General features: G+C 44.6%; 237 protein-coding genes, 1 tRNA gene, 9 pseudogenes, 3 riboswitches and 1 other annotated feature (1 of these 251 only partly in view). Of the genes and pseudogenes, 135 read left to right on the top strand and 112 right to left on the bottom strand.

Annotation, left to right across the window (positions count from 1 at the left end):
- On the bottom strand, positions 1 to 1,076 hold the 5' portion of the coding sequence (gene nhaC, locus M1D94_RS16035; RefSeq protein ID WP_161621453.1) for a Na+/H+ antiporter NhaC. Its footprint begins 286 nt before the window's first position; only the first 1,076 of its 1,362 coding nucleotides appear in the window; the start codon lies at positions 1,074 to 1,076; its stop codon lies beyond the left edge, outside the window.
- 127 nt (positions 1,077 to 1,203) lie between these two features.
- Positions 1,204 to 1,704: a universal stress protein gene (locus tag M1D94_RS16030; RefSeq protein WP_106073766.1), complete on the bottom strand. Its 501-nt coding sequence runs from the start codon at positions 1,702 to 1,704 to the stop codon at positions 1,204 to 1,206.
- Positions 1,705 to 1,867: 163 nt separating this feature from the next.
- Between M1D94_RS16030 and M1D94_RS16025 the strand changes: the two genes are divergently transcribed.
- The 3 genes from M1D94_RS16025 (at position 1,868) to bmrD (ending at position 5,924) form a co-directional block, all read left to right on the top strand.
- The gene (locus M1D94_RS16025; protein WP_010886461.1) at positions 1,868 to 2,029 is read left to right on the top strand and encodes a hypothetical protein; all 162 of its coding nucleotides are present in this window, start codon (positions 1,868 to 1,870) and stop codon (positions 2,027 to 2,029) included.
- Positions 2,030 to 2,148: 119 nt separating this feature from the next.
- Positions 2,149 to 3,906, top strand: a complete 1,758-nt coding sequence (gene bmrC, locus M1D94_RS16020) for a multidrug ABC transporter ATP-binding protein BmrC (RefSeq protein WP_161621454.1) — start codon at positions 2,149 to 2,151, stop codon at positions 3,904 to 3,906.
- On the top strand, positions 3,903 to 5,924 hold the full coding sequence (bmrD, locus tag M1D94_RS16015) for a multidrug resistance ABC transporter ATP-binding protein/permease BmrD (protein WP_273797431.1): 2,022 nt from the start codon (positions 3,903 to 3,905) through the stop codon (positions 5,922 to 5,924). The genes bmrC and bmrD overlap by 4 nt, the downstream gene beginning before the upstream one ends.
- 48 nt (positions 5,925 to 5,972) lie before the next feature.
- On the opposite strand, the gene M1D94_RS16010 is transcribed toward bmrD, so the two are convergent.
- From M1D94_RS16010 to spaC, 6 genes are all read right to left on the bottom strand, one after another.
- On the bottom strand, positions 5,973 to 6,593 hold the full coding sequence (locus M1D94_RS16010) for an SDR family oxidoreductase (protein WP_161621456.1): 621 nt from the start codon (positions 6,591 to 6,593) through the stop codon (positions 5,973 to 5,975).
- A 38-nt stretch (positions 6,594 to 6,631) separates the two neighbouring features.
- Complete coding sequence (locus tag M1D94_RS16005) at positions 6,632 to 6,757, bottom strand: hypothetical protein (protein WP_003245136.1); 126 nt, start codon at positions 6,755 to 6,757, stop codon at positions 6,632 to 6,634.
- 104 nt (positions 6,758 to 6,861) lie between these two features.
- The gene (sspB, locus tag M1D94_RS16000; protein WP_003233287.1) at positions 6,862 to 7,065 is read right to left on the bottom strand and encodes a beta type acid-soluble spore protein SspB; all 204 of its coding nucleotides are present in this window, start codon (positions 7,063 to 7,065) and stop codon (positions 6,862 to 6,864) included.
- 209 nt (positions 7,066 to 7,274) lie between these two features.
- Positions 7,275 to 7,493, bottom strand: coding sequence for a YheE family protein (locus M1D94_RS15995; protein ID WP_010886462.1), 219 nt, complete (start codon positions 7,491 to 7,493; stop codon positions 7,275 to 7,277).
- A gap of 149 nt (positions 7,494 to 7,642) precedes the next feature.
- The gene (yheD, locus tag M1D94_RS15990) at positions 7,643 to 9,004 is read right to left on the bottom strand and encodes a spore coat associated protein YheD (protein WP_021479651.1); all 1,362 of its coding nucleotides are present in this window, start codon (positions 9,002 to 9,004) and stop codon (positions 7,643 to 7,645) included.
- Positions 8,994 to 10,085 carry a spore coat associated protein SpaC gene (gene spaC / locus M1D94_RS15985; RefSeq protein ID WP_456270286.1) on the bottom strand — a complete coding sequence of 364 codons (1,092 nt, stop codon included), beginning with the start codon at positions 10,083 to 10,085 and terminating at the stop codon, positions 8,994 to 8,996. The genes yheD and spaC overlap by 11 nt, the downstream gene beginning before the upstream one ends.
- A 266-nt stretch (positions 10,086 to 10,351) precedes the next feature.
- On the opposite strand from spaC, the gene M1D94_RS15980 reads away from it, so the two are divergent.
- Both M1D94_RS15980 and M1D94_RS15975 read left to right on the top strand, forming a co-directional pair.
- Positions 10,352 to 11,485: a DUF445 domain-containing protein gene (locus M1D94_RS15980; protein ID WP_046160226.1), complete on the top strand. Its 1,134-nt coding sequence runs from the start codon at positions 10,352 to 10,354 to the stop codon at positions 11,483 to 11,485.
- A gap of 92 nt (positions 11,486 to 11,577) precedes the next feature.
- Positions 11,578 to 11,931 (top strand): YlbF family regulator, encoded by a 354-nt coding sequence (locus M1D94_RS15975; RefSeq protein WP_003224239.1) that lies wholly within the window; start codon positions 11,578 to 11,580, stop codon positions 11,929 to 11,931.
- Between the two features lie 43 nt (positions 11,932 to 11,974).
- Here the strand turns inward: M1D94_RS15975 and M1D94_RS15970 are convergent.
- Positions 11,975 to 13,047 (bottom strand): annotated as a pseudogene (locus tag M1D94_RS15970) (DNA alkylation repair protein).
- A 485-nt stretch (positions 13,048 to 13,532) separates the two neighbouring features.
- Between M1D94_RS15970 and M1D94_RS15965 the strand changes: the two are divergent.
- Entirely contained in the window at positions 13,533 to 14,399 is an 867-nt protein-coding gene (locus M1D94_RS15965; protein WP_003233277.1) for a Cof-type HAD-IIB family hydrolase, read from the top strand.
- A 111-nt stretch (positions 14,400 to 14,510) separates the two neighbouring features.
- Complete coding sequence (locus M1D94_RS15960) at positions 14,511 to 16,016, top strand: coproporphyrinogen III oxidase (RefSeq protein WP_167568696.1); 1,506 nt, start codon at positions 14,511 to 14,513, stop codon at positions 16,014 to 16,016.
- Between the two features lie 17 nt (positions 16,017 to 16,033).
- Here M1D94_RS15960 and khtU read toward each other — a convergent pair whose 3' ends face one another.
- From khtU to khtS, 3 genes are all read right to left on the bottom strand, one after another.
- Positions 16,034 to 17,251, bottom strand: coding sequence for a K(+)/H(+) antiporter subunit KhtU (gene khtU, locus M1D94_RS15955; RefSeq protein ID WP_003233272.1), 1,218 nt, complete (start codon positions 17,249 to 17,251; stop codon positions 16,034 to 16,036).
- Between the two features lie 6 nt (positions 17,252 to 17,257).
- Positions 17,258 to 17,755, bottom strand: coding sequence for a K(+)/H(+) antiporter subunit KhtT (gene khtT / locus M1D94_RS15950; protein ID WP_003233269.1), 498 nt, complete (start codon positions 17,753 to 17,755; stop codon positions 17,258 to 17,260).
- Positions 17,756 to 17,818: 63 nt separating this feature from the next.
- Positions 17,819 to 18,157 (bottom strand): K(+)/H(+) antiporter modulator KhtS, encoded by a 339-nt coding sequence (gene khtS, locus M1D94_RS15945; protein ID WP_077670575.1) that lies wholly within the window; start codon positions 18,155 to 18,157, stop codon positions 17,819 to 17,821.
- A 165-nt stretch (positions 18,158 to 18,322) separates the two neighbouring features.
- Between khtS and M1D94_RS15940 the strand changes: the two genes are divergently transcribed.
- Complete coding sequence (locus M1D94_RS15940; protein WP_015715595.1) at positions 18,323 to 19,090, top strand: enoyl-CoA hydratase; 768 nt, start codon at positions 18,323 to 18,325, stop codon at positions 19,088 to 19,090.
- A gap of 20 nt (positions 19,091 to 19,110) precedes the next feature.
- Here M1D94_RS15940 and M1D94_RS15935 read toward each other — a convergent pair whose 3' ends face one another.
- Positions 19,111 to 19,296: a YhzD family protein gene (locus tag M1D94_RS15935; RefSeq protein WP_069964086.1), complete on the bottom strand. Its 186-nt coding sequence runs from the start codon at positions 19,294 to 19,296 to the stop codon at positions 19,111 to 19,113.
- A 126-nt stretch (positions 19,297 to 19,422) separates the two neighbouring features.
- Here M1D94_RS15935 and M1D94_RS15930 point away from each other — a divergent pair, with 126 nt between their 5' ends.
- From M1D94_RS15930 to yhaL, 6 genes are all read left to right on the top strand, one after another.
- Positions 19,423 to 20,319, top strand: a complete 897-nt coding sequence (locus tag M1D94_RS15930; RefSeq protein WP_032725309.1) for an ABC transporter ATP-binding protein — start codon at positions 19,423 to 19,425, stop codon at positions 20,317 to 20,319.
- Complete coding sequence (locus M1D94_RS15925) at positions 20,312 to 21,571, top strand: ABC transporter permease (RefSeq protein ID WP_003244912.1); 1,260 nt, start codon at positions 20,312 to 20,314, stop codon at positions 21,569 to 21,571. Before M1D94_RS15930 ends, M1D94_RS15925 begins: the two co-directional genes overlap by 8 nt.
- Positions 21,572 to 21,677: 106 nt before the next feature.
- Positions 21,678 to 22,904 carry a metallophosphoesterase family protein gene (locus M1D94_RS15920; protein WP_456270285.1) on the top strand — a complete coding sequence of 409 codons (1,227 nt, stop codon included), beginning with the start codon at positions 21,678 to 21,680 and terminating at the stop codon, positions 22,902 to 22,904.
- Positions 22,905 to 22,908: 4 nt separating this feature from the next.
- Positions 22,909 to 25,800, top strand: a complete 2,892-nt coding sequence (sbcE, locus tag M1D94_RS15915) for a DNA repair/recombination ATPase SbcE (RefSeq protein ID WP_456270284.1) — start codon at positions 22,909 to 22,911, stop codon at positions 25,798 to 25,800.
- 73 nt (positions 25,801 to 25,873) lie between these two features.
- On the top strand, positions 25,874 to 26,818 hold the full coding sequence (gene yhaM / locus M1D94_RS15910; RefSeq protein ID WP_003245698.1) for a 3'-5' exoribonuclease YhaM: 945 nt from the start codon (positions 25,874 to 25,876) through the stop codon (positions 26,816 to 26,818).
- A 124-nt stretch (positions 26,819 to 26,942) separates the two neighbouring features.
- Entirely contained in the window at positions 26,943 to 27,155 is a 213-nt protein-coding gene (gene yhaL, locus M1D94_RS15905) for a sporulation protein YhaL (protein WP_003233252.1), read from the top strand.
- Positions 27,156 to 27,195: 40 nt separating this feature from the next.
- Here yhaL and prsA read toward each other — a convergent pair whose 3' ends face one another.
- A complete protein-coding gene (gene prsA / locus M1D94_RS15900) occupies positions 27,196 to 28,071 on the bottom strand; it encodes a peptidylprolyl isomerase PrsA (RefSeq protein WP_040083568.1) in 876 nt (291 codons plus the stop codon).
- A gap of 159 nt (positions 28,072 to 28,230) precedes the next feature.
- Between prsA and yhzE1 the strand changes: the two genes are divergently transcribed.
- Both yhzE1 and yhzE2 read left to right on the top strand, forming a co-directional pair.
- A complete protein-coding gene (yhzE1, locus tag M1D94_RS15895; protein WP_003327753.1) occupies positions 28,231 to 28,317 on the top strand; it encodes a sporulation protein YhzE1 in 87 nt (28 codons plus the stop codon).
- A 124-nt stretch (positions 28,318 to 28,441) separates the two neighbouring features.
- Positions 28,442 to 28,528: a sporulation protein YhzE2 gene (gene yhzE2 / locus M1D94_RS15890; RefSeq protein WP_003155248.1), complete on the top strand. Its 87-nt coding sequence runs from the start codon at positions 28,442 to 28,444 to the stop codon at positions 28,526 to 28,528.
- 52 nt (positions 28,529 to 28,580) lie between these two features.
- Here the strand turns inward: yhzE2 and M1D94_RS15885 are convergent, their stop codons facing one another.
- Both M1D94_RS15885 and M1D94_RS15880 read right to left on the bottom strand, forming a co-directional pair.
- Positions 28,581 to 28,763, bottom strand: a complete 183-nt coding sequence (locus M1D94_RS15885) for a hypothetical protein (protein ID WP_024571667.1) — start codon at positions 28,761 to 28,763, stop codon at positions 28,581 to 28,583.
- Between the two features lie 107 nt (positions 28,764 to 28,870).
- On the bottom strand, positions 28,871 to 29,389 hold the full coding sequence (locus tag M1D94_RS15880; RefSeq protein WP_003245590.1) for a DUF3267 domain-containing protein: 519 nt from the start codon (positions 29,387 to 29,389) through the stop codon (positions 28,871 to 28,873).
- 207 nt (positions 29,390 to 29,596) lie between these two features.
- On the opposite strand from M1D94_RS15880, the gene M1D94_RS15875 reads away from it, so the two are divergent.
- A complete protein-coding gene (locus M1D94_RS15875) occupies positions 29,597 to 29,938 on the top strand; it encodes a YhaI family protein (RefSeq protein ID WP_456270283.1) in 342 nt (113 codons plus the stop codon).
- Here M1D94_RS15875 and M1D94_RS15870 read toward each other — a convergent pair.
- Together M1D94_RS15870 and M1D94_RS15865 are read right to left on the bottom strand one after the other, a co-directional pair.
- The gene (locus M1D94_RS15870; RefSeq protein ID WP_003239501.1) at positions 29,935 to 30,546 is read right to left on the bottom strand and encodes an HTH-type transcriptional regulator Hpr; all 612 of its coding nucleotides are present in this window, start codon (positions 30,544 to 30,546) and stop codon (positions 29,935 to 29,937) included. The two genes, M1D94_RS15875 and M1D94_RS15870, sit on opposite strands and share 4 nt — an antisense overlap.
- A 177-nt stretch (positions 30,547 to 30,723) precedes the next feature.
- The gene (locus M1D94_RS15865; protein WP_003245875.1) at positions 30,724 to 31,080 is read right to left on the bottom strand and encodes a YtxH domain-containing protein; all 357 of its coding nucleotides are present in this window, start codon (positions 31,078 to 31,080) and stop codon (positions 30,724 to 30,726) included.
- Between the two features lie 128 nt (positions 31,081 to 31,208).
- Between M1D94_RS15865 and M1D94_RS15860 the strand changes: the two genes are divergently transcribed.
- Positions 31,209 to 31,400, top strand: coding sequence for a hypothetical protein (locus M1D94_RS15860; RefSeq protein ID WP_014476318.1), 192 nt, complete (start codon positions 31,209 to 31,211; stop codon positions 31,398 to 31,400).
- Between the two features lie 73 nt (positions 31,401 to 31,473).
- Here the strand turns inward: M1D94_RS15860 and trpP are convergent, their stop codons facing one another.
- From trpP to M1D94_RS15845, 3 genes are all read right to left on the bottom strand, one after another.
- Positions 31,474 to 31,992, bottom strand: coding sequence for a tryptophan transporter TrpP (gene trpP / locus M1D94_RS15855; RefSeq protein WP_003233236.1), 519 nt, complete (start codon positions 31,990 to 31,992; stop codon positions 31,474 to 31,476).
- 124 nt (positions 31,993 to 32,116) lie between these two features.
- On the bottom strand, positions 32,117 to 33,196 hold the full coding sequence (gene serC, locus M1D94_RS15850) for a 3-phosphoserine/phosphohydroxythreonine transaminase (protein WP_456270282.1): 1,080 nt from the start codon (positions 33,194 to 33,196) through the stop codon (positions 32,117 to 32,119).
- Positions 33,197 to 33,342: 146 nt separating this feature from the next.
- Entirely contained in the window at positions 33,343 to 33,780 is a 438-nt protein-coding gene (locus tag M1D94_RS15845) for an HIT family protein (RefSeq protein ID WP_003233231.1), read from the bottom strand.
- Between the two features lie 486 nt (positions 33,781 to 34,266).
- Here M1D94_RS15845 and ecsA point away from each other — a divergent pair, with 486 nt between their 5' ends.
- The 3 genes from ecsA to M1D94_RS15830 are packed head-to-tail and all read left to right on the top strand — an operon-like array spanning position 34,267 to position 36,959.
- Positions 34,267 to 35,010: an ABC transporter ATP-binding protein EcsA gene (gene ecsA / locus M1D94_RS15840; protein ID WP_003233230.1), complete on the top strand. Its 744-nt coding sequence runs from the start codon at positions 34,267 to 34,269 to the stop codon at positions 35,008 to 35,010.
- Positions 35,003 to 36,229, top strand: coding sequence for an ABC transporter permease EcsB (gene ecsB, locus M1D94_RS15835; RefSeq protein WP_017695369.1), 1,227 nt, complete (start codon positions 35,003 to 35,005; stop codon positions 36,227 to 36,229). Before ecsA ends, ecsB begins: the two co-directional genes overlap by 8 nt.
- 19 nt (positions 36,230 to 36,248) lie before the next feature.
- Positions 36,249 to 36,959 (top strand): EcsC family protein, encoded by a 711-nt coding sequence (locus M1D94_RS15830; protein ID WP_015715605.1) that lies wholly within the window; start codon positions 36,249 to 36,251, stop codon positions 36,957 to 36,959.
- A 17-nt stretch (positions 36,960 to 36,976) separates the two neighbouring features.
- Here M1D94_RS15830 and sndC read toward each other — a convergent pair whose 3' ends face one another.
- The 4 genes and pseudogenes from sndC to hmoB form a co-directional block, all read right to left on the bottom strand.
- Complete coding sequence (sndC, locus tag M1D94_RS15825) at positions 36,977 to 38,167, bottom strand: N-acetyl amino acid acetylase SndC (RefSeq protein WP_015715606.1); 1,191 nt, start codon at positions 38,165 to 38,167, stop codon at positions 36,977 to 36,979.
- 71 nt (positions 38,168 to 38,238) lie between these two features.
- Entirely contained in the window at positions 38,239 to 39,630 is a 1,392-nt protein-coding gene (locus M1D94_RS15820) for a hypothetical protein (RefSeq protein ID WP_076457909.1), read from the bottom strand.
- A 65-nt stretch (positions 39,631 to 39,695) separates the two neighbouring features.
- Positions 39,696 to 40,013 (bottom strand): annotated as a pseudogene (locus tag M1D94_RS15815) (hypothetical protein).
- A gap of 44 nt (positions 40,014 to 40,057) precedes the next feature.
- Complete coding sequence (hmoB, locus tag M1D94_RS15810) at positions 40,058 to 40,558, bottom strand: heme-degrading oxygenase HmoB (protein ID WP_003244748.1); 501 nt, start codon at positions 40,556 to 40,558, stop codon at positions 40,058 to 40,060.
- 121 nt (positions 40,559 to 40,679) lie between these two features.
- Between hmoB and M1D94_RS15805 the strand changes: the two genes are divergently transcribed.
- The 6 genes from M1D94_RS15805 to M1D94_RS15780 all read left to right on the top strand — a co-directional run bounded on the left by M1D94_RS15805 (position 40,680) and on the right by M1D94_RS15780 (position 49,558).
- A complete protein-coding gene (locus M1D94_RS15805) occupies positions 40,680 to 42,824 on the top strand; it encodes a transglycosylase domain-containing protein (protein WP_456270281.1) in 2,145 nt (714 codons plus the stop codon).
- A 121-nt stretch (positions 42,825 to 42,945) separates the two neighbouring features.
- Positions 42,946 to 44,007 carry a uroporphyrinogen decarboxylase gene (hemE, locus tag M1D94_RS15800; protein WP_128740175.1) on the top strand — a complete coding sequence of 354 codons (1,062 nt, stop codon included), beginning with the start codon at positions 42,946 to 42,948 and terminating at the stop codon, positions 44,005 to 44,007.
- Positions 44,008 to 44,078: 71 nt separating this feature from the next.
- On the top strand, positions 44,079 to 45,011 hold the full coding sequence (gene hemH / locus M1D94_RS15795) for a ferrochelatase (protein ID WP_014479346.1): 933 nt from the start codon (positions 44,079 to 44,081) through the stop codon (positions 45,009 to 45,011).
- A gap of 14 nt (positions 45,012 to 45,025) precedes the next feature.
- Positions 45,026 to 46,438, top strand: coding sequence for a protoporphyrinogen oxidase (hemY, locus tag M1D94_RS15790; protein ID WP_085186350.1), 1,413 nt, complete (start codon positions 45,026 to 45,028; stop codon positions 46,436 to 46,438).
- 146 nt (positions 46,439 to 46,584) lie between these two features.
- Positions 46,585 to 47,160, top strand: coding sequence for a TetR/AcrR family transcriptional regulator (locus M1D94_RS15785; RefSeq protein ID WP_014479348.1), 576 nt, complete (start codon positions 46,585 to 46,587; stop codon positions 47,158 to 47,160).
- A gap of 70 nt (positions 47,161 to 47,230) precedes the next feature.
- Positions 47,231 to 49,558, top strand: coding sequence for a YhgE/Pip domain-containing protein (locus M1D94_RS15780; RefSeq protein ID WP_124073100.1), 2,328 nt, complete (start codon positions 47,231 to 47,233; stop codon positions 49,556 to 49,558).
- Between the two features lie 41 nt (positions 49,559 to 49,599).
- Here M1D94_RS15780 and fabHB read toward each other — a convergent pair whose 3' ends face one another.
- Positions 49,600 to 50,577: a beta-ketoacyl-ACP synthase III FabHB gene (gene fabHB, locus M1D94_RS15775; RefSeq protein ID WP_003233200.1), complete on the bottom strand. Its 978-nt coding sequence runs from the start codon at positions 50,575 to 50,577 to the stop codon at positions 49,600 to 49,602.
- Between the two features lie 128 nt (positions 50,578 to 50,705).
- Here fabHB and M1D94_RS15770 point away from each other — a divergent pair, with 128 nt between their 5' ends.
- Positions 50,706 to 51,482 (top strand): YhfC family intramembrane metalloprotease, encoded by a 777-nt coding sequence (locus M1D94_RS15770; protein WP_326243206.1) that lies wholly within the window; start codon positions 50,706 to 50,708, stop codon positions 51,480 to 51,482.
- A gap of 83 nt (positions 51,483 to 51,565) precedes the next feature.
- Here M1D94_RS15770 and M1D94_RS15765 read toward each other — a convergent pair whose 3' ends face one another.
- Positions 51,566 to 51,757: a hypothetical protein gene (locus M1D94_RS15765; protein ID WP_003245634.1), complete on the bottom strand. Its 192-nt coding sequence runs from the start codon at positions 51,755 to 51,757 to the stop codon at positions 51,566 to 51,568.
- 137 nt (positions 51,758 to 51,894) lie between these two features.
- On the opposite strand from M1D94_RS15765, the gene M1D94_RS15760 reads away from it, so the two are divergent.
- Complete coding sequence (locus M1D94_RS15760; RefSeq protein ID WP_014479351.1) at positions 51,895 to 52,935, top strand: M42 family metallopeptidase; 1,041 nt, start codon at positions 51,895 to 51,897, stop codon at positions 52,933 to 52,935.
- A gap of 12 nt (positions 52,936 to 52,947) precedes the next feature.
- The gene (locus tag M1D94_RS15755) at positions 52,948 to 53,355 is read left to right on the top strand and encodes an ASCH domain-containing protein (protein ID WP_169037400.1); all 408 of its coding nucleotides are present in this window, start codon (positions 52,948 to 52,950) and stop codon (positions 53,353 to 53,355) included.
- A 36-nt stretch (positions 53,356 to 53,391) separates the two neighbouring features.
- Here the strand turns inward: M1D94_RS15755 and gltT are convergent, their stop codons facing one another.
- Positions 53,392 to 54,681, bottom strand: coding sequence for a glutamate/proton symporter GltT (gene gltT, locus M1D94_RS15750; protein WP_003245579.1), 1,290 nt, complete (start codon positions 54,679 to 54,681; stop codon positions 53,392 to 53,394).
- 270 nt (positions 54,682 to 54,951) lie between these two features.
- Complete coding sequence (gene yhfH, locus M1D94_RS15745; RefSeq protein WP_003244802.1) at positions 54,952 to 55,086, bottom strand: protein YhfH; 135 nt, start codon at positions 55,084 to 55,086, stop codon at positions 54,952 to 54,954.
- 157 nt (positions 55,087 to 55,243) lie between these two features.
- Here yhfH and M1D94_RS15740 point away from each other — a divergent pair, with 157 nt between their 5' ends.
- The 4 genes from M1D94_RS15740 (at position 55,244) to lcfB (ending at position 59,354) form a co-directional block, all read left to right on the top strand.
- A complete protein-coding gene (locus tag M1D94_RS15740) occupies positions 55,244 to 55,978 on the top strand; it encodes an MBL fold metallo-hydrolase (protein WP_003233185.1) in 735 nt (244 codons plus the stop codon).
- 12 nt (positions 55,979 to 55,990) lie between these two features.
- The gene (gene lplJ / locus M1D94_RS15735) at positions 55,991 to 56,986 is read left to right on the top strand and encodes a lipoate--protein ligase LplJ (protein ID WP_014479356.1); all 996 of its coding nucleotides are present in this window, start codon (positions 55,991 to 55,993) and stop codon (positions 56,984 to 56,986) included.
- Positions 56,987 to 57,050: 64 nt separating this feature from the next.
- Positions 57,051 to 57,695: an SDR family oxidoreductase gene (locus M1D94_RS15730; protein WP_101501953.1), complete on the top strand. Its 645-nt coding sequence runs from the start codon at positions 57,051 to 57,053 to the stop codon at positions 57,693 to 57,695.
- A 117-nt stretch (positions 57,696 to 57,812) separates the two neighbouring features.
- Positions 57,813 to 59,354, top strand: a complete 1,542-nt coding sequence (lcfB, locus tag M1D94_RS15725; RefSeq protein ID WP_187002153.1) for a long-chain-fatty-acid--CoA ligase LcfB — start codon at positions 57,813 to 57,815, stop codon at positions 59,352 to 59,354.
- A gap of 38 nt (positions 59,355 to 59,392) precedes the next feature.
- Here lcfB and M1D94_RS15720 read toward each other — a convergent pair whose 3' ends face one another.
- Positions 59,393 to 59,788, bottom strand: coding sequence for a hypothetical protein (locus M1D94_RS15720; RefSeq protein WP_456270280.1), 396 nt, complete (start codon positions 59,786 to 59,788; stop codon positions 59,393 to 59,395).
- 148 nt (positions 59,789 to 59,936) lie between these two features.
- Here M1D94_RS15720 and M1D94_RS15715 point away from each other — a divergent pair, with 148 nt between their 5' ends.
- Entirely contained in the window at positions 59,937 to 61,217 is a 1,281-nt protein-coding gene (locus tag M1D94_RS15715; protein WP_456270279.1) for a M48 family metallopeptidase, read from the top strand.
- A 38-nt stretch (positions 61,218 to 61,255) separates the two neighbouring features.
- On the opposite strand, the gene aprE is transcribed toward M1D94_RS15715, so the two are convergent.
- Entirely contained in the window at positions 61,256 to 62,401 is a 1,146-nt protein-coding gene (gene aprE, locus M1D94_RS15710; RefSeq protein WP_029726299.1) for a subtilisin AprE, read from the bottom strand.
- Between the two features lie 433 nt (positions 62,402 to 62,834).
- On the opposite strand from aprE, the gene M1D94_RS15705 reads away from it, so the two are divergent.
- The 3 genes from M1D94_RS15705 (at position 62,835) to M1D94_RS15695 (ending at position 65,536) form a co-directional block, all read left to right on the top strand.
- Positions 62,835 to 63,284, top strand: coding sequence for a GNAT family N-acetyltransferase (locus tag M1D94_RS15705; RefSeq protein WP_015715622.1), 450 nt, complete (start codon positions 62,835 to 62,837; stop codon positions 63,282 to 63,284).
- A 71-nt stretch (positions 63,285 to 63,355) separates the two neighbouring features.
- On the top strand, positions 63,356 to 64,348 hold the full coding sequence (locus M1D94_RS15700; RefSeq protein ID WP_003233163.1) for an NADPH:quinone oxidoreductase family protein: 993 nt from the start codon (positions 63,356 to 63,358) through the stop codon (positions 64,346 to 64,348).
- A 216-nt stretch (positions 64,349 to 64,564) separates the two neighbouring features.
- Positions 64,565 to 65,536, top strand: coding sequence for an ABC transporter substrate-binding protein (locus M1D94_RS15695; protein ID WP_038829144.1), 972 nt, complete (start codon positions 64,565 to 64,567; stop codon positions 65,534 to 65,536).
- A gap of 31 nt (positions 65,537 to 65,567) precedes the next feature.
- On the opposite strand, the gene phoE is transcribed toward M1D94_RS15695, so the two are convergent.
- The 7 genes and pseudogenes from phoE to M1D94_RS15660 all read right to left on the bottom strand — a co-directional run bounded on the left by phoE (position 65,568) and on the right by M1D94_RS15660 (position 72,416).
- The gene (gene phoE / locus M1D94_RS15690) at positions 65,568 to 66,149 is read right to left on the bottom strand and encodes a phosphatase PhoE (protein WP_032725340.1); all 582 of its coding nucleotides are present in this window, start codon (positions 66,147 to 66,149) and stop codon (positions 65,568 to 65,570) included.
- Positions 66,150 to 66,219: 70 nt separating this feature from the next.
- On the bottom strand, positions 66,220 to 67,314 hold the full coding sequence (locus tag M1D94_RS15685; protein ID WP_264239727.1) for an acetyl-CoA C-acyltransferase: 1,095 nt from the start codon (positions 67,312 to 67,314) through the stop codon (positions 66,220 to 66,222).
- A pseudogene (locus M1D94_RS15680) lies at positions 67,311 to 68,749 on the bottom strand (acyl-CoA synthetase). Before M1D94_RS15680 ends, M1D94_RS15685 begins: the two are co-directional and overlap by 4 nt.
- Before the next feature lie 6 nt (positions 68,750 to 68,755).
- Complete coding sequence (locus M1D94_RS15675; RefSeq protein WP_003233151.1) at positions 68,756 to 69,316, bottom strand: biotin transporter BioY; 561 nt, start codon at positions 69,314 to 69,316, stop codon at positions 68,756 to 68,758.
- A 134-nt stretch (positions 69,317 to 69,450) separates the two neighbouring features.
- Complete coding sequence (locus M1D94_RS15670) at positions 69,451 to 70,248, bottom strand: methyl-accepting chemotaxis protein (RefSeq protein WP_396125290.1); 798 nt, start codon at positions 70,246 to 70,248, stop codon at positions 69,451 to 69,453.
- A gap of 6 nt (positions 70,249 to 70,254) precedes the next feature.
- Positions 70,255 to 70,632: pseudogene (gene hemAT, locus M1D94_RS15665) on the bottom strand (heme-based aerotactic transducer HemAT); the annotation flags it as partial.
- A gap of 254 nt (positions 70,633 to 70,886) precedes the next feature.
- Positions 70,887 to 72,416, bottom strand: a complete 1,530-nt coding sequence (locus M1D94_RS15660; RefSeq protein WP_163135586.1) for an FAD-dependent oxidoreductase — start codon at positions 72,414 to 72,416, stop codon at positions 70,887 to 70,889.
- Positions 72,417 to 72,527: 111 nt separating this feature from the next.
- Here M1D94_RS15660 and M1D94_RS15655 point away from each other — a divergent pair, with 111 nt between their 5' ends.
- Positions 72,528 to 73,385 (top strand): SDR family oxidoreductase, encoded by an 858-nt coding sequence (locus tag M1D94_RS15655; RefSeq protein ID WP_021479616.1) that lies wholly within the window; start codon positions 72,528 to 72,530, stop codon positions 73,383 to 73,385.
- A 27-nt stretch (positions 73,386 to 73,412) separates the two neighbouring features.
- Here the strand turns inward: M1D94_RS15655 and M1D94_RS15650 are convergent, their stop codons facing one another.
- Positions 73,413 to 73,646 carry an IDEAL domain-containing protein gene (locus tag M1D94_RS15650; RefSeq protein WP_003233142.1) on the bottom strand — a complete coding sequence of 78 codons (234 nt, stop codon included), beginning with the start codon at positions 73,644 to 73,646 and terminating at the stop codon, positions 73,413 to 73,415.
- Positions 73,647 to 73,938: 292 nt separating this feature from the next.
- Between M1D94_RS15650 and comK the strand changes: the two genes are divergently transcribed.
- Complete coding sequence (comK, locus tag M1D94_RS15645) at positions 73,939 to 74,517, top strand: competence transcription factor ComK (protein WP_029317573.1); 579 nt, start codon at positions 73,939 to 73,941, stop codon at positions 74,515 to 74,517.
- A gap of 57 nt (positions 74,518 to 74,574) precedes the next feature.
- On the opposite strand, the pseudogene M1D94_RS15640 reads toward comK, so the two are convergent.
- Positions 74,575 to 75,462, bottom strand: a pseudogene (locus M1D94_RS15640) (SDR family oxidoreductase); the annotation flags it as partial.
- A gap of 216 nt (positions 75,463 to 75,678) precedes the next feature.
- Between M1D94_RS15640 and M1D94_RS15635 the strand changes: the two are divergent.
- A complete protein-coding gene (locus tag M1D94_RS15635; protein ID WP_038829151.1) occupies positions 75,679 to 75,948 on the top strand; it encodes an excalibur calcium-binding domain-containing protein in 270 nt (89 codons plus the stop codon).
- Positions 75,949 to 75,991: 43 nt separating this feature from the next.
- Here the strand turns inward: M1D94_RS15635 and M1D94_RS15630 are convergent, their stop codons facing one another.
- The 3 genes from M1D94_RS15630 to M1D94_RS15620 form a co-directional block, all read right to left on the bottom strand.
- Complete coding sequence (locus M1D94_RS15630; RefSeq protein ID WP_072175677.1) at positions 75,992 to 77,461, bottom strand: sodium:solute symporter family protein; 1,470 nt, start codon at positions 77,459 to 77,461, stop codon at positions 75,992 to 75,994.
- Complete coding sequence (locus M1D94_RS15625) at positions 77,458 to 77,658, bottom strand: DUF3311 domain-containing protein (RefSeq protein WP_003224377.1); 201 nt, start codon at positions 77,656 to 77,658, stop codon at positions 77,458 to 77,460. The genes M1D94_RS15630 and M1D94_RS15625 overlap by 4 nt, the downstream gene beginning before the upstream one ends.
- 198 nt (positions 77,659 to 77,856) lie before the next feature.
- Positions 77,857 to 78,228, bottom strand: a complete 372-nt coding sequence (locus tag M1D94_RS15620; protein WP_064671203.1) for a hypothetical protein — start codon at positions 78,226 to 78,228, stop codon at positions 77,857 to 77,859.
- A 151-nt stretch (positions 78,229 to 78,379) separates the two neighbouring features.
- Here M1D94_RS15620 and M1D94_RS15615 point away from each other — a divergent pair, with 151 nt between their 5' ends.
- The 4 genes from M1D94_RS15615 (at position 78,380) to M1D94_RS15600 (ending at position 81,792) form a co-directional block, all read left to right on the top strand.
- Positions 78,380 to 79,003 carry a TVP38/TMEM64 family protein gene (locus tag M1D94_RS15615; protein ID WP_010886465.1) on the top strand — a complete coding sequence of 208 codons (624 nt, stop codon included), beginning with the start codon at positions 78,380 to 78,382 and terminating at the stop codon, positions 79,001 to 79,003.
- 1 nt (position 79,004) lies between these two features.
- On the top strand, positions 79,005 to 79,511 hold the full coding sequence (gene lepB / locus M1D94_RS15610) for a signal peptidase I (protein ID WP_003233128.1): 507 nt from the start codon (positions 79,005 to 79,007) through the stop codon (positions 79,509 to 79,511).
- Between the two features lie 180 nt (positions 79,512 to 79,691).
- Entirely contained in the window at positions 79,692 to 81,188 is a 1,497-nt protein-coding gene (locus tag M1D94_RS15605; RefSeq protein WP_141949381.1) for a monooxygenase, read from the top strand.
- Positions 81,189 to 81,264: 76 nt separating this feature from the next.
- Positions 81,265 to 81,792, top strand: coding sequence for a MarR family transcriptional regulator (locus tag M1D94_RS15600; RefSeq protein WP_003245853.1), 528 nt, complete (start codon positions 81,265 to 81,267; stop codon positions 81,790 to 81,792).
- Between the two features lie 27 nt (positions 81,793 to 81,819).
- On the opposite strand, the gene M1D94_RS15595 is transcribed toward M1D94_RS15600, so the two are convergent.
- The 5 genes from M1D94_RS15595 to ntdA all read right to left on the bottom strand — a co-directional run bounded on the left by M1D94_RS15595 (position 81,820) and on the right by ntdA (position 87,185).
- On the bottom strand, positions 81,820 to 82,017 hold the full coding sequence (locus M1D94_RS15595) for a hypothetical protein (protein ID WP_014479377.1): 198 nt from the start codon (positions 82,015 to 82,017) through the stop codon (positions 81,820 to 81,822).
- A 664-nt stretch (positions 82,018 to 82,681) separates the two neighbouring features.
- Positions 82,682 to 83,902, bottom strand: coding sequence for a glucose/mannose transporter GlcP (gene glcP, locus M1D94_RS15590; RefSeq protein ID WP_141949382.1), 1,221 nt, complete (start codon positions 83,900 to 83,902; stop codon positions 82,682 to 82,684).
- 71 nt (positions 83,903 to 83,973) lie between these two features.
- Positions 83,974 to 85,026, bottom strand: coding sequence for a glucose-6-phosphate 3-dehydrogenase NdtC (gene ntdC, locus M1D94_RS15585; protein ID WP_141949383.1), 1,053 nt, complete (start codon positions 85,024 to 85,026; stop codon positions 83,974 to 83,976).
- Positions 85,027 to 85,039: 13 nt separating this feature from the next.
- The gene (ntdB, locus tag M1D94_RS15580; protein ID WP_029317578.1) at positions 85,040 to 85,888 is read right to left on the bottom strand and encodes a kanosamine-6-phosphate phosphatase; all 849 of its coding nucleotides are present in this window, start codon (positions 85,886 to 85,888) and stop codon (positions 85,040 to 85,042) included.
- Positions 85,860 to 87,185 carry a 3-dehydro-glucose-6-phosphate--glutamate transaminase gene (ntdA, locus tag M1D94_RS15575; protein ID WP_128740187.1) on the bottom strand — a complete coding sequence of 442 codons (1,326 nt, stop codon included), beginning with the start codon at positions 87,183 to 87,185 and terminating at the stop codon, positions 85,860 to 85,862. Before ntdA ends, ntdB begins: the two co-directional genes overlap by 29 nt.
- 103 nt (positions 87,186 to 87,288) lie before the next feature.
- Here ntdA and ntdR point away from each other — a divergent pair, with 103 nt between their 5' ends.
- A complete protein-coding gene (ntdR, locus tag M1D94_RS15570; RefSeq protein WP_014479382.1) occupies positions 87,289 to 88,278 on the top strand; it encodes an NTD biosynthesis operon transcriptional regulator NtdR in 990 nt (329 codons plus the stop codon).
- A gap of 213 nt (positions 88,279 to 88,491) precedes the next feature.
- On the opposite strand, the gene M1D94_RS15565 is transcribed toward ntdR, so the two are convergent.
- Both M1D94_RS15565 and M1D94_RS15560 read right to left on the bottom strand, forming a co-directional pair.
- Positions 88,492 to 89,646, bottom strand: a complete 1,155-nt coding sequence (locus M1D94_RS15565) for an AbrB family transcriptional regulator (protein ID WP_172850393.1) — start codon at positions 89,644 to 89,646, stop codon at positions 88,492 to 88,494.
- A 106-nt stretch (positions 89,647 to 89,752) separates the two neighbouring features.
- Positions 89,753 to 90,958: an MDR family MFS transporter gene (locus M1D94_RS15560; RefSeq protein WP_456270278.1), complete on the bottom strand. Its 1,206-nt coding sequence runs from the start codon at positions 90,956 to 90,958 to the stop codon at positions 89,753 to 89,755.
- Between the two features lie 113 nt (positions 90,959 to 91,071).
- Here M1D94_RS15560 and M1D94_RS15555 point away from each other — a divergent pair, with 113 nt between their 5' ends.
- Positions 91,072 to 92,799, top strand: coding sequence for an ABC transporter substrate-binding protein (locus M1D94_RS15555; protein WP_456270277.1), 1,728 nt, complete (start codon positions 91,072 to 91,074; stop codon positions 92,797 to 92,799).
- Positions 92,800 to 92,828: 29 nt separating this feature from the next.
- Here M1D94_RS15555 and M1D94_RS15550 read toward each other — a convergent pair whose 3' ends face one another.
- A complete protein-coding gene (locus tag M1D94_RS15550) occupies positions 92,829 to 93,155 on the bottom strand; it encodes a four-helix bundle copper-binding protein (protein ID WP_009966950.1) in 327 nt (108 codons plus the stop codon).
- Positions 93,156 to 93,272: 117 nt separating this feature from the next.
- Positions 93,273 to 93,710 (bottom strand): ferritin family protein, encoded by a 438-nt coding sequence (locus M1D94_RS15545; RefSeq protein ID WP_029317584.1) that lies wholly within the window; start codon positions 93,708 to 93,710, stop codon positions 93,273 to 93,275.
- A gap of 183 nt (positions 93,711 to 93,893) precedes the next feature.
- Here M1D94_RS15545 and addB point away from each other — a divergent pair, with 183 nt between their 5' ends.
- The 5 genes from addB (at position 93,894) to hlpB (ending at position 106,031) form a co-directional block, all read left to right on the top strand.
- A complete protein-coding gene (gene addB / locus M1D94_RS15540; protein ID WP_021479602.1) occupies positions 93,894 to 97,394 on the top strand; it encodes a helicase-exonuclease AddAB subunit AddB in 3,501 nt (1,166 codons plus the stop codon).
- Complete coding sequence (gene addA, locus M1D94_RS15535) at positions 97,381 to 101,079, top strand: helicase-exonuclease AddAB subunit AddA (protein WP_456270276.1); 3,699 nt, start codon at positions 97,381 to 97,383, stop codon at positions 101,077 to 101,079. Before addB ends, addA begins: the two co-directional genes overlap by 14 nt.
- A gap of 71 nt (positions 101,080 to 101,150) precedes the next feature.
- On the top strand, positions 101,151 to 102,326 hold the full coding sequence (gene sbcD, locus M1D94_RS15530; RefSeq protein WP_041851011.1) for an exonuclease subunit SbcD: 1,176 nt from the start codon (positions 101,151 to 101,153) through the stop codon (positions 102,324 to 102,326).
- On the top strand, positions 102,323 to 105,715 hold the full coding sequence (gene sbcC / locus M1D94_RS15525) for an exonuclease subunit SbcC (RefSeq protein ID WP_302896981.1): 3,393 nt from the start codon (positions 102,323 to 102,325) through the stop codon (positions 105,713 to 105,715). Before sbcD ends, sbcC begins: the two co-directional genes overlap by 4 nt.
- A gap of 13 nt (positions 105,716 to 105,728) precedes the next feature.
- Positions 105,729 to 106,031 (top strand): HNH nuclease-like protein HlpB, encoded by a 303-nt coding sequence (hlpB, locus tag M1D94_RS15520; RefSeq protein ID WP_015252406.1) that lies wholly within the window; start codon positions 105,729 to 105,731, stop codon positions 106,029 to 106,031.
- A 36-nt stretch (positions 106,032 to 106,067) separates the two neighbouring features.
- Here hlpB and M1D94_RS15515 read toward each other — a convergent pair whose 3' ends face one another.
- The 8 genes from M1D94_RS15515 to M1D94_RS15480 all read right to left on the bottom strand — a co-directional run bounded on the left by M1D94_RS15515 (position 106,068) and on the right by M1D94_RS15480 (position 109,663).
- The gene (locus tag M1D94_RS15515) at positions 106,068 to 106,286 is read right to left on the bottom strand and encodes a spore germination protein (protein ID WP_003233096.1); all 219 of its coding nucleotides are present in this window, start codon (positions 106,284 to 106,286) and stop codon (positions 106,068 to 106,070) included.
- Positions 106,287 to 106,317: 31 nt separating this feature from the next.
- Positions 106,318 to 106,719 carry a spore germination protein GerPE gene (locus tag M1D94_RS15510; RefSeq protein ID WP_041851009.1) on the bottom strand — a complete coding sequence of 134 codons (402 nt, stop codon included), beginning with the start codon at positions 106,717 to 106,719 and terminating at the stop codon, positions 106,318 to 106,320.
- Positions 106,719 to 106,895, bottom strand: a complete 177-nt coding sequence (gene gerPD, locus M1D94_RS15505; RefSeq protein ID WP_021479597.1) for a spore germination protein GerPD — start codon at positions 106,893 to 106,895, stop codon at positions 106,719 to 106,721. The genes M1D94_RS15510 and gerPD overlap by 1 nt, the downstream gene beginning before the upstream one ends.
- Entirely contained in the window at positions 106,892 to 107,509 is a 618-nt protein-coding gene (gene gerPC, locus M1D94_RS15500) for a spore germination protein GerPC (protein ID WP_014476381.1), read from the bottom strand. The genes gerPD and gerPC overlap by 4 nt, the downstream gene beginning before the upstream one ends.
- A gap of 23 nt (positions 107,510 to 107,532) precedes the next feature.
- The gene (locus M1D94_RS15495) at positions 107,533 to 107,766 is read right to left on the bottom strand and encodes a spore germination protein GerPB (protein ID WP_015483061.1); all 234 of its coding nucleotides are present in this window, start codon (positions 107,764 to 107,766) and stop codon (positions 107,533 to 107,535) included.
- Between the two features lie 14 nt (positions 107,767 to 107,780).
- Positions 107,781 to 108,002 (bottom strand): spore germination protein, encoded by a 222-nt coding sequence (locus M1D94_RS15490; protein ID WP_003233088.1) that lies wholly within the window; start codon positions 108,000 to 108,002, stop codon positions 107,781 to 107,783.
- Positions 108,003 to 108,423: 421 nt separating this feature from the next.
- Positions 108,424 to 108,594 (bottom strand): aspartyl-phosphate phosphatase YisI, encoded by a 171-nt coding sequence (gene yisI, locus M1D94_RS15485; protein WP_003233086.1) that lies wholly within the window; start codon positions 108,592 to 108,594, stop codon positions 108,424 to 108,426.
- Positions 108,595 to 108,739: 145 nt separating this feature from the next.
- The gene (locus M1D94_RS15480; protein WP_029726290.1) at positions 108,740 to 109,663 is read right to left on the bottom strand and encodes a CotH kinase family protein; all 924 of its coding nucleotides are present in this window, start codon (positions 109,661 to 109,663) and stop codon (positions 108,740 to 108,742) included.
- 154 nt (positions 109,664 to 109,817) lie between these two features.
- On the opposite strand from M1D94_RS15480, the gene M1D94_RS15475 reads away from it, so the two are divergent.
- The 3 genes from M1D94_RS15475 (at position 109,818) to wprA (ending at position 114,047) form a co-directional block, all read left to right on the top strand.
- A complete protein-coding gene (locus tag M1D94_RS15475; protein ID WP_003245441.1) occupies positions 109,818 to 110,723 on the top strand; it encodes a fumarylacetoacetate hydrolase family protein in 906 nt (301 codons plus the stop codon).
- Positions 110,724 to 110,838: 115 nt separating this feature from the next.
- Positions 110,839 to 111,195 carry a YisL family protein gene (locus M1D94_RS15470; protein ID WP_003244937.1) on the top strand — a complete coding sequence of 119 codons (357 nt, stop codon included), beginning with the start codon at positions 110,839 to 110,841 and terminating at the stop codon, positions 111,193 to 111,195.
- 167 nt (positions 111,196 to 111,362) lie between these two features.
- On the top strand, positions 111,363 to 114,047 hold the full coding sequence (gene wprA, locus M1D94_RS15465) for a cell wall-associated protease WprA (protein ID WP_163117567.1): 2,685 nt from the start codon (positions 111,363 to 111,365) through the stop codon (positions 114,045 to 114,047).
- A gap of 30 nt (positions 114,048 to 114,077) precedes the next feature.
- Here wprA and M1D94_RS15460 read toward each other — a convergent pair whose 3' ends face one another.
- Positions 114,078 to 114,659, bottom strand: a complete 582-nt coding sequence (locus M1D94_RS15460) for a DUF2777 domain-containing protein (protein ID WP_085186423.1) — start codon at positions 114,657 to 114,659, stop codon at positions 114,078 to 114,080.
- A gap of 145 nt (positions 114,660 to 114,804) precedes the next feature.
- Between M1D94_RS15460 and asnB the strand changes: the two genes are divergently transcribed.
- Entirely contained in the window at positions 114,805 to 116,649 is a 1,845-nt protein-coding gene (gene asnB / locus M1D94_RS15455) for an asparagine synthase (glutamine-hydrolyzing) (protein WP_038829185.1), read from the top strand.
- Between the two features lie 127 nt (positions 116,650 to 116,776).
- Here the strand turns inward: asnB and M1D94_RS15450 are convergent, their stop codons facing one another.
- On the bottom strand, positions 116,777 to 117,256 hold the full coding sequence (locus tag M1D94_RS15450) for a DinB family protein (protein ID WP_021479592.1): 480 nt from the start codon (positions 117,254 to 117,256) through the stop codon (positions 116,777 to 116,779).
- 231 nt (positions 117,257 to 117,487) lie between these two features.
- Between M1D94_RS15450 and farP the strand changes: the two are divergent.
- A pseudogene (gene farP, locus M1D94_RS15445) lies at positions 117,488 to 118,313 on the top strand (farnesyl diphosphate phosphatase).
- Between the two features lie 30 nt (positions 118,314 to 118,343).
- Here the strand turns inward: farP and M1D94_RS15440 are convergent.
- Positions 118,344 to 119,711, bottom strand: a complete 1,368-nt coding sequence (locus tag M1D94_RS15440; protein WP_014476390.1) for an MATE family efflux transporter — start codon at positions 119,709 to 119,711, stop codon at positions 118,344 to 118,346.
- A gap of 123 nt (positions 119,712 to 119,834) precedes the next feature.
- Here M1D94_RS15440 and M1D94_RS15435 point away from each other — a divergent pair, with 123 nt between their 5' ends.
- The 3 genes from M1D94_RS15435 to iolX all read left to right on the top strand — a co-directional run bounded on the left by M1D94_RS15435 (position 119,835) and on the right by iolX (position 122,966).
- Positions 119,835 to 120,698, top strand: coding sequence for an AraC family transcriptional regulator (locus M1D94_RS15435; protein ID WP_032725368.1), 864 nt, complete (start codon positions 119,835 to 119,837; stop codon positions 120,696 to 120,698).
- Positions 120,699 to 120,715: 17 nt separating this feature from the next.
- Positions 120,716 to 121,729 (top strand): transcriptional regulator DegA, encoded by a 1,014-nt coding sequence (gene degA, locus M1D94_RS15430; RefSeq protein ID WP_032725369.1) that lies wholly within the window; start codon positions 120,716 to 120,718, stop codon positions 121,727 to 121,729.
- 208 nt (positions 121,730 to 121,937) lie between these two features.
- Entirely contained in the window at positions 121,938 to 122,966 is a 1,029-nt protein-coding gene (gene iolX, locus M1D94_RS15425) for a scyllo-inositol 2-dehydrogenase (RefSeq protein WP_282627430.1), read from the top strand.
- Between the two features lie 51 nt (positions 122,967 to 123,017).
- Here iolX and M1D94_RS15420 read toward each other — a convergent pair whose 3' ends face one another.
- Positions 123,018 to 123,527, bottom strand: coding sequence for a DinB family protein (locus M1D94_RS15420; protein ID WP_031315009.1), 510 nt, complete (start codon positions 123,525 to 123,527; stop codon positions 123,018 to 123,020).
- Between the two features lie 49 nt (positions 123,528 to 123,576).
- Positions 123,577 to 124,237, bottom strand: a pseudogene (locus M1D94_RS15415) (LysE family transporter).
- Positions 124,238 to 124,304: 67 nt separating this feature from the next.
- Between M1D94_RS15415 and M1D94_RS15410 the strand changes: the two are divergent.
- Positions 124,305 to 125,759, top strand: coding sequence for an aminotransferase-like domain-containing protein (locus tag M1D94_RS15410; protein ID WP_160221492.1), 1,455 nt, complete (start codon positions 124,305 to 124,307; stop codon positions 125,757 to 125,759).
- 7 nt (positions 125,760 to 125,766) lie between these two features.
- On the opposite strand, the gene M1D94_RS15405 is transcribed toward M1D94_RS15410, so the two are convergent.
- Positions 125,767 to 126,405, bottom strand: coding sequence for a pentapeptide repeat-containing protein (locus M1D94_RS15405; RefSeq protein WP_003233060.1), 639 nt, complete (start codon positions 126,403 to 126,405; stop codon positions 125,767 to 125,769).
- Between the two features lie 205 nt (positions 126,406 to 126,610).
- Here M1D94_RS15405 and M1D94_RS15400 point away from each other — a divergent pair, with 205 nt between their 5' ends.
- Positions 126,611 to 127,417, top strand: coding sequence for an alpha/beta fold hydrolase (locus M1D94_RS15400; protein WP_169037411.1), 807 nt, complete (start codon positions 126,611 to 126,613; stop codon positions 127,415 to 127,417).
- A gap of 27 nt (positions 127,418 to 127,444) precedes the next feature.
- On the opposite strand, the gene cysC is transcribed toward M1D94_RS15400, so the two are convergent.
- The 3 genes from cysC to M1D94_RS15385 all read right to left on the bottom strand — a co-directional run bounded on the left by cysC (position 127,445) and on the right by M1D94_RS15385 (position 130,033).
- Positions 127,445 to 128,044, bottom strand: coding sequence for an adenylyl-sulfate kinase (cysC, locus tag M1D94_RS15395; protein WP_003245829.1), 600 nt, complete (start codon positions 128,042 to 128,044; stop codon positions 127,445 to 127,447).
- Positions 128,041 to 129,210 carry a sulfate adenylyltransferase gene (gene sat / locus M1D94_RS15390; RefSeq protein ID WP_038829192.1) on the bottom strand — a complete coding sequence of 390 codons (1,170 nt, stop codon included), beginning with the start codon at positions 129,208 to 129,210 and terminating at the stop codon, positions 128,041 to 128,043. The genes cysC and sat overlap by 4 nt, the downstream gene beginning before the upstream one ends.
- Before the next feature lie 112 nt (positions 129,211 to 129,322).
- Positions 129,323 to 130,033, bottom strand: a complete 711-nt coding sequence (locus M1D94_RS15385; protein WP_038829193.1) for a phosphoadenylyl-sulfate reductase — start codon at positions 130,031 to 130,033, stop codon at positions 129,323 to 129,325.
- Positions 130,034 to 130,219: 186 nt separating this feature from the next.
- Between M1D94_RS15385 and M1D94_RS15380 the strand changes: the two genes are divergently transcribed.
- On the top strand, positions 130,220 to 130,906 hold the full coding sequence (locus tag M1D94_RS15380) for a 2-phosphosulfolactate phosphatase (protein ID WP_064671223.1): 687 nt from the start codon (positions 130,220 to 130,222) through the stop codon (positions 130,904 to 130,906).
- The gene (locus M1D94_RS15375; protein ID WP_021479581.1) at positions 130,903 to 131,661 is read left to right on the top strand and encodes a phosphosulfolactate synthase; all 759 of its coding nucleotides are present in this window, start codon (positions 130,903 to 130,905) and stop codon (positions 131,659 to 131,661) included. The genes M1D94_RS15380 and M1D94_RS15375 overlap by 4 nt, the downstream gene beginning before the upstream one ends.
- Before the next feature lie 44 nt (positions 131,662 to 131,705).
- Here M1D94_RS15375 and M1D94_RS15370 read toward each other — a convergent pair whose 3' ends face one another.
- The 7 genes from M1D94_RS15370 to M1D94_RS15340 form a co-directional block, all read right to left on the bottom strand.
- On the bottom strand, positions 131,706 to 132,335 hold the full coding sequence (locus tag M1D94_RS15370) for a YitT family protein (RefSeq protein WP_009966972.1): 630 nt from the start codon (positions 132,333 to 132,335) through the stop codon (positions 131,706 to 131,708).
- A 95-nt stretch (positions 132,336 to 132,430) separates the two neighbouring features.
- The gene (locus tag M1D94_RS15365) at positions 132,431 to 133,546 is read right to left on the bottom strand and encodes a mandelate racemase/muconate lactonizing enzyme family protein (RefSeq protein WP_021479580.1); all 1,116 of its coding nucleotides are present in this window, start codon (positions 133,544 to 133,546) and stop codon (positions 132,431 to 132,433) included.
- 8 nt (positions 133,547 to 133,554) lie between these two features.
- Positions 133,555 to 134,823 (bottom strand): MFS transporter, encoded by a 1,269-nt coding sequence (locus M1D94_RS15360; RefSeq protein WP_014476404.1) that lies wholly within the window; start codon positions 134,821 to 134,823, stop codon positions 133,555 to 133,557.
- A 111-nt stretch (positions 134,824 to 134,934) separates the two neighbouring features.
- The gene (locus M1D94_RS15355) at positions 134,935 to 135,783 is read right to left on the bottom strand and encodes a GNAT family N-acetyltransferase (RefSeq protein ID WP_046160266.1); all 849 of its coding nucleotides are present in this window, start codon (positions 135,781 to 135,783) and stop codon (positions 134,935 to 134,937) included.
- Between the two features lie 5 nt (positions 135,784 to 135,788).
- Positions 135,789 to 136,238 carry a GNAT family N-acetyltransferase gene (locus M1D94_RS15350; RefSeq protein ID WP_456270275.1) on the bottom strand — a complete coding sequence of 150 codons (450 nt, stop codon included), beginning with the start codon at positions 136,236 to 136,238 and terminating at the stop codon, positions 135,789 to 135,791.
- A gap of 90 nt (positions 136,239 to 136,328) precedes the next feature.
- Entirely contained in the window at positions 136,329 to 138,167 is a 1,839-nt protein-coding gene (locus M1D94_RS15345; RefSeq protein WP_029317597.1) for a bifunctional homocysteine S-methyltransferase/methylenetetrahydrofolate reductase, read from the bottom strand.
- Positions 138,168 to 138,256: 89 nt separating this feature from the next.
- A riboswitch (SAM riboswitch) is annotated at positions 138,257 to 138,374 on the bottom strand.
- A 106-nt stretch (positions 138,375 to 138,480) separates the two neighbouring features.
- Positions 138,481 to 138,972, bottom strand: coding sequence for a YajQ family cyclic di-GMP-binding protein (locus M1D94_RS15340; protein WP_021479576.1), 492 nt, complete (start codon positions 138,970 to 138,972; stop codon positions 138,481 to 138,483).
- 98 nt (positions 138,973 to 139,070) lie between these two features.
- On the opposite strand from M1D94_RS15340, the gene M1D94_RS15335 reads away from it, so the two are divergent.
- Positions 139,071 to 139,967: a CvfB family protein gene (locus M1D94_RS15335; protein WP_072173900.1), complete on the top strand. Its 897-nt coding sequence runs from the start codon at positions 139,071 to 139,073 to the stop codon at positions 139,965 to 139,967.
- A 52-nt stretch (positions 139,968 to 140,019) separates the two neighbouring features.
- On the opposite strand, the gene M1D94_RS15330 is transcribed toward M1D94_RS15335, so the two are convergent.
- From M1D94_RS15330 to M1D94_RS15320, 3 genes are read right to left on the bottom strand one after another with little or no spacing between them, the layout of a single operon-like run.
- Positions 140,020 to 140,604, bottom strand: a complete 585-nt coding sequence (locus tag M1D94_RS15330; protein ID WP_161621480.1) for a sporulation delaying protein family toxin — start codon at positions 140,602 to 140,604, stop codon at positions 140,020 to 140,022.
- Positions 140,601 to 141,530 (bottom strand): sporulation-delaying protein SdpB family protein, encoded by a 930-nt coding sequence (locus tag M1D94_RS15325; protein WP_003233028.1) that lies wholly within the window; start codon positions 141,528 to 141,530, stop codon positions 140,601 to 140,603. The genes M1D94_RS15330 and M1D94_RS15325 overlap by 4 nt, the downstream gene beginning before the upstream one ends.
- Positions 141,515 to 142,051 carry an SdpA family antimicrobial peptide system protein gene (locus tag M1D94_RS15320; protein WP_003245405.1) on the bottom strand — a complete coding sequence of 179 codons (537 nt, stop codon included), beginning with the start codon at positions 142,049 to 142,051 and terminating at the stop codon, positions 141,515 to 141,517. The genes M1D94_RS15325 and M1D94_RS15320 overlap by 16 nt, the downstream gene beginning before the upstream one ends.
- A gap of 177 nt (positions 142,052 to 142,228) precedes the next feature.
- Here M1D94_RS15320 and M1D94_RS15315 point away from each other — a divergent pair.
- The 4 genes and pseudogenes from M1D94_RS15315 to nprB all read left to right on the top strand — a co-directional run bounded on the left by M1D94_RS15315 (position 142,229) and on the right by nprB (position 145,224).
- Positions 142,229 to 142,575: pseudogene (locus M1D94_RS15315) on the top strand (PadR family transcriptional regulator).
- Complete coding sequence (locus M1D94_RS15310; RefSeq protein WP_456270273.1) at positions 142,572 to 143,159, top strand: HAAS signaling domain-containing protein; 588 nt, start codon at positions 142,572 to 142,574, stop codon at positions 143,157 to 143,159. The pseudogene M1D94_RS15315 and the gene M1D94_RS15310 overlap by 4 nt, the downstream one beginning before the upstream one ends.
- Before the next feature lie 19 nt (positions 143,160 to 143,178).
- On the top strand, positions 143,179 to 143,472 hold the full coding sequence (locus M1D94_RS15305; RefSeq protein WP_003233021.1) for a DUF3784 domain-containing protein: 294 nt from the start codon (positions 143,179 to 143,181) through the stop codon (positions 143,470 to 143,472).
- A gap of 135 nt (positions 143,473 to 143,607) precedes the next feature.
- Positions 143,608 to 145,224: a neutral protease NprB gene (gene nprB / locus M1D94_RS15300; protein WP_456270272.1), complete on the top strand. Its 1,617-nt coding sequence runs from the start codon at positions 143,608 to 143,610 to the stop codon at positions 145,222 to 145,224.
- 46 nt (positions 145,225 to 145,270) lie between these two features.
- Here the strand turns inward: nprB and M1D94_RS15295 are convergent, their stop codons facing one another.
- A complete protein-coding gene (locus M1D94_RS15295; RefSeq protein ID WP_003245785.1) occupies positions 145,271 to 146,122 on the bottom strand; it encodes a DegV family protein in 852 nt (283 codons plus the stop codon).
- A gap of 137 nt (positions 146,123 to 146,259) precedes the next feature.
- On the opposite strand from M1D94_RS15295, the gene M1D94_RS15290 reads away from it, so the two are divergent.
- Positions 146,260 to 147,102: a YitT family protein gene (locus M1D94_RS15290; protein WP_003245017.1), complete on the top strand. Its 843-nt coding sequence runs from the start codon at positions 146,260 to 146,262 to the stop codon at positions 147,100 to 147,102.
- 18 nt (positions 147,103 to 147,120) lie between these two features.
- Positions 147,121 to 147,576 (top strand): BsuPI-related putative proteinase inhibitor, encoded by a 456-nt coding sequence (locus M1D94_RS15285; RefSeq protein WP_014479419.1) that lies wholly within the window; start codon positions 147,121 to 147,123, stop codon positions 147,574 to 147,576.
- 30 nt (positions 147,577 to 147,606) lie between these two features.
- Here M1D94_RS15285 and M1D94_RS15280 read toward each other — a convergent pair whose 3' ends face one another.
- From M1D94_RS15280 to yitU, 3 genes are all read right to left on the bottom strand, one after another.
- Positions 147,607 to 147,804, bottom strand: coding sequence for a DUF3813 domain-containing protein (locus M1D94_RS15280; protein ID WP_003245613.1), 198 nt, complete (start codon positions 147,802 to 147,804; stop codon positions 147,607 to 147,609).
- Positions 147,805 to 147,957, bottom strand: a complete 153-nt coding sequence (locus M1D94_RS15275; RefSeq protein ID WP_003245103.1) for a hypothetical protein — start codon at positions 147,955 to 147,957, stop codon at positions 147,805 to 147,807.
- A gap of 103 nt (positions 147,958 to 148,060) precedes the next feature.
- Positions 148,061 to 148,873: a 5-amino-6-(5-phospho-D-ribitylamino)uracil phosphatase YitU gene (gene yitU, locus M1D94_RS15270; RefSeq protein ID WP_064671227.1), complete on the bottom strand. Its 813-nt coding sequence runs from the start codon at positions 148,871 to 148,873 to the stop codon at positions 148,061 to 148,063.
- 120 nt (positions 148,874 to 148,993) lie between these two features.
- On the opposite strand from yitU, the gene M1D94_RS15265 reads away from it, so the two are divergent.
- The 13 genes from M1D94_RS15265 (at position 148,994) to M1D94_RS15205 (ending at position 162,256) form a co-directional block, all read left to right on the top strand.
- Positions 148,994 to 149,761: a prolyl oligopeptidase family serine peptidase gene (locus tag M1D94_RS15265; protein ID WP_003233006.1), complete on the top strand. Its 768-nt coding sequence runs from the start codon at positions 148,994 to 148,996 to the stop codon at positions 149,759 to 149,761.
- Positions 149,762 to 149,824: 63 nt separating this feature from the next.
- On the top strand, positions 149,825 to 150,133 hold the full coding sequence (locus M1D94_RS15260) for a metal-sulfur cluster assembly factor (protein WP_014479422.1): 309 nt from the start codon (positions 149,825 to 149,827) through the stop codon (positions 150,131 to 150,133).
- Positions 150,134 to 150,197: 64 nt separating this feature from the next.
- The gene (locus M1D94_RS15255; RefSeq protein ID WP_003232996.1) at positions 150,198 to 150,368 is read left to right on the top strand and encodes a YqaE/Pmp3 family membrane protein; all 171 of its coding nucleotides are present in this window, start codon (positions 150,198 to 150,200) and stop codon (positions 150,366 to 150,368) included.
- Positions 150,369 to 150,429: 61 nt separating this feature from the next.
- Positions 150,430 to 151,860 carry an FAD-binding oxidoreductase gene (locus M1D94_RS15250; RefSeq protein ID WP_456270271.1) on the top strand — a complete coding sequence of 477 codons (1,431 nt, stop codon included), beginning with the start codon at positions 150,430 to 150,432 and terminating at the stop codon, positions 151,858 to 151,860.
- Entirely contained in the window at positions 151,860 to 152,399 is a 540-nt protein-coding gene (locus M1D94_RS15245) for an MFS transporter (protein WP_003232993.1), read from the top strand. The genes M1D94_RS15250 and M1D94_RS15245 overlap by 1 nt, the downstream gene beginning before the upstream one ends.
- A gap of 205 nt (positions 152,400 to 152,604) precedes the next feature.
- Positions 152,605 to 153,642: an N-acetyl-gamma-glutamyl-phosphate reductase gene (gene argC / locus M1D94_RS15240; protein WP_021479565.1), complete on the top strand. Its 1,038-nt coding sequence runs from the start codon at positions 152,605 to 152,607 to the stop codon at positions 153,640 to 153,642.
- Positions 153,643 to 153,661: 19 nt separating this feature from the next.
- Positions 153,662 to 154,882: a bifunctional ornithine acetyltransferase/N-acetylglutamate synthase gene (gene argJ / locus M1D94_RS15235; protein ID WP_103803842.1), complete on the top strand. Its 1,221-nt coding sequence runs from the start codon at positions 153,662 to 153,664 to the stop codon at positions 154,880 to 154,882.
- Between the two features lie 14 nt (positions 154,883 to 154,896).
- The gene (argB, locus tag M1D94_RS15230) at positions 154,897 to 155,673 is read left to right on the top strand and encodes an acetylglutamate kinase (protein ID WP_014476417.1); all 777 of its coding nucleotides are present in this window, start codon (positions 154,897 to 154,899) and stop codon (positions 155,671 to 155,673) included.
- Complete coding sequence (locus M1D94_RS15225; protein WP_032725391.1) at positions 155,670 to 156,827, top strand: acetylornithine transaminase; 1,158 nt, start codon at positions 155,670 to 155,672, stop codon at positions 156,825 to 156,827. Before argB ends, M1D94_RS15225 begins: the two co-directional genes overlap by 4 nt.
- A gap of 70 nt (positions 156,828 to 156,897) precedes the next feature.
- Positions 156,898 to 157,959 carry a carbamoyl phosphate synthase small subunit gene (locus M1D94_RS15220; protein ID WP_172850425.1) on the top strand — a complete coding sequence of 354 codons (1,062 nt, stop codon included), beginning with the start codon at positions 156,898 to 156,900 and terminating at the stop codon, positions 157,957 to 157,959.
- Complete coding sequence (locus M1D94_RS15215) at positions 157,952 to 161,044, top strand: carbamoyl phosphate synthase large subunit (RefSeq protein ID WP_014476420.1); 3,093 nt, start codon at positions 157,952 to 157,954, stop codon at positions 161,042 to 161,044. The genes M1D94_RS15220 and M1D94_RS15215 overlap by 8 nt, the downstream gene beginning before the upstream one ends.
- Complete coding sequence (argF, locus tag M1D94_RS15210) at positions 161,032 to 161,991, top strand: ornithine carbamoyltransferase (protein WP_032721338.1); 960 nt, start codon at positions 161,032 to 161,034, stop codon at positions 161,989 to 161,991. Before M1D94_RS15215 ends, argF begins: the two co-directional genes overlap by 13 nt.
- Before the next feature lie 85 nt (positions 161,992 to 162,076).
- Entirely contained in the window at positions 162,077 to 162,256 is a 180-nt protein-coding gene (locus M1D94_RS15205) for a YjzC family protein (protein WP_003245356.1), read from the top strand.
- A 46-nt stretch (positions 162,257 to 162,302) separates the two neighbouring features.
- Here the strand turns inward: M1D94_RS15205 and M1D94_RS15200 are convergent, their stop codons facing one another.
- Positions 162,303 to 162,488, bottom strand: a complete 186-nt coding sequence (locus tag M1D94_RS15200; RefSeq protein WP_003245236.1) for a YjzD family protein — start codon at positions 162,486 to 162,488, stop codon at positions 162,303 to 162,305.
- A gap of 248 nt (positions 162,489 to 162,736) precedes the next feature.
- Between M1D94_RS15200 and M1D94_RS15195 the strand changes: the two genes are divergently transcribed.
- The 4 genes from M1D94_RS15195 to comZ all read left to right on the top strand — a co-directional run bounded on the left by M1D94_RS15195 (position 162,737) and on the right by comZ (position 165,360).
- Entirely contained in the window at positions 162,737 to 163,471 is a 735-nt protein-coding gene (locus M1D94_RS15195) for a hypothetical protein (protein WP_032721340.1), read from the top strand.
- 81 nt (positions 163,472 to 163,552) lie between these two features.
- Positions 163,553 to 164,110 carry a hypothetical protein gene (locus M1D94_RS15190; protein WP_029317608.1) on the top strand — a complete coding sequence of 186 codons (558 nt, stop codon included), beginning with the start codon at positions 163,553 to 163,555 and terminating at the stop codon, positions 164,108 to 164,110.
- A 90-nt stretch (positions 164,111 to 164,200) separates the two neighbouring features.
- Positions 164,201 to 165,154: a transcriptional regulator Med gene (gene med, locus M1D94_RS15185; RefSeq protein WP_014476425.1), complete on the top strand. Its 954-nt coding sequence runs from the start codon at positions 164,201 to 164,203 to the stop codon at positions 165,152 to 165,154.
- Between the two features lie 14 nt (positions 165,155 to 165,168).
- Positions 165,169 to 165,360 (top strand): ComG operon transcriptional repressor ComZ, encoded by a 192-nt coding sequence (gene comZ / locus M1D94_RS15180; protein WP_003224559.1) that lies wholly within the window; start codon positions 165,169 to 165,171, stop codon positions 165,358 to 165,360.
- Between the two features lie 29 nt (positions 165,361 to 165,389).
- On the opposite strand, the gene yjzB is transcribed toward comZ, so the two are convergent.
- Positions 165,390 to 165,626 carry a spore coat protein YjzB gene (gene yjzB / locus M1D94_RS15175; protein WP_072173825.1) on the bottom strand — a complete coding sequence of 79 codons (237 nt, stop codon included), beginning with the start codon at positions 165,624 to 165,626 and terminating at the stop codon, positions 165,390 to 165,392.
- Between the two features lie 164 nt (positions 165,627 to 165,790).
- Between yjzB and fabH the strand changes: the two genes are divergently transcribed.
- From fabH to M1D94_RS15130, 9 genes are all read left to right on the top strand, one after another.
- On the top strand, positions 165,791 to 166,729 hold the full coding sequence (gene fabH / locus M1D94_RS15170; protein WP_003232971.1) for a beta-ketoacyl-ACP synthase III: 939 nt from the start codon (positions 165,791 to 165,793) through the stop codon (positions 166,727 to 166,729).
- A gap of 22 nt (positions 166,730 to 166,751) precedes the next feature.
- A complete protein-coding gene (gene fabF, locus M1D94_RS15165) occupies positions 166,752 to 167,993 on the top strand; it encodes a beta-ketoacyl-ACP synthase II (RefSeq protein ID WP_003244890.1) in 1,242 nt (413 codons plus the stop codon).
- 75 nt (positions 167,994 to 168,068) lie between these two features.
- Positions 168,069 to 168,854 (top strand): DUF2268 domain-containing protein, encoded by a 786-nt coding sequence (locus M1D94_RS15160; protein WP_021479557.1) that lies wholly within the window; start codon positions 168,069 to 168,071, stop codon positions 168,852 to 168,854.
- 191 nt (positions 168,855 to 169,045) lie between these two features.
- Positions 169,046 to 170,032 carry an oligopeptide ABC transporter ATP-binding protein AppD gene (gene appD / locus M1D94_RS15155; RefSeq protein WP_003232965.1) on the top strand — a complete coding sequence of 329 codons (987 nt, stop codon included), beginning with the start codon at positions 169,046 to 169,048 and terminating at the stop codon, positions 170,030 to 170,032.
- Positions 170,029 to 171,018 (top strand): oligopeptide ABC transporter ATP-binding protein AppF, encoded by a 990-nt coding sequence (gene appF, locus M1D94_RS15150; RefSeq protein ID WP_021479555.1) that lies wholly within the window; start codon positions 170,029 to 170,031, stop codon positions 171,016 to 171,018. The genes appD and appF overlap by 4 nt, the downstream gene beginning before the upstream one ends.
- Before the next feature lie 87 nt (positions 171,019 to 171,105).
- Positions 171,106 to 172,737 (top strand): peptide-binding protein, encoded by a 1,632-nt coding sequence (locus M1D94_RS15145; RefSeq protein ID WP_032725394.1) that lies wholly within the window; start codon positions 171,106 to 171,108, stop codon positions 172,735 to 172,737.
- A gap of 74 nt (positions 172,738 to 172,811) precedes the next feature.
- The gene (locus M1D94_RS15140; RefSeq protein ID WP_014476430.1) at positions 172,812 to 173,762 is read left to right on the top strand and encodes an ABC transporter permease; all 951 of its coding nucleotides are present in this window, start codon (positions 172,812 to 172,814) and stop codon (positions 173,760 to 173,762) included.
- Positions 173,763 to 173,778: 16 nt separating this feature from the next.
- Entirely contained in the window at positions 173,779 to 174,690 is a 912-nt protein-coding gene (appC, locus tag M1D94_RS15135; protein ID WP_003232961.1) for an oligopeptide ABC transporter permease AppC, read from the top strand.
- 205 nt (positions 174,691 to 174,895) lie between these two features.
- Entirely contained in the window at positions 174,896 to 175,648 is a 753-nt protein-coding gene (locus tag M1D94_RS15130) for a YjbA family protein (RefSeq protein WP_003239298.1), read from the top strand.
- Between the two features lie 33 nt (positions 175,649 to 175,681).
- Here M1D94_RS15130 and trpS read toward each other — a convergent pair whose 3' ends face one another.
- Positions 175,682 to 176,674, bottom strand: coding sequence for a tryptophan--tRNA ligase (gene trpS, locus M1D94_RS15125; protein WP_003245134.1), 993 nt, complete (start codon positions 176,672 to 176,674; stop codon positions 175,682 to 175,684).
- A 58-nt stretch (positions 176,675 to 176,732) separates the two neighbouring features.
- Positions 176,733 to 176,946, bottom strand: a binding site (T-box leader).
- A 470-nt stretch (positions 176,947 to 177,416) separates the two neighbouring features.
- Between trpS and oppA the strand changes: the two genes are divergently transcribed.
- The 8 genes from oppA (at position 177,417) to spx (ending at position 185,659) form a co-directional block, all read left to right on the top strand.
- A complete protein-coding gene (gene oppA / locus M1D94_RS15120; RefSeq protein WP_277709403.1) occupies positions 177,417 to 179,054 on the top strand; it encodes an oligopeptide ABC transporter substrate-binding protein OppA in 1,638 nt (545 codons plus the stop codon).
- Positions 179,055 to 179,160: 106 nt separating this feature from the next.
- On the top strand, positions 179,161 to 180,096 hold the full coding sequence (gene oppB, locus M1D94_RS15115; RefSeq protein ID WP_014479444.1) for an oligopeptide ABC transporter permease OppB: 936 nt from the start codon (positions 179,161 to 179,163) through the stop codon (positions 180,094 to 180,096).
- Between the two features lie 3 nt (positions 180,097 to 180,099).
- Entirely contained in the window at positions 180,100 to 181,017 is a 918-nt protein-coding gene (oppC, locus tag M1D94_RS15110) for an oligopeptide ABC transporter permease OppC (RefSeq protein WP_038828814.1), read from the top strand.
- 4 nt (positions 181,018 to 181,021) lie between these two features.
- A complete protein-coding gene (gene oppD, locus M1D94_RS15105) occupies positions 181,022 to 182,098 on the top strand; it encodes an oligopeptide ABC transporter ATP-binding protein OppD (protein ID WP_015252358.1) in 1,077 nt (358 codons plus the stop codon).
- 1 nt (position 182,099) lies between these two features.
- A complete protein-coding gene (gene oppF, locus M1D94_RS15100) occupies positions 182,100 to 183,017 on the top strand; it encodes an oligopeptide ABC transporter ATP-binding protein OppF (protein ID WP_003239287.1) in 918 nt (305 codons plus the stop codon).
- 106 nt (positions 183,018 to 183,123) lie between these two features.
- Positions 183,124 to 184,341: an MFS transporter gene (locus tag M1D94_RS15095; RefSeq protein WP_072175656.1), complete on the top strand. Its 1,218-nt coding sequence runs from the start codon at positions 183,124 to 183,126 to the stop codon at positions 184,339 to 184,341.
- Between the two features lie 163 nt (positions 184,342 to 184,504).
- A complete protein-coding gene (locus M1D94_RS15090; RefSeq protein WP_003224597.1) occupies positions 184,505 to 185,083 on the top strand; it encodes a GNAT family N-acetyltransferase in 579 nt (192 codons plus the stop codon).
- Between the two features lie 180 nt (positions 185,084 to 185,263).
- A complete protein-coding gene (gene spx, locus M1D94_RS15085; RefSeq protein WP_014476435.1) occupies positions 185,264 to 185,659 on the top strand; it encodes a transcriptional regulator Spx in 396 nt (131 codons plus the stop codon).
- A gap of 45 nt (positions 185,660 to 185,704) precedes the next feature.
- On the opposite strand, the gene M1D94_RS15080 is transcribed toward spx, so the two are convergent.
- The gene (locus tag M1D94_RS15080; protein ID WP_101501995.1) at positions 185,705 to 186,361 is read right to left on the bottom strand and encodes a TerC family protein; all 657 of its coding nucleotides are present in this window, start codon (positions 186,359 to 186,361) and stop codon (positions 185,705 to 185,707) included.
- Between the two features lie 169 nt (positions 186,362 to 186,530).
- Here M1D94_RS15080 and M1D94_RS15075 point away from each other — a divergent pair, with 169 nt between their 5' ends.
- Together M1D94_RS15075 and mecA are read left to right on the top strand one after the other, a co-directional pair.
- Positions 186,531 to 186,671, top strand: coding sequence for a hypothetical protein (locus tag M1D94_RS15075; protein WP_119122854.1), 141 nt, complete (start codon positions 186,531 to 186,533; stop codon positions 186,669 to 186,671).
- Complete coding sequence (mecA, locus tag M1D94_RS15070) at positions 186,638 to 187,294, top strand: adaptor protein MecA (RefSeq protein WP_456270270.1); 657 nt, start codon at positions 186,638 to 186,640, stop codon at positions 187,292 to 187,294. The genes M1D94_RS15075 and mecA overlap by 34 nt, the downstream gene beginning before the upstream one ends.
- Here the strand turns inward: mecA and M1D94_RS15065 are convergent.
- Positions 187,289 to 187,411, bottom strand: a complete 123-nt coding sequence (locus tag M1D94_RS15065; RefSeq protein ID WP_124059721.1) for a hypothetical protein — start codon at positions 187,409 to 187,411, stop codon at positions 187,289 to 187,291. The two genes, mecA and M1D94_RS15065, sit on opposite strands and share 6 nt — an antisense overlap.
- Before the next feature lie 73 nt (positions 187,412 to 187,484).
- On the opposite strand from M1D94_RS15065, the gene coiA reads away from it, so the two are divergent.
- Together coiA and pepF are read left to right on the top strand one after the other, a co-directional pair.
- Positions 187,485 to 188,606, top strand: coding sequence for a competence protein CoiA (coiA, locus tag M1D94_RS15060; protein WP_237984014.1), 1,122 nt, complete (start codon positions 187,485 to 187,487; stop codon positions 188,604 to 188,606).
- 229 nt (positions 188,607 to 188,835) lie between these two features.
- Positions 188,836 to 190,665 carry an oligoendopeptidase F gene (gene pepF / locus M1D94_RS15055; protein ID WP_003245178.1) on the top strand — a complete coding sequence of 610 codons (1,830 nt, stop codon included), beginning with the start codon at positions 188,836 to 188,838 and terminating at the stop codon, positions 190,663 to 190,665.
- 37 nt (positions 190,666 to 190,702) lie between these two features.
- Here pepF and M1D94_RS15050 read toward each other — a convergent pair whose 3' ends face one another.
- From M1D94_RS15050 to M1D94_RS15030, 5 genes are all read right to left on the bottom strand, one after another.
- Entirely contained in the window at positions 190,703 to 190,870 is a 168-nt protein-coding gene (locus M1D94_RS15050; protein ID WP_003244944.1) for a hypothetical protein, read from the bottom strand.
- A gap of 313 nt (positions 190,871 to 191,183) precedes the next feature.
- A complete protein-coding gene (spxH, locus tag M1D94_RS15045; RefSeq protein WP_003245184.1) occupies positions 191,184 to 192,083 on the bottom strand; it encodes a protease adaptor protein SpxH in 900 nt (299 codons plus the stop codon).
- On the bottom strand, positions 192,080 to 192,478 hold the full coding sequence (locus tag M1D94_RS15040) for a globin domain-containing protein (protein WP_003232928.1): 399 nt from the start codon (positions 192,476 to 192,478) through the stop codon (positions 192,080 to 192,082). Before M1D94_RS15040 ends, spxH begins: the two co-directional genes overlap by 4 nt.
- Before the next feature lie 254 nt (positions 192,479 to 192,732).
- On the bottom strand, positions 192,733 to 193,467 hold the full coding sequence (gene cwlQ / locus M1D94_RS15035; protein ID WP_249848280.1) for a bifunctional muramidase/murein lytic transglycosylase: 735 nt from the start codon (positions 193,465 to 193,467) through the stop codon (positions 192,733 to 192,735).
- 14 nt (positions 193,468 to 193,481) lie between these two features.
- Entirely contained in the window at positions 193,482 to 194,054 is a 573-nt protein-coding gene (locus tag M1D94_RS15030) for a CYTH domain-containing protein (RefSeq protein WP_103803610.1), read from the bottom strand.
- A 124-nt stretch (positions 194,055 to 194,178) separates the two neighbouring features.
- Here M1D94_RS15030 and M1D94_RS15025 point away from each other — a divergent pair, with 124 nt between their 5' ends.
- From M1D94_RS15025 to M1D94_RS15010, 4 genes are read left to right on the top strand one after another with little or no spacing between them, the layout of a single operon-like run.
- Positions 194,179 to 194,547, top strand: coding sequence for a UPF0738 family protein (locus M1D94_RS15025; protein WP_003232922.1), 369 nt, complete (start codon positions 194,179 to 194,181; stop codon positions 194,545 to 194,547).
- Between the two features lie 28 nt (positions 194,548 to 194,575).
- A complete protein-coding gene (yjbM, locus tag M1D94_RS15020) occupies positions 194,576 to 195,211 on the top strand; it encodes a GTP diphosphokinase (protein ID WP_003245294.1) in 636 nt (211 codons plus the stop codon).
- 18 nt (positions 195,212 to 195,229) lie between these two features.
- Entirely contained in the window at positions 195,230 to 196,030 is an 801-nt protein-coding gene (locus M1D94_RS15015; RefSeq protein WP_003232918.1) for an NAD kinase, read from the top strand.
- 14 nt (positions 196,031 to 196,044) lie between these two features.
- Positions 196,045 to 196,944 carry an RluA family pseudouridine synthase gene (locus M1D94_RS15010; RefSeq protein WP_175291444.1) on the top strand — a complete coding sequence of 300 codons (900 nt, stop codon included), beginning with the start codon at positions 196,045 to 196,047 and terminating at the stop codon, positions 196,942 to 196,944.
- A gap of 12 nt (positions 196,945 to 196,956) precedes the next feature.
- Here the strand turns inward: M1D94_RS15010 and prpE are convergent, their stop codons facing one another.
- Entirely contained in the window at positions 196,957 to 197,691 is a 735-nt protein-coding gene (gene prpE / locus M1D94_RS15005; protein ID WP_032725412.1) for a bis(5'-nucleosyl)-tetraphosphatase PrpE, read from the bottom strand.
- A gap of 234 nt (positions 197,692 to 197,925) precedes the next feature.
- On the opposite strand from prpE, the gene M1D94_RS15000 reads away from it, so the two are divergent.
- The 10 genes from M1D94_RS15000 to cotO all read left to right on the top strand — a co-directional run bounded on the left by M1D94_RS15000 (position 197,926) and on the right by cotO (position 206,918).
- Positions 197,926 to 199,770 (top strand): monovalent cation:proton antiporter family protein, encoded by a 1,845-nt coding sequence (locus M1D94_RS15000; RefSeq protein WP_015715673.1) that lies wholly within the window; start codon positions 197,926 to 197,928, stop codon positions 199,768 to 199,770.
- A 61-nt stretch (positions 199,771 to 199,831) separates the two neighbouring features.
- A riboswitch (TPP riboswitch) is annotated at positions 199,832 to 199,940 on the top strand.
- 78 nt (positions 199,941 to 200,018) lie between these two features.
- The gene (tenA, locus tag M1D94_RS14995; protein ID WP_003232909.1) at positions 200,019 to 200,729 is read left to right on the top strand and encodes a thiaminase II; all 711 of its coding nucleotides are present in this window, start codon (positions 200,019 to 200,021) and stop codon (positions 200,727 to 200,729) included.
- A complete protein-coding gene (gene tenI, locus M1D94_RS14990; protein ID WP_456270269.1) occupies positions 200,704 to 201,321 on the top strand; it encodes a thiazole tautomerase TenI in 618 nt (205 codons plus the stop codon). The genes tenA and tenI overlap by 26 nt, the downstream gene beginning before the upstream one ends.
- Positions 201,305 to 202,414 (top strand): glycine oxidase ThiO, encoded by a 1,110-nt coding sequence (thiO, locus tag M1D94_RS14985; protein ID WP_434517744.1) that lies wholly within the window; start codon positions 201,305 to 201,307, stop codon positions 202,412 to 202,414. The genes tenI and thiO overlap by 17 nt, the downstream gene beginning before the upstream one ends.
- Entirely contained in the window at positions 202,414 to 202,614 is a 201-nt protein-coding gene (gene thiS, locus M1D94_RS14980; RefSeq protein ID WP_072173897.1) for a sulfur carrier protein ThiS, read from the top strand. The genes thiO and thiS overlap by 1 nt, the downstream gene beginning before the upstream one ends.
- Positions 202,611 to 203,381: a thiazole synthase gene (thiG, locus tag M1D94_RS14975; RefSeq protein WP_010886483.1), complete on the top strand. Its 771-nt coding sequence runs from the start codon at positions 202,611 to 202,613 to the stop codon at positions 203,379 to 203,381. The genes thiS and thiG overlap by 4 nt, the downstream gene beginning before the upstream one ends.
- A complete protein-coding gene (thiF, locus tag M1D94_RS14970) occupies positions 203,378 to 204,388 on the top strand; it encodes a thiazole biosynthesis adenylyltransferase ThiF (RefSeq protein WP_033883575.1) in 1,011 nt (336 codons plus the stop codon). Before thiG ends, thiF begins: the two co-directional genes overlap by 4 nt.
- Before the next feature lie 18 nt (positions 204,389 to 204,406).
- A complete protein-coding gene (gene thiD / locus M1D94_RS14965) occupies positions 204,407 to 205,222 on the top strand; it encodes a bifunctional hydroxymethylpyrimidine kinase/phosphomethylpyrimidine kinase (protein WP_434517745.1) in 816 nt (271 codons plus the stop codon).
- Positions 205,223 to 205,357: 135 nt separating this feature from the next.
- Entirely contained in the window at positions 205,358 to 206,134 is a 777-nt protein-coding gene (gene fabI, locus M1D94_RS14960; protein ID WP_003232896.1) for an enoyl-ACP reductase FabI, read from the top strand.
- A 100-nt stretch (positions 206,135 to 206,234) separates the two neighbouring features.
- On the top strand, positions 206,235 to 206,918 hold the full coding sequence (gene cotO, locus M1D94_RS14955; protein ID WP_128740221.1) for a spore coat protein CotO: 684 nt from the start codon (positions 206,235 to 206,237) through the stop codon (positions 206,916 to 206,918).
- 93 nt (positions 206,919 to 207,011) lie between these two features.
- Here cotO and cotZ read toward each other — a convergent pair whose 3' ends face one another.
- The 5 genes from cotZ to cotV all read right to left on the bottom strand — a co-directional run bounded on the left by cotZ (position 207,012) and on the right by cotV (position 209,587).
- Positions 207,012 to 207,458, bottom strand: a complete 447-nt coding sequence (gene cotZ / locus M1D94_RS14950) for a spore coat protein CotZ (protein WP_003244982.1) — start codon at positions 207,456 to 207,458, stop codon at positions 207,012 to 207,014.
- A 127-nt stretch (positions 207,459 to 207,585) separates the two neighbouring features.
- The gene (gene cotY, locus M1D94_RS14945; protein ID WP_003239243.1) at positions 207,586 to 208,074 is read right to left on the bottom strand and encodes a spore coat protein CotY; all 489 of its coding nucleotides are present in this window, start codon (positions 208,072 to 208,074) and stop codon (positions 207,586 to 207,588) included.
- Between the two features lie 151 nt (positions 208,075 to 208,225).
- The gene (gene cotX, locus M1D94_RS14940; protein ID WP_003244668.1) at positions 208,226 to 208,744 is read right to left on the bottom strand and encodes a spore coat protein CotX; all 519 of its coding nucleotides are present in this window, start codon (positions 208,742 to 208,744) and stop codon (positions 208,226 to 208,228) included.
- A gap of 98 nt (positions 208,745 to 208,842) precedes the next feature.
- The gene (gene cotW, locus M1D94_RS14935; protein WP_003245818.1) at positions 208,843 to 209,160 is read right to left on the bottom strand and encodes a spore coat protein CotW; all 318 of its coding nucleotides are present in this window, start codon (positions 209,158 to 209,160) and stop codon (positions 208,843 to 208,845) included.
- A gap of 40 nt (positions 209,161 to 209,200) precedes the next feature.
- Positions 209,201 to 209,587 (bottom strand): spore coat protein CotV, encoded by a 387-nt coding sequence (gene cotV, locus M1D94_RS14930; protein ID WP_003244871.1) that lies wholly within the window; start codon positions 209,585 to 209,587, stop codon positions 209,201 to 209,203.
- A gap of 159 nt (positions 209,588 to 209,746) precedes the next feature.
- On the opposite strand from cotV, the gene yjcA reads away from it, so the two are divergent.
- From yjcA to spoVIF, 4 genes are all read left to right on the top strand, one after another.
- Positions 209,747 to 210,103 carry a sporulation protein YjcA gene (gene yjcA, locus M1D94_RS14925; protein WP_014476457.1) on the top strand — a complete coding sequence of 119 codons (357 nt, stop codon included), beginning with the start codon at positions 209,747 to 209,749 and terminating at the stop codon, positions 210,101 to 210,103.
- Between the two features lie 281 nt (positions 210,104 to 210,384).
- Complete coding sequence (locus tag M1D94_RS14920; protein ID WP_014479470.1) at positions 210,385 to 210,591, top strand: hypothetical protein; 207 nt, start codon at positions 210,385 to 210,387, stop codon at positions 210,589 to 210,591.
- 81 nt (positions 210,592 to 210,672) lie between these two features.
- On the top strand, positions 210,673 to 210,822 hold the full coding sequence (yjcZ, locus tag M1D94_RS14915) for a sporulation protein YjcZ (RefSeq protein ID WP_003232872.1): 150 nt from the start codon (positions 210,673 to 210,675) through the stop codon (positions 210,820 to 210,822).
- A 132-nt stretch (positions 210,823 to 210,954) separates the two neighbouring features.
- Complete coding sequence (spoVIF, locus tag M1D94_RS14910) at positions 210,955 to 211,209, top strand: sporulation-specific transcription regulator SopVIF (RefSeq protein WP_003232870.1); 255 nt, start codon at positions 210,955 to 210,957, stop codon at positions 211,207 to 211,209.
- A gap of 73 nt (positions 211,210 to 211,282) precedes the next feature.
- Here the strand turns inward: spoVIF and M1D94_RS14905 are convergent, their stop codons facing one another.
- The gene (locus tag M1D94_RS14905; protein ID WP_456270268.1) at positions 211,283 to 213,562 is read right to left on the bottom strand and encodes an ATP-dependent helicase; all 2,280 of its coding nucleotides are present in this window, start codon (positions 213,560 to 213,562) and stop codon (positions 211,283 to 211,285) included.
- Positions 213,563 to 213,678: 116 nt separating this feature from the next.
- Between M1D94_RS14905 and M1D94_RS14900 the strand changes: the two genes are divergently transcribed.
- Positions 213,679 to 213,933: a hypothetical protein gene (locus M1D94_RS14900; RefSeq protein WP_003232866.1), complete on the top strand. Its 255-nt coding sequence runs from the start codon at positions 213,679 to 213,681 to the stop codon at positions 213,931 to 213,933.
- A 72-nt stretch (positions 213,934 to 214,005) separates the two neighbouring features.
- Here the strand turns inward: M1D94_RS14900 and M1D94_RS14895 are convergent, their stop codons facing one another.
- The 3 genes from M1D94_RS14895 to M1D94_RS14885 are packed head-to-tail and all read right to left on the bottom strand — an operon-like array spanning position 214,006 to position 215,706.
- A complete protein-coding gene (locus M1D94_RS14895; protein WP_003245407.1) occupies positions 214,006 to 214,428 on the bottom strand; it encodes a GNAT family N-acetyltransferase in 423 nt (140 codons plus the stop codon).
- Between the two features lie 3 nt (positions 214,429 to 214,431).
- Positions 214,432 to 214,947 carry a YjcG family protein gene (locus tag M1D94_RS14890; protein ID WP_003232861.1) on the bottom strand — a complete coding sequence of 172 codons (516 nt, stop codon included), beginning with the start codon at positions 214,945 to 214,947 and terminating at the stop codon, positions 214,432 to 214,434.
- A gap of 36 nt (positions 214,948 to 214,983) precedes the next feature.
- Entirely contained in the window at positions 214,984 to 215,706 is a 723-nt protein-coding gene (locus M1D94_RS14885) for an esterase family protein (protein WP_041345446.1), read from the bottom strand.
- Between the two features lie 167 nt (positions 215,707 to 215,873).
- Positions 215,874 to 215,994, top strand: a riboswitch (SAM riboswitch).
- A 67-nt stretch (positions 215,995 to 216,061) separates the two neighbouring features.
- Between M1D94_RS14885 and metI the strand changes: the two genes are divergently transcribed.
- Positions 216,062 to 217,183 (top strand): cystathionine gamma-synthase/O-acetylhomoserine thiolyase, encoded by a 1,122-nt coding sequence (gene metI, locus M1D94_RS14880; protein ID WP_003232857.1) that lies wholly within the window; start codon positions 216,062 to 216,064, stop codon positions 217,181 to 217,183.
- Positions 217,176 to 218,348: a cystathionine beta-lyase gene (gene metC / locus M1D94_RS14875; RefSeq protein ID WP_021479530.1), complete on the top strand. Its 1,173-nt coding sequence runs from the start codon at positions 217,176 to 217,178 to the stop codon at positions 218,346 to 218,348. The genes metI and metC overlap by 8 nt, the downstream gene beginning before the upstream one ends.
- Positions 218,349 to 218,380: 32 nt before the next feature.
- Here the strand turns inward: metC and M1D94_RS14870 are convergent, their stop codons facing one another.
- Positions 218,381 to 218,926, bottom strand: coding sequence for a GNAT family N-acetyltransferase (locus M1D94_RS14870; protein ID WP_041850965.1), 546 nt, complete (start codon positions 218,924 to 218,926; stop codon positions 218,381 to 218,383).
- Between the two features lie 69 nt (positions 218,927 to 218,995).
- A complete protein-coding gene (locus tag M1D94_RS14865; protein WP_424934969.1) occupies positions 218,996 to 220,186 on the bottom strand; it encodes a DUF819 family protein in 1,191 nt (396 codons plus the stop codon).
- Between the two features lie 172 nt (positions 220,187 to 220,358).
- Here M1D94_RS14865 and M1D94_RS14860 point away from each other — a divergent pair.
- Positions 220,359 to 220,431, top strand: a tRNA-Val gene (locus tag M1D94_RS14860).
- Positions 220,432 to 220,564: 133 nt separating this feature from the next.
- Here the strand turns inward: M1D94_RS14860 and M1D94_RS14855 are convergent.
- From M1D94_RS14855 to M1D94_RS14840, 4 genes are read right to left on the bottom strand one after another with little or no spacing between them, the layout of a single operon-like run.
- The gene (locus M1D94_RS14855; RefSeq protein WP_159376766.1) at positions 220,565 to 220,867 is read right to left on the bottom strand and encodes a contact-dependent growth inhibition system immunity protein; all 303 of its coding nucleotides are present in this window, start codon (positions 220,865 to 220,867) and stop codon (positions 220,565 to 220,567) included.
- A 53-nt stretch (positions 220,868 to 220,920) separates the two neighbouring features.
- Positions 220,921 to 221,229 carry a hypothetical protein gene (locus M1D94_RS14850; protein ID WP_159376767.1) on the bottom strand — a complete coding sequence of 103 codons (309 nt, stop codon included), beginning with the start codon at positions 221,227 to 221,229 and terminating at the stop codon, positions 220,921 to 220,923.
- Between the two features lie 33 nt (positions 221,230 to 221,262).
- Positions 221,263 to 221,655, bottom strand: a complete 393-nt coding sequence (locus M1D94_RS14845) for a CDI toxin immunity protein (protein WP_003232847.1) — start codon at positions 221,653 to 221,655, stop codon at positions 221,263 to 221,265.
- Between the two features lie 11 nt (positions 221,656 to 221,666).
- Entirely contained in the window at positions 221,667 to 223,445 is a 1,779-nt protein-coding gene (locus M1D94_RS14840) for a T7SS effector LXG polymorphic toxin (protein ID WP_282627448.1), read from the bottom strand.
- A 136-nt stretch (positions 223,446 to 223,581) separates the two neighbouring features.
- On the opposite strand from M1D94_RS14840, the pseudogene M1D94_RS14835 reads away from it, so the two are divergent.
- Positions 223,582 to 223,686: pseudogene (locus tag M1D94_RS14835) on the top strand (peptidoglycan-binding domain-containing protein); the annotation flags it as partial.
- A gap of 30 nt (positions 223,687 to 223,716) precedes the next feature.
- On the opposite strand, the gene M1D94_RS14830 reads toward M1D94_RS14835, so the two are convergent.
- Positions 223,717 to 224,376, bottom strand: a complete 660-nt coding sequence (locus tag M1D94_RS14830; protein WP_029317634.1) for a hypothetical protein — start codon at positions 224,374 to 224,376, stop codon at positions 223,717 to 223,719.
- Positions 224,377 to 224,573: 197 nt separating this feature from the next.
- Between M1D94_RS14830 and M1D94_RS14825 the strand changes: the two genes are divergently transcribed.
- On the top strand, positions 224,574 to 224,954 hold the full coding sequence (locus M1D94_RS14825) for a hypothetical protein (RefSeq protein ID WP_029317635.1): 381 nt from the start codon (positions 224,574 to 224,576) through the stop codon (positions 224,952 to 224,954).
- Positions 224,955 to 225,442: 488 nt separating this feature from the next.
- Here the strand turns inward: M1D94_RS14825 and M1D94_RS14820 are convergent, their stop codons facing one another.
- A complete protein-coding gene (locus tag M1D94_RS14820; RefSeq protein ID WP_224588918.1) occupies positions 225,443 to 225,565 on the bottom strand; it encodes a response regulator aspartate phosphatase I in 123 nt (40 codons plus the stop codon).
- A 340-nt stretch (positions 225,566 to 225,905) separates the two neighbouring features.
- A complete protein-coding gene (locus tag M1D94_RS14815; protein ID WP_249849649.1) occupies positions 225,906 to 226,124 on the bottom strand; it encodes a hypothetical protein in 219 nt (72 codons plus the stop codon).
- A gap of 247 nt (positions 226,125 to 226,371) precedes the next feature.
- On the opposite strand from M1D94_RS14815, the gene M1D94_RS14810 reads away from it, so the two are divergent.
- Positions 226,372 to 226,689, top strand: coding sequence for a putative quinol monooxygenase (locus tag M1D94_RS14810; protein WP_015252322.1), 318 nt, complete (start codon positions 226,372 to 226,374; stop codon positions 226,687 to 226,689).
- A gap of 138 nt (positions 226,690 to 226,827) precedes the next feature.
- Positions 226,828 to 227,145, top strand: coding sequence for a hypothetical protein (locus M1D94_RS14805; RefSeq protein WP_041345315.1), 318 nt, complete (start codon positions 226,828 to 226,830; stop codon positions 227,143 to 227,145).
- Positions 227,146 to 227,381 lie beyond the last annotated feature (236 nt).

Below are 227,381 nucleotides of genomic sequence, written 5' to 3'. Positions count from 1 at the left end.
CAGACAGTTGCTGCAACAAGACGGCCTTTTGAGCGGATGCCTTTCATGACGCCTTCCAATAGTGCAGAAATCAATCCGATTTTCTCCATCAATCCGCCGAGTGCAAAAGCAATCATAATGAGAGAGACAGAGCCCATCATGGATTGCAGTCCGCCTCTGTTAATAATTTTAGCGGCTGCCTCATTGTCAGTTTCGAAAGTTGTGCCATTTTGTAAAGCTGTCATAAACGCCTGCAGGCTGCTGTCGGGTACAAAAATAGCAGTCAAAATTCCCGAGGAAATAATTCCGGCAGTCAGAACGGGGATTACTGATACCCGTTTTATTGCCAGCAAAACGACTAAGAGCGGAGAAAGAAGGGCCCACGGTGTCACGTTTGCGGCATCTTTTATTCCGGTTATGACCTGCTGAATATTCTCGGTTGAAGCAGCGTCCGCTGACACTGATGAACCGAGAAAGTAAAACAGAACGACAGTGATGAGCAAAGCTGGAATGGTTGTGCCCATCATATGGCGAATGTGTTCAAAGATCGGTATTTCGCCTATTCCGGCTGCAAAGTTGGTTGTGTCCGACATCGGCGACATTTTATCCCCAAAACAAGCGCCGCATATGACTGCGCCTGCTGTCCATTCAAGCGGAACGCTAGCCGCGCTCGCCACGCCGATCAGCGCTACTCCGATTGTGCTTACAGTTGTCAGGCTTGAGCCAACAAGTGTGCTGATGATCATACATGAAAACAAAGCAGTCAACAGAAGGTGGCTTGGTTCAATAAAGGATAGGGCATAAACTGTCACAGTCGGTATTGCGCCGCTGTACATCCAGGCGCCGATTAAGATGCCGATCAGCGCTAGAACAATAATCGGCTGTACGCCGTTTTTGATCCCATCTACAATCCCTTTTTCAATACTATTCCAGGAAAATCCAAACCATAAAGCTGCTGCTGAAAGCATGACAACACTTAAAAACAGCGGGATATGAGGTTCTACATGAAGCAAGAATAAGCAAGAAATAATAATGCATAACATCAATATAAATAAACCGACGGCTAACGGAAACGTCAGCTTTTTTTGAGAATCCAAAATAACACCCCATATTTATCTTTAATGCTTTTGTGCTTTTGGGCACGAAAGCATTATAACAGAAAAAAAACGAAAATCTATGTTTTTTCACAATTATGAATATAAAAGAAGTGAGCACAGGGCGTGCTCACTTTACAATCAGGACGGGTATATCCGATTTCGCTGAAAGCTTTTCACTTACACTTCCGAATATTAGCTTTTTCAGCCTGTTTTGGTCTCTGCTTCCGGTTACGATCATATCGGCAGAAATGCGGTTTGCATGCTCGATAATTGATTCAGCCGGATCGCCTTCTAATATATCGATATCTCCATCTGCCTGCTGTTCATTCAGCATCATTCTGGCTTCGGCGATGACTTCTTCCGTACGGTCTTCATAGATCATTGGCTCAGGTGATGTTACATCCGATATCAGCGGATCAGGAACACTTGTCATGCCTCCGCTGATATAGCTTGCCTCAGCTGCGGGTCTGGGCGGGTCGATGACGGTCTGATTGTCTTTCATATCATGTGAATGGGCGACGGTAATAGCGGCATTTAAGGTTTTAGCAAGATCAATGGCTGTCTGAAGCGCTTTCTTACTATTTTCACTTCCGTCAAACGCAACAATGATACGGTCAGCATGGAACATCCTTCTCACCCTTTCAAAGCGTCTTACAACACTACTACCCGAATTTGAGCACCATTAACCTTTTCCTATTCAAGTAATGATTGACAATAAAAGGTTTTGTTTATATGATGATAAAAAGATGAAATCAGAATGGAAGGAGGATTTGCTATGCCAAGGAATTTGCATGTTTATCAAACAGTTTCATATTGGCGCGGCAAACCTTTTGTTCTGTTTTCGTGAACGGTTTTTTAGGTCGGACCGCGCGCTGAAAAGCGCTGTGCGTAACATATCGGTTAAAAAAGGCATGGAGCTGACGCTTCATGCCTTTTTTATATACAAAATCTAAGGAAAGACAGGTGTATGGGATGTGAAGACCAATACAGAGGCGAGGGCTGTTCGTGCCAAATTGGATGAAAAAAGCTGCAAGGAAAAAATAGAAGGCGGCTGATGAGGAGATGGGGATAGATGTTTTCAGTTTTGAAAAAGCTTGGCTGGTTTTTTAAGGCGTACTGGCTGCGCTATACGATTGCTATTGTCCTTTTATTAGCAGTCAATGTCATTGAAATGTTTCCGCCTAAGCTCTTGGGGAACGCCATAGATGATATGAAAGCAGGGGCATTTACTGCGGAAGGGCTGCTGTTTTATATCGGTATCTTTTTTGTGATGACGGCGGCCGTGTATATCATGTCTTATTTTTGGATGCATCAGCTGTTTGGCGGAGCGAATCTGATGGAGAAAATTCTTCGTACGAAGCTGATGGGGCATTTGCTGACTATGTCGCCGCCGTTTTATGAAAAAAACCGGACAGGCGATTTAATGGCACGTGGGACAAATGATCTTCAGGCCGTCAGTTTAACGACAGGATTTGGCATCTTGACGTTAGTCGATTCTACGATGTTTATGATGACGATCTTTTTGACGATGGGGTTTTTGATCAGCTGGAAGCTGACCTTCGCCGCCATTATCCCGCTTCCAGTCATGGCGATTGCAATCAGTCTATATGGAAGTAAAATTCATGAGCGGTTTACTGAGGCCCAAAACGCGTTCGGGGCGCTGAATGACAGAGTGCTGGAATCTGTTTCAGGCGTGCGGGTGATTCGCGCGTATGTTCAGGAAACAAACGATGTTCGCCGGTTTAATGAAATGACCGCTGATGTTTATCAGAAAAATATGAAAGTGGCTTTTATTGATTCACTGTTTGAGCCGACGGTAAAACTGCTTGTCGGCGCAAGCTATCTGATTGGGCTCGGCTACGGAGCGTTTCTTGTATTCCGGAACGAGCTGACGCTTGGAGAGTTAGTGTCCTTTAACGTTTATCTCGGCATGATGATTTGGCCGATGTTTGCAATCGGTGAACTCATTAACGTGATGCAGCGCGGCAATGCGTCATTAGATCGGGTAAATGAAACTCTTTCTTATGAAACGGATGTGACAGATCCAAAACAGCCCGCTGATCTTAAAGAGCCTGGAGATATCGTTTTCAGTCATGTCAGCTTTACATATCCAAGCTCAACAAGTGACAATCTTCAGGATATTTCATTTACGGTGCGAAAAGGGCAGACTGTCGGGATTGCCGGTAAAACCGGGAGCGGAAAAACGACAATTATTAAGCAGCTTTTGCGCCAGTACCCTCCAGGTGAAGGGAGCATTACATTTTCAGGCGTACCGATTCAGCAAATCCCTCTTGACCAGCTCCGCGGATGGATCGGATATGTGCCGCAGGATCATTTACTGTTTTCACGGACTGTAAAAGAAAATATTTTATACGGAAAACAGGATGCAACTGATAAAGAGGTTCAGCAAGCCATTGCCGAAGCACATTTTGAAAAAGATTTGCACATGCTTCCGTCCGGTCTGGAGACAATGGTCGGTGAAAAAGGCGTGGCACTGTCAGGCGGGCAGAAACAAAGAATTTCGATTGCGAGAGCACTCATGGCGAATCCGGAAATCTTGATTCTGGATGATTCACTTTCCGCTGTAGATGCCAAAACAGAGGCTGCAATTATCAAGAACATCAGAGAAAACCGCAAAGGAAAAACGACATTTATTTTGACGCACCGATTATCCGCGGTAGAGCACGCTGACCTGATCCTTGTGATGGACGGCGGCGTCATTGCTGAGAGAGGCACGCATCAAGAACTGCTGGCCAATAATGGGTGGTACCGGGAACAATATGAAAGACAGCAGCTGTTCACTGCGGAAGAAGGGGGAGCAGGGGCATGAAAATAGGAAAAACGTTATGGAGATACGCACTTCTTTATCGAAAATTGCTGATCACAGCCGTCCTTTTGCTAACTGTTGCCGTCGGTGCAGAACTGACTGGGCCCTTTATTGGCAAAAAAATGATAGACGACCATATCCTCGGCATTGAGAAAACATGGTATGAAGCTGCGGAAAAAGATAAAAATGCCGTTCAGTTTCACGGCGTCTCATATGTCAGAGAGGACCGATTGCAGGAGCCTGTTTCAAAAGCAAAAGAAGCGCATATTTATCAAGTGGGAATGGCGTTCTATTTTGTTGATCAGGCTGTCAGCTTCGACGGGAATAGAACGGTTTCTGACGGGAAGCTGACGATCACAAACGGAGACAAGAGCCGGGCATATGCTGCCGAAAAGCTGACTAAGCAGGAACTTTTCCAGTTCTATCAGCCGGAAATAAAGGGAATGGTGTTACTGATCTGCCTGTATGGGGGCTTGCTTGTGTTTTCGGTATTCTTTCAATACGGACAGCATTATCTGCTGCAGATGAGCGCCAATCGGATTATTCAAAAGATGAGGCAGGACGTGTTTTCGCACATACAGAGTATGCCGATTCGCTATTTTGACAACCTTCCGGCCGGAAAAGTCGTTGCGCGGATTACCAATGATACGGAGGCTATCAGGGATTTATATGTCACAGTGCTTTCAACATTTGTGACAAGCGGAATCTATATGTTTGGGATATTCACGGCTTTGTTTCTGCTTGATGTGAAGCTTGCGTTTGTATGTCTGGCAATTGTGCCGATTATCTGGCTGTGGTCTGTCATATACCGGAGATATGCGTCATATTACAACCAAAAAATCCGCTCGATCAACAGTGACATTAACGCAAAAATGAATGAGTCAATTCAAGGCATGACCATTATTCAGGCTTTCCGCCATCAAAAGGAAACAATGAGAGAATTTGATGAATTAAATGAATCACATTTTTATTTCCAAAACAGGATGCTGAATTTAAACTCCTTAATGTCCCATAATTTGGTCAATGTCATCCGCAATCTTGCGTTCGTCTGTCTGATCTGGCATTTTGGCGGTGCGAGCCTGAATGCGGCCGGGATTGTTTCTATCGGTGTGCTGTACGCGTTTGTCGATTATTTGAACCGGTTATTTCAGCCGATCACAGGCATCGTCAATCAGTTTTCAAAGCTGGAGCTTGCAAGGGTCTCCGCCGGGCGTGTTTTTGAACTGCTTGAAGAAAAGAATACGGAAGAAGCGGGTGAACCGGCGAAGGAGCGCGCGCTGGGGCGGGTTGAATTTCGTGATGTGTCATTTGCGTATCAAGAAGGTGAAGAGGTATTAAAGCATATTTCCTTTACTGCGCAAAAAGGCGAAACCGTAGCGCTCGTCGGCCATACCGGATCAGGAAAAAGCTCGATTTTGAATCTTCTGTTTCGTTTTTATGATGCGCAAAAAGGTGATGTCTTAATTGATGGAAAAAGCATTTACAACATGTCAAGACAGGAACTCAGATCCCATATGGGCATTGTGCTTCAGGATCCGTACTTATTCTCGGGTACAATCGGATCTAACGTAAGCCTGGATGACGAAAGAATGACTGAAGAAGAAATAAAAAATGCACTGCGGCAAGTCGGTGCTGAGCCTCTTCTTAAGAAGCTTCCTAAAGGCATTAATGAGCCCGTGATTGAAAAAGGCAGCACGCTATCCTCTGGAGAGCGGCAGTTAATTTCTTTCGCAAGAGCTTTGGCGTTTGATCCCGCGATCTTGATTTTAGATGAGGCAACGGCGCATATTGATACAGAGACAGAGGCCGTGATCCAGAAGGCGCTTGATGTCGTCAAACAAGGACGCACCACCTTCGTCATCGCTCACCGGCTTTCAACAATCAGAAATGCTGATCAGATTTTGGTTCTTGATAAAGGAGAAATTGTTGAGAGAGGGAACCACGAGGAACTGATGGCATTAGAAGGCCAATATTATCAAATGTATGAACTGCAAAAGGGACAGAAACATTCCATTGCATAACGCTCAAAAACCCAAAACAATCGTGTTTTGGGTTTTTGGTTTATGTAGTCAATAAGCCAGTCCGACACGGTATCCGACATACTTACCTGTAACAAGCTCACGATATAAAAAGTCCGCAGTATCGCCGACCGAAATGCTTGTGCCGCCCTCAGGCAAAACGTTACGCTCCGTACGATAAACGCCGGTTGCTGTTCCGTCCGGGAGGTAAGTGGGGCAGATGATTGTCCAGTCTAATGATGATTGTTTAAGCATTTCGTATACTTTTGCATGCTCCTTGGCTGCGCGGGTCTGCTTTCGTTTCGATTCATTTGTTTCAAACCGGTATTTTCCCGGTTCATATCGGGAATCTAGGATCCCTGCGGTGCCGATCGTAATAAGCCGTTTGATATGCTGTTCCTCCATAGCGGAGAGAATGTGTGCCATAGCAGTTGACAAGGTATCATCACCATCTGTGCCTAGACAGCTGATCACGATTTCAGCATTCTCCATTATTTTTTTCACATCATCTAAGCGGCGGGCGTTCCCCATGACGGTTCTGTCTTTTGAAAGGGGAAGATCAGCATGTTGAGATCTGATCAGAGCGAAAATATCAAATCTTTCATCTGCTGCAGCTTGTGTTAAAAAGGCTTGTCCGACGCGGCCGCTGGCTCCTAATAAAGCGATTTTCATCAAAAAACCTCCTCGCCTTTCATTATAAAAGGATGTTCTCAGTTTGAACAGCGCGGGAAAGAATACCTGTACAAATAAACAGAACGATGGGAAACATATTCATGAATCATGGATACACTTACGAATTGAACCAGCTCCCAATTCACAATGGTGATGAATGACACCCCGATTCCCTCCCTTTTTTTCTAGGATATGTGGAGCAGGAAAAAAGGGTGACAAAATAAAGAGAGCGCGGAAACCGCGCCCTCTATAGCCATATATTGAATTGTTATTGAACTCTGCCGCCCATTTGCTGCTGAGCGAAAGATACTAAACGTTTTGTGATTTCTCCTCCGACAGAACCGTTAGCGCGAGAAGTTGTGTCCGCTCCAAGGTTAACGCCGAATTCAGAAGCGATTTCAAGTTTCATTTGATCGATAGCCTGAGCTGCGCCAGGAACTAGCAAGTCATTTGAAGAGTTTTGGTTAGCCATGTGTAAAATCTCCTTTTTATTTAGTATGGTTGGGTTAACTGGAGTTGCACCAGATCTGTGAACCCTTATCGGGTGTCACTGCCGCCTCGGCGTAACCCAATGCTTTGCCGGCTTGTTACTACGTATTATGTTAAAATTGCCGGAAACTCATGCGGAGAATTGTGTGGTAAATCTTGAGAAAGAAAAAAAGCTTAGCCGTTTAGGCTAAGCTAGTCATAAATATGAAAAAGCATCAGTTCATGTATCTCGTTTGTAAGAGCAGGCTCGTCAGCGCGGGCGGGAAACAAGTCTCCCCATTCAATCTCACCGCTCTTATGATAGATGCCTTCATAATGGGTCCCTTTATAATAAAATGAAATTTTCCATCCGGGCAGCTTTTCTTTTGGGAACAAAGGTTTCCAGCTGAAATGAGAAATCATTACGGCCACGCTCCTTACATTTGGTATCAATTGACCTAAATAAAAACGGCTTATGTTCATTGTATCATTGTTTCAGAACATCATTGAAGAGGCCTTAATATGCAGATTGTCCCAGCTTTGGATAAAGATAAGCCCGCTTTATTAAAAAAGCGGACAGGTTACGAAGGCCACAATGCTTCAGGAGATGTGATTGCCTTCTCAGATAAATATGACGCGTATTCAAAGCTTCTTCGTTTTGTAAGAGAATCAACATGATGCAAATTTGGATGAGAAAAAATGCTTCGGCCTGGGCGCGAATTCGCTTCAAACATCCATACTTTACCGTTCTGATCAATGCCAAAATCGAAACCAATCTCCCCGATAAACCCCTCGATATGATCATGAAGGACATGGCTTGCCGTCAGTGCCGCTGCAGAAAGCTTTTTTATGACCTCAACTCTTTCAGCGGGATCATCGTATACTTCCGCAAGTGTCTTTACAGTGCCGCCGTTAGAAAGATGTGTTGTAATGCTGTTCTTTCCGGAAATTTTTACGGCGATTGCTGTCACTGTCCATTTTCCTTTTCTGTTTTTATTGGTATGGACACGGAAATCCGCTGGTTTGCCTTGAAATTCGATGAGATCAACACCTTGCTGAATGAGAAAGTCGGACGTGTTGTGCTGTTTTTGAAATTCTGCAAGGAATGAGGCGGCATCGGAATAATCAATCGAAGTAAATGTTTTGGCGTCATTCGTATGCTTTACCGTCAGGCCGCCATCTGTTCTTTTCAGCTGATAAATGCCGGTGCCGAGTGCTCCATTTGCCGGTTTGATATAGACTTTTTTGTATGCGCCACAGAGCTCATCTATCAGCTCCACAGACGGTGTCAGCTCGGATCTAGGCAAAAAGGGTGCCGTTCTCGGATCTTTTTCGAGCAATTGATGAACGTTCCATTTATTGAAAAACGTTTTATTAAACCATGGGATCTGATATTCATCGATCAGCCTCTTTTTTGTATGTTGCAAGAGAAGTGAATCTTCAATTTTTCGGTTCGGCAAACGGTCATAAACGACGTTCGGCAATGGAACAATTTTTTTCTCCCAGCCGTTTTCCCTGTAAAGGAGGCCTTCAATTGTGCCTTCCTCCCAATTGATTTGGTGCGCGCCAAAAACGAAGCAGTAGCCTCCGGCTTGCTCGTGTAACGTGACAAGTTTAGAAAAAAAGAGGGAACGATCCTTAAATGGACGTTCAAGAGATACAGTAAACCCTGCCGTAAAGATGCCGACTAACGGCCCGATATGCACTGTATGATCATGAATCAGTATATCAGCCCTGCTTCGGTGGGGGAGCAAAAGCTCATGAAACAGATTTTCAGAGAGCAGCACGGTTTGTTCCAGATGCCGTCTGTAAGCAACGTGGCATCTGACAACCTTCGTTCCGAATGCGGCATGCAAAAGTCCGTCTCGCTTCAGCGAAGAGGGCAGAAACAGGGTGTTTTCACTGGTTTTGTCTATGCCGATCAAAAACCGTTTAGGATTCACGCGGAAGAACTCCTTTCTGGCTTTGCTCAGAAAACAGATATTGGCAGCGCTTTAGGGGACAAGTGTACAGATGTTCTTTTTGCTCGGGAGAGACACGCAGGATTGACTTCCTGCCTGGTTTGGAATTGATATCTAAAATCCAAATTCTCCCGTCCTTAGCAAGACATATATCAAGACCGAGTTCAAACAACGGCCCGTAGCGCTCGTCAAGATAATACGGAACCGATTGGGTAATCGAAAACACATCATCTAGTAAAACCACTTGCTGTTTTTTCGGTATATCTTCAAACCAGGAGTCAAATGTCAGCGCATCAGATCCGCCTGACAAATTGGCCAGCAGCCCGTGTTTGTATCCGCGTCTTACTGCCTTTCCGACTGTATTCCATTCACCTGCTTCGTTTTTTTCCATAAACAGACGAATATCACAAGGGTATTGTTCCTTATCTTGAATGTTTAAGTAAGGCTGAAGCAAATATTGATGCTGAAGCACTTTTTTGCACCATGTTTTAAAAGAAGTCTGGTTGGAAAACGTTTTTGTCTGCTTATCCTTTCCGATGTGATAAGTAGCAGTGATGTTTTTCTTGCCCAGCTTCAAAAGAATCACGCCTCTGCCTCCCGCGCCGAATGCCGGTTTAAGGATGCAGGCTTTTTCTTTGGATAAAAAGGATTGAATTTGTTCGTAGCGGTTCACCTTTATCGTTTCGGGAATATAGGGATTGATTACAGGGTGCTGCTGCAAATCGTGAAGGACGGTCCACTTATCAGGAAGACCCCGCCCGATAAATTCCGTTTTCGGATATTTTTTGAGCCACTCAACGATTGGTTTTGCTTTTTGGGAATGTGAATCCTTGCCGTAAAAACAGCGATCATAAATATAATCTGGAATCGCCATTTCAGTTTCGTTCCATGTGCTGCTGGCCGAATGATAGACCGATGCTTTGACACGCAAAGTGTCAGGTAAAATATCAAATGGTGTAAACCGGATGAAACGTATGCCGAATTCGGGTGCTCTTTTGGCCAGTTCTGCGGAATAATCCGCTTCATGCTGGCGGGATAAGGACATAAAACCGAGTGTTATCATGGTGAGACTCCCCCTTTTATTCAAAAGCTGCCGGCGGGTGTCCGCAGCTTTACACTAAATACATGTAAGACGAACGCAGCTGACGGTATTCTACTTTACAGAATACGATTCTTCACCTTGCCCTATTCCAAAAGAACAAGCTGATTTTCTAAGAACAGGAATTTGTCTCCTCGTTTGCTAAGTGATTGCATGAGCCTCTATAATACGTATAGGTACATAATCTATATGAAAAAAGCTGAAGCACAGATGGAGGAAGATGAATAGGAATGGGTATTGCAGGAACCTTTATTTTTATGATCGTGATCGGCGCTGCCATTGGAGCGGTGACCAATCATTTAGCAATTCAAATGCTGTTTAGGCCGTATAAAGCGTACTATTTGTTTGGGAAGCGAGTTCCTTTTACGCCCGGGCTGATTCCAAGACGACGAGATGAACTTGCAAAACAAATGGGACTGATGGTAGTCAATCATCTCTTAACCCCTGAAGGCATTAAAAAGCGGCTCGTCTCTGATGCAGCCAAAACGCAGGCTCTTCGAGTGGGGGAACAGCTGATTCAAAAGCTGTCACTTTCTGAAGTGACAGTAAAAGAAGCGCTTGAAAAAGCCGGGATGAAGCGCCCCGAAAAAGCTGCTGATGCATGGATCAGCAGCTGGACCGATGATAAGCTGAATGAGCTTTTCCGCCAATACGGGGACCAATCGTTAAAAGAGCTGGTGCCTATAGAGGTGCAGGAAAAGCTTGAGGAAAAAATTCCGATGATTTCAGGATATATATTGTCACGGAGTGTCCGTTATTTTGAAAGTGATGAAGGAAAAATCCGTCTTGGCAATATGATTGATGACTTTTTAAAAGAGCGCGGCATGCTTGGAAGCATGGTGCAAATGTTTCTTGGCAATTCAAGCCTTGCGGATCGCGTGCTGCCGGAGCTGCTGAAATTCTTGCGGAATGAGGAAACAAATAAATTGCTTTCTGATCTCTTAAAAAACGAATGGGGCAAGCTGAGGGAGTATACGTTTAATGAAGCAGACGAAAAATGGAATGCAAAGGCGCTCATTTTCAGTTTGAAACGAAGAATGCTGCAAGTATTTTCGACTGCCCCTTTCTTCAACAATACGATTGGCACGCTTACCGTCCGCTATGAATCTGAGCTGACCCAGCAAATGCTGCCGGCACTGTTAGACAAATTGCTTGAAGGGATTTCGTCCAACCTTGAAAGTGTCTTAAAACGGTTGCGTCTTGAGGAAATCGTCAAGGAGCAGGTGGATCAGTTCCCGGTGGAGCGTCTTGAAGAAATGGTGCTGTCCATTTCAAAAAAAGAATTTAAAATGATTACCTATTTGGGGGGCCTTCTCGGCGGAATTATAGGCGCGATTCAAGCACTGTTTGTCATCCTTTTTTAAGAAGAAATGGGTTTTGATTAATGAAAGGATCTCCATAGTCTGTTATAGTGGAGTGGTATGTCAAACGGCAATGATGAAAGGAGCTATTTACAATGGCTGTTAATTTTTATGATGTAGCGTATGATCTGGAAAATGCATTACGCGGGAGCGAAGAGTTCACCCGTTTAAAAAACCTTTACGACGAAGTTAACGCAGATGAATCAGCGAAGCGCATGTTCGAAAACTTCCGTGATGTACAGCTTAGACTCCAGCAAAAACAAATGGCAGGAGAAGAGATTACACAAGAAGAAGTGACGCAGGCTCAAAAAACAGTTGCGCTTGTACAGCAGCACGAAAAAATTTCTCAGCTGATGGAAGCGGAGCAGCGCATGAGCATGCTGATTGGTGAATTGAACAAAATCATTATGAAGCCTTTAGAAGAGCTTTACGGCAGTGTTGAAGGCTAATCAGCAAAATCCCTTCTTGGATAAGAAGGGATTTTTTATTCATTCAGCAAACTTGGAAATCCAATGAATCTTTTACCTCTCCATTGATGATGACTGATAATGTATGAATTCCTTTGTAATGCTTTCTGGTGGTTAAATCCTTAAAGGATTGGATTCTTGTGTATGACTTCGTTTCGTTTTTTCGTATATTTGTTTCTGTTATTTTAAATACTTTCTGATGACGCTGGCCTCTTGCTTTTACAAAATCAATTGCGTACTCAATTCTTACTTTTTGATCCCTGTCTGAATGAATATAGAAAGAAAATTCAAGGCTTTCGCCAATAACTATACGTTTGGGCTGGTATGTTAAATCATGTAGTTGTATCGAATCAGCATTTTCATAACCAAAAAGCGCTAAGGCCTGTTTATCACCCTTTTTTAATAAGGTCCGATAGGCGTGTTTGATAATCCAGTCTGTATGGGGATGTGTTCCGTACCATTGATCTGCGACTTTTCTCAGTAAATGAGGATGCGTTTTTGATATATCATTAAGGTTGTTGGCCACGCTTTTCCTTACATATAAGGACACGTCCTGCATCAGCTTCTCAAGGATCGGCAATACGGGGGAAGGGTCCGATTTCAAAGCCGGTATCGATTTTCCCCATGGCAGGCGGGGCCTGCTGCCTTCGCTCGCAAGTCTTCTCACGTGTTCATTTTTATGCTCAGACCATGCAAGCAATTGTGCAATCATCTTTTCTTGATCTAACAGCAAAAAAGGCCTTACAGCAAATTCTGAGGTCGAATATTGCGTAAAGTATTCCAATGCCTTTATTGATTCTTCCCAATGCGCTAACCCGTACTGTTCCACATAATCTGGAAATGAAATTCCGCTGAGTCCTTTAAAATGAGGGGCTGTATCCCGTAAAATTGTGAGCGCTTCAACGTATTGTTTTGGCAAAGTTTCGTATAAAGAAACTGTCACGCGGCGCATCCGCTCTTTTAAAGTGAGTTCAGGCCAGTCCTCCAGCCGTAATGTACCCAAGAATCTGTTTTTGTTAAAATAGGATAGGATGACCTTACATGATGGATCAACTGAGATATCAGTTCTTCATTATATATTTCTTTTAAATCAGCCATATAAACACCGCTTTTTCGTTTATTATTTATATTGTATGGGAATGTACGTTCTGGATCAAGTGTATAGTCCTAAAAATTAACAACTGATCCTACCACGGATATACAAAAGTTGGTTACTTTTTTTAGTTAAAAAAACCCTTGTCATCGGAAAGGAAAACTGAGATAATAACATTGAAAGCGCCTACACTTACCTATTTCAAATGGATACGGTCGCATATCATGCCGTTATATAGAGGGGATAAGCAACAGAGAGTAAGTGTTCGGAGCGCATCATTGGTCAAACAAGGGGTTCCTGATACATGATTTTTCGTAAATCGAAATAACGATATTAGGGAGAATGGCTGCTTCGATCGTATCCTATCAACAAGCCATACATAAAGTCTGCTGAGCCAGGCTTTTTTTGCTTTAAGAAAAGGTTGTTCTAAACACAGAGACAGGGTCATATCCTATACACAAGTACAGTCATCAAGGAGGGGGACATCTCTGTGTCAAAACAATTGCTTGCCTTAAATATAGATGGAGCGCTGCTTCGGTCGAACGGGAAGATTCATCAGGCAACGAAAGACGCGATTGAATATGTAAAGAAAAAAGGGATTTACGTCACACTTGTGACCAACCGTCATTTTCGCTCAGCACAGAAAATAGCGAAATCGCTAAAGCTTGATGCCAAGCTGATCACCCATAGCGGGGCATATATCGCTGAGAAAATTGACGCCCCGTTTTTTGAAAAAAGAATTTCTGATGATCATACCTTTAACATTGTTCAAGTGCTGGAGAGCTATCAATGTAATATTCGGCTTCTTCACGAAAAGTATTCCATCGGAAACAAGAAAAAGGTGAATTCGAATTTATTGGGGAAAGCACTCATTCATCCGTCTGACCCGATCTTTTATCCAGTCCAGTTCGTTGAATCATTAAGCGATCTCCTCATGGATGAGCCGGTGAGTGCACCCGTCATCGAGGTGTACACGGAGCACGACATTCAGCATGACATTACAGAAACGATTACAAAAGCCTTCCCTGCGGTGGACGTGATTCGCGTAAACGATGAGAAGCTGAATATCGTCCCGAAAGGTGTCTCGAAGGAAGCGGGTTTGGCCCTCGTCGCTTCAGAGCTGGGCCTGAGTATGGATGATGTCGTGGCCATTGGGCATCAGTATGACGATCTGCCGATGATCGAACTTGCCGGTCTTGGGGTAGCGATGGGGAATGCCGTTCCGGAAATTAAGAGAAAGGCAGATTGGGTTACAAGGTCCAATGACGAGCAAGGTGTCGCTTATATGATGAAGGAATATTTCCGAATGCAGCAGCGAAAAGGATTTCTTGATAAGTTCCACATGAAACGTGTGTAAAAAAGCCGCTCGCGCCCTGACAGGTGCGGCGGCTTTTTTGCCGGATTGATTTTAGCAGTTTATTTCTGTACACTAAAGAAAGTTTTGAATCTGATAAATTAGGTGATGAAGTTGCAAATTAAAATAGAAGGCATACATGATGACCGCCTGCATCGGCCTCTGCAAAATATTGCAAATTTGTTTTATGAAGAGTGCGAGCTTGCGTATGGCGGAGAGGAGCCCGCAGATTTGGTCATTTCTTTAGCGTTGTCACAAACGGATGAGCATGTGACGGTTTCGGGAGAAGTGAAGGGAACTGGCATAAAGGAACAGCATACAAAATTCTTTTCTCCCGGCATGAATGAAAAAGAAGCTTTTAAGCAAGTGAAAAACACAATTTCTTATGTGTATCTCAATCTTCTTCAGGCGCATACGGGCATTACGCAGAAGTGGGGAATCCTCACAGGAATCCGGCCCACAAAGCTGCTTCATAAAAAACTGCAAAGCGGAATGTCCAAGGAGCAAGCGCATGCTGAGTTGAAAAAAGACTATTTAATTCATGATGAAAAAATCATGCTAATGCAGGAAATTGTTGACCGTCAGCTGGCGGCAGTGCCGGATTTGTACCGAGTAAAGGATGAAGTCAGCATTTATATCGGCATTCCGTTCTGCCCGACAAAATGCGCGTATTGCACATTCCCTGCGTATGCCATCCAGGGACAGGCAGGCAGAGTCGGCTCATTCCTATGGGGACTGCATTACGAAATGCAGAAGATCGGTGAATGGCTGAAGGAGCATGATGTTAAGGTTACAACCATTTACTTTGGCGGCGGGACGCCGACAAGCATTACAGCGGAGGAGATGGATCTGCTGTATGAAGAAATGGTCCGCTCCTTCCCGGATGTGAAAAACATTCGTGAGATTACGGTGGAGGCCGGTCGTCCTGATACGATTACAGAAGAAAAACTCGCCGTTTTAAACAAATATGACATTGATCGGATCAGCATCAATCCGCAATCCTATGAAAACGAAACGCTAAAGGCGATCGGGCGGCACCATACGGTTGAAGAGACCATTGAGAAATATCATCTGTCACGCCAGCATGGCATGAATAATATCAACATGGACTTGATTATTGGTTTGCCTGGGGAGGGCGTGAAGGAGTTCAGGCACAGTCTTTCAGAAACAGAAAAACTGATGCCGGAATCCCTTACCGTTCATACTCTTTCATTTAAACGGGCGTCAGAAATGACGAGAAACAAGCATAAGTACAAAGTTGCCGGCAGGGAAGAGGTTTCTCAAATGATGGAAGACGCGGTAGCCTGGACGAAAGAGCATGGGTACGTGCCTTATTATTTATACCGCCAGAAAAACATTCTTGGAAACCTTGAAAACGTCGGATACTCTTTGCCGGGACAAGAAAGCATCTACAACATTATGATTATGGAAGAGGTGCAGACGATTATTGGCATCGGCTGCGGCGCTGCTAGTAAATTTATTGATCGGGATACAGGGAAAATTACGCATTTTGCGAATCCGAAAGATCCGAAATCGTACAATGACCGCTTCGAGCACTACACGGACGAAAAAATCAAATATTTAGAGCAGATTTTTGAAAAAACGACAAAGCAGCACTGATTACAGTGCTGCTTTTTTTATCCCTGTTTTTTTGCGGGCTGAACCTCAGGCTTCCATTTAAATACCTTGTTCAGCAAGCGGTAAATTCGTTTTGATTCCTTTGTGACAAGCGGTCCCAAAATCGCCAGAATGAGGACATATAATGCGGCAAACGGCTTTAATGTGGCCGACAGTCCGCCGGCTATTCCGAGATTCGCAACGATAATCGAAAATTCTCCCCGCGATACGATCGTCAGCCCGATATTCGATGAAGCCTTATGAGAAAGCCCTGCGCGTCGTCCTGCCACCATTCCGGCGATAAAATTTCCCAGAATGGTCAAAATCACTGCACCCAACGCAAGCCAAACCGCTTCACCAAGCGAAAACGGATCGATACTGAGGCCGAAGCTGAAAAAGAACATCGCACCGAAGAAGTCGCGAAACGGAACAACGAGGTGTTCAATCCTATCGGAATGCTCTGTTTCTGAAAAGACCAAACCGAGCAGCAGCGCGCCGATTGCTTCTGCTACATGAATCGTCTCGGAAAACCCGGCGATAAAAAAGAGCGCTGCGAAAATGACGATAATAAACACTTCGTTTGAGCGAATGTCCAACAGTTTGTTCAACAGCGGCGGGAGTTTTCTTGCTGCGATAAAAAACAGCAGCATATAACCGAAGGCGATCAAAATGGACAAGAGTGCACTCCCTACGGATGTCGCATCACCTAGTATAAGGCCGGAAACAACGGACAGATATACGGCAAGGAAAATATCTTCAAACATGATGATGCCGAGAATCAATTCGGTTTCCGGGTTGGCGGTCCTTTTTAAATCAACGAGCACTTTTGCGACAATCGCACTTGACGAGATTGTGATGACTCCTGCGAGGATGAGGACTTCCAGAAAGGAAAATCCGGTGATAAACCCGTAAAGCAGTCCGAGGCTGAAGTTAATCAAAATATAAATCGTCCCGCCGACCGCGATTGATTTTCCTGATTTGATTAACTTCCCGACAGAGAATTCGAGTCCGAGATAGAAGAGGAGGAACAGTACGCCCATTCGCCCGAAAAACTCGATGATTTCACTGCTTTGAATAAATGTTAGATCAATAATCCCCATTTTCGGCGCGTGCGGTCCAACAAGCATTCCCAGCACAATCAGAAACGGAATAATCGAAAATTTAATTTTATTGGCGATCACACTGGCGATTGCCACAAGCACAAGTGCAGTTCCGACTTCAAATACAAGATGGTCCATCGGGGCTCACACGCCCTCTCCAGAAAGAAAATCGTGAATCAGTTTCTTCAGATGCTTTCTCTCACCTGAGAGGACAAGGGTGTCATTTTCTTCAATAATCGAATCGGCTCCGGGATTTAGGAGTTTTTCCTGGTTGTGTTTGATAATGGCAATCACAGTGACATCGTAATTCTGGCGAACATCAAGCTCTCCGAGTGTGCGCCCGATCGATTTGGCGCCTTTTTCGACCTTAAACCATTCAATAATAAGATCGCTGAAGGCCATTTCGATGGACTCCAGAGCTTGCGGTTTATAGACCATGCCCCCGAGAATAGCTGCAATTTGCCTTGCTTCAGAATCATCCAATGATATATTTGAAAGAAGCTCATCCGGGTCCCGGTCATTAAACCGGTAAATTTCCCTTCTTCCGTCATCATGAATGATAATCGTCATTTTTTCGTGGCTTCTTGTTTCGATTTCAAACTTTTTGCCGATGCCCGGCAGATCGTTTTCTTTAATATTCAATGAAAATCCCTCCGAATGTAGTGTTGGCAGTATGGGGTGAGTTACAAATAAAACTTGAGCAAATTATATTCGGAGGTAATTAGACTGGTATTTGACAGGGACGGCCAAAGCCTTTTCCAGCCTGTTTATTAGCGGTTCGTCAAGTGGTTTGACAGAGAGCTGCCTGACAGACTGCGCCAGCGGGCTGTACTCTTTGATCAGCTCAGCCGGGTGCATGCTGCCCGGCGACGGCGTTTTTGCCGATTGTGTTTCCTGCGGATATGAAGTCATAGGCACATAGCTGTCAGTGCTTGCTTCAAACTGGGAAGGCAGAACCACGTCCGAAGGGGGAAAGTACACCATAAATAAACTTAATAGAAAACTGATCAGCAATTTATCCATGTTCCTTTCCTCCCTTCTCATCAAGATATCCCTTCTTTTTCACTATATAAAACTTTATGTTTCCATTCAAACAATATGCATTTTTCAGTATCTATTGACCTTGAAAAATAAAAAGGTTTATTTGAGGATGGCGGGGAATGTATATGAGAAAGAAAAAAAGTAAGCGCATACATGGAGGTGCTTTATATGGAGTTTGTTCAATATGCATGTAATGGGGCTGTTGCAGAGATTATCCTGAATCGGCCTGATGCCCATCACGCCCTGAATGAACAGATGCTGTCTGAATTGAAGGAGGCAGTCGAAATGGCGGCTGCAAGCGAGGCGCTCATCGTTCTCCTGAGAGGAAGCGGGAAAGGCTTTTCGGCCGGCGGTGATATCAAGATGATGACATCAGAGCATGACTCTGATCAATTTAAACGGCTGATGGATACGATTGAGGCTGTCACCCTGAATTTATATCAGATGAAGAAAGTGACAATTGCAGCCATTCATGGCGCTGCTGCGGGACTGGGCCTGAGTTTGGCGCTTTGTGCGGACATTGTGCTCGCTGAAAAAAACGCCGTCCTCGCGATGAATTTTATCGGCATTGGGCTTGTTCCGGACGGCGGAGGACATTATTTGCTGAAGAAAAGAATCGGTGAAGCAAAAGCGAAAAAACTGATTTGGAGCGGAAAAAAACTATCTGCCTCAGAAGCTGCCGATATGGGGCTTCTTGATGGGACATTTGCCGGAGATCCTGCCGAAGGCGCAAGACCCATTATCGAAACCCTGTTGGCCTCCCCTCTTTTGGCGATGATCGAAACGAAAGCTATTTTTCAAAGCCTCCAGATTGAAGAACTGAAAAAAGTGCTATCCCTTGAGCGCAGCGCCCAAGAGAGAATGAGAAGGACCAAGGATCACCAAGAAGGAATCCGTGCCTTTTTAGAAAAACGGGAGCCGAAGTTTCAAGCGTAACAGATCAGCCGGAAAGCTGATCATCTGTGAAACAAAATCAGCTTTCCGGCTGCATTGACTAAACGATGAGAATGACTATGAAGCTCTTTTTCTTTTAAGAGGGCTTCACCATGCGTTTTTGCCGCTTCTTCATGTTCTGCCTCGAATCGCTCGTTTACCAGCGTGTTCCCCGAAGGATCAAATACGGTAAGGAAATAATCAGCCATCAGGTTTCTCCTCCATTTTAAGGTTTATCAGTCTTTCTTCATTTATATTCTAAAAAGGAAATCAAAATCCTTTATTATGCTTTATCCAAAATTAGTATATAATGGGTCAGGGAAGGAGGAGATTCAGTGCTTACAATTGATCACGTAACGAAGACATTTGGAGATTATAAAGCCGTTGACGGATTGGACTTAGATATTCCGGAACAGCAAATGTTCGGTCTGTTAGGCGCAAATGGAGCGGGAAAAACGACGACGTTTCGCATGATCCTAGGATTATTAAGCATTACGGAGGGCTCAATCAGCTGGAAGGGCCGACCTGTGAATTATCATATCAGCAACAAAATCGGTTATTTGCCGGAAGAGCGGGGCCTTTATCCGAAAATGAAGGTAAAGGATCAGCTTGTCTATCTCGCCAGATTAAAAGGGATGGAGAAGCGGGAGGCTGTAAAAGAGCTCGGGACATGGCTTGAACGCTTCAATATTACAGATTACGAGAATAAGAAGGTGGAAGAGCTTTCAAAGGGGAATCAGCAAAAAATCCAATTCATTTCGGCAGTTTTGCATAAGCCGGAGCTGCTTATTCTTGATGAACCTTTCAGCGGCCTGGACCCTGTCAATGTTGAGCTGCTAAAAGAGGCTGTGATCTCGCTGAAAAACAGCGGCGTTTCTATTTTATTTTCAAGCCACCGGATGGAACATGTGGAGGAGCTTTGTGAGAACCTTTGCATATTGCAGAAAGGAAGACCGGTCGTGCAAGGCAAGCTGAAGGAGATCAAGCGCTCCTTTGGCAAAAAGAACGTCACCATTCACTCCGATGACGATCTAAGCTTTTTGCAGTCTCATGAAGGCATTCTACAATGGAAGGAGACGGCCGACGGCGTCAAGCTGCAGATTGCCAATGAAGACATTTCTCAAGAGATTTTTGCGATGCTACAGGGAAAAGGGTTTATCAGAAAGTTTGAGCTTGAAGAGCCGTCACTGCATGATATTTTTATAGAAAAGGTGGGGGCCGTCTATGAATAAATTTTGGATCATGCTTTCTCATACATACAAAAATAAGATTATGGCAAAATCCTTTATTATTTCGACTGTCATCACGGTGCTGCTTGTTTTAGTTGTAACGAATCTGGAGTCGATCATTTCTTTGTTTCAAGGTGACGATGCGAAAGAAAAAATCGCCGTTGTTGATGAAACAAACGAATTATATCCGGTTTTTTCAAAGCAGCTGAAAGCGGTGGATACTGACGGCGATCTTGATGTGAAGCTGTCGAAGCAATCGGAGGATGAGGTCACAAAGCAAGTCAAAGATGAATCACTCGATGGCATGCTCATCATCAAACGAGATGAAAAAGGGACCATTTCAGGAACATATAAAGCGTTAACGATTTCTGATGAAAGCACGTATCAAACGCTGCAGCAGGCGCTGACGCAAACCAAAACAGCTGTCGGAACAGCGGAGCTCGGCGTGTCGCAGGAAACGATTAGCAGCCTTTATGCGCCCGTTACTGTGGGGCAGAAGGCGCTGAAAGAAGGGGCAAAGTCTGAGGAAGAGCTTGGCCAGACGGTAGGGCTTGTTTACATTATGCTGTTCGTCATTTATTTTTCGGTGATTATGTATGCCAGCATGATTGCGATGGAGGTCGCTACAGAAAAATCTTCGCGAGTTATGGAAATCCTGATCTCAAGTATGCCGCCGATCCAGCAAATGTTTGCAAAGCTGCTTGGTATTGGGCTTGTCGGGATCACACAGCTTGCTATTATTATAGGAGCCGGCTCTCTGTCGCTTAAGCTGAACCAAAAGAGCGAAACGGCTTCATCTGTCGGCGGATTCCTTAATTTGACCGACGTATCTGCAACCACTGTCATCTATGCTGTCATTTTCTTTTTGCTCGGATACTTTTTGTACGCGACACTTGCCGCGTTTCTTGGCAGTGTCGTCAGCAGAATAGAGGACGTGCAGCAAACGATCACGCCGATGACGCTTTTGGTTGTCGCCGGTTTTATGATCGCGATGTTCGGTTTGAATGCGCCTGACGCAGGATTTATTACGGTAACTTCGTTTATTCCGTTCTTTACGCCAATGATTATGTTTCTGCGCGTCGGCATGCTTGATATTCCGTTCTGGCAGGCGGCTGTCGGAATCGGAATCACACTGCTCACCATTGTCATACTGGCCGTTATCGGCGCCAGAATTTATAAAGGCGGTGTATTAATTTACGGCAATTCAAGCGCGTTCAAAGCGATCAAACAAGCGCTACGTTTAGCGAAAAACTGATTGGAAAACAGCCTGGGGATTCTCAGGCTGTTTCTTTTTTGACAGAACGTGCATTCGCAAGAATTCGGTGCTAAAATAAGGGTACTTCATCCTGGAAAGGAGCAGAATGTTGACTGATCTAACCTTTATTCATGCGGCAGATCTTCATCTTGACAGCCCGTTTTACGGGATATCGCATCTGCCGGAGCCGATTTTTGCCCGGATTAAAGAAAGCACGTTTGCAAGCGTGAGACATATGATAGACGCCGCAGTGAGAGAGCACGTTGATTTCATTTTGCTGGCGGGAGATCTGTTTGATGAAGCCAATCGAAGCTTAAAGGCTCAGCTCTTTTTGAAAAAACAGTTTGAAAGACTCAGAGAGTGCGGGATTTCGGTATACGTCATCTTTGGGAATCACGATCATCTTGGCGGGGAGTGGACACCGATTGAATGGCCTGAGAATGTCCATATTTTTTCGTCCGCTGTTCCAGAAGAAAAATCGTTTTTTAAAGAAGGCAGGCGCATAGCAAGCATTTACGGCTTCAGCTATCAAGCCAGAGCAGTGACGGAAAACCAAGCCGCCCGCTATCGGAGATCAACTGACGCACCGTTTCATATCGGCATGCTCCACGGCACGCTGTCAGGATCTGAAGGACACGATCCGTATTGCCCGTTTACACATGACGACCTCGTGAAAAGCGGGATGGATTATTGGGCGCTTGGCCATATACATAAACGCCAGGTTCTATCTGCCGAGCATCCGGCAGTCATTTACCCGGGAAACACGCAAGCACGCCATATAAAGGAGGCGGGAGATAAAGGCTATTATCTCGTTCATGTGACAAACGGAGATATATCTTATGAATTTCAGAGAGCGCATGATGTCCTGTGGGAAAAAGCGGCGGTTGATGTGATGGAGGCAAAGAATATGACAGCCCTCTTCCAAATGGTGGAGGACACGTTTTCGAAGCTGCGGAAAAAGGGGAGCCCTGTTTGTGTAAGGCTTGTTTTACAAGGGACGGCGCCGGAATGGCTGCTGGAGGCGCCAAAAGGCACCTTGGATGAGTTTCTTGAAGCTCTTCAGGAACAAGAAGCGGAAGAGGAACATTTCGTTTGGCCTCTTAGATTGGACGATGAGACAGAAAACGAAGCAAACCTAACAAACCTTGATCCTTTTTTTGGCGGTTTATTTGAAGACATTGATCGCAGCGATCTGTCAGACGTGCTGGAAGGGCTTGAGCGGCATCCAGTGTATAGAAGGCACGCGGACCGGTTTAGCCAAGAGGAGGTAAAGGAAATAAAAGAGCAGGCACAGATATTATTGAAAAGACAGCTTAAGGTGCTTGATACATGAGGCGGTGACAGCTTTGCGAATTATATCCTTACATATCTACCAATACGGAAAATTTTCCAATCGGACCTTTGACTTTTCCGCCTCTCCTGTCCAAGTCATCTACGGATTAAATGAGGCAGGAAAAACGACGATGATGTCATTCATTGAAAGCATGCTGTTCGGTTTTCCGAAAACGAAAAAGTATGAACCGAAAACAGGCGGTGTCTACGGCGGTGTTCTTGAAGCTGAACATCCTGAGTATGGGGTGCTGAAGATCGAACGGACGAAAGGGACTGCCGAAAAACTAAGCGTGTACACAGAAAAGGGCGAAGTAAAGCAGGGAGATGTTTTAAAGCAGCTGTTCCAGGGCACAGACAGGTCGTTGTACAAAGCCATATATTCGTTCGACGTATTCGGGCTGCAGGAAATTCACGCCTTTAATCGGGACAAGATAGGGGAATTTTTGCTCTTTTCCAGCTTGTTTGGTGCTGAAGCCGTATCAAAGCTTGATTCAAGGCTGACGAAGGAAAGCGAAAGGCTCTATAAACCAAATGGGCGAAACCCTCAATTGAATCAGGAGCTGGAAACGCTTAAGCAGCTGGCAGTGAAGCTAAAACAGGCTGAAGCAGAGGAAGCGGGCTATCATCAGCTTCTCGGGGAAAAACGAATGCTTGAAGCCCGCCTTGCAGCCGCGGAAACCGAATTGAAAGAGACGGCGGGACATATCCGAATGATTGAGGGAGCGATTGAGCGAAAACCATTGCTAAATGAAAAAGCGACACTCGAACAGGTGATTGCAGAATTTCCGGAACATGCAGGACAATTTCCAGCTGACGGCCTGCATCAGCTGGAAAAAAATGAATCCCATCTTCACCCGAAATCAGCACAGCTTGAGGCGCTTCGGGTGAAGATGGCGGAGTTGGACAAACAGAGGCAAAAGCTTATCCCCGATAAAGAACTATTGGCGAAAGAAACGCTGATACAAGAGCTTTCGGCAGCGTTTCATATGTACCAATCCTGGGGAGAACAACTGGCAGCCATTCAGGCACAGCTGCGCCAGACGTCTGCGCAGACAGCGGCAGGGCTGGAACAGCTCAATAAAACGGATGAAAATGAGCTCCTGAATATGAACACCTCATATGATTATGAATGGCAGCTTCAGCAAGCGGTGCAGCAATATGTACAGGCAAGAGACAGAAAACGGCAGCTTGACGAGACATTTGAACTTGCCCGGCAAGAGCTGGAAGACACGGAAAAGGCCGTTCGTGCCGCTTCGTCCGCGATTCTTGAAGATAGCCAAAGAAAAGATAAAGAAGCTGCTCTTAGAGCATATGATGAAACACAGGGGCAGCACCAAGAGCAAGCGAAGCTCAGAGAACAGCTAACGTTTTTTGAAAGACAGCAGGCTAAACAGAAAAAGACTGTCATTGCAGCTGGTATGTTGTTCATCGTTCTCTTTTCTCTGCTGCAGCAATGGATTCCCGCCATAAGTTTCGGCGCTGCACTTATTGTGTATTGGCTTGTATCAGGAAAATCGTCTTCTCGAAACAGCCGAGAGACAAGACAGCCCATGACGGATATTTCACCAGCAGAAGCTGAAATGCTTAGAGAAGCGTTATGGGAGAATGACCGCAATAAGCAGCACCTTCTCACACAGCGTGCAGCGCTCCAGCAAAAAGAGGCGGCGTATGAAAGGGTCATCCAGCAGTTTGAACAGTGGGAAGCCGAAATGGCGCCGTCCTTTACACAGGTTGAGCGTTTTATGAATGAGCTCGGATTTAAGGAAGATCCATCATTTTTGCTTGATGCATACAGCTTAATGAAGGATGTTAAAAAAGAAGTGAAGAAAAAGCATGAGCTGACCATTGAAGCAGGCAGGCTGAAAAAGCACCGGAGAACATTCGAAGAACGCGTCAGTATGCTTCTTCCCGTGAATCAGAGTCAGGATATCTCCATTTCGGACGCCCTTCACACATTGCGGAAAAACATTGAACGTGAAAAAGAAATTGAGAAGCAAAAAAAGGAAATTGAAACAGATATTCATTATACAAAGGAACAGATGCTTGAACTTGAGCAAGAAATACAGTATTTCCACGCACAGATCGAACAGTTATTTGTCGCGGCTGCTGCAAAAGACAGAGATGCGTTTTTTGCCATAGCCGACATCAGCAGGCAATTGAAGGATACGGAGAACAAGCTTCATCACGTAAACGCACAGCTTCAAGGCGGGTACCCGGAGGAACTTGAACTGGCGGATTCCAATACGCTTTCTGAATTGAAAGATAAGCAATTTGTTGAGAATGAAAGAAAAGAGCGGCTGACTGAGGAGATCGAGCAGCTCCGCAGCCAAATCGCACTGCTCTCAGTCAAACAGGAACAATTAGAGGCTTCGGGATTGGTCTCAGACCTCAAGCTTCAAACCGAAATGCAAAAAGAACGTGTAAAAGAAACGGCTAAAAAATGGGCCTCGATACAAATGGTCAAACAGGTGATCAGAAACAAATTGGAGCGGCATAAAAAAATCGAGCTTCCGCGCCTTCTAGAGACGGCAGGAGAATTCTTCCGCCCTCTGACTGACGGAAACTACCAAACCATTTATTTTTCCGAAACGGATGATTCGATCATGGTTATGCATCGCGATGGAACTGTCTATCATGCGGAAGAGCTGTCACAAGGGACGTGTGAACAGCTGTATACAGCGATCCGATTTGCTTTGGCCGTTACGCGCCAGGGTGGGTCAAAGCTTCCGTTCCAGCTTGACGACAGTTTTGTTCATTTTGATCAGGAAAGGCTGAAACGTGTATTACATGTTCTGTATGATTTATCTGAAGGCGGTAGGCAGATTTTGTATTTTACATGCCATGAGCACGTAAAAGATGCATTTCATAGCAGCCAAATCATCCATTTGGTGTCATAAAAGAGGTTCTATAGCTGAAAATCGGTATGTGATATACTGGTATTATGTAAGATACGGAGGGAGCTTTAATAGAATGGCTAAAGGGATTATGCTACATGAGGTTGGCGAACAGGTGGACCAGTATCTATTGATTAAATCCTCGACGAAAGGGATTGCAAGCAATGGAAAACCGTTTTTGACGCTGATGCTGCAAGACCAGTCAGGCGATATTGAAGCGAAGCTGTGGGATGCCAAGCAAAGTGATGAAGTGACCTATGCGCCGCAGACGATTGTCAAGGTCGTCGGCGATGTTCATCATTATCGCGGGCGCACCCAGCTGAAGCTAAGAAATATCAGACCGGTAAGCGAGCAAGAAAACGTCAATATAGATGATTTTTTAGAAACCGCACCGATTCCGAAAAATGAAATGATGGATACCATCACTCAATATATATTTGAAATGAAAAATCCGAATATCCAGCGAATCACAAGGTTTTTGGTTAAAAAACACGAAGCTGAGTTTATGGATTATCCGGCGGCTACGAAAAACCACCATGAGTTTGTCTCAGGTTTGGCGTATCATGTTGTCTCTATGCTGAACCTGGCGAAGGCAATAGCAGATTTATATCCTTCTCTTGATCGTGATCTGCTTTACGCCGGTGTCATCCTGCATGATCTTGGAAAAGTGAAGGAGCTGTCCGGCCCTGTTTCCACTTCATATACGGTTGAAGGCAATTTGCTTGGCCATATTTCCATCATGGTGACAGAGCTTTCAAAAGCGGCTGAGGAGCTTCAAATCGATTCTGAAGAGGTGTTAATTCTTCAGCATTTGATTTTGAGTCACCACGGCAAAGCAGAATGGGGCAGCCCGAAACCACCGATGGTGAAAGAAGCGGAAATTCTTCACTATATAGACAATCTGGATGCAAAAATGAATATGATGGACAGAGCGCTTGAGCGCGTGAAGCCTGGCGAGTATACTGAACGTGTATTTGCACTGGAAAACCGTTCCTTTTATAAACCGACATTTCATAAATAACGTAAAAAGGACTGATGCTGACATATTCAGCTCAGTCCTTTTTGATGCGTCTTTCTCGCACATAACTCGTCTCATTCCCGCATATGGTTAAGAATAAAGAATCTATGCAAAGGGGGAGGAGCCCGTGTTATTTTTTCCATGGTGGGTGTATCTTTGTATTGTAGGCATCATTTTCAGCGCATATAAACTTGTGGCGGCAGCCAAAGAGGAAGAAAAAGTAGACCAGGCTTTTATTGAAAAAGAAGGGCAGATTTATATGGAGAGGATGGAAAAGGAGCGAGAACGCCGCAGTTCTCAGCAGCATGAAGAAGAAAATCAAAACCATTCCATCGCATAAAAAAAGCTGTGCGGCTCAATGAGCCTGCACAGCTTTTTTATTATTTGGAACTGCTTGAAGATGAAGAAGTGCTGTTGCTTGTTGAAGATGTATTAAATGTGTCTTTCAGATCCTTATCTTTTACTTCGATGTCAGCCTTCTTCATGACTTTTTGAACAGCTTCCTGAACGGCATTGCTGTCATTTAGTTTTTGTTCAAGCACTTCAGATTTCAGTTCTTTTTTCATATCATCGTATTTGCCGCGTTCTTCTGTCTTTTTAATGATGTGGTAGCCGTATTGCGTTTTGACAGGATCACTGACTTCACCCGTTTTTAATTTGAATGCAACTTTGCTGAAATCAGCTATCATACCGTCTTTTGCGAACCAACCAAGATCCCCGCCTTTTGAAGCAGAGCTGTCTGTTGAGTATTCTTTCGCAAGGTCTTCAAACTTCTCGCCTTTTTTCAGCTTTTTCTCTACTTCTTCAGCTGTCTTTTTATCAGCAACAAGGATGTGGCTTGCACGGATTTTGCCTTTTAAGCCTTCCCAGTACTCTTTGATATCGGCGTCTGTTACTTTGATGTTATCTTTAGCCGCTTTTTGTGTCAGCAATTCATATTTTACTTGTTCTTTTAGGTAATCCTTGCCATATTGCTTTTCGAGGGCAGTATATTGATCGCCAAGCTGCGTTTTGTATTCTTTCAGCTTGTTGTCAATTTCTTTATCCGAAACTTTATACTTCTTGTCCAATACTTTTTCTTGCACTAGCTGTGTCAGTACGCTTGCGCCAGCTGTTTTCTTCATGTTTGTGTAAAGCTCGCCTTTTGTGACATCGCCTGCGTCAGTTTTTGCGATGACTTCTTTGTCGCCGCTGCTGCATGCACTGAGAGCGAGGATGCTTGTAGCAGTGATAGCTGCTATTGCGATTTTCTTCATTGTTTTCAAACACTCCTAATCATTCCAAATTAAATTACCTATGCGTATCATAACATATTGTGGCTTTCTGTAAAAAGATTTTAAATAAAGGGCATTCGTCTAGTCAAACTTTTGCTGATGACATACTTATATATTGATCAAGAAAAGGAGGTATGTAACATGAGCGGAGGATACTCTAACGGATTCGCGTTGCTCGTAGTACTGTTCATTTTGCTTATCATCGTAGGTGCAGCTTACATCTACTAAGCAGACCGAGGATCGCTTGCAACATAAGCGATCCTTTATTTTCACTAGCGCCTAATCGTTTCAAACATGAATTGCATAACATGTAATTGGTAAATAAAGCTTATTACAGGAGGTGCTTTTTAAGATGGGTGAAGTATTTGCAGGCGGATTCGCTTTATTGGTTGTGTTATTTATTTTATTGATTATCATCGGCGCTTCTTGGCTGTACTAATCAACATAAAAAAGCATAGCTGCTTAATCAGCAGCTATGCTTTCTTTCGTATTTACACTGTAAAGGAGATCTCCACAAACGAAGAGATCAGTAAAATTAATATAGATACATTAATAAATCGGAATACCTTATCTTGCCGCTCTTCAGGAATCTCTCTGACAAGGCATAATGTATTGGTGAGCCTGTTTATGAAATATAAAATAAACACGGCAGCCACGATAAAATAGAATAAAATGATGGGAGATTCCCCCTCTCTCTGAACTGTCCCATATTACATTACCAAATATTTATTAAAAAAGATAGAATGCAAATTGAAAAATCGCCACCAGCACCAGGGTTTGACTACTTTTCAACAAGAATATCCAAGCCGTCAGCTTCCTGATCAATAAAAGCGGTTTTCGGTGCTTTTATCAGCTTGAGAGCCAGCAGGAAATCAGGCAGACAGTAGCCGGCGTGAATGCCCGAGATCATGCAAAAATAATGAGCGTGATTCGGAAATGCCAGTGCTGCGTAAAACAATACCGGTGTAATCAGCAAGAACGGGCTGACGAGTGAAATCAGCATTGTTGTTTTTGGTATACGTTTCCATGTGCGCATGCGCAATATGTAAAACTTTTTTTCTATTTTTCTTTTTTTGCAGATGATTGGCAGGACATGGATGACTTTATGTACAAATAAAATAACGACGAGCAAACCGCCGAATAAAGATACATATTCATCGCTTAAGCTTGTGCCAGGCCGCAGCAGCTCAAAAGCTAAAAAGGTAGATATAAAAACCAAAATCATAAAACATACAGCAGTTAATATTATGCGAACGGCGCCATAATCCTTCATGAGATTTATGGTCTTCCAGCAATTCATCAAAGTCATCCTTCCATACATCTTGAATAGAATCTCAAAATAATTTACTCCTCCCAAGAGAAAAAATCAATGCTTTTTTAAGAAAAAATATCATCCGGCAGGTATTTTTTTGAAACAAGCAAACAAACTGCGAAATATGGGGTTAGAACTTTCTTCTCAGTGAATTATCAGCTAAAATAAGATTAAAGATAGAAAGAAGTGGTGTGGATGGATTCGATGGATCATCGCATTGAGCGATTAGAATATTACATACAATTATTAGTGAAAACAGTAGATATGGACAGGTACCCCTTCTATGCGCTTCTCATTGACAAAGGGCTGAGCAAGGAAGAAGGGGAAGCGGTTATGAGGATATGCGATGAATTGTCGGAAGAGCTGGCAACACAAAAAGCGCAAGGATTTGTAACCTTTGATAAGCTCCTTGCGCTTTTTGCCGGACAGCTGAATGAAAAATTAGATGTTCATGAAACGATTTTTGCCCTGTATGAGCAGGGGCATTATCAAGAGCTGATGGAAGTCTTTATCGACATCATGAAGCATTTTGATTAACTGTTTACAGGTTCGAGCTCTTCAGCCGGTTCATCCGCCGCACTGTCCTTTGCTTTTTTCTTCAATTTTCCGTTTACGCTTTCAAAGTCATTGTCAATATTGGTGAGTGACGTTTCGAAAATTTCCATAAAATCATCGCCGTAGATATGGCGTATCATACACATCATTTCTGCCACTTCAGGAAATTTTCCGAATAAATGATACAAAGGCTGTGACCCTTTAAAAACAGCGTTGCGTGTCGGATCAAATTCCTCAAGCAAGCTCCAGAATACCTCGGTACCTTCCTCAGTCAATTGGACATATGTGTTCCGTTTATCATTCAGCCGTTTGGAGAACCTTAAATATCCCCGTTCTTCCAGCTTTTTTGAAAAGTTGAATGCGGTTGATACGTGCATGACCCCGAACTTCGCGATTTCAGAAATGGAAGCTCCATTCAATTGATACGCAATCCATAAAATATGATGCTCATTAATATTCAGGTCATACGGTTTGAGCCATTGCTGCCAATCCTTCTCGATTGATTTCCAAAGAGCCTTGCTAAGCTGAGCCATTTTCTGGGTGAAGACCAGAGCTTCTTTCACATCATAGGGCGGTTCCACTCGATTCATTACGTCACCTGCTTCTCTTTTTCTTTTTCTCTATTATGCCAATAAAATAAAGATTAATAAAGATGAAAATGTAAGAATTTTTTAATAAATTCACAAACCATTGCGGCGGAAGGGTTTTTCGGCCAAAAAAAATACGGGTCCAATTTTGGCCCGCATTTTTTTCTTTTGAATAGGATATTAGTTTTGTAAGGTTTTCTCCAGCTGTCTGATTTTCTCTTCGATATCAGCAATTTCTTTTTGCAGATCCTGCTGGTGGGGCTTGATCTCTTCCTGCCATTTTTTAATTGACGTTTGGAGCTCGCCGCCCACGTCTTTAATAACATCCGTGCTTTCTTTTGCCGCTTTGATCAGCTGGTCTTTTAAAGCAAGCCCGTCTGACTTTAAGCGTTTGATTGTTTCTTCAAAAGAATCATAATTGGTTTTCATTTTTTCACGCAGCTGCTTTCCTGAGGAAGGTGCAGTAAGAAGAACCGCTGCTCCTCCGATGATGCCGCCTACGAATAGTCCTGTTAATAGAGAACGTCCGCTCGCCATTACAATCACCCCGTCTTTTTCTTCAAATAGGATTCATTCAGCATTTTTCATTTTTGTTGAAAGCCTGAACTTCTATACATAGCTTGCTTTATTTTAGCATATTTTTTAAGTGAAAAGGAGGGAGAAGGTTGTCTGTCTTTTTGATTGTGTTATCCTGCATCACCCTTGCCTTCGCTTCAGGCGCTGTTTACTATATCAGACTTCTCAGCCAGGCTGCTTCTTATCCGCCCAAGAAAGTCATCCGGCAGAAAGCGCTTGTTTGTTCAACCGGAACCGCCTTTACACTATGTCTTATCTTTTTCACAAAACTCCTCGCTTAAAACATGCTGACATGCTGCGAGCGCTCTGTTCAAAAAAACCTCTCCCGGAAGCGGAAGAGGTTTTGTGTGACAATTATTTAGCAGCTTCCATAAAGCTTGAACGTCTTAAAATGGTTTGCACAATCGGATAAATAATGATCATTGAGATTGTATTCAGCACAGCGGCCGGCAGAACAACAGCCGCGAACAATGCGGCGAAACCGCCCGGTAAACCGACGATCAATAAAGCTGACGATAGAAACACAATTCCTGATAAGATGGTCCCGATCACTGTCAGCACAGCGGCTGCACCTGTTTTTCGGCTCTTTCTGAACAAAAGAAACAGGGAGAAGAACAGAAACGCTGATACCGGTTTATCAATGATGTTAGGGATCTGTCCAGCTGGAAACGCGGTTGTAAGCGCGGAAATGATTCCGGTCACGATCCCGATGACGAGTACATTTTGCACCCGCGGGAACAGCAGAATGCCCATGAACATCATGATCAGCATCATATCTGGTTTCATGCCGCCTAAAAAGGGCGGAATAATGGAATGAAGCGCTGCGCCGATTGCGGCAAACAGAGCCATAATGACTAACTCTTTTGTTTTCATAACTATGCTCTCCTCTGCTAAGCTTTTTGCCCTCCAATAATATGCTCATCATTTATTGCGAAGGCTTTACAGAATGTGTTATGCAAACAGTATACCAAACGGACGGTTTGCATAGCCAGACTTTTTACTCATTTTCCTGCTGGAATTTCTTCATGAACGCAGCTAATTTTTCACAGTCTTCGAGAGAGACCGCGTTATAAATAGAAGCGCGGCAGCCTCCCACCGAACGGTGTCCGCCAAGGCCGATCATCTTCGCATCTTTTGCTTTCTGGACGAATGTTTTCGTTAATTCGTCATCCCGAAGCGTGAAGGTGACATTCATGCGTGAGCGGCTGTCCTTTCTGGCATGTCCTTTATAGAAGCCGTTGCTTTCATCAATACAGCTGTAGAGAACCTGCGCTTTTTGTTCATTGCGCTGTTCAACAGCTTCCACACCGCCGTTTTCCTTGAGCCATTCCAGAACGAGGCTCAGCATATAAATCGCAAATGTCGGCGGAGTGTTGTAGAGTGAATCCGCTTTGACATGTGTGGAATATTTCAGGATTTTTGGGACGTTCGCATTTTCATTTTTCAGCCAGTTTTTTTTCATGATGACTACAGTCACGCCGGAAGGGCCGAGGTTCTTTTGGGCGCCTCCGTAGATCACATCAAATTTGGACACATCGATTTTTCTGCTTAAAATATCGCTGGACATGTCGGCTACGAGCGGAATTGGAGAATTCGGAAACTCCTGCCACTGAGTGCCGAAAATTGTATTGTTGGATGTGATATGTAAATATGCGCCGTCTTTTACATCCGTAAGGTCAACCTCAGGAATATAGCTGTAATTGTCTGTTTCACTTGTAGCGGTGATAGACGTGTTCCCGAACAATTTCGTTTCTGTCAGTGCTTTTTCAGACCAAGCGCCTGTCATGACAAAATGTGCGGTTTTTTCAGGTGTTAAAAAGTTCATTGGAAGCATTGAGAATTGAAGGCTTGCCCCGCCTTGAAGAAACAAGATATCGTAATCTTCCGGAATGCCCATCAGTTCGATTAAGAGGCTTTTCGCTTTTTGGTGCACCGCTTCATACTCTTTGCTGCGGTGGGAAAGCTCCATAACAGACATGCCGGATTCGTTAAAATCAATAAATTCTTTCTGTGCTTTTTGCAGAACTTCCAGTGGCAGCGCTGCAGGACCTGCGTTAAAATTCGTTGTACGTTCCATTATGATCTCTCCCTGTTTTCCACGTTAATGTATAAAATAATACAATTATCCTATCACAAAAATTCAGTTTTTTGATAAAAAATTAGAATTATCAAAAGAAATTGACGGATGTTTGCGAAATGTTCACAAAATAAAATAACCTCATCTTATGATGAGGCCAGGCGTTTTGCGATAGAGGAAGAGATGTTCTGCAGATCTTCCGGTTTATAATCATCAGCATGCGTTTTCCAAACCGCTCCGAATCCATCTCCTTTTCCGTAGCGAGGGATAATATGCATATGGTAGTGGAACACAGATTGTCCAGCTTTTTCGCCGTTATTGTTCAGCGTATTTAAGCCGATCGGTTCAAATTCATCCCGGATAGCGCGGGCGATTTTTGGAACAGCATGGAAATATTGTTTTGCTAATTCATCTGTAAATTCATATACATTCTCAATATGTGTTTTCGGAATGACAAGCGTATGGCCTTTTGTCACTTGGCTGATATCAAGAAAGGCAAGTACATGTTCATCTTCATACACCTTCGCGGATGGAATGTCGCCGGCAATAATTTTACAAAAGATACAATTCTCTGCACAATGCATGAGGGTTCCTCCTTATGAAATTGTTTAGTATGTATACACTCATCGTACCACAGAAATGCAGAAAATAGAAAACAGGATGAACGGCGAGCGTTCACCCTGAATGCAGAGGAAGAGCTTATATGAAGAAAATGTGTTATGCCTTTGGTAAGCACCTCATTTGTCAATAAAATGAAGACTTGTTTAATGCCTAACGATTCCTGCGATAAACACCTCATTTGACAATTTGCTTCATACATGAAGAATTCATCAATTCAGTGAAGAGAAATGGTTTGAGCATTGGACATGTTTATTTTCTATCCAACTGTTTCTAAGACGTCTTTGACAAACACCTCATTTTTCAGTTGATATGCTTTTCCTCTACAACTATTATGATGTCCAGAACCTGTCTCTTTATGACAGCAAATTCATCATTTGTTAAAAGGGAATTGTTTCAAATCAGGCCTTGTTTTTGGTACTATGAAGAAAAACACTATAAGGGGAGAAACTATGTCTCTGCTATCGGTAAAAGACTTGACCGGCGGATATACAAGGAATCCGGTTTTAAAAAACGTATCATTCACCCTTGAACCGAATCAAATTGTTGGCTTAATCGGGCTGAATGGTGCTGGTAAAAGTACAACAATCAGACACATCATCGGGCTGATGGACCCGCATAAAGGTTCAATCGAATTAAACGGTAAAACGTTTGCTGAGGATCCGGAAGGCTACCGTTCACAATTTACCTATATACCTGAAACACCTGTTTTATACGAAGAATTGACGCTGATGGAGCATCTTGAACTAACAGCCATGGCATATGGACTGTCAAAAGAAACGATGGAGAAAAGGCTGCCTCCGCTTTTAAAGGAATTCCGAATGGAAAAGAGGCTGAAGTGGTTCCCGGCCCATTTTTCTAAAGGAATGAAGCAGAAGGTTATGATTATGTGCGCATTTTTGGCAGAGCCTGCGCTCTACATTATTGATGAGCCTTTTCTAGGGCTTGATCCGCTTGCCATTAACGCGCTGCTTGAGCGGATGAATGAAGCGAAAAAGGGCGGGGCGAGCGTGCTGATGTCAACGCACATTTTGGCAACGGCAGAACGCTATTGCGATTCGTTTATTATTTTACATAACGGCGAGGTGCGGGCGCGCGGCACGCTGTCAGAGCTCAGAGAGCAGTTTGGAATGAAGGACGCGGCGCTGGACGATTTGTATCTTGAGCTTACAAAGGAAGACGCTGGCCATGAATAATATGCTTGATATTTGGCAGTCGCGGCTGCAGGAGCATATCAAAGAAACAAGAACATACATGAAATATATGCTCAATGATCACCTCGTCATTGTTTTGATTTTTTTTCTAGCGGGCGCTGCAAGCTGGTACAGCAAATGGATACGGGACATTCCCGCTCACTTTCCGTCCTTTTGGGTGATGGCCGTGCTGTTTTCGCTCGTGTTGACAAGCTCTTATGTGCGAACGCTTTTGAAGGAGGCTGACCTTGTTTTCTTATTGCCTCTTGAAGCAAAAATGGAGCCTTACTTGAAGCAGGCGTTTGTCTACAGCTATGTGTCTCAGCTGTTTCCGCTTATTGCGCTGAGCATCGTTGCGATGCCGCTTTATTTCGCAGTCACACCGGGGGCTTCGCTCGTATCGTATGCCGCGGTCTTTGTCCAACTGTTGCTGCTGAAAGCGTGGAATCAGGTAATGGAATGGCGCACGACTTTCCAAAACGACCGCAGCATGAAACGGATGGACGTCATCATTCGCTTTGCGGCGAATACACTCGTTCTTTATTTTGTTTTCCAATCTGTTTATATGTATGCGCTTCTCGTCTATGTCATTATGGCTGTTCTTTATCTGTATATGTCTTCCGCAGCAAAACGGAAAACATTTAAATGGGAAAGCCATATTGAGTCCGAATTGAGACGAAAGCAGCGTTTCTATCGGATTGCCAACCTGTTTACTGATGTGCCGCATTTGCGAAAGCAAGCCAAACGAAGAGCTTATCTCGACTTTTTGCTGCGGCTTGTGCCGTTTGAACAGCGCAAAACATTTGCCTATATGTTCACCCGCGCCTTTTTGCGTTCGAGTGATTATTTGGGCATTCTTGTCAGATTAACGATCGTTTTCGCGCTGATCATTATGTATGTCTCAGCTAGCCCGCTGATTGCAGCGGTTTTGACTGTGTTTGCCATTTTCATTACGGGCATTCAGCTTCTGCCGCTCTTCGGCCACTTTGACCATCTGGCGCTTCAAGAGCTGTACCCTGTGAAAAAAGAAACAAAGCTGAAAAGCTATTTCTCTCTATTAAAAACTGCACTTAGTATTCAAGCGCTGCTGATGTCTGTTGCATCTGCCTATGCAGCCGGCTTGACCGGTTTTCTGTACGCGCTAATCGGTTCTGCCGTTCTGATTTTTGTTGTTTTGCCTGCTTATATGACAACCAGGCTGAAAAAGCACGGAAAGCTGTGAACTGAAAAGAGGTAATCAAATGACAGATAATCAGCTGCTGATGCAGGAAGCTTTGGAATGGAAAATGCATTTTTTGCGAAAGGATTCCATGTTTGAACGCTTTTCGAAGCGTGTCCAGACGAAGGTGAATGAACGGATTCCTGAAAAAATCCATACGGTCGTCACCGATAGTGTAAGAAAAATGGTAGAAGCGACAATGGCCGGCTCCAATATCATCACTTATAAAAAGGATACAAGTGCACTGTCGCTCAGTGAAAAAAACGAATTGGCGAAAAAAACGATTATTTCTTATCAGAAGGTGGCGGCTGCTGAGGGAGTCGGAACCGGAGCGGGCGGCATTTTTTTAGGCATTGCTGATTTTCCGCTGCTGCTTTCAATTAAGATGAAGTGTTTATTTACCTTGTCTTCCATTTACGGCTTTGATGTGAAGGATGCACAAGAAAGGATGTTTTTGCTGCTCGTGTTTCAGCTTGCATTTTCGAGTGACGATGGCCGTAAATCGCTTTTTTCTGTCATCGAAAATTGGGAGACGGAGAAAAAGAGCATCGACTGGAGAGTGTTCCAGCAGGAATATCGCGATTATATCGACGTCGTGAAGCTTTTTCAGCTTTTGCCGGGCGTAGGAGCGGCAGTCGGCGGAATTGCCAATTATAAGCTGCTTGCTCAGCTTGGAGAAACGGCAAGACATGTTTTTCATCTGAGGATATTAAAGGAAACAGCCGGAGAATAAACACTCCGGCTGTTTTTTTATAGCTGATGATAGGTGATCGCAGCGCCGGCAAGGACCTTGGCCGCTGTCAGCATGGCTTTTTCGTTGATATCAAATTTCGGATGGTGGTGGGAATAAACTCGATCTGGCTGTTCGGGAGCTGCACCTGTAAAGAAAAAAGTGCCTTTCACGTTTTGTAAGTAATAAGCAAAATCCTCGCCGCCCATTTGCGGTTCACCGTCAATGACCTGCTGAACGCCCTCGGTATTCTTTGCGGTGCTCACCAAGTGGCTCGTTTCGGCAGGATGGTTCACAACCGCCGGATAACCCTGTTCATAGGTGTACTCATAGGACGCGCCGTGCATGCTGCATATTCCTTTTACAACCGCTTCAATTTCTTTCTCCAGAATGTCCCGGACATTTTCATCAAAAGAACGCGCTGTGCCGATGAGTACTGCTTGGTCTGCGATGACATTAAACGGATTGTCGGCGATGAAGGAGCCTGTCGAAATGACGGCGGATTGAATCGGATTGACTTTGCGGCTGACAATGTGCTGCAAAGAGGAAACGATTTGCGAACCGATCAGGACGGCGTCTTTAGTATCATGCGGATGAGCGCCGTGGCCGCCCTTTCCGAAGACTTTAATCGTAAATCGGTCTGCCGCCGCCATTACGGCGCCGGGGCGGCAGAGAATAGTTCCGAGCGGCTCAGTTGCCCAAAGATGAGTGCCGAATATCACATCCGTGTTTTCTAGACAGCCGTCATCGATCATTGGCTTTGCGCCTCCCGGATAATATTCTTCTGCATGCTGGTGGATCATCACAAATGTTCCCTTCAGTTCATGTCTGTTTTGGTGAAGGACCTTGGCCACTGCGAGAAGAGCTGCGGTGTGGCCGTCGTGGCCGCATGCATGCATGACACCAGGCACTTTGGAGGCGTAAGGGACATCTTTTTCATCTTGAATGGGGAGAGCGTCAAAGTCGGCCCTCAAAGCGACTGTAGGGCCGGGTTCGCTTCCTTCTATATATGCTAAAACCCCTCTGCCGCCAACGTTTGTGCGGATTGGGACTCCTAACGATTCATAATAGGAAGCAATAAATGCGGCGGTTTTTTCTTCTTGAAATGAAAGCTCAGGATACATATGAAAATGGCGCCTGATCTCAACCATTTCTTCAAAACAGCTGTCGAGCTGTTTGTTTATCTCTTTCTGCAGTGTGGATATGGACAAAGCCGCTTCCCCCTTTTCTATGTTTTCCATGATTGTATAGAAAAAGTCTGAATATTTCAACTCGTGCTGTTTTAAAGCATCATCACAGCTGCGAGGGTTGTCACCAAAAGGCCAATCGCGACGGGAATGAAGTTTTTTCTGGCAAGCTCAAAAGGATCAACTTTGCAAATGGCCGCCGCGGGAATCAACGCCCATGGGACCAGTGTTCCTCCGCCCACCCAGATGGCAGAGATTTGTCCGAGCGCGGTCAGAACGGCGGGATCGGCATGGAGAGCGGACGAAAAGAGCTTTGCGATGGAGCCGGCGAGAGAAATGCCAGAAAATCCTGAGCCGTCAAGGCCTGTTATGGCTCCAGCGGCAGTTAATGCAGCGGCGGCAAGCTCCTTTGACATAGGCATCATATGGGATAAAGCAATGCCAAGATCGTTGACAATGCCGTGGGAACCTTTAGGGAGTGAAGTGCCCAGTATGCTCTCATAGCCTGAGTCGCCAAGATAAAAGAAAGCGGCAATCGGGATGACGGGGCCGAAAACCTTAAAACCGAACTTAAATCCGTCAATAAAATAGCCGGTGATTTTTTCAAGCCCTTTATGCTTATACACGAAAAAATGAACGGTAAGGAGGATACAGATTGCAGACCCGCCAATTAACGCGGTGGCATCATTTCCTTGTAGGTTAAACAAGAGCATGCAGGCGATATCTGCAAGAAAGGCAAGCGGAATCAAAAAAGCCAGTATGGACCGCAGGCGTTTTGGCAAGTACAGCGAGTGGTCTTGTTCGCCGGAAAGAACGGGGGAAAAAGAAGCGGGATGCTCCTGTTTTTTGCGTTCGCGCTGAATCATGATAAAGGCAGCGGTTGTTGTTGTCACACCCATAATCAGCACAAGCGGAATGCTGGCCGAGACGACATCACCGACTGGAATGCCTGCTGCATCTGCAGTCAGCTTTGGCGCCGCCTGAATGACAAAGTCTCCTGACAGGGCAAAACCGTGTCCGAATAAGTTCATGGCCATGGCCGCGGCAAGAGGCGTCAAACCGGCACGTGCGGCTGCGGGGAGCAGGACGGCGCCGATTAAAGCGACACCCGGAGAAGGCCAGAAGAAGAGAGAAATGGCGAACATCAGGCCCCCAATCAGCCAATAGGCAGTCACAGGCCCTCTCACAAGGCTTGCAAAGGGAGAAATCATCGCTTCATTTATCCCTGTTTTTGTTAACAAATCACTCATTGAAACGATAAAGCAAATGATGAAAATCGTGGGCAGCAGTTCGCCGGCCGCATAGATAAAGCTGTGGAATAAACTGCTGACAGAAGCTGAAAGTGAATGGCTGGCCCATAGCGATATGATAAAAATGCCGAATAGAGAAATAAATGTCGTGTCTTTTCTCAGCAGCATAAATAGGATAATTGCACCGATAAAAAACACATACAGAACATGGACAGACAAAATCCCGACTTCCATCATCGATCACTCCTTCCGCTTACAGATTATTCATAGGCGGGCGGAAGGTGCCGGGACAGAGGGGAGGGTTATGATGGAAGATGAACATTGATCTGTTTCAGCTGCTCAATCAGATGATGCCTTAATACTCTATTCGCTTTTTGCAGATGTTTTGGGAAGCATTCAGGAGAAAAAATGACGCACCCTTCAGCAAGCCAGTTTTTTCTATAGGCGATGATGCTTTCCGATGGCTCTAAATATGAATCATCCTCGTGCTGCATCTCGTAATCATCAAATCCGAACTGAAAACAGCAGCACGGGCAGATTTCATGAGAATGATTGCCTTCATGATCATATGGCGGTTCAGCCAATCCCTTAAACCCGCAGACTGGGCAAGTATGCTTCATTTTGCTTTCCTCCCAATAAAATAAGCTGCCGGACATGCCGGCAGCTATTCGACAGCGAAATATGTGGTGACATAGGAAGGCCGGGAGAAGATCGACGTTGTGTCAATTCCGGCAGATGTATCGCGTTTTTTGTGGGCTTCTTTGTAAGAACCGGACTGCTGCCAGTCTTGAAAGGCGCTTTCCGTTTCCCACAAGGTCAGAATGACATAGGTGTCACTGTCAAGCGGACGGAGCACTCGAATTGCTTCAAAGCCAGGCTCGTTTTCGACTTTTCCCGCTCTGTTTTTAAATCTGTTTTCAAACAGCGGACGCCCTTCCTGAGTAACGGCAATATTGTTCAATACTGCAAAACCGGGATGTTTGATCTCTCCGACTTGGTCAATGACTTCATAAGCGTGTGGTGCCTGGAAAACGGTATCTCCGTTTGTTTCATGAATTAAAATGGCGTTTTCCTGCCCCTGCATCAAAAGGATATTTTCTGAGGGATGCTTCTGTACGATCGTTTTTAAAAAATCGGCTGTCCCATATGTAATATAAACCTTCATATCAGCCACCTCCTGCTTGCTAGTATATCAAAACAATGGTATAAGTTTCTATTGGCGAGTGCTTCGAACATAATTCCAAACAATTTTTCCCATACTACCTTTAGAAAGGCGAGGTGAGTTCATGTTTAAGATAAAGAAAAAGAAACTTTTTATACCTATCATTATTTTAGTGTTAACTGCTTTTCTCGCTTTAATAGGATATATTTCAATTATTTTTCTCGGCCATTATGTCATAGATGAAAAAAAGCTTATTCTTCATGCTTCTTCAAAAATTGTTGATCAAAACGGAGATGAGGTTGCAAGCCTGTATACAGAAAATCGCGAGCCGGTCTCGATCAATGAGATTCCAAAGCAGGTCAGAGAAGCGTTTATCGCTGTTGAGGATAAAAGGTTCTATGAGCATCACGGCATTGATGCAAAATCTGTCGGAAGGGCAGTGTATCGCGATATATTAGCAGGCGGAAAGGTGGAAGGCGGAAGCACGATCACCCAGCAGCTTGCCAAAAATATTTTTCTGACACATGACAAAACGTTTCTAAGAAAAACAAAAGAAGTGATCATTGCGATCAATCTTGAACGGGATTACAGCAAGGACAAGCTGCTTGAAATGTATTTAAACCAGCTTTACTTCGGACACGGGGTTTACGGCATACAAGCGGCGTCCCACTATTATTTTAATAAAGAAGTAAAAGATTTGACTGTATCTGAAGGCGCTGTTTTGGCCGCTATTCCGAAGGCGCCTTCTACGTACTCTCCAATTTTGCACCCTGATAAAAATAAGGAGCGGCGTGATACAATTCTAGGTATGATGAATGACCAAGGCTATATCAGTGCGAAAGAGGCTGTCACCGCACAGGGCCGAACGCTTGGACTGCACGTGAAGAAACAGTCGGAAACACCTTGGTTTGACAGCTACATTGACCTTGTGATCAAAGAGGCGGAAGACAAGTATTCCATTTCCGGAGAGCAGCTTCTTCAAGGCGGATACACGATCAAGGTGCCGCTCGATTCGAAGCTGCAGAAGACGGCTTACCAGGTGATGAAAGAGGGAAGCTATTATCCCGGAACAGATCAGAATGCCGAGGGAAGCGCGGTCTTTATTAATAACAAGACAGGCGGTGTAGAAGCGGCCATCGGCGGAAGGGATTACACATCCAAAGGATATAACCGTGTCACAGCTGTCCGCCAGCCGGGTTCCACATTTAAGCCGCTTGCTGTATACGGACCGGCGATGCAGGAAAAGAAATTTAAGCCATATTCTCTATTGAAGGATGAGTTGCAGTCCTACGGAGATTATACGCCGAAAAACTACGACAGCCGGTATGAGGGCGAAGTCACTATGTCTGACGCCATTACGTACAGCAAAAACGCGCCGGCTGTCTGGACGCTGAATGAGATCGGCGTCGAAACAGGAAAATCTTATTTGAAAGCAAACGGCATTGATATCCCTGATGAAGGACTTGCTCTCGCTCTAGGCGGCTTGGAAAAAGGCGTTTCGCCGCTCCAGCTTGCCGGCGCGTTTCATACATTTGCCGCGAATGGAACGTATACGGAACCCTTCTTTATCTCGAGCATAATAGATGAAGACGGAGAAACAATAGCCGATCATAAAGAGGAAGGAAAGCGGGTTTTCAGCAAGCAGACGTCTTGGAATATGACGAGAATGTTGCAGCAGGTAGTCAAAAAGGGAACGGCCACGTCCGGCACCTATCACGGCGACCTGGCGGGAAAAACAGGTTCTACATCTTATACAGGCGTCTCCGGCGCGACAAAGGACGCCTGGTTTGCAGGCTATACGCCGAAAATAACCGGGGCAGTCTGGATGGGCTATGACAAAACGGATCAAAACCATTATTTGAAAGCCGGGAGCTCATACCCGACGCGGCTGTTTAAGGATATTTTGACACAGGCAGGAGAAACCGGTCATGTGTTCACAAAGCCTAAAAACGTTAAAGAACTGGAAAGCCCGATTGAGCTGAAGCCGATCAAAACACTCACAGCCGATTACACATTTAAAGCTGCGGTGCTCTTTACCATTGAATTAAAGTGGGACGCTCAAGAGGATGATCGGGCCGTATACAGAATTTATGTAAACAAGGACGGCGAGGAGACGCTTCTTGATTCGGTTGAAGGGAAGGGAAGCTATGAAATTCCTTATGCCAACTTATTTTCGGGCGCGTCTTATAAAATTGTGCCTTATAATACACAGACAAAAAGAGAAGGGGAAGGAACCGATTACGTTCAGCCAAAATTGTTTTCCTCTTAATGGAATTCGGCGATTTTTTGAACTTTGAGCTACATTTCTATACCATTTGCCTAAAACAAGGTATAGTGTAATAAGTCAAGAAATACGAACGTATGGTTGCCGTATGAAAGGTGGAAATCAGATGAGTAAACGAGAAACGTTTAACGAGACGTTTTTAAAAGCTGCGCGGGGAGAAAAAGCGGATCACACGCCTGTGTGGTATATGAGGCAAGCAGGGCGCTCACAGCCGGAATACCGCAAGCTGAAGGAAAAGTACGGATTGTTTGAGATTACCCATCAGCCCGAACTTTGTGCGTATGTCACAAGACTGCCGGTTGAGCAATACGGAGTCGATGCTGCAATCCTTTATAAAGATATCATGACGCCGCTGCCGTCAATCGGTGTGGATGTTGAAATCAAAAACGGGATCGGTCCTGTGATTGATCAGCCAATCCGGTCTCTGGCGGACATTGAAAAACTCGGCCAAATTGATCCGGAACAGGACGTGCCGTACGTGCTTGAGACAATTAAACTGCTTGTCAATGAGCAGCTGAACGTCCCGCTCATCGGTTTCTCAGGTGCGCCTTTTACGCTTGCAAGCTATATGATCGAAGGCGGCCCGTCGAAAAACTACAATAAAACAAAAGCCTTCATGTACAGCATGCCGGATGCATGGAATCTGCTGATGTCCAAGCTTGCCGACATGATCATCGTGTACGTGAAAGCGCAGATTAAGGCAGGCGCAAAAGCGATTCAAATCTTTGATTCGTGGGTCGGCGCGCTGAATCAGGCAGATTACAGAACATACATCAAACCCGTGATGAACCGGATCTTTTCAGAGCTCGCAGAAGAGAATGTGCCGCTGATCATGTTTGGCGTCGGCGCAAGCCATCTCGCAGGTGATTGGCATGACCTTCCTCTCGATGTTGTCGGGCTTGACTGGAGACTCGGCATTGATGAAGCCAGATCAAAAGGAATTACTAAAACAGTGCAGGGCAACCTGGACCCGTCCATTTTGCTTGCGCCATGGGAAGTCATTGAGAAGAAAACGAAGGAAATACTTGATCAGGGTATGAAATCAGACGGCTTCATTTTCAATCTTGGCCATGGGGTATTTCCTGATGTCAGTCCCGAGGTTTTGAAAAAACTGACAGCATTTGTCCATGAATATTCACAAAACAAAAAAATGGGTCAATATTCCTAAGCATATCTTTTGGTATCTTAATGATATCCTGTCAAAATGTTTGTATCAGATCATTAAAGAGGGTGTAAACAGTGAGTAGAAAGAAAATGGGGCTTCTCGTGATGGCGTACGGCACGCCTTATAAGGAAGAAGATATTGAACGTTATTATACACATATCAGAAGAGGCAGAAAGCCTGAACCTGAAATGCTTCAAGATTTGAAAGACAGATACGAAGCGATTGGCGGCATTTCACCGCTTGCCAAAATCACAGAAGAGCAGGCGCATAATCTGGAACAGCACTTGAATGAAATTCAGGATGAGATTACGTTTAAAGCGTATATCGGACTGAAGCATATCGAGCCGTTTATTGAAGACGCCGTAGCAGAGATGCATAAGGATGGCATTACAGAAGCAGTCAGCATCGTGCTGGCGCCGCATTTCTCCACGTTCAGCGTTCAGTCCTACAACAAACGCGCCAAAGAAGAGGCTGAAAAACTCGGCGGCTTAACGATTACGTCAGTTGAAAGCTGGTACGATGAACCGAAGTTCGTGAAATATTGGGTTGACCGAGTGAAGGAAACATATGCGTCAATGCCTGAGGATGAAAGAGAAAACGCAATGCTCATCGTATCCGCACACAGCCTGCCGGAAAAAATCAAAGAATTTGGAGACCCGTACCCGGACCAGCTGCATGAATCGGCGAAATTAATTGCTGAAGGCGCAGGCGTTTCCGAATATGCTGTCGGCTGGCAAAGTGAAGGGAACACGCCTGATCCTTGGCTCGGACCCGATGTTCAGGATTTAACACGTGATTTATTCGAACAAAAAGGCTATCAAGCATTTGTATATGTTCCTGTTGGATTTGTCGCGGATCACTTAGAAGTGCTTTATGATAATGATTATGAATGCAAAGTGGTTACTGACGATATCGGCGCAAGCTATTACCGGCCGGAAATGCCAAATGCCAAGCCTGAATTTATTGATGCTTTGGCAACAGTCGTATTAAAAAAATTAGGACGTTAAAGAAGGCGATGAACATGAGTGACGGCAAAAAACATGTAGTCATCATCGGCGGCGGCATTACCGGTTTAGCCGCCGCCTTCTATATGGAAAAAGAAATCAAAGAAAAGAATCTGCCGCTTGAGCTGACACTTGTTGAGGCAAGTCCGAGAGTCGGCGGGAAAATCCAGACTGTCCAGAAAGACGGCTATATCATCGAAAGAGGGCCAGACTCATTTCTGGAACGAAAGAAAAGCGCCCCGCAGCTTGTTAAAGACTTAGGTCTTGAGCATTTGCTTGTCAACAATGCGACCGGACAATCCTATGTGCTTGTAAACCGCACCCTGCATCCAATGCCGAAGGGCGCTGTAATGGGGATACCGACAAAAATTGCGCCGTTTGTTTCTACGGGTCTGTTTTCCTTGTCCGGGAAGGCGAGAGCTGCTATGGATTTCATCCTGCCTGCAAGCAAAACAAAGGATGATCAGTCATTGGGAGAATTCTTCCGCAGACGTGTCGGAGATGAAGTGGTCGAGAACTTAATCGAGCCGCTTCTATCAGGGATCTACGCAGGCGACATTGACAAGCTCAGCCTGATGTCGACATTCCCGCAATTTTACCAGACGGAACAAAAGCATAGAAGCCTGATTCTCGGCATGAAAAAAACAAGGCCTCAAGGCTCAGGCCAGCAGCTGACGGCAAAAAAACAAGGGCAGTTCCAGACTCTGTCAACCGGTTTGCAGACCCTTGTAGAAGAGATCGAAAAGCAGTTAAAGCTGACGAAGGTGTATAAAGGCACAAAAGTGACCAAACTCAGCCATAGCGGCTCTGGCTATTCGCTCGAACTGGATAACGGCGTCACACTTGATGCTGATTCAGTAATTGTGACTGCTCCGCATAAAGCGGCTGCGGGAATGCTTTCTGAGCTTCCTGCCATTTCTCATTTGAAAAATATGCACTCCACATCCGTGGCAAACGTCGCTTTAGGTTTCCCTGAAGGCTCCGTCCAAATGGAGCATGAGGGCACGGGTTTTGTCATTTCAAGAAACAGTGACTTTGCGATCACAGCCTGTACGTGGACGAATAAAAAATGGCCGCACGCAGCGCCGGAAGGCAAAACGCTGCTTCGAGCATATGTCGGAAAAGCTGGAGACGAATCCATTGTCGATCTATCAGATAATGACATTATCAACATTGTGTTAGAAGACTTAAAGAAAGTCATGAACATAAACGGCGAGCCGGAAATGACATGTGTCACCCGATGGCATGAAAGCATGCCGCAGTACCATGTCGGCCATAAGCAGCGTATCAAGGAGCTGCGTGAAGCACTTGCATCTGCGTATCCGGGTGTTTATATGACAGGCGCTTCTTTCGAAGGTGTCGGCATTCCCGACTGCATTGATCAAGGAAAAGCTGCCGTGTCTGACGCGCTTACCTATTTATTCAGCTAAAACCTCCGCTTTATCGCGGAGGTTTTTTTGATGTGCAATGACAATATTGTGTAAAAAAATGATTGAATTGAACAGCAGGTTATGATACATTTGCATATGTACTTAATGACTAAAATGTTCAAACGGTCAGTTTCGAGGTGAATACAATGTCAATAGATCGAAAAAAGCTCATTTTGGAGGCGGCTACAAAGTCTTTCACGCAGTTCGGGTATAAAGCGACGACAATGGATCTTGTCGCAAAACTTGCGAACGTGGGGAAGGGAACCATTTATACTTTTTTCAAAAACAAAGAAGAGCTGTTTGACGAGATTTTCACTACTTTATTAAAGGAAATGAAGCAAAAAGCGGATGAAGCGATGGAGCCGAACCTTCCGTTCCATGAAAATGTGCACAGAGCGCTGTTTGCCATTCTGGAGTTCAGGAAAACACATCAGCTGACGATTAAAATTTTCCAAGAAAATGCCGAGATTGGTACAATGGCAGTTCAGGAAGTGATCCAGAAAATGGAGCGAGCCATACTGTCTTATATCAAAAGTAAGATTGAAGACGGGATCAAAAGCGGCGCAATCAAGCCGTGCGACCCTGAACTGACAGCCTTTGTGATGCTGAAGCTTTATATCGCGCTCATTTTTGACTGGGAAAAACAACACCCCCCGCTTGATAAAGAGACAATTGCGGGACTGCTTGAATTGTATGTTGTCAAAGGATTGTCAGCGAACTAGATAATCCTTTCTCTTTGCAAGAAAATGACCATTTTTCATGATGAGTCAGTTTTAGAATGGAGGCATCAGGATGAACACAATACGAAGTCAGTGGAAAGACATCGTAACAAGTAAAAAATTATTGATTCCCATCATCGCCATTTTGTTTGTCCCGCTTATTTACAGCGGCGTATTCTTAAAGGCTTATTGGGACCCGTACGGCACAGTTGACCAGCTGCCTGTCGTTGTCGTCAACCAAGACAAGGGAGCAACGTATGAAGGAGAAAAACTTCAAATCGGTGATGATCTGGTCAAAGAATTAAAGGATAATAACAACTTTGATTGGCATTTTTCCAATGATCTCGACCAATCGTTAAAGGACTTATTGAATCAAAAATATTATTTAGTTGTCGAGATTCCTGAGGATTTTTCTAAGAATGCCAGCACTGTATTAGACAAAAATCCGAAAAAATTGGATCTGAAATACCACACAAATGCAGGTTCTAACTATGTAGGGGCAACGATCGGCGAAAAAGCGATTGATAAACTGAAAGCCTCTGTTTCAAAAGAAGTGACCGAGCAATATACGAAAGTTATCTTTGATAACTTTAAAGATATCGCAAAAGGTTTGAGCGACGCGAGCAGCGGCGCGAAAAAAATTGATGACGGCACAAAGGATGCGAAAAACGGAAGCGCACAGCTGAAAGAAAATCTGGCGAAGCTGAAGGAAAGCACCGCTACCATCAGTGACAAAACAGCGCAGCTTGCAGATGGAGCGGCTCAGGTGACGAGCGGCATCCAATCACTTGACAGCTCGCTCGGTAAATTCCAGGACAGCAGCAACCAGATTTATGATAAATCTGGTCAACTTGCAGCAGGATCAGGCAAGCTGACGGGCAAACTAAATGAACTGAATGCCGGCCTTCAAAAGGTGCAGCAGGGCTTACCTGATCTTACAAACGGGCTGAATCAGCTCAACAGTAAAGCACAAGAAGAGTCGGAGAAAGCAGCAAAAGCGGAAAAACTCATAAATGCGCTTGATTTAACACAGCTTGAAACAGCTGTGAACAATCTGGAAAAGTCAGAAACTGCGATGAAGGAATTTAAAAAACAGCTGTCTGACTTTGAAAACAGCTTGAAAAACCGTGATCAGGCATTCAAAAATCTCATCAACTCGAGTGATTTCTTAACAGCGGAGCAAAAAAGCCAGCTGATCAATTCTGTTGAAAAGCAGCTTCCGAAAGTTGATGCGCCTGATTTTGATGAAATTTTAAGTGGGCTTCCTTCAGCTGATCAGCTGCCTGACATCGCAACGATAAAAAGCTCATTGGAAGATGTGAAAGCGGAGGTTGCCCAGGTGAAGGCATTGCCGGAAGCTACCTCTAAGCTTTATAATGGCGCAAAAGCCACTCAAGATGCGATTGACAAATTAACTGCTGGATCTGAGAAGATATACAATGGTTCACAGCAGCTGACAGAAAACCAAAATAAACTGACAGCGGGCATCGGTGAATATAATAAGCAGTTCGCAAAAGCAAAAGCGGGCTCAGAGCAATTGGTGACAGGAAGCAGCCAAGTATCCGGCGGATTGTTTAAGCTGTTAGACGGGTCTAAACAGGTCCAAAGCGGATCATCAAAACTTGCAGACGGATCTGCATCACTTGATACAGGTTTAGGCAAGCTATTGGACGGCACAGGAGAGCTGTCTAGTAAGCTGAAGGATGCGGCTGACCAAACAGGAGATATCGATGCTGATGATCAAACATATGGCATGTTTGCGGATCCGGTTAAAACCAAAGATGATGCCATTCATTCCGTTCCTAACTATGGAACAGGGCTGACACCTTATATCCTGTCAATGGGCTTGTATGTCGGCGGCATCATGCTGACGGTTGTCTTCCCGCTGAAGGAAGCGTCAGGACGTCCGAGAAACGGTTTTGAGTGGTTCTTCAGCAAATTCAATGTCATGATGCTTGTAGGAATCATTCAATCATTGATTGTGGCGACGGTTCTTCTATTGGGAATTGGTCTCGAGGTAGAGAGCACGTGGAGATTTTACGTGTTTACGATCATTACGAGTCTCGCTTTCCTGGCGATGATTCAATTTTTGGCTACCACGATGGGCAACCCTGGACGTTTTATCGCAGTCATTATTTTAGTGCTGCAGCTGGGAGCGAGCGGAGGAACCTTCCCGCTTGAATTGCTCCCGAATTTCTATCAGGTCATCCATGGCGCGTTGCCGATGACCTACAGCATTAACGGATTCAGAGCGGTCATTTCAAACGGTGACTTTGGCTACATGTGGCAGATGGCCGGCGTCTTAATCGGCATCGCCCTCGTCATGATTGCACTAAGCATTACTTACTTTACAATGTTAAGCCGGAAGGAAGAATCATCAGAAGAACAGCCGGCTTCATAAAGAAAAAGAACTTGTTTCCTTGGAAACAAGTTCTTTTTTTGTTACATTCCCCATTTAATAAGCAATCCTGTATAGGTTAATCCGCCGCCAAACCCGAAAAGCAAAACAATTTGATCTTTTTTCAGCTTCCCGGCTTTCACTGCGAGATCGAGCGCCAAAACAATTGAAACCGAAGACGTGTTTCCGTAGTGCTCAACACTAGTGAGCGTTTTTTCAATCGGGAACGGTGTTTTTTCACAAATTGACTCGATCATGCGCAAGTTGGCGCTGTGAGGAACAAACCAATCGAGATCATCAGAGCTGAGTCCTGCTTTATGTAAAAGCCGTTCAAATTCGCCAGGGACGGTTCTTGCGGCCCATTTATATACCTCGCGTCCGTTTTGCACCATTTTTCCAGAACCGACAAGCTGCACACCGTTTATTTCATTTCGCAGTCCGGCACGATACAAAATATCGCCGCCGTTCCCGCTTGTTCCTTGTACAGACGCAAGAAATCCCGGCGTCTCTTCATCTCGTTCCACTAACAGCGCACCAGCGGCATCGCCGAACAGAACGCATGTCGTTCGATCGGTATAATCCGTTACCTTTGATAACGTCTCTCCGGCGATCACGAGAATTTTTTGATGAAGGCCAGATGTGATCAATCCATTTGCCAAATGGAGGCCGTAAGTCAGCCCGGCGCATGTCGCATTAATATCCAGCGCGCCGGTGCTTTCCCAGCCGAAATATTCCTGTACGCGGCATGCCGTACTCGGAAAGGCGTAATCGGATGTGGTTGTGGCAACGAGGATCATATCGACATCATCAAGTGTTCCTTTATAACGGCTCTTGAGATTCTTCACCGCTTCTATGCATAAATCAGAGGTAAATTGATGTTCATCCGCAATCCGGCGTTCTCTCATTCCTGTGCGCTGAACGATCCATTCATCAGAGGTATCAACGATCTTTTCTAAATCTGCATTGGTTAAACGTCTGCTCGGCGCATAGGTGCCGATAGCTGTAATTTTTGCTTTTGACATATGAATCACTCCTTATGGTCAGATTATAACACTAGATATTAGTATCTGGTACTAAAAAGAAGGTTTTTTTACAAAAAAAGAGAAGTGTAGAATAGGGAATCTATGAAAAAGAAAAAGGAGGCTGAAAAATGGTCAGTCAAGAAGCAGTAGTCTTTTTGGCATTATCCGGGGCTATTGCGTTTCTGTTGCCAATCGGGCTGATTGTATGGTTTAAGCGACAGTATGGCGCCTCGCTTAAAGTGTTTTTTATTGGCGCTCTCACGTTTTTTGTCTTCGCTCAGCTGCTGGAAGGCGGCGTTCATGTTTATGTACTGCAAGTGAATGAAATGACGAAAGAAGCGATGCAACATCCATTATGGTATGGCATTTACGGCTGCTTGATGGCCGGAATTTTTGAGGAGTGCGGAAGGTATATGATGATGCGATTTTTTATGAAGCGCCATCATACCTGGGCGGATGGTCTGGCTTTCGGGGCAGGCCATGGCGGGCTTGAAGCCATCCTGATTACAGGCTTGTCCTCTATCTCACTTATTGTATACGCATTTGCAATCAATAGCGGGACGTTTGAACAGCTTTTGGTCAATGGCGACGTCAAACAGGCGCTTATGCCGATACAGGAGCAGCTGCTGCATACTCCTTCGTATGAATGGATGCTGGGCGGAATAGAAAGAATCAGTGCCATTGCCGTCCAAATTGGGCTGTCTCTGCTTGTTTTGTACGCGGTTAAAAGCCGCCGGCCGCTGTTTTTGTTGTATTCTATTCTTTTACATGCACTGTTTAATGTACCGGCGGTTTTATATCAGAGAGGAATCATAGAGCATGCTGCAGCTGTTGAAATCATTATTGCTCTTATAGCGGCTTTATCAGTTTATTGGATTGTAAAAGCAAAAAGGGTGTTTCAATAAAAGGTCCAAGCAGCAGCAATGCCCGCTTGGAAAAATGTGAATGGAAATATTCATTAAGCATGGGTCATCAGAATATTTCTGATTCAGTCTTTAGCAATGACAGCAAGAATGTCTGTGTTTTTTACAAGAGAAACAATGGTGTTTCTTTTTCTTCTTCTCGCAAGGGTCATGGCATTCTTTCTTTTTCTTGCAATGGTCGTGGAAATCTTTATCGAACCACTCGTCAAAGAACCAAAAATCATCGAACCAATCGTGACAACGACATTTCTGTTCATGTGAATGACGACAGCACATAGAAATCCCTCCTCTTCCCATGCTCTCTACAGCATATGAGAGATTGATAGGAAAAGATTGGACGGGTCCCTCGGGAAAAGAGTATATTTTAAGTAGAATATAAAAGGAGGAATGCCCTATGACGTCCGTACGTAAAACGATGGAGCTCATTAAAGAACTGGTATCGATCCCAAGCCCGACAGGAAATACATATGAGGTGATCAATTATATTGAAAGCCTTTTAAAAGAATGGAAGGTAGAAACGGTTCGGAACCACAAGGGAGGCTTAATTGCAACGCTTCCAGGACGCGACACATCCCGGCATCGCATGCTGACTGCGCACGTTGACACCCTCGGCGCTATGGTAAAGGAAATTAAAGCGGACGGCCGGCTGAAAATCGATTTAATCGGCGGGTTCCGCTACAACTCGATTGAGGGGGAGTATTGCCAAATTGAAACCGCCTCAGGAAAAACGTACACAGGCACAATCTTAATGCATCAAACGTCTGTGCACGTATACAAAGACGCGGGAAAGGCTGAGCGGAATCAAGAGAATATGGAGATCCGCCTAGATGAACCTGTTCACTGCCGGAAAGATACGGAGGAGCTTGGCATTGGCGTCGGAGACTTTGTGTCGTTTGATCCACGTGTCGAGATCACATCAAGCGGATTTATTAAATCGCGCCATTTGGATGACAAAGCAAGCGTCGCCTTATTGCTCCGCTTAATTCATGAAATTCAAACAGAAGACATTGAGCTGCCGTATACAACCCATTTTCTTATTTCCAATAATGAAGAAATCGGTTACGGCGGGAATTCGAATATTCCTCCTGAAACAGTTGAATATTTGGCGGTTGATATGGGCGCTATCGGTGACGGGCAGGCGACAGATGAATATTCAGTATCAATCTGTGTGAAGGATGCGAGCGGGCCGTATCATTATCAGCTCAGAAAGCATTTAGTTCAATTAGCCGAGAAGCATCATATTGACTATAAGCTTGATATATATCCGTACTACGGGTCTGATGCATCAGCAGCGATCAAATCCGGGCATGATATTGTGCATGGCCTCATAGGGCCGGGAATTGACGCTTCCCATGCATTTGAACGCACCCATAAATCATCTCTTCGCCATACCGCTAAGCTTCTGTATTACTATGTACAGTCACCAATGGTATAAGGGGGAGGACCAATGAAGATTTATAAGCTGAAAAGCACATTCGGCTGGGAAGGTGATGATGGGTTGGGAGAACAGCTGATTCAGCAGATCCTTGCCGGAGAAAAAACCGCCACGTGCGCGCCGAAATCATTGTATTCAAAAGATGAATTGAGGGACGTTTATCAAACAGCGGGTCAGCTTGTTACCGTTTATGATAAACATGACAATCCAAGATGCAATATAAAAGTGACAGATGTCTTTGAAACCACCTTTTGTGCGCCTGATATGAGGTTAGTCAAAGGAGAGGGCAATGGAGATCGAATTGAGGAGTTTCAAGAGGATCATCGGATGGCATGGGCGGAACTGATCAAAAGCGGTGAACTGGAGCTGAATGAGGATACTGTTTTGATTACAGAACTGTTTGTGCTTGTTAAAGATTAAAAAAGCCTGCGGGGCAAGAACCCCGCAGGCTTTTCATTAACCAGAAATGGTTGCGTTTTGTTCTGTTTTCGATTGGGACATAACAGTTTCTGCTTTCGCAGGATTAAACATGCCTTCCCATTTAGACATCACAACGGCAGCAAGCGCGTTACCAGTCAGGTTGACAACTGTACGTGCCATATCCATGATGCGGTCTACGCCGGCAATAAAGGCAAGTCCTTCAGCCGGAACGCCGATGGTGCCAAGCGTTGCAAGCAAGACAACAAAAGAAGTACCAGGCACGGCAGCCATCCCTTTGGATGTCACCATTAAGACGAGCACAAGCGTAATTTGGTGCCAAATCGTCAAATCAATGCCATATACCTGTGCTAAAAAGAGTGCGGCAATAGATTGATAGAGAACGGAACCGTCTAAGTTAAACGTGTAACCGATCGGAATGACAAATGAAACAATGCCTTTCGGACATCCGATTTTCTCCATTTTTTCCATGATGCGCGGAAGAACCGTTTCAGAGCTGGACGTACTGAACGCCAGTAAGATTTCGTCCTTCATGTAAGCAAGGAACTTGAAGATGCTGATGCCGGCAATTTTTGCGACAATCCCGAAAATAACAATTAAGAAGAAAGCAAGCGCGACATAAACCAATCCGACGAGCTTTCCGAGAGAGATAAGAGAACCGAGTCCGAATTTAGACACAGTCACTCCGATAAGAGCGAAAACGCCGAATGGCGCCACTTTCATCACAAGGTTTACAACGTGGAACATGGCATGGGATACACCTTCAAAAAAGGCTAATACAGGCTTGCCTCTTTCACCGATCGCGGAAATACCCAATGCAAATAGTACTGTAAAGCAGATGATGGCTAGAAGATCCCCTTCGACCAATGACTGGAAGAAGTTTGTCGGCACAATATGGAGGAACGTTTCCGCCACTGATTTATTACTTTGTTCTTTTTCAGTTTCAACATATTGACTGATGTCCGATTTTTGAGCTTCGTGTATATTAACTCCTGTACCCGGATGGAAGATGTTTGCAAGGGCTAGTCCGAGAATAATGGCAAAAGTCGTGATGATCTCGAAGTACAGAATCGTTCTGAAGCCTAATTTACCGACTTGCTTTCCATTTCCTGCACCGGCTACACCGATGATTAAGCTGGAGACAACAATAGGAATCACTATCATTTTGATTAAGCGTAAAAAGAGATCCCCGATTGGCTGCAGGTAAGTAGGCAATGCTGGGTTGCCATACCAAATGACGCCAACAATGACACCTAGAATAAGTCCAACGAATATTTGTGTGGCTAATCCAAACTTAATTCTTTTCATAGATTACCTCCCAAAAAACAAAGTATCAACATATATCATGAATAGACATATATTTAATCTCACTATTAGATCAAATTATAATAGATAAGAAATCAATTCGTCTATAGTAAATTATATTTCGAAAATAAAGAATATTCAATGACATTATGATAATCACCAGAATTATCTAAAAACAGGTGAGCTTTGACCTAACCTGACTATTATTTCAAAATTAAGAGATATGTGAAAAAATAAGAAAATCCCACGCGTAAGGCGCGGGATTTTCGCTCATTACAAATCGTTTACTTTTATACAGTCATTGCAGATATTACCATAACACTCATGCTGCTCTTCTATCTTTTTTCCGCATTCCGCACACTTTTTCGAAGGCAGGTTTCTAAAAAATTCTGTGATTTTCCCCAGCATAACCAATCCCTCTTTCCCCTTTGTAGTGATTTCATTGTAATATAACAGATTACAAAAATCAATAACTGTTTTGATACAATGTTTAAAACATGCTTTTTTCAAGAAAAATGGGTATATTGAAGGAGGATCAATTTTTTTGAAAAGATAGGAGGACATTATGAAAGTTACAGTTATCGGATGCTATGGCGGTTTTCCGGCCGCAAATGAAGCGACGTCAGGCTATTTGTTTCAGTCAGGTGATTACTCTCTGCTTGTTGATTGCGGCAGTGCCGTTTTGTCTAAGCTGTTCGGATATGTGCCGGCGGAAAAGCTGGATGCGGTCGTTCTGTCTCATTATCACCATGACCATATCGCTGATATCGGGCCGCTGCAATTTGCCAAGCAAGTCGGTTCGTTTCTCGGCAAAGGAGAGCATACGCTTCCGATTTACGGACATGATGCTGATATAGAACAGTTTCAAAAGCTTACATATAAAACACATACAAAAGGGATCGCCTATCAGCCGGATCAGCCGCTGACTGCCGGTCCGTTTACGATCACCTTTTTAAAAACGATTCACCCGGTGACGTGCTATGCCATGCGGATTACTGACGGCAGCCACACTGTCGTTTATACTGCTGATTCCAGCTATCAGGATTCATTTATACCGTTTTCGAAAGATGCTGATTTATTGATCTCAGAATGCAATTTTTATGCCGATCAAGACGGAACAAGTGCAGGCCATATGAACAGCCTGGAAGCCGGGCGCATTGCAAAAGAAGCGGGAGCGGGAGAACTGCTGCTGACCCATTTGCCGCATTTTGGCGTGCATGACAACCTTCGCAAAGAAGCGAAAACCGTTTTTAACGGAGAAGTGAATATTGCGAAATCAGGTTTTGTGTGGGAAGGATAAAGGAGGAGCACCATGTTATTTATAGACAATCAAAATATCAATGATCCGCGGATCAATCTTGCTATCGAGGAGTACTGTGTAAAGCATTTAGACCCTGAACAGCAATATTTGCTCTTTTATGTGAATCAACCGTCTATTATCATTGGGAAAAACCAAAATACAATAGAAGAAATCAATACAAAATATGTTGAGGAAAACGGGATTATCGTCGTCCGCCGTTTATCAGGCGGGGGCGCTGTGTACCATGATCTGGGGAACTTGAACTTCAGCTTTATTACCAAGGATGACGGGGACAGCTTTCATAACTTTAAAAAATTCACTGAGCCGGTGATTCAGGCGTTACATCAGCTTGGGGTTGAAGCTGAATTAAGCGGCCGGAACGACATTGTAGTGGATGGCCGGAAAATATCCGGAAACGCTCAGTTTGCAACGAAAGGCCGTATTTTCAGCCACGGCACCCTCATGTTTGATTCAGCCATTGATCATGTTGTATCAGCATTAAAGGTGAAAAAGGATAAAATTGAATCAAAAGGCATCAAATCGATCAGAAGCCGAGTGGCAAACATCAGTGAGTTTCTCGATGATAAAATGACCACCGAAGAATTCCGCAGCCATTTGCTTCGCCATATTTTTAACACAAACGACATTGGAAACGTGCCGGAGTATAAGCTGACGGAAAAAGATTGGGAGACCATTCATCAAATTTCGAAAGAGCGCTATCAGAATTGGGATTGGAACTACGGCCGCTCACCAAAATTTAACCTTAATCATTCGAAGCGTTATCCGGTTGGATCGATCGATTTGCGCCTGGAAGTCAAGAAAGGCAAAATCGAGGACTGCAAAATCTTCGGAGATTTCTTCGGTGTCGGTGATGTATCTGAAATTGAAAACCTGCTGGTCGGAAAACAATACGAACGCAGCGTCATCGCTGATGTGCTCGAAGGTGTGAATCTCAAGCATTACTTTGGGAACATTACGAAAGAGGATTTCCTTGATCTGATTTATTAAGGCAAAACACATCGTTTGAAAGAGCGGTTGTGTTTTTGAAATAATGGAGGCAGGAGGGATTCACATGAAAGTGTTTTTAATCGGAGCGAACGGACAAATCGGGCAAAGACTCGTCTCTTTATTCCAAGATAATCCTGATCATTCCATCAGAGCGATGGTCAGAAAAGAAGAACAGAAAGCGTCTCTTGAAGCTGCCGGTGCAGAAGCTGTGCTTGCGAATCTGGAGGGCAGCCCGGAAGAAATCGCCGCTGCGGCAAAAGGCTGTGACGCGATCATTTTCACAGCCGGTTCCGGCGGCAGCACAGGCTATGATAAAACACTGCTGGTGGATCTTGATGGAGCGGCAAAAGCCATTGAAGCTGCGGCCATTGCCGGAATCAAACGGTTTATTATGGTCAGCGCCCTGCAAGCCCATCACCGTGAAAATTGGAATGAGGCACTCAAGCCTTATTATGTGGCCAAGCATTATGCTGATAAAATTCTGGAAGCGAGCGGTTTAACCTATACGATTATCCGTCCGGGAGGCCTTCGCAATGAGCCTGGAACGGGAACTGTTTCAGCAGCGAAGGATCTTGAGCGGGGATTTATTTCCCGTGATGACGTTGCAAAAACGGTCATTGCTTCTTTAGATGAGAAGAATACGGAAAATCGGGCCTTTGATCTGACAGAAGGAGATACGCCGATTGCCGAAGCATTGAAGAAACTATGACAGTACTGACACTCAGGGCTTTTTGCTCTTGAGTGTTTTTTTCTGTTTCTCTATAATGGAGGAGAAAGCTTGGCTTCAATAATGAATGACTATTCATTCACTTTAAGGGGTGGGAGAATGAATCTTGTTTCAAAATTGGAAGAAACAGCATCTGAGAAGCCCGACAGCATCGCATGCAGGTTTAAAGATCACATGATGACGTATCAAGAGCTGAATGAATATATTCAGCGGTTTGCGGACGGCCTTCAGGAAGCCGGTATGGAGAAAGGGGACCATTTAGCTTTGCTGCTTGGCAATTCGCCTGATTTTATCATCGCGTTTTTTGGCGCTTTAAAAGCTGGGATCGTGGTTGTTCCCATCAATCCGTTGTACACGCCGACAGAAATTGGTTATATGCTGACAAATGGCGATGTAAAGGCAATCGTGGGCGTTAGCCAGCTTTTGCCGCTTTATGAGAGCATGCATGAGTCGCTGCCAAAGGTTGAGCTCGTCATTTTATGCCAGACGGGGGAGGCCGAGCCGGAAGCTGCGGACCCAGAGGTCAGGATGAAAATGACAACGTTTGCAAAAATATTGCGGCCGACATCTGCCGCTAAACAAAACCAAGAACTTGTCCCTGATGATACCGCGGTTATTTTATATACGTCAGGAACGACTGGAAAACCGAAAGGCGCGATGCTGACACATCAGAATTTGTACAGCAATGCCAACGATGTCGCAGGCTATTTGGGAATGGATGAGAGGGACAATGTGGTCTGCGCTCTTCCCATGTTTCACGTGTTTTGTTTAACCGTCTGTATGAATGCACCGCTGATGAGCGGCGCAACTGTATTGATTGAGCCTCAATTCAGTCCGGCATCTGTTTTTAAGCTTGTTAAGCAGCAGCAGGCGACCATTTTTGCCGGTGTGCCTACAATGTATAACTACTTGTTTCAGCATGAAAACGGAAAGAAAGATGATTTTTCTTCGATCCGGCTGTGCATTTCGGGAGGCGCGTCCATGCCAGTCGCGTTGCTGACGGCGTTTGAAGAAAAATTCGGTGTTACCATTTTGGAAGGCTACGGGCTCTCGGAAGCATCACCCGTCACGTGCTTTAACCCATTTGACAGGGGCAGAAAGCCGGGCTCCATCGGGACAAGTATCTTACATGTCGAAAACAAGGTCGTAGATCCGCTCGGACGCGAGCTGCCCGCTCACCAGGTCGGCGAATTGATCGTGAAAGGCCCCAATGTGATGAAGGGCTATTATAAAATGCCGATGGAAACAGAGCATGCATTAAAAGACGGGTGGCTTTATACGGGGGACTTGGCAAGACGGGATGAGGACGGCTATTTTTACATTGTTGACCGGAAAAAAGACATGATCATTGTAGGAGGATACAATGTGTATCCGCGGGAGGTGGAGGAGGTGCTGTACAGCCATCCGGACGTCAAGGAGGCGGTTGTCATCGGCGTGCCGGACCCCCAAAGCGGGGAAGCGGTAAAGGGATATGTGGTGCCGAAACGCTCTGGGGTAACAGAGGAGGACATCATGCAGCACTGCGAAAAGCATCTGGCAAAATACAAGCGGCCTGCCGCCATTACGTTTCTTGACGATATTCCGAAAAATGCGACGGGGAAAATGCTCAGACGGGCACTGAGAGATATTTTGCCCCAATAAAATGAAAAAGCGAAGCGGTTAGCTTCGCTTTTTCATTTTCAATCCTTTGCTTCTTTTTTAATAATATTTAGCAGCGCCTTTGTATCATTTTTGCTTAATTTGTAGTATGTGCCATCCTTCAAAAAAACGGCTTGCAGGCTGTCGTCAATCCATAGTCTGAATGAGTCATACCGGTCTTTATGAAACTTGATTGTCCCTTCGTAATCAGGGGCTGATGTTTTTTCTGTCTTCACCTGTTTTCCCTGATTCATAATATCCAGCATATCTTTGACGTGCTGTCTTTTTTCAATCTCGATATCTTCCTGGCCGCTTGAAGACAGTGTGATCAAATCCGCGTCTACCGATTGATACACATCGCCTGATCGGCTGTAAAGATAAAAAAATGCTATAAACACAAGACCGATTACCACGATGGCTGCCACTATTTTTTTCATTTGCATCACTCCAAACATTGTTAGTTTTCCCAGCGTTCGGGCTTTCCATGCTTAAAAGGGTGGAAAAGTGCGGAACACAGCTTGGTTCTAAGAATTTGAATTTATGATTACAATAGAAGTAACGGGTTGATGTGAGGAGTGAGGCGTTATGCGCAAGTGGATTGCGGCAGCAGGACTTGCTTACGTGCTGTACGGGCTGTTTTTTTATTGGTATTTTTTCCTGTCGGGTGATTCCGCAATACCGGAAGCCGTGAAAGGGACGCAGGCCGATCCGGCTTCTTTCATGAAGCCGTCTGAGTTGGCAGTGGCCGAGCAGTATTCGAATGTCAAGAATTTTTTATTTTTTATCGGGGTACCTCTTGATTGGTTTCTGTTTTTTGTTCTGCTGGTCAGCGGTGTTTCAAAGAAAATCAAGAAATGGATCGAAGCGGCCGTGCCTTTTCGGTTTTTGCAGACTGTAGGTTTTGTGTTTGTGCTTTCGCTGATTACAACATTGGTGACGCTGCCTTTAGATTGGATAGGCTATCAAGTATCGCTTGACTATAACATTTCCACACAGACAACGGCCAGCTGGGCTAAGGATCAGGTTATCAGCTTTTGGATCAGTTTCCCAATCTTTGCGCTTTGCGTTCTCGTTTTTTATTGGCTGATCAAAAGGCATGAAAAAAAATGGTGGTTATACGCCTGGCTGTTAACAGTGCCGTTTTCGCTTTTTCTGTTTTTTATTCAGCCGGTCATTATTGATCCTTTATACAATGATTTTTATCCGCTGAAAAACAAAGAGCTTGAAAGCAAAATATTAGAGCTGGCAGATGAAGCCAATATTCCGGCTGACCATGTATATGAAGTGAACATGTCAGAAAAAACAAATGCGCTGAATGCCTATGTTACAGGAATCGGGGCCAACAAACGGATTGTATTGTGGGATACGACGCTGAACAAACTTGACGATTCAGAAATCCTGTTTATTATGGGCCACGAAATGGGCCATTATGTCATGAAGCACGTTTACATCGGTCTGGCTGGCTATTTGCTCGTGTCGCTCGCCGGATTTTATGTCATTGATAAGCTTTACAAGCGGACGGTTCGCCTAACCCGCAGCATGTTTCATTTAGAAGGGCGGCATGATCTTGCGGCACTTCCGCTGTTATTGCTTTTGTTTTCTGTTTTGAGCTTTGCGGTAACGCCTTTTTCTAATGCTGTCTCGCGTTATCAGGAGAATAAGGCTGACCAGTATGGGATCGAGTTGACAGAGAACAGAGAAGCCGCTGTTAAAACGTTTCAGGATTTGGCCGTGACGGGGCTGAGCCAGGTTGATCCTCCGGTGCTTGTGAAGATTTTCAGAGGCAGCCATCCGTCGATCATGGAACGGATTCAACATGCGGAGAAAGAAGAGAATGCGCCGGAACATCAGGATGCTGACAAATAAAAAGAAGCAGGTATGGAGGAACCTGCTTCTTTTTACTATTATTGTGCAGCTGCTTGTACGTTGATTAACCCTTTTCCATAGTAGAAAGAGTTTCCAAGATATGTTGCAGTGCTTTCTAAACGATCACGGACTTGCGCGTTTGTCCAAGTCGGGTGCTTAGAAAGAATTAACGCTGCTGCTCCGGCAACGTGAGGAGTCGCCATGGACGTGCCGTTGTAAGCACCGTAAGTGCCTCCAGGAAGTGTGCTTTGGATGGATACGCCAGGAGCCATCACATCAAGCTCAGAACCTGCGCTTGAGAATGAAGCTCTTTGGTTGCTGCTGTTTACCGCACCTACCGCAATAGTAGAAGGATATTTTGCAGGGTAGCCGACTGTGCTTGAGCTTCCGGACGAACCTTCGTTTCCGGCAGCGGCAGCAACGACGATACCGCTGGAAACGGCTTTGTCAACGACTGTTTTCAGCGCTGTAGAACCAGTAGGTCCGCCAAGGCTCATGTTGATAACATCCATATTGTTGGAAATGGCCCACTCAATGCCGTTAATAATCCAGCTATATTGGCCGCTTCCTGTTGAATCAAGCACTTTTACTGCATATAATGATGCGCTTGGCGCTACGCCCAGAACACCGATTGAGTTATTAAGAGCGGCAATCGTACCGGCTACATGCGTACCGTGAGAACTGCCGTCCTGGTATGGGTTTGTTTCAGAAGGTACGAAGCTTGCTCCGCCTCTGACGTTTAAGTCAGGATGAGAAGAGTCAATTCCGCTGTCGATAACAGCTACTTTTACGTTAGAGCCTGTGTAGCCTTGAGAGTGAAGAGCCGGCGCTTTAATTTGAGAAATGCCATAAGGAACAGATTGCGCATATTCATGTGCAATATGATCTTCTTCCACATATGCAACGCTCGGATCTTTTTTCAATTCTTTTACAGCTTTTTCATCCAATGTTGCTGCGGCCGCGTTAACATACTTAAATTGCTTTTGAACCTTTCCGCCTTTTTCAGAAATAACATCCTTTTTCTTGGCGGAACTCATGGCACTCATTGTCTGTTTAAATCCGACAATGTATTTCTTTTCTGTACTGCTTTTTCCGGCAGCCTGCGCAGACATGTTGCTGAACGCCATCGTAAAGATTAACGTTAACGCAAACAACAAGCTGATCCACAATTTTTTGCTTCTCACTCTTTACCCTCTCCTTTTAAAAAATTCAGAGTAGACTTACTTAAAAGACTATTCTGTGAATTTATTGTAATAGATGGAATAATATTTTAGTAGACCCATTTTTTTGAGATGATTTTATCTCTATTTAGGTATATCATCTCTCGCTATTTCCGTAGAGACTCGAAATAACTATTTTCATACAGAAAAGAACGAAAATAGACATGAGTAAATGTTCATTATGCTGAAATGTCATGCTTTTTTAGGTTAAATGCTCCTGAGTCCCGGCAAATTCCTGTCGAAAAAATTCGTTCAAATGACCTGCATATGCTTCCGTGAGAACAATGGATATTATCGTGATATTTTTTCAAAGCATGATGATAAAAGTATTCTGAAAAATAAACTTTACAGAAAATGGATAGAATGAAAAAATTATTGAGAGGGAGGAAGAAATAAGATGAACATTCGCCAAGCAAAGACATCAGACGCGGCGGCCATTACGCCGCTGTTTAACCAATATCGGGAATTTTATAGACAGGCATCCGATTTGCAAGGGGCGGAGGCTTATTTGAAAGCTCGTTTGGAAAATCACGAGTCTGTTATTTTGATAGCAGAAGAAAATGGAGAATTCATAGGGTTTACCCAGCTCTATCCAACGTTTTCTTCTGTGTCAATGAAAAGGATCTACATATTAAATGACTTATTTGTCGTTCCTCATGCGCGTACAAAGGGAGCCGGCGGCCGGCTGCTTTCTGCCGCAAAGGATTATGCAGAGGAAAACGGGGCAAAATGTTTAACACTTCAGACTGAGCACCACAACCGGAAGGCAAGAAGCTTGTATGAGCAAAACGGCTATGAAGAGGATACCGGATTTGTCCATTATTGTCTCAATGTGCCGGCGAAGTGAAAATGGCGGCTTGATGATTTGGTTTTTTGAACGTTCTTCGGTTACGATATAAATGAAAAGGAGTGTGCCGAATGTCAACGTTATTTCAAGCATTGCAGGCAGAAAAAAATGCCGATGATGTTTCAGTCCATGTGAAAACCATATCAACAGAGGATTTGCCGAAGGATGGTGTCCTGATTAAAGTTGCTTATTCCGGCATTAATTACAAAGATGGTCTGGCCGGAAAAGCAGGAGGCAATATCGTCAGAGAGTATCCGCTTATTTTAGGCATTGATGCTGCGGGTACGGTCGTCTCTTCCAATGATCCGCGTTTTGCGGAGGGGGATGAGGTGATCGCGACAAGCTATGAGCTCGGTGTCTCCCGTGATGGCGGATTAAGTGAATACGCTTCTGTGCCTGGTGACTGGCTGGTGCCTTTGCCACAGAATCTTTCGTTAAAAGAAGCGATGGTGTACGGAACGGCGGGATTTACTGCGGCGTTATCAGTGCATCGGCTTGAACAGAACGGTCTGTCTCCGGAAAAAGGCAGCGTGCTAGTCACAGGAGCAACTGGCGGTGTCGGCGGAATTGCGGTATCGATGCTGAACAAGCGGGGCTATGATGTGGTGGCAAGTACCGGAAACCGGGAGGCGGCTGATTATTTGAAACAGCTTGGTGCAAGCGAAGTAATCAGCAGGGAAGATGTCTATGACGGAACGCTTAAGGCGCTGTCCAAGCAGCAATGGCAGGGAGCGGTTGATCCAGTCGGCGGAAAACAGCTTGCCTCGCTTTTAAGCAAAATTCAATACGGCGGATCTGTCGCAGTGAGCGGCTTAACCGGCGGAGGAGAAGTTCCGGCAACGGTGTATCCTTTTATTCTTCGCGGAGTAAGCCTGCTCGGAATCGATTCAGTATACTGTCCGATGGACGTCAGAGCCGCTGTTTGGGAGCGCATGTCTTCTGATCTCAAGCCTGATCAGCTGCTGACCATCGTGGACAGGGAAGTATCATTGGAAGAAACGCCGGGTGCGTTAAAAGATATTTTACAAAATCGCATTCAAGGAAGAGTGATTGTGAAGCTTTAACAGGATCAGCTTGCAGAGAATGTTATTTTTCTGCAAGCTTTTTTGTGGACAGGATGTTCAGCTGCTGAACTGCTGTATCGTGAAACAAGATTTTCCTGTAAGCCGAACTTTCTCTTCTCATTTAAAAAATAATTGGTGATAATGATTCTCATTCCGTGTTATACTACTCTTGGACATCTTAACCATAGAAACTACCAACAGGAGAGACTGGAACATATGAAAAAAACACTGATTATTCTTACAGTTTTACTTCTTTCTGTCTTAACGGCTGCTTGCTCGTCTTCAAGCGGCAATCAAAACAGTAAAGACCATAAAGTGGCGGTAACACATGATTTAGGGAAGACAAATGTACCTGAGCATCCGGAGCGGGTTGTTGTTCTTGAGCTAGGTTTTATTGATACACTGCTTGATCTCGGCATTACGCCTGTCGGGGTTGCCGATGACAACAAAGCGAAGCAGCTGATCAACAAGGATGTGCTGAAGAAAATTGACGGCTACACATCTGTCGGCACTCGCTCACAGCCAAGCATGGAAAAAATCGCTTCATTAAAACCCGATTTAATTATTGCTGACACGACCCGGCATAAGAAGGTGTACGATCAGCTGAAAAAAATAGCGCCGACGATTGCACTTAATAATTTAAATGCTGATTATCAGGACACAATTGACGCTTCGCTTACGATTGCAAAAGCAGTCGGCAAGGAGAAGGAAATGGAGAAAAAGCTGACGGCGCATGAAGAAAAGCTTAGCGAGACAAAGCAGAAAATCAGCGCGAACAGCCAGTCCGTGCTTTTGATCGGAAATACAAATGATACCATTATGGCCAGGGATGAAAACTTCTTTACATCGAGACTTTTAACACAGGTCGGCTATCGATATGCAATCAGTACGTCAGGCAATAGCGATTCAAGCAATGGCGGCGACTCTGTGAATATGAAAATGACACTGGAGCAGCTGCTGAAAACAGATCCGGATGTGATCATCCTGATGACAGGAAAAACAGATGACCTCGACGCCGACGGTAAACGCCCGATCGAAAAGAATGTCCTTTGGAAAAAACTGAAGGCAGTGAAAAACGGGCATGTATACCACGTGGACCGTGCGGTGTGGTCTCTGCGCCGCAGTGTAGACGGGGCGAATGCCATTTTGGACGAGCTTCAAAAAGAGATGCCGGCTGCTCAGAAATAAAAGAAAAGACAGGCAAACGCCTGTCTTTTTCTTATTTGATAAAGCCGGATAAGTGGCTGTTGATATTATAGTCTTTTATCAGCCATTTTTCTTCTGCAAATTCAATGTTGCTGAGGCAGGCGTTGACGAGACGGGTGCTTTGAAGCTCCGGGTCACCGCCGGATATTTCTGTCAGCAGGGCGTGAATTGCCGCACCGTGCGCCACGATCAGCACCTTCTTGTTTGGATACGCCTGGTTCACTTTTGCCAAACCGCCCATCAGCCTGTCAGTGAGTTCTTCTAAGGTTTCCATATTCGGATAGATGTTATCTGGATAGCGCTTTGTCCGTTCCTCCAGCGGCATGCCCTCCGCGTCGCCGTAATCGCGTTCCTTAAAATCATCCATCTCGACTATCGGAAGATGCAGATATTCATTAATAATTTCCGCGGTTCTTTTCGCTCTTTTCAGCGGGCTCGTCACAATAATATCCCAAGAAAAGTCCTTTACATATTCTCCGGTTTCTCTTGCTTGGCGTTCACCTGTTGCGTTTAGCGGGATATCGGTTTTGCCTTGGCATTTTTGCTGCAGGTTCCAATCGGTTTCTCCATGTCTTACTAAACAAACGGCTGTCATAAAATCCCCTTCCTGACTTTATTCATATCGCTATTATACTAAATCGAAAGCGTGTGTCCTATGAAAAAGCCTATGCAAGAACTTCAAATAATAAAGCCAGTCCAATTCCGCCGCCGCTTCCGATGGCTGCAACCACATATTGACAGTCTGTCCGTCTTTTCGCTTCATAAAACAATCTGGTTACCAGAGCTGCACCTGATGCACCGTACGGATGGCCAAGAGCTAATGCGCCGCCGCGCACATTGATTTTTGAAAAGGGAATGCCGAGTTCTTGCGAGCAGACACAAATTTTGACGGCAAAGGCTTCATTGATTTCAAATAAACCGATATCCTCAGGTGTTACATCGTGTGTATGTAAGAGATTACGGATCGCATCAACCGGTGCCGCGGGCGGATAGTTGGGGTGAATCCCGCTGACAGCGCTGCCGATAAACCGGAGAACAGGCTTAAGTCCCAGGGCTGCCGCTTTTTCTTCTTCCATTACCAAAAGAGCCGCTGCTCCGTCTGCTATGCCACTGCTGTTGGCTGCTGTGACTGTTCCGGAGCTGGTGTCGAAAACCGGCTTTGCACGGGGAATAATCGCTTCTATTGGCCGCGTTTTCAAAAATGCTTCGTCCGTCTCCAATTCCCCGAGAGCAACAACTTCTTCACGGTAAAATCCTTCCTCATGCGCGTTCCTGCTGCGTTGATGGCTGAGAAGCGCGTACTCATCCTGCATGCTTCTGCTGATGGAATAGCGTGCAGCCGTATATTCTGCTGCAATGCCCATGTCTGGATCGCCAATCGCATCTGGAGAAAAGCGGGCCCGTTCTGAAAAAGGGGATTGGCTGCTGCTTTCTGAGCCGCCCGCGATATACATCGTGCCGGCTCCCGCTTGAATAAGGCTGCAGGCATAGCGCACAGCTTCAAGGCCTGAGCCGCACTGTCTGTCAATTGTCATTCCGGGAACCGATAAAGGCAGTCCGGCTTGAAGGGCTGACAGTCTGGCCAGGTTGCCGCCTCTGCCAGTAGCGTTTCCGAGAATGACCTCGTCAACTTGATCCTCTAGCTTTCGGCTGAGACAGCGGATGATGGGAGCCGCCAAATCCTCCGGCAGGAAGGGCTTCAGCAGTCCGTTTTGATTTCCAAAGATCGTTCGTTTTGCATCAACAATAACCGCATTCATTTATACTGTATACTCTCTTCCAGCCATTTTTTCACTCTGGAACGGGCAATTTTTCCGCTGCTCGTTTCCGGCAAGCTGTCTGCAAACACCCATTTTTTCGGAATTTTATAGGAGGCTAATTTCTGTTTACACCAGGCTTTAAGTGTTCTGGCATTAGCGTTTCCAAGAATGACAGCTACAGCGATTTCTCCCCAATACTCGTCGGGAATGCCAACGACAGCCGCGCTTTCAACCTCTGGGCAGGCGAGAAGCACACGTTCAATTTCTTCTGGGAAAATATTTAATCCTCCGTACACGATCATCCCGTTTTCTCTTCCTGATATGTATAGAAAGCCCTCTTCATCAACGTAGCCCATATCATCCACTGTCATCCATTCATCTGGTGTGCTGCCGTTCACATAGCCGGAAAACCGCATCGGGCTTTTGACAAATATTTTTCCGACTTCCCCTGGCTGACAGCGCTCTCCTCCAGCGTTGCGGATTTCGATCCGGACATTATGAAAAGGGCGGCCCGCTGAATGCGGCTTCCGTGGCTGTCTTCCGGTGAAGAAAACGTCACAAAACTAAGCTCTGATGTGCCGTAAAAATCGTACAGCTTGAGATGAGGCCATGCAGCGGCAAGCTTCTCCTTGGATTCTGCCGGCCAGTCTGCGCCGGATGAGATGATTTTGACGGGACTGTCGGGAAAACCCTCAATCCTTGTGAGGGCGTCTGTCATCGTCGGTACGGTATAGAGAACACTGATGGATTCACGGCACAGCCATTCCTTCGCTTTGGCAGGAGAAAACTTTTTCAGCAAACAAACGGTTCCTCCGAGAAACAAAGTGCTGACTGCCCCGTATAAGAAGTGAGAGGACATTAACGTCCCGGGAATCAATACCGTGTCATTTGATGAAATCGAAAAATCTGTTTCTGTACAGGTAAAGCTCTCTATCCATGAGCGGTGAGATCGCGTAAAGGCCTTCGGTTTTCCTGTCGAGCCCGACGTAAATCCCATATAAAAAGGGTGCTCCGGATCAATGGTAGGCAAGGGATCAGCGGTTGCTTCAGAAATATCTGCCATACAGTTATCCAGCAAAACAACAGGTGTCTGGCTATCTGTCAGTTTGTTTTTGAAAAAGGCTAAAGTAACCACAAGATCCGCATTGCTTATGGACAGCCGCTCCTTACATTCAGCCGGGCTCCAGCGTGTGTCGATGGGAATGGCTGTGCATCCAGCCGCTGCGGCTCCGGCAAACAGCTGTAAAAACGCCAGACTATTTGGGAGCAGGATCGCCACACGATTCGGCATGCTCGGCTGTGACCGCAGCCAATTTGCGGTTTGAGAGACAAGCCGATCCCAATCATGGTACGTGATTTGCTCCGATTCAGTCTGGATCGCTACACGGCCGGGCGATGTTTCGGCAGTAGATGAATAGGTATGAGTAATTGTCATGTAGTGTCATCCTCCTTTTGTAAACATCGTATCAGAAAGAGACAAGGCTTGAGTGATTTTTATCGCCAGAAATGCAGATACAGCCGCTTTTATCAAATCACCAGGCACATATGCAAGGCTCATGAAGGCGGCCTGTGACAAATCAATATGCATGATAAAAGCTTGTACCGGTATACCAAGCAGATAAATAAAGATGATGCCGAATACGATATGAGTGAAAAAGAGACGCAATACTGTCACCTTCCGCAGCCTGTTAGCGGCTAAACTGATCAGCCATGAAGCGAGGGGATAAGCAATCAAAAAGCCTGCGCTCGGTCCGAAAAACACACCAAAACCGCCTCGTCCGCCGGGCAACAGCGGCGCTCCGAAGGCGACGAGCAGCAAAAAGACAAGCTGGCTTAAGAAAGCAGACTTTGGCCTGAGGATGCTGCCTGCCAACATGACACCAAGCGTTTGCAATGTAATCGGAACAGGTGTAAAGGATAAGAAGAGAGGGGGCATAAAGCCGAGCACTGCCATCAGCGCGGTGAAAATAGCAATATGCATCATGTCGATTAATTTCAGCATGTGAAATCCTCCAAACAGTAATCAAATATGGTTATACAATAAATGCAGGTAATTATTATGTCAACTGATTTTTAATTTAAGTTTACATAATGAACGCAAAAAAACCGGCCGTATCGCAGACCGGTTTTTGATGGTTATTCTTCTGTCAGGATGACAAGCGAATCAACGGAAGCGGCCACATGGGAAACGGCGCGGCTGACTTCCTGAAGTCCTCCAAGAAATGCTTGCAGATCGACGTCGATTTTGCCTGATTGCTCTTTGCTGATTTTCATGCTGTGGACGATTTCATCGAATAAGCGGTTAATTTGCGTCATTTTTTCTTTACTTTCGCTGACTAGCTCATTCACGTCTTTGATATGCTTGGATACAATGTTGATTTGTGTATTCGTATTGTTCACAAGCTCAGAAACAGTAGAGACGGTTTTTTTCGTATCCTCAGAAAGCTTCCGCACTTCATTTGCCACGACAGCAAAGCCTTTGCCGTGTTCTCCGGCGCGGGCGGATTCAATAGATGCATTGAGCGAGAGAAGGTTTGTTTGTTCAGCTATGCCTGTGACGATGCCGAAGATTTTTTCAATTTGCTGCGCGATTTCATCCAGCTTGACCATTTCTTTTTCGATTTGGACAAGGCTTGTGTCAATTTTGTTCATCTGTTTTTGCTGGACTTCTAGCTCTTTTTTTCCGCCGATCGACTTTTCTTCAACAGTGCTGGATGTTACAGTGCCGGCTTTGGATGCTTGAGAAATGCCTTCAGATTTGTCCACAAGCTCTTGAACTGATCTGCTTGTTTCTGAAAACAGATTGGCAATCGATCCAGAGGTTTCTTGAATTTTCTGATGAAGAAGGTTTTTCTTTTCTTCTTGTTCATCACGGGTTTGGTTGTACTCGCTTTGAAACGCTTCAAGGACAAGCTGCTGTTCTAAGTTCAAGATTTTTGTTGTTGCTTTAATGGCTTTTAGCAGTTCTTGCTGATTTGAAATGGACGCTTCATAAATGTCAATCATTGACAAAAGAAGCTCTTGAAACGCACCCATATACCATTTTGGCAAAAGGCCGATTCTTAAATGGATGGAGGCGATTCGGTTACGCTTTTCAATGAATTCATCATCGATAACGCCTGCAAACATTTCCTGAATATGCCGTTTTAACGTTTGTTTTAAGCGGTCAACTGAGCTGTGATCATTAATGATATCCATCAATGAGCTTTCATGGTCAAGGTTTTTATAAAACGCATCAACGATATTTACGATATTTTCTTGAATGAGTGGCTGAAGCTGCTCTAACACGTAAAGCTCAGCATCTCCCAACCTGACCATTTTGAGCTGTTTTTTGACATCTGCATGTTTGTTTGTGAGCTGAATGCGGTTTTTTTGCTGTCCGTTTGAATCTGAAAAGTAAGCTGTTTCTTGTTTTCTGTCTCTTTTAAATAACAATACAATGATCCCCCTTGGGAAAAATATAATTTTTACTTTTTGGCTTTTTAAGCCTTTTACTTTTTTATCGGCCAAGGGAAACATGAATGAAGCTGCAGATGAAAAATATTTGAAAACCGTTCATTAAAATGAACGGTTTAATCGAGATCTATTTGTTTTAATGGTTTAATGGCCGGGCCCTCTACAACTTCGCCAGATGGCTTAAAGCGTGATCCGTGGCACGGACAATCCCACGTATGCTCACTGTCGTTCCACTCGACCTCGCAGCCTAAATGGGTACAAGTCGTATCAACGAGATGGAGGCAGCCTGTCTCATCCCGAAATGCTCCCGCTCGCCTGCCGTTTATGGTGACGGCTTTCCCTTCTCCTGGCGAAATGTCTTCAAATTGGACATCTGGCCTCTCAAGCTTTCCTTTAATCAAATGCTTGGCGACATCGGCATTGTAGGAAATCACTTTCTGCAAGCCGGGATTCAGATGGAAACGGGACGGCGTGAAAATGCTTTCGTATGGATTGTCTTTTTTCTCCACAAGGTCTGACAATAAAGTGGCTGCGACAGCTGATGACGTCATGCCCCATTTTTTGAACCCGGTCGCTACTAGAATATTGTCCTCATTTTCCGACATCGGCCCGATAAACGGGATTTTGTCGATCGTCACTAGATCTTGTGTGGACCAATAATATGGAATGCTTTCGATGCCGATGGAGCTTTCGGCCAGTTGTCTCAGTGTTTCATAATGTGTAGACATGGCTTTTCCCTGGCCTGTTTTATGGCTTACTCCGCTGAAGAGAATCAGCTTTTCACCGTTTACAACCGTATAGCGGAGCGCCACTGACGGCTGATCGATACTCAAATACATGCCCTCGGGATACTCGATCTTCGGCTTGATGGCAAGGACATAAGATCTGTCGGAGTACATTCTCGCAGCATATAATCCGCCTCCGTCATAAAAAGGGAAGTGGGAACAGCATATGATAAAGCGGCTCTTAATGGCGTGCCGGCTTTTTGTTACCACTTCGGGCCTTTCGCCTTTTTTGATATCAAGCGCAACGGTCTCTTCATAAATTCGGCCGCCTTTTTGAACAATTTGCTCCAGAAGCGCTTTTAAGTATTGAAGCGGATGAAATTGAGCTTGATTCTTCATGACAAGCGCCAGCTTAGAACCTAAGGGAATTGGAAGATCCTTGATAAGGTCTCTTTCAATTCCGAGCTTTGTGTATGCCTCATGCTCGGTGCGGATTTTTTGAACAGCGTTTTCATTTGCCGTATAAAGATATGCGTCTTGCTCGATCCATTCACAATCAATTTGATGTTCATCCACAATGCCTTTTATGTAATCAATTGCGTTTTGGTTTGCTTCATAATAAAGCCTCGCATGGTTTAATCCGAAATGGCGGATAAATTCGTCGTATATCATGTCATGCTGTGCGGTAACTTTAGCAGTTGTATGTGCAGTGGTTCCGTTAAGAACCTGATTTGCTTCAATCAAAACGACACGGAAGCCTCTCTTCGTAAGTTCATATGCCGTTGTGATTCCCGTAATCCCGCCTCCGATAATGGTGACGTCACATTCAGTGTCCTCTTGAAGCGCAGGAAAAGAAGGCAGGTCAGTTGATGTTTTCCAGTATGTTTCAGGTGCTTCCTTTGCAAAATGTTGATTAGCCAAGCCGTTATACCTCCAATCAGATTTATTCTTAATTTTTCCATATTCTATCTTTTCATACATAGGAAGCAGGCATTGTTCATAACATAATAAGGTTGAAAAGGAGTGATTTCATTGGCGAATCAAAAAAAGAAAACATTACCGCCTCAGCACCAGAACCAGCAGCCTGGTTTTGAATATCTGATGGACCCGCGTCCGGTTTTTGATAAGCCGAAGAAAGCGAAAAAATTAGAGGGCAAAACCGCTATTATTACTGGAGGAGACAGCGGGATTGGACGCGCTGTCTCGGTGTTATTCGCAAAAGAAGGGGCTAATGTGGTCATTGTGTATTTGAATGAACATCAGGACGCCGAGGAAACAAAGCAGTATGTAGAAAAGGAAGGGGTAAAATGCCTGCTGATTGCAGGAGATGTCGGGGATGAAGCGTTTTGCAATGATGTGGTCGGGCAGGCAAGCCAAGTGTTTCCATCCATTGATATATTGGTTAACAATGCAGCTGAGCAGCATGTCCAGCCCAGCATTGAAAAAATCACCAGCCACCAGCTGATGAGAACCTTCCAAACAAACATTTTTTCCATGTTTTACTTAACAAAGGCAGTGCTGCCTCATTTAAAAAAAGGGAGCTCTATTATTAATACCGCTTCAATTACCGCCTATAAAGGCAATAAAACGCTGATCGATTATTCAGCGACAAAAGGCGCGATTGTTACGTTTACAAGGTCCCTTTCCCAGTCGCTTGTTCAGCAGGGCATACGGGTCAATGCAGTGGCACCGGGTCCCATTTGGACACCGCTTATCCCGGCCAGCTTTGCCGCAAAAGACGTGGAAGTGTTTGGTTCAGACGTGCCGATGGAACGCCCGGGACAGCCGGTCGAAGTGGCGCCAAGCTATCTATACCTTGCCAGCGACGATTCCACATACGTCACAGGGCAGACGATTCATGTCAATGGTGGAACAATTGTGAACGGATAATAAAAAGCCAATCCTTGAAGGATTGGCTTATTCGCTCTGCTTGAGCGCTGCATATTCTTTAGAGAGCGTAAGAAACGCATCTTTATCTTTTTCGTCCAAGGCTTTGTTAATTTGGTCCGTCAGCATGGCAAGCCGACGGTTATACAAGGATTCATCGAGCACCATTTGAATGTAAATATCCGTCATTGTGACATCGAATTCTTTTGTTTTTTGCGTGTTGCGGGACTTCATGAGCTCAGTGTACGATTTTTTCTCTTTCATAAAGAATCCCCCCAATGCCTTTTTTATAGTATATGGATAACGGTCGAAAAAATCAATAAATTTTTATAATTTTTAGACAACTAATACTTGGCAATCTATCGACATATCCTGCAAAATGCCGTAAACCGGCAAATCTTATGAAAGTAAAATCGGTTTATTACTAGTCATTTAGTACTATTAAATATCATTAAAAGATGATTTTATCTTAAATGTTAAAAAAACCTGTCGTTTTACAAAAACAGATGATAGATTATTAGTATAAATTTTGCAGAAAAAGGATGGAGGCCATAATATGAGTCAGAAAACAGACGCACCTTTAGAATCGTATGAAGTGAACGGCGCAACAATTGCCGTGCTGCCAGAAGAAATAGACGGCAAAATCTGTTCCAGAATTATTGAAAAAGATTGCGTGTTTTATGTCAACATGAAGCCGCTGCAAATTGTCGACAGAAGCTGCCGATTTTTTGGATCAAGCTATGCGGGAAGAAAAGCAGGAACTTATGAAGTGACAAAAATTTCACACAAGCCGCCGATCATGGTGGACCCTTCGAACCAAATCTTTTTATTCCCTACACTTTCTTCGACAAGACCCCAATGCGGCTGGATTTCCCATGTGCATGTAAAAGAATTCAAAGCGACTGAATTTGACGATACGGAAGTGACGTTTTCAAATGGGAAAACGATGGAGCTGCCGATCTCTTATAATTCGTTCGAGAACCAGGTATACCGAACAGCGTGGCTCAGAACCAAATTCCAAGACAGAATCGACCACCGCGTTCCGAAAAGACAGGAATTTATGCTGTACCCGAAAGAAGAGCGGACGAAGATGATTTATGATTTTATTTTGCGTGAGCTCGGAGAACGGTATTAGAAAAATAGGAAGGAGCTGACCGAACAGGGCAGCTCCTTTCATAAAGCTATGCCGTTGAATTCCTCCGGTGATGCCATATACCTGAGATGTCACATAGCTTGAATTCTCTGAAGCTAGAAATACATAAACATCGGCCAATTCCACTGGCTGCCCAGCGCGATTTAATGGAGCTGGCGGCGTGCCTTGTCCGAATTTCGGGATGTTTTCCGTCGGCTGTCCGCCGGAAATTTGCAGCGGTGTCCAAATTGGTCCGGGTGCAACTGAATTTACTCTGATGCCTTTGGAAGCAAGCTGTTTTCCCAGTCCAACGGTAAAGCCGATAATGGCGTTTTTTGTTGCTGCGTAATCTAACAACATCGGGCTTGGATTATAGCCTTCAACTGAGGTAGTTGTGATAATTGAAGCTCCCTCCGGCAAATACGGAAGCGCCGCTTTTACAACCCAGTAAAGGGAAAAGACGTTCACTTCAAATGTTTTATAGATTTGTTCAGTAGGCAGATCTTCGATGTTTTCGACCGCTTGCTGTTTGCCTGCAACGAGCGCTAGCACATCAAGTCCGCCGAGTTCGTGATGCGACTGTTTGACTAGATCTTGGCAAAAGGATTCGTCGCTCAAATCTCCGGGGATCAGCACTGCTTTTCGGCCTTCTGCTTCAATCAGCTCTTTTACCTCTTCAGCATCTGGCTGTTCCTCGGGCAAGTAGTTAATGGCCACATCGGCACCTTCTCTGGCGTAAGCAATCGCGGCAGCGCGGCCGATACCGGAATCGCCGCCCGTGACAAGCGCTTTTCGACCCGTTAGTTTACCTGATCCTTTGTAGCTTTTTTCTCCGCAATCAGGGACAGGCTTCATGTTCTTTTGCAGGCCTGGCGGCTCTTGATATTGTTCAGGAAATTCATCATGAAAAAATGCTTTTATAGGATTCGTAAGATTTGAATCAGACATCATCAACGCTCCTTTTCTGTTTGGTGTACATTCGTATGTGTACCCCTGAGCATAAGCAGAAAAACATGTTTTGGCAGTTTGAATAGTGAAGGAAAAAGAAAACAAGAAAAAACAAAGACTTCTTCCATATTTATCTTGTCAAATAAGACTATATGAATTATGATAAATTCGAGCTATAAATCAACTAAATATTGGGTGTTGGGGGAGTGAATCGTCATGAAAAAAGCGGCCGCGGTTTTGCTGTCACTCGGTCTCGTTTTCGGTTTTTCATACGGAGCTGACCATGTGGCGGAAGCCAAAACAAAGGTGAAGGTCTATAAGAACTGCAAGGAGTTAAACAAAGTATACAAAGGCGGAGTGGCTCGCACTTCGAAGGCGAAAAACAAAGGCGGAAAAACAAAGTACAAGCCTTACGTTTCTAAGGCGCTTTACGATGCCAATAAAAAGAAAGACCGCGATAAAGATCTTATCGCCTGTGAACGGTAAATAAGAAAAAGCAATCTGGTGTCCAGATTGCTTTTTCTATTGCTTAAGCCGCCTGATCGGCCGCAGCGCTTTTCGCCTTCCTTGTCATAAGGCTGACTGCCATCATGACCGAGATATTCAAAAGCAGGGCAACGATGCCTACATTCAAGTCTTTTGCGGCTTGCGGCAGCGCCGGAAATAAAGTGCCGATCGTCGTTTCCGTCATTGTAATATAAGTAACTGCTCCGACACCTGCAATAATGCCGGCGAAGGCTCCTTGCTTTGTCACCATATTATGCTTGAACAGGCTGAACAAAAGGGCGGGGAATAGCTGTGTGACAAGGCTGTAGCCCATCAAAAGCAACGTAACGATGGTATTCCCGCCTTTGATGGTAAAATACACCGAAATCAACGCAATCACCGGCACTAAAAACTTAGCAAGAGCCGATACCTGTTGTTCTGTCGTGCGGGGCGCAATTACCTTGTACACATTTTTTGCAAACAGCGTGGAGGCGGACATTAAGATCATAGACCCTGGCACAAGTGCTGTCAGCAGTCCGGCAGCACCGATAATTCCGACAAACCAAGGGTCAAATGCTTGCAGAGACAGTCTCAAAAGCGATAGATCCCCGTCTGCGCCTTTCAGATCTGGAACTTGCAGGATAGCCGCGAAGCCGACGAAAAGGACGAAGAGCAGGACCAGCTGGTACAAAGGCATGATGATGGCGTTTTTACGAAAGACTTTTGGGTTTTCGGCTGAATACGAAGCGGAAAACGTGTGAGGCCACATGTAAAACCCGAGCGCTGTCAAGAGTACGGTTGAACTGAACCAGGCCACACTTTGTCCCGATTCGGGGAGCGTAAGAAAGCCAGGCTTTGCCGTTTCAATCTGCTGAAACATGTCTTGAAATCCGCCGTAGTAATGAATTGGCAAATACACACCTAAAAACAGAACGACAACCAGAATCATGATGTCCTTCACAACCGATATCCAGGCAGACCCGTGAATGCCTGAAACCATAACATAAACCGTGATGGAAACAGCGCCGATCCAGATGGCGGCGGTCGGGGTGATTTTGCCGTACGAGGTTTCCGATACAATCAGCCCGAGGCCTTTCAGCTGCAGCACAAGATAGGGAATGAGTGCGGCGATGCCGACCAGTGAAACGAGAATGCCAAGCAGCGGACTGTTGTATTTTTTTGTGAAAAAATCAGACTGCGACATTAGTTTATGCTGTTTCGCGTACGTCCAAACTGCTGGAAGAAGCCAGTAAGAAAGGATGTAGGCCAGACATCCGTAGGCGATGATATAAAAGGCTGGACCGCCCTTTCCGTAGGCCCAGCCGCTGCCGCCGAGAAACGTAAAAGTAGTATAAATTTCGCCTGCCATCAAAAGGAAGACGAACACAGTTCCGAAGCCGCGCCCTCCAACCGTCCACTGCTCCAGGTTCATGTCTTTTCCTTTTTGGGCGCGTATACCGAGAAAAATACTCAAGAGCAGGACACCGAAAATGATGATGAGAGCTGTGTTCATTCTGCTTCCTCCTTTTTATTTTCCTTGTCGAGGACATACACAATCGCCATCAGCGCAGAGGTCAAAAGAGCCCACATCACAATATAGGCAAGAATAAACGGCATGCCGAACACATAGGGGGTCACCTTATTTGCAAAAGGGATGCCGAGTAAGATTCCGATAAAGGGCAAAGCGGCAAGAACGTGAATCAGTTTCATAGAATCCTCCTTCTATTTAGGAATGGGGTGTACAAGCAAAAGCGTACTGAAAATGATGTCGCAGATATGGCAGCACATGTCACTTTTTAGGGTGAAAGGCTGTGGTTCGAATTATAAATAAATTTATTTTGTTTGTATAGTGTGAATTGTCTGAAATTAATGCTCTGAATCGCCCGAAGAGGGAACGGGCAGTATGATTCAAAAGGCTCGGAGTCTGTCCGGGGCAAATAGATAGTATGTTAATAATTCGCTGACCTGCTCACGGATTCGCGGATTAAAATAGCGATGGTTTTCTTCATAACCGTCGATGACAAATGTATAGAGCGTAAAGGCCTCATCGCGTTCCGTCTCGCGGATTGCAATTTTTCTTTTCCTCAGTTCTTTTCTGACCTCCATCAAATCCTTTTGTGCTATTTTTAATGATTCGCCGATAAGCTGTTTATAAGGATGCTTCAATTTTAAAGTGCTTTCTTCAATTCCGGCGAGATCACGGTTAAAAATCGTAATGGCCATGGGCAAAAAGAGAGCCCGTTCAATTAAATCGTATATTTCCTCCTGCAGATTTGGCATATTGACTCCTTCTTTCTAAGGGAACGTTTGTTCTATTTGTATTCTATATCGGCTGGTGAAATGTTTCAAGACAGAAAAAATCACCAAAACTTTTTAGTTTTCTGCTGATAATGTGTAGAATAAGGATAGACAAACCCGGTAAGGAGTATAAATGTTGGAGCATTTTTTATCCTATTTGACACAAGAACATTTAACTGAATTATTTCAAAGCTATAGGGCTTTCGGTCCGCTCATTGCTGTGCTGCTGCCTTTAATTGAAGCATTTCTCCCGTTTTTGCCGCTGATCGTGTTTGTGGTGGCGAATACGAACTCGTTTGGCTTGTGGGAAGGATTCATCCTGTCTTGGGCGGGATCAACTGCTGGTTCCATTCTCGTATTTTTGATTGTCCGTCAATACGGACAGAGAAAATTGCTTGGATTTATCCGCAGTCATCCGTCTGTAAGAAAGCTGATGTTATGGGTGGAAAGACACGGCTTCGGTCCCATGTTTCTTCTGCTTTGTTTTCCATTTACACCGTCAGCCGCGGTGAATGTTGTTGCCGGTTTGTCAAGGATCGGAACGCGGCCGTTTATTTTGGCGGCAGCCTCGGGGAAGCTTGTCATGATTTTTATGATCAGCTTCATCGGATATGATCTGCACGCGCTGATTACACAGCCGATTCGAACGGTCATCGCCGTATTGGTGATCACTGTCTTATGGTATGTCGGCAAAAAGGTGGAGCGGTATCTGCATGTAAGAGCCAGTCAGCGTGAGCATGATGGAGGGAGACAGTAACATGAAAAAACGGTTTTGGTTTCTTGCCGGTGTAGTGTCCGTTGTTCTCGCCATTCAGGTTAAAAATGCTGTCTTTATTGATTACAAGGTAGAAGGCGTCAGTATGAACCCGACCTTCCAGGAAGGAAACGAATTGTTGGTCAATAAATTTTCGCATCGATTTAAAACCATCCATCGTTTTGACATCGTCCTTTTTAAAGGCCCTGATCATAAAGTGCTGATTAAACGGGTAATCGGCTTGCCCGGTGAAACGATCAAATATAAAGATGATCAGCTGTATGTGAACGGAAAGCAGGTTGCTGAGCCATTTTTGAAGCATTTGAAATCTGTTTCTGCCGGCAGCCATGTAACGGGTGATTTTTCTTTGAAAGATGTGACGGGAACAAGCAAGGTGCCGAAAGGAAAATATTTTGTCGTTGGAGATAATCGCATATACAGCTTCGACAGCCGGCATTTTGGTCCGATAAGAGAAAAAAATATTGTCGGTGTGATTTCTGATGCCGAATAAAAAGACGCTAATGGAAGAGGCGTCTTTTTGTATGCCGTTTGGAAAAATGTGTTGAAGAAAAATTTGTAAGGAGCTATAATCAAAATTGTTACTATCGTAACAAAATTTATATATTTTTTTGATTGGAGGGCCGTTTTTATTGGTTTTTGTTCGTTTTTCATGAAACAAAAGGAGTGGTGAATGATGAAATATGAAGCAGTGATTATAGGAGGAGGACCGGTTGGATTTATGCTGGCTTCTGAGCTTGCGATGGCCGGAGTGGGAACATGTGTGATTGAACGGCTTGAAAAACCTGTTCCGCATTCCAAGGCGTTGACGCTGCATCCCCGAACGCTGGAGCTCCTTGAGATGAGAGGGATTTTAGAGCGGTTCGTATCCAAGGGAAGCAAGATACCTTCCGGACATTTTTCAATGCTGGATACCCGTCTGGATTTTTCAGGCTTGGATACGAGCTGTCCTTACACGCTTTTGCTCCCGCAGTCCAAAACAGAAAAGCTGCTTGAAGATCATGCACGAAGGCTGGGAACAGAGGTGTTTCGGGGTGCAGAGGCGCTGTCGGTTACGCAAAACGGGGAAGCGGTCCAAACGATTTTTAAGGATCGGGACGGCAGTGTACGGACGATCACAAGCAAGTTTGCCGTTGGGGCAGATGGCGCCGGGAGTACCGTCCGGAAACAGGCAAAAATTGAGTTTCCGGGAACAGACAGCACTGTCACCGCTGCGCTTGGGGATGTGGTGCTCCTTTCTCCGCCGCCGTCAGGCGTGCTGTCCCTTTGCACAAAAGAGGGCGGTGTTATGATTGTTCCGTTATCTTCAGACCGATACCGTGTCGTTGTGATCAGTCCTTATCGCACACAAATGCCGAAAGATGTGCCTGTGACTGAGGAAGAGCTGAGAGCTGATCTCCTGCGAATTTGCGGAACTGACTTTGGTTTAACCGACCCTTCGTGGATGTCGCGGTTCGGGAATGCCGCGCGCCAAGCGAAACGGTATCGGGACGGCAGAATCTTTCTTGCGGGTGATGCCGCGCATATTCATTTTCCAGCGGGCGGGCAAGGGCTGAATGTCGGCCTTCAGGATGCAATGAACCTTGGGTGGAAACTGGCGGCGTCCATCAAAGGCTCTGCGCCTTCATGGCTTTTGGACAGCTACCATGACGAGCGGCACCCGGCAGCTGAAGGGCTCCTCAGAAACACGGAGGCACAGACAAAGCTGATCGATTTCACTCAAGCAGGCCTCCATTTGCGAAGCATGATGTCGGAGCTGCTGGCCTTCCCTGATGTGAATCGATATGTAGCAGGGCAAATTTCTGCACTCGATGTCAGATATGAAGCTGATCGTACCATGCCGCCGAATCGTTTGAATGGGGCAAGGCTCCCTGACATGAAGCTGATTCTTTCCGACGGCAATTCGGAACGGCTGTACAGCTTTCTCCAAAACGGGACATTCGTTTTGCTGTCATTGAGGCAGGAAGCTGATGATCATATCGAAGTGAAAGGCTTACGTACGGTAACCGCCTCGCTTGCAGAACCGAATGAAAAGTTGCGGGATGTGCATACCATATTGATTCGTCCCGATGGACATGTAGCCTGGGCGGTGGATGCATCAGCGCCCGATTGTTCCGAGGTGATTCAAAAAGGGATCAGCCGCTGGTTTTCCGTCACCAGCCGAGTATAATTCAATTCGATTGTTTCATCTGTAACAAAACGGTATGATAGAAGAAACAATCGAATGAAAAAGGATGGAAAACCCGATGAACACAGATCATACGAAACGCAATCTTTTTGAATTGTATGCGGAGCTCATTCATCAACAGGAGAAATGGGAGGGGCTTATTAAAGCCTTTTTATCTGACGAATTGAGGAAGCTGGATGTAGAGCACGGGAGTAAATCTCAATTGACGATGACAGAAATTCATGTTCTATCCTGTGTCGGGGACAATGAACCAATTAATGTCACGTCGATAGCAGAAAAAATGAATACGACAAAAGCGACTGTATCACGCATCAGCACAAAATTGCTCGGCGCAGGCTTCCTTCACAGAACACAGCTCAGCGATAATAAAAAGGAGGTCTACTTCCGATTGACGCCTGCTGGAAAAAAGCTGCACAGTTTGCACAAATATTATCATCAGAAGGCTGAACAGCGTTTTCTGTCATTTTTTGACCGCTATACCGAGGAAGAGATTCTTTTTGCGGAACGGCTGTTTCGGGATCTGGTGACAAAATGGTATCCGTCGTCAGAAGAAATTGAAGGGGGGCTTCCTAGCATTTTTAAATAAAAAAACACGCACTGCGGTGCGTGTTTTTCACGTTTCTTCTTTCTTTTTCAAGATTGTAACGTAAATCAGATTTCCTCCGACTAAAATCATAAGCGGCAGTCCAGGGGAGCCGGATGTCACCAAATTATAAATCAGCCAGATTCCTAAACATATTCCATAATATAAGTGCATTGCCTTCTCGGGATTGTCGCGCAGCAAACTTCCTTTAATAATCTTTTTCATCATATCGCCCCTATAAATTTTAGGATTTCCCTTTAGTTTACATGCATCTTCGGTTCATCTCAAAATTTGCTCTTTGGCTTTTGATGCTCTCAAAATATTTCGAGGGAATTTTAGAATTATTTTTTTACAGATATGTTTTCTGATAGCTCTGCCCACTTCTATCATCTACTATCTCCCTTGCTAAAACACTGTTTTCTCCATATAAACAAGGAAAGACCTTCTGTAGCAAGCCACCTATTTAGTCCTTTTATTTCCTCTTGGGAGGAATGTCTCACTTTCTATTTCGGCTAATACTCCCATAGAATCAACAAATGTAATACTTGTTTCATTTTCACGCATAAGAATTTTCGTACCCCCACTTAATAGACCCTGTCATTTCTCAGCTAAGTCTGTTGTTAACTTGCCAATATCTTCTGCAGAGATGCCGTACCATCCAACAATTCGTTATGAATCAACCTATTCTGAAATTGGTCAGAGATCTCTAGAATACCCAAGTAACTTGTGATTTTACTTTCTAATAATTGGAACCACTGATCTTTTTCACTCAATGTATCTTCTATATATATAAATTTGTACATGTATTTACCTCAATTCATTCATTTGTTTTATTTTTATTTGAAAAGTAAAAAGAGGACATTAAGTCCTCTTCTTACTTACGATATGTCTATTAGTATCTTTCATTTACACGTGTTTTTGATGCTTTGTTTTCAAATGAAATAGGGTCTTCTGTTTTAGTTCTCCTAATCTTTACAGAAATACCTACTAGAATGACCGCCATAGTTGTAAATATTCCCATGGTTAATAAGATCGTATCCTGATTTAAACTCCATCCAATTAAGAAAGAGATGATCGCTCCTCCGAAACTTGCCGAAGCAATAAATAAACTTGTAACTTCGTCAACGTACTTCTGAATAATGATTGATGCTAGTGTTAAAGCAATGGGAAATATGCCCGCTATACTTAGGCCAATCAAAAATGTACCGCCCAATTGAAGTATTGGGTTACTTATATAAGAGAAAGCAATCAACAAAACAATTAAACAACTACAGCTAAAAAGGAGGTATTTAGAAAAATCAAGCCTTCTACTTACGAAACCAATCAATATTCTTCCTATGATGATCCCTACCCAGAAAAAGGAGACACTTATAAGACTAATTTGTTCATTGTCTTGGTTTATCATGATTGAAGGTAAAAAGTTGGCAAAATTTGTTTCGATTCCAGCATATAGGAAAGCAAAAAATACAAAAAAGCCTAATTGCTTTGATTTTTTTCTATCTCCTATAAAGTATTGAAATGCTCCTCCGTCTGGAAAGGTCACTTGTTGGTTAGCATTCTTAGCGTACTTTCGGTTCTTGGACAAGAAAATTAACCACCCTACGAATAGGACGAATAAAAAGGTGAATATACAGTAATACGGTAAAAACCAGTTATTGATATCTATGAAGGAATTAATTAATAATGGGAAAGATAAAGCGCCTAATCCAAAGAGAACTTCCAGCTTACTCATTTTTTCTGCATTACTTTCGAAATTAGCAATAACAAATGAACCAACTGTCGTTTCTAATGTGCCTGCCCCATATCCTAAGAGAAAAGCCATTACAACAATATAATACCAATCCTTAGTTAGAAAAAAGATACTTAACGCTACAAGCATTATTGTCAAAGCTAAAGTAAGTGTCCTAAAATGACTGTATTTCTTAATCATTAACGGTGCGATTAATACTCCGCTTAGAAATCCGGTAAACTGAAAGAAGATTATGACCGAAATATCATCTGTTGTCTTGTTAAAAGCCTCTAATAGAAATGGTGTCAAACTCCCTGTTGATATATGGATAATACCTACTGTAAAAAAGAAAGCATATCCGAATAAATATGTCCCTCTTAACATTCATTACACCCCTATATGAAAAAGCAGGAAAGTAAATTCCTGCTTTTTTAGTAACTTCTCTCTTTGAAATACTAGTTGACTGCTGAAACAGACATTGGTTGAGAGTTGCTGTCTTTCTCAAAGAACATTTCTAACACTTCCTGAGATCTAAAACCATCACTAAAAGAAGGGATCTCAACCCAATCATTCTGAGTTGATGCAATCCAATTGATTAACTCGCTTCTAAAAGAATCAGCCCATCCATAAAACTCGTTTGGCGGATCGTTTAATAGGCTTTGCGGTACTGGGCAGTCTACCACGTTCAAGCCATCTATGAGCTTGTAAACGTGAGGATTACCTGTGTGGTATTTAAACTCTTTTTTGTGTCCAACTACCTCAATGCTAAAACCACAGTCTTCAGGTGCAGAACATTTTGATGTGATGATATTTACAAATACCTTGTTCTTCAGCTGGCCATAAATTTCTGCATAGTCATCTACTAGTACCTGTTTATCCTCTTTTGTTTTTACATTTGTGTTCATCTTTGCCCTTACTGATTCTGTGATGAAATCACTCTCAAACAAATACCATACCATGTCGATAAGGTGAATACCCAGATCCCCCAATGAACCACTCGTCTTCTTACTGTTAGCGTCATCTCTCCAAGTAAATTTCTTGCGTCTAAGTGCACTATTTTTCTTGAAGTGTACTTTTATGGACAGGATGTTACCTAGTTCATTATTGATAATTAAGCTTTTTAAGATATTTACGTAAGATAAATATCTATAATTAAATCCCATACTGGCTCTTACGCTCAACCTTTCAGCGGTATCTTTCATTATGCTTGCTTCTTCAAGAGAAATAGCCATAGGCTTTTCACACAATACATGCTTATGTTTTCCTAATGCTTGCAAAGCATGTTCTTTATGGCAAAAGTTTGGTGATGCTACAATTAAACCTTCTGAGGCATCAATTAGTTCATCTGCGTTTTCAAATGACTTCCCGCCGAAAGTTTTCACAAAGCTTTCTGCATTTTGTTGATTTATGTCATATACCCCTACTAACTCTGCATTTTTTATTGTAGATAAAGCAGTTGCATGCGCTCTTGCAATACCACCTGCACCTATGATGCCGATCTTCTTCATTTTAATTTCCTCCTCATGATCCAATTAATTTTTTTAAGGTATTAGTAATTCCTTTTGAGTACTCACTATCAGTTATAAGGTTGTGCAAGTTTTTGGCTTCCTGTGTTGCATTTTTTAGCAGATATCCATTCCCTACTGTCTGTAACATACGAACATCATTTCCACTATCCCCAAATGCGATAGCTCTTTCGGTATTTAGGTTGTATTTCTCTAACATAAACGTTACAATTTCATTCTTTCCTGTCCCTATGGGGATAAAATCTACATCATAGCTGTCTTCTGGATCGCCTGCTAAGGGATTACACCGATTTATATTTACTGAAACGCCATATTCCTCGCAGATTTTTTCAATTGCTAATAGGTTTTTCTTGTCGTTTATTTCATCTTGTTCCTGATAGTAGAAGTTATGCTTATACCGTGACTTTCCTAATTGAGTTTGAGGATTCAAAAGAATGTTATGATTTTCATGCAGCTGTTTCACAAGTTTTTCAACCTTTTCTTTACTAAACCCTTCATTTATGCGACTGTTCCACTTGTTATCTTGCTGACCGAAGTTATGCTCTGAAAAGTACGTAATTTCAGTTCCAAGATCACTAGCTATAAAATGCGGAAAATATCTAAATTTTCCTCGTCCCATTTTATCGATAATAGATTCTATACTGCTCCCTGTAACCCATCCGATTATTAGTTCCCCATCTTTACTTTTTTGTTCTAGATAGTCTTCGAGTTCATAAATGTCTTGTTGTTTTTGTTCGTCGATTGTATGCGGAAAATACGTTTCATCAAAATCACAAAAAACAATATACTGAGGATGTTCAACCGTGGATAACGTTTTATACTCCGATTTCTTGCTTAATAACATGAAACAGTCCCTCCATTACTCTGTCTTGTTCTTCTAAAGTAAATGACGGATATAAAGGCAAATGCAGTACCTGACTATGAGCCTTTTCCGTATGAACCAATGGGAGTCCTGCATACTTGTCCTGTACTAAAGGAGTTTTTTGCATATGAGACAGTATTGGATAATATACATCTGTTTGAACACCAAAATCTTCATTTAATTTAGTCATGATATCTGCTCTATCTTCTGTTCTCACCTTAATAGGAAACAGATGCCATACATGATCTTCACTTAATTCTGGTAATTCAATAAAGCCTTTATTCTGCAACTCTGCTAATTGGGTAATGTATCTATCCGCCAAGAACAGTCTTTTGAAGTTGTTTAATGAAAGGTACTTCATTCTCTCTAAACCAATTGCTGCCTGTAAATTGTCCATTTTTGAATTAAATCCAAAATTGATGACTTTCTTATTTTTTACATTTACTTCAAAACCATGATAACTAAATTGAATGCATTTTTTAGCGAGTTCTTCATTATCAGTTGCTATTGCCCCAGCCTTGCCACATACACCAAAATTCTTATAGGGATTAAAACTTAATGTAGTGATGTCTGCATACTTTCCTAAGTCTGTCAGTCCAATTCCTTGGCAGGCATCTTCAATTACTTTTAATTTATAACGATTTGCGATTTGACGGATATGCTGCATGTCTGAATGTTTTCCGTATAAATGCACAGGTAGAATAAACTTTGTATAAGAAGTTATTGCTTCTTCAATTTTGTCAGGATCGATGCAGAATGTTTGTGGGTTAATATCTACATAGATAGGAACGCCTCCCAAAGCTAACACAGCATTTTCAGTAGCTGAAAAGCTATTAGCCGGCATGATAACTTCATCCCCTGGGTTTAACCCTAAAGCCAATAAACCTATCATAATAGCATCGGTTCCACTGCTGGTTGCAATTACATACCTTTTATGTAAATATGTAGATAAAACTTTTTCGAATTGCTCTAAATAGGGACCACTCGTAAATTTTCCAGTTGGCAAAACTTCAGTTAATGTATTTAAGATATCTTCCACTTCATCATTGGTTATTAATCTGTCTACAGGCAAAAAAGGGACTTTACTGATTTCACGATTTTTTTGATAGTTGAAAAGATCATGTTCAATATCTATCTTTTCCTTTAATACTTGTTTCCACCGCTCGTTTACAATACTGTCTTCAATAACAAGTTCTTTTCCTTGTACGTCACCTTTTAAGTGTTTTAATAGTGACATGTTTTCTTTGCTTTTACCTGAAATCTTAACCTGTTTTTGCATGAACAGTACCTCCAATGATTTTATAATCTAAAAATTTATTACAAATTTATCCTAATTTCTGAAATCGGTAACATGTCAACAACTTTTTTAAGGAAGGGAAAATATGCCTACAATTGATGAAATAGCAAAATTATGCAATGTGTCTAAAACCACAGTGTCAAGAGTATTGAATAATCATCCGTATGTGTCGAAAGAAAAAAGAGATATGATCTTAAAGGCAATTAACGAACTTGACTACACTCCCAATTATTTAGCTCGGAATTTTAGGAGAAATAAGACACAAACGATAGCTTTATCGGTTCCGAGTATTGACCATCCATTTTTTGCTCAATTAATAAAAGGGGTCTCACATGAAGCACTGTTTAAGAATTACAAGGTAATTGTATTTCAGACCTTTTATGACAAACAGACAGAGCTAGAATTGTTAGAGTTATTGAAGCATAAAGAAGTGGATGGTATTATTCTTGGAACTTTAGAAAATGAATGGGATCAGATATCCCCTTTCTTAAAGTATGGTCCTATCTTATTATGTAATGAATATCATCACTCAGCGGACATAACGATAATTGGGTATGATGAATTTGAAGCTACATACATGGGGGTAGTACATTTAATTGAAAGAGGGCATAAAAAAATTGGGTTTTGTTTTGATACTCCATATAGCGAAGCTCAATGTCAGAGGAAAGAGGGTTATTTGAAAGCTTTACAAGATTACGATTTACATCATAGAAGCGAATGGATATTCGGCGAAATGTTTAATATCGAGGATGGCTTTCGTGTTTTTCATAAGATAAAGGATCTAAAGGACAGACCCTCAGCAATATTTACAGGAAATGATCAAGTCGCCGCAGGGATTATTAAACAGGCGATGAAAAATGGCTTTAAAGTTCCAGAAGACTTAGCTGTAATTGGTTTTGACAACCAATTGATCTGCCAAGTCGTTACTCCGACCATAACAACAATTGATATCCCCGTAATAGAATTAGGTCAACAGGCTGTGTTGAAAATCATCGAGTCCATTTCGGGTAATGCCACTTTAAACAGAAGAATTATTAAACTGCCAACAAAGCTTATTATAAGAGAATCAACGTAACGATAGATTTCCCTTTATCATTTTATATCTTTATATAAGAAAAAGAGGTTATTCATTTTAACCTCTTTTTCAATCGTAAGTCGTCAATTATTTCTTTCATTTCACCCTCTGGCAGCATTCACTTCAAACCTGATCCATTAACAACGAAATATCCGCTTATATTTCCTCATCTCGATGGTTTGCGAATTAAAAGTTCTTGAACCCTTTTTTCAACTAGGCACTACTGCCGCTGATTGAGCTCTTTTTGTCTTTTTTTTCACCATGAAGATGGTGAAGCAGGCGATAAAACGGCGGCAGCAGGGAAATAACCAGAATGACGCGAATGACCTGAACCGCAACGACAAAGGTGGAATCAGCATGTAAGGTAACTGACGTCGTCGCCATCTCTGCAATCCCGCCGGGCGCAAATGCCAGTACAGAAGTGATGAGCGAAATTCCTGTCAGCTCGGAAACGATCACGGCGCTCAAAAACATTGCTGCGATTAAACCGACGGACGAGACAAACCCGACGATGATAATACGGGTGACGCCGGCAAACATGCTTTTGTACATCTTAGAGCCGATCGTTGCCCCGAGAAATACTTGTGATACATGGTTAGCTTGTGACGGCCACCATGCCATCATGTCGTGCCCTGTCACCGCAGCTCCGCCAACATGTACAATTGCTACACCGAGCATGCTGCCGAGCAGCCATGGAGCTGGAAATTTTAAAAATTTCGCAGCTTTGCAAGCTCCCCAGGCAGCGAGAATAAGAATGACGGTCCACAAAACGGGAGCGAGCCTAAAATCTGTCGTTGCAGAAGAAATTGTCTCTGTTGCGGCACTTGCGGTACGATCTTGTTTTGTATAGATCAGAATGACTAAAAACGGAATGGAAAGCACCACGAGCAGCACACGCATCATTTGAACGAGGCTGACTATAGCGGTATTGGCGCCTACTTCCTGTGCGATGCTCGGCATGGCGGAAAGTCCGCCGGGAGCGGTGCCGACAAAGCTAGTCATCATATCCGTTTTGCTGAAACGCCAAAGCACATATCCTGACAGCATGGCCAGCAGGATAGACAATATCAGCATAACGCCGACTGAAAACCAATGGTCTTTGAGAACAGAGAGAACGGATAAATTCAGCTTTTGGCCCAATTCGATGCCGAGGATCATCTGCCCGAGGGCGAGCCATCGCCGGTTAATTCCTTTTTGGTCTGGTGCCATCATCAGCCATGCCGGCCGTATCATGGCGAGGCAGCAGGCGACAATCAGTGTTCCGATCATCCATCCAATTGATATTCCGGTTAATGAAAGAATAAACCCCCCGGCTGCACTGATTGCGATAAACCATAGATCTTTGAGGAGATTTTCGTCTTTCTTCAATGTAAAACCCTTCTTCCTTTTTCACGTAACACTCCAATTGTTCACGTAGTGAATGTATTTATTACTATAGTATATTTTTGTTGATAAAGAAATTATGAATTATTTTCTATAAGCGATTCACTTTTCTTATGACCTTGTGTTCGAGCTTTTTTATTGTGTAAGTCAGAGATAAACCCGCTGCCAGCAGACACACGGCGAGAGCGTAAAAAATCACTTCTCCGCCAAATGATGTCAGGATCAGCCCGCCTGCCAGCGGTCCGATTGAGCGGGATATATCCCAATGCAGACCATAGACAGCATAAAACCGGCCCAGCAAATGAGGCGGCGCCAATTTCGATATGAAGGTCTGGATGTGGGTTAGCCCGATGCTTTCGCCAACCGTCATTACCGCTGCCGTCACTAAAAGCATTGTCAGGGAGGTTGAGCATGCAAAACCGGCAGCCGCAAGGGAGTAGCAAATATAAGTAATGAAAAGGATCGTTTTCATTGAAAGCTTTTCGGTCCCTTTGACAAGAGGAACTTGGAGAACAAAGCTGAATAAAGCTTTTGCCGCCGAGTAGATCGTCAGTATTGACAGATAATCAGAAAACATGTTTTTGCTGAAGAGCCTGTATGTTGTTTCTGTTTGTGCATATAACATGCTTATGGGGAGAGAAAGCAGCAAAAGAAGCAGGACAGGCCTGTATATCATAAAGCTCGCAGATATTTTCGGGGTAACAGCTGGGTGTAGCGGCTTTGTCTCAGGCAGTTTCAGTGCAGCGATCAGAAAGTAGATAAACAATGCCGCAGCATCTAATGCGAATATCCACACGGGGTTATGATTGTAAAGAAGCATCCCCACTAGCGGCCCTGCCGTCAGACCCGCCGAATAGATCGCATTGATGACCGCAAACACTTCCGAACGTCTGCTTTCCGGCGTGCTTTCAGCGATTTGGGCGCGGGAAGCGGGAATGTACAACGATCTTCCGATGCCATTCATGACATAGAGAATAGCGAAAACATACGCATGCGCAGCAAATACAAACCCTGTCATTGCCGCTGATTGAAGAAGCAATGCGGTCAAAATCGCTGTGCGCCGCCCAAGCCGGTCCGCCGCCTTTCCTGCAGCGAGCGTCAGGAAAATATCAGCAAATGGCTGAAGGCTGATGATCAGCATTGGCATCATGATACTGCCGTTTAATTGTTCATGCAGATACAGCACCATAAAAGGTCCCATCATTGCACCTGTCAGGCTTGTCAGCAATTCGCCGAAAAAGCGGAGCCGAACGGAAGCGGTATATCTCGATTTTATAGAGTGAAAACTGGTCAACATGTGATCGCCGCCTTTCGCTGTTTGATATAGTAGTAGTGTATAGAAGGGGCGGCGGCCCAAAAAGTGAAGAAAAGAAGAGATAAAAGTTCCCCTTTTGTCGGGAGGTGCGGGGATTGAAGCTGATAGAACACTACGTGGCGCTTGTAAAAAAAGGCTGCGCCGAGTATGGACAAATGAACGAAATGACGCTCACTGAGATTGCCGACTGTTTATTTTGTACAGAAAGAAATGCAAAGCTCATTTTACATAAGCTGGAGAACAGCAATTGGATTATCCGGGAAAGCGGGGCGGGGCGCGGCCGTAAATCTAAAATCGCGTTTCTTCGGAGGCCTGAGGAATTGCTTCTTCAAACTGCAAAGGAATATACCATGTCAGGAAAGCTTAAAAAGGCAAAGGAGCTGCTTCAGCAGTATCAGTCCGCATTTCCGGGGCTTCAAAACGAATATAACATGTGGCTTTCAGAGGTGTTCGGATTTGTGACGGAGACGGGCGAGAATGGGGCGAAGGATGTTCTGCGGCTGTTCATCGCGCCTGAATCTGTCAGCAGTTTGGATCCATGCCAAATATTTTTGCGGTCTGAGGGCCATTTCGTCAAACAGATATTTGATACACTCTTGACGTTTGATTCGGATATACAGGAGCCGAAGCCTCATTTGGTTCATGGATGGGAAGAGGTCGGAAAAAAACAATGGAGATTTTTTCTTCGAAAAGGTGTGACATTTCATAATGGACAGCCGCTGACATCGCGGGACGTTGCGTTTACGTTTCAGCGCTTTTTGGAACTGGGTGACAACCCGTATAAATGGCTTCTGCACGGAGTGAAACAAGTCTTAGAAAAGGGCCCTTATTGTGTGGCGCTCATACTCGATAGGCCGAATGCGCTTTTGCCGTATGCTCTTTGTGATGAACGGCTGTCCATACTGCCGGCAGAACAGGGCGGCGGGAAAAATGGAACAGGGCCTTTTCAGGTGAATCAGCTTCACAGCGGGATGCTTGTGCTTGAAGCCAATGAGCGCTACTTCAAGGGACGCCCCTATTTGGATCGCGTTGAGTTTGTGTTTTCTGAGCAAGCCGGAGAGATGAACGGTTTTACCATTCAAGAAAAACAAACATGTCCTGAGCAGCAAACTGTTTTTGATGAGCGGCATGTTCAGTATTTGTCGCTCAATCTGAAAAAGAAGGGGCCTCTTCAGCACCAAAGCTTTAGAAAAGCGCTCCGGCTGCTGATTTCCTCTGAACGGCTCGTTCGTGAAGCGGGAGGGCACCGAAGAATCCCGGTTACGTCCTTTTTGCATCCGAGTTCTTTTGAGTGGGAGGGCGTTTCGCCATCTGAATTGTTGAAGAAAAGCGGATACGAGGGCGAAACAATCGTGCTTTATACCTTTTCGGAAACGGATCATCGTGAGGACGCCGAATGGATTCAAAATATTTGCGCCCAGCACGGTATCAGGCTTACACTTCAATTCTGTGATGCTGCTGATCTGCGACGGCCGGAAACCGTGCAGATGGCGGATATCATTCATGACAGTGCGACGTTTTATCAAGACAGCGAGTTTGGTTTTCTGCATTTGCTGCTGTCGGAGAACAGTTTCTTGTATCAGCATCTATCTGAAAAGCTGACACAGATTTGCTCAGGAATGATAGAGCGGATGTTTTCCATGCCTGATCGCTGTTCGAGAATCAACATCCTGCGTGACATTGACCGGCAGATGATACAGGAGCTGAACGCGATCCCGCTGTATCAAAATGTGCTCCAGGTGACATCAAGTAAAAATGTAAAAGGCCTGGTGCTTGATGAAGAGGGATGGATTGATTTGTACTCCGTATGGCTGTCCAAATAAAAAGAGGGTTCTTTTTTGAACCCTCTTTTTTACGCTGCCATGCTGCGGCATTGTTCAGCACAGGTGAAGCAGGCTTTCGCACATGCTTGGCAATGATCATGATCGTGCTTTCCGCATTCAGTGCCGCATGCTTCACAAATATCGGCGCAAAGTGCACAAATTTCTTTCATAAACGGGCTGTCCGTTTGCATGGCTTTGACCGCCAGCGCGCAAATATCCGCGCATTCCCTGTCAAGCCGGATGCATCCGCTGAGATGATGCTGCACGCTTTCTTCCAAGCATTTAGTGAAACAATGATTGCAAGCTTTCATGCAATCGATGCAAGCCTCAATACAAGCTTCAGAATATTGCTCCATGGTTGATTCCCCCTGTATGACAGTATATGGTTTTATGTTTCCCGGCTGCATTTGAAAAAAACAGGGGAGTGTGTTTTTAGCTAAGGGGATATGTACATATACCCTGAATGGGTATATCTAACGTTCCATCAGATAGTATAGGAACCAGACAGCGTGATTTTGTTCATCACGTGCTGCGCGCGTAAAGACGCCTTTCGCTTTTAAGTTTGACGTTTCCTCGGCCGCACGCAAGTAAAAGTCGACGGTTTCTTGTTCATCTTTAAAAGCGGCGTCCAGTCCTCTTGTGAAATTGTCCGGGCATTCTTCCGTTTGTTTCGGCATGATGTGTTTGCCGGTAATTGAACCATACAGTGTGGAAAATTCACGGAGGTGGCGAATCTCGTCACGCCTGATTTCTTCAATCTGTTTTCTGACTTCATCGCTGTGGGCGAGTTCGGCGAGCTTGCGGTAGCATTGAATGGCACTGAATTCTCCGTTGATGGCCTTCTGCAAATTCCGAATCAAACCAGGATCTTCCCTGTATGGCACCGGATAGGGATAGTAGCTGTAATGCAAGGGGATTCAACTCCATTCTTAGGAATTGGGCTTCTGTAAAAGTATATGTTGGGCAGGGAGAGATGTGCGGAGATAATCAGCTTTTTATATGTGAAAAGGCCGTTTTTACCAATAGATCAGATTGGTCATTTTCGTCAACATTCGATAAAATATATAGAGATAAAAAGAGAGGGGTCTTCTAATTTGGGAGCAGAGTTTTTAGTAGGCAGGTCCGGGAGTGGAAAAACGAAGCTGATCATCGACAGCATTCAGGATGAATTGCGCCGGGCTCCATTCGGGAAGCCGATCATTTTTCTAGTCCCGGATCAAATGACGTTTTTAATGGAATACGAGCTTGCTAAAACGCCAGATATGGGCGGGATGATACGCGCTCAAGTATTCAGTTTTTCACGATTGGCCTGGCGCATCCTCCAGCATACGGGAGGAATGAGCAGGCCGTTTCTGACGAGCACCGGCGTACAAATGCTCCTGCGGAAGCTCATTGAGGAGCATAAACAGGAGTTCAAAGTCTATCAAAAAGCGAGTGACAAAAGCGGGTTTACCGCACAGGTTGAGCGGATGCTGACAGAGTTTAAGCGCTATTGTCTGGAACCGGAGGATATCCGCCGGATGGCGGAAAGCGGAACGGCTTCTGAGTATCGCGGAGAACGAGTTTTATCTGAAAAGCTCCATGACTTATCAATTCTGTATCAGCAAATGGAAAAAAGCCTCGCAGACCAATATCTTCACTCTGAGGATTATTTGACATTGCTGGCAGAGCATATCCCGCTTGCGGAAGATATAAAAGGCGCCCATATCTATGTGGATGGCTTTTATCAGTTTACACCGCAGGAATTCAGGGTGTTGGAGCAGCTTATGGTTCATGCGGAGCATATCACGTTTTCGCTCACAGCGGACAAGCCGTCATATGAGCGGGAGCCGCATGAACTGGAATTGTTCAGAATGACGGGGAAAACCTATTACCGCCTGCATCAGAAGGCGAAGGAACTGAATTTGGACATTACGTATAAAGAGCTGAGCGGGACTGAGCGGCATACAAAGACGCCGGAATTGGCGCATCTAGAGGCACAGTATGAAGCGCGTCCGGCCATTCCATACGCAGAAAAACAAGAAGCCCTTACTGTGATGCAGGCCGCAAACAGACGAGCTGAGCTGGAAGGCATTGCCCGGGAAATTCACGCCCTAGTCAGAGAGAAGGGATATCGCTATAAGGATGTAGCCATTCTTGCGCGCCAGCCGGAAGACTACAAGGATATGGTGAAGGAAGTTTTCGCAGATTACGAGATTCCTTATTTCATTGACGGAAAAGCATCTATGCTGAACCATCCGTTAATTGAATTTATCCGGTCAAGCCTTGATGTTCTGAAAGGGAATTGGCGTTATGAAGCGGTGTTTCGCTGCGTGAAAACCGAACTGCTATTCCCGCTCAATGAACCGAAGGCCAAAGTGAGAGAACAGGTCGATCAGCTCGAAAATTACTGTATCGCCTATGGTATTAAAGGCGACCGCTGGACAAAGGGCGATCGGTTCCAATACAGGCGTTTTGTGTCATTGGATGATGATTTTGCGCAGACTGATCAGGAAATCGAAATGGAAAACATGTTGAATGACACCCGCGATTGGATTGTTCCGCCGCTTTTTCAGCTTCAAAAACGCATGAAAAAAGCGAAGACGGTTCAAGAGAAGGCGGAGGCGCTCTATCGTTATTTAGAAGAGACGGATGTGCCGCTGAAGCTGGATCAGGAAAGGCAGCGTGCTGAGGATGACGGCAGAATCATTGAAGCGCAGCAGCATCAGCAGGCGTGGGACGCAGTCATTCAGCTGCTTGAGGAGTTTGTTGAAATGATGGGAGATGATGAGATTTCTCTTGATTTGTTTCAGCAAATGATAGAAGCCGGCGCGGAGTCGCTTACATTTTCTCTAATTCCGCCTGCGCTTGACCAGGTGTTTGTCGGCAATATGGATTTGTCCAGAATGTATGGCACCTCCTGCACCTTTGTGCTCGGGGCAAACGACGGCGTTCTGCCGGCACGCCCTGATGAAAACGGGGTCCTGTCGGATGATGACCGGGAATGGCTGAAAACGATTGGGGTTGAGCTATCCTCAGGCGGACGGGAGCGTTTGCTTGATGAGCATTTCCTCATCTACATGGCGTTTTCAAGTCCGTCTGACCGGCTTTACGTATCGTATCCGATTGCTGATGCGGAAGGAAAAACGCTTTTGCCGTCGATGATCGTTAAGCGGTTGGAAGAACTGTTTCCGCATCATAAGGAGCGCCTGTTAACAAATGAACCTGAACAGGTCAGCGATGAGGAACAGCTGATGTATGTCGTGAATAAAAGCGTGGCACAGTCCTTTACCGCGAGCCAGCTCAGGTTATGGACACGGGAATACGACATCAGCGACGTCTGGTGGAGCACGTACAATGTGCTGATGAGTGCGCCGGACAGGCTGCAGTCGAAAAAGCTGTTCTCAAGCCTGTTTTTCCGGAATGAAGTGAAGCAGCTTGAACGCAGCGTGTCGAGACAGCTCTATGGTGAACGCATTCAGGGCAGTGTATCGAGAATGGAAACCTTTAACGCGTGTCCGTTTTCCCATTTTGCGTCACACGGGCTGCATTTGAAGGAACGGCAATTCTTCAAGCTTGAAGCACCGGATATCGGCCAGCTGTTTCATTCCAGCTTAAAGCTGATTTCAGACAGGCTGCGTGAGCAAAAGCTGGATTGGCGCGATTTAACGAAAGAGCAATGCGAGCTGTTTTCCTATGATGCGGTAGAACGGCTGGCACCGAAACTGCAAAAGGAAATTCTGCTCAGCTCAAACCGGCATTATTATGTGAAGGAAAAACTGCAAAAAATTGTGACACGTGTGTCCGGCATTTTAAGCGAGCATGCGAAAGCGAGCGGATTCGTACCGATCGGGCTTGAACTGGGCTTTGGAGGAAAAGGGCCGCTTCCGCCGCTGACCTTTCAACTGAAAAACGGCTGTACGATGGAACTCGTCGGGCGAATTGACCGTGTTGATAAGGCTGAAAGCTCAAAAGGCCTGCTCCTCAGGATTGTCGATTATAAATCAAGCGACAAAGGCCTTGACTTAGCGGAAGTATATTACGGATTGGCACTGCAAATGCTGACGTACCTTGATTTATCGATTACACATTCAGCTGACTGGCTCGGGATGAGGGCGACGCCTGCCGGAGTGCTGTATTTCCATATTCATGACCCGATGATTCAATCTAATCTCCCGCTTGGGCTTGACGAGATTGAACAGGAGATCTTTAAGAAATTTAAAATGAAGGGCTTGCTCCTCGGTGATCAGGAAGTGGTTCGCCTCATGGATACAACCCTTCAAGAGGGACGTTCAAATATCATAAACGCCGGCTTGAAAAAAGACGGATCTCTTAGATCAGACTCGGCAGCAGTCGGTGAAAAGGAATTTGATCTTTTGACAAAGCATGTGCGCCGCACCTTCCAGGAAGCGGGCGAACAAATCACCGACGGACGCGTATCCATTGAGCCGTACAAAATGAAGAACAAGACGCCGTGCACATACTGTGCGTTCAAATCAGTATGCCAATTTGATGAATCACTGGAAGAAAACGAGTATCGCCCATTAAAGGCTGAAAAGGACAAGACGATACTTGAGTGGATAAAAAAGGAGGCGGATGGCAATGAACATTCCTAAACCGGTAGACAGCACATGGACAGATGACCAATGGAATGCCATTGTTTCAACCGGCCAGGATATTCTTGTGGCAGCGGCTGCGGGCTCTGGTAAAACTGCTGTGCTCGTTGAACGAATGATTCGGAAAATCACCGCGGAGGAAAACCCAATAGATGTAGACCGTCTTCTCGTTGTGACATTTACAAACGCCTCAGCGGCAGAGATGAAGCACCGAATCGCAGAAGCCTTGGAAAAAGAGCTTGTACAGCGCCCCGGCTCGCTGCATATCAGACGCCAGCTGTCTCTTTTAAACCGGGCCAGCATTTCGACGCTTCATTCCTTTTGCCTGCAAGTGCTGAAGAAATATTACTACTTGATCGATCTTGATCCGGGCTTTCGGATAGCTGATCAGACGGAAGGCGAGCTGCTCGGTGATGAAGTGCTTGACGAGCTGTTTGAAGACGAATATGCAAAGGGTGAAAAGGCATTTTTTGAGCTTGTTGACCGCTATACGACAGACCGGCACGATCTGGATCTGCAATTTCTCGTTAAACAGGTGTACGAGTATTCCCGATCCCATCCCAACCCGGAGGCGTGGCTGGAAAGTTTTGTTCATTTGTATGATGTATCAGAAAAGAGCGCCATCGAGGAGCTGCCGTTTTATCAATATGTCAAAGAAGATATTGCAATGGTGCTTAACGGGGCGAAGGAAAAGCTCTTGCGCGCGCTTGAGCTGACGAAAGCGCCGGGCGGCCCGGCGCCGCGTGCTGACAATTTTCTTGATGATCTTGCGCAGATTGATGAACTGATTCAGCATCAGGACGATTTCAGTGAACTATATAAGCGGGTGCCCGCCGTCTCTTTTAAGCGTGCCAAAGCAGTAAAAGGGGATGAGTTCGATCCAGCGCTCCTTGATGAGGCGACAGATTTGAGAAACGGTGCAAAAAAACTGCTTGAAAAGCTCAAAAACGACTACTTCACGCGAAGTCCTGAACAGCACTTGAAAAGCCTAGCCGAGATGAAGCCTGTCATTGAAACGCTCGTACAGCTTGTCATCAGCTATGGAAAACGATTCGAAGCTGCGAAACAGGAAAAATCAATCATTGATTTTTCTGATTTGGAGCATTACTGTTTAGCGATTTTGACAGCTGAGAATGACAAAGGTGAACGTGGGCCGAGCGAGGCTGCGAGGTTTTATCAGGAACAGTTTCATGAGGTGCTCGTTGACGAATATCAGGATACCAACCTCGTGCAGGAATCGATTCTGCAGCTCGTCACAAGCGGGCCGGAGGAGACTGGTAACCTGTTTATGGTAGGAGATGTCAAACAGTCGATTTATCGATTCAGGCTTGCCGAGCCGCTTCTTTTCCTCTCTAAATACAAACGGTTTACAGAGAGCGGAGAAGGCACGGGGCGGAAAATCGATTTAAATAAAAATTTCCGAAGCCGGGCTGATATTTTAGACAGCACAAACTTTTTATTTAAACAGCTGATGGGCGGCAAAATCGGTGAGGTCGATTATGACGAGCAGGCTGAGCTGAAGCTTGGTGCAGCGTATCCGGACAATGACGAGACGGAAACAGAGCTGCTGCTGATCGACAACGCAGAAGATACGGATGCAAGCGAGGAAGCAGAAGAGCTTGAAACGGTGCAGTTTGAGGCAAAAGCCATCGCTAAGGAAATTCGTAAGCTGATTTCATCGCCGTTTAAGGTGTATGACGGAAAAAAGAAAACACATCGCAATATTCAATACCGAGATATCGTGATTTTGCTCCGTTCGATGCCGTGGGCTCCGCAAATCATGGAGGAGCTGAGAGCACAGGGCATACCGGTTTACGCCAATTTAACGTCAGGCTATTTTGAAGCGGTCGAAGTCGCCGTCGCGCTTTCTGTGCTGAAGGTGATTGATAATCCGTATCAGGATATACCGCTTGCCTCTGTGCTGCGCTCACCGATTGTCGGAGCAGATGAAAACGAGCTGTCTTTGATCCGGCTTGAAAATAAAAAAGCGCCGTACTATGAGGCGATGAAAGACTACCTGGCTGCTGGTGACCGGAACGATGAGCTTTATCAAAAGCTAAATACGTTTTACGGACATCTGCAAAAATGGCGCGCGTTTTCGAAAAACCACTCAGTATCTGAGCTGATTTGGGAAGTGTACCGCGACACCAAATATATGGATTATGTCGGCGGCATGCCGGGCGGAAAACAGCGCCAGGCCAATTTGCGTGTTCTTTATGACAGGGCGCGTCAATATGAATCAACGGCATTTCGCGGCTTGTTCCGTTTCCTGCGGTTTATCGAACGCATGCAGGAGCGGGGCGATGATCTTGGTACGGCGAGAGCGCTCAGCGAGCAGGAGGATGTTGTCCGCTTAATGACGATCCACAGCAGCAAAGGGCTCGAATTTCCAGTCGTGTTTGTAGCAGGTCTCGGCCGGAATTTCAACATGATGGATTTAAATAAATCGTACCTGCTGGATAAGGAGCTCGGATTTGGCACGAAGTATATTCATCCGCAATTACGCATCAGCTATCCGACACTTCCGCTCATTGCGATGAAGAAAAAAATGCGCAGGGAGCTGCTGTCAGAGGAATTGCGTGTGCTCTATGTTGCATTAACGAGAGCGAAGGAAAAGCTGTTTCTGATTGGCTCATGTAAGGATCATCAGAAACAGCTTGCAAAATGGCAGGCATCCGCGTCCCAAACTGATTGGCTTCTGCCGGAATTTGACCGCTATCAGGCGAAAACGTATCTAGATTTCATCGGCCCGGCTCTTGCCAGGCACAGAGACTTGGGGGATTTGGCTGGTGTGCCAGCACACGCTGACATCTCAGATCACCCGGCTCGTTTTGCCGTTCAAATGATCCATTCCTATGATTTGCTTGATGATGATCTGGAAGAAAGAATGGAAGAAAAAAGCGAGCGCCTAGAAGCGATCCGCCGAGGTGAACCAGTTCCCGGCTCGTTTGCGTTTGATGAAAAAGCCCGCGAGCAGCTGAGCTGGACATACCCGCATCACGAGGTGACGCAAATTCGGACAAAGCAATCGGTTTCTGAGATCAAAAGAAAAAGAGAGTACGAGGATGAATACAGCGGCAGGGCCCCTGTAAAACCGGCTGATGGAAGCATTCTGTACAGACGTCCCGCTTTTATGATGAAAAAAGGCCTGACAGCGGCAGAGAAAGGGACTGCCATGCATACGGTTATGCAGCATATCCAGCTGTCACATGTGCCGTCGATAGAAGAAGCTGAGCAGACGGTTCACAGACTTTATGAAAAAGAGCTTCTCACTGAAGAACAAAAAGACGCTATTGATATAGAAGAAATCGTGCAATTTTTCCATACAGAAATCGGCGGACAGCTGATCGGTGCTAAGTGGAAGGACCGGGAAATACCATTCAGCTTAGCGCTTCCGGCCAAGGAGATCTATCCTGATGCACAGGAGGCAGATGAGCCGCTTTTAGTGCAGGGTATCATTGATTGTCTCTATGAAACTGAGGACGGATTATATCTATTGGATTATAAGTCGGACCGGATTGAGGGCAAATTCCAGCATGGATTTGAAGGAGCGGCCCCGATCTTGAAGAAACGATATGAAACGCAAATTCAGCTGTACACGAAGGCAGTGGAGCAAATTGCAAAAACAAAGGTAAAGGGATGTGCGCTTTATTTCTTTGACGGAGGGCACATTCTGACATTATAGCGAGATCCATAAGCTCCGGAATTTCAGGCGGAGCGGGTCTCGTTTTCTATATAAAAGAGAGGTGAAAGTATTTGCGGATTTTACATACGGCTGACTGGCATCTTGGAAAAACGCTTGAAGGAAGAAGCAGGCTGAGTGAACAGGCCGATGTGCTGGATGAAATGAATACGATTGTAAAGGATGAGCAGATCGATGCCATTGTAATGGCGGGGGATGCATTTGACACCGTAAACCCGCCAGCTTTAGCCGAGCAGCTGTTTTATGAAAGCCTGTCTGCGCTTAGCGACAGAGGAAAGCGCCCGATCGTAGTCATTGCCGGAAACCACGATAATCCTGACCGTTTGTCCGCCGCTTCACCGCTGACACATGAAAACGGCATTCATTTAATCGGTTATCCGACAACAGAGCCGATTCATATTGAAGTGCCTTCAGCAGGAGAGCTTTTGGCGGTTGGAGCACTGGCGTACCCATCTGAAGCGCGGTTAAATGAAGTGCTATCCGATACGTTTGATGAAAAGCTGCTCCGTGATCACTATGATGTGAAAATCAGGCAGGCGTTTGAGCATATGACAAGCCGGTTCCGGAACGATGCAGTGAAGATTGCCGCCAGCCATATTTATGTGGCAGGCGGAAACCAAACCGATTCAGAGCGGCCGATTGAAGTCGGCGGTGCATACACGGTGGCTGCTGAAAGCCTGCCGGCAGATGCCGCTTACGTTGCGCTCGGCCATTTGCATCGACCGCAAACGATCAAGCGGGCGCGTACGCTTGCGCGTTATTCAGGATCTCCGCTCGCCTACAGCTTTTCTGAAGCGGGCTACGCTAAATCAGTGACGATTGTGGACGCAAAGCCTGGGGAAGAGGCCACTTGGCAAGAGGTGTTATTATCAAGCGGCAAGCCACTTGTGAAGTGGAAAGCGGCAAATGGATTAAGTGAGGTGTACAGCTGGCTGGATGAAGGCAGAGATCAGAATGCTTGGATTGACCTGGAAATCCGTATCGCGGACCAGTTGTCACTTGAAGAGATTCACAGGCTGCGGAAGGCGCACCCGGGCTTTATCCATATCAGGCCGGTTTTTGAAGAACAGAACAAAGACCGGGAACGGATCGAGGTTAAACATGTCTCAATCGAGGACCGCTTTAAGAAATTTTATGAAAAACAAACTGGCGGTGCGGTGCCGGATGAAGAAATGGTGAAGCTGTTTTTAGAGCTTGCATCAGGCGTTGAAGAGGAGGATGCGAAATGAAGCCGATCGCCTTAAGCATTAAGGGGCTCCACAGCTTTAGAGAGGAGCAGACGATAGATTTTGAAGGCCTTTCCGGTGCTGGTGTTTTCGGCATTTTCGGCCCGACAGGAAGCGGTAAATCCTCTATTCTCGACGCAATGACGCTTGCTTTATACGGAAAGGTGGAACGGGCGGCGAATAATACGCACGGTATCTTAAACCAGGCGGAAGATACGCTGTCTGTTTCCTTTACCTTTGCGCTTCAGACGAATCACCAAATCTCATACAAAGTCGAGCGTGTGTTTAAGAGAACGGATGAAATGAAAGTAAAAACGGCACTTTGCCGCTTCATCGAAATCAAGGATGAGCATACGGTGCTGGCTGATAAAGCCAGCGAAGTGAATAAAAGAGTTGAGGAGCTCTTAGGGCTGACGATCGACGATTTTACGAGAGCGGTGGTGCTGCCCCAAGGGAAATTTGCTGAATTTCTGTCTTTAAAAGGGGCAGAGCGCAGGCATATGCTTCAGCGTTTATTTAATTTGGAGCAATATGGAGACAGGCTTGTGAAAAAGCTGAGACGGCAGGCGCAGGAAGCCAATGCGAGAAAAAATGAAATGCTTGCTGAACAGTCCGGTCTCGGTGAGGCGAGCTCAGAGGCAGTGGAGCAGGCTGAAAAGGCTCTCGAACAAGCTGAAGCCCGGCTGGAAGCGATGAGGAAGAACCGTGATCAGGCGAAGGAGCGGTTTACAGAGCATCAGGAGATATGGAATGTCCAAAAGGAAAAATCCGCTTATGAAGAAGAGGAAAAACGTCTCGCAGAAGAACAGCCGCATATAGACAGCATGCAAAAACGCCTGCTGGAAGCAGAAACAGCAGCAGCTCTTAAGCCCTATGCGGACCGGTACGCAGAAGCGATCCAGCATGAGGAACAAGCTGAAAAGGAACAAACGCTAGCCCAAAAGGATTTAGCAGACCGGACAGCTTTCTTTCAGCAAAAACATGACGAGTATGAAGCGTGGCGCCAGCATAAAAGCGAGAAAGAGCCTGAGCTTTTAACAGAGCAGGAACAGCTTTCACGCTTGCAGGAAATCGAAATCAAACTGAGTGAGGCCAAGCAAGAGGAAGAGCGCAAAAAGACTGAACTCCAGCAGAAAGAAGAGGCTCTTCAATCTGTCATGAATGAATTGGAGACGGTAACAGACCGCCTGACACGAGGGCAAAACAGACAGACAGAATTGAAACAGCAGCTCAAATCCCTGCAGGTGACATCCAATGAGCGAAAAAGCTGCCATCAGGCCGCAGAAATGGCATTGCGCATCAGACAAACCGAGGAGCAAATCAAAAAAGAGAAAAAACGAAGTGAAGAATTGAACCTCGTGCTGCAGAAGATGAATGAAGAGAAGAATACACTCGTTCAAAAGACGGAAGCGGAAGAAAACAACATCATTCAGGCATATGAGGCAGTTCAAACTGTGTACCATTTGGTGTGCGAAACGGAACGCTCATTAACACGTATGACGGAAGAGACTAGAAAGAGCCAACACACGCTTCACTTACAGCGTGAAAAAGCAAGGGTGGCACTGCTGACAAAAGAGTTAGCCCAAAAGCTGACTGCCGGTAAGCCTTGCCCGGTATGCGGTTCAACCGATCATGATCCATCTGCCTCAGTACATGAAACATATGAAGCCGACAGCCATCTTGAAGAGGACATTAAGCAGACAGATGTATTATTGACGGAAGCTGCAGCTCTCAGCCAGGAGATTCTTTCAGCCAAAATTACGCTTGAAGAACAGTCCGCGCGCTTTATTGAACAGTGTCCGTTTTTGCAGACAATTCAAGCGCAGAACCTTGAAGCGGCAGCTTCCTTCGAAAATCAGCCGGTGTATGAAGCATTTGAAACTGCCAAATTTGAATGGAAACGAATCAAGCAGGACATTCTTTCTGTTAAGACACGAATGGCACAAATAATCGGTGCCTATCAGGAATCTTTAAAAAAGGCCGAGCAGCTTAATGAAAAAATCGGTTTTGAAAAAAGAGAAGCTGACCGTATTGAAAGCATCATCAACGAGCTTCAATCCTCAATGGACAGCAGTCTGAACATGTTTAAAGAAGCATTTCAGAATCAAACTGTGGACGAAGCAGAAAAATGGCAGCAAGCCATTGAAGAAAAGGACCGGGCTGCAGAAGAATGTGAAAAACGAATTGAGAAGAGTATCGCGTTTCTTGCTGAGCATGAAGCACAAAAGGAAAAACTGCGGGAATTGGGACACCGGCTTGAACGGGAAAAGCTGGAGCTTCATTATGCGGTTGAACGAATCAAGAGCGTGATAGCTGATTATGAGCACGAACTCGGAGATTATGCAAAAGGAGATTCGATTCAAATCAAACTCCGCTCTGTCCAGCAGGATCTAAAGCTGTTAAAGGAAAAAGAACAATCTTTATATGAAGAACTGCAAAGCGCCCAAATGAAGCTCAACCAGGCGAAAAGCCGCGCTTCGGCAAGCGAGCTCACTCTTCAAGAGGCGAAGGGCAGATTGGAAAAAGCAAAAGCTGCTTGGCTTGAGCATACAAAAAACACCTCCATTACCCGGACTGAGGAGGTTGAACAAAGTCTCATCCCAGCCGATGAACTTGAAAAGATGAAAACCGGCATAGACCAGTTTATGGATAAACTGAAGCAAAATGCTGCAAACTTAAAACGAGTAGCAGAGATACTTGCCGGCAGAGCATTATCAGAGAGCGAATGGAACGAAACCGTTGCAGCATTACAAGAAGCTGAGGACGCATTTGGCGCTGCTATAGAGGAAAAAGGCGCGGCCGCAAAAGCACTGGCTGTCATTCGCGACCATCATAAACGGTTTAATGAAATTGAAGCTGAACTGAAAAAATGGCAGACGCATATCGACAGGCTGGACAAGCTGCAAGCTGTGTTTAAAGGCAATACCTTCGTCGAATTTTTAGCTGAGGAGCAGCTTGAAAGCGTTGCGAGGGACGCCTCAGCAAGACTCAGTATGCTGACAAGACAGCGCTATGCCATCGAAGTAGATTCAGAAGGCGGCTTCGTGATGCGGGATGACGCGAATGGAGGCGTAAGACGCCCGGTTTCCAGTTTGTCTGGAGGAGAGACCTTCCTCACCTCGCTTTCACTTGCTCTTGCGCTGTCTGCGCAGATCCAGCTTCGCGGGGAATACCCGCTTCAGTTCTTTTTCTTAGACGAAGGCTTCGGCACACTGGATCAAGATCTGCTTGATACGGTTGTAACGGCCTTGGAAAAACTTCAGTCAGACAATCTGGCTGTCGGTGTCATCAGCCATGTGCAGGAACTGCGTGCACGGCTTCCGAAAAAGCTGATTGTCCATCCGGCTGAACCGAGCGGCCGCGGTACGCGGGTATCACTTGAGTTGATGTAAGGGAGGAGCGGATATGGCAAAGCAGACTGCCGGAATATGTGAGCTGTGCGGCCGGAGCAATGTCCAGCTGACAGAGCATCATCTCACACCGAAAGAGGAAGGCGGAACGTTTTTGCCGACAGCGATGCTCTGTATTCCTTGTCATAAACAGATTCATGCCTTATATACCAATCAAGAGCTCGCTGTACGTTTAAACGGAATGGCTGAACTCAGAAGCGATCCAGAGCTTGCCCGGTTTGTCAAATGGATCAGAAAACAGCCGCCTGAGAAGCTGATCAAAACTAAGAAATCAAATGAACGAAAAAAGAAAAAATGACTAAAAAGCAGCCCTCTCTTTGCAGAGCGGCTGCTTTTATCCGTTTCCAACCATATCCTGATCGTTGACATCGGGGTCTATATAATTTGTCGCGTTGACTGCATTATTTAATAGAAGGAAATCTCCCGTGTTTCCTGCTCCCGAACCGAGCGCAGATTTTGAAGAGCTTTTCGGAGAAAGGTAAAAGGAATCACCAAAGTTTACGACTCCGCCCGATATGGAATTGATAGCTATAGGCCCGACAATTGCTGGCATAAACGACACCCTTTATCGAAGTCTCTGTTTATTATATGTTCTTGGCGGGCGATTGTGAGCGCGGAGACTGAATCTGTCTGATATGTTTGATTCTCGCATCACCGCGGATAAGCGAAGCTGAACCAGCATGTAAAACAGAAGAGGCGGACACCCCTTGAATTTTGATGCTGCGAACATAAATAGCCGGCACCTCGTGGCAAAATGCGCTTTGTACACCTGTTTCGCGAATCGGCTTCACTGCCTGCTGCTGAAAGATTTGGTACTCCTTTTTGTTAAATGAGCCTTCATTATTGTAAAACGTGGACAGAGAACGCTGAACAGCAAATACTTTTACACTCATATCGATTTCATTTGTGTCGCCAACTTGAAACACACTTGCGATCCCGAGGGAATTACACTTAACTAGTCTGATGCGTGATATGCGTTTAAGCATTATTCTGGCGTAATCGGAGCAAACGGCCCGATAATAAGAGATTCAGGCGGTGTATCAAAAATAGAAGACAGGTAGATGGATTCAGTGTCTCCGATGTGGAAAACGGAGGAACTGGACACACCGTTCATCCGGATGTCCCCGACTTCCAAGCTGCGGTTGATGACTGTAAAGATCATGCTTGCTCATCTCCTTTCATTTCTGATGGAATATGCTCCAGAAAGTGTTCTACAGCGCGGATGACATCACGCTTCACATGCTCAGCGATATGTTCTGCATATTGTGCAGGCGGTGTATTTTCTTCTTTTTTGATATGGGACATATAATAGTGAATCCGGCTGTCCATTTGTTTTCTGATGTCTTCAATAACATGATGTCTGTTTGTATCGTCAAGTCTGCTGTCATATTGGTTTTCAAGCTGTTCCAAAATATCTGGGATTTCTTCGGTTAAGTACATGTCGACATTCTGGCGGATCTGCTGCATGAGCTGAGCGCTCTCTTCCTGCTGCATCATCCCGATTTGCGGTGTCGACTGGCTGACTTCAAAGTTTTGGACGCTGTTCGGGTCAGTCGGATTTAAGCCGATATTCAAAGTCCCGTCGAGCCTTTCAATTTTCAGCTGATCAAATTTATACTCCACACGCTCAATGGTAGTGGCCGGCCGCTGTTTCATCGTATTCATTTCAGTTTGAATCTCTTTCAGCTGACGTTCGAGCTGCTGAATGTGAATCGCCTGCTGCTGAACGAAGGAATTCAAGTTTTGCAGGTAAGAGGAAACAGATTGATCATACATGTTCTTTCACCTCTTTCATATGATTAACGGCCAGGAGGCTGGAGCGGGACCAATGAACCTGTAGAAGGCCCCTGTAATTCAACTGGCTGCCCCGCGGAGGCTACCTCAGGTGCGGCCTCTACATAACTCCCTGTATTATACAAATTTGACAGAGACTTGATTGATCCGGCGCTCCCGATTTGCAGAATGGAGGAGTTGCTGATTGATTCCAGCCGGAGATAGTTGATTTGAATGGTTTGATTAATATAGAAGTTCATGAGCCTCACTCCTTTTACGCATTGGCCACGATCGGCTGATCAACCGCATCATTGTCATACACATTCGTCGCGTTTTGATAATTCATCACCTTGAGGCTGTCGCCGGTATTAAAGCTGCCAGCACCGGCAAACGTTCTGACCTGAGCCTGAGGAGAAATCGTAATGCAGTCCCCGATGTGAACGACTCCGCTCGTACCAATCGCATTAATTTTAAACGCTCCGACAATGGCCGGCATACGAGCACATCCTTTGTTGAAAAATTGAAAAAAGACAGGTAAAGTGAAATGACAATTCTGATTTCAATTGGGCTATTCACGATAGCTTATGACAAACGCACATATGTGTGAGAGAAATTTAAAGGGGATATATCGGCTTTTGATGAAAGCGTTTTATTTTTTGGGCCGTTATGTTTAAACATGGTAAAAGAGGATGTTGGGTATAAATTGAGCGGAAATGCGGCGAAGGATGCCGCTATCCGCCTATGGTGATTTTTGTTTATTTCTTTGGTGTTTTTGCGTGTAGAATGCTTTTTGGAGTATGTCGTGCTGCGGTATTCGATTTTTGGGCGGGCACATTCTCGCCCTGAGGTATATCTCAGAAGTGCTGAGCAAAAATCGGAGTTACATATGGTGTATTCTAATTGTTATAGAAAATGATTTACATACGGGAGTTTTCAAGATATCTCCCAAAAATCATTTCTTCTTTAATCCGGGTATTCAGCAGGATATCCAGCTCTTGGCTGCATTGAATCGTTTCTTTTGAATTCATGCCGTATTTTTGTGCGGTTTCAATTAGTGTGATCCTCATTTCTTCAATTTTACTGTTCATTACGCTATCTCCAATTCTAGATTTTATTTTGATATAAATACAGGATATCGTTAGTATAACCTATTTTGGCTCAAAAGGTTGCCTTTCGTCAATTTGACTAAAAAAGCGACAATTTTTGCTGCGGCCTTTTTTAATGGAGAAAGGACTAAAGTCTTGCTAAGTGTGCTTGCAAAAAGTCCTGCCGTTCCTCAATTTCTCTAAGTATGTTGGTCTGCTCCTTTTCGATCTGAAAGGGGCTTTTTTTGATAAAAGGATCATCAGCAGCACTTTGACAAATGTCAAGGTGCCATTCGTTGATGAGAGGAGATAATCGTTCAATAGTAAACGACCGCTTCAGCACGTTTTTCATTAAGGTGTGATATTGCGACCTGAAGGCGGGAATGGATAGAAGCCTTGACGAAAGCGTCTTTCCTTTTGTCAGAAGCGGGTCTTCTTCATACCATTCTTGTACGGCAAGCGATCTTGTCTCCATCGGGGAAACGTAAAGCCGACCGGATTCGTTTAAACAAAATGTGTAGTAAAAGCCTTGATTGGTGCAGGCGTTGCCGATCAGCCACAAAAAAAACAGCTTGACATCCAGATACAATTTAATCCTTTCAGCCAATTCGTCATCTCCGGCTGTGCGGATCAGTATGAAAAATTCATGTAAGAATGCCGAGAAATCATTGTTAAAAAGGGACAATGGAACCCTTGGATCGGCCGTCTTCACTCCGTAACTCCTTTTACCGGCTGGCTGATGGTTCTTGATGTTCAAATAAATGCCTTCAGGCTGGCCATTGATGGTCAGAAAGCTGTACGAGGCAACGGGAGCAGGTACGCCGATCTGGTCAAAAAAACAATAGGCGAGTCTGCGCCGCATCAGGGACGGATCATCCTGTTCTGCATTCAAAAAAAGTGTCCTTTCACCAAGCAGAGACTTTTCCCAGCTGATTTCATAGGATGCCTTTTCCGCTCTGTCACGCTGTGTGAGAAGAATGGGAGAAACAGATCGATCTGTTACGAAAAGCCCCTTGGCTGTACCTTTCCTTTTCAGCTGCTCCCGATGAAAAAATAAATGCACGCGCTCCATATTCTTTCCTCCTTCTCAAAACGACATTTGTATGATATGTAGAGCAAGCCCGTCCTGAAACGAAATGAAAACGGAATTGAGAAAAAGGGATTTCAGCATTCGACAGAGAATACATGAAGGAGCATTCTGATTTAAAAGATGATGGAGGAATAACATGAAATTTGCGACAGGGGAACTTTACAACCGAATGTTTGTCGGCCTGATCATTGACGATGAGAAAATTATGGATTTGCAGAAGGCTGAAAAAAAACTGTTTGAACTTGAGACGATTCCGGGATCGCTGATTGAATGTATCGCAGAAGGGGATAAATTCGTTGCGCATGCAAGGCAGCTGGCCGAGTGGGCAAAGAAACCGAATGATGAGCTGGGATCATTTATGTATTCATTATCTGAGGTGAAGCTCCATGCACCCATTCCGAAGCCATCAAAAAATATCATCTGCATCGGCAAAAACTACCGGGATCACGCGATTGAAATGGGGAGCGAGGCTGATATTCCGGAGCATCCGATGGTATTTACAAAATCGCCGGTAACGGTTACGGGGCATGGTGATATCGTAAAGAGCCATGAAGAGGTTACCTCTCAGCTTGATTATGAGGGAGAACTTGCTGTCGTGATCGGAAAAAGCGGGACTCGCATTTCAAAAGAAGATGCATATGACCATGTTTTCGGATATACGATTGTGAATGATATCACGGCGCGTGATCTGCAAAAAAGGCATAAGCAGTTTTTTATCGGAAAAAGCTTAGATACGACATGTCCGATGGGGCCCGTGCTTGTACATAAATCATCTATTCAGGAGCCAGAGCGCCTCAAGGTTGAAACAAGAGTCAACGGCGAGCTGCGCCAATCCGGTTCGGCAAGCGATATGATCTTTTCCATTCCGGAATTAATTGAAACCCTCTCAAAGGGGATGACGCTTGAAGCGGGCGACATTATTGCCACCGGTACGCCGTCTGGTGTCGGCAAGGGGTTTACGCCTCCAAAATTCTTGCGGTCAGGTGACAAAATTGATATTACAATTGACCCGATCGGAACGCTGTCAAACCAAATTGGCTGAATAAAACTCGAGGGCGGACCCGGACCCGCCCGTTTTTTCTGATAATCATCTTTGTGGCAGAGGACAAGTTCATGGTACTATAAGTGGGGTAATTTATCTGATAGGGGGAACATGTATGACACACCTACATATTACAACATGGGTGGTAGCGCTGATTCTGCTTTTCGTCAGCTACTCGCTGTATTCGTCAGGAAGTGCGAAGGGCGCAAAAATCACTCATATGATTCTGCGGTTATTCTATATCCTTATTATTTTGACAGGAGCTGAGCTGTTTGTCCGTTTCGCCAACTGGAACGGAGAATACGCCGGCAAAATGATTCTGGGCATTATCACCATCGGCCTGATGGAAATGCTCCTCATCCGCAAGAAAAAAGAAAAATCAACAGGAGGCCTGTGGGTCGGCTTCGTCATTGTCCTTTTGCTGACAGTGCTGCTCGGTCTGCATTTGCCAATTGGTTTTCAATTGTTTTAATAGAAAAACCTATGAACCCGGCTCTTTGATAGAGTTGGGTTTTTTTATATTTATCCCCTCATATTCCAAATCATTTAAAATAACCTTAAAATTCCCTGTAAGCGGTATCTCGTCCTATGAAATTATGATACCTTCAAGGAGATTCATTATTTTGCAGGAGGGATAACATGAAACGCAGAAAATTCAGCTCGGTTGTGGCGGCAGTGCTTATTTTTGCACTGATTTTCAGCCTTTTTTCTCCGGGAACCAAAGCTGCAGCGGCCGGCGCGATCGATCAGGCGGCTGCTCTGGAAAACGGCAAAGAGCAGACAGGCGCCATGAAGGAGCCGGAACAGGTGAAATGGTACAAAGTGACCCCGGGAGCAACGGATATTCAGAAAAACTCACATATGGCACTGACCGTAAAGAGTGATTCAGTACTGAATGTATCTGTATATCCAAGTAAGGAAAAAGCGCTTAAAGATGAGACGTTTGAGATGTACCGTTCTTTCACAGCGGAGGATGGAAAAAGCGAAGTCATCTTTCCATACGCGTGGAGCGGCCCTTACTATGTAAAAGTTGAATACCTCGGAGAAGAAGAACCAGAGGACGGCGGAACGGCAGAAGCAGCTGCAGAAGCCAAGTATACGATTGGGTATAAAGGCACCAAAAAACAGCCGTCAGATTTAGAAGAGGAAGAAGCTTGTCCGGTTGAAATGAGTGTCGATCAGAAGAAATCAGGAAAAGGCATCCTGGATAAGTTGAGAGCGATTCGTGATGAGCAGCTGAGCCAAACAGCAGAAGGCAAAGAACTGACAAGTCTTTATTACAAAGCAGCACCGTTTATCGTTGCAAAACTCGCACTCAATAAAACAGCAAGAAATGAAATCTATCAGGATCTTGTGACATTAAAGCCGTTATTTGACGATGTGTCAGAAAACGGAGCATCATCTTCGTATAAGGTCACTGAAAAGGATCAAAAAGCAATCAACCGGCTATATGATAAAGCTTTACAATCAGTCCCGTCATTCCTTAAAGAGGAGATAAAGAAACAAGCGGACCGACTAAATATGAAGCAGCTGCAAGGCAAAACAGCCGGAGCCATTTTAACAGAAAACAATATTGCAGCAAAAAGTGAAGTTCAGACAACAAAGGTTATTTTCAAGGTGAAGGACAATAAAAGCCTCTCATCCGTACATAATGAAATGAAGGGCTTTTCTGCAAGCGCGCAATCGAAAAAAGACATATCCAATGTGAAAAAGGCAAAGAAACTGTTTGACAATCTGTATTCATTTGAACTTCCGAAAGACGAGAAACAGAACGGCGCATATACGGCAAGCGCCAAAAGGGTCAAAAGCGCTGCTGCGACACTATCCAAGATGTCCAATGTAGAGTTTGCGGAACCTGTACAGGAATACAAAAGCCTGGCAAACGATATTCAGTACCCTTATCAATGGCCGCTTAAAAACAACGGTGAAAACGGCGGTGTCAAAAATGCGGATGTGAAATATGAGCCTGCCAACACATTGCTGTCCAAACGCAAGCTTAACGATACACTCATTGCAGTAGTAGACACAGGCGTAGACAGCACGCTTGCCGATTTAAAAGGAAAAGTTAGAACAGATCTCGGACACAATTTTGTCGGACGAAATAACAATGCAATGGATGATCAGGGGCATGGGACGCATGTCGCAGGCATTATTGCGGCCCAAAGCGATAACGGCTATTCAATGACTGGATTGAATGCCAAAGCAAAAATCATCCCTGTAAAAGTGCTTGATTCCGCAGGTTCCGGAGATACTGAACAAATTGCTCTCGGCATCAAATATGCTGCTGACAAAGGAGCAAAGGTGATTAATTTAAGTTTAGGCGGAGGCTACAGCCGCGTGCTTGAATTTGCTTTGAAGTACGCAGCTGACAAAAATGTCTTGATTGCCGCAGCCAGCGGGAATGATGGAGAAAATGCCTTATCTTATCCTGCATCTTCTAAATATGTGATGTCAGTCGGCGCAACGAACCGCATGGATATGACCGCTGATTTCTCTAACTATGGAAAAGGTCTGGACATCTCTGCTCCAGGGTCTGATATCCCGAGCTTAGTGCCGAACGGAAATGTCACGTACATGAGCGGAACGTCTATGGCGACGCCGTATGCTGCCGCTGCTGCAGGATTGCTGTTTGCTCAAAATCCTAAGCTGAAAAGAACAGAAGTTGAGGATATGTTGAAAAAGACGGCAGATGATATTTCCTTTGAAAGTGTCGATGGCGGAGAAGAAGAGTTGTATGACGATTATGGCGATCCGATTGAAATTCCGAAGACACCTGGTGTAGACTGGCATTCAGGCTACGGGCGGCTGAACGTCATGAAGGCTGTCAGCGCAGCTGATTTACAGCTTAAGGTCAACAAGCTGGAAAGCACTCAAACAGCTGTCAGAGGAAACGCGAAGGAAGGCACACTTATCGAGGTGATGAACGGCAAAAAGAAACTCGGCAGCGCCAAAGCCGGAAAAGACAATGCGTTCAAGGTTAATATCGCGACTCAAAAACAGGATCAAGTACTGTATGTGAAAGCAACAAAAGGCGATGCGAAAACATCGTATAAAGTTGTCGTCGTCAAAGGAAAACCTTCCGGCACACCGAAAGTAAACGCGGTGAAAACGAAGGATACGGCAGTAAAAGGGAAGGCAAACAGCAAAGCGATGATCAGAGTGAAAAACAAAACAAAGAAAGTCATTGCTTCTGCCAAAGCTGACGCAAAAGGAACGTTTTCGGTGAAAATCAAAAAACAAAAAGCCGGAACGGTGCTGTACGTCACGGCTGCGGATACAGATAAAAAAGAAAGCAAGGAAGCAAAAGTTGTTGTTGAAAAGTAACCAAAAAGCGGTGCTCGATGCACCGCTTTTTTATTTGCGCCCCCGTTGGACTGCTGAATACATAATGGACCGCTTTCCGTTTGAAGCCGTCCATTCAAAACGGTCTCCTGTCCCTTCGCTGCTGTAGTGATGCTGCATCGCGCATTGTGCGGTGTCATTTGAAAAGTGATAAAAGGACACACCCTGCCCCGCCGAAGTATTCGAAAGGACTCCTTTATTATAAGAAAAGACGCAATCGAATACGGATAAGCCGAAGCTGTGCAAGTGCTGCAGAAATGCGAGAAAGGTTTCGTCGTCAAGCGAATCCAAAAGCGCCATAAGCGGCCGCTTGACTGATTTCTCATAGCGGATGCGTTCTCCCCCAGAAAGGGAGATGTTTTCTTCACCGCATGCCAGAACCAATTGATCCTGGAAGCCGGCTTGCTCCCACTTTCCTTTATGATGGACCCAGATTGGGCTGTGTTGGAGAGTGTCCGCCAAAAGTATATCACCTTCTCCGTTTTCGATTAAACAGATGCCGTCTTCGATGAGGATGGTGCCGTATTCCCATTTTCGTTCCTCTGTATATATCAATTGTTTCCGTTTCATCCATGCTGTCTCCTTTTTCTTCATTCCTCTCTTTTCTTTCCAATTCAAGCCTGTCCCATACAACTCTTTTATGGACAAATCAACTATCTGCCTATAGATGCATAAACTTACTAAGGTGCTGAAAGAAACGAAATTGTTACGACAGAAACGGGATTGGAGCTGATATCACATGTGTGGAATTACGGGTTGGGTCGATTTTAAAAAGCAGCTCGTCCAGGAAAAACAAACGATGGACAGAATGACAGACACTCTTTCCAAACGAGGGCCTGATGATTCAAACGTTTGGGGGGAGCACCATGTTTTATTCGGACATAAAAGACTTGCGGTTGTTGATATTGAAGGCGGACGCCAGCCGATGGCGTGTACCTATAAAGGGGATACGTACACCATTATTTACAATGGCGAGCTTTATAACACGGAAGATTTGCGCAAAGAATTGCGGGCGCGGGGCCATCAATTCGAACGTACGTCAGATACCGAGGTGCTTCTGCACAGCTACATCGAATGGCAGGAAGACTGTGTCGACCATCTCAATGGCATATTCGCTTTCGCTGTGTGGGATGAAAAGCGTAATCTGCTGTTTGCCGCGAGAGACCGTCTCGGCGTAAAGCCGTTTTTTTACACGAAGGAAGGCTCTTCATTTCTCTTCGGGTCGGAAATCAAAGCAATCCTCGCGCACCCTGATATAAAAGCGCGAGTGGACAGAACGGGACTTTCTGAAATTTTCGGTCTTGGACCGTCCAGAACCCCGGGCACTGGCATATTTAAAGGCATAAAAGAAATCCGCCCGGCTCACGCGCTGACATTTTCCAAAGACGGACTTAATATTTGGCGTTATTGGAATGTTGAAAGCGAAAAACATACGGACAGTTTTGATGACACGGTTGCCAATGTCAGATCGTTATTTCAGGACGCGGTGACGCGGCAGCTTGTGTCGGATGTGCCTGTTTGCACATTCCTATCAGGCGGTCTGGACTCAAGCGCAATTACAGCGATTGCGGCGGGCCATTTTGAAAAGGAAGGAAAAGCACCGCTTCATACTTATTCGATTGATTACGAAGAGAACGATAAATTTTTTCAAGCAAGCGCTTTTCAGCCGAATGATGACGGACCATGGATTGAAAAAATGACAGAGGCTTTCGGCACAACGCACCACAAATGCGTCATCAGCCAAAAAGATCTCGTTGATCATTTGGAGGAAGCTGTACTGGTCAAAGACTTGCCGGGAATGGCGGATGTCGACTCATCCCTGCTGTGGTTTTGCCGGGAAATCAAAAAGGACTTTGTCGTCAGCCTATCGGGAGAGTGCGCGGATGAGATTTTCGGCGGGTACCCGTGGTTCCATACGGCAGATGTTGAGTCTGGCTTTCCATGGATGAGATCAACGGAGGAGCGGATCAAGCTGCTTTCTGACTCATGGCAGAAAAAATTGAATCTGAAAGAATACGTAAATGCCAAATATGAAGAAACCTTGGCAGAAACGCCATTATTAGATGGTGAAACGGGTGTGGATAAAGCAAGAAGACAGCTGTTCTATTTAAATATGCTTTGGTTTATGACGAACCTTTTGGATCGGAAGGATCGCATGAGCATGGGGGCGAGCCTGGAAGTGCGGGTGCCGTTCGCCGATCACCGGCTTGTGGAATATGTTTGGAATATTCCGTGGGAAATGAAAATGCATGATAATCGGGAAAAAGGCATTTTACGCAAAGCGCTTGAAGGTATTTTGCCTGATGACATTCTGTATCGCAAAAAAAGCCCGTATCCGAAAACACATCATCCGGAATATACAAAAGGCGTCAGCGAATGGCTGAAAACGATCAGAAGCCAAAAGGACTCCGTGCTCCATACCTTGCTGGACAGAAAACAATTAGATCAGCTTTTAGAAACGGAAGGCTCCTCCTTCAAGGTGCCGTGGTTCGGGCAGCTCATGAAAGGGCCTCAGCTAATCGCCCATCTTGCTCAAATTCATACATGGTTTGAAGCGTATCGCATTGATATTGACGATAGGTAGGTTCAATGCAAATGTGATTAAAAGCCAGATGTATAGATTTAAATAAGAAGGATAGATGAGCAGGGAAATATATGCTCTATCTATCCTTTTTTGTACAACAGCACTATCGAATTGCCCCCGCATTCCTTCAATAAGAATGAATAGGTTTTAATGTTCTGCCGATAAAACTAGCTGATACCGGGCTTAACTTTAATTCCCTAGCCCATACAGAAAGTTGACCAATATGGTGAATTTCGTGAGCGATGATATGGTGTAATATTTCATCTCGCGTATATAAAACACCTGTCTCCCAAGGAACGCTTACAAGTTCATCTTTTATTTGATCTGAATGTGTTTGTAAAACATCAATTATTTCAGTTCGGAATGTATTTGAGAGAGATTTCACTTTATTGAGTGTTTGATAATCAGCGAACTGAACAGCGATATCTTCTTTTCCTTGGATAGCACGAATCCAACTATATTCCACATCAATAATATGAAAAAGGGTATATAAAATATTCTCTACTCCGCCAAGACGGTTTTTAAGTAATTCTTCAGTGGTTAGTTGATGACACCAAGTAAACCATTGATCTCTAACCTGCCAGTTATATTCAAAAAATTTTATCACTGAACTCACTCCAATACTATCATGTATCATAACAATTAGCCCTTTTTTCCGTGATTCCTCTATTATTGAAGTGGTGATTGAGAAATGTTTACATTCTACCTGTTGTATGGCATTAAAAATAATAATGTATATCTCGTCGATGATGCTGTACGTCTTGTTACTTTTACAAAGTAAGAATCGGCATTTTCTTCATATACAATTAGGAAAAAACATACTAGACTTGAAGAAGCAGTGATACATAGGAGTGAGAAAAATGAAAGAGATAAAAGAAGCTTACCAGCAATGCGGACAGATTGTTGGCGAATACGCGCCAGCCTGTTTTAAAGCATTATCATATCTCCCGCTAAAGCAAAGACAAGCCTCTTGGGCAGTATTGTCGTTTTGCCACACGGTGGCCAGTGCAGACGAAAAGGTATTGCTCGCATTTGAAGCTAAAGCTGATCATGTTTACCAAAGGACAAATAACGGTAATCAACATCTATGGAAGGCTTTTGATCATGCGTATCGGACCTTTACATTGGAAAGCGAACCTTTTCGGGAGTTTATTGCCGCACAAAAAGAAGACGCCAAGCCGTATGATGACCTTGATGAACTGCTCATGTACGCATATCGGACGGGCGGTTCTGCCGGATTGATGCTGCTGCCGATACTGACACGCCGAAAACAAGATCAGCTCAAACAAGCAGCCGTCTCTCTCGGCTTGGCCATACAGCTGGTTCGCTTCTTAAGTGATCTTGGCACAGATCAGCAAAAAATCCGCATTCCCCGTCAGGTAATGCAGCAATTCGGCTATACAGAGGCTGACCTCCAAAAAGGCACCGTAAATAAAGCGTTCACAATGACGTGGGAGTATATCGCTTTTGAAGCAGAAGCCTACCTTGAAGAGTGTCAGGATGCCTTGCCGCTATTTCCGCAGTATTCTCAAAAAACGGTGAAAGCCGCTCTTCATTTGTACCGGGCTGTTTTAGAAAAAATCCGGGCGAAGCAGCACGATGTATTTCAACATCACTTCGCTCTCACAGAGACCGAAGTGAAGCAGATTCTCTCTGATATCTAAAAAAACACCCGGCCTTGATTGAGCCGGGTGTTATGCCATACCTTTTTGAATCCAAATACGTGAGCGCCATCTTCTGTACATTAAGATTCCCCGGACCCATTCATCCGCGATAAAAGAAATCCAAATGCCGGCAAGACCGAAACCGAGATGGATGCCGAAAAGATAAGCAAGCGGGAGGCCGATGCCCCACATTGAAATCATTGCCATGTAAACCGGGAATTTCGCATCCCCCGCAGCCCGCAGAGAGTTAATGATAATGACATTAAACGAGCGGCCTGGTTCAAGAATAATGGTCATGGCAATCAATAGGCTTGCAGTTGCTATAATGTCAGGGCTTTGTGTGAAGAGTCCGATCAGGTCTTTTGAAAAGATCGTCATCAAAACAGAGGTAGCCGCAGCAATTCCGAGTGCCCAATATAAGCTCTTCATGCAGCGCTCATAAGCGGCATCAAATTGTTTGCCGCCGATATAACGGCCGATTAAGATTTGTGTACCCTGGCTGATCGCAGTGCCGAACAGCAAAATAAACATCGTAATATTTTGCGTATACACTTTTGTTGTCAACGCCTGCGCGCCCATGATGGCGATAAAATACGTGACAATCATTTGCGAAAGGTTGTATGAAAGCTGCTCTCCCGCAGAAGGAATGCCGATTTTCAGCAGCTTGCGCAAATGCTCTTTATGCATATGAAAGACTTTTTTCAGCGACATCTTCAGCTGGATGCGTTTGTTGACAATCACAATCATCGCGATTAATCCGATGACGCGGGCGATAGATGTGGACATGGCCACACCGGCAACGCCGAGGACAGGAAAGCCGAACAAACCGAAAATCACAACAAAGTTTCCGGCAATGTTTAAAATGTTCATGCCGATAGTGACAAACATTGTATCTTTTGTGTAGCCGTAGCTTTTTAAGATCGCGCTGAATGTCATGATTAAAGCCTGAATAAAGGACAGACCTCCGACAACTTGTAAAAAGACTTTCGCATCAGGCATCAGTGCGTTTGATAATCCCATCATATGAAGCAGAGGGACAGCCGCGAAAAAGACGACGGCGCTGATGGCCAGGCTGATGAAGAAGTTGGCGCCGATTGACACATAAGCGACTTCCATGGCTTCTTTCTTTTGCCGTGAGCCTAGAAATTGTGAAATGATAACGGTCGTTCCTGTTGCGATAAAGCTGAACATCACGATAATTAAATTTAAAATCTGGTTGCTGACGCCGACTGCTGCCACGCTGTTATCCGAGTATTGGCTGAGCATCAGTGTATCGGCATTACCCATAAACATATATAATGAGACCTCAATAAAGATCGGCCAAGTAAGCGAAAATAATGAGAACGTTTTGTCAGCGGGTTTTTTCAAAGCAGTTGATTTGAAGACAGCTTGTTTCATAGTGTCTAACCCCTTTCGTAAATAAAATCAACGTTTTAAAGTGTACCTCCATTTCCTTATAATAAAAAGGGATAGAAACGATACTTCCTGTAAAAATCCGACTTAAAAAGGAGGATGATTCAAATGCCTCGCATCCTGTTTACAGTCCCGCCTTTTCCGGTATTTATCGCAGCTGGGGAAGGGGTTTTTAAAAAAGGAGAAACCCATGTGAGACGTGTATTCTCCGTGTTTGATCTGATATATGTCAAACAGGGAACGTTATATATAACGGAAAATGAAACATCGTTTTCTGTTGAAGGCGGCGAGTACATCTTGCTTTCTCCCGGTCTTGAACACTACGGGACGAAGGGCAGTGATGAAGCAACCTCCTACTATTGGCTTCACTTCGATGAACATCGATATGAATTTACGGCAAAGGGAGGCAGCAACTGGTCTGAGCTTCAGCAGGAAAAAGGGAGCTTCGAAGAGCCGGCCCGCTACGGATTGGCTTTGCCGAGAAAAGGCAAGGTGCAGCGCCCGCAGTTTATGGCCCAGCAGTTTGAAAGACTGATTGATTACTCCGCGGAAAACTCCGATTTGCCGCTCAGAAAGCAAATCTTATTTGAGGAGCTGATGCTGCATCTTCAAAAAGAAGCGTTCCAAATACCGTCTGCGAAAGAGCGGGTAGCCTGGGAGGCGGCCCGGTACTTACAGGAGCACTATAAGGAAAAGACGACAATCAAGGATCTGTCGCTCGCCCTTCACTATCATCAGGATTATGTGAGCCGCTGTATGCAGCAGGTGCTCGGCGTAACTCCGGCACAATACACGAACCGGGTGAGAATGACGGAAGCGAAGCGTCTTTTATCCTCTACAAATGATAAAATGGGCGTTATTGCGGAAACGGTCGGAATGGAAGATCCGACATACTTTTCAAAACTCTTTAAGCAGATAGAAGGCATTTCACCAATTGAATACCGGAAAATTGTCAGCCGGAAAGTTCAATAACCAGACGAGGGATGAACATGAAAACAACAATTTACGATGTGGCAAAGGCGGCGGGTGTCTCGATCACAACTGTGTCCCGTGTGATAAACAATACGGGGAGAATCAGCGATAAAACACGGCAGAAGGTCATGAATGTCATGAATGAAATGGCATACACGCCCAATGTCCACGCTGCGGCGTTAACGGGAAAACGAACGAATATGATTGCTCTCGTGGCGCCTGATATTTCAAATCCGTTTTACGGCGAACTGGCCAAAAGCATTGAGGAAAGAGCGGATGAGCTCGGTTTTCAAATGTTGATTTGCAGCACCGATTACGATCCGAAAAAAGAAACAAAGTATTTTTCTGTGCTGAAACAGAAAAAGGTGGATGGCATTATTTTTGCAACAGGGATTGAAAGTCATGACAGTATGTCTGCTTTGGAGGAAATCGCCAGTGAACAAATTCCGATTGCCATGATTTCTCAGGATAAGCCGCTTCTTCCGATGGATATTGTTGTGATAGATGACGTTCGTGGCGGATATGAGGCTGCCAAGCATCTTCTGTCACTCGGCCACACGAACATCGCCTGCATTATCGGAGACGGGTCAACGACAGGCGAAAAAAATAGAATCAAAGGCTTCCGTCAGGCGATGAAGGAAGCGGGCGTGCCCATTGATGAATCACTTATCATCCAGACGCGGTTTTCCTTGGAAAGCGGCAAGGAAGAAGCGGGAAAATTGCTCGACAGGAACGCTCCGACTGCTATTTTTGCCTTCAACGACGTATTGGCTTGTGCTGCCATACAAGCTGCGAGAATAAGAGGCATAAAAGTGCCGGATGATCTTTCTATCATTGGTTTTGATAATACGATACTCGCAGAAATGGCGGCTCCGCCCCTGACAACCGTAGCCCAGCCGATAAAAGAGATGGGGCGGAGCGTCATCGAACTGCTGGCAGAAGCAATAGAGGGAAAACGAAAGGCGAAACAAAAAATAGTGCTCCCGCCTGAGCTTGTAGTCAGACATTCTACATCACCGCTCAACACATGAGCCCGCTAATGAGCGGGTTTTTTCATTATGACAGTTGAAGCAAAAAAAACATATTGCGTGTAAACCAATGGCAGTGTAAAATGAAACCATCTTTTGAGAAAGCGCTTGCGCAAAATGGCAGAGCGGATAGAACCGCTGTTTTTTTAGCTGTTAAGAGAAAGCGCTTTCTCTAAGCGAGTCTGAAATGAGATAAAGGAGAGGATGGGACGTGGAACATCAAGTAAGATGTGCAGTATTGGGATTAGGAAGGCTCGGTTATTATCATGCGAAAAATCTCGTCACCAGTGTGCCGGGGGCAAAGCTGGTTAGTGTAGGTGATCCGTTAAAAGGGAGAGCGGAGCAGGTTGCCAGAGAACTCGGTATTGAAAAATGGTCAGAGGACCCGTATGAAGTGTTAGAAGATCCCGGCATTGACGCTGTCATTATCGTAACGCCGACAAGCACACATGGTGATATGATCATCAAAGCAGCTGAGAACGGCAAACAGATCTTCGTTGAAAAACCGCTGACATTAAGCCTTGAGGAATCTAGAGCAGTGTCTGAAAAAGTGAAGGAGACAGGTGTCATTTGCCAAGTCGGCTTTATGAGACGATTCGATCCCGCATACGCAGATGCCAAGCGGCGGATTGACGCGGGTGAAATCGGCAAACCTATCTATTATAAAGGCTTTACGCGCGACCAAGGCGCGCCTCCCGCAGAATTTATCAAACACAGCGGTGGAATTTTTATTGACTGTTCCATCCATGACTATGATATTGCCCGTTATTTGCTAGGGGCGGAAATCACTTCTGTTTCAGGACACGGCAGGATTCTGAACAATCCGTTTATGGAGCAGTATGGTGATGTGGATCAGGCGCTGACGTATATTGAATTTGACTCCGGCGCAGCGGGGGACGTCGAGGCAAGCAGAACCTCTCCATACGGACATGACATCCGGGCGGAGGTGATCGGGACAGAGGGCAGTATTTTCATAGGGACATTGAGAAATCAACATGTGACCATCCTATCGGCTAAAGGGAGCAGTTTTGATATCATTCCAGACTTTCAAACTCGTTTTCATGAAGCCTACTGCTTGGAGCTTCAGCATTTTGCCGAGTGTGTCCGTGATCGAAAAACACCGATTGTGACAGATATTGATGCGACGATCAATTTAGAAGTGGGTATCGCCGCAACCAATTCCTTTCGAAGCGGCAGGCCGGTACAGCTAGATGTGAAGCGCGCTTATACAGGTATGTAAAAGCTAACATGTTGCATTTGAGGCTTTCCGCCAAAAAAAAGCAAGGACATTTTAGCCCTTGCTTTCTCTTTTCTCATATAAATAGTACATATAATCAGTAGGTACTCCTGAATGGCCCAGCTGTCTCAGCATGGCGGTTACGTTCCCTCTGTGGTAAGTGCCGTGATTGACGACATGCAGGATGGTGTCTGCATAGGTTGATTCCAGTGTACCTAGTTTCGGATGCTGCATTGTGAAGGTCTGTTCTAAGTCCGTCTGGCGGCTGAAGAAATCATGATACTGTGACTCCAGCTCGGCAGCGTGCTGTTTAATCGCTGCCATATTACCTTGCGCGGACTCTAATTTGCCTGCGCTGTCTATAATCTCTTGGTAGGCCACTCCCGAAAGAACATTCAGCCAAATGTAGTCAGCCCTGCACATATGAAGCAGCACGTCGCTGACAGAAGGAAATACGCTCTTTACTTCTTGGCAGGCAGTTTCCTCCGGCAGGTTTTCGATATGGGTAAATATTTTCTTGTTTGCCCAAGAATGATAGTCATAAAACTGTTTTGCATCAGTCATCAGCATGCCTCCTTTTCTAAGAAATTCGTTTTTTTCATCTGTTTTTCCTTCAATTGCAAAAGAGTGACACCCCAAAATATCCTGCCGCTGCCCACATTACCGCTGCAGAGCATTTGTTTACGATCAGCATAAGCCTGCCGCTCGTATCTATCGTCTGAAACAACCGGCCCGCTATTGCAAGGCTGATAAACCAAATCCAAGACACAGCGATGCAGGCGGCCATAAAGAGCCATTTCTCAAGCCCCGAATATTGAAGAGAGCTCGTGCCGATGACGCCGATCGTGTCCAGAATGGCATGCGGGTTTAAAAGAGAAACTGCGGCCGCAAATGCAACTTGCTTTTTTGGTGTGAACGTATGTTTCTCGTTTTGGCTTGTGTTCGGACGGCTGTTCCAAGTCACCCAGCCCATATAGAGCAAAAATAAAAATCCGCCGGCCATCATGACTGTCTCAAACACAGGCAGCTCCTGCACAATGACAGACACGCCCGCAACGGCTAATACGATTAACAGGGTATCGCAGACTGAAGCACTGATGACAGCTGGGAGAGCCCGCCAAATATGCTTTTGCCACGCGCCTTGCTGAAAAATAAACACATTCTGCACTCCCAGCGGCAAAATTAAGCCAAACGCGAGCACAATTCCGTGAATGATTGCATTCATGCTGAAAAACTCCCTTCACATTTTTTTCAATCATAAGAGAGATTGTCACTAAAGTCTCCAGCCATTTGGTTGGGTTAGGAACCAGCCAAATGTATAATGTGTAAAAAAGGGGGGGCATGACCTTGTCGCAATGGCAGCCAAGCCGAAAGTCGGATGTTCCGCTGCATCGGCAGATCGAACAATATATGAAAGACAAGATTCTTCACGGAGAGTGGGCTGTAGGGACGAAAATCCCCTCACAGAGAACGCTGGCCGACATGTTTCAAGTCAACCGCAGCACAGTCACAGCAGCCATAGATGAACTCACGTCTCAAGGCTTGTTAGAGGGAAGAAGAGGCGGCGGTACGAAGGTTGTAAACAGTACTTGGAGCGTGCTGGCGGCTGAGCCTCCGCTTGATTGGAGCGATTACGTCCGTTCGGGCATTCATCGCGCCAATTCTTCCATCATTCAAGCTATTAATCAGAACGAACCAAGAGCGGATATCATCAGATTAGGAACTGGAGAACTTTCACCGGATCTTGTGCCTGCTGACACAATTGGACGGATGTTTCAGCAAATCAATCTGGGCGTCCTGTCTTTAGGATATGAGCAGCCGAAAGGAAACCGTAAACTGCGGGAGGCAGTGGCCGACCATTTAAAAGGAAAGAAGATCCATGTGTCACCGTCTGCAATTTTAATTGTGTCCGGTGCACTTCAGGCACTTCAGCTCATCTCAATTGGACTTTTAAAACGAGATTCTGTCATTTTGACGGAGAAGCCGTCCTACCTTCAATCCTTGCATGTATTTCAATCAGCTGGGATGCGGCTTCGCGGCTTGCCGATGGATGATGAAGGGGTCAAAGCGGGGCTTGTTTCTTCTAATCGAAAACAATATGGAGGACAGCTGCTTTACACGATTCCGTCGTTTCATAATCCGACAGGCACAGTCATGTCAGAGCAGCGAAGGAAAGAGATCATCAGCCTGTCAAAAAAAGAGCAGCTGCCCATCATTGAGGATGATGCGTACGGTGATTTATGGTTTGAAGAAAAACCTCCGCAGCCGTTGAAAGCAATGGATCATGAGGGCAATATTCTGTATCTGGGCACGTTTTCCAAAACGGTTAGCCCCGGTCTGCGAATCGGCTGGCTTGCCGGTCCGGAGCCGGTTATTGAAAGGCTGGCGGACATTAAAATGCAGACAGACTACGGATCAAGCGGCCTGTCCCAGTGGGCGGCTGCCGAGTGGCTGTCACAGGGGTATTATGAAGAGCATCTGACTTGGGTACGCAGGAAGCTTAAAGAAAGGAGAGACGCCGCCGTTCATTTTCTCGAGCGGTATGCCGGGGACATTGCCACGTGGCGGATTCCCGCAGGCGGCTTTTATATTTGGGTGACATTTCACAAAAACCTGCCTGTCAGCCGTTTCTTTTATGGATTGCTGAAACGGCAGGTGCTTGTGAATCCCGGCTACATTTATGACGGTGAAGACCGAAACAGCATCAGGCTGTCATATTCCTATGCATCTCTTGGAGATTTGGAAACTGGCATTAAAGCGGCAGCTGAAACAGCACGCCGCCTGATGATGTCCTAAGCTTTGGTTATACGATGACAGCTCCCAGTGCCCTGGCGAAGGCAATCGCATGCTCAGGTGCGATTTTGCAGCCTTTCAATTTGTCGAGGGAGACATGAAGCTGTTCAAAACGGCACGTGCTGATGTCCATGTTTTGAAGGGATGTGCCGGTAAAGCTGGCGCCTTCCAATTCGCATCCGTCAAAGTGTGTCTGCTGGAGCACCGTATCGCTGCATTCACTTTGCATAAGAGCACAGTGATCAAATCGAACTTGTTTCATATTTGAATACGAAAATGAGCTGAAATGTCCGTGGCATTCCTCGAATGAAACATTCCGCAGCGTTGCTTCCGCCACATTCATTCCAACCATTTTTGACTGCTTAACTGAAGTTCTGTGAATGACAGCCCCGCTGAAATCGGCGTTTGATAAATCGCACTTTTCAAAGATCACATCGGTCAGTTCAATATGCCGAAAAGACACATCGATAAAGACGACATTTCTGAATACCGTTTTTTCAACACAGAGTCTTTCAATATCTTCGCCGCAGATGGTACAATCTTCAAACAAATGCATGCTGATTACATCATCCTGCGTCACGGCATCATGAAAATCTGCGGTTTGCAGGTTTTCCGGTATGTTTGGTTTTTGAATTGCGATTTTATTCATGTGATGACATCCTTTGCTGCCCGAAAAACAGAGGCTTCCGGGTTCAATTTAATAGATCGTTAAGGAAATTGATACATATAGTAAATCGTGAAAAGCCTTTTCTTGGTACAGCAGCCCGCTTGTTTTGTAAGCATAAATGGAAAGCTTCCTATACGTCAAGGCGTTTACAGGCCGAAAAAGCCAAAGGGAACAGGAGGAATGCGGAATGGGGCATTACGTCAAAACCGAGGAGTATGTGACACTGTTTGTAGAGGATATCGGACATGGAAGGCCGATCATCTTTTTGCACGGGTGGCCGTTGAATCATAAGATGTTTGAATATCAAATGAATGAGCTTCCGAAAAGGGGATTTCGTTTTATCGGCGTTGATTTGCGGGGATATGGGCAATCTGACCGCCCTTGGGAAGGCTACGATTATGACACGATGGCCGATGATGTGAAAGCAGTCATTTATACGCTGCAGCTTGAGAATGCGATTCTTGCCGGTTTTTCAATGGGCGGCGCCATTGCAATCCGTTATATGGCAAGGCATGAAGGAGCCGATGTTGATAAGCTGATTTTACTGTCTGCGGCGGCCCCCGCGTTTACAAAACGCCCGGGTTATCCGTACGGGATGAGGAAGCAGGATATTGACGATATGATTGAATTGTTCAAAGCTGATCGGCCCAAAACACTGGCTGATTTAGGGAAACAGTTTTTTGAGAAAAAAGTGTCTCCAGAGCTTAGACAGTGGTTTCTCAATCTGATGCTGGAGGCCTCCTCCTACGGGACGATCCACTCGGGCATCGCATTAAGAGACGAAGATCTCAGAAAGGAACTTGCTGCAATCAAGGTGCCGACGCTGATCCTGCACGGGAGAAAGGATAGAATTGCGCCGTTTGATTTTGCGAAAGAATTGAAGCGCGGCATCAAACAGTCGGAATTGGTTCCGTTTGCAAACAGCGGGCACGGAGCATTTTATGAGGAAAAAGAGAAGATCAACAGTTTGATTGCGCAGTTCTCCAACTCATAAGAAAAAACCCGACATTGATCGGGTTTTTTATATAATTCCTCTGTTTTGAAGTGCGTTAATGATGAGATCAGCTCCATCGGAAATAGAGGTCTGGTCTGACTCAATGATGAAATCGGGTGAAAGCGGCGCTTCATACGGAGAATCGATCCCGGTGAAATGTTTGATCTCTCCGTTTCGCGCTTTTTTATAAAGCCCTTTTGGATCGCGCTGTTCACAAACATGCAGCGGGCACTTCACATAAATTTCGAAGAACTCACCTTTAGGAAAGAGTGCTCTAACCATGTCCCGATCCTCTCTGAATGGAGAAATAAAAGCCGTTAAAATCATTTGCCCGCTGTCGACAAACAGCTTCGCCACTTCTCCGATCCGGCGGATGTTTTCAATCCTGTCACCAGTCTGAAATCCAAGATCTTTGTTTAAGCCGTGGCGGATATTATCACCGTCAAGCACGTAGCTCTGAATGCCCTTGCGGTAAAGCTTTTCATCGACTGCATTGGCCAGCACCGATTTTCCGGAGCCGGACAAACCTGTAAACCAAAGGACGCAGCTTTTGTGTCCGTTTAAGGACTGTCTGTCAGACTTTGAGATGGCAGCGGGATGCCAAATGATGTTCGGATTGTGTGTCATTGCAATTCCCCGCTGTTTTGTTTGATGGCAACAGGCTGTTGGTGAAGTCCCTTGATCAGCACGGCTGCGACCTCAGGCCGGCTGAATTCTTTAGGCGGCTTTTTGCCTTGGCGGAGAAGCTCTCTCACTTTTGTGCCTGATAAGTGGATGTGGTCTCTTGAGCTGTGCGGACATGTTTTGGAGGTGCCCATGTTTCCGCATTTTCGGCAATAAAAGCTGTGCTCAAAAAACATCGGCTTGATGCCCAGCTCTTCCTCTGTGAATGATTGAAAAATATTTTGGGCGTCGTATGTTCCATAGTAGCTGCCGACACCCGCGTGATCACGGCCTACAATAAAATGGGTGCAGCCGTAATTTTTTCGGACGAGCGCATGGAAAATCGCTTCCCGCGGACCTGCATAACGCATGGCGGCAGGGAAAACCGATAACATGACACGATCCTTTGGATAATAGTGATTAAGCAAAGCCTGGTAGCTCTCCATTCTGATATCGCTTGGGATATCGTCTGACTTTGTTTCTCCGACAAGCGGGTGAAGCAGCAGACCGTCGACCGTTTCTAATGCTGTTTTTTGAATGTATTCATGCGCTCTGTGAACAGGGTTCCTGGTTTGAAAGCCGACAATCGTTTTCCAGCCGAGTTTTTGAAAGGCTGCTCTTGTTTCTGCGGGCGTTGCATAAAACTGTTCGAAAGATTTGTCAGGCAGGCGGCTGACCGTGATAGGCCCTCCGATATAGTAATCTGGGCGCGCCAGCAATTTTTTTACGCCTGGGTGGGCAGGATCGTTTGTTTTAAAAACAGACAGTGCTTCTTGTGTTTTATCAGGCTGGTATATATCGGTGACTGTGATCATGCCGTAGGTAACACCGTCTTTCACAAGCTTGACGTGATCTCCGGCAGACAGCTGTTTTGCTGTTTTTTCTCCGACAGGCAGCGTAATCGGCAGGCTCCACGGCAAGCCGTTTGCCAGCCTCATTTCCTTCACAACACGATGATAATCTTTTTCTCCCAAAAAACCTGTTAACGGGCTGTATCCGCCGATCGCGATAAGCTCCAGATCACTCAGTGCAAGCTGATCCAGCTCTGCTTGGCACGCGCACCCTTCAAAATGGCATGCGGGATCACAGCGGTTGATTAATACCCCTCCATGGGGTTCGTTTCCATTCAACGTGTTCAACCTCCAATTATACGTTTCCTTGTTTTCTTTTCTGCGGTTAATGAAAGTTTGACATCAGCGTCTCAACATCATTTCGATTCTCACATCAAGAACCTGCCATCCGCTATTCTTGATGCAGGCCGCATTCTGTTTTCTCCCGTCCGGCCCATCTTCCAGCCCTCTCATCGTTCGGGTCCGGGGAAGGCAATGTACACATTTCACAGCCTATGCTCGGATAATGTTGATCGTGCAGTTTGTTATAAGGCAAATTGTGCAGGCGGATGTACGTCCAAACGTCATCCCATGTCCAGTGGATGAGCGGGCAAATTTTGATGAGCTTAAACTTCTGGTCCAGGTTTACGTATTGAATATGCTTTCTCGTTGGCGACTGCTCCCGGCGCAGTCCTGAAATCCAAGCTGTCATGCCGGACAGGTGCTTTTTGAGCGGTTCAATTTTCCGCAATTGGCAGCAGAGGTTCGGGTTATGCTTCCATAGCTCTCCGCCGTACTTCGTCCCCTGTTCTGTTAAGCTCAGCTCGGGTTCGAGCATCTGGATTGCAAATCCCGGATATCGCTCTTTGACGGTCTCGATCAGCTCATATGTTTCCTGAAAATGAAGCCCGGTATCCAAAAAGATGATGTGTGCGTTTTTGTTGATTTTTGATATTAAGTCTAGAAGCACCATTCCTTCTGCGCCAAAGCTGCATGCGTACACAATCTTTTCTCCGTACGTTCGGTAAGCCCACTTCAACACATCGAGCTCATCGATCAATTGATCCGTTATCTGTTTGGACAGCATGTCGTTCCATGTGTCATATGTGATGGTTTCGTTCAACGTTTTCCCCCCGTTTGCATCTGCTTTTTTTATCTATTGATCGAGTTATAGGCAGACTATTCATTTTTTGCATAAAGGTTCAGGGTTTTTACGTGCCGCGCCCGCCTAAAATGAGGTGCGGAACCATTAAGAGCCCGGCTGAATATGCTTTTTAGCAAAATGGTTTTATGCCCAAGGAGAGGTAGTATGCCGATAGCCATTTATCAGGGGCATCATCATTCGCTTGCCCCGGCGGACATTAACATCGTCATTGATGTCATCAGAGCTTTTACGGTCGCCCATTATGCGTTTATCGGCGGGGCGAAAGAGATTTTGTTGGTCCGGACAGCTGATGAAGCCTTTGCGCTGAAAGACACCTATCCGGATTATGTTTTGACGGGAGAGGAAAAGGGGGTCGGTATCAGCGGATTTGATTTAGATAATTCTCCAAAACGTATGGCTGGGCAGGATATGGCGGATAAGCGCCTAATCCAGAAAACAACAAACGGCGTCACAGCAGCATTGGGGGCGCTGAACGCAAAGCATCTGTTCGTAACTGGATTTTCCAATGCCAAAACAACGGCAGAGCATGTGAAAAAGCTCGCCGCAAACGATTGTGTCGTGAACATTGTGGCTTCCCACCCATCAGGTGATGACGATATGGCGTGTGCGGAGTATATCAAAGGCATCATTGAAGGGACAAATGCGGTAACGGCTGAGGAGGCGATTCAAAGAATAAAACGCTCTTCTGTTGCGGAGAAGTTTTTTGACAGCCGCCAGCCATTGTTTGATTCGGAAGACATCGTTTACTGTACAAAAGAACTGACGGGCGATTTTGTGATGAAAGTGAAACAAGATGGAGAAGTTCCAACGATAGAGAGGGTCATAATATGAATGATTTTTCACTAGAATTGCCAGTGAGAACAAACAAGCCGAGAGAAACCGGGCAGTCCATTTTAATTGATAACGGCTATCCCTTGCAATTTTTCAAAGATGTCATAGCCGGAGCGTCCGACTATATTGATTTTGTGAAATTCGGCTGGGGCACATCATTACTTACGAAAGATCTTGAAGAAAAAATCAGCACACTGAAAGAACATGACATTACATTTTTCTTTGGCGGCACACTGTTCGAAAAGTACGTAAGCCAGAAAAAAGTGAATGAATTTCATCGGTACTGCACCTATTTCGGCTGTGAATATATTGAGATTTCAAACGGTACGCTCCCGATGACAAATAAAGAGAAAGCGGCTTTCATTGCCGATTTTTCTGATGAATTTCTTGTGCTCAGTGAGGTGGGCAGCAAGGATGCGGAATTAGCAAGCCGGCAAAGCTCTGAGGAATGGCTTGAATATATCGTTGAGGATATGGAAGCGGGCGCGGAAAAAGTGATTACAGAAGCCAGAGAAAGCGGAACGGGAGGGATCTGTTCCAGCAGCGGCGATGTCAGATTTCAAATTGTTGACGACATCATTTCCTCGGATATTGATATCAACAGGCTGATTTTTGAAGCGCCTAACAAAACGCTTCAGCAAGGGTTTATTCAAAAAATCGGGCCGAATGTGAATCTGGCCAATATTCCATTTCATGATGCCATCGCGTTGGAAACGCTGCGTTTAGGGCTAAGATCCGATACCTTTTTTCTGTAAAATAGCGGCTGCGGGGCTCTCGTCGTGAAGAGAGCCTCTGCCTATTATTTTTTATGGCGGTACATAGGCGTGAGATAGGGAAGTGAGGTCAGACGGATGTTGTAGATGAAGTCGATGACTCTTGTCGATATCACTTGGCATATGAGGGCTTGAATGACGATGCCCCAGTCAATAATAGACGCGGTGACCATAAAAATGATGCAATTCATGATGAGCAGGATCGTTCCGGGATTCCCACCGCGGTAGATAGAAATCATCAGAGCAAGTGCTCCGAACCCTCCGTTTGAAATTTTATATTTGTATAAAAGTCCGATGCCGAGTCCCAATAACACTGCGCCGCTTGCCAGATCAAGCCACAGATTAGATGTGATATCCGGAAAAACCGCATCAAAGATCAATACCGAGACAGAGGTGACGGTGATAGAAGCGAGGGTGCCGGTGAATGTTCTCATCTCCAGCCATTTTAAAGCGGTAAAAAGCATTGATACATTCACAGCCCACACTGAAAATCCGTGGGGGATTTGAAACAGATAATGCAATAGCACCGCAATACCTGCTGCACCGCCTGTTGGAATATCATGCGGAAATAAAAACAAGGACATGCCGAGTCCCTGTAGTACGCCGCCTACGACAATCATAAACGTAAGTTTTGCTTTCATCAGCAGTTCAGCCATTAAGTCATTTGCTCCTTTATGAAAAGACTTGTCCGCTGTTTTCATTTTATGAGGCTGTCCATTATTTATGTCTCAAAATAAAGAAATGGCCCAGCTTAATATGCTGAGCCATCCCACTTGTAGCGATTGACGATCTCCATATTGATCTCTGTTCCAATGCCTTTTCCTTTCGGGATGTGGACCATTCCTTTTGAAGGCTGCAGGCTGACGAGATCTGTAAAAGGATTCTCCATGACGTCCCACTCGATCGGTTCAATGTGATCGTTCTTCATTTTAGACCATGGGGGCAGACAGGCTTGTGCAAATAAAGCATAGAGTCGTGAGAGCGATCCGTCATATGCATGGGCGGATGCTCTGACGCCGAAATAACGCGCGAGCTGGAGGCAGTCCCGAAACTCATCAATTCCGTTGACATGCATGACATCGGGCTGAATGATATCCAAACAGCGCTGTGAAAGGAGAGGCACATATTGCGCCGGGCCTTTCATGTTTTCTCCACCGGCAACAGGAACAGACAAACGGCTTCGAAGCATAGCGTAATCCTGCGGGTGATCAAAGGGCAAAGGCTCCTCAAGCCAGCCAATGTTCGTCCATTCGGAGAAATAGCGCTCCCATTTAAAAGCCGCAGCGGCATCGTAGCTTTGGTTTGCGTCCAGAATCATCGTAATGGAGCTGCCTGCTGTATGCTGCAGCGCATTGATGTGCCGGACATCCTCCTTGAATGAAGTCCCGCCAATTTTGACTTTGATTTGCTCAAACCCTTTTTTCAACTGGGCTTCAACATTGGAGACTGAGCGGCTGATCCATTGCGGGGAGTCTGAGTACGATTGAAAAGACGCGTACACAGGAATCTCCTCTCTGTATCGCCCGCCCCATAATTCGCAAACCGAACAATCCGCAGCTTTGGCTGCAATCTCTGTCAGCGCCATGCTTACAGCGGAGGCCGCCCGCTGGTGCCATTTTTGAATCGTGCGCACTAATGACAGGCGGCTGCCGGCCTGTTTTCCCAATAGAAACGGGATGATCCGCTTCGTAAAACCGACATGGAGAGCAGGGAGCCAATCAACGCATTCTCCCCAGCCGTCTATCCCGCTTTCGGTGATAATCCTAATGAGATAACAAGTCCGATATCGTTTAAACCCATTGGCATCTCCGTATGGCTTTTCTAATCGGTGAAATAGCGGAAAGGTTTCAATCCGTACAATTTTCAAACTGGGTGCTACCTTTCCTCAGCGGGCTGGAGCCGATTGCCAGCCATTTTAGGGTCTTCTTTTTCTTTTGTTTCTTCATTGTTTTGCTTCACATGGATGAGCATCATCACAAGAATCCCGACAACGAGAGTCAATCCCGCGATGCTTAAAAACATGCCGGGTCTGGACCATTGCATCAGGCGGCCGAAAATCGGAGGACCGATCGCTACCCCTAAGAAACGTACAGAGCCGTACAGCGAGGTGACAAATCCCCGTCTTTCTTTGCCGACAGCCCCGGTAATAAAACTGTTCACACAAGGAAGGACAAGACCTGAGCCTATACTGCTCAGTACAAGAACACTGATAAAAAGGACAAGATTTTCAATGAATGACAGTGCCGCGTAGGATACGGTCATGAACGCCAATCCAAGTACGATCAGCTTTTTCATTAACGATTGCTTTTGCCCGATTTTGCTTCCTGTTGTATAGGACGTCACACACATAACCAAAAGCGGGATCGCTAAAATCAAGCCTTTCTTCACGCCGTCGGTGTCGTATGTTTTTTCAAGAACATCTGAGAGATAAAACAGGATGCCGAATAAAGTAAACAAACAGGTCGCACCTGCTAAATAAGCGGTAAACAGCCATCTGCCTTCGTGTTTAAAGACACTTAACAGCCCTTTTGCATATTTTCCGATTGGTGGCGGTTCTTTTTCCTTTTTCTTTTCTTTAATAAAAATCCAAGTCAGTACGATCGAAATGATACAAAACACAGGAAAGGCAAAAAACGCGCCATACCAGACAAGCAGGGCGATCAGCGAGCCAATGATCGGCGATAGCACTTTCCCCATGCCGTTTGAAGCTTCAACAAGGCCGAGCACCTTGCTCTCCTGGGCGCCTTTAAACAGATCTCCCGTCAGTGCCATGGCAATTGGGCCGGTTCCGGCTGCCCCGATTCCCTGTAACGCTCGTCCTGCCATGACCCAAGGATAGGCATTGTCAAAAAAACCTGCCGCAAACCCGGCTAACAAACCGCCGGCACCATACAAAATTAAGCAGGGAATAATGATGACTTTCCTTGAGAATCGGTCTGCGAGATAACCGACAATCGGAATCGCAAAAGCTGCAATCAAGGAAAATACTGTGATCACGAGACTGACTTGAAATTGTGATAAATGAAGTTCAGATTTCATTTTTGGCAAAATCGGAATAAGCATCGAGTTTCCTAGGGTTAATATTAAAGGGATTGAACCGATTGCTACAACCGTCATTCCGTTATTTTGTTTTGATGATTCCATCTCAGAGCACACTCCTTTTCTTCTGCTTAGAATGTCCCTGATGGCTTCGTTTATTCAGCGATCAGACAGCAAAAAACCGAACAGAAGATACCTGTTCGGGAAAAAAGAGGGTTAACCGAGAGCCTGTGAAATCAAAGCATATAAGTGTCCATTTTGAATAGGCGCTTTTTTCTGATAAAACAAAAGCGGAGGTTCATCATCTTTACGAAATCCCATTTCTATCAGGCTGTCATGCAGAGACGTGTGTTCACTCGGTATATCGATTCGCATCGGCCCTTGTTTGCCGGCCGCCAGCCTGTTAATTATTTGTGCTGCAACATCTGATGATGCAGCGATGATAGGGCCGAATTTCAAATTGGCCGGTGTCTGTACAGAAAGTCCGTAGCCAATTAGCTGTCCGTCATGATTTCTGGCGATGATACATTCGCATGAAGCAGAAATAAGCTGCTGCAAAAGATTTGATCGATCTCCGCCAAAGGCTTCCAGATCCGCCGCGGTTAAGTCGTGAAAGTCTTGTTCTCTAAAGGATGTCAGTTCAGCATCAAGCTTTTTTGTATAAGGTTGAAAACTGTGACAGCTGTACTTTCGCACTGAACCTGCCGTATGAAAACCTGCTTTTTCATAAAGCGGCAAACCTTCTTTTGTGGCGCAAAGCCTGATGGCGGTGTTTTCACCCGCTTGGGGGATACAGGCGTTTACCATACGCCGGCCGAGACCGAGCCGTTGATATTCTTTGTCCACGATCACGAGGCCGATAGAAGCAAGCCGGCCAAACAAAAACAAGCCGATGCAGGAAATAATATCACCGCTGACATTTTGATAGCCGAAAAAGCGTCCTTGCTGGACAAGCAGTGCCAGCTCTTGTTCGCCGTAATCCGGCCACCCGGCTTGCCTGCAAAGCCGCAATAGACTAGGGATATGTTCTTCATGAAGCTTAATCAGCTTATCGATTACCCTCATACAGATCACCTGCTTGTTTCGAGTTTTTTATACATGATGATATGAGTGCCTATGCCGGGAATCTCAAACGGTTCGCCGAGTACTTCCCACCCAAGCTTTGAATAGTAGCCTTTCACCTGGCTTCTGGCATTGCACCAGACTGCCTGAACGCCGTTCTTTGCCAGTTTCTCTTCCGCGTGTTTGATCAGCGTGCTCCCGCCTTTTTGATCGCGATATCCTTCAAGCGTTGCCATGCCTCTCAGCCGATATGCTGGGGATTCTGTTATTAATGGCTGATTTTGCGGGGAAAAAGAAGCGATGCTGATCAGCTTTCCTTCAAAAAATGCGCCGAGATGAAAGGAGCCTTTTGCATGATCCTCTTCATATTTGCATTGTTCAATGGATTGATGGGGACGCAGAATGCGGTGCCGGATTTCATATGTATCTTCCGCGGAAATGGTTTTGACTTCGAGCATAATGTTCCTCCTCATGACTGTTTTTCTATATCGTAACACGAATCCCGTTGAAAAAGACCGCCCGATTGGATCAGACAGTCTTTTAAGGGATTAATGCAAAAAGATATTTTGGCGCTGCTCATCTTTTTGCTGAATATAGGAAGTGAGCTCGGCGGTTAAGTCAGATCTGAGGAAAGGCGTTATCAAGTAGATGCCGTTAAACAGCTCGCATGCCGTATCCAGCAGGGAGCGTGCAATCGCAAGGCCTTCCGCCTTTTGCTTTTCTTTATCTTCACCGGCATGGGCCATTTTTTCGCGAATCGTATCAGACAGCTTAATGCCGGGAATTTCATTATGGATGAATTCGGCATTCCGGCTGCTTGTCAGCGGCATGATGCCGATATAGATCGGCGTCTTCAGATGTTTTGTTTCGTTATGGATATCGACAAGCTGCTGCTCGGAATAGACAGGCTGAGAAACAAAATAATCTGCGCCGCAATCTATTTTTTTCTCAAGCCGTTTTACCGCTTTATCCAGATGGCGGACGTTAGGATTAAATGCGGCGGCAACTGAGAAATTCGTTTTCTTGCCGAGCGGTTTTCCAGACAGAGACAGACCTTCATTGAATTGTTTGATCAGCCTGATTAAATCAAAAGATGTTAAATCATATACAGACGTCGCACCAGGAAAATCCCCAATTTTAGAAGGGTCACCTGTAATAGCAAGCACGTCATTCAGCCCTAACGTATCAAGGCCCATTAAATGTGACTGTAAGCCGATAATGTTACGGTCACGGCACGTAATATGGACAAGGGAACGCATATCGAGCTGCTGCTTGATGAGAGCGCCGCAGGCAACATTGCTGATCCGCGGGGTCGCCAGAGAATTGTCGGCGAGTGTCAGGGCATCGATTCCCGCTTCTTTTAATTCAGCAGCAGCGGACAGAAATTTGTCAAAGCTCAGTTTTTTCGGCGGATCCAGTTCTACGATAATAGAGCGTTTTTTCGCCGCGATCTCATCCAGGCCGGGCTCGGTTCGCTCGTGATGAACAGAAATGAATTCTTTCGCCCGGGTTTTGACTTCTTTTTCTGTAATCGGAGCTAGTCCGCCAACTGCTTCCGCCATCGCCCTGATGTGATTCGGCGTTGTGCCGCAGCAGCCGCCGATAATCCGCGCGCCTTGCTTACGGAATTCTGACGCGCTGTTTTGAAAATACGTGTCGTCTGTTTCATAGACGAGCCGTCCCTCTTCAAGCGAAGGAAGACTGCTGTTCGGATAAACGGATAAGAAGACGTCATCAAAAATCGGCACTTCGCTGAGCGCTTCAATCATGTGATAAGGGCCGAGGCGGCAGTTAATGCCGACGATATCAGCTCCGAGATCCGCAATCGAGCGCAATGCGTCAGAAAGCGGCGTTCCGTCCTGCAATACGCCTTGCTCGTGCATGGAGACATTGAGCATAATCGGAAGATCAGTCTCTTTGCGCGCGATTTTCAGCACTTCACGGGCTTCTTCCAAATCATAATATGTTTCTAACAGCAAGCCATCCGGCTCTTCATGCAGCAGCAGATACAACTGCTCGCGGAAGCTGCGCTTAATTTCGTCAAGACTGTACGCGTTTTTATTAAATGTCCGTATGCCGCCCATCGTTCCAAGCACGTATGCATCGCCTGCTGAAGCCCGCGCGATCTTTACGGCCTCCTGATTCATTTTTTTGATGTCATCCTCAAGCCCGTGTCTGGATAATTTAATATAGTTGGCCCCGTACGTATTCGTTTGAATAATGTTGGCTCCCGCTTCAACGTACGCTTTATGTATGCGCTGAATTTCCTCCGGCTTTGAAATATTGAGCTCCTCAAAACACCTGTCAATGCCATAGGAGTAGAGGAGTGTCCCCATGGCGCCGTCACCGATTAACACCTGTCTTTGCAAATCTTCTAAAAGTCCCATTGTCTGCCTCCTTTATTCACATCAGCAAGGAAAAAAGAGAAATAAAAAAAGTCCTCTTAAGAAGAAGACTTTGTCAGTGATTTTGTCTCTTCTTATCTTCCAAGCTGTTCGAGCTTGCTGGATTTAGCACCTTGGTCATGGCTGATCGCCATTACACCGGTTGCTGAAGCTTCGTCGGGCCAGTCCCTCTGCTTCTCTTGATAAGAACGGATATGAAATTTTCGTGTCAGGAAGTGCCAAAAGATACCTGGCGTTTTTCCCTTTCTCCAAATTTACCGAAAATAAAGACAATAATCAATAGGAATCAGAAAATTTATCTGAAATTTATAAATTGAACGTCAATTGGCAGATCTGCTCCCCGTACAGCTGAGATAATCTGCTGCAGGTCATCTTTGTTTTTTCCGGTGACACGCACTTGATCATCCTGCACCTGAGACTTTACTTTCAGTCCGGAGTTTTTGATGATCGTATTGATTTTTTTTGCGTTGTCCTTGTCAATGCCTTGAACAAGCTTTGCACGCTGGCGCACCGTTCCGCCTGACGCGTTTTCAACCTTGCCGTACTCAATGTTTTTTGTCGGTACGTTTCGTTTAATCAATTTGCTGACCAGCACATCTTTCAGCTGGCTTAATTTGAATTCGTCATCGGAAACGAGGATAAGCTCCTCTTTATCTAAAGAAATGTCGCTTTTGCTGCCTTTAAAGTCATATCGGGTACTGATTTCCTTCAGTGCAATTTGGATTGCGTTTTGCACTTCAGGCAATTCCACCTTGGATACAATATCAAATGAACTTTCTTTTGCCATATGAAAACCTCCATAACATTTAACTTATGTGTTGATTATAGTAGAATAAAGAGAAACTTCCAACAGAACAAAGAATCAATTTGTGATGATTGGAAAAAATGTTAACAAAATCCGCAGAGAATAAGCGGAACAGGAAGGACGATAGCATGAGACCAGGGCAGCAATTAACCTTGAGTATAGATCACCAAACCGACTTCGGTTACTTTTTAACCGATGGGGAAGATACGATTCTCTTACATAACAGTGAAATGACTGAGGATATCGAGGACAGAGACGAAGTAGAAGTCTTTATATACGTAGACCAGCAGGAAAGGCTTGCGGCCACGATGAAAATTCCGGTCATCAGCGCGGATGAATATGGCTGGGTTGAAGTGGTGGATAAAGTGGAAGATATGGGCGTTTTCGTTGATGTCGGTTTATCGAAGGACGCACTAGTCGCAACTGAGCATTTGCCGCCGTACGAAGATGTCTGGCCGCAAAAAGGGGACAAACTTTACTGTATGCTGAAGGTGACGAACCGGGGGCGCATGTTTGCGAAACCAGCGCCGGAAGATATCATCAGCGAACTGTTTACCGACGCTTCAGAAGATCTGATGAATAAAGAGCTGACAGGTACGGTGTACAGGCTGATCGCATCGGGTTCATTCGTGATCACGGATGACGGTATCCGCTGTTTTATTCACCCGTCAGAAAGAAAAGAGGAGCCAAGACTCGGTTCAAGAGTCACAGGCCGGGTGATTCAAGTGAAAGAAGACGGTTCAGTCAACTTGTCGCTGCTTCCAAGAAAACAGGATGCAATGTCAGTTGATGCTGAGTGCATTCTAACGTATATGAGAACGAGAAACGGTGCCATGCCGTACAGTGACAAAAGCCAGCCTGATGATATCAGAGAACGTTTTAATATGAGCAAAGCCGCCTTTAAACGCGCACTGGGCCATTTGATGAAAAACGGAAAAGTGTATCAGGAAAATGGATGGACATACGAGAAAAAATAGCATGAAAACGGCTCGCCTGCAGCAGACTGCGGAGCGAGCCGTTTTTTTATGTCTAGTTTAATTCATCAACCAGCGTTCTGATTGCCATTTCGCGATCCACATTGTCTGAAATCGCAATCGGCGTAATATCAATGGCGAGAATGATCAGAATCAGGGCACCGGCTGCAGCAACATAAGAAACATAATAGAAATAGTTAGCGGTATCAACAGTGTTGACAAGCTCGGCCTGAACTCTGGATGTATCATCCTTGGAAGCGGCGATTTCCTTTGCAGCTTCTACTTTTTCTTTAACGATTTGACCTGCTTTTTTCAGCAGTTCATCCACTTTCAATGCATCTTTGCTGTAAACAGCTTTCTTCAGGTTATCAAAAAAGTCAGCATCCTCTTTTTTAATATCAGCGACAACCTGATTGGCAAAAGCCTTTGCCTGTTTTGTGTTGAGTTTGTCTGTCATCGCTTTATTAAAGACCTCTGGAAGCTGTTTGCCAACTTCCCCTTGGGCAAACACAAAGCCTTTAAAAATTTCCTCACCTGAATACTCAAGCTGCTTTGCCTGTGCCACACTTTCTTGCTGCTTCACCAAAAACACAGTCGTCACCAATACAACCGACAAAAAAACTAGAAACGCCTTCTTCAAACTGAAACCTCTCCCTTCTTGTGTTTTTTATTCCACAACAGTCTGCGAATATATGTAAATTGAATCGTGGAATCGATAGGAGTGAGATACAATATCAAAATGCCGGCCATGATAATCGAAAAACTGATGAGGCCCAGCATGACTGCAAAAATCTCATGCATAAAAACAGCGATGATCAAAATCAATCTCCAATGCTTCTTCGGCGCAAACAGCGCTGCGAAGATGACAATTTGAACCAGCAACGTCCCCCATGTCGGAATCACCACGAACGGACTTGTTACAATTGGCTTCGTTAACGCCTGAAAAAAGCCGTTGAAGCCAATGGTTTTTTCCTGGGCAAAATAATAGACGGCCGTTCCGTCCACCCATTCCTGCTGAGACAGCTTAGCGACGGTAGAGTGAAAATAAAGCACCGCCACTTGGATTCTGATCACAAAATAAGAAATAAAAGCTGTTATTTTTCCAAGTGTTCTTTTGCCCTCTATAGGTCTCGTGCTCCAATGCCATTTTCTCGGATCGGTCAGCGTGATGGGAAGCAATAAAAAGGTCATGACGGCGGCTGCCTGCTCGCCTCCGTCGATGACGATCAGCGATGACTGCAGGCTGTAACTGACATACCAATGCAGAACCCCGGTGATTCTGGGGCGCCAGCCAATGACAACAAGCACCAGAATGGCAATGCAGACCCATCTGAAAAGATTTAACATCATATAGTTATTTTCACCAAGGCAAAAGAGACTGAGATTCATTTTACAAGCTGGATAGCTGCTGATACCGCTGGCTGGCTTCATAATGAGGCTCGGGTGATTGATGAGCAGCGTCAGCAGGCTGGATAGCGCAATGATGCTTCGCGCGAGGCCGTATACATTTGTCCACGGGTTTCTTTCGTCCCATCTGGTGATGGTCTGTTTTATGTTTTCGAGCATGAAATCACAACCTTGACTATGCTTTTTACCTGATAAGACGAAGGGGTGTATTTAGAATAGCTCCAAGGAACAATATCCTCTTTCGTCAAATAGTAGCTGCCACAAAGCAGCGGGCGGGGAGCGGGTGTTTTTAATTGCACGGTTTTGGCTTTGCTTTTGCATGCGCCGAGGTCCTTTTCTTTACATGCTGTCCACTGTTCCTTGCCGACTTGGCTGTAGATCACGCCCATTTCAACGCCTTGTGACCGCCCATACCGATACAGGCCGAATAGGTTGTCAGCCCTCATATTGGGCCATCTGACCTTGGCGCTGGCATTTTCAGCCTCATATAAGCCGATTGCAGTATCACGCGGATTTTTGCTAAAAAAGCCCCAGCCCTGAGGGAGGATGCTGGACATGAGAAATTTGGAGTCCTTTGTCAGCGGAATCGGGGTTGTCCCTAAGCTGCCAATAATAGAAAACAGAAATAGCGAACCCCAAAGGATTGAAAAAATGACAAAAAATGATATCGATTTCTGCATTCGACTGCTCCTTTTAACCTGAAGAATCGTTTTTACACTTTTCATAATATAAAAACATTTATGTAATAAAAAGGTTAAAAAGTATGAGAAATCCCATTTTTGTTAAAAGGAAAAACAGGACATTTTACACTGCTATATGTGATTGATATATAGTGGTTTTTTCGATATATTTAAACCATGAAAACGAATCAAGTTAATGACCGCTGGATTGTTCAATTTCGAAAAGGGATTTTCGAGCTGGCCATCCTATCCCTTCTGCGTTCTAAACCGATGTACGGTTATGAGCTGACGTCATCCTTAAAAACCACCTCGGCGCTGGCTATTTCAGAGGGAGCGATTTATCCGATTCTGAAACGTATGACCGAGAAGGAATGGATCGAATTTTTTGGGAAGATTCACTGGACGGCCCGAAAAGAAAGTATTACAAAATGACGCAAAAAGGAGAAGAAATGTTAAAAGAACGGCTGGAGAAATACCTGGAAACCCATCAAGCCTTACTGTCTTTATCGGGGGATTTGCTATGAATGGACAGCTTATCATTGACCGATACATGGAGGAAATAAATGCAGAGCTGGCGAATATGCCTGATGTAGAGAGAGAAAACGCTATCGACGAATTAAAGGGGCATATCACCGCTTTCGTTCAAGACAGAATCAAAGCCGGCCTTAGTGAAGAGGAACTGCAGGAAGCTGTTGAATCTGAATTTTCTCATCCGAAGGAGCTTGCCGAATTGATGATGGGTGATGGGGGAGAGACGAAAAGGAGGAGGTCTTTATTGGGCAAAAGCTGGCTTTCGATCCTTCTCATTGTCACGATTATCGCCCTGCCGCTGCTGCCGTCCGACTTCAGACAGCTGCCGCTGGCTGTTTATTTAATGGTGCTCGCCGGATATGTATGGAAGCGAAAAAAATTGATGATGTTTGCAGGTGTCAGAAAAAACAAAATGCGCTCTCAAAAGGAGATTGTTACGATTTCGCGAGTCGGTGCGGTTTATCTGCTGTTTTTAGCAGTGCTGCTTCTTTTGAGCCCGTTCCTCAATGCGCTTGTCGTCCTGCTGCTGATTGCAGTAAGCTGCGCCGCTTTTTTTCTTTTTCTTAACATCAAGTAATCTTGTAGGAGGCTGTAAGATGGAAATCAGCATCAATTATCTATTAATTGTCATCGCGCTTTTATTCTTTGTGGTTGCCTATTTTGTCGGAATCAAAAAACAAACCTGGATGCTGGCTGGGTTTAACGAGGCGCGTATACGGGATAAAGACCGGCTGGCCAGAATAGCAGGCTACTTTTTCTTGAATTCCGGTTTGTTCATTTTGCTGAATAGTTTTATCTCATTTCAAGGTCAGGAGCAGCTCATACCTCCGCTTATACTGGCATATGGAGCAGGGGTTATTATTTATGTCAATAAAAAATTAGTAGAGTAGAAAAAGAAGGGCAGAGCGAAGTATCTCCGCCCTTCTTTTTTGGGAAAATAAGAACGAAGCACCACATACAAGTTTTTGTATTTTTGATAGGATGAAGAAAAATGGTAGATTCCAAAATAGGAAGGATGTGGTGTTTTGCGCAACCTGACCAAGACATCTCTATTACTGGCCGGTTTATGCACGGCGGCCCAAATGGTTTTTGTAACACATGCCTCAGCTGATCAAAGCATCAAATACGACCATACGTATCAAACCCCTTCATACATCATCGAAAAGTCACCGCAGAAGCCGGTACAAAACACAACCCAGAAAGAATCGCTATTTTCCTATCTTGACAAGCATCAAACGCAGTTTAAGCTCAAAGGGAATGCGAACAGCCATTTTCGCATTTCGAAAACCATAAAGGATCCAAAGACAAAACAAACGTTTTTTAAATTAACGGAGGTTTACAAAGGAATTCCGATTTACGGCTTTGAACAAGCGGTCGCGATGAAGGAAAACAAACAAGTGAAAAGTTTCTTTGGAAAGGTGCATCCGCAAATCAAGGACGTCTCCATCACACCGTCTATTTCTGAGAAAAAAGCAATACATACAGCAAGGCGTGAGCTCGAGGCTTCCATTGGAAAAATCGAATATCTTGATGGGGAACCAAAAGGCGAATTATATATCTATCCACACGACGGTGAATATGATCTCGCCTACCTTGTGAGACTCTCGACATCTGAACCTGATCCTGGCTATTGGCATTATTTCATCGATGCCAAAAACGGAAAGGTCATTGAGTCCTTTAATGCCATTCATGAAGCGGCAGGTACAGGAATCGGCGTGTCAGGTGATGAAAAAAGCTTTAACGTCACAGAACAAAATGGGCGCTTTTATTTGGCTGACGAAACAAGGGGAAAAGGGATCAATACGTTTGACGCGAAGAACCTGAACGAAACCTTGTTTACGCTTTTGTCTCAACTGATCGGGTATACGGGCAAAGAAATAGTCAGCGGCACGTCCGTATTTAATGAACCTGCGGCTGTAGACGCACACGCAAATGCGCAAGCCGTTTACGATTATTACAGCAAGACATTTGGCCGTGATTCTTTTGATCAAAACGGAGCAAGGATTACGTCTACCGTGCATGTCGGCAAACAATGGAACAATGCTGCGTGGAACGGTGTCCAGATGGTATACGGGGATGGAGACGGTTCGAAATTTAAGCCGCTGTCTGGATCGCTCGACATTGTCGCGCATGAAATCACACACGCAGTCACACAGTATTCCGCCGGTCTTTTATATCAAGGAGAACCCGGTGCATTAAATGAGTCCATTTCTGACATTATGGGCGCGATGGCTGACCGTGATGATTGGGAGATCGGCGAAGATGTCTATACTCCTGATATTGCAGGAGATTCATTGCGGTCATTGGAGGACCCATCTAAGCAGGGAAATCCAGATCATTACTCGAACCGCTACACAGGAACAGAGGATTATGGCGGAGTCCATATCAATTCGTCCATTCACAATAAAGCAGCTTATCTTCTTGCAGAAGGAGGCGTGCACCACGGTGTACAGGTTGAAGGGATTGGGCGTGAAGCAAGTGAACAAATTTACTATCGGGCTTTAACATTTTATGTAACGGCATCTACAGATTTCAGCATGATGAAGCAAGCGGCGATTGAAGCTGCCAATGATTTATACGGTGAAGGCTCGAAGCAATCAGCTTCAGTCGAAAAGGCGTATGAGGCTGTCGGCATTCTATGAGCAAACAAAAACAGTCAGGACACAGAGTCTGACTGTTTTTGTTTGCTCATTTTCTTAAAAAGAATATCGCCAATGTACCTGGACCGGCATGCGAGCCGATTGCTGAACTGATTGGATGCATAATGATTTCTTTCGGCTTGAACGCTTCCTCAATCAGGTGTTTCATATCCGTGGCTTTTTCTTTGTTCGCGGCGTAGCTAATCCCGACGGTTTGATTGCTCCAATCATCCCCGCGCTCTTTCATAAGCTCGATGATCCGTTTGAAAAGTTTCTTCTGTCCGCGAATTTTTTCCAGAGGCACAAGCTTGCCGTCCTCCATCTGAAGCAGCGGTTTAATATTCAACAGGCCGCCGACAAAAGCGGACGTTTTGGATATCCGGCCGCCCCTCGCGAGATATGTTAAATCATCAACGGTAAAAATGTGTTCAAGCTGGCTGCAAAAGTTCTTTACAGACGTTTCAATTTCTTGTATTGTATTCCCGTTGATACAGAGATCGGCAGCATGCCGGACAGCCAGACCGTATCCTAATGAAGCGCATTTGGAATCAATGACCCGCAAATCGAAATCGGGGAATTCCTCCTTCACTTCATTGGCGATCATTACAGCTGTCTGATACGTGCCGGAGAGACCTGAGGAAAAGGCAATGTAAAGAGCGGGATCACCTGTTTCGGCATATTGCAAAAACACATTTTTAATCGTTTGCGGTGAGGCTTGGGACGTCTTAGGCGTTTCTCCATTTTGCATCGCTTCAAATATTTGATCCGCATGAATTGTGACTGCATCTTCGAATTCTTTATCGCCGAGAGAAACCCTGAGCGGAATAAAGCCAATGCCTTTTTCTTCAAAATAAGAACGAGGCAAATCAGTAGCGCTGTCAGCGATGAGATGAACTGTCATATTGCTTCCCTTCTTTCCGTTATCGCTCGTTATCATGAGAGTTAAGCCAACTATATCATATTAATTTGCCAAAATCGTGTTCAAATATTTGTTTTAAGGGAAAATATAATAAAGAAGAAAGAGCGGAGGAACATGCCATGGTACTAGATCAAACAAAAAAATTACTCATCGTCATCATCGGCGCTTTACTCAATGCTGCCGGGCTGAACTTATTTTTGATACCTGCAGATGTATATGCCAGCGGATTTACAGGTGTTGCCCAGCTTTTATCAAGCGTCGTTGACCAATATGCCCCCTTTTACATATCGACGGGAACGCTCTTGTTCCTCTTAAACATTCCGGTCGGTATTTTAGGATGGCTGAAGGTCGGCAAATCGTTTACAGTGTACAGCATTTTAAGTGTCGCACTCACTACTCTGTTTATGGGGATCCTGCCGGAAACAAGCCTGTCACATGACATTTTGCTGAACGCGGTGTTCGGCGGCGTCATTTCCGCAGTTGGTATCGGCTTAACATTAAAATACGGAGCTTCGACAGGCGGGCTTGATATCGTCGCCATGGTACTTGCAAAGTGGAAGGATAAACCCGTCGGCACGTATTTCTTCATTCTGAACGGGATTATCATCTTGACGGCAGGATTATTGCAAGGTTGGGAGAAAGCATTATATACCCTGGTTACACTATATGTGACAACGAGGGTGATCGACGCCATTCACACTCGCCACATGAAGCTTACGGCAATGATTGTGACGAAAAAAGCGGACGAAATCAAGGAAGCCATTTACGGAAAAATGGTGCGCGGCATCACAACTGTTCCGGCAAAAGGAGCTTTTACGAACGAACAGAAAGAAATGATGATTATCGTCATCACAAGGTATGAACTGTACGATTTAGAAAAGATCGTCAAAGAAGTTGATCCAAAAGCATTTACGAACATCGTTCAAACGACAGGGATTTTTGGTTTCTTTAGAAAAGACTGACGAAAGCAGGTGGAAGTCGTGAAACGGCTGCTTGTGATGCTCCTCCCCGTGCTGCTTTTGATAGGCTGCGGGAAAGATGAGCAGACAGAACCCGATAAGGAGGTATCAGGCGGAATGGAGAATCAAGAGGTTGTTTTATCTATTGACGCAATTCAGGAGCCTGAACAAATCAAGTTTAACATGTCGCTGAAGAACCAAAGCGAACGTGCTATTGAGTTTCAATTCAGCACAGGGCAAAAATTTGAACTTGTCGTGTATGATTCTGAGCACAAAGAAAGATACCGTTATTCGAAAGACAAAATGTTTACGCAGGCTTTTCAAAACCTGACGCTTGAATCTGGAGAAACATATGATTTCTCTGATGTGTGGAAGGAAGTCCCGGAGCCCGGAACCTATGAGGTCAAGGTGACATTTAAGGGCAGGGCGGAAAATCTCAAGCAGGTTCAGGCTGTTCAGCAGTTTGAAGTCAAATAAGAGGCTATGGCGAGTCGCCATAGCCTTTTTTTATTGCAGTTTGTCCAGCTGATTTTGAAATTGATGCAACTGTTGACGTTCCGCATCTGTCGAATTGGCATACGCAGAAGATACAGCATTTTTGGCTCTCAGAATCGCTTGCTCCTGATCGCCTTCCTCAAAGCCGTTTGTCACCATGACCGCCTGTTGAACAAATGATTTTGCCTGCTGAAACAGTTCATTTCTCATTTAATATTCATACTGCCTTTCAGCCGAGTCTCGTGCCGCGGCATGCTGGTGAGCTTCTTCTAAAGTAGACCGATATGGAAATCTTGCGGCGTGTAGCCCGATGGAGTCTTTACCCTGCTGAATAAACCTTCTGGATTTGCTTCGTTTACCCATTTTGAGACTGCCCCCTTCCATACTTTGACGAGATGAGTCGTCTTCAATAGTATGGTGGGGTAAAGTAAGGTTTATGAGTGGGAAAAATTAATACGGACCTTCTTTAAAGTGAGAAATATTCTTTCAAAAACCTTGCCACGCCGTCCTCTTCATTTGTGGCCGTTGTTCGGTTGGCAATCTGCTTGACCGCGTCAATTCCATTTCCCATTGCAACGCCGCAGCCTGCAAATTCAAGCATTTCCAAATCGTTATCCTCATCCCCGAAAGCAATGATCCGCTCCCTAGGCACGCCGTAATAATCGCTGATTTTCTGCAGGCCGACCGCTTTATTCATGCCGCTTTTGATAATTTCAATGACATGCCACGGTGCGGCCCATCTTCTATGGTCGATCACTTCGGCATGCACATCCGATAAATATGAGCGTATTGACGGCACATCCTCTTCCTTTGCATGTATGAGTACGGACGTCACATCTTCACCAAGATTTTCCCGCAAGTCTCCGACCGTTACATTTGTTGTGTTCATGTTAAAGGCATCTATCAGGTGCTCATCATGGTAATGAAAGTATACGTCGTCAATCACTTCAGCAAGCACGTTATGTACGTTGTAGCTCTCGCTGATATCCACGAGCTGTTTGACAACATCAAGCGGCAGTGACGTATGATACCGTCCCCAGCTGTCGTCTTGCGGATGATGGACAAATGCTCCGTTAAAATTGACTATTGGCGTTGTCAGCTCCATCTGCTGGTAGTACATGGAACTTGAACGATACGGACGGCCTGTTGAGATGCAGACATGATGCCCGTCATCTTTTAGGCGCTGTATCGTCTGAAGGGTGTTTTCAGATATGGTTTTATCATCCTTTAATAATGTTCCATCTAAATCTAATGCGATTAAATAGGGTTTTGTCTCCATGAAAAGCTCCTTTAACCTTAGATTTTGCTTGTTTTGCCTTACTTACAGTGTAGCTTTTTACCATCTTTATTGTCTACATGTTACACTTATGATTATGGTTATCCTAAGGAGGGGCACATTGTGATACAAATTGAGAATCAAACCGTTTCCGGTATTCCGTTTTTACATATTGTAAAGGAAGAGAACAGGCACCGCGCTGTTCCTCTCGTGATCTTTATCCATGGTTTTACAAGCGCGAAGGAACACAACCTTCATATTGCTTACCTGCTTGCGGAGAAGGGCTTCAGAGCCGTTCTGCCGGAGGCTCTGCACCATGGGGAACGTGGAGAAGAAATGGCTGTCGAAGAGCTGGCGGGCCATTTTTGGGACATCGTCCTAAACGAGATTGAAGAGATCGGCGTGCTTAAAAACCATTTTGAAAAAGAAGGCCTGATAGACGGCGGCCGCATCGGTCTCGCAGGCACGTCAATGGGCGGCATCACAACGCTTGGCGCTTTGACTGCGTATGATTGGATAAAAGCCGGCGTCAGCCTGATGGGAAGCCCCAATTACGTGGAGCTGTTTCAGCAGCAGATTGACCATATTCAATCTCAGGGCATTGAAATCGATGTGCCGGAAGAGAAGGTACAGCAGCTGATGAAACGTCTCGAATTGCGGGATCTCAGCCTTCAGCCGGAGAAACTGCAACAGCGCCCGCTTTTATTTTGGCATGGTGCAAAAGATAAGGTCGTGCCTTACGCGCCGACCCGGAAATTTTATGACACGATCAAATCCCATTACAGCGAGCAGCCGGAACGCCTGCAATTTATCGGAGATGAAAACGCTGACCATAAAGTCCCGCGGGCAGCTGTGTTAAAAACGATTGAATGGTTTGAAACGTACTTATAAAGCACGAAGTTATTAACAAGAGCTGAATTTACGTTATACTGTAGAAAAAAGGAGTGAGGGAACGTGGAAGAAGCATTAAAAGAAAACATCATGGGCGCCCTGGAACAGGTTGTCGATCCTGAGCTTGGCGTTGATATCGTGAACCTTGGTTTGGTATACGACGTTGACATGGATGAAGACGGCTTAACGCACGTGACGATGACACTGACATCAATGGGATGCCCTTTAGCGCCGATTATCGTGGATGAGGTGAAAAAAGCATTAGCGGACCTTCCTGAGGTGAAAGACACAGAGGTTCACATTGTATGGAATCCGCCTTGGACTAGGGATAAAATGTCCAGATACGCAAAAATTGCGCTTGGCATTCAATAAAACAAAAGAGGACAGCCTGATATGTGAGGCTGTCCTTTTTTACAGCTGAAAGGAGTGAAAGGAAATGATGTACCTGCTGGCAGTTTTATGCCCGCCGCTTGCTGTTTTGTTTTCGGGAAAACCGTTTCAGGCCTTGCTGAATCTCATATTGACCTGTATCTTTTGGCTGCCGGGCGCGATTCACGCCTGCTTTATCGTCGCCGACCGCCGTGCCGAAAAACGGGCAAGAAGATAATTTGGAAAAATGAGGACGCAGTCATGGTATAATAGTCATAAAAAACAGCAGGGAGAGCACTATGAAAAAGAAATTGCTTGCATTCGCGCTTTGTACTGGCGCGTATGCGGCACTGTTTGCGTACTCTGTGAACCCAGAGCAAAAAACAGACACAAGCGAGATGACGGATGTCAGCCGCCTGATGCCTGTAAAAATAAAGCAGACAGTGAAAGGGCAGGAAGAGGAAACGCTCATTGACACAGTCAAAGAGGCAAATCGAAAAAACATAAAAATTTCAATCGCCGGGGCCCAGCACTCCATGGGCGGCCATACATATTATGAGGACGGCATCGTTCTCGACATGAGGGGCTACAACAAAATCCTGTCACTCGATCAAGAGAAGAAAACCATCAGGGTGCAAAGCGGTGCAACGTGGAATGATATCCAGAAATACGTGAATCCATACGGACTCGCGGTAAAAGTCATGCAGTCACAAAACATTTTTACAATCGGCGGATCTCTCAGCGCAAATGCACACGGACGTGATATTCGCTACGGCTCGCTGATTGATACAGTCAAATCATTTCGGCTTTTAAAAGCTGACGGGACGATTATCACTGTCACTCCAAAAGATGATTTGTTTACGGCGGTCATCGGAGGGTACGGCCTTTTTGGCGTGATTCTTGATGTAACGCTTGAGCTGACAGATGATGAGCTGTATGTCATGAAGACAGAAAAAATGAATTACAGCACATACTCAGACTATTTTTCAAAGCATGTAAAAGGAAATCCAGATGTCCGAATGCATCTTGCGCGAATTTCAACAGCGAAAAAAGGATTTCTGAAAGACATGTATGTCACAAATTACGTATTGGCTGATCATCAGAATCAACTGCCATCATACAGCGATCTCAAAGAAGATGAGTATACGGGAGCCACAAAGTTTGCACTCGGTTTGTCAAGACGGTATGAATGGGGCAGGAATTGGCTGTGGGACACACAGCAATCCTATTTCCTGAGCCAAAACGGCACAGAGATTTCACGCAATAACGTCATGCGGTCCGAATCAAAGTTTCTTGAGTATGAAAACAATGACAACACAGATGTTTTGCAAGAATACTTTGTGCCCGTGAAGGAGTATGGGTCCTATATTGATGATCTGAGACAAACGCTGTCGGACGAAGATCTGAACCTGCTGAACATTACGATCCGCTACGTGCAGAAAAATGAAAAGGCCGACCTTTCCTATGCGAAGGACGATATGTTTTCGCTCGTACTATTAATAAACGAGGGCTTTTCAAAAGAAGACCAGGCAGATACTGCCCGAATCATCAGGCGCATGACAGACGTTGCCATCAAGCACGGCGGCAGCTATTATCTGCCTTATATGACCTACCAGACAAAAGCGCAAATGAGACAGGCATATCCGGAAAGTGAAGCGTTTTTTCAGAAAAAACGAACCTATGACCCGGATGAGCGCTTTATGAATTACTTTTATCAGAGGTATAAATAATGGGGAAAAACAAACTAAAATGGCTGACATTATCACAAAGCAGCGTGTTTTTCGCAAGCAGCTTAATCTTTCCGTTTTATATTCTGTTTGTGAAAAATATCGGCTCAAGCTACACACAGTTCGGTTTTTCCTACGGATTGTTCGGGTTGAGCGGAGCGCTCATTTACCCGCTCCTCGGACGGCTGTCTGAAAGGTTTGACAGCCGTTATTTTCTGCTTCTGAACTCGTGGGGGATGGCTGTTCTGCTTTTATATGTCCCGCATATCGGAAGCGTCGTTCAAGTGTACATCGTCCAAGTGCTGTTAGGGCTCTTTGGAGCGATGCAAAAGCATGGAGAAAAAGTGCTGATCGCTAATTTTACAGACAGCGGAGAGCGTGGAAAGAAGATTGGAAATTACCATTTTTGGACAGCTGTCTTTTCAGCAGCAGCCATTATGCTCGGGGGCTTTCTCGCTGACTTTTTTACAGTGCAAATGATTTTTTATGCAAGCTCTATTCTATATTTTTTGAGTGGATTGATGATGATGAAAACAGGCTGACGCGGTCAGCCTGTTTTTTTATGCGGCTGAAATGCGGCGCCGCATCAACGTTTTTGTGCTGAAGTCATGCTGATTTTTTTGAGCGGAATTTCCATTGAACAGAAAATTTATAAATGAATAAAAATATTAAATATACGATTGAATTAATTTTTATTCATGTTATAATGTTAAATAATTTCACAAAGACCAAGAGGGTGAACTTGTTTTGAAAATAGGAATTGTAGGTGCTACAGGATATGGAGGCACCGAACTTGTCAGGATTCTTTCGCAACATCCTCATGCAGAGGAATGCATACTTTATTCATCCAGCGGAGAAGGGAATGTCTATAGCGAGGGTTATCCTCATCTTACCGGCTTAGCGGATCAGCAGCTGAAGCCGATTGATATGAATACGATCAAACACGAAATAGATATCATGTTTCTCGCTGCGCCGCCCGGAGTATCAAGTGAATTGACTCCAAAGCTGGCAGACGCGGGAATTCCGGTTATTGATCTGTCAGGTGATCTGAGGATACAAGAACCGGCTGAATATGAAAAATGGTATAAACGGACAGCGGCACCGAAGGCGGTGATTCAAGAGGCGGTATACGGTCTGGCAGAACTGAATCAACAGCAAATTCAACAGGCGAAACTCATTGCCAATCCAGGCTGTTTTCCAACAGCTGTTTTGCTTGGCCTCGCGCCATTGGCTCAAAAGAAACTGCTCGATGAATCTTTCGTTATCGTTGACGCGAAGACGGGTGTTTCCGGAGCGGGAAGAAAAGCATCCATGGGAACCCATTTTTCTGAGCTGAACGACAATTTTAAAATTTATAAAGTCAATGAACATCAGCACACACCGGAAATTGAGCAGGCGCTGAATGAATGGCAGCCAGGCCTCGGGCCCATTACATTTTCGGCTCACTTGGTTCCGATGACAAGGGGCATCATGGCGACGATGTATACCAGATTAACCTGTGATCTATCAGCAGATGACCTGCATGATTTATATTCGGAATTTTACCAAGATTCATATTTTGTGAGAGTGAGGCCAAAAGGTCAGTACCCGCAAACGAAAGAAGTGTACGGCAGCAATTTCTGTGATATCGCCGTGACCCTCGATGAGAGAACGAACAGAGTCACGATCGTCTCGGTAATCGATAATTTAATGAAGGGTGCCGCCGGTCAGGCAGTGCAAAACTTTAATTTGATGAATGGCTGGAATGAAGAAACTGGACTCACCATCACGCCAATTTATCCATAGAACGGGAGAGAATCGAACCATGATTCAGTTAAGTGAAGATCAAATTGTAAAAGTAACAGGGGATGTATCCTCGCCAAAAGGGTTTCAGGCAAAGGGTGTGCATTGCGGGCTGCGCTACTCGAAAAAAGACCTCGGCGTCATTATCAGCGAGACACCGGCTGTGAGCGCAGCAGTTTATACCCAAAGCCACTTTCAGGCTGCTCCGATCAAAGTGACACAAGACAGCTTAAAGCACGGACCGACACTGAAAGCCGTTATCGTCAACAGTGCCATTGCCAATGCCTGCACGGGAGAACAAGGCCTAAAGGACGCATACACAATGCGGGAGAGCTTTGCTTCACAGCTTGGCATTGAGCCGGAGCTTGTCGCTGTTTCATCAACGGGTGTCATCGGCGAGCATTTAGACATGGAAAAAATCCACGCGGGGATCGAGCTGCTGAAAGGAACACCTGCGGGATCAGGCGATTTTGAGGAAGCAATTTTAACAACTGATACGGTGATCAAGCAGACGTGCTATGAACTGGCAATCGGCGGCAAAACAGTCACGATCGGCGGAGCGGCCAAAGGCTCAGGGATGATACACCCGAACATGGCCACGATGCTGGGATTTGTGACAACTGACGCGGCAATCGAAGAAAAAGCGCTGCAAAAGGCGCTTCGAGAAATCACTGACGTTTCATTTAACCAAATCACAGTTGACGGAGAAACATCTACGAACGATATGGTATTAGTTATGGCGAATGGCTGCGCCGAAAACGAGTGCCTGACAGAAGACCATCCAGACTGGCCGGTCTTTAAAAAAGCACTCTTGCTCACTTGTGAGGATCTGGCTAAAGAGATTGCCAGAGACGGAGAAGGCGCGACAAAACTAATTGAAGCACAAGTACAGGGAGCGAAAAACAATCTTGATGCAAACGTCATTGCCAAAAAGATTGTCGGCTCAAGTCTCGTGAAAACGGCAGTATACGGAACAGATGCCAACTGGGGGCGGATCATCGGAGCCATCGGACACTCCGCAGCTCAAGTGACGGCAGAAGAAGTAGAGGTTTATCTTGGCGGCCAATGCCTGTTTAAGAATAACGAGCCTCAGCCATTCTCTGAATCTCTCGCCAAAGAATATCTTGAAGGAGATGAAATCACCATTGTCATCAAGATGGATGAAGGGGATGGGAACGGAAGAGCGTGGGGCTGTGACCTGACCTATGACTATATCAAAATTAACGCGAGCTATCGCACGTAATAAAGGGGAGCGAAATGAAGAAAACAATCGTTTTTAAATGCGGGGGAAGCGTCATCCGTGAGCTGTCGGAAGAATTTTTTCAAAATCTGAAAGAGCTGATGGCGTCAGGCTGGAAGCTGGCGATCGTACATGGCGGGGGACCGGAAATCACGAATATGCTGAAACGGTTAAATATCAAGACAGAGTTTTCGGGCGGACAGAGGAAAACAACGAAGCCGGTGCTGGAAGTGGCGGAAATGGTTTTATCCGGTTCTGTCAATAAATTTTTCGTTGCTGAGCTTGCCAAACACGGACTGCGAGCCGCAGGCATTTCTGGTAAGGATGGAGGTCTTTTGGAGGCTGATTATCTAGATCCGGAAACATACGGAGAAGTGGGAGAAATCAAAAAAGTCGATGCGTCCATGGTGAACGCGCTGATGGAAAATGGCATCATCCCCGTTATTGCGCCGCTGTCTATGACAAGCGACTGCAAAACGCTGAATGTAAATGCTGATCTGGCTGCTTCAGCAGTCGCCGGAGCGCTTGAAGCCGATAAGCTGATGTTCGTCACGGATGTCGATGGAATCATGAAGGAAAAGCAGCGTCTGGACGTCCTGACCCCTAAGGAGATTCAGATGCTGATCAAGCAGGAAGTGATCACAGGAGGGATGATCCCGAAGGTCAATTCAGCCTTGTCAGCTTTATCAGATCAGGTGTCTGAAGTCATGATCGTAAATGGAAAAGGATCATTCTTCGCAGAACAAACCTTTCAAGGGACAAAAATCGTCAAAGCAAAGGAGGCTGTTTCATGAGCAGCTTGTTTCAAACCTACGGCCGTTGGGATATTGACATCAAAAAAGCAAAGGGAACGTACGTTGAGGATCAAAACGGCAAAACGTACCTTGATTTCATTCAGGGGATTGCGGTATCAAATCTAGGACACTGCCATGAAGCGGTGACAGAGGCAGTCAAAAAACAGCTTGACAGCGTATGGCACGTATCCAACCTGTTTCAAAACAGTCTCCAAGAGCAAGCGGCGCAGAAGCTGGCAGCGCATAGTGCGGGAGATCTTGTCTTTTTCTGCAACAGCGGCGCGGAGGCGAATGAAGGTGCGATAAAGCTTGCCAGAAAAGCAACTGGAAAAACAAAAATCATCACTTTTCTTCAGTCGTTCCATGGCCGCACGTATGCAGGGATGGCTGCGACCGGACAGGATAAAATCAAAACAGGCTTCGGCCCGATGCTTGAAGGCTTTCACTACCTGCCATACAATGATCCTTCTGCTTTTAAAGCTCTTGGGGAGGAAGGCGATATTGCCGCGGTGATGCTTGAAACAGTGCAGGGAGAAGGAGGAGTCAATCCGGCGAGTGCTGAATTTTTATCAGCCGTACAGTCGTTTTGCAAGGAAAAGCAAGTCCTTCTTATCATTGATGAAATCCAGACCGGCATCGGACGGACGGGAAAAGGCTTCGCATATGAGCACTTCGGACTCTCACCGGATATCATCACAGTCGCCAAAGGATTGGGAAACGGCTTTCCGGTCGGCGCTGTCATCGGAAAGAAACAGCTTGGAGAAGCGTTTACCCCTGGTTCTCACGGAACGACTTTCGGAGGAAACATGCTGGCGATGGCTGCTGTGAATGCAACATTGCAAATTGTATTCCAGCCTGACTTTTTGCAAGAGGCTGCTGACAAAGGGGCGTTTTTAAAAGAACAGCTTGAGGCAGAGCTAAAGAGCCCTTTTGTTAAACAAATCCGCGGTAAAGGATTAATGCTTGGAATTGAGTGTGATGGCCCGGTTGCTGACATTATTGCTGAATTGCAGACATTAGGCTTGCTTGTATTGCCGGCCGGCCCGAACGTGATTCGGCTGCTGCCGCCGCTCACCGTGACTAAGGATGAAATAGCAGAAGCCGTCAGCAAGCTGAAACAGGCAATCGCTCATCATTCCGCTGTAAACCAGTGATTTTTTTTCGATATAAAGGCATAAAAATTCATTTTTATAATTAATTATTCATCAAGAGGTGGGCTGTTAGATGGAAGGTTATTTAGTGTTAGAAGATGGGACATCGTTCAGCGGCGAGCTGGACGGTCATGAAAACTGTACGGGAGAAGCTGTTTTTTTCACAGGAATGACAGGCTACCAGGAAGTGCTGACAGATCCATCATATAAGGGACAGATTATTGTATTTACCTACCCGCTGATTGGCAACTACGGCATAAATGAAAAGGATTTTGAAAGCAAGAAACCGCAAGTAAAAGCCGCGGTTGTCTATGAGGCGTGTGATCACTTTTCTCATTATGAAGCGGTATACAGCCTCAAGGAGTATTTACAGAAATGGAACATTCCGCTGTTAACCCATGTTGATACGAGGGCTGTCGTGAAGAAAATCCGGGAAAACGGGACGATGGGTGCGACAGTCACAGCCTCTAAAGAAGGAGCTGAGATTGCCCTTCAACCAGAGAATGTGGCAGAGCAGGCTTCCGCCCAGGAAATTAGCACATTCGGCGACGGGAATAAACATATCGCTCTCATTGATTTTGGCTATAAAAAGTCAATCGCATCATCACTTGTCAAACGAGGCTGCAAGGTTACCGTGGTGCCATACCAGCAAATGGAGGCCGTATACAACATCAAACCCGATGGCATTGTGCTATCGAACGGACCTGGAGATCCGAAAGCAATCCATCCATATTTAGGAAAGATCAAAAGCATCATCAGCCGCTTTCCGACTCTAGGCATTTGTCTCGGACATCAGCTGATCGCGCTCGCGTTTGGAGGGAATACTTTTAAGCTGCCATTCGGGCACAGGGGAGCTAATCATCCGGTCATCGACCGTAAGACGAAACGGGTCTTTATGACAAGCCAAAACCACAGCTATGTGGTTGATGAACAGTCGATTAATGAAGAAGAGCTCACCATCAGGTTTCATCATGTCAATGATACGTCAGTTGAAGGGCTTGCCCATAAAAAACTGCCTGTCATGAGTGTTCAATTCCACCCGGAAGCCCATCCCGGACCTGCGGAAAGCGAATGGATTTTTGATGATTATCTAAAGAATGTGATACCAGCAAGGAGAGAAATCGCGCATGCCTAAAGACACCAGTATTTCAAGCATATTAGTAATCGGCTCAGGCCCGATCATCATCGGGCAGGCGGCAGAATTTGATTATTCAGGCACTCAAGGGTGCATCGCGCTGAAGGAGGAGGGCTACCGGGTCATTCTCGTCAACAGCAATCCGGCGACAATTATGACTGATGAAGCCTTCGCTGATGAAATTTATTTTGAGCCTCTGACAGCAGAAAGCCTGACAGCCATCATTAAGAAAGAACGGCCTGATGGGCTTCTTGCCAATTTAGGCGGTCAGACCGCGTTGAATTTAGCGGTGGAGCTTGAAGAAACGGGTGTTTTAAAAGAGCACGGCGTCAAACTCCTCGGCACATCCGTTGAAACGATACAAAAAGGAGAGGACCGGGAAAAATTCCGTTCGTTAATGAATGAATTAAAACAGCCCGTGCCGGAGAGTGAAATTGTTGATAACGAGGCCGATGCCCTCCATTTTGCGGAATCCATCGGTTTTCCTGTTATTATCAGACCGGCTTACACATTAGGCGGAAAGGGCGGAGGAATCGCCCCTGATAAAGAAGCCTTTACAGCTATGATTAAACAGGCGCTATTAGCAAGTCCGATCAATCAATGCCTTGTCGAAAAAAGCATTGCCGGTTTTAAAGAAATTGAATATGAAGTCATGCGTGACAGCAATAACACATGCATTACCGTCTGCAATATGGAAAATATCGATCCGGTCGGCGTGCATACAGGTGACTCTATCGTTGTGGCGCCGTCACAAACATTGACAGACGAAGACTATCAAATGCTGCGGACAGCAAGTCTGACGATCATCTCAGCACTTGATGTTGTAGGCGGCTGCAACATTCAATTCGCGCTTGATCCATTCAGCAAGCAATATTACGTCATTGAAGTGAATCCGCGTGTAAGCCGGTCATCGGCTCTCGCATCTAAAGCGACCGGTTATCCGATTGCGAAGATGGCCGCGAAACTGGCAGTCGGATACACCCTTGACGAGCTGAAAAATCCGCTCACAGGCTCGACTTACGCAAGCTTTGAACCGGCACTGGACTATGTGATCGTCAAATTTCCGCGTTGGCCGTTTGATAAATTCAAAAACGCAGACCGCAAGCTTGGCACAAAAATGAAAGCCACCGGTGAAGTGATGGCGATTGAGCGGAATTTAGAAGCGGCGATACAGAAGGCAGCCGCGTCCCTTGAGTTAAAAAATATCGGAACACACCTTCCAGAGCTCAGCGGGTTGTCAATTGATACGCTATGGGATTTGGCAATCACTCCGGATGACCGCAGATTTTTCGTTGTCATGGAGCTGTTGAGCCGCAGCGTGACGATTGATGACATTCATGCGAAAACAAAAATTGATCCGTTTTTCCTGCATACCTTTAACAACATCATCAAATTGGAAAACCGCCTGATGGAAGCAGGGAGTGATCTCTCTTTTGAATTATTGAAAAAAGCAAAGGAAAAGGGATTCTCAGACGCAACGATTGCCTCACTGATCGGCAAAACAGAGGTAGAGGTGCGCGCGCTTCGCAAGGAGATGGGCATTACACCTTCCTTCAAAATTGTCGATACATGCGCGGCTGAGTTTGATGCGAAAACAAACTATTTTTACTCCACATATTTCGGAGAAACCGATGGAGACATCAGCCGCAAAGAGAAAAAACGCGCGCTCATTATCGGATCAGGCCCGATTCGGATCGGCCAAGGCGTTGAATTTGATTACAGTGCGGTTCACGGCGTGCTGACACTGCAAGAGCTTGGGTTCGAAACCATCATGATTAACAATAACCCGGAAACGGTCAGCACCGATTATGAAATTGCGGATCGCCTGTATTTTGAACCGATGACAACGGAGCATATTGTAAACGTGGCGGAGCAGGAGAATATTGATTTTGCAATTGTGCAATTCGGCGGCCAAACTGCAATCAATGCTGCTGAAGCACTCGAAAAAGCCGGCATTACCCTTCTCGGCACTTCGTTTGAAACGCTCGATGTGTTAGAGGATCGGGATCAATTCTATCAGCTTCTTGATGAGCTGGGATTGAAGCACGCAAAAGGAGAAATTGCCTATACAAAAGAAGAAGCCGCTTCAAAAGCGAGTGAGATCGGCTATCCGGTGTTAATCCGCCCATCTTATGTTATCGGCGGAATGGGCATGATCATTGTTGACTCGCAAGCCCAGCTTTCTCAGCTGCTGAATGATGAGGACAGCATGCCATACCCGATTTTGATTGATCAGTATGTATCTGGAAAGGAAGTCGAAATTGATTTGATTTCCGACGGCGAGGATGTCTTTATCCCGACATATACCGAGCATATTGAACGGGCGGGTGTCCATTCGGGGGACAGCTTTGCCATTCTTCCGGGACCGTCCATCACGAGCGGGCTGCAGCAGGGCATGAAAGATGCGGCACAAAAAATTGCCCGAAAACTTTCATTTAAAGGCATCATGAACATTCAATTTGTGATCGACAATGGAAACATACTCGTTCTTGAAGTGAATCCGAGAGCGAGCCGCACGGTTCCTGTCGTCAGCAAAGTAATGGGCGTTCCGATGATTCCGCTCGCCACACGACTGCTGGCGGGAGCGTCCTTAAAAGATCTAAATCCGGCAGTTCAAAATCATCATGGAGTTGCCGTGAAGTTCCCTGTTTTTTCTTCTCATGCGATCCAAGATGTGGATGTCAAGCTTGGGCCGGAAATGAAATCAACGGGAGAAGGCATGTGTGTCGCATATGATGCTAACAGTGCCTTGAAAAAAATCTATACAAGAGTCTGGAGTCAAAAAGGCAGCATTTATTTGCAAAACGTTCCGGAAGATGTGAAGGAGTTAGCAGAAAACGCAGGTTTTACAATACATGAAGGAACATTTGCCTCATGGATGGAACAGGAAGGAAAATCGCTCCACATTAATCTGAGCGGTTCTGAAGAAGCACGCAAAGAACGTTTGGAAGCCATGACGCACGGCATCCCCGTCTTTACAGAAGAAGAAACTGTGCGGGCGTTTTTACAAAGCGGTTCAGGCCATCCGCAGCCTGTATCTCTCAAAGACCTCTATAAAAAGGAAGTGGCATCATGCACACAGTGACGCAAACCAGTTTATACGGAAAAGATTTATTAACGTTAAAGGACCTTAGTGAAGAGGATATAAACGCCTTGCTCGCAGAGGCCGGTGAGCTGAAACAAAACAAAATTCAGCCTATATTCCATGGCAAAACCTTGGCGATGATTTTTGAAAAATCATCAACGCGGACACGTGTTTCATTTGAAGCGGGCATGGCGCAGCTCGGCGGGAACGCCCTCTTTCTAAGCCAGAAAGATCTGCAGCTGGGGCGCGGTGAGACTGTCGCTGATACGGCAAAAGTGCTGTCAGGCTATGTGGATGCCATCATGATCCGGACCTTTGAACATGAAAAGGTGGAGGAACTTGCCAAAGAAGCTGACATTCCGGTGATCAATGGACTTACCGATAAATACCACCCATGCCAGGCGCTGGCGGATCTCTTGACGATTAAGGAGATAAAAGGGAAGCTTAAAGGCGTAAAAGTCGCATACATCGGTGACGGAAATAACGTGGCGCACTCCTTGATGATCGGCTGCGCGAAAATGGGCTGTGATATCTCGATCGCTTCGCCAAAGGGATATGAAGTGTTAGATGAAGCAGCTGAAGCGGCAAAAACATATGCACTTCAATCCGGCTCTTCTATCACGCTGACAGATGATCCGATTGAAGCTGTAAAAGACGCGGACGTGATTTATTCTGATGTGTTTACAAGCATGGGGCAGGAAGCGGAAGAGCAAGAACGTCTTGCTGTCTTTGCGCCTTATCAGGTGAATGCGGCGCTTGTCAGCCATGCCAAGCCTGACTATACATTTTTACATTGTCTCCCTGCGCATCGTGAGGAAGAAGTGACTGCGGAGATTATTGACGGGCCGAACTCTGCAGTGTTCCAGCAGGCGGAAAACCGTCTTCATGTGCAAAAAGCACTGCTGAAGGCCATTTTATATAAAGGGGAATCATCAAAAAACTGCTGAGCCAAACTCAGCAGTTTTTTTGATGGCAACATATTCACAGCCGCTTAGGCGCATACTACAGCAAAAAGGAAAAGGAGGAAAAACAGTGGGACAGCAGCACCAATTCCGGCCCGGACAGAAAGCGCCTAATAACGGTGTCTACGTAGAAATCGGCGAGACAGGGAGCATGGTTAAAAACCCTCAAAAGGTCCATCTGTCAGCAGGGGAAATGTTTCCCGAAACATCAAACCACAACCGGCTGTGGACCTACAAAAGAAAGCCGTGACCACTAAAAAACCCAAAACAATAAATGTTTTGGGTTTTTTGGCTTTTTAATGCTGGCTTGCATTTTTGTTCATAGGCATGATTTCTGCTAAAACCATGATTAAGACATACAGTACAACAGCAATGACAGATGATGTTTTGAAATTATACGTAACGCTGTTCATGCTTGCAACCAAGTAGCATGCCATATGTGATAAAAGGAACGTCCAAATAAAGGCAATAATATATCGCACGTTTCCACCTCGTCCTTCTCATTCTATTCTAAAAGTTATCATACCATACAAAAAGCGAAGGGGGAATCCAATTTTAGCAGAAAGTGAGGTGACAAAAGAGTCTGATTCGTCACACTTTAATGGTAAAATATAAAACGTCAATCAGTATAATAGCCAAAAATGTAAAAGGCTAGGACTTTACCTTATTCGTTTCTTTTCTATTTACATAAGATAGCGTGAGATGAAGTGTGAAAGGAGGCGGGCAAGCGATGGGAATAACGGAAAGATACTTTCAACTGGGAACGGAGCATAATGTCATTCATCTGCCCTATCGCCCGAACGGCTTCGGCATCTTTATCTTGGGGGACAGAACCCACTTTGTCGGACATGATTCAAGCTTTTGGCAGCAGCATTATGGCAGAAATCAGCTTCTGAGCATGTTGATGAATGAAGGATACACTCTTTTTAACAGCAATCTGTTCGGAAGGCATTGGGGGGCGGAAAAAGCAGTCACCTATGCCAAACAGCTGATACATTCTGTGTTGAAGCAGGAAATCCTCAATCCGAAGATTCATATTTTAGCAGAAGGCATGGGTGCTCTCGTGGCCGATGAACTGCTTCGTTTTTCCCCGGATCATATCCGCTCAGCCGCAATGTTGAATCCTTGTCTCGATCTTCAGGCACATTATGAATCGGAAAAAGAAAATAAATTTTTCTATAAGCAATTTTTGAAAGAAGTATCGAAAAGCTACGGAATTTCTGAAAAAGAAGCGGAAGCGCTTCGTTATAAAACAATTCAAAGCTACCCGAGCGGCGTACCGGTTCATATATGGCAGCGTATGACCGGAGCTCCATATCCCTACAGTGTACATGCGGAAGTTTTCAAGGAAAAACAGCAAAAGCAAGGCTCACCGGTCGACATGACATTTCATTTATTTGAGCATCCAAGCAGAATTTATGCATCAATTTGCAAATTCTTTCATAGTCATGAAAAAGAATTATAGAGAATATAATGACAGCAGCCTTCTCTTTTGCGGAGGCTGTTTTGTTTTGGGAAATGAAAAACCGGAAGGGCGGCAGATGCAATGGAATCAACGCTGATTGTAGGTGCGGACGAATTTTTCGGCCTTTCATTATGTGAGCGAATGATGGATGAAGGCATACATGTTGACGTTGTTCTGGCGGAAACAGAAGATAAAATGAGACAAATGTACTTAGAAGAAAGACTCATGTGGCTTGGGAGAAATGAACTCTTTCGCCAGCTTGAACACATTGGAGACCAAAATTATGATACAATTTGTATCCAGTTCGGAAGTTTTTTGCCTTTAGACCAATGTGATTCTCCTTATATTTTAGTATATGAAGAAGACCGAAAAGAATGGGAAAAACGTGAAAAAACAGGCTCGGAAAAAACCGTGATCCTGCCGAAAATGTATGGGCCATGGAAAGAAGAAACAGAGGAAAAAGGCTATTACACAAACGACGTGGCTGACGAGTTGCTGAGATTCCTGTTAGAACCAAGCCGTCATAGCAAAGATCAGCTTTTTGAATTGCAAGTCACAGAGAAAACCTCAAAAGAAGAAGCAAAAACAAAAATTATCGAGTGGAAAAGACAATTTTCATCAATTTTCGACAAATATTAAGAAAAACCTTCCATGTTTCGAGTTTTCTAGATACAATAAACGTATAAAAATAATACATGTTATAGCTTGTCAAAAGGAGTTGAACATGACTTGATCACAAGGCTTGTCATGATCTTTTCTGTCCTCCTTTTATTGAGTGGATGTGGACAAACTCCGTTCAAAGGAAAAATTGAGAAGGTCGGCATGCTCTTTCCTGATACGATTAATGACCTCGTATGGGGCACAAAAGGGTATAAAGGATTACTGAATATACAATCCAAATACAATGTGGACGTCTATTATAAAGAAGGCGTTAAAACAGAAGAAGATATCATAAATGCGATTGAGGATTTTCATAAGAGGGGTGTCAATCTGCTCTACGGCCATGGGAGTGAATATGCTGAGGTGTTTAACTTGGTCGGCGAAGATTATCCAGATATGGAATTCGTCATTTCCAATGCGAAAGCGAAAGCTGATAATGTAACGAGTGTCCATTTTAGCGGGGAAGCAATGGGCTTTTTTGGAGGAATGACTGCTGCCCATATGTCGAAAACGAATCAGGTCGGTGTAATTGCTTCCTTTACGTGGCAGCCTGAGGTTGACGGTTTTATCAAAGGGGCCAAGTATGAAAATCCGGATATAGAGGTAAATACGAAATATACGGATCATTGGGATGATGATACAACAGCAGTAAAGCTTTATCAGAAAATGAAGAACGAAGGCGCGGATGTTGTGTATCCCGCCGGAGACGGGTATAATGTTCCTGTTATTCAGCAAATCAAAAAAGACGGTCTTTATGCCATTGGCTACGTCACAGATCAATCGGATCTGGGCGAGAATACCGTATTAACCAGCACGGTGCAAAATGTGGACAAGGCCTATGAAATCATTGCTGAACAATTTAATAAAGGCACCCTTGAGGGCGGCGATCATTACTACGACCTGAATACGGGAGTCGTTGAGATGGGAACATTCAGCCCGCTCGTCGACAAAGACTTTCAGCAAAGAATCGCCAAGCTGATCAAAACATACAACAAAACAGGCGAGCTGCCAAAAAACGAGTAATGGAGTGACGTCACATGCAGCACGAAAAATCACTTGAATTCTTGCAAATTGCCATGAAATATCTCCCTGAAGCGAAAGAACAGCTTGAGAAATCAGGCATTGAGCTCTCAATGGAGGCCATCCAGCCGTTTATGAATCTATTTACAACGGTAATGGCGGAAGCTTATGAGCTTGGCAAGTCTGACGCTAAATCTGAAACAGAATAAGAAGAAGCCACTTTTTTGAAAGTGGCTTTTCACATGATTTTCTTTTTAATAGCGGAGAGCATGGGCGCAAGCTCCTTTAAAGCGGGCTTGATTTGATCAAGAGAGTTCATAATTGAACCGATTTGGTCCATAATATGCATGTAATGAATCGTCTCTTCGTCGTTTGTCTGAGAAACCTGAGAAACCTCCTCTTGCTGTTCCTCCTTCTCTTCTGTTGGTTTTGCTGCATCGCCGAACATCATTCTTGAAAACACATCCAACTGCATACGCCTCCTTTCCATATACCATACTCTATGAGTAAGATGAACTGATAGTTTAGACGAATATATTGCCATGTGAAAAAAAATAGGATAGAATTAGTACCTGATACTAATAATTGATCACAACCTGATTGATCTTCTAAATTTAAGATATAAAGGAGTCTTCCCTTATGAAAGCTGGAATACTTGGTGTTGGACGTTACATTCCTGAGAAGGTTTTAACAAATCATGATCTTGAAAAAATGGTTGAAACTTCTGACGAGTGGATTCGTACAAGAACAGGAATAGAAGAAAGAAGAATCGCAGCAGATGATGTGTTTTCATCACATATGGCTGTTGCAGCAGCGAAAAATGCGCTGGAACAAGCTGAAGTGGCTGCTGAGGATCTGGATATGATCTTGGTTGCAACTGTTACACCTGATCAGTCATTTCCTACGGTCTCTTGTATGATTCAAGAACAGCTCGGCGCGAAGAAAGCGTGTGCTATGGATATCAGCGCGGCTTGTGCGGGCTTCATGTACGGGGTTGTAACCGGTAAACAATTTATTGAATCCGGAACCTACAAGCATGTTCTAGTTGTCGGTGTAGAGAAGCTCTCAAGCATTACCGACTGGGAAGACCGCAATACAGCCGTTCTGTTTGGAGACGGAGCAGGCGCTGCGGTAGTCGGGCCAGTCAGTGATGACAGAGGAATCCTTTCATTTGAACTAGGAGCCGACGGCACAGGCGGTCAGCACTTGTATCTGAATGAAAAACGACATACAATCATGAATGGACGAGAAGTTTTCAAATTTGCAGTCCGCCAAATGGGAGAATCATGCGTAAATGTCATTGAAAAAGCCGGACTTTCAAAAGAGGATGTCGACTTTTTGATTCCGCATCAGGCGAACATCCGTATCATGGAAGCTGCTCGCGAGCGTTTAGAGCTTCCTGTCGAAAAGATGTCTAAAACTGTTCATAAATATGGAAATACTTCTGCCGCATCCATTCCGATCTCTCTTGTAGAAGAATTGGAAGCCGGTAAAATCAAAGACGGCGATGTGGTCGTTATGGTAGGGTTCGGCGGAGGACTAACATGGGGCGCCATTGCAATCCGCTGGGGCCGATAAAAAAAGGTGAGGTGCACACAAGATGACTAAAAAAAGAGTAGTTGTTACAGGACTTGGAGCATTATCTCCACTTGGCAACGACGTCGATACAAGTTGGAATAACGCAATCAACGGTGTGTCCGGAATCGGTCCGATCACTCGTGTTGACGCTGAAGAATATCCGGCAAAAGTTGCCGCTGAATTAAAAGATTTTAATGTTGAAGATTATATGGATAAAAAAGAAGCCAGAAAAATGGACCGCTTTACACAATATGCGGTTGTGGCTGCGAAAATGGCGGTTGAAGACGCAGATCTTAACATTACCGATGAGATCGCACCGAGAGTCGGTGTTTGGGTAGGCTCCGGTATCGGAGGACTTGAAACACTAGAGTCTCAATTTGAAATCTTCTTAACAAAAGGCCCAAGACGGGTAAGCCCGTTTTTCGTGCCAATGATGATTCCTGACATGGCGACAGGCCAGATTTCTATTGCATTAGGAGCAAAAGGGGTGAACTCTTGTACGGTTACAGCATGTGCTACAGGAACGAACTCCATCGGTGACGCGTTTAAGGTTATTCAGCGCGGCGATGCAGACGTGATGGTCACAGGCGGAACAGAAGCGCCGCTGACAAGAATGTCATTCGCCGGCTTTAGTGCCAACAAAGCGCTGTCTACTAATCCAGATCCGAAAACAGCGAGCCGCCCGTTTGATAAAAACCGTGATGGCTTTGTCATGGGGGAAGGTGCAGGGATTATCGTTCTTGAAGAACTTGAGCATGCCCTGGCCCGCGGCGCTAAAATTTACGGAGAAATTGTCGGCTACGGCTCAACCGGAGACGCTTATCATATCACAGCGCCGGCCCAAGACGGTGAAGGCGGAGCGAGAGCGATGCAAGAAGCCATTAAAGATGCAGGCATTGCACCTGAAGAAATTGATTACATCAATGCTCACGGGACAAGCACGTATTACAACGACAAATACGAAACAATGGCGATTAAGACCGTTTTTGGCGAGCATGCGCATAAACTTGCGGTAAGCTCTACAAAATCGATGACAGGCCACCTCTTAGGAGCAGCCGGCGGTATTGAAGCCATTTTCTCTATCCTGGCCATTAAAGAAGGCGTGATTCCGCCGACAATCAATATTCAAACACCTGACGAAGAATGTGATTTGGATTATGTGCCTGATGAAGCCCGCAGACAGGAACTTAATTATGTTCTCAGCAACTCATTAGGATTCGGCGGACACAACGCAACATTAATCTTTAAGAAATATCAATCATAATCAAGCCAAACCGGCTGCCCCCAAAGGGTAGCCGGTTTTTTTTGTGTGCATAGGATTAAAAGAGGAGGCGATCACATGAGTGTAGAACAAACATATAGCTGGCTCAGGAAGGCTGATTCAATAGATGATTTGGCGCATTACATTATCCCGCTTTTTTCAGGTGCGGAGAAAAAGAACTGGAATGGCATTCTGGGACACCTTCAGCATCATGGGATGTTTAAAAACATAAAAGAGGGTATTCAGACTGTTTCCAAGCTGAAGGAAAAAGGTTTTTACGGACATATCCAAAAGGAAGAACAGTACCTCAAAAACAAATGGCAAGGTCCTGATGTACCAATTGTCACGCTGCCGGTTGATGAACGAAACAGGAGAATCCGTTTAGAATTCGGATCAAAATCAGGACTCGCCTTTCAAGACAAAATGTTCCTTTTTCTTTCGTCAGATTTAGATTTTGGGTCGGTATCTGCCCTTATGACGCATGAGTATCATCACGTTTGCCGGTTAGGTCATCTGACAAAAGAGGAAAAGGATGTCACATTACTTGATACAATCATCATGGAAGGGCTGGCGGAATATGCTGTTTATGAGAGGTTCGGCCGAAGTCAAACGGCTGAGTGGACGACTTGGTATACACCGGAGCAGCTTCAGGCTTTATATGAAAAAAAGATTGCGCCCCATCGGGATATCAAACGGGATAATCGATTATTTCCCCAGCTGTTATTCGGCAAAGGATATCAGCCAAAAATGCTTGGATACGCAGTTGGATTCAATATTGTAAAAAAATATTTAACTGCCAGCAAGGCAAGCACCGCAGACGGACTGTCCATTCCTGCTGAAACCTTTTTGGATGCAATGCTTTAAAAGGATAAAATAATGGAATTTCATTAATAATATTACATTTATCCTAAAAAATTCTTGATTTTGCAAAATGATTGTAATAATATACAACTATAAAATTTTTCGATAATTCAATATTATTTATTATTTCTGAATAAAGGGATTGCTTTCTCTTGAAAACGTTTGACAACAAGAGGGGGGAAAGGGGAGCTAGCATGAGCACACTTTTAGAAGTGAATAATTTAAAGACTTATTTTTTCAGGAAAAAGGAGCCGATCCCTGCGGTTGACGGAGTCGATTTTCACATCAGCAAAGGCGAAACCGTCGCACTTGTAGGTGAATCGGGCTCCGGAAAAAGCATTACTTCTTTATCAATTATGGGCCTCGTCCAAAGCTCAGGCGGAAAAATCATGGACGGCTCTATTAAACTCGAAGACAAAGACCTCACCTCATTCACTGAAAACGATTATTGCAAAATCCGCGGTAACGAAGTATCCATGATCTTTCAGGAACCAATGACCTCCCTTAATCCGGTGTTAACAATCGGAGAACAAATTACCGAAGTGCTGATTTACCATAAAAACATGAAGAAAAAAGAAGCCCGTCAACGGGCTGTTGAACTCTTGCAGATGGTCGGTTTCTCCCGGGCGGAGCAAATTATGAAAGAGTACCCGCATCGGCTGTCCGGCGGTATGAGACAGAGGGTGATGATTGCCATCGCACTGAGCTGTAATCCTAAACTGCTCATTGCTGATGAACCAACGACAGCGCTGGACGTGACAATACAAGCCCAGGTGCTGGAGCTCATGAAAGATCTCTGTCAGAAGTTCAATACATCGATTCTTCTGATCACACACGACTTAGGTGTCGTGTCTGAGGCTGCCGATAGAGTAATTGTCATGTACTGCGGACAAGTCGTAGAAAACGCTACCGTTGATGACTTATTTTTAGAACCGCTTCATCCGTATACAGAAGGCCTGCTTACGTCAATTCCTGTTATAGATGGAGAGATTGATAAATTAAATGCGATTAAAGGCAGTGTGCCTACACCGGATAATCTGCCGCCGGGGTGCCGTTTTGCCCCAAGGTGCCCGAAAGCTATGGATAAGTGCTGGACAAATCAGCCTTCGCTTTTGACACACAAAAGCGGAAGAACGGTGAGATGCTTTTTATATGAGGAAGAGGGTGCCGAACAATCATGACAGCAGCTAATCAAGAAACAATCTTAGAGCTTCGTGACGTAAAAAAATACTTTCCGATCCGGTCAGGCCTTTTTCAAAGAAAAGTCGGTGATGTAAAAGCGGTGGATGGTGTTTCATTTTCGTTAAAAAAAGGAGAAACACTCGGAATCGTTGGAGAGTCGGGCTGCGGAAAATCGACTGCCGGCAGAACGATGATCAGACTGTACAAACCGACAGAGGGCCAAATTCTTTTTAAAGGGCTGGATATTTCCAATCTGTCAGAGGAGAAGCTGCGGAAGAGTGTCCGCAAAAATATTCAAATGGTTTTCCAAGATCCATTTGCTTCGTTAAACCCGAGAAAGACCCTGCGTTCCATCATAAAGGAGCCGTTTAATACGCACAACATGTATACCATGCGTGAACGAAACGAAAAAGTTGAAGAGCTGCTTGCAAGAGTAGGGCTTCACCCGTCGTTTGCCAGCCGTTATCCCCATGAATTTTCCGGCGGCCAGCGCCAGCGGATCGGCATTGCCAGAGCACTCACTTTGAATCCAGAGCTGATCATTGCAGATGAGCCGGTTTCCGCACTTGATGTATCCATTCAGGCCCAAGTGATTAACTTGATGGAGGAATTACAGGAAGAATTTAATCTTACGTATCTATTTATCTCTCATGATCTGAGTGTCGTACGCCATATCAGCGACAGAGTCGGAGTAATGTATCTTGGCAAAATGATGGAACTGACCGGCAAGCATGAGCTTTATGACAACCCGCTTCACCCATATACCCAAGCGCTTTTATCCTCCGTTCCGGTTACAAGAAAAAGAGGATCTGTCAAACGTGAACGCATTGTCCTGAAGGGAGAACTGCCTAGTCCGGCCAACCCGCCAAAAGGCTGCGTATTCCACACAAGATGTCCTGTTGCAAAATCGATATGCAAGGAACAAATACCAGAATTTAAAGAAGCTGCTCCCAGCCACTTTGTGGCTTGTCACCTTTATAGCTAATGTTGCCCGCACAGCTTTGAGAGGGGGTATGCACACTACATAAACAACAGCTGAGAAGAACGAACATTTCAAGAGGGGGAATATCTAATGAAAAGACGGAAAACCGCACTGATGATGCTAAGTGTATTGATGGTTCTGGCCATCTTTTTATCAGCCTGCTCGGGATCAAAATCAAGCAACAGCAGCGCGAAAAAATCAGCAGGCAAACCGCAGCAAGGCGGGGATTTGGTTGTTGGTTCAATCGGAGCGCCAACACTTTTCAACTCATTATATTCAACAGATGAATCAAGTACAGATATTGAACAAATGATTTACAGCTTTTTAACGAAAACCGATGAAAACTTAAATGTCAAAATGTCACTGGCGGAAAGTGTGAAAGAGCTGGATGGCGGATTGAAATATGACGTAAAAATCAAAAAAGGCGTTAAGTTCCATGACGGAGAAGAGCTTACTGCCGATGATGTCGTCTTTACGTACAGCATTCCGCTTAATAAGGATTACAAAGGAGAGCGCGGCTCTAACTTTGAAATGCTGAAATCAGTAGAGAAAAAGGGCGATTATGAGGTTTTATTTACGCTGAAATACAAAGACCCTAACTTCTATAACAATACATTAGACAGCTACGGGATTCTGCCTGAGCACATTTTAAAAGATGTACCGGTTGCAGAGCTTGAAGATAACGAATTTAATAGAAAAAATCCAATCGGCTCAGGGCCTTTCAAATTTAAAGAATGGAAAGACGGACAATACGTGAAGCTTGTTGCCAATGATGATTACTATGACGGCCGTCCGTATTTAGACAGTGTCACGTATAAAATCATTCCTGACGCCAATGCAGCAGTTGCCCAGCTTCAGGCCGGAGATATTGATTTCTTTAACGTGCCGTCAACTGACTATAAGACAGCTGAATCGTTTAATAATGTCAAAGTCGTAACAGATTTAGCGTTAAGCTATACGTATATCGGCTGGAATGAGAAAAATGAGCTGTTTAAAGACAAAAAAGTGCGCCAGGCGCTTACGACAGCTTTAGACCGTGAAACAATGGTGCAAACCGTATTAGATGGGGACGGGAAGGTCGCTTATATCCCTGAAAGTCCGGTTTCATGGAACTATCCGAAAGATATAGAGGTTCCTAAATTTGAATACAACGTCAAAAAAGCTAAGAAGATGCTGAAAGAAGCCGGCTGGGAAGATACTGACGGTGACGGCATCCTCGATAAAGACGGTAAAAAATTCGAGTTTACACTGAAAACGAATCAAGGAAATAAAGTTCGTGAAGACATTGCAGTTGTTGTTCAAGAACAATTGAAGAAAGTCGGGATTAAGGTAACGCCGCAAATCGTTGAGTGGAGTGCATTAGTAGAACAGACAAATCCACCTAATTGGGACTATGACGCAATGGTTTTAGGATGGAGTTTATCAACGTTCCCAGACCATTACGATATCTTCCATTCTAGCCAGTCTGAAAAAGGCTTAAATAACATGTGGTACAAAAACCCTGAAGTTGATAAGCTTCTCAAAGATGCAAAATCAATCAGTGACCGTAACGAATACTCAAAAGCTTACGAAAAGATTTACCAAAAACTTGCTGAAGATCAGCCGTATACCTTCCTTTACTATCCGAACAACCATATGGCGATGCCGGCTAACTTAGAGGGTTATGTGTATCATCCGAAACGCGAGTTGTACCAAATTGAAAAATGGTGGCTTGCCCAATAATTTTCCCTTGAAGGGGAGGGAGTGCGTTTCCTTCCCCTTTGAATTTGAAAAAGAACAACGAAGGGGACAAGAATATGGTTACATATATTATTCGAAGGACGTTATCTTCGATTCCTATTCTATTGGGAATTACAATTTTATCTTTCATTATTATGAAAGCCGCTCCAGGGGACCCGATGACACTTATGATGGACCCTACGATCAGCCAGGCAGACAGGGCTCAGTTTATTGAAAAATACGGTCTCAATGACCCTGAGTATGTTCAATATTTAAAATGGCTAGGCAATATGGTTCAAGGTGATTTCGGCACATCCATCATCAGAAAAGGGACGCCTGTTTCAGAACTGATTTTAGCACGGCTGCCCAACACACTCCTCTTGATGCTGGTGTCAACAATTTTGGCGCTGATCATTTCCATCCCATTCGGGGTAATTTCTGCAAAAAAACCTTATTCGAAGCTGGACTACGGCATTACATTTACTTCATTTATCGGTTTGGCAATCCCGAATTTTTGGTTCGGTTTGATTTTAATCATGGTTTTTGCCGTGAATCTCGGCTGGTTTCCAACCGGGGGAGTCGCCACCCTGAACTCAGATTTCAGTATAGTAGACCGGATTCATCATTTGCTTTTACCCGCTTTTGTGCTGGCGACAGCTGATATGGCAGGCTTAACGAGATATACAAGATCCAATATGCTTGATGTTTTAAATCAAGATTATATCCGGACTGCCAGATCAAAAGGTTTCAAAGAGAATCGAGTATTATTTAAGCACGGCTTGCGGAATGCACTATTGCCTGTTATTACGATTTTCGGCTTAATGATTCCTTCCTTTATTGGCGGAGCGGTTGTCGTAGAGCAGATTTTCACTTGGCCGGGATTAGGAAAGCTGTTTGTCGATTCAGCATTCCAGCGCGATTATCCGGTTATCATGGCAATGACTGTGATCTCGGCGGTTCTTGTCGTTGTCGGAAACCTCATTGCAGACATCCTTTACGCGATTGTTGATCCGCGGATCGAATATTAAAAGGAGGGAAACAGAGATGTCAGAGCTGCAAACAACTCCCTCGCCGGAGATCAGGCTGAAAGAAAATATTTCGAAAAAGCCAGAAACAATGACAAAGATTTTCTGGGAAAAATTCTCGAAAAACAAACTGGCCATTTTAGGTGCCGTTATTCTTTTTATCATTATTATGTCGGCTGTTTTCGCCCCTTTAATTGCACCTTATCCCCAAGAGCAGCAAAGCCTGCTTGATAAATATAAGGCGCCGGGCCTTGAACATCTGATGGGAACGGATAAATTTGGACGTGATATTTTCAGCCGGATCCTATATGGAGCGCGTGTCTCTTTATTGGTTGGATTTGCGTCCGTAGTCGGTTCGATTTTGATCGGAACGGTTTTAGGAGCATTAGCCGGATATTTCAGAGGAATAGTGGATGCTGTCATTATGCGTGTAGTTGACATTGTGTTATCCATTCCTGATATTTTCTTGTTGATCACGCTGGTCACCATTTTCAAGCCGGGTGTGGACAAACTGATTTTAATTTTCTGTCTCACAGGATGGACCACAACAGCACGATTAGTAAGGGGAGAATTCTTGTCGCTCCGTTCAAGGGAATATGTTCTTGCTGCTAAAACAATTGGAACAAAAACGCACAAAATTATTTTTTCTCATATCCTCCCCAATGCGTTAGGACCGATTATTGTGTCAGCTACGCTGAAAGTAGGGTCTGTTATTCTAGCTGAATCGGCGCTAAGCTACTTAGGCTTTGGAATCCAGCCGCCAATCGCTAGCTGGGGGAACATGCTTCAAGACGCACAGAATTTCACAGTAATGATTCAAGCATGGTGGTACCCGTTATTTCCCGGGCTATTTATTTTAATGACCGTTTTATGCTTCAACTTTGTCGGTGATGGCCTGCGGGATGCGCTTGACCCGAAAAATATTAAATAAAAATGAATATCATATCTGTTATAAAATATCACCAAATCAGAAAAAAAGCAGGTCTCCTTTTGTCAGAAAATATACAAAGAGATCTGCTTTTTGTGATTCTTGCATAAAACCAGTGATTCCAGATTTCCTCAATCTCTTTGGAATAATTTCTCTATCCCTTGCCTATACTGTGGACAACAGTTTTTATAAAAGTGAGGGGTTAGAGATGTTATTTCTTCATGATGTGTGGGTCAATTGGTTTGAAGGGGAAGAAAATGGGTACAATGTATGCCACTTTCACGAATGGCGCAAGGAAGATACGGTTGAGCTTTTGGATCAGGTGCCGCTGTTAAGGGTGCCGTCAGTACTGTTTCATTACATAGAAAACGATTTGTCAGAGCTTCCGAAAGGTTTGCTTGAAGACGTACATCAGAAATCGTACATTCGGAAAAATCATGAGCGGACAAAGCTTGAGTATTGTTTTGTCGTAACAGACGGAATCGGCATTTTAGCTGTCGACACGATCGGCTACACGATCCCTGTCAGAAAAAGCCGTCTGATCCCAAGACAGGAGCAGCTCGTTTATGAAATGGTAAAAGATGTAGAGCCTGAAACATATGAATTTGAGCCAAAGAAGCTGGAATCCTCCAAGGAATATCACATCTTATCATTAGCACCAGAACATGTCAGAGGACTTACAAGAAAAGAACGGCAAATTAAGCAGCTGATGTTTATGGCGCTTGACCAATTAAAAGGGCTGAAAAACCGAGCGGAAATTGGCTACTGGTACACAGAGTGGAATCCGCATATGTATGAACAAATCAAAAGGATGAGCTTTGAAGAGATTTGGGACATGCTGTATAACGAAACAATTGAAGGCTGGTCGGACAAGCACCTAGCTTTTTGCGAAAACCTAATAAAAGGACAGCCTTTTTTCGAAAAGCTTTGGGAAATGGAAAACGAATCAAAGGTCAACTAAAAAAACCGCTCTTTGCAAAGAGCGGTTTTTTGATTAGCGTCTTTTTCTTCCAAGACCCATGGCATTCTCCATTTTTTTCAGCATTTTGTTTGCTGTCCGGTTCGCTCGTTCCGCGCCTTCATCAAGAATCCGGTCTAATTCTTCAGATTCTATCAGCTCGTAATAGCGGTCCTGGATCGGTTTTAATGCGTTCACCACGACTTCTGCCAAATCACCTTTAAACTCGCCGTAGCCTTTTCCTTCGTACTTTGCTTCAAGCTCTTCAATTGTCGTATTGCCGAGGATTGAATAAATTGTAAGAAGGTTGGAAACGCCCGGTTTGTTTTCCTTATCAAATTTGACAATGCCTTCAGAATCCGTTACAGCGCTTTTGATTTTCTTTTCAAGCTGCTTCGGCTCATCCAGCAGGGTAATATAAGCTTTCTGGTTCGGATCAGATTTGCTCATCTTCTTCAGCGGATCATTCAGAGACATGATACGTGCACCGACTTTTGGAATTTTCACTTCCGGAATCGTGAAGATGTCGTTGTATTTTTTGTTGAAGCGTTCTGCGAGATTCCGCGTCAGCTCAAGGTGCTGCTTTTGATCCTCACCGACAGGCACAAGATCCGTTCCGTACAGCAGAATATCAGCGGCCATTAGCGGCGGATATGTTAACAGGCCGGAGACGACAGCTTCATTGCCTTTGGATTTGTCCTTAAATTGAGTCATCCGCTCAAGCTCGCCGATATATGCGACACACTGCATCATCCATCCGGCCTGCGCATGCGCGGGGACCTCTGATTGAATAAACAATGTTGCTTTTTCTGGATCAAGTCCGACAGCTAAGTAAAGCGCTGCGAGATTGCGGATATTCTTTCTAAGCTCAAGCCGGTCTTGAGGAACAGTTATCGCATGCTGGTCCACGATGCAAAAATAGCTATTATAATCATGCTGCAGTTCGACAAACTGCTTCATTGCACCGATATAGTTGCCGAGCGTCACTGAGCCGCTTGGCTGAATGCCTGAAAAAATCGTTTGTTTCATGAAAACATCAACCTCATTTCTTAAAACATAATAAAAAAGGCTCATTCTTCCCCTGTAAAAAAGGGACGAATGAACCGTGGTACCACCCTGATTATTCCATTAAAATGAAATCACTCTGACGTTTGTAACGGAGACTGCTCCGGCTGAGCCTACTTTTTCCAGTTCGGTCAGCTGCTCCAAAGTCCATTCCACATTGCCCGTTATCTGCTCCCAGCACCGCAGACTCTCTTCAAACAGGTGAAATGTGTACTACTCTTTTTCATAGCACGCTTTTCTTTTGATTGCTTCATTATAAATCAATTATAACCAATTGTCATCATGAAAAAACATTCTTTTTTCCAGTAAAATTGTAATAATATAAATAACACGCGTGTTGTAAAATCCTTAAATGATAACTGCTATCAGCGTAAAAACAGGCAGATATTATATGTAAAAAGCAATATGGGCAGAAAACACATGAAAAAGTTTTTAATCAATTTATGCTTTAAATGGTAGAAGGATATTATGTTCATGGAAGAAAAACTAACGAAGTTTAAATATTTTAAATTGATAAAATAATATTGCAATAAATTATTTGTTTCATTATAATGAACTTGTTCACTCTATTGTTACAGCTTTTTTACAAAAATAATCAGAAAAGACGGAACAGAATAAAAGTTGTGGAAACTCAGGTTCATTTGTCTGATATTTCTGAGGATTTAGCCGTAAGGAGCTGAAAATTATTATTAGGGGGTTTGCGAATATGAAAAAACGTTGGTCGATTGTCACGTTGATGCTCATTTTCATTCTCGTGCTGAGCGCGTGCGGCTTTGGCGGCAGCGGATCAAACGGTGAAGGGAAAAAGGACAGTAAAGGAAAGACGACACTTAACATTAATATTAAAACTGAGCCGTTTTCCTTACATCCGGGATTGGCAAATGATTCAGTATCAGGCGGTGTCATCCGTCAGACTTTTGAAGGATTGACACGTATCAATGCAGATGGTGAGCCTGAAGAAGGCATGGCTTCTAAAATTGAAACGAGCAAGGACGGAAAGACATATACATTTACCATTCGTGATGGTGTGAAATGGTCTAATGGAGACCCTGTAACTGCACAAGATTTTGAATATGCTTGGAAATGGGCGCTTGACCCTAATAATGAATCACAATACGCTTACCAGCTCTACTACATAAAAGGTGCTGAAGCGGCGAATACCGGAAAAGGCAGCCTAGACGATGTGGCAGTAAAAGCTGTGAATGACAAAACGCTGAAGGTTGAATTAAATAACCCGACTCCATATTTCACTGAATTAACTGCGTTCTATACGTATATGCCGATCAATAAAAAAATTGCAGAGAAAAATAAAAAGTGGAATACAAATGCCGGAGATGATTATGTATCAAACGGGCCGTTCAAAATGACGGCATGGAAACACAGCGGTTCTATTACTCTCGAAAAAAATGATCAGTATTGGGATAAAGACAAAGTCAAACTGAAGAAAATCGATATGGTTATGATCAACAATAACAATACGGAACTGAAAAAATTCCAAGCTGGCGAACTTGATTGGGCCGGTTTGCCGCTCGGGCAGCTTCCGACAGAATCTCTCCCTTCCTTGAAAAAAGACGGTTCTTTACATGTTGAGCCGATGGCAGGTGTGTATTGGTACAAATTCAACACTGAAGCTAAGCCGTTAGACAACGTCAATATCCGTAAAGCATTATCTTATGCGATTGACCGTCAATCGATTGTTAAAAACATTACGCAAGGTGAACAAATCCCGGCTATGGCTGCGGTGCCGCCGACAATGAAGGGATTTGAGGATAACAAAGAAGGCTACTACAAAGACAACGATGTCAAAACAGCAAAAGAATACCTTGAAAAAGGCCTAAAAGAAATGGGATTAAGCAAGGCATCTGACCTTCCGAAAATCAAATTGTCTTATAACACTGATGATGCACATGCGAAAATCGCTCAAGCTGTACAAGAAATGTGGAAGAAAAATTTAGGCGTTGATGTTGAGCTTGATAACTCAGAATGGAATGTCTATATTGATAAGCTCCACAGCCAAGATTATCAAATCGGCCGTATGGGCTGGCTTGGGGACTTTAACGATCCTATCAACTTCCTAGAATTGTTCCGTGACAAAGACGGAGGAAATAACGATACAGGCTGGGAAAACCCAGAATTCAAAAAATTGCTGAATCAGTCACAAACTGAAACAGATCAAAACAAACGTGCAGAGCTGCTGAAAAAAGCGGAAGGTATTTTCATTGATGAAATGCCGGTAGCTCCAATTTATTTTTATACGATTCCTTGGGTACAAGACGAAAATCTGAAAGGAACTATTATTACTGGAACTGGAGAAATTTACTTCAGAAACGCGTACTTTCAATAAGTCTTATTTGTGAAAACAATAACCTCAAGGTATATGGGGACCTATTTCCCATATACCTTTCTTACTGAGGAATATAAAAAAGTAAAAACCATGGAGGTGTTCCCCCTTGCTAAAATATATCGGAAGACGCTTAGTCTATATGATTATCACACTATTTGTGATTGTAACTGTGACATTCTTCTTAATGCAAGCAGCACCGGGCGGGCCATTTTCAGGTGAGAAAAAGCTTCCGCCTGAAATTGAAGCAAACTTAAATACGCACTATGGCTTGGACAAGCCGCTGTTTGTACAATACGTCAGTTATTTGAAATCAGTTGCAATGTGGGATTTCGGACCATCATTTAAATATAAAGGTCAGAGTGTTAACGACCTGATCAATTCAGGTTTCCCCGTTTCATTCACTCTTGGAGCAGAAGCTATTCTCCTCGCTTTAGCGTTAGGTGTATTGTTTGGAGTCATTGCAGCTCTTTACCATAATAAGTGGCAGGATTATACCGTCGCGATTTTAACGATATTTGGTATTTCAGTTCCGAGCTTTATCATGGCGGCTGTTCTGCAATATGTGTTCTCCATGAAGCTTGGGCTGTTTCCGGTCGCGGGGTGGGAGTCCTGGGCATACACCTTTTTGCCTTCAATCGCACTTGCTTCCATGCCGATGGCGTTCATTGCCAGACTTTCCCGTTCAAGCATGATCGAAGTGTTAAACAGTGATTATATCCGCACTGCGAAAGCGAAAGGGCTGTCTCGTCCAGCAGTTACTGTGCGGCACGCCATTCGAAACGCGCTTTTGCCGGTTGTTACATACATGGGCCCGATGGCCGCCCAGGTCTTAACGGGAAGTTTTATCATTGAAACGATTTTTGGGATCCCGGGTCTTGGTTCACACTTCGTCAACAGTATTACAAACCGTGATTATACAGTCATTATGGGTGTAACGGTGTTCTTCAGTGTCATCCTGCTATTGTGTGTATTAATCGTAGACGTGCTTTACGGCATTATTGATCCGAGAATCAAGCTTTCCAAAGCAAAGAAAGGAGCCTAGGCCATGCAGAACATTCCGAAAAACATGTTTGAACCAGCCGCAGCGAATGCCGGCGATGCAGAAAAAATAAGTAAAAAGAGCCTTTCCCTCTGGAAAGATGCGATGCTTCGCTTCCGCAGCAATAAGCTTGCAATGGTCGGGCTTATCATTATCGTGCTCATTGTCCTTATGGCAATTTTTGCGCCGATGTTCTCAAGGTATGATTATTCAACTACTAATCTCTTAAATGCGGATAAGCCGCCTTCAAAAGATCACTGGTTCGGCACAGATGATCTTGGACGGGACATTTTCGTCCGTACATGGGTAGGAGCGCGAATCTCAATCTTTATCGGTGTCGCAGCCGCTGTTCTTGATTTGCTGATCGGTGTCATTTGGGGGAGCATTTCAGGCTTCCGCGGAGGCAGAACGGATGAAATCATGATGCGTATCGCTGATATCCTTTGGGCAGTTCCTTCATTATTAATGGTTATCTTACTGATGGTTGTTCTTCCGAAAGGTCTATTTACGATTATTATTGCCATGACGATTACAGGCTGGATTAATATGGCCAGAATCGTGCGCGGACAAGTGCTGCAGCTGAAGAATCAGGAGTATGTGCTTGCATCACAGACACTGGGTGCAAAAACATCCCGTCTTCTGTTTAAACATATCGTGCCAAACGCAATGGGTTCTATTTTGGTCACGATGACACTGACAGTTCCTACTGCAATTTTCACAGAAGCCTTTTTAAGCTATTTGGGACTTGGTGTTCCGGCTCCGCTGGCAAGCTGGGGAACGATGGCTTCTGACGGATTGCCTGCATTGACCTATTATCCGTGGCGTTTATTCTTCCCTGCCGGATTTATCTGCATTACAATGTTTGGTTTCAACGTTGTCGGCGACGGATTAAGAGACGCATTGGATCCTAAGTTACGTAAATAAGGGAGTGATACGGGTGACACGCCTATTAGAAGTAAAAGATTTAGCAATTTCATTTAAAACATATGGCGGAGAGGTCCAGGCGATCCGCGGAGTGAATTTCCATCTGGATAAAGGGGAGACGCTGGCTATCGTCGGCGAATCAGGTTCCGGAAAAAGTGTAACCTCTCAAGCGATTATGAAGCTGATTCCAATGCCTCCGGGTTATTTCAAACGCGGTGAGATCCTGTTTGAAGGAAAGGATCTGGTGCCGCTGTCTGAAAAAGAAATGCAAAATGTCCGGGGAAAAGAGATCGGCATGATATTCCAAGATCCGATGACCTCTTTAAATCCAACGATGAAGGTCGGTAAACAAATTACGGAAGTGCTTTTTAAACACGAAAAGATCTCGAAGGAAGCGGCTAAAAAACGCGCGGTTGAACTGCTGGAATTAGTCGGTATCCCAATGCCGGAAAAGCGGGTGAACCAATTTCCGCATGAATTTTCAGGCGGGATGAGACAGAGGGTTGTCATTGCCATGGCGCTTGCAGCGAATCCGAAACTTCTGATCGCCGATGAGCCGACAACTGCTCTTGATGTAACGATTCAAGCGCAAATTTTGGAATTAATGAAGGATTTGCAAAAGAAAATTGACACGTCCATCATCTTTATCACACACGATCTTGGTGTTGTGGCTAACGTTGCTGACCGGGTCGCTGTCATGTACGCGGGACAGATTGTAGAAACCGGTACGGTAGACGAAATCTTCTACGATCCGAGACATCCGTACACTTGGGGGCTTCTTGCATCCATGCCGACACTGGAAAGTTCAGGAGAGGAAGAGCTGACTGCAATTCCGGGCACGCCGCCTGATTTGACAAACCCGCCAAAAGGAGATGCTTTTGCCCTGCGGAGCCCTTATGCGATGAAAATCGATTTTGAACAGGAGCCGCCAATGTTTAAGGTATCTGATACTCATTATGTCAAATCGTGGCTGCTTCATCCCGACGCGCCAAAGGTAGAGCCGCCAGAAGCGGTAAAAGCGAAAATGCGTAAACTGGCAAATACGTATGAAAAACCTGTCTTAGTGAGAGAAGGTGAATGAATTGACTGAAAAACTATTAGAAATCAAACATTTAAAACAGCACTTTGTCACGCCGAGAGGAACCGTTAAGGCTGTAGATGATTTATCATTTGATATCTATAAAGGTGAAACATTAGGGCTGGTTGGTGAATCTGGCTGCGGTAAATCGACAACAGGCCGAAGCATTATCAGGCTGTACGAAGCAACCGATGGTGAGGTGCTGTTTAACGGTGAAAATGTGCACGGGAAAAAATCGCGGAAAAAGCTGCTGGAATTCAACCGCAAAATGCAGATGATTTTCCAAGACCCATATGCATCCCTGAATCCGAGAATGACAGTTGCTGATATTATTGCTGAAGGCCTTGATATTCATAAGCTGGCAAAAACGAAAAAAGAGCGGATGCAGCGAGTTCATGAACTATTGGAAACAGTGGGATTGAACAAGGAACACGCGAACCGCTATCCTCATGAATTTTCCGGCGGCCAGCGCCAAAGAATCGGGATTGCCAGAGCGCTTGCTGTTGATCCGGAATTCATTATCGCGGATGAGCCGATTTCCGCTTTGGATGTATCCATTCAAGCGCAGGTCGTGAATTTAATGAAAGAACTGCAAAAAGAAAAAGGGCTCACATACCTGTTTATTGCCCACGATTTATCGATGGTCAAATACATCAGTGACCGCATTGGCGTCATGTATTTCGGGAAACTGGTTGAGCTTGCGCCGGCAGATGAGCTTTATGAAAATCCGCTTCACCCATATACAAAATCATTGCTTTCTGCGATTCCGCTTCCTGATCCGGACTATGAGAGAAATCGCGTTCGCCAGAAATATGATCCATCTGTCCATCAATTAAAGGATGGGGAAACGATGGAATTCCGTGAAGTCAAACCGGGACATTTTGTGATGTGCACGGAAGCCGAATTTAAAGCTTTTTCATGATTCATCAATCCTTCAAGAGATTTCTCTTGAAGGATTTTTTTGCGTCCTCATAGAAAGTGAGAATGATAACATTTACAATTAGAGGAAAAAGCGGAGGCGAAATACGATTCAATTTCTGCATAACAAAAATGTTTTTGCGCTATTGCTGTCTCAATCTTTTCAATCTCTAGCAGGAGTCCTCGCCACAATCGTTTTAATGGTCCGGGTCTATCAAATGACTGACTCCGTTTTTTTGGCGGGCCTTATTTTATCGTTCATGTCGTTTGCGAGTATAGCAGCAAGCTTTTGCGTCTCTCCGGTGCTTCGCATTCTCGGTTTTAAAAAGGTGCTTGCGGGAGCGAATCTGCTGAGAGCGGTCTTTACAACCCTGATGGCATACAGCGTCACTCATCACGGACAGGCATTCTTTTGGATTACGCTGCTGTTTGTGTTTTGTTTTTCCTTCGCGGGCGCTTTTTTTCAGCCGGCAAGATTTGCGCTGCTGCCGATTATTGTTCCAAAGAAGCAATATGTAAAAGCGAATGGTGTGATCTCCCTCTCGAATCAATTGTTCTTAACAGCAGGCTGGGGCCTTGGAGGCCTTCTGACGTACGCCATCCCTTTTGAACTCGTTGTCGGCGCTGCCATTTGCCTGTTTGTTCTATCGGGAGCTTCCATCAGTGTGCTGCATGTTAATGAAGAAGAGGATGCAGGAACTGCTGAAACAGCATCTGTCAGAAGTATATGGAAGGATTTAATGATCATCCCTATTGTAAGAGACATTACTGTAATGGACATGATAGAAGCTTTGGCGGGTTCCGTATGGTCATCTGCTATTCTCCTCGCATTTACTGCGGCTGTTTTGCATGAAACAGAGGTGTGGTGGGGGATGTTTAACGCTTCCTATTTTATAGGCGCAATTGTCGGCAGTGTGATTGCCATTCGTTTTTCTTCTTTTTTTGAGCGGAATATGGGCTATGCCATTATGTTCAGCTCGCTTGTAATGTCGGCGCTGACCCTTTTGTTTTCATTTTCTCCAGTCCCATTTTTATGCGCTCTGGCTTGTGCTGCAATGGGGCCTTTTTATCAGGTGCGTGATATTTGCCAGGAAACCATGCTGCAGGAGGTTATTCCCGAGCAGAAACGAATCGGAATCATGGCTGCAAAAAATGCGATTTTGACTCCTTGGTCAGGCGTCACCTACTCCATTATGGGGCTAGTGGCTGATGCTGCTGGTGCGAAAATAGCTTTTATCGCGGCTGCTGCATTATATATCATGACATTTCTGATTGCACTGGCGCAGCCCCGCCTGATTCATTACAGGCGGGAAAACCGAGTTCAATGAGATACACTTCAAAATGAACGGAGCAGCTGGCTCCGTTTTTGCTGAAAAAAAATGAAACCATGGCGGAAGTTCGCACGTCTTTATAGATGTAAGGCTGTTTAAACAAGAAGAAATGGGGTATATCTAAAAGTATGAAGACAACGAACTCATAAGGAGCAAATCAATGAACTGGTATGAAAAGCTTAGCGAGTACTTTCCAATTGAAGAAATGAAATCAAAAGCGCATATGGAAGCTCTTCTGAAAGAGCGAAGCGATATTTATCATAAAGATGAAGGCAAACATCATATTTTAATGTTTGCGGAATTCGATTCTTTTATCTTCGTTGATTATCTGTATGTGTCTAAGGATGCAAGAGGGCAGGGGCTTGGCGGCAAATTGATCGCGAAGCTGAAAAAGAAAAATAAGCCCATATTGCTCGAGGTGGAACCTGTGGATGAAGATGATACTGATACAGAAAAACGCCTGAGGTTTTATCAAAGAGAGCATTTCAAGCATGCTCAGTCAATTGGGTACCGGCGCCGGTCATTGGCTACGAATGAAGTAAACAAGATGGAGATTCTGTACTGGTCACCAAAAACAGAATCAGAAGAAGAAATTCTTGAAGCCATGAAACAAACATATGAAAACATTCATACTTATAAAGACGAGAAATGGTACGGGGAATCGTACGAAAAAACGGATGAAGTCCTGAAACTCATTGATGAAGAAAAACAAAAAAATATTTTCGATCAGTTAAGCTAATTGAGAATTAGAACATATCATGAACATTAAAAATTTGCTGGATTGACACATTTTTTTCTTAGGATACTGTTCACACTTACTTTTTTATAGTATAATACCTGTAAAGATTCCTTTTTTAGAGTAATTTCAATTTAAGAATAAAATAGATGTTCATCCTACTAATTAGAGGAGTGAAGATGAATGGTTACACTATACACATCACCAAGCTGTACTTCATGCAGAAAGGCGAGAGCGTGGCTCGAGGAGCACGATATTCCATTTGTAGAAAGAAACATTTTCTCTGAACCTTTATCAATTGATGAAATAAAACAAATTCTTCGAATGACTGAGGATGGAACAGATGAAATCATCTCAACCCGTTCAAAAGTATTCCAAAAACTGAATGTGAACGTTGAATCTATGCCGCTGCAAGATTTGTACCGCTTGATCAACGAGCATCCAGGTTTGCTTCGCCGTCCGATCATCATTGACGAAAAACGTTTGCAGGTCGGATATAACGAAGACGAAATCAGACGTTTCCTGCCAAGAAAAGTTCGCTCTTTCCAATTAAGAGAAGCACAGCGTTTGGCAAACTAATAGATCGTATCATCAAAAGAAGGCTGAGTCATCAGCCTTCTTTTATTATTTTTCAACCTGCTGGTAATAAATGCTCGCAAGAATGACAAACGCAACCGTCAAAATGGGGAGGAGCGTTTCAACTGTGTCGTGCTGCGCCATAAAAAGCGACAGCTTTTTGTCTCTGACAATCATTTCTCCGCCAGTAAAAGCAAGCAGCCCGCTTCCCGCGTAAATCAGAAGCGGTATTTTCTCTAGTGCAATATGGATGAGTTTGCTGCCCCAAATAATAACCGGAACCGATACACACAAACCTATAACAACGAGAGAAAACTCACCGTGTGATGCTCCCGCAACTGCGATGACGTTGTCCAGCGACATAAAGAGATCTGCAAGCACAATCGTTCGTATCGCTCTCCACAGGGAGGTGCTGCTTTTAATGTGTTTCGTGTCTTTTTTTTCAATCAGCAGCTGATATCCTAAATACAGCAGGAAAATTCCGCCGGCGCACTGCAAGAACGGAATGTTCAAAAGATATACTGCTGCACTTGTTAATCCGATTCTCATGGCAACGGCAATAAATGTTCCGAGAATAATGGCTTGCTGTCTTTGCTTGTCCGGCAAATGTCTGCTGGCCATGGCAATAACAACCGCGTTATCTCCGCCGAGGATCAGGTCAATCCCAACAATGACAAGCAGAGAAATCAGATAGTCATGCTCCATGAAGCGGCACCTCGCTTTCAGTCCTTCGCTTGTACTACTACTATATGAGACAGGTCATATTTTATGATATCAGCCGCCTGATCTGCCGTTTTTTAGGCAAAGGTGCATTTTTATTTCTTTTGTGACTGTTTTATCATAAAATAGAAATACAAAGGAATTCACACTGGCCTTGGTTAAGGTTAAGATGTGGACGGAATGGGTAAAGTGTAGTAAAGTACAATTAATCGGGAGCTTAGATGTCCCTTCAACATCTTATATAGAAGGGAAGGTTGGCAAATGGAAATTGAAAGAATTAACGAGCATACAGTAAAATTTTATATGTCTTACGGAGATATTGAAGATCGCGGTTTTGACAGAGAAGAAATTTGGTATAACCGTGAGCGCAGTGAAGAACTTTTCTGGGAAGTCATGGATGAAGTTCATGAAGAAGAGGAATTCGCTGTGGAAGGCCCACTTTGGATTCAAGTTCAGGCACTGGACAAAGGATTAGAAATCATCGTCACAAAAGCCCAGCTTTCCAAAGACGGACAAAAGCTCGAACTGCCGATTCCTGAGGATAAAAAGCAAGAACCAGCATCTGAGGATCTTGACGCCTTGCTGGATGATTTCCAGAAAGAAGAGCAAGCCGTCAATCAGGAAGAGAAGGAGCAAAAGCTTCAATTTGTCTTGCGATTTGGCGATTTTGAGGATGTTATTTCTCTATCTAATTTGAACGTTAACGGAAGCAAAACGACTTTATATTCGTTTGAGAACCGATATTATTTATATGTAGATTTTTACAATATGACTGATGAAGAGGTTGAAAATCAGCTAAGCATCCTGCTGGAGTACGCAACTGAATCCTCAATCAGCATACACCGTCTTGAAGAGTACGGCAAGCTGATTATTTCAGAGCATGCTCTAGAAACGATAAAAAAACACTTTGCATCATAGCAAACCGATTTCCTTCCGGAAATCGGTTTTTTTTATGCACGAAAATGCCATTTTAGAGATGTGAAAAGTCAAAAACATATAGACAAGCAGAAAATACAGCGAACAGGAGTTGATCATCTTTTCCAGAAAGTATACTTCATCTGGAAAGGAGAGATGACAATTGTTTAGTGCTGTGACTGAAGACGGCCAACTGTTTCACCTTCTAGGCGCTCAGCAAAACCAGAAATTAAAGCGGAGACGGTTCTTCTGTCCGGTATGCGGGGGAGAGCTAGCTGTGAAGCTCGGACTTCAAAAAGCGCCGCATTTTGCCCATAAACAGAACAAGTCCTGCTCCATAGACATCGAACCGGAAAGCGCCTACCACTTAGAAGGAAAAAGACAGCTGTATGTATGGCTGAAAACACAACGGGCTTCGCCAATATTGGAGCCGTATATAAGGACAATCAACCAAAGACCGGACGTCATGGCAAGGATCAAGGAGCATATGCTTGCTGTTGAATATCAATGCGCCACTATCGCTCCAGATGTCTTTCAAAAGCGGACAGAGGGCTTCAAACAAGAAGGAATCATCCCGCAGTGGATTATGGGATACAGCCGCTTAAAACGGACTGCTTCGTCCTTTTATCAGCTTTCAGCTTTTCATTGGCAGTTTATCAATGCAAGTCCATACAGAGAGCTGATATGTTATTGTCCTGAAAGGCGTTCTTTTCTCCGGCTCAGCCACATCATTCCATTCTACACAAACCATTCTTATTCCTCAGTCCAAACGATCCCTATCCATCGGGCAGGTGCAGACGATCTTTTTTTCACTGAACCGAAACCCTCAATTCAATATTCAGGCTGGACGAAAGCGATTCACCGTTTTCGCCATAAACCCCATCGGTTTAACTCAAAGGAAATAAATCGCCTTAGGCTGCTGTTTTATGAGAAACGGCAGACGCCTTTTTCTTTTCTGCCGACTGAAGTGTTTGTTCCTGTTAGAAAAGGGGCAGTTTTTAAGAGTCCGGTTTTTGTGTGGCAGGGGTTTCTTTATTTGTTTATGACGGATCTTGGAGGTAAACGTGCGCCAATTCGTTTTTCAGCCGTTTTGCAGCAGTGCAAACTGCACATTCATAATAAGAACATTGCACTCAGGTTTGAATGCAGCGAAGAGTGTCTTTCAGAAGCGGTTAAACAGTATATTGATTTTTTGTGCAAGAAGGGATTTTTAAGGGAGACTCAGAAAGAAGTATATGTGCTGAATCAGCCTGCAGGCGGCATACACTCCATGCAGGATCTCATAGAAAGAGACCGCAGCTGTTTTATAGAATGAGTTTGTCTTATTTGGCTCACCCTAAGACAAAGGTGGTGGGCAGGCTGTGAAAGGCACAAAAGGAAAGGTTTTTCGTGTTTTTACTGCTTTTTTGGCATTCGTTCTCTTCATTACTGCATATGATTTGACAAAAGGCAGTGAAAAACCGGAAGATATTCACAACACAAGTTTATTGAGAAACAGCTGTTTTTTCAATTGGCTTGAATCAAAGAAGACGAGGGGGATCACCATGGCTGAGGAAAAAAAAGCAAACCAACTGCCTGACAGAAGTGAGGTAAAGGCAGAAGACACATGGAGACTTGAGGATATTTTTCCTAGTGATGAGGCCTGGAATAAAGAATTTCAAGCTGTAAAAGAATTAATTCCGAATTTATCTAAGTATAAAGGAAAGCTGGCAGATTCAGCTGATCATTTATACGAGGCTCTTACGTATCAAGATAAAGTGATGGAGCGGCTAGGTAGGCTGTACACATATGCGCATATGCGCTCAGACCAGGATACTGGGAACTCCTTTTACCAGGGGCTGAATGACAAGGCGGGAAACCTGTATACACAGGCTGCAAGCGCGACAGCTTATTTGGTTCCGGAGATTTTATCCATAGAAGAAGACAAACTGCAGCAGTTCATTCTTGAAAAAGAAGAGTTGAAGCTGTACTCTCATGCGATTGAGGAGATTACAAAGGAACGTCCGCATGTGCTGAGCGAGAAGGAAGAGGCGCTGCTTGCTGAAGCTTCCGAGGTACTTGGGTCATCTTCAAATACATTCAGCGTGTTAAATAACGCAGATATTACGTTCCCGTCCATTAAAGACGAAGATGGGAATGAAAAACAGATCACTCACGGTAACTTTATTAATTTCTTGGAAAGTGAAAACCGTGAAGTCCGCAAAAATGCGTTTGACGCAGTGTATAAAACGTACGGACAATATAAAAACACAATGGCCACGACGCTTAGCGGCACTGTGAAAAAGGACAACTTCTACGCGAGAGTGAAAAAGTACAAGTCAGCGCGTGAGGCTGCGCTTTCTAACAACAGTATTCCTGAGGAAGTCTACGATAACCTTGTTAAGACGATTAATAAGCATTTGCCGCTCCTGCACCGCTATATCGCGCTAAGAAAGAAAGTGCTTGAGCTTGATGAAGTGCATATCTATGACCTGTATACACCGCTTGTGAAAGATGCTGGGATGAAGGTGACATACGAGGAAGCCAAAGATTACATGCTGAAAGGCCTTGCACCTTTAGGGGAAGAATATGCCTCTATCCTAAAAGAAGGACTGGAAAACCGCTGGGTGGACGTTTACGAAAATAAAGGCAAACGCAATGGGGCTTATTCATCAGGAGCTTACGGCACGAATCCGTATATTTTGATGAACTGGCATAATAACGTCAATAATCTCTTTACGCTCGTGCACGAGTTTGGACATTCCGTACACAGCTACTATACGAGAAAGCACCAGCCTTATCCATATGGCAATTACAGTATCTTTGTCGCGGAAGTTGCCTCTACGACAAATGAAGCGCTCCTTGGCGAATATTTGCTGAACAATTTAGAGGATGAAAAACAGCGCTTATATATTCTCAACCATATGCTTGAGGGCTTCAGGGGAACGGTCTTCAGACAAACGATGTTCGCTGAATTTGAACATCTGATCCATACAAAGGCGCAAGAAGGCGAGCCGCTTACACCTGAGCTTCTGACAAATGTCTATTACGACCTGAATAAAAAGTATTTTGGAGACGGCATGGTGATTGATAAGGAAATCGGCCTTGAATGGTCGCGTATTCCGCACTTCTATTACAATTACTATGTGTATCAGTATGCGACAGGGTACAGCGCTGCCCAAGCATTAAGCAGCCAGATTTTGAAGGAAGGAAAGCCGGCGGTTGACCGTTATATTGACTTCCTGAAAGCGGGAAGCTCACAATACCCGATTGATGTCCTGAAAAAAGCGGGTGTTGATATGACGTCTCCAGAGCCAATCGAAGCCGCGTGCAAAATGTTTGAAGAAAAACTTGATGAAATGGAAGAGCTGCTGATGAAAGTCAAGCAGTCTTAAAAAAGTAAGCCTGTGCGGAAATGACGCACAGGCTTTTTTAAAACCCTTTAAAGGTTTTTCGGTGATTCAAGCGGTAGAGGGTAAACAAAATAGACAGAAACAGCAGAGGAGAGGTAATATAAAGCGGCAGCATATGCATCATGCCTAAGATATTCAAGCAGAAAAAAACAGCAATGCACACAATTGAGATCAAAGTAGACATCATGGCGGTCCTCCTCGTCCTTTTTCCTTATAAGGATATGAGTGAATGCACTTCGTTATGTTTTGTGACAAAAATATGAACATTAAGCATAGAGGTTGTCAAAAGTCGACATCTTTTGTTATCATAAGGATGTGAAATTGATCACAAACAAACATTACCCCTTTGTTTGACCGTGAAAAATTTCTCCCATCCCCTTTGTTGTCGTTAAGACATATGAAACCGCGCTTATCCCGGCGCGGTTTCTTTAGTGCTAAAAACAGAACATATGTTTGGTTATGGCGTAAAAAAACAGCCTCAAGCATATGCACGCCTGCGGCTATTTTTCACATGATTGATATTCATCAGAATAAGTGCTGAGAGACTTCCAAAACATTCCGTGTTTGGCTTCCACTTTGGCAACCTTTTTAGCAAACGCCAGTTTTTTCATTTCTTTTTCTACCTCTTCAAGGCTCAGGTCATATACAAGAGCAATTTCCTTCGAGGCAACGAAGCGGAAATATTCAATAAAACATTCTAAAGGCGGTGTTTCCGACGGCTTCGGCTCGTCGCCAAGCATCTCAAATAAAATTTCTTCATATACATCATATGAGTAGCTGCCAGGAACTTTAAGCCCTTCATCCTCATGCTGCGTATTAAAAAACGTCAGTGTCGGATTAACAGAAACATCCATCTCAGCAGCAATTTTCATGTCACATTGAAGCGCCTTGACCGCACTTTGAGAATGCAGATCTTTTTTGAATTCTTCAAGATCGAGACTTGTATTTTCAGCAATCTCCAAAAGCACGTTTTCATCCGTAATATTTTTCTTTGAAACAAATAGGCTCTCCTGCATATTTCTGAGAAATTGCATGCCGGCTTTTCGTCCTTGCAATTCGGCTGCTTTAAAAGCGAGAGCAGCCATATAAGGCGATGAAAGCGGCTGATCCTGTTCGAACCAGACATTGCCGTCACATGACATGCCAGAGCGGCTCGCGATCTTTTCCCATGCTTCTGCGAGAAGATGCTTTTTTCGCTTTTTATTTAAAGCGGTAAGGCTTGCGGAAGCGATAATGCGTAAGGTGAAAAAACGTCCGTATCTGATTTTTAGCTTTTTGATGACGGGCTCTAAGGACCAGCATTCTGGACATAAAGGGTCTACAAACATATAAATTTCAAGCGGTTTTTTTGGATGACCGTGGCAATGGGCGAAGTATAGCTCATGCTGATAGTTTGTCAAGATGATCGATCCTCCGCTTCCGTTTGATTCACCATATGCCTTGCTGTCAACTCCAGCCGGCCAAACAAAAACTCACGAATTTCGCCCTCCAGCCCTACATGGTCCATTGCGTCCTTCATACAGCTGAGCCACGCATCAGCTCTCTCGTTTGTAATTGGAAAGGGAAGATGCCTTGCTCTGAGCATAGGATGGCCGTGCTCCTCGGTATAAAGCGGAGGCCCGCCTAAATACTGAGTTAAGAATTGCTTCTGTTTCCTAGCGGTTTCTGTCAAATCGCTTGGAAAAATCGGCTTCAGCAAAGGATGAGACGCGACACGCTCATAAAAAGTATCAACAAGTTGCGATAGAAGTTCTTCTCCAATCGCTTCATAAGGTGCGTTAAACGATTGTCCCATGTTGACTACTCCTTTAAATATGGCTAATAGGAATCATAAATCCTATTGCAAAAAGTAATTTTCTGTATTTCATTGTTTCATCTAGATTTATTTTAGCAACAAGGCATCATTTCTACAAACAAACTGCCTTTTATGCGTTTGATGACTCATTTCGGCTGACAGCCGGGGTTTGTATTTCATATCATATCACATAAAAATCAGGAATGCGTAAGATTTCACTTCGCAAAAAAACCAGAGGGAAAGAGCACCTCTGGTTACGCGTAATAAGCTGAAGTTATTTTTTTTACATAGTTTTGCGTTTCTTGGAAAGGAGGAATGCCTCCGTATCGGTCAACATTCCCCGGTCCGGCGTTGTAAGCCGCTAATGCCATAGACACATTGCCGTCGTATTTATCCAGCATTTGTTTTAAATATTTCGTTCCGCCCTCCACATTTTGCTGCGGATCAAGCGGATTGGAAACGCCAAGTGAGCTTGCTGTTGACGGCATCAGCTGCATGAGGCCCATCGCACCTGCTCCGCTGACCGCTTTTGCATTAAAGCCTGATTCCTGTTTGATGACGACACGGATCAGTTTTTCATCAACGCCATATTTATCAGCGGCTTTTTTAATCGCACTGTCAATAGAAAAGTCTCCCGAACTGATCTGATTTGCTCCATGTTTGTTTGAAGCTGAATCTGCAGCAGCTGTTTTAGTGCTTTCTGCCGCTTTTGTGATTGAACCTGAATTGCTGCTTGTATATGAGTTAAGCCCATACGCTGAAAGCAGTGGCGGCGCTGTTGTATTCGCGCTGTTCAGCATGCTGAGCGGGCTTGGCGATGAAGAAGGTGCTGATTGCTGAGATGCCAGACCGTTTGTATATTGGCTGAGCAAAGAACTGAAACTTGAAAGCGGGCTTTCCGTATTCTGATTGTCCGAGCTGCTGCGTGCATTAGATATGGACTGTAGTGCCTGAAGCTGAAGTAAAGCTGCCCAATTCGTTACATTCACGATGTCATTCCACCTTATATAGACTTTCGTTTTTCTTCATAAAAACGCAGAATTTTATTTTTGGTTTCGCGCTGAGGAATGCTGAATTGCTGAAGCAGCTTTTCGAAGGCTTGTCTGCCCTCATGCCAATCCGCCGCCTCAAATTCAATTTCATAGTCCTCTTTATTTAAATATCGGCTGTGGTCTAAAACTATTAAGCCTTTTTCTGTTTCTTTTTCCGCACGGTTTGTTGCTAAAGATCCAAAGTATTGAATGGCATCCGTATCGATCTGAAGCTTGTGCAGCTGGTCCTTCACGAGGCCCTCGGGAACTGAAAATCCAGCGAGATCTGATATCTCTGAAAGCTGCTGGTGCGTTTCCAGAAGCCCCACATCAGCCGGCTCCTTTAATGTAAGGACATACTTTCCGTTTTTTCTGCGGATACGAAGCGCAGCATGTTTTTGTTTCAGCGCGAAGCTGTCTGTATCAAAATAATGATTCTTTTGATCTGTAAAATCTTTTTCTGTCAGCTGGAGTGCCGCTGCTATGTTTTTGAATTCTTGTTTGGTCAGCATGTTTTTAAATTCGATTTCAATTTCCTGGCTCATGATGCTCTTCCTTTCCGCCCTGTAAATCTTATTTTTACTATTATCTCTTTAGATGTTAGGTTTATCAATATCGAGCTCGATATGATAAAATGAATCTGTACTTTGTTTAAAAAAGGAGAGCATTATGCAAAACAGAATCGAAATTTTGAATGCAACATTATCGGATGATCAGCTTCGCCTCGCCTGTCAGACAGAAGGAAACGAAGCGGAACGCAAGCCGTCAGGTCAAATGCTTGTTGATTCTGACCACTTTGCTTTTGTATACATACTTGAATTAGCTGATTCTTTTGAATATGTCATTATAAAGGAACATGTATGGCCGGAACTGAAGCAGGCCCATGCACAAAAAATACCGGTTGTTTTAGAGGCAGGAGACCAAACAATTGAACTGGCAGGCCTGCATGAGGAGCTGGAATATCTTTTAGAAAATATAAAAGATAATGCAAACTATGGAGAAGAAATGGAAGAAAAAGTGAAACGCGTGTTTTTATAGAAACTGGTTCGGAATTGGGGGATGTATGATGGATGACAAACAATGGGAGCGTTTTTTAGTGCCGTACCGCCAGGCTGTCGAAGAGTTGAAAGTGAAGCTCAAGGGGATCCGTACACTATATGAATACGAGGACGACCATTCACCGATCGAATTTGTGACCGGACGCGTCAAGCCTGTGGCGAGCATACTTGAAAAAGCGAGACGGAAAAGCATACCGCTGCATGAAATTGAAACCATGCAGGACATTGCTGGCCTTAGAATCATGTGCCAATTTGTCGATGACATCCAAATCGTAAAAGAGATGCTTTTTGCCAGAAAAGATTTCACCGTTGTGGATCAGAGGGATTATATTGCGGAACATAAAGAGAGCGGATACCGATCATACCATCTTGTTGTGCTGTACCCTTTGCAGACGGTATCCGGAGAAAAGCATGTTCTCGTAGAAATACAGATCCGTACACTGGCGATGAATTTTTGGGCGACCATTGAGCATTCATTGAATTATAAATACAGCGGAAACATTCCTGAAAAAGTAAAACTAAGGCTTCAGCGCGCTTCTGAAGCGGCTTCCCGGCTTGATGAAGAGATGTCGGAGATCAGGGGTGAAGTACAGGAAGCTCAAGCTGCCTTTTCAAGAAAGAAAAAAGGAAGCGAGCAACAATAGGTAAAGGGGAAGAAGAGCATGAAATTTGCCGTATCATCAAAAGGAGATCAAGTTTCTGATACGCTGAAAAGCAAAATACAGGCGTATTTATTGGATTTTGATATGGAACTGGATGAAAATGAACCGGAAATCGTTATTTCAGTCGGAGGCGACGGAACGCTTTTGTATGCTTTTCACAGATACAGCGACCGCTTGGACAAAACAGCATTTGTCGGCGTTCACACAGGTCATCTGGGTTTTTATGCCGACTGGGTTCCTCATGAAATTGAAAAACTTGTTCTTGCCATCGCGAAAACGCCGTATCATACAGTCGAATATCCGCTTCTCGAAGTCATTGTGACCTATCACGAAAACGAGCGGGAAGAAAGATACTTAGCTTTGAATGAATGTACGATTAAAAGCATCGAAGGAAGCCTTGTTGCTGATGTGGAAATCAAAGGGCAGCTCTTTGAAACCTTCCGGGGCGACGGCCTCTGCCTGTCAACTCCATCAGGCAGCACAGCCTACAATAAGGCGCTGGGCGGAGCGATTATCCATCCGTCTATCAGGGCGATCCAGCTTGCGGAAATGGCTTCAATTAATAACCGCGTGTTCCGTACGGTGGGGTCACCTCTGCTTCTCCCATCCCATCATGATTGCATGATTAAGCCGAGAAACGAAGTTGACTTTCAAGTGACGATTGACCATTTAACCCTTCTCCATAAGGATGTAAAGTCGATCCGCTGCCAAGTTGCATCCGAAAAAGTGCGGTTTGCGAGATTCCGTCCGTTTCCATTTTGGAAAAGAGTCCAGGATTCGTTTATTGGAAAAGGTGAATAGAAAGAGGACATATCGTGGAGCATTTTTTTATCAGAAAGAACATTACTTCCGCTGAGGACGGGATGACTGTAAAGGAATATGCCAGTGAACTGGGAATTTCAAAACGTCTGCTGACCGATATTAAGTTTGGCGGGGGCGACCTGCAGATTAACGGTGAGCATGTGACGGTCAAATACGTTTTGAAAGAGGGAGATCTTCTTATCGTGAAGTTTCCTGAGGAGCAGGTGAGCGAGACGCTGTTGGCAGAGCCTGTTCCGCTCGATATCCTTTATGAGGATGAACATGTGCTTGTGATAAACAAGCAGCCGTATGTGTCATCAATCCCTTCGAGAGAGCACTCCTCCGGCAGCATTGCCAATGGAATTATTGATCATTATCAATCAACCGGAGTGAGGGCGACAGTTCATCTTGTCACCCGGTTAGACCGGGATACATCAGGTGTCATGCTTGTTGCCAAGCATCGATTTGCCCACTCCATTTTATCGTCTGCGCAAAAAAACGGCCTTGTGAAACGCCGGTATGCGGCAGTGGTTCACGGGCGGATGGCACAGATGGAGGGAACAGTCGATGCTCCGATTGGCAGACATCCTGACAGTATAATTGAACGGACGGTAACGCCAGACGGCCAGAAGGCTGTTACGCATTTTTACGTCACATGTGCAAATGACGATATGACCTCGGTGACGTTGCAGCTTGAGACTGGACGAACCCATCAAATTCGTGTTCATATGAGTTATCTCGGGCACCCGTTGTGCGGCGATACACTGTACGGCGGAACGAGACAGGAAATTGGCCGGCAGGCTCTGCACAGCGAGCATCTTTCGTTTATCCATCCGCTGACACAGGAGAACATGACGTTTCATGCTCCACTGCCTCAGGATATGAGAAAACTGATAAAAGGAGAGAATCATTGATTCTCTCCTTTTTTATATGGGGCGAAATCTTGATTCGTCGTAAGGCAGGGAGCTTGGAACAGAGACGGTTTCTATTTCTGGAAAGCGAAAGCCTGTCAGTTGATTTCCGAACACGCAGCCTGTATCAATGTTGATGGTGCGCTTGACCTTCCGAGGCTCTTTCACAGGTGTATGACCGTATACCACCCAAGCCTTTCCGTTATAGGCTGCCGCCCAATCACGTCTGACGGGTCTGCCGTCCGGATATGTTTCACCCGTCACGTCACCGTAAAGCACAAAGTCCTTCACTCTCCGGGTATATTTGCCGATATCGTCAGCTCTTATGCCAGCATGGGCGACAACTAATTCTCCATTATGTAAGATGTCGTAAAGCGGCGCTGTTTCGTACAGCTTCATAAACTGTTCGCTGACTGATTTTCTCTCATCTTTAGAAAGTTCCTCAAGCTCTGCCGCTGTAGTTTCGAGACCATGCATCACTTTTACCGGATTTCCTTTTAAGTAACGATATAATTTATTGCAATGGTTTCCCGGGACATAACGCACAGCGCCTTTTTCGTAAGCGCCGGCTACAAATCGGATGACCTCTATCGATTTGGGCCCTCTGTCAGTTAAATCTCCGGCAAAAACAAGCACCCTGCCTTCTTCATGGATAGGTACTCCATTTTTGATTGTATAGCCAAGCTTTTGGATTAATGCAGTCATTTCGTCATAGCAGCCATGAATATCGCTGATGATATCGTAAGCCATGCGGTATCCTCCTTACCGATTGTTTTATTTATTATGAAGCAAAGTGTTGTGAGTCATCACAAGCTTTTATGTGCAAATTATAGAAGAAGAATCATTTTCTAAACAGGATTAAGACCTTATCACTTTATTTTTCATCATCACCCTTGTTAAAATCGCGTTATGTTTTTTAAAAATGAGGTTTTGTTCTCTGAGTGAGAACTAGCATAACCCTGACTTAAAAAGGAGGTTCTGATTATGGCGCATACATCTGTCGCATCTTTAGTTGTTGTACTTATCGTTGCATTTTTGACACCCATCCTTTTGCATCGGTTTAAACTCAGCATCCCGGTTGTTGTTGCTGAAATCATTATGGGGCTGATAATTGGGAAAAGCGGCCTTAATTTAGTTGTGGAGGGTGACACCTGGCTCCAGACACTCTCTATGCTCGGATTTATCTTTTTAATGTTTTTAAGCGGGCTTGAAATTGATTTTTCGTCGTTTGAGAAAGGAAAGAAAAAGCAGTTCCTGCCGAATGGCAAGGAAGCGCCGAATACGTTTGCTGCGGCATCTGTTATTTTCGTCGGTATTTTTATTTTATCATTGCTCTTGTCCTATGGGTTCGTCTTGGCCGGATTTATCCAAAATGCATTTTTGATGACCCTGATTATTTCAACGATTTCATTAGGCGTTGTCGTTCCAACATTAAAAGAAGAACGGATCATGAATTCGAATATCGGGCAGATTATTTTGCTTGTTGCTGTTATTGCTGATTTGGCCACGATGATTCTTCTTGCTGTTTTTTCTTCTTTATACGGAGAGGACAGCGGAAACATGTGGCTCCTGATGATTCTGTTTGCGGCCGGAGTGGTGCTTTACTTTTTCGGCCGGGTCTTCAAACATCGCTCTTTTGTTCAATCCATGTCAAAAGGGACGATCCAGATCGGGACGCGTGCCATTTTTACGTTAATTATTGTACTCGTTGCCCTGTCTGAATCACTTGGGGCGGAAAATATTCTCGGCGCTTTCTTAGCGGGGGTTCTCGTTTCCCTGCTTTCGCCAAACAAAGAACTTGTTCAGCAGCTGGACTCATTTGGTTATGGGTTCTTAATACCGATTTTCTTTGTGATGGTCGGTGTGAAGCTTGATATTTGGACTCTTTTTCAGGATAAAACAATTTTAATCATGATTCCGCTCCTGCTGCTGGCGCTGTTAGTCAGCAAAATCATTCCTGTCATGTACTTAAAGAAGTGGTATGATAACCGAACCATTTTCGCGTCTGGTTTCCTGCTGACATCAACGCTTTCGCTCGTGATTGCCGCTGCAACAATCGGCCAGCAGCTTCACGTGATCAGTGCAAATATGTCAGGAGCGCTAATTTTAGTAGCCGTCATTGCAAGTATTTTTACGCCGATCTGTTTTAAAAAATTATACAAACGGGAAGAGCAGCCGGAGGAGAAAAAGACGATTACGTTCATTGGCGCCAATCAAATGACTTTGCCTGTTACACTTGAATTGCCAGAGGAAGAGTATGACGTGCGTGTTGTACACGTCTACCAAGAGAATGCGGAGGAAAAGCTGTCAGAATCAGTGTTTGCTGTTGAAACAATTTCTGACTATGAACACGAGACGCTTGAATCACTCGGCATTTTTGAAACGGATATCCTCGTTGTGGCGACAGGAAATGAAGATATGAATGCAGACATTGCATTACTTGCAAAAGAAAAAGGCACAGAAAGAGTCATTGCAAGCGTAGGATCACCGGAGCATGAAGCAGCCCTGAAGGAGCAGGGAATCAGCATCTTTTCTATTCTGCTGTCGACAAAAACGCTGCTTCGCGCACTGATTGAAGCGCCTGGCGTCATGAAGCTGCTCACGAACCAAGAGTCTTCGCTGTATCAAATTAATATGGAGAACAGTAAATATGATGGTGTCATTTTACGGGAATTCCCTTTAACAGGTGACGTCATCTTTGTCAGGATCTTCAGAGGTGTGGACAGCATCGTTCCTCATGGGGATACAAGGCTGAAACTTGGAGACCGTTTAATTGTCACCGGATCTCGGGGGTACGTAACGGATCTTAAGAAAACATTGGAAGGATAAATCTTGACCAAATAAGGATTCGTGTTAATATAGAGGTGCAGAACAATTCAATATGTATTCGTTTAACCACTAGGGGTGTCCTTCATAAGGGCTGAGATAAAAGTGTGACTTTTAGACCCTCATAACTTGAACAGGTTCAGACCTGCGTAGGGAAGTGGAGCGGTATTTGTGTTATTTTACTATGCCAATTCCAAACCACTTTTCCTTGCGGGAAAGTGGTTTTTTTATTTTCAGAGGGGGAATGATTTGTGAAGTTTTCAGAAGAATGCCGCAGTGCAGCCGCAGAATGGTGGGAGGGGAGCTTTGTCCATCCGTTCGTTCAAGGAATCGGTGACGGAACGCTTCCGATTGACCGTTTTAAATACTACGTACTTCAGGATTCCTATTATTTAACGCATTTTGCAAAGGTGCAGTCATTTGGCGCCGCTTATGCGAAGGATCTTTATACAACGGGGCGGATGGCAAGCCATGCCCAAGGTACATATGAGGCGGAAATGGCGCTTCATCGGGAGTTTGCCGAGCTGTTGGAAATCAGCGAGGAAGAGCGTAAGGCGTTTAAGCCGTCTCCTACTGCGTATTCTTATACATCCCATATGTACCGTTCGGTTTTGAGCGGGAATTTCGCAGAAATCTTAGCGGCCTTGCTGCCATGCTATTGGCTCTATTACGAGGTTGGTGAGAAATTGCTGCATTGCGATCCTGGGCATCCGATTTATCAAAAGTGGATTGGGACGTACGGCGGTGACTGGTTTAGACAACAGGTTGAGGAGCAAATCAACCGCTTTGATGAGCTGGCGGAAAACAGCACGGAGGAAGTGCGTGCCAAGATGAAAGAGAATTTTGTCATCTCCAGCTACTATGAATATCAATTTTGGGGAATGGCCTATCGAAAAGAAGGCTGGTCTGACAGCGCCATAAAAGAGGTGGAGGAATGTGGAGCTTCACGCCATAACGGATGACAGCAAGCCGGTAGAAGAGCTAGCGAGAACCATCATTTCGATTCAGAATGAAGTTGATTTTATTCATATTCGGGAACGCTCAAAATCGGCGGCAGATATTTTGAAACTGCTCGAGCTTATTTTTGAAGGCGGTATAGATAAACGAAAACTGGTGATGAACGGGCGCGTGGATATTGCGCTTTTCTCTACTATTCACCGCGTGCAGCTGCCAAGCGGCAGCTTTTCACCGAAGCAGGTCAGGGTCAGATTTCCACACCTTCATATCGGGAGGTCGGTGCATTCACTGGAGGAAGCGGTTCAAGCAGAAAAGGAAGACGCGGACTACGTGCTGTTCGGCCATGTGTTTGAAACGGATTGCAAAAAGGGTCTTGAAGGCAGAGGAGTATCTTTGCTGTCAGATATCAAACAGCGGATTTCCATCCCGGTTATAGCCATCGGGGGGATGACGCCGGACAGGTTAAGAGACGTAAAACAAGCAGGGGCAGACGGCATTGCTGTTATGTCAGGAATTTTCTCTTCCGCTGAGCCCTTGGAAGCAGCCAGACGATATTCCCGCAAGCTAAAGGAGATGCGCTATGAAAAGGCATTATGAAGCAGTGGTGATTGGAGGCGGAATTATTGGTTCCGCGATTGCTTATCATTTGGCAAAGGAAAACAAAAGCACCGCATTGTTTGAAAGCGGAACAATGGGCGGCAGAACGACAAGTGCCGCTGCCGGAATGCTGGGCGCCCATGCCGAATGCGAGGAACGTGACGCGTTTTTTGATTTCGCCATGCACAGTCAGCGTCTGTACAAAGGTCTTGGAGAAGAGCTTTATGCATTATCCGGTGTGGATATCAGGCAGCATAACGGCGGTATGTTTAAGCTTGCATTTTCTGAAGAAGATGTGCTGCAGCTGAGACAGATGGACGATTTGGACTCTGTCAGCTGGTATTCAAAAGAAGAGGTGTTAGAAAAAGAGCCGTATGCGTCTGGTGACATCTTTGGTGCATCTTTTATTCAGGATGATGTGCATGTGGAGCCTTATTTTGTTTGCAAGGCATATGTGAAAGCAGCAAAAATGCTTGGGGCGGAGATTTTTGAGCATACGCCCGTCCTGCATGCCGAACGTGACGGTGAAGCCCTGTTCATCAAGACCCCTAGCGGAGACGTATGGGCTAATCATGTTGTCGTTGCCAGCGGAGTGTGGAGCGGGATGTTTTTTAAACAGCTCGGACTGAACAATGCTTTTCTCCCTGTAAAAGGGGAGTGCCTGTCCGTTTGGAATGATGATATCCCGCTGACAAAAACGCTTTACCATGATCACTGCTATATCGTACCGAGAAAAAGCGGCAAACTGGTTGTCGGCGCGACAATGAAGCCGGGAGACTGGAGTGAAACACCGGATCTTGGCGGATTGGAATCGGTTATGAAAAAAGCAAAAACGATGCTGCCGGCTATACAGAATATGAAGGTGGATCGTTTTTGGGCGGGACTCCGGCCGGGAACAAAGGATGGAAAACCGTACATCGGCAGACATCCTGAGGACAGCCGTATTTTATTTGCGGCGGGCCATTTCAGAAATGGGATCCTGCTTGCTCCCGCAACGGGCGCTTTGATCAGTGACCTCATCATGAATAAAGAGGTCAACCAAGACTGGCTGCACGCATTCCGAATTGATCGCAAGGAGGCGATTCAGATATGATCCTACAGCTGAACGGTAAAGACGTGAAGTGGGAAAAAGACACAGGTACAATTCAAGACCTGCTGGCGTCTTATCAGCTTGAAAATAAAATTGTTATCGTGGAAAGAAATAAAGAAATAATCGGGAAAGAACGCTATCACGAGGTTGAGCTTTGTGATCGTGATGTCATTGAAATTGTCCATTTTGTAGGAGGCGGATGAGCATGTTAACAATTGGCGGAAAATCATTTCAATCAAGATTGCTGCTGGGCACGGGGAAATACCCATCGTTTGACATTCAAAAGGAAGCAGTAGCTGTTTCCGAGTCTGATATTTTAACATTTGCTGTGCGGAGAATGAACATCTTTGAAGCATCTCAGCCGAATTTTCTGGAACAGCTTGATTTATCCAAATATACGCTTTTGCCGAATACAGCGGGCGCCAGCACTGCTGAAGAAGCGGTTCGGATTGCAAGGCTGGCGAAAGCGTCAGGCCTTTGTGACATGATTAAAGTTGAAGTCATCGGATGCAGCCGTTCCTTGCTGCCTGACCCTGTTGAGACATTAAAAGCGTCTGAACAGCTTCTTGAAGAAGGCTTTATTGTGCTCCCGTACACGTCGGATGACGTTGTGCTGGCGAGAAAGCTGGAAGAGCTCGGCGTTCATGCCATCATGCCGGGTGCATCTCCGATTGGATCAGGACAAGGAATCTTAAATCCTTTGAATCTGTCGTTTATTATTGAACAGGCGAAAGTGCCGGTCATCGTGGATGCTGGAATCGGCTCGCCTAAAGATGCGGCATACGCAATGGAGCTTGGAGCGGATGGCGTACTGCTCAATACGGCTGTATCGGGAGCTGACGATCCTGTGAAAATGGCTCGTGCCATGAAGCTCGCGGTGGAAGCAGGACGCCTTTCTTATGAGGCGGGCCGAATCCCGCTTAAGCAATACGGAACGGCAAGCAGTCCGGGAGAAGGTCTTCCTGTATGACGGGCAGGTATTCAAGGCAGGAGCTGTTTGCTCCGATCGGCCCATCCGGCCAGAAAAAATTGAAAGAAGCGCGCGCCGTGATTATCGGCGCCGGCGCGCTCGGAACAGCCAGTGCAGAAATGCTGGTGAGAGCGGGAGTCGGCTCTGTGAAAATTGCCGACAGAGATTATGTTGAATGGAGCAACCTCCAGCGCCAGCAACTTTATACAGAAGATGATGTCAAAAAAGAAATGCCGAAAGCAGCCGCTGCGGAGCGCCGTCTCCGTTCGATTAACAGCGATGTTGATGTGACCGGACTTGTCATGGATGTGACAGCAGAAAATATCTTCGAGCTGATTAGGGATGCATCAATTATAGTGGATGCGGCTGATAATTTTGAAACCCGCCTGATCGTAAATGATGCTGCGGTAAAGGAAGGGATTCCTTTTCTTTACGGTGCCTGTGTAGGGAGCTACGGCCTTACCTTTACCGTGGTGCCGGGTTCTACTCCTTGCCTGCATTGCTTGCTCGATACACTTCCGATTGGCGGAGCAACATGTGACACAGCTGGCATCATCAGTCCGGCTGTTTTGCAGGTAGCAGTCTTTCAGGTAACAGATGCACTGAAGCTGCTGACGGGAGAGGAGTGCGAGCCGGTGCTGCGCTCCTTTGATTTGTGGAAAAACGAGCGGTCAGAAGTGAGAGCGGCCAGTCTCAAACATGACGCATGCCCAAGCTGCGGCACAAAGGATTTTCCGTTTTTGTCATATGAAAATCAAACAAAAGCGGCTGTATTGTGCGGCAGGAACACGGTGCAGATCAGATCATCTATTACGAAAGAAGCGGATCTTGAAGCGCTTGCCGGTCAGCTGAGGCAGGCCGGGCTTGAAGTAGCTGCGAACCCGTATTTAATTTCCTGCCGCTCGGATGATATGAAAATGGTGCTGTTCCGGGACGGCAGAGCTTTGATCCATGGAACAAATGATATTGCCCGGGCAAAATCCATTTATCATAAATGGATCGGGTAATAAAAGGAGTGTAGTGTAATGAGTATATATAAAGCATTGACAATCGCCGGATCAGATTCAGGCGGCGGCGCAGGGATACAGGCTGATATTAAAACCTTTCAAGAGCTTGATGTATTCGGAATGTCTGCGATTACAGCGGTAACCGCTCAAAATACGCTTGGCGTTCATGGGATGCATCCGCTGACTGTAGAGGCGTTGAGACAGCAAATTGACGCTGTTGCTGAGGATTTGAGACCGGATGCAGTCAAAACGGGAATGCTCTGGAATGCCGACATGATTGAAGAAGTGGCAAGAAAAATTGACGAGTACGGATTCAATCGTGTAATTGTTGATCCGGTTATGATCGCAAAGGGCGGGGCATCCTTGCTGCGTGATGAGTCAGTTGCCACCTTAAAGGAGTTGCTCATTCCAAGAAGCTACGCGATTACGCCGAATGTCCCGGAAGCAGAAACGCTGACAGGAATGACAATCAGCTCGCTGGATGACCGGAAAAAAGCAGCGGAGCAGCTCGTCAAGATGGGTGCGCAGCATGTCATTATCAAAGGCGGGCACCAGCCTGAGGACAATCACATTACTGACCTTCTTTTTGATGGCAGCATGTTTATGCAAATCACCCATCCTTATATCAATACGAAGCATACGCATGGCACAGGCTGCACCTTTGCTGCGGCTTTAACGGCCCAAACGGCTAAAGGAGACAGCATCCATCAGGCATTTGAGGTTGCGGCCAACTTTGTCCGTGAAGCGGTGGAAAATACGCTCGGCATCGGATCGGGACACGGGCCGACAAACCATTTCGCTTTTAAACGAAACAGCTTAAATACAAGCCGATGAGATCACCAGCTGATGGTGATCTCTTTTGCGTTTGCTACGGTATGCGCTTTTCATCTGGACAAGGTTATGATATGATAGGAATTAAGATCAGGTACTAATACTATGTCTTTATTAAATATAGGAGGCTTTATACATATGAATTTTTCACTTGAAGGCCGCAACATTGTTGTGATGGGGGTAGCCAACAAACGCAGCATCGCCTGGGGCATTGCGCGTTCTTTACATGAAGCGGGTGCACGTTTGATCTTCACATATGCAGGCGAACGCTTGGAGAAATCTGTTCATGAGCTTGCCGGAACGTTAGACCGCAACGATTCCATCATCCTTCCTTGCGATGTAACAAACGACGCAGAAATCGAAACTTGCTTCGCAAGCATTAAGGAGCAGGTCGGTGTAATCCACGGTATCGCGCATTGTATCGCGTTTGCCAACAAAGAAGAGCTTGTCGGCGAATACTTAAACACAAATCGTGACGGCTTCCTTTTGGCTCATAACATCAGCTCATATTCTCTGACTGCTGTTGTTAAAGCGGCACGTCCGATGATGACTGAAGGCGGAAGCATTGTCACTTTGACGTACCTTGGCGGAGAGCTTGTGATGCCAAACTACAACGTCATGGGTGTAGCGAAAGCTTCTCTTGATGCAAGTGTGAAATACTTAGCTGCTGACTTGGGAAAAGAAAATATCCGCGTTAACAGCATTTCTGCCGGTCCGATCAGAACATTATCTGCTAAAGGCATCAGCGATTTCAACTCCATTTTAAAAGATATCGAAGAGCGTGCGCCGCTTCGCCGCACGACAACACCTGAAGAAGTGGGCGATACAGCTGCGTTCTTATTCAGCGATATGTCCCGCGGGATTACAGGTGAAAATCTTCACGTTGATTCAGGTTTCCATATCACTGCCCGCTAAGCAGGATCTATATCAAGCAATCCCGAATAGGGATTGCTTTTTTATTTCTTCTGATTTTCAGCTTTCTGTCATATAGATAGAATATGACACAATCGGAGGGATGAAGATGTCTAATAAGAAAAGAAACGCGGATAAAAAACCGCTCATGTATATTGTTCAGCCGGATTATGCAGAAACCACAAGGTCATCCATGCAGGAGATTGTCATCAAAAGAAAGGCCGACAAACCCGCTCCTCCAAAAGCTGAGGAAAAGCCGGCTTACCATGAGAAGCAGCAGGAGGAAGTTGTGGCACAAGATGTCCTGCAAGCAGACCAAAAGCCTGCAGCCGAACCAGTGAGTCAGCAAACACAAGAGGTGAGGGAGCCAGAGAACATAAAGAACCAGCCGGAGGAGAAAGCAGAGCCGCAGGCCGTAGAAGAACCCGTCGAACACGAGCCCCCGAAAGCAGAAAAAAAGGAAGAGCCTGCACTTGAGGCCCGGAAGCCTGAAAAAGAACCGGAAGCTGTCCATAGTGCTGATAAAGCGGAGGAAAAAGCACCGCCGGCACGAAAAGTGAAAAAACCGATGAGCAAGATGACGATCCACGAAAAAATTGATTTTTTAACAAAGCTGCCTCATAACATGCCGAGAGCGCTTTGTTTGATTGAAGCCAATGGAAGAACGTACAGGGGCGTGATTGTCGGAAGAAGAAATGATTCTGTCCTGCTTCGAACAACCGGAAACGGAGCCCCAACCGAGCTGGCAATCGATGATATTACCTCTCTGCACCCGCTCGGTTTTTAACGAAAAAGAAAAAAGCTGCCCGGCTGATGTTGCCGGACAGCTTTTTTTACATAGAGAAAAGCCTGCAGGCCTGCAAGCTTTTCCAGCTTATGATTAATGATGATGTGTACGATTGATTAATCGAGGATTTAAGCAGTTGATTGCGCAGAAGCAGTCTAAGTCAACTTCAATACAGTAGTTCGTTTTTTCGAGTCGGAACACTTCACACACCGTATCTTTATCGGTGAAGTCCAAAATGTGTTTGTGTTCGTCAAATGCGATTAATAATGACAGTGTTGCGCAGCTTCCATGCACTCTTTCGACCCTGAAAAATACTGTATTAAAGCAAGGGCCGTTATCGAGTTCGCCGACATTTCCGAAGGCGACTAATGGCGTTGATTTTGATGTAAATATTGCAAAAGGCACTGTGTCGCCTAACGAATGGCTTACAGATAAAAGCTTAGAGTGGCAGCCGGTCGGGCAGTCTTCTTCAACAGCGTTTTGCAGATCTTCAATATTTTCTACAGCTTCACGCACGCAGCTTGATGTTTTCTGGCTCATATTATCCCTCCTGCCTTATAAATTTGAGACTGGCGAAATGATGGAGAGTCAGCTGCCTCACGCTGGAAGCAGCTGAATGATTTGCACCTGTAATAGAGTTTGGAAGGGGATTCCTCTTTACAAGTGTTTATCCATTGTGATGATGCTTTTTATCTTTGTGAGGCGATGTTCTGTCAACTAGCTCTGGTGACAGGCACTGAATCGCGCAGAAGCATCCGAGATCCACTTCAATGCAGAAATCTGTTTTTTCTAGCCCGAAGAAATCCGGGTCGCAAGGGTGGCAAACACTTAAGGTATCGCCTTTGACATCGACCGGGCGTAAAATAGACAGTGTTGCACAGCAATCGCATAATTTTTCGACGCGGAAGAAAATGGATTCAAAGCATTGCATATCATCCACAAATCCCCCTACGTTTCCGAATGTGGAGAACAATCCGCCTTTTTTATCAAAAACGAGAAACGGAATTGTGTCTTTTCCAGCAATCGTAGGGTTTAAAAGGTTGGTATAGCAGCCAGTCGGACACTGTTCTTCAACTGCCTCCTGCTCTGCTAAAATCTTTTCCACTGCATCGCATACACAGTTCTCATGCCGGCCATGGGTTTTTCCGCAGCTCATTGATTTCAGCTCCTTCTTTATAGGGTATTTGACTTTAGTCCTTAACAACATATGTACCCGTGCCCCACTTGGTGTGGGTGAACGTCTATATATTCATCATATGCTTGGAAAATAAGAAAAAGCAGAGCGTTTTTAGCTCTGCTTTTAGGTCCTAGAGGACAAGAGTGATAACTAGGATGGCTACGAGTGTATTTGTTGCTGTAGAAATAAGGGTTGCGATATCGGCATCTACTGTTGTGACGTTTACGCCGCGGGAACATTCGATGAGAAGTTTTTGGCGGTTTACTTGTTTGTTAGCTGTAAGCTGTAACAAATCTTGTGCGACTAATTCGGCAATTACCCCGTCTGCAATGGATGTCAGAGTTGCCGTTACGACAGCGGCATTAAGTGCTGTTACAACTGATGTTACGGCTTGAACGTCTGTAGATGTAACATTGATGTCACAAGAATCTCTAATAATAATCGTTTCATCTGAAACTTGTTTGTTGAGATTTGCTTGAGCTAGATCTTGGTCGATGAAGGCGTTGTCGTTGCCAAAAAAACCATTGCCATTACAGCAAACGTCGCAATGACATTTTCTTTCGTGTTTTTCTTTATCTTTCTCTTTGTCATCTAACGGATGGTCACAGTCAGGATCAAGTGCAACCCAAGAATATGGTCTGCTTTCCATATCTATTCCTCCTTTTCTTTTACTGTTATTAAATGAGCGAGCCTCTTATTTTGACTGAGTCATATATCCTGATGAAGAACCCTATTTTTTATAAGTGGCTAATTGTTATCGTTTTTCCGTCTTTGTCTGATCTGTTCAATGAGCTGCTCTCTGCGGCTTAATGGTTTTGTGTTCTTTTGCTCTTGCGCGGCTGCTTCTTCTTTTTTCTTCTTTTGGTTTTCTATTAGCGCTTGTGATTTAGCTTGTAAGTCTTTTACAAGATTTAAGAGCATTTCTTTTTCTTCGTCTGATACTTTTTTCATTTTGTCTTTCGTGACACCATGTTTAGAAAATATATTTTGGACCAGCATTTTCGTCATTGGATCAACTTCTGGAAGCTTTGCAAGCTCTTCTTTGAATTTATCGTTATCTGACATTTGTTTTCACCTCGTCTTTTAAGTTTGTGAAAAGAAAGGGTTAAAGGACGTCAAGTTCACTAAGAATGCTGTTTAACACCTGAAGCAAGATTTGTACAAAGGTTATTATCTCGTCGGCAGACAAAGTAATTTTGATGTTGCGGCTGTTGATAATTTTAATGATGGTTCTTTTTTTGATTTGGGAGCTATCGAGAATAAGAATTTCACTTGCCACTGCGTCAGCCAAATCCTCGTCGGCGATGACGAGCTGAGTCGCCACGATAATCATGGTTGTCACAAAGGCTTGTATAGAAAGGGCAGCTGTTATATGTGACGTGTCAATTGTGATATTTTCGCAATCAATCACTTCGATCTGCTGTTCGAATTCGCTTGATAATTGCTCAAATATTGCAGGGTGCAGGGATTCGACTTTTTCTTCAAATGACATAACCTTCACTCCTTTCTTATCCATACTCTATATAATGCAAATGGGGTGCAGAGCGGAATAATAAAAATAACCAATTTTCTGCCGGACAAGATACAATTCATGAAGAATAGGGTTTTGGCATATATGTGAAGGGATCATGATTGGCAAAGGAGTGAACGAGTGGTTATAAATGGGCTGACAATTGTTCTTCTATCGCTTGCGGTCTTTCGGCTCGCCCGCCTGCTGGTGTTTGACACGATTATGGCGCCGCTTCGAAGTCTGTTTCATGAAGAGAAGGAAGAAAAGGATGCGGACGGGAACATTGAAACCTATATCGTGATTAAGGGAACCGGTGTCAGGGCGTTTATTGGTGAATTGCTGAGCTGCTATTGGTGCACAGGCGTGTGGTGTGCCGGCTTTTTGATTTTATGCCAGGCGTTGATCCCGCAAGCGGCGCAGTGGCTGATTTTACTTTTAGCGATCGCCGGCCTTGCCGGCATCATAGAAACGCTCGTATCAAAATGGCTGCAAGAATAAGGCGTTACTACCAGCAACTTTCTGTCAGAATACGCATAAAGTAGCATATATGACATAAGGAAAGGAAGGGGACAAAAATGAATCAGCATCATAAACCTTCCCAAAAATCTCCATATACAGATTCATCGTATCAATCAAAAAAGATAAAAAAGAAAGGCTGCGGGTGCGGAAATAAAAAGAAAAAGCCTCAATAGCCTGGCAAAGAAACCGGAGAACTCCGGTTTTTTGTTTTTTTAACGGGGCGGCCTTGCTCAGCATATATCATAAGCGGGGGGATAAAAGTGAATGAGTTTGAAAAATGGATAGAAGGAAGATATGAACCTCACGAACAAAAGCAAAAAAAGCATGAAGACACGATGGGCAGTATCAGAAAAGACTTGGATGCATTTGATAAAGCCGGTCTGGAATTTGAAGATGAGATTGAAGAGCTGGCTGAAAAAACAGAGGCCTTACTTAAAAAACATCAAGCTCAATATGATCAATCGTAAATCCGCAAACGCCCTATGCGAATATCCAAGCCGATCCAAGCAGCTCACATAGTGTATAGAGAGTAAAGGAGGTGCTTATCTATGGGCTTTGGATACGGATTCGGCGGCGGCTACGGCGGCGGCTGTTATGGCGGTTATGCTGGCGGTTACGGCGGCGGCTATGGTTCAACATTTGTTTTGTTGGTCGTATTATTCATTCTCCTCATCATCGTAGGTGCATCTTTCTTTTAAGATGTATTGAGGAAGTACGGGTTATAACCCGTGCTTCCTTGCCTTGTGTTTATTTTTAAAAATATTGGAAAAGCACATTGTATTATGTGCATTCATACAATACCGTATTACTCCGCCAAAAGGAGGCGCATTATGGATAATCAATTTTTTAAGAACATCGAAAAGAAAACAGGTGTGAAGATGCAGGATGTAATGAATCTTGCCGGATCACTCCAAAACGCTAATTTTAAAGATGAAAATACAGTGCGCAGTGTGATTAACCGCGTAGCGCAGATGGCAAACAGACGCGTGCCAAAAGAATTAGAAGATAAAATTGTGGAATCTATTACAAGCGGAAAAGAAAAGCTTGATTTTGGCACGATTTCTAAAATGATGGATAATAAATAAGTGGATGGCCTGGCTGACTCACTGCAGCGGGCCTTTTTTTACAGTAAAAACCCGGCAGTAATCTGCCGGGCTGTTAATGATGCAAGGGCTGTCTTGTTTTTTGTAGAAGGGGATACAAAAATCTTGAGCGGTTGGCTGTTTTGCCGCGCCTGTTAGCGGGGCAAGACAAATATAAATGCTGTTTCGCCCGGGTCATGGCTACATATAAAAGGCGTCTTTCCTCCTCAAGAGCGGCCTCGTCTCCTTTTCTTGCCGTTTCTAATGAGAAATCGTGCGGAATCGAGCCGTCTACAGTGCCTAACACGTAGACTGTTTTGAATTCAAGGCCTTTTGACCGGTGAATGGTCATCAGCTGAACGCCATCTTCATCCGTTCTGTTTTTCTCAGCGGCCCTCATATGGTCTACGTGGGCAAGAAAGTCAGGAATCGTTTTGAACTTCTTGGCGACAACCTTGATGTCGCGCAGGTCATCGGAACCTTTTTCCAGCTTGTTGCCCTCATTGCCCCGCTTTTTTAAATACTCGGAGAAGCCCATTTTTCCTTCTGCAAAGGTGATGGCTTCTACGGGCTTCATCGTGCGGAGGCTTGCAAAAAACGGTACGATTTTCTTGATTTTGTCCAGCTGGAATGGCTTCAGATCAGGCAATTTGGCCAGCGCTTTGATCATGGTACAGTCCTCTGTGATCGAGAGCGCCTTCAGCGTATTCAAAGCGGACTGTTTTAAAAACAAGGCGGGAAGCAAGTGTTTAATCGCCTCGGTGTCATCCTCATTTTGGCTGGCGTACAAGTAGGCGAGAATCTGGCGGACGATCCGTCTGCTGTAAAACGACTGGACGCCGCGGTCAGCTGTATACGGAATTGACGATTGATGAAGCCTTTCATATATAGCACGGCCTCCGCTGTTTGTGCGGTAAAGAACCGCAAAGTCTTCTGGACTGGCTCCATTTTGAATTTTTTCTTTGATATCGGAAACGACCATTGTGGCTTCTTCCTCTTCATCATAAGGATAAAACAGCACAGGGACCTGAATGTCATCGCGGGCCGCTTCAAGCGTTTTGGCATATCTGTTTTTGTTCTTTTTCACAACGATATCAGCACTAGAGACGATCGGGTGCGTAGACCTGTAGTTCGCAGTTAAATAGATCGTCTTCGCTCCCGGATAATCCTTTTGAAAATCAAGAATGAAAGACGGATTGCTTCCGCGAAACGCGTAGATGGACTGGTCATCGTCTCCGACACAGCACAGGTTTTGCTCCGGGCTGGCGAGCATTTGCATGATTTTGTATTGAACCGGATTAATGTCCTGAAACTCATCAATTAAGATATACGTAAACCGAGATTGATATTGTTCCAGAAGGTCAGGCCGCTCGATAAACAATTCATAGCAGGCTGAAGCCATGTCATCAAAATCAAATTGGCTGTGTTCTTTTTTCTGGCGTTCATAATGTTCATATAAACGATAAACTTGTTTTTCCCACTCATCTTTTAGAGGGATGCGTTCATTTGGGACATAAGTGTTTTTCCAAAAACCGATCTGCTGCAGGGCTTGGTCAACTGGGAATTCTTTCTCATCGATGCCTTCTTCATAGAGTGCTTTTTTGATATATTGTTCCCGCTGCCACTCCATTTTCAGCAGATGCTCACCGTTCCATTTAGCAGAATTAGAGTGATACAAGATCTTATAAAACAGACTGTGGAATGTTCCTGTCACAATTCTTCTGACTTTTGCCGGCTGTAATCCGTACTGGTTCGCCATACGCTCTTTCATTTCAGCGACAGCTTTTGTTGTAAAGGTGACAAGCAGCATATTTTCAGGCGGTATGCCTAAGTGTTCGATCATGTGGGCGGCACGGGCTGTCAGCACCCGTGTTTTTCCGCTCCCCGCACCTGCAAGCACGAGGAGCGGGCCCTCTGTTTCCGTGACAGCTTTCAGCTGATCCGTGTTTAAACCGACAGACGGAAAAAGGCTCGTATCGGGTTCTATTGTTTTTGGCACAAATGGTGTTCCTGGTTTAATGCTTCTAGGACGGTGCCATTCTGTAACAGCTGGGGACGGGTCAGCGGCGATCGCTTTTCCCTTGGGTAAACGAATCACACCAGATTCCTGATCATCTTCTTTTTTCCCCTCTTTAGAGGGCTTCGGTTCGCACGCCTCCTCACATGCCGGAAAATCGCCTGGCTGGCGATGGATAAACTCTGGCGGATCGGCGATGTTAAGCCGTAACAAAACGGGCTTTCCGCAATGAGAACAAAATAAATGTCCTTTTATTCCCTCTTCAAAGAGGAATTGATAATGTTCTCTCGAATATGTATGTAAATGTATGATTCTATCATTCAGTCGGGCGCATTTCAAAAAGGGGTCCTCCCAATCAAAAGGTGTTCATTACAGACAATGACTATCATATCAAAAGAAATGTGTTTCAAAAAGTAAGTTTAAGGGAAAAGAGACATCAGAGGGGTGGGTATTGTATGATATATGCAGGTCAAATTCAGAACCAGCAATACGCTCAATATGCTAATAGAACGATTGGACATAAGCAGGATTATGCCGGAACCGAAAAAATCAGCTATGTCCCGTTTCAGCGGGTATACAAAGAACTGGAAAAGCAGCAGGAGAATCAAACGGCAGCTGAAAGAAAAGTAAACGAGATGAAACGTAAGCGCTCTCTTTATAAGAGATTGCGAGAAAAAGGAATGGGCACATATATTAATCGATATGTATAAAAAACCGTTCATACCAGAGAACGGTTTTTTTATATGCAGTAAAAATCCGGATCTCAAAAGATCCGGATGCGTTCAGTCCTTCATCATTTGTAAGTGCGGAATGCCGGCATCGAGGAATTCTTTTTCAGAAAGCACGCGATACCCGTGTTTCTTGTAAAACGGCACAGCCTGTGTTTGCGCGTTTAAAATGAAACCGGAAGCGCCTCCGTCTGCCGCGGCTTTTTCGAGCGCTTTCATAATGATGCCGCCGACACCGGCTGAGCGGTGGCTTTTCAGTACGCAAATCCGCTCTAACTTGCCGTAGCCGTCCTTCATGCGCCATCTTCCGGCACCGACAGGCTTTTCACCGTCATACACGACGATATGCTCTGACTCATTTTCAAGTTCGTCAATTTCTTCTTCAGCAGGCACGTTTTGTTCTTTGACAAAGACTTCTTCTCTTACATAGAATGCATCTTTCAGTTGTTCTTCATTTTTTGCGATAACTGCTTTCAAACATTATTCTCCTCTGCCTAGCAAGAAGGTTTCATATACTGTCCACGATCCGTTTTCCAACTGGTAGAGCAAGTGGAAACGGTCAACGATTTCTTCATGCGACACTTCCTGCATTTTTAATTGTCCCAGCACATCTGAATGCTCATCGTCGGAAAGATTTTGGCCGACCGTCACATGCGGAACGAAATTATATTCCTGTTCTCCTGCCAACACACCGGTGTATAGCTTTTCATTGAGTGTTTTTAACTCTTCCGTCGGTTCTGCTTTGATGTAAATGACATTATTGACAGGCGCAAATGAGCTGTATTTTGTCATTTTGAGAACGAGTGGGTGGGACTCTTTTGCGATGTTTCTTAAATGTGATACGAGCTGATCCGCTTTCTCCTCCGCGCATTCAAAGGATGCTCTCAGCGTCAAATGAGGCGGGATCAGAGAGTAGCTTGGGTCATAGCGCTTTCTGTAAGAGTTTGCAAGGTCTTGGAGCTTTTTTGATGGAAATAAAACGATTCCGTATTTCATATTATGTCCCTCCTGGAAATAAAGTATGATAGAGTGTTAAAGCATTTTTTTCAGCGCCGGGGTGATGAGCGGCTGCCAGTATGTCCATTTGTGGTCTCCGTCAAATGGCTCGAAATCATAATCGGAAAGCTTTTTCTCCAGCAGCTGTTTCAGCTCCCGGTTCGGTTCTGTAAAGTCCAGAATGTTCCCGTCTGTCGTGTGGACGTCAGTTTCTTTTGTTCCGATTTGGTGATAAATAGAGAGGTGTTTGATATCGTCTGACTGTTTTACGGCTTCTAGTACGTGTTTGTCAACATAGGGAGACTGCATGATGATGTTGCCAAACATATTCGGATAATCAAGCGCTGTCATAAGTGACACGGTTGCTCCGAGCGAATCACCGATCAGCGTTCGGCCGTAACCGATCTGATAGGTTGGATACTCATCATCTGCAAAAGGAACGAGCTCATGGGCGATGAACCGTTTATACGCCGAAAATTTTGAACCCTCCGGATGATAGGTGTTTCTGCGCTCTTTTACATCCTTATAGGGAACACCGATAATAATGCACCGGTCTATTTCGTGTTTCGACAGCAATTCCTCAACCTGTCTGCCGATTCTCCCCAGCCTGAAATAATCGTGGCCGTCCTGTGCGATAATGACATGGTATTTATAAAGCGGGGAGTAGTTGGACGGCAGATAAACAAGCAAGGTCATTTCCTCGTTAAGCTCTTTTGAAAAGAATTTCTTTTCTTGCACTGTGCCGTTTTTCGGTGCCATAAAAACATTCCTCCAGGACATCACTATACTTTCTTGCATTTTCAATTATTGTACCATGAATTATTAGAAATTTCTCTCTTTAAACGGTTCGGCACACGAAGAAAAAAGTGTTGAAATAAACTGTGAATTGCGCTAATATAAAACAATCAGAAAATTGAAATCGATATTTCTTATCGTGAGAGGTGGAGGGACTGGCCCTTAGAAACCTCAGCAACCGGCTTGTTTTGCATGTGCAAAGCGCCAAGGTGCTAAATCCAGCAAGCGTTTTTTATGCTTGGAAGATAAGAAGAAGCGTTAAACCCCTTCTTCTTATGAAGAAGGGGTTTTTATTTTGAAAAGGGAAGGTGTCAGCTATATGTCACAGCACGTTGAAACGAAATTAGCCCAAATTGGGAACCGTAGCGATGAAGTCACGGGAACAGTGAGTGCTCCTATCTATTTATCAACAGCATACCGCCACAGAGGGATCGGAGAATCTACCGGATTTGATTATGTCCGCACAAAAAATCCGACACGCCAGCTTGTTGAGGACGCGATCGCTAACTTAGAAAACGGCGCGAGAGGGCTTGCCTTTAGTTCGGGAATGGCTGCTATCCAAACGATTATGGCGCTGTTTAAAAGCGGAGATGAACTGATCGTTTCATCGGACCTATATGGCGGCACGTACCGTTTATTTGAAAATGAATGGAAAAAATACGGATTGACTTTTCATTATGATGATTTCAGCGATGAGGACTGTTTACGCTCTAAGATTACGCCGAATACAAAAGCGGTGTTTGTGGAAACGCCGACAAACCCCCTCATGCAGGAGGCGGACATTGAACATATTGCCCGGATTACAAAGGAGCACGGTCTTCTGCTGATTGTAGATAATACATTTTATACACCGGTCTTGCAGCGGCCGCTTGAGCTGGGAGCTGACATTGTCATTCACAGCGCAACCAAGTATTTAGGCGGGCATAACGATCTGCTTGCTGGACTTGTCGTGGTGAAGGATGAGCGGCTCGGAGAGGAAATGTTTCAGCATCAAAATGCGATCGGCGCCGTCCTGCCGCCATTTGATTCGTGGCTTCTGATGAGAGGAATGAAGACGCTGAGCCTCAGAATGCGTCAGCATCAGGCAAACGCGCAGGAGCTTGCGGCGTTTTTAGAAGAGCAGGAAGAAATTTCGGATGTGCTGTATCCCGGAAAAGGCGGCATGCTGTCCTTCCGTCTGCAAAAAGAAGAATGGGTCAATCCGTTTTTAAAAGCACTGAAGACCATTTGTTTTGCAGAAAGCCTCGGCGGGGTGGAAAGCTTTATTACATACCCTGCGACCCAGACGCACATGGATATTCCTGAAGAGATCCGCATCGCAAACGGGGTGTGCAATCGGTTGCTGCGCTTTTCTGTCGGTATTGAACATGCGGAAGATTTAAAAGAGGATCTAAAACAGGCATTATGTCAGGTCAAAGAGGGAGCTGTTTCATTTGAGTAAACACAATTGGACGCTGGAAACCCAGCTCGTGCACAATCCATTTAAAACAGACGGCGGAACCGGGGCGGTCAGTGTACCGATTCAGCACGCCTCGACTTTTCACCAATCTTCATTTGAAGAGTTCGGGGCATATGATTACAGCCGCTCTGGCACGCCGACAAGAACAGCTCTCGAAGAAACAATTGCCGCACTGGAAGGCGGAACAAGAGGATTTGCTTTCAGTTCAGGCATGGCTGCCATCTCAACAGCATTTTTACTGCTGTCACAGGGTGATCACGTTCTTGTGACAGAAGATGTATACGGCGGAACCTTCCGTATGGTGACAGAGGTGCTGACCCGGTTTGGCATTGAGCATACGTTTGTCGACATGACGGATCGTAATGAAGTGGCGCGGAGCATCAAGCCGAACACAAAGGTCATTTATATGGAGACGCCATCAAATCCGACACTTGGGATTACGGATATTAAAGCAGTTGTTCAGCTTGCAAAAGAAAACGGCTGCCTGACCTTTCTGGACAATACATTTATGACACCGGCACTGCAGCGTCCGCTTGATCTCGGCGTGGATATTGTACTTCACAGCGCGACAAAATTCTTAAGCGGACACAGCGATGTGCTCTCAGGTTTGGCTGCTGTCAAAGATGAAGAGCTTGGGAAGCAGCTGTATAAGCTGCAAAACGCGTTCGGCGCCGTCCTTGGCGTGCAAGATTGCTGGCTTGTCCTGCGCGGATTAAAAACGTTGCAGGTCCGTTTAGAGAAAGCGAGCCAAACAGCCCAGCGGCTTGCGGAATTTTTCCAGAAGCATCCGGCGGTGAAGCGCGTGTATTATCCGGGACTGGCTGATCATCCCGGCGCTGAAACCCATAAAAGCCAGTCAACGGGAGCGGGCGCCGTGCTATCTTTTGAGCTTGAAAGCAAAGAGGCCGTTAAGAAGTTAGTCGAGAATGTGTCACTGCCGGTCTTCGCTGTCAGCCTTGGCGCCGTGGAATCGATTTTGTCCTATCCGGCAACGATGTCTCACGCGGCAATGCCTAAGGAAGAGCGTGAAAAACGCGGTATCACTGATGGCCTGCTCCGTCTGAGTGTGGGCGTCGAACATGCAGACGATTTAGAACACGATTTCGAACAAGCGCTGAAAGAAATTGCTCCAGTTGCGGTTCGTTAAAAAAGAAGCCGGGGATGGCCCGGCTTCTTTTATTATTGTTCGTCATCAGGATTCAGAATCGCGAGGACTTGATGATCCTCCCAAACGCCATTAATTTTTACATTTTTTCGGGCGATGCCTTCTTTATGAAATCCCGCTTTTTCTAAAACACGCATGGACCCGAGATTACGGGGCATCACACCGGCTTCAATCCGATGCAGTTTCAATTCGTGGAACGCATAATCAACAACCAATCTGACTGCCTCTGTCATAATGCCCTTTCCATTATGGGCTTTGTCTAAAAAATACCCGATGAACGCAGTTTGCAGCGCGCCACGGATGATTTGAAAGAGCGAAACCGTCCCGATTAATCTATCGTCTGGCGCTGTAAAGATGCCAAAATGATATTCTTCATCTTTCTCAAGTCTTTCCTGATACTCGGTTATCCGTTTTCTTTGCCCCTCAACCGTATAGTAATCGTCTGCGCGTATCATAGAAAACTGTTCGAAAAAATCTCGATTTTCACTTTGCAGCCGCAGGTTTTCTTCGGCATCCGTTACTTCTAAAGGTCTAACATAAATGGTTTTTCCTTTTAACATACAGTGATCTCTCCGTTCTCGTGTCAGCATTCCTCTTACATTATTCTCAGGGAAATGCAAATATCCTTTTTATAAGAAGGAAGAAAACCAATTTCCCATAAAAGTGCCAACATAGTTGCCGATTAAGTAGCCGAGCGTACCGACAAGCATGATCGGGGCGACAAGCTCCCGCCATCCCTTGGCAATTGCCATCGCAGCCGCAGTCGTCGGTCCCCCGACAGTAGCGTTGACGGCGAGCAGAATTTCTTCAAGCCGCACACGGAACAATTTTCCGGCAGCTAAGGAAACCGCTAAATTGCTAATCGCAATGATAAACACGAATAATAGAATAAGAGGCGCATTCGTGACGATTAAGCGGAGATCGGCAGGAATGCCGATCACCACAAAAAACAAATAAATCAAAAAGGTTCCAAGCTCCTGAGATCCATTGAGCCTTTCAAAAAAACGCGGGAAAAGAAAAATGATAAGAACAGTTAAAGACGTAAGAACTAGGTACTGATCGCCAAGCGTACCGGTCAGCAGGGGATGAGAAAAAATGCTTTTAAAATAACCGGAAACCTTCATACTTACCGCAACAAGCGTGAAAGCAGCACCGGCATTAAATGCGATATCCTTTAAGGAAATATCCTTCCGTTTCCAATAGCTTTCAGCACTGTTTCCGCTGTTTCCATCGGCTTTTACCTTCTCTTCAAACGGCATGGCATAATGCCGCTGAAACCATTTGACTGCAGGAATACTGATTAAAATAAAAAACAAAAGCGCCATCATAAAATTATCAGCCACAACGGTAGCCGACACATATTCACCAGGCGTCTCAAATTTTGCCGCCATCGCCGCAAAGTTGACCCCGCCGCCGATATAAGAGGCGCTGATCATCCCGCCGATTTTATCGAGATAGGGAATATGCTGTTTGAGTAGAAAAAAAGCCAGGATACTGCCAAGCACTGTTCCAACGGAGCTAATCAGAAAAATAAACAGCAAACGCCTGCTTTCCTTAAAAATTTGCCGAACATTGATCTGAAACAATAAAAGTGGTATCGCCAGCGGTACCACATAAGACCACACAGTGTCATACACAGGCGACTCAACAGGAAGCACTCCTACATTTGTAAACACCATAGCACCTGCAAGGGCGATAATAGCGCCCGACACAGCGGACGCCCACTTAAAGCGCTGCTCCAGCCCGATACTCACTGCCGCCCACACCGCAATAAACCCCCATAATACCCATACATCATCAGAAGAAATCAAAGAATGCAAAACCCCATCACCTCTATTGTTAGAAAATTAAGACATATTATAATAGCCGGGGAACGGAACAGCAAGTCCAAAAAAAGTTTTTCTAAAAAAGCAGTTGACGAATAGAAGGGAAGGTTATATAATAGAACTTGTCAGAAAGACAACAACATACCCAGCAACACATACATATCATGATTCCGTAGCTCAGCTGGGAGAGCGCTACCTTGACAGGGTAGAGGTCGCTGGTTCGAGCCCAGTCGGAATCATAGCTTAAACCCTTGCGTAGCAAGGGTTTTTTATTTTGCCTATTTATTGATTTTGTCATCATTCATCGAGTTGGGGACGGAAGTTTTTTTAAGCTGATTTTGAAGTGAATTCAAAATCAGCTCTGTTTCTATGCTAGGTTAAAGTTTCAATATTCTTTTCGATTTTTTGAATAACTTGTTCGAGCCATATGATTGGAGATACGCCGTAACTAAGAACGTCCACTCCGTCAGCAGCTTCATCGATAAAATCATTCTTTTCTTCATCCGAATAATCGCTGTTAATAAAATCTTTCAATGCAACTATATCAGTTTCTTGCTCTTCTTTTGGAATCTCTTCTAAGTATTCGTCCAGTGCTGACTCTGGAGCTTCTATATCTTGATGAAATATACCTCCTAGAAATTGAAATACAGGTTCAGATATTTCGATTTCAATCATTACTTATCACCACCAAGAAATGTTAACTTCAAATCTGAGAAATGGTGCGTATCTTATTCTATATAACTTTCTGTTATATCAATATCATTTGTCATTTCTAAGTCAGGGTATTTTTCATCTAATTTTCTTAAACAATTAATAAGTTCTTTACTTTGCAAACTTTCAGCTAAATCTTCAAATACTTCACTGATCCAATATAAATCTTCTTTATTACAATTTTCTAGATAGCTAATTGAATTTTCCTCATTTTCTGAGAGTACTTCAATTATTTCATCCCAACTCTTTTGAATTTCATAGTCATCATTAAGATTAAGTTCTTTTCTTTTAATTAATATAGCTTCCATTTTTTTCTCTAAGTTCATATTGGTCCTCTTAACTAAGAAGGGCTATTATTTTCAGCTTGCTTTTCCTATTGTTACATCTCCATCATGGAAAAATTCAATAACATAACCAGATTCGCTGAACATGAAAGTATCTGAACCTACAGCAGTTACATCATCAATTACGTTTAAAGCGTTGTCTAAGCTGGTTTTTACAGCTGGATAATCACCATAAGCCCAGAGGAGAATAACATTTTTGTCATCTATTTTATTCTCAATTAACCATTCGTCGATATCTTCAGCATAATCAATAGATCTGTGAGTAGTTACTTCATCCCATTTAATTCTTCCCCATGATGTGAAGGGGAAGCTTTCGCCAAGTTGTTCATGATATTTGCGTGTCTCAGAAATAGTGAGGACTTCTTTGTTATCTCCAAGAGCTTCTAGACATTCTTCGTATAAAGTCATATTAACACTTCCTATTTATTTAAATGTTTTAAAAGGGATTTATAAGTATCTTCGTTTCCGTTAAAAGGTATATAATATTTCTTTGCCTTATCTCCTTTTCCATTTCTATAATCCTCAACATTTATATGAGGTCCCTTTTCGGGGTCATAATCTAATCTCCAAAGGACTTTATTATCTCCAGACATTCGGCCAGTAACTTTACCAAAGCCTGCGCTTTTAGATAAAGTACCTATAAAAGGTTTTGAATCTATTCCTAAATCACCAATTAGATTTAGCGCCTCATTTCTAGCTTGTTCATATGTATCTACCTTTGGAAGCGCGACTTCTCTTGATTTTTTGGAAAGGCCTTTTTTAACTGTCTTGTTGTTTGATGACTTACCATTGATTGATTTAAAGAATACACTATCTTTAGTGGAATCGGCTATTCTTTTTAGGAGCGGCGTATTTTTAACGTTAATAGTATTCCCGGCGTCTTGTAGAATCCCTTCTAATGCAGGAGTATATCGATTAACATAAGGTTTGACAGATGGATTGCCATTCTTAATCTTTTCACTAGCTGCTTTCCCAACTTTAGCAAGATCCTTCGAGCCTGTTGAGACAGAGGACTTTCCACCTTTCAATAATAGAAGACTTCCGCCCAAATAAGTAACATAGTGCAGCCGTGTGTATGCATCCCCGTGAATCATTTTTGTATCCCAATTATCCTTCAATGTGTCGACCATACTTTGAAAGGCAGCTTGATAGTCGTATTCCAGAACTGTATCCAGCACTTTTTGAGGATCCTTGTTTAAGTTGTCAATTGTCCAACCGATATTCCATCCGAATTGAATGGCTCCTTCACCGGTATCCTTGGCAAGATCGTATAAACCAACAATCGCACCTTTGGCGCCATCACCTATGATTTGCAACACTTCTTTTCCGTTATCCATGAAAGCTTTACGCTGTTCAAGAAATGAAACAAATTCAAGCTGTTCAGAGGTAAGGTTCTCATATCCGACCTTCTTGGCAATTTCTAAGTATTCATCCGGATCCGTCACGCCATCAGCTAGCTTCTTCTTCAATTCTTTGATTTCTCGTTCTTTTGCTTCATCTTTCTTGATCTTCAAATAAGCTTCAGTCTGTTTCTCGATATCGCCTTTTCTCTTATGTATATCACTTTCTCGATAAGCCTTGGCATTATAATGGATTGGTGTAGCATTCTTGCCTTTGCCTGTGGATTCCTCAAGCTTTTGGAAGTCCTTCTTGATGAATTGCTCGTTTGGCTCTGATTGGGCATATTCAGTAACAAGTGCTTCGTCCACGCTGCCTAGTTTATCGACTGTTTTTTTGCGTTTGTCCTCCGCATCGGCGAGTTCGTCTTTAAAGTCCTCAGTTGAAAACAGATCAAGCGGAAGGATATCGTCGATATCATGTAAGATATCTTTCATGGCTTTCTTTTGTTCAGACATAATAGATTTTGATTTTGTGTAGGCGTTAGCCAGCTCGTGTTCTAAGAAGGATTCTTCTATATAAGCATCAGATAAGCTGGCGTCCTCTAGAGTGCCTGAAATGCTTGTCAAGAAAGCAATTTTCATATCAAGTAAGTCAATCCAATTGTCAGCTACACCTGCATGGTCTTGATAAAATGCTTTAATGTTGTCAGCACCTTTGCCGGAAAACTCACTGTCATCTAAATCAGCTACAGCTTTAAAAGCCTTTTTTAGATTGACCATCTGACTTCTTAATTCTTTGTATTCCTTTGCACGTCTATCTGCTTCTGAAAGCAGTGATTTGGCTTCAAATACTTTCATGTTCATATCCTTTCGTTTGAATAGCTCCAACGAGATTTTACCATGGGAAAATGAAGAAATAGACAGCGATGTGATTCAAAAGTGTGAAATGAATAATTTGATCTGTGTCAATTTACCTACTCGGATTATTTGTTTGGAAACTGATGACGCAGTAAGACGATTCCAGCTGATGAATGGTTTAAGTCCTAATGGCATTTATGGCCCGAAAACTAAAGCGAAGCTCGAATCCCTTCTTAAATAAAAATAGCCCTCCTCAATTGGAGGGCTATTTTTATTTAATAGAAACGTGATGTGTGTACCAGTTTCCGGTTGCAGTGAATCGTAATTCCATATGGCCGTGGCGGTTACCTCCATACTTTACAAACGTGTAATCAGAATTGGCGATTGCATCCTTAGCCGTTTTATCAATGTTTGCAATTTTCTTGGAAGTGATTTTACCATTCCAGCCAGCAAAACCTGAAGCGGATGCACTTGGCGGGCTTTCCCACTTTGTTATTTTCTTTCCATACTCGTATGAATAGTTGTCACTTACTCGAATATCATATAATTTTATCCCTGTAAACTTTACAGCGTAATAGCCACTTGCAGTTTTATTTTGGGTGGCCTGTGTTTTTATCTTTTCCATTCCCATATCTGTACTTACGCCCATTTCCACAGTGAAACCATTACCGAGATCAATTTCTTGATATGGATGATCTTTGCTGACATGCATACTGTTTAAAGCCTTATTCACTTCTTTAACAGTTGGGATTTTCTCAGATGAAAGGGTTCTCAAGTTTTTTTGTTTTGTTACCTCGTGAAAGGTCGCCTTATCAATAATCAGATCAGAATTCTTGTCCACTTTTTCGGCAGCATTTGCACTTTGAAGACTAAACAGAGATGAAAAACTCAAAGCTAGGGCAAAAACCACACCCACAAGTAACTTTTTCATTTTATCCCTCCTTAATGTTTTCGTCCCCATCTTATCTTAATGTATAATATTGGTAAATGGGATGAAAGTAACAAATGGTGCTATTGATTAAAGTATTAGGCTTTGAAGGAGCGGGAAGATTGAAAAGTAAATGAATGGTTTTACCCATTTAAACAACCTTATATCACGTGTATATTGGATTGTAGGGGAGGGATATCATGGTCAAGATCATATTGGCATTTGTTTATCTATTTGGCTTCGTTGTGTTGAGCAATTGGGCTTTCGACGGAATATTTTCCGAGAGCTATTTCTCGCCAATCGGTTTCCTTTGGTCTATCTTATTTACATTTTTCATAGGGGTTTATACCGGCTTGCCTTTAATCTACAAAAAGTTTACTCAATCAAGCCGTTTGACTTTGAAAAGTAAAAAGCCGATTTATTTCACTATCGGTACAGCCGTTATTCTCTTTGGGCTTTATTTTCTCAAAAACGAAATCGCCCCCTATTTTATGCTATGTGGCTATTTTTTAACTCTGGCATCAGGTATAGCCCTGACCATCTTATTACAGCCCAAAACCAACAACTGTAAAACAGTATAACCAACAAGAATTAATTAAAAGCCCGTCGTTTTTTAGACGGGCTTTATACAAATTTAATCAAAAAGGAATATTTTTAATCAGAAACTTATGTAAGAAACCCTATAAAATAGGGTTTGGGAATAAAACGTCTGTTCGTGTCAGAACATAATCGCTACCTTGTGACAGGGGGGAGATCCCTGGTTCGAGCCCAGTCGGAATCATAGCTTAAAACCTTGCGTAGCAAGGGTTTTTTACTTTTTATGGGCTGTCGGTTTATTAATGCAGTATATGATTTAAATGAAAACTCAGGAATAATATTGAGTTGAGAAGATAAAATAAAAACCCCATTTCTAAAGTCCAAAATGGGGTTATTTCTTAATATCATATTAAGTTGCTGCTCTATCTGCGACCTTATGAGTGGACTGCTCAGAAAGAGCGTATGAAGCGCTGGATACTCCAACAATGCCAAGCAAGAGCGCTAAACAAATTGCAATTTTACATTTTTTCATTTAAATGTTTCCCCCTTGAATTTGTTTACGTGCTTCAATTGCCATTTGATAAAAATCGACCGCATCATGTCTGTCTTCTTTGTTGGTCAAAAAATCAGCAACAGCAACAGCGTATTCTTCCATATCACCATAAAGGTTTTTCTCTTTGAAGAACTTGAACACTTCTCTAAGTGTTTGTAAGTCAAATGATAAATAAAGACCTTTAACCAGTTTTAATTTCTCGGTTACTTCCTGTGGTTGTTGTGTCGGGCAGCAACCTTCTGACCTTCCTGGTATAATTCTAACGCAGCCTTTAAATCATTCTTCTTTGCTTTGACATACGCCAGATTAAAAATCGCTTTGGACTCATAAATGTGCTTTCGATTCTTATGAATTTCATAGGCGATTTTAAAATGTTTCTCATAATTGTCAAGTTCTTCAAGATTATTATAACATAATCCCACATTAAAATGAGCTGAACCAATTAAATGTTGTCCCCTATTTTTATAGCATCATATAAGGCTTTTTCAGCTGTTTCTAAAGCGTCCTCATAACGCATTTTATCTAGCAAGTTCCCAAAGATAAAAAACTGACATTGGACCATTTCCTTGCCATATGTAAGGTTCCCCTGAGCATCTTTTTGTTCTTTAAATATAGAGTATGCTCGCTGGGCATAATTCATTGAAAAATGAGTCTCTTTCATATAGTAATAGACTTCTGACATTTTGAAATAGAACTCTGCCTTATCTGTATTTGCGTTCTTATCTAATAAATCAAGATATTTTTCGGCTTCGCGATAATATGTTAAAGCAATAACTAAATCTCTCGTTCTAAAATGATACATGCCGGTAAAAAAATGATAATAGAACTCTATTGTATTGGTGAGGGATGCACTCGAAGTCGTCTAATGATTTATAAATGGCATCTATCTTTTTCAAGAAAATGTTATAATGAAAAGCCATAAAATGATAGGAGGGGGAATTTCGATGCATTACATAACGGCATGTTTAAAAATCATCAGTGATAAAGACCTTAATGAGATAATGAAGGAATTCAAAAAACTTGAGGAAGAAACGAACAAAGAAGAGGGTTGTATTACATTCCATGCTTATCCGCTTGAGCCATCAGAACGTAAAATAATGCTTTGGGAGATTTGGGAAAACGAAGAAGCTGTGAAAACCCATTTCACGAAAAAACACACAATAGACGTTCAAAAACAAGAATTAACGGAAGTAGAATGGTTAATGAAAAGCAATGTGAATGATTAAAAAGGCGTCTTCAAAAGAGACATTCAAAAACTAAGAAGCGGAAAGTTGTTGGCGGATTGTTGTCCAACTCCGACAACAATATCATGCGGAGAATTAAATACATTTATTAATAATAAGTTTAAAAGCTTGGAGAAAAAAATGAAAAAGAAAACCCAAATTATACTTTCCCTTTTAGCAGCACTTATAGTTATATTGATAGCACTACCAGTTCTATCTCCTGTTGTTTTTACAGCTGCTTCTGAAAAAGGAGCAATCAGACACGAAATTTATAAAAGAGGATATCCCTATCAGAGCTACTTTGCAGTTCTCCAAAAAGAAGGTGACAATGAATCTGGGAATCTTTATGATGTGAATTGGCTTGATTGGAAAGGTGAAACGGGACAAACGCCTCACTTATGCTATTCAAAAAAAGCATCAAACGGTAAATACAAAGTAGATTGTGGAACCGGGCCGTAAAAAAATGCCCGAGATGAAAGGTCTGCGGATACTGATCACTGGACAGAGAACGCTGTGCTTTGGTTGGTGTCCGTTTTTTATTTCGTATACTAAGCTGACATAAAACGAAAACAAGAAGCTATCACAGAATCAGGTCGTTTCTAGCAGTTAACTCAAAATCATAAAATCGCATTTTTCCGGAAGCTTCGGTAAAAAACGAAACTTTTGTCTCTATGATTTTATTTTATAATGTAAAC

It is taken from the genome of Bacillus sp. JZ109 (genome assembly GCF_053903135.1).
Note: the sequence above shows the minus strand (reverse complement) of the source record. Positions and strands in the feature narration are given on the sequence as shown.

What these genes read in the sequence shown, in the direction of transcription:
- M1D94_RS15595 (WP_014479377.1), bottom strand. Translation starts at nt 82,017, where the DNA reads ATGATGAAAAAGATTATTAAAGGAAGTTTGCTGCGCGACAATCCCGAG.
- gerPD (WP_021479597.1), bottom strand. Translation starts at nt 106,895, where the DNA reads ATGATCTTTACAGTCATCAACCGCAGCTTGGAAGTCGGGGACATCCGG.
- M1D94_RS14890 (WP_003232861.1), bottom strand. Translation starts at nt 214,947, where the DNA reads ATGAAATACGGAATCGTTTTATTTCCATCAAAAAAGCTCCAAGACCTT.
- M1D94_RS15015 (WP_003232918.1), top strand. Translation starts at nt 195,230, where the DNA reads ATGAAATTTGCCGTATCATCAAAAGGAGATCAAGTTTCTGATACGCTG.
- sbcC (WP_302896981.1), top strand. Translation starts at nt 102,323, where the DNA reads ATGAAGCCGATCGCCTTAAGCATTAAGGGGCTCCACAGCTTTAGAGAG.
- M1D94_RS15420 (WP_031315009.1), bottom strand. Translation starts at nt 123,527, where the DNA reads ATGACTGATGCAAAACAGTTTTATGACTATCATTCTTGGGCAAACAAG.
- M1D94_RS15925 (WP_003244912.1), top strand. Translation starts at nt 20,312, where the DNA reads ATGAATAAATTTTGGATCATGCTTTCTCATACATACAAAAATAAGATT.
- pepF (WP_003245178.1), top strand. Translation starts at nt 188,836, where the DNA reads ATGGCTGAGGAAAAAAAAGCAAACCAACTGCCTGACAGAAGTGAGGTA.
- hemE (WP_128740175.1), top strand. Translation starts at nt 42,946, where the DNA reads ATGAGTAAACGAGAAACGTTTAACGAGACGTTTTTAAAAGCTGCGCGG.
- M1D94_RS15040 (WP_003232928.1), bottom strand. Translation starts at nt 192,478, where the DNA reads ATGGGACAATCGTTTAACGCACCTTATGAAGCGATTGGAGAAGAACTT.
- fabF (WP_003244890.1), top strand. Translation starts at nt 166,752, where the DNA reads ATGACTAAAAAAAGAGTAGTTGTTACAGGACTTGGAGCATTATCTCCA.
- M1D94_RS15550 (WP_009966950.1), bottom strand. Translation starts at nt 93,155, where the DNA reads ATGGAGCAATATTCTGAAGCTTGTATTGAGGCTTGCATCGATTGCATG.
- M1D94_RS15490 (WP_003233088.1), bottom strand. Translation starts at nt 108,002, where the DNA reads ATGCCGGCCATTGTCGGAGCGTTTAAAATTAATGCGATTGGTACGAGC.
- yjcZ (WP_003232872.1), top strand. Translation starts at nt 210,673, where the DNA reads ATGGGCTTTGGATACGGATTCGGCGGCGGCTACGGCGGCGGCTGTTAT.
- cotX (WP_003244668.1), bottom strand. Translation starts at nt 208,744, where the DNA reads ATGGAAAGCAGACCATATTCTTGGGTTGCACTTGATCCTGACTGTGAC.
- appF (WP_021479555.1), top strand. Translation starts at nt 170,029, where the DNA reads ATGACAGCAGCTAATCAAGAAACAATCTTAGAGCTTCGTGACGTAAAA.
- asnB (WP_038829185.1), top strand. Translation starts at nt 114,805, where the DNA reads ATGTGTGGAATTACGGGTTGGGTCGATTTTAAAAAGCAGCTCGTCCAG.
- gerPC (WP_014476381.1), bottom strand. Translation starts at nt 107,509, where the DNA reads ATGTATGATCAATCTGTTTCCTCTTACCTGCAAAACTTGAATTCCTTC.
- M1D94_RS15685 (WP_264239727.1), bottom strand. Translation starts at nt 67,314, where the DNA reads ATGAATGCGGTTATTGTTGATGCAAAACGAACGATCTTTGGAAATCAA.
- yhzE1 (WP_003327753.1), top strand. Translation starts at nt 28,231, where the DNA reads ATGAGCGGAGGATACTCTAACGGATTCGCGTTGCTCGTAGTACTGTTC.
- M1D94_RS15460 (WP_085186423.1), bottom strand. Translation starts at nt 114,659, where the DNA reads ATGAAGAAAAAGGAGACAGCATGGATGAAACGGAAACAATTGATATAT.
- M1D94_RS15090 (WP_003224597.1), top strand. Translation starts at nt 184,505, where the DNA reads ATGAACTGGTATGAAAAGCTTAGCGAGTACTTTCCAATTGAAGAAATG.
- ntdA (WP_128740187.1), bottom strand. Translation starts at nt 87,185, where the DNA reads ATGCAAAAACAGGTTAAGATTTCAGGTAAAAGCAAAGAAAACATGTCA.
- prpE (WP_032725412.1), bottom strand. Translation starts at nt 197,691, where the DNA reads ATGGCTTACGATATCATCAGCGATATTCATGGCTGCTATGACGAAATG.
- M1D94_RS14830 (WP_029317634.1), bottom strand. Translation starts at nt 224,376, where the DNA reads ATGAAAAAGTTACTTGTGGGTGTGGTTTTTGCCCTAGCTTTGAGTTTT.
- khtU (WP_003233272.1), bottom strand. Translation starts at nt 17,251, where the DNA reads ATGGACCATCTTGTATTTGAAGTCGGAACTGCACTTGTGCTTGTGGCA.
- trpS (WP_003245134.1), bottom strand. Translation starts at nt 176,674, where the DNA reads ATGAAACAAACGATTTTTTCAGGCATTCAGCCAAGCGGCTCAGTGACG.
- degA (WP_032725369.1), top strand. Translation starts at nt 120,716, where the DNA reads ATGAAAACAACAATTTACGATGTGGCAAAGGCGGCGGGTGTCTCGATC.
- M1D94_RS15600 (WP_003245853.1), top strand. Translation starts at nt 81,265, where the DNA reads ATGAACACAGATCATACGAAACGCAATCTTTTTGAATTGTATGCGGAG.
- M1D94_RS15515 (WP_003233096.1), bottom strand. Translation starts at nt 106,286, where the DNA reads ATGCCAGCAATTGTCGGGCCTATAGCTATCAATTCCATATCGGGCGGA.
- M1D94_RS15755 (WP_169037400.1), top strand. Translation starts at nt 52,948, where the DNA reads ATGAAGATTTATAAGCTGAAAAGCACATTCGGCTGGGAAGGTGATGAT.
- M1D94_RS15305 (WP_003233021.1), top strand. Translation starts at nt 143,179, where the DNA reads ATGGAAATCAGCATCAATTATCTATTAATTGTCATCGCGCTTTTATTC.
- M1D94_RS15400 (WP_169037411.1), top strand. Translation starts at nt 126,611, where the DNA reads ATGGGGCATTACGTCAAAACCGAGGAGTATGTGACACTGTTTGTAGAG.
- M1D94_RS15780 (WP_124073100.1), top strand. Translation starts at nt 47,231, where the DNA reads ATGAACACAATACGAAGTCAGTGGAAAGACATCGTAACAAGTAAAAAA.
- M1D94_RS15720 (WP_456270280.1), bottom strand. Translation starts at nt 59,788, where the DNA reads ATGAAAAAAATAGTGGCAGCCATCGTGGTAATCGGTCTTGTGTTTATA.
- M1D94_RS15225 (WP_032725391.1), top strand. Translation starts at nt 155,670, where the DNA reads ATGAGCAGCTTGTTTCAAACCTACGGCCGTTGGGATATTGACATCAAA.
- thiG (WP_010886483.1), top strand. Translation starts at nt 202,611, where the DNA reads ATGAGCATGTTAACAATTGGCGGAAAATCATTTCAATCAAGATTGCTG.
- ecsB (WP_017695369.1), top strand. Translation starts at nt 35,003, where the DNA reads ATGAATAATATGCTTGATATTTGGCAGTCGCGGCTGCAGGAGCATATC.
- addA (WP_456270276.1), top strand. Translation starts at nt 97,381, where the DNA reads ATGAACATTCCTAAACCGGTAGACAGCACATGGACAGATGACCAATGG.
- M1D94_RS15770 (WP_326243206.1), top strand. Translation starts at nt 50,706, where the DNA reads ATGGTCAGTCAAGAAGCAGTAGTCTTTTTGGCATTATCCGGGGCTATT.
- yitU (WP_064671227.1), bottom strand. Translation starts at nt 148,873, where the DNA reads ATGGAGACAAAACCCTATTTAATCGCATTAGATTTAGATGGAACATTA.
- M1D94_RS15675 (WP_003233151.1), bottom strand. Translation starts at nt 69,316, where the DNA reads ATGCTGAAATTAATCGACATGATGCATATTGCTATTTTCACCGCGCTG.
- M1D94_RS15025 (WP_003232922.1), top strand. Translation starts at nt 194,179, where the DNA reads ATGCAAAACAGAATCGAAATTTTGAATGCAACATTATCGGATGATCAG.
- thiF (WP_033883575.1), top strand. Translation starts at nt 203,378, where the DNA reads ATGACGGGCAGGTATTCAAGGCAGGAGCTGTTTGCTCCGATCGGCCCA.
- M1D94_RS15335 (WP_072173900.1), top strand. Translation starts at nt 139,071, where the DNA reads ATGTTAACAAAATCCGCAGAGAATAAGCGGAACAGGAAGGACGATAGC.
- M1D94_RS14810 (WP_015252322.1), top strand. Translation starts at nt 226,372, where the DNA reads ATGAAAAGCCATAAAATGATAGGAGGGGGAATTTCGATGCATTACATA.
- M1D94_RS15605 (WP_141949381.1), top strand. Translation starts at nt 79,692, where the DNA reads ATGATGAAATATGAAGCAGTGATTATAGGAGGAGGACCGGTTGGATTT.
- lcfB (WP_187002153.1), top strand. Translation starts at nt 57,813, where the DNA reads ATGAATCTTGTTTCAAAATTGGAAGAAACAGCATCTGAGAAGCCCGAC.
- cysC (WP_003245829.1), bottom strand. Translation starts at nt 128,044, where the DNA reads ATGACACACAATCCGAACATCATTTGGCATCCCGCTGCCATCTCAAAG.
- yhfH (WP_003244802.1), bottom strand. Translation starts at nt 55,086, where the DNA reads ATGCTGGGGAAAATCACAGAATTTTTTAGAAACCTGCCTTCGAAAAAG.
- argJ (WP_103803842.1), top strand. Translation starts at nt 153,662, where the DNA reads ATGATTCAGTTAAGTGAAGATCAAATTGTAAAAGTAACAGGGGATGTA.
- M1D94_RS15805 (WP_456270281.1), top strand. Translation starts at nt 40,680, where the DNA reads ATGTTTAAGATAAAGAAAAAGAAACTTTTTATACCTATCATTATTTTA.
- M1D94_RS15190 (WP_029317608.1), top strand. Translation starts at nt 163,553, where the DNA reads ATGGAATCAACGCTGATTGTAGGTGCGGACGAATTTTTCGGCCTTTCA.
- appC (WP_003232961.1), top strand. Translation starts at nt 173,779, where the DNA reads ATGTCAGAGCTGCAAACAACTCCCTCGCCGGAGATCAGGCTGAAAGAA.
- M1D94_RS15920 (WP_456270285.1), top strand. Translation starts at nt 21,678, where the DNA reads ATGTTGACTGATCTAACCTTTATTCATGCGGCAGATCTTCATCTTGAC.
- yisI (WP_003233086.1), bottom strand. Translation starts at nt 108,594, where the DNA reads ATGAACAGTAAAATTGAAGAAATGAGGATCACACTAATTGAAACCGCA.
- M1D94_RS15870 (WP_003239501.1), bottom strand. Translation starts at nt 30,546, where the DNA reads ATGAATCGAGTGGAACCGCCCTATGATGTGAAAGAAGCTCTGGTCTTC.
- M1D94_RS15875 (WP_456270283.1), top strand. Translation starts at nt 29,597, where the DNA reads ATGGATTCGATGGATCATCGCATTGAGCGATTAGAATATTACATACAA.
- cotY (WP_003239243.1), bottom strand. Translation starts at nt 208,074, where the DNA reads ATGAGCTGCGGAAAAACCCATGGCCGGCATGAGAACTGTGTATGCGAT.
- ntdC (WP_141949383.1), bottom strand. Translation starts at nt 85,026, where the DNA reads ATGAAGAAGATCGGCATCATAGGTGCAGGTGGTATTGCAAGAGCGCAT.
- M1D94_RS15195 (WP_032721340.1), top strand. Translation starts at nt 162,737, where the DNA reads ATGGGAATAACGGAAAGATACTTTCAACTGGGAACGGAGCATAATGTC.
- serC (WP_456270282.1), bottom strand. Translation starts at nt 33,196, where the DNA reads ATGGAACGTACAACGAATTTTAACGCAGGTCCTGCAGCGCTGCCACTG.
- M1D94_RS15255 (WP_003232996.1), top strand. Translation starts at nt 150,198, where the DNA reads ATGATGTACCTGCTGGCAGTTTTATGCCCGCCGCTTGCTGTTTTGTTT.
- M1D94_RS15310 (WP_456270273.1), top strand. Translation starts at nt 142,572, where the DNA reads ATGAATGGACAGCTTATCATTGACCGATACATGGAGGAAATAAATGCA.
- M1D94_RS15650 (WP_003233142.1), bottom strand. Translation starts at nt 73,646, where the DNA reads ATGAAAGAGAAAAAATCGTACACTGAGCTCATGAAGTCCCGCAACACG.
- M1D94_RS15290 (WP_003245017.1), top strand. Translation starts at nt 146,260, where the DNA reads ATGGTACTAGATCAAACAAAAAAATTACTCATCGTCATCATCGGCGCT.
- M1D94_RS16025 (WP_010886461.1), top strand. Translation starts at nt 1,868, where the DNA reads ATGTTTATCAAACAGTTTCATATTGGCGCGGCAAACCTTTTGTTCTGT.
- M1D94_RS14870 (WP_041850965.1), bottom strand. Translation starts at nt 218,926, where the DNA reads ATGTTAAAAGGAAAAACCATTTATGTTAGACCTTTAGAAGTAACGGAT.
- M1D94_RS14805 (WP_041345315.1), top strand. Translation starts at nt 226,828, where the DNA reads ATGAAAAAGAAAACCCAAATTATACTTTCCCTTTTAGCAGCACTTATA.
- hlpB (WP_015252406.1), top strand. Translation starts at nt 105,729, where the DNA reads ATGGCAAAGCAGACTGCCGGAATATGTGAGCTGTGCGGCCGGAGCAAT.
- M1D94_RS15980 (WP_046160226.1), top strand. Translation starts at nt 10,352, where the DNA reads ATGGGTATTGCAGGAACCTTTATTTTTATGATCGTGATCGGCGCTGCC.
- M1D94_RS15295 (WP_003245785.1), bottom strand. Translation starts at nt 146,122, where the DNA reads ATGACAGTTCATCTCATCGCTGACAGCGCTACTGATTTGCCTCGTTCT.
- M1D94_RS15350 (WP_456270275.1), bottom strand. Translation starts at nt 136,238, where the DNA reads ATGCTCGAAGTCAAAACCATTTCCGCGGAAGATACATATGAAATCCGG.
- M1D94_RS15560 (WP_456270278.1), bottom strand. Translation starts at nt 90,958, where the DNA reads ATGTTGACCAGTTTTCACTCTATAAAATCGAGATATACCGCTTCCGTT.
- M1D94_RS15360 (WP_014476404.1), bottom strand. Translation starts at nt 134,823, where the DNA reads ATGGAATCATCAAAACAAAATAACGGAATGACGGTTGTAGCAATCGGT.
- M1D94_RS16030 (WP_106073766.1), bottom strand. Translation starts at nt 1,704, where the DNA reads ATGTTCCATGCTGACCGTATCATTGTTGCGTTTGACGGAAGTGAAAAT.
- appD (WP_003232965.1), top strand. Translation starts at nt 169,046, where the DNA reads ATGAGCACACTTTTAGAAGTGAATAATTTAAAGACTTATTTTTTCAGG.
- fabH (WP_003232971.1), top strand. Translation starts at nt 165,791, where the DNA reads ATGAAAGCTGGAATACTTGGTGTTGGACGTTACATTCCTGAGAAGGTT.
- M1D94_RS15730 (WP_101501953.1), top strand. Translation starts at nt 57,051, where the DNA reads ATGAAAGTGTTTTTAATCGGAGCGAACGGACAAATCGGGCAAAGACTC.
- spx (WP_014476435.1), top strand. Translation starts at nt 185,264, where the DNA reads ATGGTTACACTATACACATCACCAAGCTGTACTTCATGCAGAAAGGCG.
- M1D94_RS15620 (WP_064671203.1), bottom strand. Translation starts at nt 78,228, where the DNA reads ATGCCAAATCTGCAGGAGGAAATATACGATTTAATTGAACGGGCTCTC.
- M1D94_RS15065 (WP_124059721.1), bottom strand. Translation starts at nt 187,411, where the DNA reads ATGATCAACTCCTGTTCGCTGTATTTTCTGCTTGTCTATATGTTTTTG.
- oppC (WP_038828814.1), top strand. Translation starts at nt 180,100, where the DNA reads ATGCAGAACATTCCGAAAAACATGTTTGAACCAGCCGCAGCGAATGCC.
- ntdB (WP_029317578.1), bottom strand. Translation starts at nt 85,888, where the DNA reads ATGTTATTAAGCAAGAAATCGGAGTATAAAACGTTATCCACGGTTGAA.
- M1D94_RS15405 (WP_003233060.1), bottom strand. Translation starts at nt 126,405, where the DNA reads ATGAATAAAATCGCAATTCAAAAACCAAACATACCGGAAAACCTGCAA.
- M1D94_RS15080 (WP_101501995.1), bottom strand. Translation starts at nt 186,361, where the DNA reads ATGGAGCATGACTATCTGATTTCTCTGCTTGTCATTGTTGGGATTGAC.
- trpP (WP_003233236.1), bottom strand. Translation starts at nt 31,992, where the DNA reads ATGAAAACAAAAGAGTTAGTCATTATGGCTCTGTTTGCCGCAATCGGC.
- M1D94_RS15510 (WP_041851009.1), bottom strand. Translation starts at nt 106,719, where the DNA reads ATGCTTAAACGCATATCACGCATCAGACTAGTTAAGTGTAATTCCCTC.
- M1D94_RS14855 (WP_159376766.1), bottom strand. Translation starts at nt 220,867, where the DNA reads ATGATTGAAATCGAAATATCTGAACCTGTATTTCAATTTCTAGGAGGT.
- M1D94_RS15050 (WP_003244944.1), bottom strand. Translation starts at nt 190,870, where the DNA reads ATGATGTCTACTTTGATCTCAATTGTGTGCATTGCTGTTTTTTTCTGC.
- ecsA (WP_003233230.1), top strand. Translation starts at nt 34,267, where the DNA reads ATGTCTCTGCTATCGGTAAAAGACTTGACCGGCGGATATACAAGGAAT.
- M1D94_RS15440 (WP_014476390.1), bottom strand. Translation starts at nt 119,711, where the DNA reads ATGAAACAAGCTGTCTTCAAATCAACTGCTTTGAAAAAACCCGCTGAC.
- M1D94_RS15700 (WP_003233163.1), top strand. Translation starts at nt 63,356, where the DNA reads ATGTCAACGTTATTTCAAGCATTGCAGGCAGAAAAAAATGCCGATGAT.
- M1D94_RS15480 (WP_029726290.1), bottom strand. Translation starts at nt 109,663, where the DNA reads ATGGAGCGCGTGCATTTATTTTTTCATCGGGAGCAGCTGAAAAGGAAA.
- M1D94_RS15820 (WP_076457909.1), bottom strand. Translation starts at nt 39,630, where the DNA reads ATGATGGAAGTCGGGATTTTGTCTGTCCATGTTCTGTATGTGTTTTTT.
- M1D94_RS14820 (WP_224588918.1), bottom strand. Translation starts at nt 225,565, where the DNA reads ATGGAAGAATACGCTGTTGCTGTTGCTGATTTTTTGACCAACAAAGAA.
- M1D94_RS15130 (WP_003239298.1), top strand. Translation starts at nt 174,896, where the DNA reads ATGTTATTTCTTCATGATGTGTGGGTCAATTGGTTTGAAGGGGAAGAA.
- M1D94_RS15030 (WP_103803610.1), bottom strand. Translation starts at nt 194,054, where the DNA reads ATGAGCCAGGAAATTGAAATCGAATTTAAAAACATGCTGACCAAACAA.
- M1D94_RS15320 (WP_003245405.1), bottom strand. Translation starts at nt 142,051, where the DNA reads ATGCAGAAATCGATATCATTTTTTGTCATTTTTTCAATCCTTTGGGGT.
- M1D94_RS16010 (WP_161621456.1), bottom strand. Translation starts at nt 6,593, where the DNA reads ATGAAAATCGCTTTATTAGGAGCCAGCGGCCGCGTCGGACAAGCCTTT.
- M1D94_RS15340 (WP_021479576.1), bottom strand. Translation starts at nt 138,972, where the DNA reads ATGGCAAAAGAAAGTTCATTTGATATTGTATCCAAGGTGGAATTGCCT.
- M1D94_RS15370 (WP_009966972.1), bottom strand. Translation starts at nt 132,335, where the DNA reads ATGGCTGAACTGCTGATGAAAGCAAAACTTACGTTTATGATTGTCGTA.
- M1D94_RS15325 (WP_003233028.1), bottom strand. Translation starts at nt 141,530, where the DNA reads ATGCTCGAAAACATAAAACAGACCATCACCAGATGGGACGAAAGAAAC.
- hmoB (WP_003244748.1), bottom strand. Translation starts at nt 40,558, where the DNA reads ATGAAGGTTTATATTACATATGGGACAGCCGATTTTTTAAAAACGATC.
- M1D94_RS15740 (WP_003233185.1), top strand. Translation starts at nt 55,244, where the DNA reads ATGAAAGTTACAGTTATCGGATGCTATGGCGGTTTTCCGGCCGCAAAT.
- metI (WP_003232857.1), top strand. Translation starts at nt 216,062, where the DNA reads ATGTCACAGCACGTTGAAACGAAATTAGCCCAAATTGGGAACCGTAGC.
- cotO (WP_128740221.1), top strand. Translation starts at nt 206,235, where the DNA reads ATGAAGATGTCTAATAAGAAAAGAAACGCGGATAAAAAACCGCTCATG.
- M1D94_RS15145 (WP_032725394.1), top strand. Translation starts at nt 171,106, where the DNA reads ATGAAAAGACGGAAAACCGCACTGATGATGCTAAGTGTATTGATGGTT.
- lplJ (WP_014479356.1), top strand. Translation starts at nt 55,991, where the DNA reads ATGTTATTTATAGACAATCAAAATATCAATGATCCGCGGATCAATCTT.
- M1D94_RS15470 (WP_003244937.1), top strand. Translation starts at nt 110,839, where the DNA reads ATGACACACCTACATATTACAACATGGGTGGTAGCGCTGATTCTGCTT.
- M1D94_RS14815 (WP_249849649.1), bottom strand. Translation starts at nt 226,124, where the DNA reads ATGAAAGAGACTCATTTTTCAATGAATTATGCCCAGCGAGCATACTCT.
- M1D94_RS15220 (WP_172850425.1), top strand. Translation starts at nt 156,898, where the DNA reads ATGGAAGGTTATTTAGTGTTAGAAGATGGGACATCGTTCAGCGGCGAG.
- prsA (WP_040083568.1), bottom strand. Translation starts at nt 28,071, where the DNA reads ATGAAGAAAATCGCAATAGCAGCTATCACTGCTACAAGCATCCTCGCT.
- M1D94_RS15830 (WP_015715605.1), top strand. Translation starts at nt 36,249, where the DNA reads ATGACAGATAATCAGCTGCTGATGCAGGAAGCTTTGGAATGGAAAATG.
- M1D94_RS15630 (WP_072175677.1), bottom strand. Translation starts at nt 77,461, where the DNA reads ATGAACACAGCTCTCATCATCATTTTCGGTGTCCTGCTCTTGAGTATT.
- M1D94_RS15275 (WP_003245103.1), bottom strand. Translation starts at nt 147,957, where the DNA reads ATGGGTAAACGAAGCAAATCCAGAAGGTTTATTCAGCAGGGTAAAGAC.
- M1D94_RS15140 (WP_014476430.1), top strand. Translation starts at nt 172,812, where the DNA reads ATGGTTACATATATTATTCGAAGGACGTTATCTTCGATTCCTATTCTA.
- wprA (WP_163117567.1), top strand. Translation starts at nt 111,363, where the DNA reads ATGAAACGCAGAAAATTCAGCTCGGTTGTGGCGGCAGTGCTTATTTTT.
- sspB (WP_003233287.1), bottom strand. Translation starts at nt 7,065, where the DNA reads ATGGCTAACCAAAACTCTTCAAATGACTTGCTAGTTCCTGGCGCAGCT.
- M1D94_RS14845 (WP_003232847.1), bottom strand. Translation starts at nt 221,655, where the DNA reads ATGACTTTATACGAAGAATGTCTAGAAGCTCTTGGAGATAACAAAGAA.
- yjzB (WP_072173825.1), bottom strand. Translation starts at nt 165,626, where the DNA reads ATGCAGTTGGATGTGTTTTCAAGAATGATGTTCGGCGATGCAGCAAAA.
- cotV (WP_003244871.1), bottom strand. Translation starts at nt 209,587, where the DNA reads ATGTCATTTGAAGAAAAAGTCGAATCCCTGCACCCTGCAATATTTGAG.
- M1D94_RS15355 (WP_046160266.1), bottom strand. Translation starts at nt 135,783, where the DNA reads ATGAGGGTAATCGATAAGCTGATTAAGCTTCATGAAGAACATATCCCT.
- spaC (WP_456270286.1), bottom strand. Translation starts at nt 10,085, where the DNA reads ATGATAACACTCGGTTTTATGTCCTTATCCCGCCAGCATGAAGCGGAT.
- bmrD (WP_273797431.1), top strand. Translation starts at nt 3,903, where the DNA reads ATGAAAATAGGAAAAACGTTATGGAGATACGCACTTCTTTATCGAAAA.
- M1D94_RS15215 (WP_014476420.1), top strand. Translation starts at nt 157,952, where the DNA reads ATGCCTAAAGACACCAGTATTTCAAGCATATTAGTAATCGGCTCAGGC.
- comZ (WP_003224559.1), top strand. Translation starts at nt 165,169, where the DNA reads ATGCAGCACGAAAAATCACTTGAATTCTTGCAAATTGCCATGAAATAT.
- M1D94_RS15495 (WP_015483061.1), bottom strand. Translation starts at nt 107,766, where the DNA reads ATGAACTTCTATATTAATCAAACCATTCAAATCAACTATCTCCGGCTG.
- thiD (WP_434517745.1), top strand. Translation starts at nt 204,407, where the DNA reads ATGAGTATATATAAAGCATTGACAATCGCCGGATCAGATTCAGGCGGC.
- M1D94_RS15635 (WP_038829151.1), top strand. Translation starts at nt 75,679, where the DNA reads ATGAAAAAAGCGGCCGCGGTTTTGCTGTCACTCGGTCTCGTTTTCGGT.
- M1D94_RS15845 (WP_003233231.1), bottom strand. Translation starts at nt 33,780, where the DNA reads ATGCATTGTGCAGAGAATTGTATCTTTTGTAAAATTATTGCCGGCGAC.
- M1D94_RS15380 (WP_064671223.1), top strand. Translation starts at nt 130,220, where the DNA reads ATGCCGATAGCCATTTATCAGGGGCATCATCATTCGCTTGCCCCGGCG.
- M1D94_RS15375 (WP_021479581.1), top strand. Translation starts at nt 130,903, where the DNA reads ATGAATGATTTTTCACTAGAATTGCCAGTGAGAACAAACAAGCCGAGA.
- M1D94_RS14840 (WP_282627448.1), bottom strand. Translation starts at nt 223,445, where the DNA reads ATGAAAGTATTTGAAGCCAAATCACTGCTTTCAGAAGCAGATAGACGT.
- M1D94_RS15410 (WP_160221492.1), top strand. Translation starts at nt 124,305, where the DNA reads ATGACCTTGTCGCAATGGCAGCCAAGCCGAAAGTCGGATGTTCCGCTG.
- cotZ (WP_003244982.1), bottom strand. Translation starts at nt 207,458, where the DNA reads ATGAGCCAGAAAACATCAAGCTGCGTGCGTGAAGCTGTAGAAAATATT.
- M1D94_RS15160 (WP_021479557.1), top strand. Translation starts at nt 168,069, where the DNA reads ATGAGTGTAGAACAAACATATAGCTGGCTCAGGAAGGCTGATTCAATA.
- M1D94_RS15615 (WP_010886465.1), top strand. Translation starts at nt 78,380, where the DNA reads ATGTTGGAGCATTTTTTATCCTATTTGACACAAGAACATTTAACTGAA.
- M1D94_RS15935 (WP_069964086.1), bottom strand. Translation starts at nt 19,296, where the DNA reads ATGGCTGATTATTTCCTTACCGTATTTGATCCTTCGGGGAACACGCTG.
- M1D94_RS15975 (WP_003224239.1), top strand. Translation starts at nt 11,578, where the DNA reads ATGGCTGTTAATTTTTATGATGTAGCGTATGATCTGGAAAATGCATTA.
- M1D94_RS15705 (WP_015715622.1), top strand. Translation starts at nt 62,835, where the DNA reads ATGAACATTCGCCAAGCAAAGACATCAGACGCGGCGGCCATTACGCCG.
- M1D94_RS14885 (WP_041345446.1), bottom strand. Translation starts at nt 215,706, where the DNA reads ATGGCACCGAAAAACGGCACAGTGCAAGAAAAGAAATTCTTTTCAAAA.
- M1D94_RS15345 (WP_029317597.1), bottom strand. Translation starts at nt 138,167, where the DNA reads ATGGGACTTTTAGAAGATTTGCAAAGACAGGTGTTAATCGGTGACGGC.
- M1D94_RS15435 (WP_032725368.1), top strand. Translation starts at nt 119,835, where the DNA reads ATGCCTCGCATCCTGTTTACAGTCCCGCCTTTTCCGGTATTTATCGCA.
- M1D94_RS15715 (WP_456270279.1), top strand. Translation starts at nt 59,937, where the DNA reads ATGCGCAAGTGGATTGCGGCAGCAGGACTTGCTTACGTGCTGTACGGG.
- hemY (WP_085186350.1), top strand. Translation starts at nt 45,026, where the DNA reads ATGAGTGACGGCAAAAAACATGTAGTCATCATCGGCGGCGGCATTACC.
- yjbM (WP_003245294.1), top strand. Translation starts at nt 194,576, where the DNA reads ATGGATGACAAACAATGGGAGCGTTTTTTAGTGCCGTACCGCCAGGCT.
- ntdR (WP_014479382.1), top strand. Translation starts at nt 87,289, where the DNA reads ATGCCTACAATTGATGAAATAGCAAAATTATGCAATGTGTCTAAAACC.
- M1D94_RS15280 (WP_003245613.1), bottom strand. Translation starts at nt 147,804, where the DNA reads ATGAGAAATGAACTGTTTCAGCAGGCAAAATCATTTGTTCAACAGGCG.
- bmrC (WP_161621454.1), top strand. Translation starts at nt 2,149, where the DNA reads ATGTTTTCAGTTTTGAAAAAGCTTGGCTGGTTTTTTAAGGCGTACTGG.
- M1D94_RS14850 (WP_159376767.1), bottom strand. Translation starts at nt 221,229, where the DNA reads ATGAACTTAGAGAAAAAAATGGAAGCTATATTAATTAAAAGAAAAGAA.
- fabI (WP_003232896.1), top strand. Translation starts at nt 205,358, where the DNA reads ATGAATTTTTCACTTGAAGGCCGCAACATTGTTGTGATGGGGGTAGCC.
- M1D94_RS15785 (WP_014479348.1), top strand. Translation starts at nt 46,585, where the DNA reads ATGTCAATAGATCGAAAAAAGCTCATTTTGGAGGCGGCTACAAAGTCT.
- argB (WP_014476417.1), top strand. Translation starts at nt 154,897, where the DNA reads ATGAAGAAAACAATCGTTTTTAAATGCGGGGGAAGCGTCATCCGTGAG.
- argF (WP_032721338.1), top strand. Translation starts at nt 161,032, where the DNA reads ATGCACACAGTGACGCAAACCAGTTTATACGGAAAAGATTTATTAACG.
- M1D94_RS15940 (WP_015715595.1), top strand. Translation starts at nt 18,323, where the DNA reads ATGGAGTTTGTTCAATATGCATGTAATGGGGCTGTTGCAGAGATTATC.
- M1D94_RS15765 (WP_003245634.1), bottom strand. Translation starts at nt 51,757, where the DNA reads ATGAACAGAAATGTCGTTGTCACGATTGGTTCGATGATTTTTGGTTCT.
- M1D94_RS15475 (WP_003245441.1), top strand. Translation starts at nt 109,818, where the DNA reads ATGAAATTTGCGACAGGGGAACTTTACAACCGAATGTTTGTCGGCCTG.
- M1D94_RS15000 (WP_015715673.1), top strand. Translation starts at nt 197,926, where the DNA reads ATGGCGCATACATCTGTCGCATCTTTAGTTGTTGTACTTATCGTTGCA.
- lepB (WP_003233128.1), top strand. Translation starts at nt 79,005, where the DNA reads ATGAAAAAACGGTTTTGGTTTCTTGCCGGTGTAGTGTCCGTTGTTCTC.
- M1D94_RS15760 (WP_014479351.1), top strand. Translation starts at nt 51,895, where the DNA reads ATGACGTCCGTACGTAAAACGATGGAGCTCATTAAAGAACTGGTATCG.
- M1D94_RS15250 (WP_456270271.1), top strand. Translation starts at nt 150,430, where the DNA reads ATGAAAAAGAAATTGCTTGCATTCGCGCTTTGTACTGGCGCGTATGCG.
- yhzE2 (WP_003155248.1), top strand. Translation starts at nt 28,442, where the DNA reads ATGGGTGAAGTATTTGCAGGCGGATTCGCTTTATTGGTTGTGTTATTT.
- glcP (WP_141949382.1), bottom strand. Translation starts at nt 83,902, where the DNA reads ATGTTAAGAGGGACATATTTATTCGGATATGCTTTCTTTTTTACAGTA.
- M1D94_RS15865 (WP_003245875.1), bottom strand. Translation starts at nt 31,080, where the DNA reads ATGGCGAGCGGACGTTCTCTATTAACAGGACTATTCGTAGGCGGCATC.
- M1D94_RS15695 (WP_038829144.1), top strand. Translation starts at nt 64,565, where the DNA reads ATGAAAAAAACACTGATTATTCTTACAGTTTTACTTCTTTCTGTCTTA.
- fabHB (WP_003233200.1), bottom strand. Translation starts at nt 50,577, where the DNA reads ATGTCAAAAGCAAAAATTACAGCTATCGGCACCTATGCGCCGAGCAGA.
- spoVIF (WP_003232870.1), top strand. Translation starts at nt 210,955, where the DNA reads ATGGATAATCAATTTTTTAAGAACATCGAAAAGAAAACAGGTGTGAAG.
- M1D94_RS15625 (WP_003224377.1), bottom strand. Translation starts at nt 77,658, where the DNA reads ATGAAACTGATTCACGTTCTTGCCGCTTTGCCCTTTATCGGAATCTTA.
- M1D94_RS14900 (WP_003232866.1), top strand. Translation starts at nt 213,679, where the DNA reads ATGATATATGCAGGTCAAATTCAGAACCAGCAATACGCTCAATATGCT.
- mecA (WP_456270270.1), top strand. Translation starts at nt 186,638, where the DNA reads ATGGAAATTGAAAGAATTAACGAGCATACAGTAAAATTTTATATGTCT.
- comK (WP_029317573.1), top strand. Translation starts at nt 73,939, where the DNA reads ATGAGTCAGAAAACAGACGCACCTTTAGAATCGTATGAAGTGAACGGC.
- M1D94_RS15880 (WP_003245590.1), bottom strand. Translation starts at nt 29,389, where the DNA reads ATGAATTGCTGGAAGACCATAAATCTCATGAAGGATTATGGCGCCGTT.
- yhaM (WP_003245698.1), top strand. Translation starts at nt 25,874, where the DNA reads ATGGCTAAAGGGATTATGCTACATGAGGTTGGCGAACAGGTGGACCAG.
- cotW (WP_003245818.1), bottom strand. Translation starts at nt 209,160, where the DNA reads ATGTCAGATAACGATAAATTCAAAGAAGAGCTTGCAAAGCTTCCAGAA.
- M1D94_RS15245 (WP_003232993.1), top strand. Translation starts at nt 151,860, where the DNA reads ATGGGGAAAAACAAACTAAAATGGCTGACATTATCACAAAGCAGCGTG.
- oppA (WP_277709403.1), top strand. Translation starts at nt 177,417, where the DNA reads ATGAAAAAACGTTGGTCGATTGTCACGTTGATGCTCATTTTCATTCTC.
- M1D94_RS14825 (WP_029317635.1), top strand. Translation starts at nt 224,574, where the DNA reads ATGGTCAAGATCATATTGGCATTTGTTTATCTATTTGGCTTCGTTGTG.
- thiO (WP_434517744.1), top strand. Translation starts at nt 201,305, where the DNA reads ATGAAAAGGCATTATGAAGCAGTGGTGATTGGAGGCGGAATTATTGGT.
- gltT (WP_003245579.1), bottom strand. Translation starts at nt 54,681, where the DNA reads ATGAAAAGAATTAAGTTTGGATTAGCCACACAAATATTCGTTGGACTT.
- khtS (WP_077670575.1), bottom strand. Translation starts at nt 18,157, where the DNA reads ATGAGAAGGGAGGAAAGGAACATGGATAAATTGCTGATCAGTTTTCTA.
- phoE (WP_032725340.1), bottom strand. Translation starts at nt 66,149, where the DNA reads ATGACAGCCGTTTGTTTAGTAAGACATGGAGAAACCGATTGGAACCTG.